The 215,810-nt window shown below is 65.9% G+C and carries 197 protein-coding genes, 1 tRNA gene and 3 pseudogenes; 99 read left to right on the forward strand and 102 right to left on the reverse strand.

Annotation, left to right across the window (positions count from 1 at the left end):
* On the reverse strand, positions 1 to 560 hold a 560-nt coding region (locus BLT60_RS19120; protein WP_090878986.1), incomplete at its 3' end, for an alpha/beta fold hydrolase.
* 419 nt (positions 561 to 979) lie between these two features.
* Between BLT60_RS19120 and BLT60_RS19125 the strand changes: the two genes are divergently transcribed.
* Complete coding sequence (locus tag BLT60_RS19125) at positions 980 to 4,117, forward strand: AMP-binding protein (RefSeq protein ID WP_090878988.1); 3,138 nt, start codon at positions 980 to 982, stop codon at positions 4,115 to 4,117.
* A gap of 24 nt (positions 4,118 to 4,141) precedes the next feature.
* Here BLT60_RS19125 and BLT60_RS19130 read toward each other — a convergent pair whose 3' ends face one another.
* Positions 4,142 to 5,461: a Bug family tripartite tricarboxylate transporter substrate binding protein gene (locus tag BLT60_RS19130; RefSeq protein ID WP_090878990.1), complete on the reverse strand. Its 1,320-nt coding sequence runs from the start codon at positions 5,459 to 5,461 to the stop codon at positions 4,142 to 4,144.
* On the opposite strand from BLT60_RS19130, the gene BLT60_RS19135 reads away from it, so the two are divergent.
* Complete coding sequence (locus BLT60_RS19135; RefSeq protein WP_090878992.1) at positions 5,439 to 6,695, forward strand: AGE family epimerase/isomerase; 1,257 nt, start codon at positions 5,439 to 5,441, stop codon at positions 6,693 to 6,695. The genes BLT60_RS19130 and BLT60_RS19135 overlap by 23 nt on opposite strands.
* Before the next feature lie 90 nt (positions 6,696 to 6,785).
* Here BLT60_RS19135 and BLT60_RS19140 read toward each other — a convergent pair whose 3' ends face one another.
* From BLT60_RS19140 to BLT60_RS19150, 4 genes are all read right to left on the reverse strand, one after another.
* Positions 6,786 to 7,799: a 2-hydroxyacid dehydrogenase gene (locus BLT60_RS19140; RefSeq protein ID WP_090878994.1), complete on the reverse strand. Its 1,014-nt coding sequence runs from the start codon at positions 7,797 to 7,799 to the stop codon at positions 6,786 to 6,788.
* Positions 7,800 to 8,064: 265 nt separating this feature from the next.
* A complete protein-coding gene (locus BLT60_RS19145) occupies positions 8,065 to 8,784 on the reverse strand; it encodes an SIS domain-containing protein (protein ID WP_090878996.1) in 720 nt (239 codons plus the stop codon).
* Positions 8,739 to 8,939 carry a hypothetical protein gene (locus BLT60_RS24440; protein WP_175478535.1) on the reverse strand — a complete coding sequence of 67 codons (201 nt, stop codon included), beginning with the start codon at positions 8,937 to 8,939 and terminating at the stop codon, positions 8,739 to 8,741. The genes BLT60_RS19145 and BLT60_RS24440 overlap by 46 nt, the downstream gene beginning before the upstream one ends.
* A 26-nt stretch (positions 8,940 to 8,965) precedes the next feature.
* Positions 8,966 to 10,459, reverse strand: coding sequence for an FGGY-family carbohydrate kinase (locus BLT60_RS19150; RefSeq protein ID WP_175478536.1), 1,494 nt, complete (start codon positions 10,457 to 10,459; stop codon positions 8,966 to 8,968).
* 615 nt (positions 10,460 to 11,074) lie between these two features.
* Between BLT60_RS19150 and BLT60_RS19155 the strand changes: the two genes are divergently transcribed.
* The 5 genes from BLT60_RS19155 (at position 11,075) to BLT60_RS19175 (ending at position 16,569) form a co-directional block, all read left to right on the forward strand.
* On the forward strand, positions 11,075 to 12,583 hold the full coding sequence (locus BLT60_RS19155) for a sugar ABC transporter ATP-binding protein (RefSeq protein WP_090879316.1): 1,509 nt from the start codon (positions 11,075 to 11,077) through the stop codon (positions 12,581 to 12,583).
* Between the two features lie 71 nt (positions 12,584 to 12,654).
* On the forward strand, positions 12,655 to 13,572 hold the full coding sequence (locus BLT60_RS19160) for an ABC transporter permease (protein WP_210185646.1): 918 nt from the start codon (positions 12,655 to 12,657) through the stop codon (positions 13,570 to 13,572).
* Positions 13,572 to 14,585: an ABC transporter permease gene (locus tag BLT60_RS19165; protein WP_090879002.1), complete on the forward strand. Its 1,014-nt coding sequence runs from the start codon at positions 13,572 to 13,574 to the stop codon at positions 14,583 to 14,585. Before BLT60_RS19160 ends, BLT60_RS19165 begins: the two co-directional genes overlap by 1 nt.
* On the forward strand, positions 14,582 to 15,526 hold the full coding sequence (locus tag BLT60_RS19170) for a sugar ABC transporter substrate-binding protein (RefSeq protein ID WP_090879004.1): 945 nt from the start codon (positions 14,582 to 14,584) through the stop codon (positions 15,524 to 15,526). The genes BLT60_RS19165 and BLT60_RS19170 overlap by 4 nt, the downstream gene beginning before the upstream one ends.
* A 113-nt stretch (positions 15,527 to 15,639) precedes the next feature.
* The gene (locus tag BLT60_RS19175; RefSeq protein ID WP_090879005.1) at positions 15,640 to 16,569 is read left to right on the forward strand and encodes an aldo/keto reductase; all 930 of its coding nucleotides are present in this window, start codon (positions 15,640 to 15,642) and stop codon (positions 16,567 to 16,569) included.
* A 144-nt stretch (positions 16,570 to 16,713) separates the two neighbouring features.
* Here BLT60_RS19175 and BLT60_RS19180 read toward each other — a convergent pair whose 3' ends face one another.
* Positions 16,714 to 17,211 (reverse strand): hypothetical protein, encoded by a 498-nt coding sequence (locus BLT60_RS19180; RefSeq protein WP_090879006.1) that lies wholly within the window; start codon positions 17,209 to 17,211, stop codon positions 16,714 to 16,716.
* 317 nt (positions 17,212 to 17,528) lie between these two features.
* On the opposite strand from BLT60_RS19180, the gene BLT60_RS19185 reads away from it, so the two are divergent.
* Positions 17,529 to 18,413 carry a sugar phosphate isomerase/epimerase family protein gene (locus BLT60_RS19185; RefSeq protein ID WP_090879008.1) on the forward strand — a complete coding sequence of 295 codons (885 nt, stop codon included), beginning with the start codon at positions 17,529 to 17,531 and terminating at the stop codon, positions 18,411 to 18,413.
* A gap of 4 nt (positions 18,414 to 18,417) precedes the next feature.
* On the opposite strand, the gene BLT60_RS19190 is transcribed toward BLT60_RS19185, so the two are convergent.
* Positions 18,418 to 19,425, reverse strand: a complete 1,008-nt coding sequence (locus tag BLT60_RS19190) for a LacI family DNA-binding transcriptional regulator (protein WP_244521343.1) — start codon at positions 19,423 to 19,425, stop codon at positions 18,418 to 18,420.
* A gap of 182 nt (positions 19,426 to 19,607) precedes the next feature.
* Here BLT60_RS19190 and BLT60_RS19195 point away from each other — a divergent pair, with 182 nt between their 5' ends.
* The 8 genes from BLT60_RS19195 to BLT60_RS19230 all read left to right on the forward strand — a co-directional run bounded on the left by BLT60_RS19195 (position 19,608) and on the right by BLT60_RS19230 (position 27,030).
* Entirely contained in the window at positions 19,608 to 20,399 is a 792-nt protein-coding gene (locus BLT60_RS19195; protein ID WP_090879012.1) for an SDR family NAD(P)-dependent oxidoreductase, read from the forward strand.
* Between the two features lie 4 nt (positions 20,400 to 20,403).
* Complete coding sequence (locus BLT60_RS19200; RefSeq protein WP_090879014.1) at positions 20,404 to 21,930, forward strand: sugar ABC transporter ATP-binding protein; 1,527 nt, start codon at positions 20,404 to 20,406, stop codon at positions 21,928 to 21,930.
* Positions 21,920 to 22,948, forward strand: coding sequence for an ABC transporter permease (locus BLT60_RS19205; RefSeq protein ID WP_090879016.1), 1,029 nt, complete (start codon positions 21,920 to 21,922; stop codon positions 22,946 to 22,948). Before BLT60_RS19200 ends, BLT60_RS19205 begins: the two co-directional genes overlap by 11 nt.
* On the forward strand, positions 22,945 to 23,928 hold the full coding sequence (locus BLT60_RS19210) for an ABC transporter permease (RefSeq protein WP_090879018.1): 984 nt from the start codon (positions 22,945 to 22,947) through the stop codon (positions 23,926 to 23,928). Before BLT60_RS19205 ends, BLT60_RS19210 begins: the two co-directional genes overlap by 4 nt.
* 87 nt (positions 23,929 to 24,015) lie before the next feature.
* Complete coding sequence (locus BLT60_RS19215) at positions 24,016 to 25,023, forward strand: substrate-binding domain-containing protein (RefSeq protein WP_090879020.1); 1,008 nt, start codon at positions 24,016 to 24,018, stop codon at positions 25,021 to 25,023.
* 135 nt (positions 25,024 to 25,158) lie between these two features.
* Positions 25,159 to 25,473 carry a putative quinol monooxygenase gene (locus BLT60_RS19220; RefSeq protein WP_090879022.1) on the forward strand — a complete coding sequence of 105 codons (315 nt, stop codon included), beginning with the start codon at positions 25,159 to 25,161 and terminating at the stop codon, positions 25,471 to 25,473.
* A gap of 44 nt (positions 25,474 to 25,517) precedes the next feature.
* Positions 25,518 to 26,525: a Gfo/Idh/MocA family protein gene (locus BLT60_RS19225; RefSeq protein ID WP_090879023.1), complete on the forward strand. Its 1,008-nt coding sequence runs from the start codon at positions 25,518 to 25,520 to the stop codon at positions 26,523 to 26,525.
* 25 nt (positions 26,526 to 26,550) lie between these two features.
* Complete coding sequence (locus BLT60_RS19230; RefSeq protein ID WP_090879025.1) at positions 26,551 to 27,030, forward strand: VOC family protein; 480 nt, start codon at positions 26,551 to 26,553, stop codon at positions 27,028 to 27,030.
* A 123-nt stretch (positions 27,031 to 27,153) separates the two neighbouring features.
* On the opposite strand, the gene BLT60_RS19235 is transcribed toward BLT60_RS19230, so the two are convergent.
* From BLT60_RS19235 to BLT60_RS19255, 5 genes are read right to left on the reverse strand one after another with little or no spacing between them, the layout of a single operon-like run.
* A complete protein-coding gene (locus BLT60_RS19235; protein WP_090879027.1) occupies positions 27,154 to 28,533 on the reverse strand; it encodes an aminotransferase in 1,380 nt (459 codons plus the stop codon).
* A 32-nt stretch (positions 28,534 to 28,565) separates the two neighbouring features.
* Complete coding sequence (locus BLT60_RS19240; RefSeq protein ID WP_090879029.1) at positions 28,566 to 29,645, reverse strand: ABC transporter ATP-binding protein; 1,080 nt, start codon at positions 29,643 to 29,645, stop codon at positions 28,566 to 28,568.
* Between the two features lie 8 nt (positions 29,646 to 29,653).
* Positions 29,654 to 30,499: a carbohydrate ABC transporter permease gene (locus BLT60_RS19245; RefSeq protein WP_090879031.1), complete on the reverse strand. Its 846-nt coding sequence runs from the start codon at positions 30,497 to 30,499 to the stop codon at positions 29,654 to 29,656.
* Entirely contained in the window at positions 30,496 to 31,404 is a 909-nt protein-coding gene (locus BLT60_RS19250) for a carbohydrate ABC transporter permease (RefSeq protein WP_090879033.1), read from the reverse strand. The genes BLT60_RS19245 and BLT60_RS19250 overlap by 4 nt, the downstream gene beginning before the upstream one ends.
* A gap of 34 nt (positions 31,405 to 31,438) precedes the next feature.
* On the reverse strand, positions 31,439 to 32,728 hold the full coding sequence (locus tag BLT60_RS19255) for an extracellular solute-binding protein (RefSeq protein ID WP_090879035.1): 1,290 nt from the start codon (positions 32,726 to 32,728) through the stop codon (positions 31,439 to 31,441).
* Between the two features lie 116 nt (positions 32,729 to 32,844).
* Between BLT60_RS19255 and BLT60_RS19260 the strand changes: the two genes are divergently transcribed.
* Positions 32,845 to 34,044 carry an ROK family transcriptional regulator gene (locus tag BLT60_RS19260; protein ID WP_090879037.1) on the forward strand — a complete coding sequence of 400 codons (1,200 nt, stop codon included), beginning with the start codon at positions 32,845 to 32,847 and terminating at the stop codon, positions 34,042 to 34,044.
* Positions 34,045 to 34,128: 84 nt separating this feature from the next.
* On the opposite strand, the gene BLT60_RS19265 is transcribed toward BLT60_RS19260, so the two are convergent.
* The 6 genes from BLT60_RS19265 to BLT60_RS19290 form a co-directional block, all read right to left on the reverse strand.
* Positions 34,129 to 34,983, reverse strand: coding sequence for a phytanoyl-CoA dioxygenase family protein (locus BLT60_RS19265; protein WP_090879039.1), 855 nt, complete (start codon positions 34,981 to 34,983; stop codon positions 34,129 to 34,131).
* Positions 34,984 to 34,992: 9 nt separating this feature from the next.
* A complete protein-coding gene (locus BLT60_RS19270) occupies positions 34,993 to 35,994 on the reverse strand; it encodes an ABC transporter permease (RefSeq protein ID WP_090879041.1) in 1,002 nt (333 codons plus the stop codon).
* Positions 35,991 to 36,788 (reverse strand): ATP-binding cassette domain-containing protein, encoded by a 798-nt coding sequence (locus BLT60_RS19275; protein ID WP_090879043.1) that lies wholly within the window; start codon positions 36,786 to 36,788, stop codon positions 35,991 to 35,993. The genes BLT60_RS19270 and BLT60_RS19275 overlap by 4 nt, the downstream gene beginning before the upstream one ends.
* Before the next feature lie 82 nt (positions 36,789 to 36,870).
* Entirely contained in the window at positions 36,871 to 37,881 is a 1,011-nt protein-coding gene (locus tag BLT60_RS19280; RefSeq protein ID WP_090879317.1) for a substrate-binding domain-containing protein, read from the reverse strand.
* Positions 37,882 to 37,982: 101 nt separating this feature from the next.
* Positions 37,983 to 38,888 (reverse strand): sugar phosphate isomerase/epimerase family protein, encoded by a 906-nt coding sequence (locus BLT60_RS19285; RefSeq protein WP_090879045.1) that lies wholly within the window; start codon positions 38,886 to 38,888, stop codon positions 37,983 to 37,985.
* On the reverse strand, positions 38,885 to 39,934 hold the full coding sequence (locus BLT60_RS19290) for a Gfo/Idh/MocA family protein (protein ID WP_090879047.1): 1,050 nt from the start codon (positions 39,932 to 39,934) through the stop codon (positions 38,885 to 38,887). Before BLT60_RS19290 ends, BLT60_RS19285 begins: the two co-directional genes overlap by 4 nt.
* 106 nt (positions 39,935 to 40,040) lie before the next feature.
* Between BLT60_RS19290 and BLT60_RS19295 the strand changes: the two genes are divergently transcribed.
* Positions 40,041 to 41,132 carry a substrate-binding domain-containing protein gene (locus BLT60_RS19295; RefSeq protein ID WP_090879048.1) on the forward strand — a complete coding sequence of 364 codons (1,092 nt, stop codon included), beginning with the start codon at positions 40,041 to 40,043 and terminating at the stop codon, positions 41,130 to 41,132.
* Between the two features lie 24 nt (positions 41,133 to 41,156).
* On the opposite strand, the gene BLT60_RS19300 is transcribed toward BLT60_RS19295, so the two are convergent.
* The gene (locus BLT60_RS19300; protein ID WP_090879051.1) at positions 41,157 to 42,050 is read right to left on the reverse strand and encodes a LysR family transcriptional regulator; all 894 of its coding nucleotides are present in this window, start codon (positions 42,048 to 42,050) and stop codon (positions 41,157 to 41,159) included.
* A gap of 94 nt (positions 42,051 to 42,144) precedes the next feature.
* On the opposite strand from BLT60_RS19300, the gene BLT60_RS19305 reads away from it, so the two are divergent.
* The 3 genes from BLT60_RS19305 (at position 42,145) to BLT60_RS19315 (ending at position 44,039) form a co-directional block, all read left to right on the forward strand.
* Positions 42,145 to 42,459, forward strand: coding sequence for a DUF2218 domain-containing protein (locus BLT60_RS19305; protein ID WP_090879053.1), 315 nt, complete (start codon positions 42,145 to 42,147; stop codon positions 42,457 to 42,459).
* Positions 42,460 to 42,535: 76 nt separating this feature from the next.
* The gene (locus BLT60_RS19310) at positions 42,536 to 43,381 is read left to right on the forward strand and encodes an SDR family oxidoreductase (protein WP_090879055.1); all 846 of its coding nucleotides are present in this window, start codon (positions 42,536 to 42,538) and stop codon (positions 43,379 to 43,381) included.
* Between the two features lie 52 nt (positions 43,382 to 43,433).
* Positions 43,434 to 44,039: a protein-methionine-sulfoxide reductase heme-binding subunit MsrQ gene (locus BLT60_RS19315; RefSeq protein WP_175478537.1), complete on the forward strand. Its 606-nt coding sequence runs from the start codon at positions 43,434 to 43,436 to the stop codon at positions 44,037 to 44,039.
* Here the strand turns inward: BLT60_RS19315 and BLT60_RS24820 are convergent.
* Positions 44,035 to 44,154 (reverse strand): annotated as a pseudogene (locus BLT60_RS24820) (IS1595 family transposase); the annotation flags it as partial. The gene BLT60_RS19315 and the pseudogene BLT60_RS24820 overlap by 5 nt on opposite strands.
* Positions 44,155 to 44,214: 60 nt before the next feature.
* Here BLT60_RS24820 and BLT60_RS24825 point away from each other — a divergent pair.
* A pseudogene (locus BLT60_RS24825) lies at positions 44,215 to 44,349 on the forward strand (DUF6471 domain-containing protein); the annotation flags it as partial.
* 116 nt (positions 44,350 to 44,465) lie between these two features.
* Complete coding sequence (locus BLT60_RS19320; RefSeq protein ID WP_090879057.1) at positions 44,466 to 45,194, forward strand: hypothetical protein; 729 nt, start codon at positions 44,466 to 44,468, stop codon at positions 45,192 to 45,194.
* Between the two features lie 98 nt (positions 45,195 to 45,292).
* Here BLT60_RS19320 and BLT60_RS19325 read toward each other — a convergent pair whose 3' ends face one another.
* Entirely contained in the window at positions 45,293 to 46,285 is a 993-nt protein-coding gene (locus BLT60_RS19325; RefSeq protein WP_090879059.1) for a DUF2950 family protein, read from the reverse strand.
* Positions 46,282 to 47,646, reverse strand: coding sequence for a DUF3300 domain-containing protein (locus BLT60_RS19330; protein ID WP_139167898.1), 1,365 nt, complete (start codon positions 47,644 to 47,646; stop codon positions 46,282 to 46,284). Before BLT60_RS19330 ends, BLT60_RS19325 begins: the two co-directional genes overlap by 4 nt.
* 316 nt (positions 47,647 to 47,962) lie before the next feature.
* On the opposite strand from BLT60_RS19330, the gene BLT60_RS19335 reads away from it, so the two are divergent.
* Positions 47,963 to 48,844, forward strand: a complete 882-nt coding sequence (locus BLT60_RS19335; RefSeq protein WP_175478538.1) for a peptidyl-prolyl cis-trans isomerase — start codon at positions 47,963 to 47,965, stop codon at positions 48,842 to 48,844.
* A complete protein-coding gene (locus BLT60_RS19340) occupies positions 48,841 to 49,824 on the forward strand; it encodes a HupE/UreJ family protein (RefSeq protein ID WP_425285037.1) in 984 nt (327 codons plus the stop codon). The genes BLT60_RS19335 and BLT60_RS19340 overlap by 4 nt, the downstream gene beginning before the upstream one ends.
* A 14-nt stretch (positions 49,825 to 49,838) precedes the next feature.
* On the opposite strand, the gene BLT60_RS19345 is transcribed toward BLT60_RS19340, so the two are convergent.
* Positions 49,839 to 50,891, reverse strand: a complete 1,053-nt coding sequence (locus tag BLT60_RS19345; protein WP_090879065.1) for a LacI family DNA-binding transcriptional regulator — start codon at positions 50,889 to 50,891, stop codon at positions 49,839 to 49,841.
* 79 nt (positions 50,892 to 50,970) lie between these two features.
* Positions 50,971 to 51,846, reverse strand: coding sequence for a phytanoyl-CoA dioxygenase family protein (locus BLT60_RS19350; RefSeq protein ID WP_090879067.1), 876 nt, complete (start codon positions 51,844 to 51,846; stop codon positions 50,971 to 50,973).
* Between the two features lie 103 nt (positions 51,847 to 51,949).
* On the opposite strand from BLT60_RS19350, the gene BLT60_RS19355 reads away from it, so the two are divergent.
* From BLT60_RS19355 to BLT60_RS19375, 5 genes are all read left to right on the forward strand, one after another.
* Entirely contained in the window at positions 51,950 to 52,993 is a 1,044-nt protein-coding gene (locus BLT60_RS19355) for a sugar ABC transporter substrate-binding protein (RefSeq protein WP_090879068.1), read from the forward strand.
* A gap of 77 nt (positions 52,994 to 53,070) precedes the next feature.
* A complete protein-coding gene (locus tag BLT60_RS19360; RefSeq protein WP_175478539.1) occupies positions 53,071 to 54,600 on the forward strand; it encodes a sugar ABC transporter ATP-binding protein in 1,530 nt (509 codons plus the stop codon).
* Between the two features lie 105 nt (positions 54,601 to 54,705).
* The gene (locus BLT60_RS19365; RefSeq protein ID WP_175478540.1) at positions 54,706 to 55,800 is read left to right on the forward strand and encodes a sugar ABC transporter permease; all 1,095 of its coding nucleotides are present in this window, start codon (positions 54,706 to 54,708) and stop codon (positions 55,798 to 55,800) included.
* Positions 55,801 to 55,899: 99 nt separating this feature from the next.
* A complete protein-coding gene (locus BLT60_RS19370; protein ID WP_175478541.1) occupies positions 55,900 to 56,802 on the forward strand; it encodes a phytanoyl-CoA dioxygenase family protein in 903 nt (300 codons plus the stop codon).
* 909 nt (positions 56,803 to 57,711) lie between these two features.
* Entirely contained in the window at positions 57,712 to 60,855 is a 3,144-nt protein-coding gene (locus BLT60_RS19375) for an Ig-like domain-containing protein (protein ID WP_090879076.1), read from the forward strand.
* Positions 60,856 to 61,226: 371 nt separating this feature from the next.
* Here the strand turns inward: BLT60_RS19375 and BLT60_RS19380 are convergent, their stop codons facing one another.
* Positions 61,227 to 61,745, reverse strand: coding sequence for a hypothetical protein (locus BLT60_RS19380; protein ID WP_090879078.1), 519 nt, complete (start codon positions 61,743 to 61,745; stop codon positions 61,227 to 61,229).
* A 182-nt stretch (positions 61,746 to 61,927) separates the two neighbouring features.
* Here BLT60_RS19380 and BLT60_RS19385 point away from each other — a divergent pair, with 182 nt between their 5' ends.
* The 3 genes from BLT60_RS19385 (at position 61,928) to BLT60_RS19395 (ending at position 64,679) form a co-directional block, all read left to right on the forward strand.
* Entirely contained in the window at positions 61,928 to 63,040 is a 1,113-nt protein-coding gene (locus BLT60_RS19385; RefSeq protein ID WP_090879080.1) for an alanine racemase, read from the forward strand.
* Positions 63,041 to 63,215: 175 nt separating this feature from the next.
* Positions 63,216 to 64,037, forward strand: coding sequence for a DUF547 domain-containing protein (locus tag BLT60_RS19390; protein ID WP_090879081.1), 822 nt, complete (start codon positions 63,216 to 63,218; stop codon positions 64,035 to 64,037).
* Positions 64,038 to 64,079: 42 nt separating this feature from the next.
* On the forward strand, positions 64,080 to 64,679 hold the full coding sequence (locus BLT60_RS19395; protein ID WP_090879083.1) for a CDP-alcohol phosphatidyltransferase family protein: 600 nt from the start codon (positions 64,080 to 64,082) through the stop codon (positions 64,677 to 64,679).
* On the opposite strand, the gene BLT60_RS19400 is transcribed toward BLT60_RS19395, so the two are convergent.
* The 12 genes from BLT60_RS19400 to BLT60_RS19455 form a co-directional block, all read right to left on the reverse strand.
* Positions 64,667 to 65,371 (reverse strand): ATP-binding cassette domain-containing protein, encoded by a 705-nt coding sequence (locus BLT60_RS19400; RefSeq protein WP_090879085.1) that lies wholly within the window; start codon positions 65,369 to 65,371, stop codon positions 64,667 to 64,669. The genes BLT60_RS19395 and BLT60_RS19400 overlap by 13 nt on opposite strands.
* A gap of 13 nt (positions 65,372 to 65,384) precedes the next feature.
* Entirely contained in the window at positions 65,385 to 67,121 is a 1,737-nt protein-coding gene (locus tag BLT60_RS19405) for an ABC transporter permease (RefSeq protein ID WP_090879087.1), read from the reverse strand.
* Positions 67,097 to 68,299 (reverse strand): ABC transporter substrate-binding protein, encoded by a 1,203-nt coding sequence (locus BLT60_RS19410; RefSeq protein WP_425285038.1) that lies wholly within the window; start codon positions 68,297 to 68,299, stop codon positions 67,097 to 67,099. The genes BLT60_RS19405 and BLT60_RS19410 overlap by 25 nt, the downstream gene beginning before the upstream one ends.
* Positions 68,293 to 69,495 carry an NAD(P)/FAD-dependent oxidoreductase gene (locus tag BLT60_RS19415; RefSeq protein ID WP_175478542.1) on the reverse strand — a complete coding sequence of 401 codons (1,203 nt, stop codon included), beginning with the start codon at positions 69,493 to 69,495 and terminating at the stop codon, positions 68,293 to 68,295. The genes BLT60_RS19410 and BLT60_RS19415 overlap by 7 nt, the downstream gene beginning before the upstream one ends.
* Entirely contained in the window at positions 69,495 to 70,916 is a 1,422-nt protein-coding gene (locus BLT60_RS19420) for a dihydrolipoyl dehydrogenase family protein (RefSeq protein ID WP_090879089.1), read from the reverse strand. Before BLT60_RS19420 ends, BLT60_RS19415 begins: the two co-directional genes overlap by 1 nt.
* Positions 70,917 to 71,672 carry a TVP38/TMEM64 family protein gene (locus BLT60_RS19425; RefSeq protein WP_090879091.1) on the reverse strand — a complete coding sequence of 252 codons (756 nt, stop codon included), beginning with the start codon at positions 71,670 to 71,672 and terminating at the stop codon, positions 70,917 to 70,919.
* Positions 71,673 to 71,780: 108 nt separating this feature from the next.
* The gene (locus BLT60_RS19430) at positions 71,781 to 73,010 is read right to left on the reverse strand and encodes a bifunctional alpha/beta hydrolase/OsmC family protein (protein WP_090879093.1); all 1,230 of its coding nucleotides are present in this window, start codon (positions 73,008 to 73,010) and stop codon (positions 71,781 to 71,783) included.
* A 40-nt stretch (positions 73,011 to 73,050) separates the two neighbouring features.
* Entirely contained in the window at positions 73,051 to 73,311 is a 261-nt protein-coding gene (locus tag BLT60_RS19435; protein WP_090879325.1) for a zf-HC2 domain-containing protein, read from the reverse strand.
* A 122-nt stretch (positions 73,312 to 73,433) separates the two neighbouring features.
* On the reverse strand, positions 73,434 to 74,045 hold the full coding sequence (locus BLT60_RS19440) for an RNA polymerase sigma factor (protein ID WP_090879095.1): 612 nt from the start codon (positions 74,043 to 74,045) through the stop codon (positions 73,434 to 73,436).
* A 218-nt stretch (positions 74,046 to 74,263) separates the two neighbouring features.
* Complete coding sequence (gene ppsA, locus BLT60_RS19445) at positions 74,264 to 76,663, reverse strand: phosphoenolpyruvate synthase (RefSeq protein ID WP_090879097.1); 2,400 nt, start codon at positions 76,661 to 76,663, stop codon at positions 74,264 to 74,266.
* 4 nt (positions 76,664 to 76,667) lie between these two features.
* Positions 76,668 to 77,024, reverse strand: a complete 357-nt coding sequence (locus tag BLT60_RS19450) for a carboxymuconolactone decarboxylase family protein (protein WP_090879099.1) — start codon at positions 77,022 to 77,024, stop codon at positions 76,668 to 76,670.
* A 112-nt stretch (positions 77,025 to 77,136) separates the two neighbouring features.
* On the reverse strand, positions 77,137 to 77,715 hold the full coding sequence (locus BLT60_RS19455; protein ID WP_244521347.1) for a helix-turn-helix domain-containing protein: 579 nt from the start codon (positions 77,713 to 77,715) through the stop codon (positions 77,137 to 77,139).
* Between the two features lie 255 nt (positions 77,716 to 77,970).
* Between BLT60_RS19455 and BLT60_RS19460 the strand changes: the two genes are divergently transcribed.
* Together BLT60_RS19460 and fixJ are read left to right on the forward strand one after the other, a co-directional pair.
* Positions 77,971 to 79,491, forward strand: coding sequence for a PAS domain-containing sensor histidine kinase (locus BLT60_RS19460; protein ID WP_090879103.1), 1,521 nt, complete (start codon positions 77,971 to 77,973; stop codon positions 79,489 to 79,491).
* Positions 79,481 to 80,107 carry a response regulator FixJ gene (gene fixJ, locus BLT60_RS19465; RefSeq protein ID WP_090879105.1) on the forward strand — a complete coding sequence of 209 codons (627 nt, stop codon included), beginning with the start codon at positions 79,481 to 79,483 and terminating at the stop codon, positions 80,105 to 80,107. The genes BLT60_RS19460 and fixJ overlap by 11 nt, the downstream gene beginning before the upstream one ends.
* On the opposite strand, the gene ccoS is transcribed toward fixJ, so the two are convergent.
* From ccoS to ccoN, 9 genes are all read right to left on the reverse strand, one after another.
* Positions 80,104 to 80,262 carry a cbb3-type cytochrome oxidase assembly protein CcoS gene (gene ccoS, locus BLT60_RS19470; protein ID WP_090879108.1) on the reverse strand — a complete coding sequence of 53 codons (159 nt, stop codon included), beginning with the start codon at positions 80,260 to 80,262 and terminating at the stop codon, positions 80,104 to 80,106. The genes fixJ and ccoS overlap by 4 nt on opposite strands.
* Positions 80,259 to 82,490, reverse strand: coding sequence for a heavy metal translocating P-type ATPase (locus tag BLT60_RS19475; protein WP_090879110.1), 2,232 nt, complete (start codon positions 82,488 to 82,490; stop codon positions 80,259 to 80,261). Before BLT60_RS19475 ends, ccoS begins: the two co-directional genes overlap by 4 nt.
* Positions 82,491 to 82,492: 2 nt before the next feature.
* Positions 82,493 to 83,002, reverse strand: a complete 510-nt coding sequence (locus BLT60_RS19480; RefSeq protein WP_090879113.1) for a FixH family protein — start codon at positions 83,000 to 83,002, stop codon at positions 82,493 to 82,495.
* Positions 82,999 to 84,459, reverse strand: a complete 1,461-nt coding sequence (gene ccoG / locus BLT60_RS19485; protein ID WP_090879115.1) for a cytochrome c oxidase accessory protein CcoG — start codon at positions 84,457 to 84,459, stop codon at positions 82,999 to 83,001. The genes BLT60_RS19480 and ccoG overlap by 4 nt, the downstream gene beginning before the upstream one ends.
* Positions 84,460 to 84,646: 187 nt before the next feature.
* A complete protein-coding gene (locus BLT60_RS19490) occupies positions 84,647 to 85,108 on the reverse strand; it encodes a DUF302 domain-containing protein (RefSeq protein WP_090879117.1) in 462 nt (153 codons plus the stop codon).
* A gap of 98 nt (positions 85,109 to 85,206) precedes the next feature.
* Positions 85,207 to 86,091, reverse strand: a complete 885-nt coding sequence (gene ccoP, locus BLT60_RS19495; RefSeq protein ID WP_090879119.1) for a cytochrome-c oxidase, cbb3-type subunit III — start codon at positions 86,089 to 86,091, stop codon at positions 85,207 to 85,209.
* A 2-nt stretch (positions 86,092 to 86,093) separates the two neighbouring features.
* Positions 86,094 to 86,249: a cbb3-type cytochrome c oxidase subunit 3 gene (locus tag BLT60_RS19500; RefSeq protein ID WP_090879121.1), complete on the reverse strand. Its 156-nt coding sequence runs from the start codon at positions 86,247 to 86,249 to the stop codon at positions 86,094 to 86,096.
* Positions 86,250 to 86,260: 11 nt separating this feature from the next.
* Positions 86,261 to 87,004 (reverse strand): cytochrome-c oxidase, cbb3-type subunit II, encoded by a 744-nt coding sequence (gene ccoO / locus BLT60_RS19505; RefSeq protein WP_090879123.1) that lies wholly within the window; start codon positions 87,002 to 87,004, stop codon positions 86,261 to 86,263.
* Positions 87,005 to 87,019: 15 nt separating this feature from the next.
* Complete coding sequence (gene ccoN, locus BLT60_RS19510) at positions 87,020 to 88,678, reverse strand: cytochrome-c oxidase, cbb3-type subunit I (RefSeq protein WP_090879126.1); 1,659 nt, start codon at positions 88,676 to 88,678, stop codon at positions 87,020 to 87,022.
* 300 nt (positions 88,679 to 88,978) lie between these two features.
* Here ccoN and BLT60_RS19515 point away from each other — a divergent pair, with 300 nt between their 5' ends.
* The 6 genes from BLT60_RS19515 (at position 88,979) to grpE (ending at position 94,980) form a co-directional block, all read left to right on the forward strand.
* On the forward strand, positions 88,979 to 89,788 hold the full coding sequence (locus BLT60_RS19515) for a sugar phosphate isomerase/epimerase family protein (protein WP_175478543.1): 810 nt from the start codon (positions 88,979 to 88,981) through the stop codon (positions 89,786 to 89,788).
* A gap of 17 nt (positions 89,789 to 89,805) precedes the next feature.
* Complete coding sequence (locus tag BLT60_RS19520; RefSeq protein ID WP_139167899.1) at positions 89,806 to 90,795, forward strand: Gfo/Idh/MocA family protein; 990 nt, start codon at positions 89,806 to 89,808, stop codon at positions 90,793 to 90,795.
* A 97-nt stretch (positions 90,796 to 90,892) separates the two neighbouring features.
* On the forward strand, positions 90,893 to 92,320 hold the full coding sequence (locus tag BLT60_RS19525) for an amidase (protein ID WP_244521348.1): 1,428 nt from the start codon (positions 90,893 to 90,895) through the stop codon (positions 92,318 to 92,320).
* A gap of 108 nt (positions 92,321 to 92,428) precedes the next feature.
* Entirely contained in the window at positions 92,429 to 93,187 is a 759-nt protein-coding gene (locus BLT60_RS19530) for an SDR family oxidoreductase (RefSeq protein ID WP_090879133.1), read from the forward strand.
* A 139-nt stretch (positions 93,188 to 93,326) separates the two neighbouring features.
* On the forward strand, positions 93,327 to 94,190 hold the full coding sequence (locus BLT60_RS25070; RefSeq protein ID WP_090879135.1) for a cell wall hydrolase: 864 nt from the start codon (positions 93,327 to 93,329) through the stop codon (positions 94,188 to 94,190).
* 124 nt (positions 94,191 to 94,314) lie between these two features.
* Positions 94,315 to 94,980, forward strand: a complete 666-nt coding sequence (gene grpE / locus BLT60_RS19540) for a nucleotide exchange factor GrpE (RefSeq protein WP_090879138.1) — start codon at positions 94,315 to 94,317, stop codon at positions 94,978 to 94,980.
* 21 nt (positions 94,981 to 95,001) lie between these two features.
* On the opposite strand, the gene fabI is transcribed toward grpE, so the two are convergent.
* The 3 genes from fabI to fabA all read right to left on the reverse strand — a co-directional run bounded on the left by fabI (position 95,002) and on the right by fabA (position 97,778).
* The gene (gene fabI, locus BLT60_RS19545) at positions 95,002 to 95,931 is read right to left on the reverse strand and encodes an enoyl-ACP reductase FabI (protein WP_090879327.1); all 930 of its coding nucleotides are present in this window, start codon (positions 95,929 to 95,931) and stop codon (positions 95,002 to 95,004) included.
* A 35-nt stretch (positions 95,932 to 95,966) separates the two neighbouring features.
* Positions 95,967 to 97,187 (reverse strand): beta-ketoacyl-ACP synthase I, encoded by a 1,221-nt coding sequence (gene fabB / locus BLT60_RS19550; protein WP_090879140.1) that lies wholly within the window; start codon positions 97,185 to 97,187, stop codon positions 95,967 to 95,969.
* 63 nt (positions 97,188 to 97,250) lie between these two features.
* A complete protein-coding gene (gene fabA, locus BLT60_RS19555; RefSeq protein ID WP_090879329.1) occupies positions 97,251 to 97,778 on the reverse strand; it encodes a 3-hydroxyacyl-[acyl-carrier-protein] dehydratase FabA in 528 nt (175 codons plus the stop codon).
* Between the two features lie 353 nt (positions 97,779 to 98,131).
* Here fabA and irr point away from each other — a divergent pair, with 353 nt between their 5' ends.
* Positions 98,132 to 98,575, forward strand: coding sequence for a Fur family transcriptional regulator Irr (gene irr / locus BLT60_RS19560; protein WP_210185648.1), 444 nt, complete (start codon positions 98,132 to 98,134; stop codon positions 98,573 to 98,575).
* Positions 98,576 to 98,650: 75 nt separating this feature from the next.
* Here the strand turns inward: irr and BLT60_RS19565 are convergent, their stop codons facing one another.
* The 4 genes from BLT60_RS19565 to BLT60_RS19580 form a co-directional block, all read right to left on the reverse strand.
* Positions 98,651 to 99,229, reverse strand: a complete 579-nt coding sequence (locus BLT60_RS19565) for an SH3 domain-containing protein (protein ID WP_090879142.1) — start codon at positions 99,227 to 99,229, stop codon at positions 98,651 to 98,653.
* A 67-nt stretch (positions 99,230 to 99,296) separates the two neighbouring features.
* Complete coding sequence (locus tag BLT60_RS19570; protein WP_090879144.1) at positions 99,297 to 100,370, reverse strand: LacI family DNA-binding transcriptional regulator; 1,074 nt, start codon at positions 100,368 to 100,370, stop codon at positions 99,297 to 99,299.
* A 188-nt stretch (positions 100,371 to 100,558) separates the two neighbouring features.
* A complete protein-coding gene (gene moeB / locus BLT60_RS19575; protein WP_090879146.1) occupies positions 100,559 to 101,341 on the reverse strand; it encodes a molybdopterin-synthase adenylyltransferase MoeB in 783 nt (260 codons plus the stop codon).
* Between the two features lie 41 nt (positions 101,342 to 101,382).
* Positions 101,383 to 101,775 carry an SRPBCC domain-containing protein gene (locus BLT60_RS19580; protein ID WP_090879148.1) on the reverse strand — a complete coding sequence of 131 codons (393 nt, stop codon included), beginning with the start codon at positions 101,773 to 101,775 and terminating at the stop codon, positions 101,383 to 101,385.
* 77 nt (positions 101,776 to 101,852) lie between these two features.
* Between BLT60_RS19580 and BLT60_RS19585 the strand changes: the two genes are divergently transcribed.
* The 3 genes from BLT60_RS19585 to BLT60_RS19595 all read left to right on the forward strand — a co-directional run bounded on the left by BLT60_RS19585 (position 101,853) and on the right by BLT60_RS19595 (position 103,723).
* Positions 101,853 to 102,230, forward strand: coding sequence for an ArsR/SmtB family transcription factor (locus BLT60_RS19585; RefSeq protein WP_090879150.1), 378 nt, complete (start codon positions 101,853 to 101,855; stop codon positions 102,228 to 102,230).
* On the forward strand, positions 102,227 to 102,673 hold the full coding sequence (locus tag BLT60_RS19590; protein WP_175478544.1) for an SRPBCC family protein: 447 nt from the start codon (positions 102,227 to 102,229) through the stop codon (positions 102,671 to 102,673). The genes BLT60_RS19585 and BLT60_RS19590 overlap by 4 nt, the downstream gene beginning before the upstream one ends.
* A gap of 123 nt (positions 102,674 to 102,796) precedes the next feature.
* A complete protein-coding gene (locus BLT60_RS19595) occupies positions 102,797 to 103,723 on the forward strand; it encodes a c-type cytochrome (protein WP_090879154.1) in 927 nt (308 codons plus the stop codon).
* Positions 103,724 to 103,726: 3 nt separating this feature from the next.
* Here the strand turns inward: BLT60_RS19595 and BLT60_RS19600 are convergent, their stop codons facing one another.
* From BLT60_RS19600 to BLT60_RS19610, 3 genes are all read right to left on the reverse strand, one after another.
* Positions 103,727 to 106,012, reverse strand: a complete 2,286-nt coding sequence (locus BLT60_RS19600; RefSeq protein ID WP_210185649.1) for a transglycosylase domain-containing protein — start codon at positions 106,010 to 106,012, stop codon at positions 103,727 to 103,729.
* 134 nt (positions 106,013 to 106,146) lie between these two features.
* Positions 106,147 to 109,254 carry an efflux RND transporter permease subunit gene (locus tag BLT60_RS19605; RefSeq protein ID WP_090879156.1) on the reverse strand — a complete coding sequence of 1,036 codons (3,108 nt, stop codon included), beginning with the start codon at positions 109,252 to 109,254 and terminating at the stop codon, positions 106,147 to 106,149.
* Complete coding sequence (locus tag BLT60_RS19610) at positions 109,251 to 110,321, reverse strand: efflux RND transporter periplasmic adaptor subunit (protein WP_090879158.1); 1,071 nt, start codon at positions 110,319 to 110,321, stop codon at positions 109,251 to 109,253. The genes BLT60_RS19605 and BLT60_RS19610 overlap by 4 nt, the downstream gene beginning before the upstream one ends.
* Positions 110,322 to 110,497: 176 nt before the next feature.
* On the opposite strand from BLT60_RS19610, the gene polA reads away from it, so the two are divergent.
* A complete protein-coding gene (gene polA / locus BLT60_RS19615) occupies positions 110,498 to 113,515 on the forward strand; it encodes a DNA polymerase I (RefSeq protein ID WP_090879160.1) in 3,018 nt (1,005 codons plus the stop codon).
* Here polA and BLT60_RS19620 read toward each other — a convergent pair.
* The 3 genes from BLT60_RS19620 to BLT60_RS19630 are packed head-to-tail and all read right to left on the reverse strand — an operon-like array spanning position 113,512 to position 115,937.
* Positions 113,512 to 114,093, reverse strand: coding sequence for a Smr/MutS family protein (locus tag BLT60_RS19620; protein ID WP_090879161.1), 582 nt, complete (start codon positions 114,091 to 114,093; stop codon positions 113,512 to 113,514). The two genes, polA and BLT60_RS19620, sit on opposite strands and share 4 nt — an antisense overlap.
* Positions 114,090 to 115,202, reverse strand: coding sequence for a murein transglycosylase A (mltA, locus tag BLT60_RS19625; protein ID WP_090879163.1), 1,113 nt, complete (start codon positions 115,200 to 115,202; stop codon positions 114,090 to 114,092). Before mltA ends, BLT60_RS19620 begins: the two co-directional genes overlap by 4 nt.
* Before the next feature lie 12 nt (positions 115,203 to 115,214).
* The gene (locus BLT60_RS19630) at positions 115,215 to 115,937 is read right to left on the reverse strand and encodes a Tim44/TimA family putative adaptor protein (RefSeq protein ID WP_090879165.1); all 723 of its coding nucleotides are present in this window, start codon (positions 115,935 to 115,937) and stop codon (positions 115,215 to 115,217) included.
* 204 nt (positions 115,938 to 116,141) lie between these two features.
* Here BLT60_RS19630 and secB point away from each other — a divergent pair, with 204 nt between their 5' ends.
* A complete protein-coding gene (gene secB, locus BLT60_RS19635) occupies positions 116,142 to 116,669 on the forward strand; it encodes a protein-export chaperone SecB (RefSeq protein ID WP_090879167.1) in 528 nt (175 codons plus the stop codon).
* A gap of 13 nt (positions 116,670 to 116,682) precedes the next feature.
* Here secB and BLT60_RS19640 read toward each other — a convergent pair whose 3' ends face one another.
* The gene (locus BLT60_RS19640) at positions 116,683 to 117,684 is read right to left on the reverse strand and encodes an adenosine kinase (RefSeq protein WP_090879169.1); all 1,002 of its coding nucleotides are present in this window, start codon (positions 117,682 to 117,684) and stop codon (positions 116,683 to 116,685) included.
* Between the two features lie 77 nt (positions 117,685 to 117,761).
* Positions 117,762 to 118,475 carry an endonuclease III gene (nth, locus tag BLT60_RS19645; RefSeq protein ID WP_244521350.1) on the reverse strand — a complete coding sequence of 238 codons (714 nt, stop codon included), beginning with the start codon at positions 118,473 to 118,475 and terminating at the stop codon, positions 117,762 to 117,764.
* 104 nt (positions 118,476 to 118,579) lie between these two features.
* Here nth and BLT60_RS19650 point away from each other — a divergent pair, with 104 nt between their 5' ends.
* Both BLT60_RS19650 and BLT60_RS19655 read left to right on the forward strand, forming a co-directional pair.
* Positions 118,580 to 119,086 (forward strand): DUF2244 domain-containing protein, encoded by a 507-nt coding sequence (locus tag BLT60_RS19650; protein WP_090879172.1) that lies wholly within the window; start codon positions 118,580 to 118,582, stop codon positions 119,084 to 119,086.
* Between the two features lie 121 nt (positions 119,087 to 119,207).
* Complete coding sequence (locus tag BLT60_RS19655) at positions 119,208 to 120,071, forward strand: methylated-DNA--[protein]-cysteine S-methyltransferase (RefSeq protein ID WP_244521361.1); 864 nt, start codon at positions 119,208 to 119,210, stop codon at positions 120,069 to 120,071.
* A gap of 16 nt (positions 120,072 to 120,087) precedes the next feature.
* Here the strand turns inward: BLT60_RS19655 and BLT60_RS19660 are convergent, their stop codons facing one another.
* The 11 genes from BLT60_RS19660 to dnaK all read right to left on the reverse strand — a co-directional run bounded on the left by BLT60_RS19660 (position 120,088) and on the right by dnaK (position 130,329).
* Positions 120,088 to 120,636: a carboxymuconolactone decarboxylase family protein gene (locus BLT60_RS19660; RefSeq protein WP_090879176.1), complete on the reverse strand. Its 549-nt coding sequence runs from the start codon at positions 120,634 to 120,636 to the stop codon at positions 120,088 to 120,090.
* Positions 120,637 to 120,640: 4 nt separating this feature from the next.
* The gene (locus BLT60_RS19665; RefSeq protein ID WP_090879178.1) at positions 120,641 to 122,365 is read right to left on the reverse strand and encodes a thiamine pyrophosphate-binding protein; all 1,725 of its coding nucleotides are present in this window, start codon (positions 122,363 to 122,365) and stop codon (positions 120,641 to 120,643) included.
* Positions 122,366 to 122,419: 54 nt separating this feature from the next.
* The gene (locus BLT60_RS19670; protein ID WP_090879180.1) at positions 122,420 to 123,040 is read right to left on the reverse strand and encodes a 2,3-bisphosphoglycerate-dependent phosphoglycerate mutase; all 621 of its coding nucleotides are present in this window, start codon (positions 123,038 to 123,040) and stop codon (positions 122,420 to 122,422) included.
* On the reverse strand, positions 123,040 to 123,864 hold the full coding sequence (gene dapB / locus BLT60_RS19675; protein ID WP_090879182.1) for a 4-hydroxy-tetrahydrodipicolinate reductase: 825 nt from the start codon (positions 123,862 to 123,864) through the stop codon (positions 123,040 to 123,042). The genes BLT60_RS19670 and dapB overlap by 1 nt, the downstream gene beginning before the upstream one ends.
* A 196-nt stretch (positions 123,865 to 124,060) precedes the next feature.
* On the reverse strand, positions 124,061 to 124,354 hold the full coding sequence (locus BLT60_RS19680) for a DUF1330 domain-containing protein (RefSeq protein WP_090879184.1): 294 nt from the start codon (positions 124,352 to 124,354) through the stop codon (positions 124,061 to 124,063).
* Positions 124,351 to 125,070: an orotidine-5'-phosphate decarboxylase gene (pyrF, locus tag BLT60_RS19685; protein WP_090879185.1), complete on the reverse strand. Its 720-nt coding sequence runs from the start codon at positions 125,068 to 125,070 to the stop codon at positions 124,351 to 124,353. The genes BLT60_RS19680 and pyrF overlap by 4 nt, the downstream gene beginning before the upstream one ends.
* A 47-nt stretch (positions 125,071 to 125,117) precedes the next feature.
* On the reverse strand, positions 125,118 to 125,693 hold the full coding sequence (locus tag BLT60_RS19690; protein ID WP_090879187.1) for an NADPH-dependent FMN reductase: 576 nt from the start codon (positions 125,691 to 125,693) through the stop codon (positions 125,118 to 125,120).
* A 91-nt stretch (positions 125,694 to 125,784) separates the two neighbouring features.
* Positions 125,785 to 126,519: a putative capsular polysaccharide synthesis family protein gene (locus tag BLT60_RS19695; protein ID WP_090879189.1), complete on the reverse strand. Its 735-nt coding sequence runs from the start codon at positions 126,517 to 126,519 to the stop codon at positions 125,785 to 125,787.
* A gap of 46 nt (positions 126,520 to 126,565) precedes the next feature.
* A complete protein-coding gene (locus tag BLT60_RS19700) occupies positions 126,566 to 127,120 on the reverse strand; it encodes a class I SAM-dependent methyltransferase (protein WP_090879191.1) in 555 nt (184 codons plus the stop codon).
* Positions 127,121 to 127,150: 30 nt separating this feature from the next.
* Positions 127,151 to 128,281 (reverse strand): molecular chaperone DnaJ, encoded by a 1,131-nt coding sequence (dnaJ, locus tag BLT60_RS19705; protein WP_090879193.1) that lies wholly within the window; start codon positions 128,279 to 128,281, stop codon positions 127,151 to 127,153.
* A 128-nt stretch (positions 128,282 to 128,409) separates the two neighbouring features.
* The gene (gene dnaK / locus BLT60_RS19710) at positions 128,410 to 130,329 is read right to left on the reverse strand and encodes a molecular chaperone DnaK (protein WP_090879195.1); all 1,920 of its coding nucleotides are present in this window, start codon (positions 130,327 to 130,329) and stop codon (positions 128,410 to 128,412) included.
* A gap of 387 nt (positions 130,330 to 130,716) precedes the next feature.
* On the opposite strand from dnaK, the gene BLT60_RS24445 reads away from it, so the two are divergent.
* Together BLT60_RS24445 and BLT60_RS19715 are read left to right on the forward strand one after the other, a co-directional pair.
* On the forward strand, positions 130,717 to 131,148 hold the full coding sequence (locus BLT60_RS24445; RefSeq protein WP_175478545.1) for a hypothetical protein: 432 nt from the start codon (positions 130,717 to 130,719) through the stop codon (positions 131,146 to 131,148).
* Between the two features lie 31 nt (positions 131,149 to 131,179).
* A complete protein-coding gene (locus BLT60_RS19715) occupies positions 131,180 to 131,830 on the forward strand; it encodes an ankyrin repeat domain-containing protein (RefSeq protein WP_175478546.1) in 651 nt (216 codons plus the stop codon).
* Positions 131,831 to 131,853: 23 nt separating this feature from the next.
* Here the strand turns inward: BLT60_RS19715 and BLT60_RS19720 are convergent, their stop codons facing one another.
* A complete protein-coding gene (locus BLT60_RS19720; RefSeq protein ID WP_090879198.1) occupies positions 131,854 to 133,449 on the reverse strand; it encodes an FMN-binding glutamate synthase family protein in 1,596 nt (531 codons plus the stop codon).
* Positions 133,450 to 133,666: 217 nt separating this feature from the next.
* Between BLT60_RS19720 and BLT60_RS19725 the strand changes: the two genes are divergently transcribed.
* The 3 genes from BLT60_RS19725 (at position 133,667) to BLT60_RS19735 (ending at position 136,404) form a co-directional block, all read left to right on the forward strand.
* A complete protein-coding gene (locus BLT60_RS19725; RefSeq protein WP_090879200.1) occupies positions 133,667 to 134,305 on the forward strand; it encodes an alpha-ketoglutarate-dependent dioxygenase AlkB family protein in 639 nt (212 codons plus the stop codon).
* 10 nt (positions 134,306 to 134,315) lie between these two features.
* Positions 134,316 to 134,744 carry a hypothetical protein gene (locus BLT60_RS19730; RefSeq protein WP_090879202.1) on the forward strand — a complete coding sequence of 143 codons (429 nt, stop codon included), beginning with the start codon at positions 134,316 to 134,318 and terminating at the stop codon, positions 134,742 to 134,744.
* Between the two features lie 121 nt (positions 134,745 to 134,865).
* Positions 134,866 to 136,404 (forward strand): pyruvate kinase, encoded by a 1,539-nt coding sequence (locus BLT60_RS19735; RefSeq protein WP_210185650.1) that lies wholly within the window; start codon positions 134,866 to 134,868, stop codon positions 136,402 to 136,404.
* A gap of 9 nt (positions 136,405 to 136,413) precedes the next feature.
* Here BLT60_RS19735 and BLT60_RS19740 read toward each other — a convergent pair whose 3' ends face one another.
* From BLT60_RS19740 to BLT60_RS19750, 3 genes are all read right to left on the reverse strand, one after another.
* Positions 136,414 to 136,800, reverse strand: a complete 387-nt coding sequence (locus BLT60_RS19740) for a VOC family protein (protein WP_090879204.1) — start codon at positions 136,798 to 136,800, stop codon at positions 136,414 to 136,416.
* 115 nt (positions 136,801 to 136,915) lie between these two features.
* The gene (locus tag BLT60_RS19745) at positions 136,916 to 139,198 is read right to left on the reverse strand and encodes an NADP-dependent malic enzyme (RefSeq protein ID WP_090879206.1); all 2,283 of its coding nucleotides are present in this window, start codon (positions 139,196 to 139,198) and stop codon (positions 136,916 to 136,918) included.
* A gap of 109 nt (positions 139,199 to 139,307) precedes the next feature.
* The gene (locus BLT60_RS19750) at positions 139,308 to 139,730 is read right to left on the reverse strand and encodes a YccF domain-containing protein (RefSeq protein ID WP_090879208.1); all 423 of its coding nucleotides are present in this window, start codon (positions 139,728 to 139,730) and stop codon (positions 139,308 to 139,310) included.
* A 123-nt stretch (positions 139,731 to 139,853) separates the two neighbouring features.
* On the opposite strand from BLT60_RS19750, the gene BLT60_RS19755 reads away from it, so the two are divergent.
* Positions 139,854 to 140,228 carry a hypothetical protein gene (locus tag BLT60_RS19755; RefSeq protein ID WP_090879339.1) on the forward strand — a complete coding sequence of 125 codons (375 nt, stop codon included), beginning with the start codon at positions 139,854 to 139,856 and terminating at the stop codon, positions 140,226 to 140,228.
* A 47-nt stretch (positions 140,229 to 140,275) separates the two neighbouring features.
* Positions 140,276 to 142,987, forward strand: coding sequence for a DNA mismatch repair protein MutS (gene mutS, locus BLT60_RS19760; RefSeq protein ID WP_244521352.1), 2,712 nt, complete (start codon positions 140,276 to 140,278; stop codon positions 142,985 to 142,987).
* Positions 142,988 to 142,991: 4 nt separating this feature from the next.
* Here mutS and BLT60_RS19765 read toward each other — a convergent pair whose 3' ends face one another.
* Positions 142,992 to 143,645 carry a dihydrofolate reductase family protein gene (locus tag BLT60_RS19765; RefSeq protein WP_090879210.1) on the reverse strand — a complete coding sequence of 218 codons (654 nt, stop codon included), beginning with the start codon at positions 143,643 to 143,645 and terminating at the stop codon, positions 142,992 to 142,994.
* Positions 143,646 to 143,844: 199 nt separating this feature from the next.
* On the opposite strand from BLT60_RS19765, the gene BLT60_RS19770 reads away from it, so the two are divergent.
* The 26 genes from BLT60_RS19770 (at position 143,845) to pnp (ending at position 173,051) form a co-directional block, all read left to right on the forward strand.
* Entirely contained in the window at positions 143,845 to 145,239 is a 1,395-nt protein-coding gene (locus BLT60_RS19770; protein ID WP_244521353.1) for a glycoside hydrolase family 1 protein, read from the forward strand.
* Between the two features lie 70 nt (positions 145,240 to 145,309).
* A complete protein-coding gene (locus BLT60_RS19775; protein ID WP_090879212.1) occupies positions 145,310 to 148,099 on the forward strand; it encodes a [protein-PII] uridylyltransferase in 2,790 nt (929 codons plus the stop codon).
* A gap of 36 nt (positions 148,100 to 148,135) precedes the next feature.
* Positions 148,136 to 149,695 (forward strand): murein biosynthesis integral membrane protein MurJ, encoded by a 1,560-nt coding sequence (murJ, locus tag BLT60_RS19780; RefSeq protein WP_090879213.1) that lies wholly within the window; start codon positions 148,136 to 148,138, stop codon positions 149,693 to 149,695.
* Between the two features lie 44 nt (positions 149,696 to 149,739).
* Complete coding sequence (trpS, locus tag BLT60_RS19785) at positions 149,740 to 150,780, forward strand: tryptophan--tRNA ligase (RefSeq protein WP_090879215.1); 1,041 nt, start codon at positions 149,740 to 149,742, stop codon at positions 150,778 to 150,780.
* A gap of 73 nt (positions 150,781 to 150,853) precedes the next feature.
* Positions 150,854 to 151,348 carry a universal stress protein gene (locus BLT60_RS19790; protein ID WP_090879345.1) on the forward strand — a complete coding sequence of 165 codons (495 nt, stop codon included), beginning with the start codon at positions 150,854 to 150,856 and terminating at the stop codon, positions 151,346 to 151,348.
* Between the two features lie 83 nt (positions 151,349 to 151,431).
* Complete coding sequence (locus BLT60_RS19795) at positions 151,432 to 151,992, forward strand: NifU family protein (RefSeq protein WP_090879217.1); 561 nt, start codon at positions 151,432 to 151,434, stop codon at positions 151,990 to 151,992.
* 55 nt (positions 151,993 to 152,047) lie between these two features.
* On the forward strand, positions 152,048 to 152,749 hold the full coding sequence (tsaB, locus tag BLT60_RS19800; protein ID WP_244521354.1) for a tRNA (adenosine(37)-N6)-threonylcarbamoyltransferase complex dimerization subunit type 1 TsaB: 702 nt from the start codon (positions 152,048 to 152,050) through the stop codon (positions 152,747 to 152,749).
* Complete coding sequence (gene rimI, locus BLT60_RS19805; protein ID WP_090879219.1) at positions 152,746 to 153,237, forward strand: ribosomal protein S18-alanine N-acetyltransferase; 492 nt, start codon at positions 152,746 to 152,748, stop codon at positions 153,235 to 153,237. The genes tsaB and rimI overlap by 4 nt, the downstream gene beginning before the upstream one ends.
* Positions 153,238 to 153,322: 85 nt before the next feature.
* Positions 153,323 to 153,709, forward strand: coding sequence for a Fur family transcriptional regulator (locus BLT60_RS19810; protein WP_090879349.1), 387 nt, complete (start codon positions 153,323 to 153,325; stop codon positions 153,707 to 153,709).
* On the forward strand, positions 153,706 to 154,593 hold the full coding sequence (gene olsA / locus BLT60_RS19815) for a lyso-ornithine lipid O-acyltransferase (protein WP_244521355.1): 888 nt from the start codon (positions 153,706 to 153,708) through the stop codon (positions 154,591 to 154,593). The genes BLT60_RS19810 and olsA overlap by 4 nt, the downstream gene beginning before the upstream one ends.
* Complete coding sequence (gene miaB, locus BLT60_RS19820) at positions 154,590 to 155,978, forward strand: tRNA (N6-isopentenyl adenosine(37)-C2)-methylthiotransferase MiaB (RefSeq protein WP_090879221.1); 1,389 nt, start codon at positions 154,590 to 154,592, stop codon at positions 155,976 to 155,978. Before olsA ends, miaB begins: the two co-directional genes overlap by 4 nt.
* Positions 155,979 to 156,007: 29 nt before the next feature.
* Positions 156,008 to 156,994: a PhoH family protein gene (locus tag BLT60_RS19825; protein WP_425285039.1), complete on the forward strand. Its 987-nt coding sequence runs from the start codon at positions 156,008 to 156,010 to the stop codon at positions 156,992 to 156,994.
* A 3-nt stretch (positions 156,995 to 156,997) separates the two neighbouring features.
* A complete protein-coding gene (ybeY, locus tag BLT60_RS19830; RefSeq protein WP_090879225.1) occupies positions 156,998 to 157,495 on the forward strand; it encodes an rRNA maturation RNase YbeY in 498 nt (165 codons plus the stop codon).
* Positions 157,496 to 157,513: 18 nt separating this feature from the next.
* On the forward strand, positions 157,514 to 158,620 hold the full coding sequence (locus BLT60_RS19835; RefSeq protein ID WP_090879227.1) for a hemolysin family protein: 1,107 nt from the start codon (positions 157,514 to 157,516) through the stop codon (positions 158,618 to 158,620).
* Positions 158,621 to 158,677: 57 nt separating this feature from the next.
* Positions 158,678 to 160,297 carry an apolipoprotein N-acyltransferase gene (gene lnt, locus BLT60_RS19840; protein ID WP_090879229.1) on the forward strand — a complete coding sequence of 540 codons (1,620 nt, stop codon included), beginning with the start codon at positions 158,678 to 158,680 and terminating at the stop codon, positions 160,295 to 160,297.
* 195 nt (positions 160,298 to 160,492) lie between these two features.
* Positions 160,493 to 160,918 carry a helix-turn-helix domain-containing protein gene (locus BLT60_RS19845; protein ID WP_090879231.1) on the forward strand — a complete coding sequence of 142 codons (426 nt, stop codon included), beginning with the start codon at positions 160,493 to 160,495 and terminating at the stop codon, positions 160,916 to 160,918.
* A 191-nt stretch (positions 160,919 to 161,109) separates the two neighbouring features.
* On the forward strand, positions 161,110 to 162,279 hold the full coding sequence (gene metK, locus BLT60_RS19850; protein ID WP_090879233.1) for a methionine adenosyltransferase: 1,170 nt from the start codon (positions 161,110 to 161,112) through the stop codon (positions 162,277 to 162,279).
* 48 nt (positions 162,280 to 162,327) lie between these two features.
* A complete protein-coding gene (trmB, locus tag BLT60_RS19855; RefSeq protein ID WP_090879235.1) occupies positions 162,328 to 163,011 on the forward strand; it encodes a tRNA (guanosine(46)-N7)-methyltransferase TrmB in 684 nt (227 codons plus the stop codon).
* Between the two features lie 153 nt (positions 163,012 to 163,164).
* Positions 163,165 to 163,767 (forward strand): ribosome maturation factor RimP, encoded by a 603-nt coding sequence (gene rimP / locus BLT60_RS19860; RefSeq protein ID WP_090879237.1) that lies wholly within the window; start codon positions 163,165 to 163,167, stop codon positions 163,765 to 163,767.
* 16 nt (positions 163,768 to 163,783) lie between these two features.
* Entirely contained in the window at positions 163,784 to 165,418 is a 1,635-nt protein-coding gene (gene nusA / locus BLT60_RS19865; RefSeq protein ID WP_090879239.1) for a transcription termination factor NusA, read from the forward strand.
* Between the two features lie 16 nt (positions 165,419 to 165,434).
* Complete coding sequence (locus tag BLT60_RS19870) at positions 165,435 to 166,100, forward strand: RNA-binding protein (RefSeq protein ID WP_090879241.1); 666 nt, start codon at positions 165,435 to 165,437, stop codon at positions 166,098 to 166,100.
* 7 nt (positions 166,101 to 166,107) lie between these two features.
* Positions 166,108 to 168,684, forward strand: a complete 2,577-nt coding sequence (gene infB, locus BLT60_RS19875; RefSeq protein WP_090879243.1) for a translation initiation factor IF-2 — start codon at positions 166,108 to 166,110, stop codon at positions 168,682 to 168,684.
* A gap of 117 nt (positions 168,685 to 168,801) precedes the next feature.
* Positions 168,802 to 169,230: a 30S ribosome-binding factor RbfA gene (gene rbfA, locus BLT60_RS19880; RefSeq protein ID WP_090879245.1), complete on the forward strand. Its 429-nt coding sequence runs from the start codon at positions 168,802 to 168,804 to the stop codon at positions 169,228 to 169,230.
* Between the two features lie 6 nt (positions 169,231 to 169,236).
* Positions 169,237 to 170,154, forward strand: coding sequence for a tRNA pseudouridine(55) synthase TruB (gene truB, locus BLT60_RS19885; RefSeq protein ID WP_090879247.1), 918 nt, complete (start codon positions 169,237 to 169,239; stop codon positions 170,152 to 170,154).
* Between the two features lie 223 nt (positions 170,155 to 170,377).
* Positions 170,378 to 170,647 carry a 30S ribosomal protein S15 gene (gene rpsO, locus BLT60_RS19890; protein WP_090879249.1) on the forward strand — a complete coding sequence of 90 codons (270 nt, stop codon included), beginning with the start codon at positions 170,378 to 170,380 and terminating at the stop codon, positions 170,645 to 170,647.
* A 268-nt stretch (positions 170,648 to 170,915) separates the two neighbouring features.
* Positions 170,916 to 173,051, forward strand: a complete 2,136-nt coding sequence (gene pnp / locus BLT60_RS19900; protein ID WP_090879252.1) for a polyribonucleotide nucleotidyltransferase — start codon at positions 170,916 to 170,918, stop codon at positions 173,049 to 173,051.
* Positions 173,052 to 173,643: 592 nt separating this feature from the next.
* Here the strand turns inward: pnp and BLT60_RS19905 are convergent.
* The 3 genes from BLT60_RS19905 to BLT60_RS19915 form a co-directional block, all read right to left on the reverse strand.
* Positions 173,644 to 175,578, reverse strand: a complete 1,935-nt coding sequence (locus BLT60_RS19905) for a diguanylate cyclase (RefSeq protein ID WP_090879254.1) — start codon at positions 175,576 to 175,578, stop codon at positions 173,644 to 173,646.
* A gap of 143 nt (positions 175,579 to 175,721) precedes the next feature.
* Complete coding sequence (locus tag BLT60_RS19910; RefSeq protein ID WP_090879256.1) at positions 175,722 to 176,852, reverse strand: L,D-transpeptidase family protein; 1,131 nt, start codon at positions 176,850 to 176,852, stop codon at positions 175,722 to 175,724.
* Between the two features lie 100 nt (positions 176,853 to 176,952).
* Positions 176,953 to 177,669, reverse strand: a complete 717-nt coding sequence (locus BLT60_RS19915; RefSeq protein WP_090879258.1) for a HugZ family pyridoxamine 5'-phosphate oxidase — start codon at positions 177,667 to 177,669, stop codon at positions 176,953 to 176,955.
* Between the two features lie 119 nt (positions 177,670 to 177,788).
* On the opposite strand from BLT60_RS19915, the gene can reads away from it, so the two are divergent.
* Positions 177,789 to 178,445, forward strand: coding sequence for a carbonate dehydratase (gene can / locus BLT60_RS19920; protein ID WP_090879261.1), 657 nt, complete (start codon positions 177,789 to 177,791; stop codon positions 178,443 to 178,445).
* The gene (locus tag BLT60_RS19925; protein ID WP_090879263.1) at positions 178,445 to 179,473 is read left to right on the forward strand and encodes a bestrophin family protein; all 1,029 of its coding nucleotides are present in this window, start codon (positions 178,445 to 178,447) and stop codon (positions 179,471 to 179,473) included. The genes can and BLT60_RS19925 overlap by 1 nt, the downstream gene beginning before the upstream one ends.
* A gap of 21 nt (positions 179,474 to 179,494) precedes the next feature.
* Here BLT60_RS19925 and BLT60_RS19930 read toward each other — a convergent pair whose 3' ends face one another.
* Positions 179,495 to 180,727 carry an NAD(P)/FAD-dependent oxidoreductase gene (locus tag BLT60_RS19930; protein ID WP_090879265.1) on the reverse strand — a complete coding sequence of 411 codons (1,233 nt, stop codon included), beginning with the start codon at positions 180,725 to 180,727 and terminating at the stop codon, positions 179,495 to 179,497.
* A gap of 480 nt (positions 180,728 to 181,207) precedes the next feature.
* Here BLT60_RS19930 and BLT60_RS19935 point away from each other — a divergent pair, with 480 nt between their 5' ends.
* From BLT60_RS19935 to BLT60_RS19955, 5 genes are all read left to right on the forward strand, one after another.
* Entirely contained in the window at positions 181,208 to 182,968 is a 1,761-nt protein-coding gene (locus tag BLT60_RS19935) for a type I secretion system permease/ATPase (RefSeq protein ID WP_244521356.1), read from the forward strand.
* Positions 182,965 to 184,311 carry an HlyD family type I secretion periplasmic adaptor subunit gene (locus BLT60_RS19940; protein WP_244521357.1) on the forward strand — a complete coding sequence of 449 codons (1,347 nt, stop codon included), beginning with the start codon at positions 182,965 to 182,967 and terminating at the stop codon, positions 184,309 to 184,311. Before BLT60_RS19935 ends, BLT60_RS19940 begins: the two co-directional genes overlap by 4 nt.
* 111 nt (positions 184,312 to 184,422) lie before the next feature.
* Entirely contained in the window at positions 184,423 to 184,602 is a 180-nt protein-coding gene (locus BLT60_RS19945) for a hypothetical protein (protein WP_090879267.1), read from the forward strand.
* 173 nt (positions 184,603 to 184,775) lie between these two features.
* The gene (locus BLT60_RS19950; RefSeq protein ID WP_090879269.1) at positions 184,776 to 185,873 is read left to right on the forward strand and encodes a Gfo/Idh/MocA family protein; all 1,098 of its coding nucleotides are present in this window, start codon (positions 184,776 to 184,778) and stop codon (positions 185,871 to 185,873) included.
* Between the two features lie 41 nt (positions 185,874 to 185,914).
* Complete coding sequence (locus tag BLT60_RS19955) at positions 185,915 to 186,556, forward strand: ThuA domain-containing protein (RefSeq protein ID WP_090879271.1); 642 nt, start codon at positions 185,915 to 185,917, stop codon at positions 186,554 to 186,556.
* 36 nt (positions 186,557 to 186,592) lie between these two features.
* Here the strand turns inward: BLT60_RS19955 and BLT60_RS19960 are convergent, their stop codons facing one another.
* The 3 genes from BLT60_RS19960 to BLT60_RS19970 form a co-directional block, all read right to left on the reverse strand.
* A complete protein-coding gene (locus BLT60_RS19960) occupies positions 186,593 to 188,311 on the reverse strand; it encodes an ATP-binding protein (RefSeq protein WP_244521358.1) in 1,719 nt (572 codons plus the stop codon).
* 189 nt (positions 188,312 to 188,500) lie between these two features.
* Positions 188,501 to 189,043: a gluconokinase gene (locus tag BLT60_RS19965; protein WP_090879359.1), complete on the reverse strand. Its 543-nt coding sequence runs from the start codon at positions 189,041 to 189,043 to the stop codon at positions 188,501 to 188,503.
* A 100-nt stretch (positions 189,044 to 189,143) separates the two neighbouring features.
* Complete coding sequence (locus tag BLT60_RS19970; RefSeq protein ID WP_090879273.1) at positions 189,144 to 190,385, reverse strand: YbiU family protein; 1,242 nt, start codon at positions 190,383 to 190,385, stop codon at positions 189,144 to 189,146.
* Between the two features lie 177 nt (positions 190,386 to 190,562).
* On the opposite strand from BLT60_RS19970, the gene BLT60_RS19975 reads away from it, so the two are divergent.
* Entirely contained in the window at positions 190,563 to 191,438 is an 876-nt protein-coding gene (locus tag BLT60_RS19975; protein WP_090879275.1) for a helix-turn-helix domain-containing protein, read from the forward strand.
* 31 nt (positions 191,439 to 191,469) lie between these two features.
* Here the strand turns inward: BLT60_RS19975 and BLT60_RS19980 are convergent, their stop codons facing one another.
* The 7 genes from BLT60_RS19980 to mutM form a co-directional block, all read right to left on the reverse strand.
* Complete coding sequence (locus tag BLT60_RS19980; RefSeq protein ID WP_210185651.1) at positions 191,470 to 192,033, reverse strand: ASCH domain-containing protein; 564 nt, start codon at positions 192,031 to 192,033, stop codon at positions 191,470 to 191,472.
* Positions 192,030 to 193,142 (reverse strand): DNA polymerase III subunit beta, encoded by a 1,113-nt coding sequence (dnaN, locus tag BLT60_RS19985; RefSeq protein ID WP_090879277.1) that lies wholly within the window; start codon positions 193,140 to 193,142, stop codon positions 192,030 to 192,032. Before dnaN ends, BLT60_RS19980 begins: the two co-directional genes overlap by 4 nt.
* A 177-nt stretch (positions 193,143 to 193,319) precedes the next feature.
* Positions 193,320 to 194,747 carry a chromosomal replication initiator protein DnaA gene (gene dnaA / locus BLT60_RS19990; RefSeq protein WP_244521359.1) on the reverse strand — a complete coding sequence of 476 codons (1,428 nt, stop codon included), beginning with the start codon at positions 194,745 to 194,747 and terminating at the stop codon, positions 193,320 to 193,322.
* 116 nt (positions 194,748 to 194,863) lie between these two features.
* The gene (locus BLT60_RS19995; protein ID WP_090879281.1) at positions 194,864 to 195,310 is read right to left on the reverse strand and encodes a rhodanese-like domain-containing protein; all 447 of its coding nucleotides are present in this window, start codon (positions 195,308 to 195,310) and stop codon (positions 194,864 to 194,866) included.
* 615 nt (positions 195,311 to 195,925) lie between these two features.
* Complete coding sequence (rpsT, locus tag BLT60_RS20000; protein ID WP_090879283.1) at positions 195,926 to 196,192, reverse strand: 30S ribosomal protein S20; 267 nt, start codon at positions 196,190 to 196,192, stop codon at positions 195,926 to 195,928.
* Between the two features lie 102 nt (positions 196,193 to 196,294).
* Complete coding sequence (locus tag BLT60_RS20005) at positions 196,295 to 197,068, reverse strand: enoyl-CoA hydratase (protein ID WP_090879284.1); 774 nt, start codon at positions 197,066 to 197,068, stop codon at positions 196,295 to 196,297.
* 55 nt (positions 197,069 to 197,123) lie between these two features.
* Positions 197,124 to 198,005 (reverse strand): bifunctional DNA-formamidopyrimidine glycosylase/DNA-(apurinic or apyrimidinic site) lyase, encoded by an 882-nt coding sequence (gene mutM / locus BLT60_RS20010; protein ID WP_090879286.1) that lies wholly within the window; start codon positions 198,003 to 198,005, stop codon positions 197,124 to 197,126.
* Between the two features lie 88 nt (positions 198,006 to 198,093).
* Between mutM and ubiE the strand changes: the two genes are divergently transcribed.
* The 7 genes from ubiE to BLT60_RS20045 all read left to right on the forward strand — a co-directional run bounded on the left by ubiE (position 198,094) and on the right by BLT60_RS20045 (position 204,104).
* Positions 198,094 to 198,882, forward strand: a complete 789-nt coding sequence (gene ubiE / locus BLT60_RS20015; protein WP_090879288.1) for a bifunctional demethylmenaquinone methyltransferase/2-methoxy-6-polyprenyl-1,4-benzoquinol methylase UbiE — start codon at positions 198,094 to 198,096, stop codon at positions 198,880 to 198,882.
* A gap of 4 nt (positions 198,883 to 198,886) precedes the next feature.
* On the forward strand, positions 198,887 to 200,470 hold the full coding sequence (gene ubiB / locus BLT60_RS20020; protein ID WP_090879290.1) for a 2-polyprenylphenol 6-hydroxylase: 1,584 nt from the start codon (positions 198,887 to 198,889) through the stop codon (positions 200,468 to 200,470).
* Positions 200,471 to 200,513: 43 nt separating this feature from the next.
* The gene (gene coaBC / locus BLT60_RS20025) at positions 200,514 to 201,737 is read left to right on the forward strand and encodes a bifunctional phosphopantothenoylcysteine decarboxylase/phosphopantothenate--cysteine ligase CoaBC (protein WP_175478547.1); all 1,224 of its coding nucleotides are present in this window, start codon (positions 200,514 to 200,516) and stop codon (positions 201,735 to 201,737) included.
* Positions 201,734 to 202,195, forward strand: coding sequence for a dUTP diphosphatase (dut, locus tag BLT60_RS20030; RefSeq protein WP_090879294.1), 462 nt, complete (start codon positions 201,734 to 201,736; stop codon positions 202,193 to 202,195). The genes coaBC and dut overlap by 4 nt, the downstream gene beginning before the upstream one ends.
* Positions 202,196 to 202,304: 109 nt before the next feature.
* Positions 202,305 to 203,276 carry a cysteine synthase A gene (gene cysK / locus BLT60_RS20035; RefSeq protein ID WP_090879296.1) on the forward strand — a complete coding sequence of 324 codons (972 nt, stop codon included), beginning with the start codon at positions 202,305 to 202,307 and terminating at the stop codon, positions 203,274 to 203,276.
* 117 nt (positions 203,277 to 203,393) lie between these two features.
* On the forward strand, positions 203,394 to 203,825 hold the full coding sequence (locus tag BLT60_RS20040) for an Hsp20 family protein (RefSeq protein ID WP_090879363.1): 432 nt from the start codon (positions 203,394 to 203,396) through the stop codon (positions 203,823 to 203,825).
* Positions 203,826 to 203,849: 24 nt separating this feature from the next.
* Complete coding sequence (locus BLT60_RS20045) at positions 203,850 to 204,104, forward strand: BQ00720 family protein (RefSeq protein WP_244521360.1); 255 nt, start codon at positions 203,850 to 203,852, stop codon at positions 204,102 to 204,104.
* A 36-nt stretch (positions 204,105 to 204,140) separates the two neighbouring features.
* Here the strand turns inward: BLT60_RS20045 and ptsN are convergent, their stop codons facing one another.
* The 7 genes from ptsN to BLT60_RS20080 all read right to left on the reverse strand — a co-directional run bounded on the left by ptsN (position 204,141) and on the right by BLT60_RS20080 (position 210,443).
* The gene (gene ptsN / locus BLT60_RS20050; RefSeq protein WP_090879298.1) at positions 204,141 to 204,605 is read right to left on the reverse strand and encodes a PTS IIA-like nitrogen regulatory protein PtsN; all 465 of its coding nucleotides are present in this window, start codon (positions 204,603 to 204,605) and stop codon (positions 204,141 to 204,143) included.
* Between the two features lie 66 nt (positions 204,606 to 204,671).
* Complete coding sequence (gene hpf, locus BLT60_RS20055; protein ID WP_090879300.1) at positions 204,672 to 205,259, reverse strand: ribosome hibernation-promoting factor, HPF/YfiA family; 588 nt, start codon at positions 205,257 to 205,259, stop codon at positions 204,672 to 204,674.
* 249 nt (positions 205,260 to 205,508) lie between these two features.
* Positions 205,509 to 207,050, reverse strand: coding sequence for an RNA polymerase factor sigma-54 (gene rpoN / locus BLT60_RS20060; protein WP_090879302.1), 1,542 nt, complete (start codon positions 207,048 to 207,050; stop codon positions 205,509 to 205,511).
* 78 nt (positions 207,051 to 207,128) lie between these two features.
* Complete coding sequence (gene lptB / locus BLT60_RS20065; protein ID WP_090879304.1) at positions 207,129 to 207,962, reverse strand: LPS export ABC transporter ATP-binding protein; 834 nt, start codon at positions 207,960 to 207,962, stop codon at positions 207,129 to 207,131.
* 60 nt (positions 207,963 to 208,022) lie between these two features.
* Entirely contained in the window at positions 208,023 to 208,598 is a 576-nt protein-coding gene (locus tag BLT60_RS20070; protein WP_090879306.1) for an LptA/OstA family protein, read from the reverse strand.
* Positions 208,595 to 209,746 (reverse strand): LPS export ABC transporter periplasmic protein LptC, encoded by a 1,152-nt coding sequence (gene lptC, locus BLT60_RS20075; protein WP_139167902.1) that lies wholly within the window; start codon positions 209,744 to 209,746, stop codon positions 208,595 to 208,597. Before lptC ends, BLT60_RS20070 begins: the two co-directional genes overlap by 4 nt.
* Before the next feature lie 85 nt (positions 209,747 to 209,831).
* Positions 209,832 to 210,443, reverse strand: coding sequence for a ribonuclease D (locus tag BLT60_RS20080; protein WP_090879309.1), 612 nt, complete (start codon positions 210,441 to 210,443; stop codon positions 209,832 to 209,834).
* Between the two features lie 247 nt (positions 210,444 to 210,690).
* Between BLT60_RS20080 and BLT60_RS20085 the strand changes: the two genes are divergently transcribed.
* Entirely contained in the window at positions 210,691 to 211,464 is a 774-nt protein-coding gene (locus tag BLT60_RS20085; protein WP_090879312.1) for a tetratricopeptide repeat protein, read from the forward strand.
* A 35-nt stretch (positions 211,465 to 211,499) separates the two neighbouring features.
* Positions 211,500 to 211,584 (forward strand) — tRNA-Leu (locus BLT60_RS20090).
* Between the two features lie 58 nt (positions 211,585 to 211,642).
* Here BLT60_RS20090 and BLT60_RS20095 read toward each other — a convergent pair.
* From BLT60_RS20095 to BLT60_RS24450, 3 genes and pseudogenes are all read right to left on the reverse strand, one after another.
* Positions 211,643 to 212,674 (reverse strand): L-idonate 5-dehydrogenase, encoded by a 1,032-nt coding sequence (locus tag BLT60_RS20095; RefSeq protein ID WP_090879314.1) that lies wholly within the window; start codon positions 212,672 to 212,674, stop codon positions 211,643 to 211,645.
* Positions 212,675 to 212,709: 35 nt separating this feature from the next.
* Positions 212,710 to 215,190 carry a penicillin-binding protein 1A gene (locus BLT60_RS20100; protein WP_090879366.1) on the reverse strand — a complete coding sequence of 827 codons (2,481 nt, stop codon included), beginning with the start codon at positions 215,188 to 215,190 and terminating at the stop codon, positions 212,710 to 212,712.
* A 296-nt stretch (positions 215,191 to 215,486) separates the two neighbouring features.
* A pseudogene (locus BLT60_RS24450) lies at positions 215,487 to 215,810 on the reverse strand (hypothetical protein); the annotation flags it as partial.

A 215,810-nucleotide genomic window follows, 5' to 3' on the forward strand; every position in this document is an offset into this window, starting at 1 on the left:
TTGATATCCCGCAGGTCGCGGCGATTGTCCGAAAGAAACGTTGCGCGCGCAAATTGCTTTGCGATCTCCGGATCGGTGCGGCAGAAGCTGTTGGTCAGTTCTTCGCTGAGGTCAGGTCGGTCCTGGTTGGCCATAATGACTGGCGCCATAGCCTGCGACCAACCCATGTGGTTGTTGTCCATAAAGTCCAGCAACTCGTGGATCTGCGCCTCGCTGAACCCGCCGGTGTAGCCGTCGTCGTCGATGTATCTCGGCGATGGCCCCACCATGATGAGTTCGTCGAAAAGGTCAGGTGCCGTGCGGCTGGCCAGTGCGCCGATCATGGCACTTACGGAATGACCGACGAAGACGCCTCCCTGAATCTCCAGTTCCCGGCACAATTCGACGACATCGTCCGCATAGCCATCAATGGAGGCATATCGATCAGGATCGTAAGCAGACAAGTCGGAACTACCGGCCCCGATATGATCGAACAGGATTGTCTTGTAACTCTCCTCGAATGCGGGTGCCACGAACCGCCACATGTTCTGATCACAGCCAAAGCCGTGGGCGAAGACCATCGGCTTCGACCCAGCACCGCTGACATTCACATTATGAAGGTCTGACCGCATATCCCCCCTAAGACGCGCAATTCCACACAACTATCTCCAAGTTCCAACGCGTCGTTCCTCAAAGGGTTCCACCGCAGCCGGTCCGCCAAAGTTGGAGGTGGTTTCGGCGTCTTCAGCCATCGACCGGCCTTAAGATCGGTCCCCGTTGAAGATGTGGTGAACTGCGACACAACGTCGTCGCAGGAATCGCGAGCGAACGCGCCCGTCAACGCATAATACGCACATCGGTCGCCCGGCGAGAGGATGTCCGCCATCGTGGCGAGTCGATGCAACTCCGACCGGCTTGACGTCGACCCGGCGTTGACCAATAGCTGGCCTGCGCTGATCGCCCCTTCCGGCAAACATCTGCCACCACTCAGGACCGGATCATGTCGGAGGCCTACGGCTCCATCCCCGAGCTGTTCAGCAGAGTTGTCCGATCTCACTCGGCGAAAGAGGCGATCCGCATAGGGCCAGAGAGCTGGACCTACGCGACCCTGGACGAACGAGCCGGTCGGGTGGCGAGGCAGATCGCGGCAGTCGGGCATCCCCGGGATCGGCTGGCGGTGCTCCTTCCCCATGACATCGGCCTCGTCGTCACGATGCTCGCCGCACTCAAGGCGGGGCGCGTTGTCCTCGTCCTGAACCCGAACGATCCGCAGCCTCGTCTTGAGCAACTCATCGCTGATGCGGAACCCGCGGTGATCGCGACGGATGAAGCTGGTGCGCCCCGAGCCAACGCGCTCGCCCCGGAAGGGACACAGGTGCTGCGCATCGACGCCTCTTCGGCAGCGCCGCCGACCGGAGGCCCTGGTGTCCGCCTGTCCGACACGGATCCGGCCTTCCTCACATACACCTCCGGCTCGACAGGACGCCCGAAGGCGGTCGTCCTCCGGCACGACACCGTCGCGCGCAGCGTCAGCGCCAATCTCGATATCTGGGGCGTCGCTCCGGCCGACCGTATTGCGCTGCCGGCCTCCCTATGGGGCGCGCAGGGCAACAATACCCTTTGGACCACCCTGCTCGGCGGGGCGACGGTCTGCGTGTTTCCGGCGGTGGAACGGGGGGTGACCGGCCTCGCGAGATGGCTCGTCGCTGAGCGGATTACCGTGTTTCCGGCCGCGTCGTCGCTGCTTCGTCATTTCGTCCGGACTCTCGACGATCAGGACGCGTTCCCCGACATTCGCCTGATCAAGATCAGCGCCGACTCGGCAACCTGGGACGATATCAGGACGTGCCGCCGATACTTCCCGAACGCCCGTGTCGTGTACGCCATGGGGTCTTCAGAGGTCGGCGGCACGATCGCCTTCCAGATCCTGTCACCGGCCGATCCGACTGGCGACGGGCCCCTGCCGGTCGGCCGCCCGCCGCGAGACCTGGATGTTCGCATCGTCGACGAGGATGGCGAGGAATGTCCTTCGGGTACGACCGGCACGATCAGCGTCCGCTCCCCGGCGCTTTCGGGCGGCTACTGGAAGGACCCGGCCCTGACCGCGCGGCACTTCATCGACCTGCCCGACGGCATGCGGCTCTTTCGCAGCGAGGACCGTGCGTTTGTCGACGCCGAAGGGCTGATCGTCCTGGCCGGCCGGCGAGACTCGACGCACAAGATTCGTGGCCAGCGCACCGACCTTGCCGAGGTCGAACGAGGCCTCGCGAGCCTTCCGGGCGTCCTGGAAGCCGCCGCTGTCGTTAGGCACAGGCCCGGCGGCGAGGCCTACCTGATCGCCTGCATCGTGCCGAGGCCGGGCGGGATGCTCGAGCCGCGGCGTGCGCGAACGGCGGCGCGCGCCATGATGCCGCGCAACCTGGTGCCGTCCCATTTCGTCGTGCTCGACGCTCTGCCCCGCACCGCCAACGGCAAGGTGGACCGGAACGCTCTCCGTGCGATCGAGCCGCCCGGCGCGGAAGAGCATGTCCCCCCGATCACGGGGACCGAGCGCATGCTCGAGCGCCTGTGGGCCCGAGCGTTCGACCTCGACGCTGTCGGCCGAACGGCCGGCTTCCTTGACCTTGGCGGCGATTCCCTGATCGGTGCGGTGATCGCAGCTGACGTAGACGCGGAGACCGGCGTCCAGTTAGCCATCAGCCTGTTCGCCGAAAACACGTCGCTCGGTGACATGGCGGCGATCATCGATCGAACGGCGGACGATCTATCGGAGTCCGACGAGCCTCTGCTTGTGGCCCGCCCGAAGCGGGACCGTTTTCCACTCTCGCCCCTTCAGGCTCCGTTCTGGCGGGCGGCCCAGTCCAAAGGCTATGGCCGCAGGCATGAGCAATCGACCTTCTTTGAGATCCAGGGTCGCCTGGACGAAGGGGCCCTGCAGTCGGCCCTTGATCGTGTCGTCGCGCGTCACGAAAGCCTCCGCACCCGTTTCGAGGTCGCCGGCGACGGCGAACCCATGCAGATCGTCGAGCCTGTCCAACCGCTGCCCCTGCAGCGGATCGACTGTTCGCGCGCCGATGACCCGGATTCGGCCGCGGCGACTGCCATCGCCGAAGAGGCCGGCCCCCCCTTCGACCTGACGGCCGCGCCGCCGATTTGCGCCCTGCTGGTCCGCCTCGCTGACGACCGCCACCTCCTGGTCATGTCGGCGCATCACATCGTGACCGATGCCTTTTCCTGGAATATCTTCGGCAGCGACTTGGCGGAATACTACGCGGCCGAGGTCGAGAGACGACCAGCCAGTCTCGATCCCCTGCCGATCCAGTTTGGCGACTATGCGAGCTGGCAGCGCGAGCGTCACTCGGCCGAGCGGGTTCGCGCCGTTGTCGAACGATGCCGGCGGTCGATCGAGGCGGGCCCGCTACCGCGCATCGACTCGCTCCGCCGCTACTGGAGGAAGGGCGACGATCCATCGTTGAGCAGGCACGAGCCCCACCCGTGGGGCCTCCCGCCCCAGACCATCGACTGCCTCGATTCGCTTGGCCGCGAGCATGCAGCGACCCACTTCATGACCCGCGTCGCTGCAATCGCTCCCGTTCTCTCGGCGCTGACCGGCTGCCAGACGGTGGCCATCTGCAGTATCATGACCGTTCGCCGTCGCGGTATTCTTCAGCGGGTGTTCGGACCGTTCGCCAACACTGTACCGCTGTTCGTTCGTTGCGATCCAGCGGCCACCTTCCGAGACCAGATAAGGCGAACCCGGGCCGAGACGATGGCCGCCCGGGAGACGGCCGAGGTTCCATTCGACGATCTCGTCGCTGCGCTGGCGGCGGAGGGCGTGAAAATGCCGAGCCTGTTCTTCTGGGTTCATACGACCACGCCGACGCCTCCACTTCGAGCCGGGCCGCTCGAGATCGTCCGGCGACCGAGTGTGCATTTGCCCATTCATGGCGTCATCGTCATCCGCCTCAACCACACAAACGAGGAGATCGGCGGTTCGCTGGACTTCGACCCGCGCATCTACGGAGCGAGTGGCATGCACGACATGCTTGAGCGCATAACCCGTTTCGTGAATGCGGCCGCCGCCGATCCCGACGAGCCAGTCGGTCGCCTGATCGATCGTGCCGGCGTCGTCGATTGATCCGCCGGCTCACCACCAACACCGTTATGGTGCCGCGACGAGAAGCGCCTTGAGTGCGTCGACCGTCGGTTCGGGCGTGTTCATGGCCGCCGCGACACTTGCCGCGACGGCGGCGCCCGGTTCGGTATCGAGCTGAAGCCCTCGCTTTACGGCGTCGGCTATGAAATCGGGATCCTGCACCATCGCATCGAAAGCATCCCTGAAGACCTGCAGCACCTCGGGCGCCACCCCGGGCGGCATGCCCAGCGGTCGACCCGTATCCCCCAGGCTGGCGAGCAAGCGAAGCAGGGCGGCATCGTCGCCGTCGATCGGCAGTTCGGTCACCGCCGGAACGTCCGGCAGCAGATCGTTCCGGGTGGTGGCGACCTGCCAGATGACGTTGACCTTGCCTTCCGGCAGCCAGTCGGGGTGCTTCGCGACAAGGGACTCGAGGGACTGCGACATGCCCTCGACCTCTTCCCGCTCGAGTGCGAACGCCATCTCCGAGCTGCCTTCGTAACCCTGGATGATCTTGAACTGCGTCCCCATGCGCTCGTTCACGATGCGCGCCACGATATTGGTGACGTCTATCCCGGGGGTGGCGATCGGCGCCTCGCGGGACATTGCATCGGCGAGCGTCTTGACCGGCGAGGTGTTCCACATCAGCAAGGTGGCGGTGTGGGTCGTCAGCCGGCCGATGTAACCGAAATCCTCCGGCGCGACGTTATCGCCAAGACGTCCGATCAGGCCCTCCAGCGGAAATGGCTGGGGGAAGACGGAGATAACTGTTCCGTCCTTCGGCGCAACGCTCGCGAGAAAGACGCTCGCGCGGTTGCCGCCGCCACCAGGCATGTTTTCGACGATGACCGTGGGTTCACCCGGAAGGTGGCTTCCTAGATGGTCGGCTACTGTCCTTGCCCAGGTGTCGTAGCCGCCGCCCGGACCGAACCCGACGACGATCGTAACCGTCTTGCCAGAGAAATCCGGCGCCTGCGCCTTCGCCGTGGCCTGGCCAAGCAGGAAGGTGATCGCGATGGCGACGACCGCTGCCATCCAAATTTCGGCCAAGCGGGCAGGACGGGTCGCCGCCCCAACCGAAATCTTAGGCATTCCAGGCAAATCAGGCATCGTTGGCATCTCCCGCACGAACCCTGCGCACCGCATGGTCCCAATGTCGCCCGAGACTACCGGTCTGAGCCAAAAGAAAAAAGGCGGGCGCAGAACCTCGATGCAGCTCTGTTCGTTGACAGCGACGCGATGGTGAACCAGCTTCTGGCCAGACTGCTTGCGGACCGGACCGTCAACCGAAGCAGACCCGGAATTGAAGGTTAGGAAAGCCGCGATGTCCCTGGAAGCCTGGCGCAAGCGCCCATACCACCGGCAATGGCTGCGTGATCAAGCCAATGATCTTTTCAGCTTCTTCCAGAACCGCAGCTTCAATCCCGACGGCGGCTTCTTCGATCTCGACGTGACGGGACGGCCGATAACGACAGACAACCCGGTGCGCGGCATCCCCGGCACCGCGCGAATGGTCCACTGTTTCGCCATCGGCAGCCTGCTGGGGCGCCCGGGCTCCGACCCCATTGTCGACCATGGCATGCAGTTCCTGTGGAACCGGCACCGGGACAGCGATCATGGCGGCTACTTCTGGGCGGTCGACGACAACGGTCCGAGCGATTCCCGAAAGCAGGGATACGGCCACGCCTTCGTTCTGCTCGCAGCCTCAAGCGCCAGGCTGGTGGGACACCCACTGGCCGACAGGATGCTGGCCGACGTCACGGAAATCCTCGAGACGAAATTCTGGGAGGAGGGCAGCGGCGCCATCGCCGAGGAGTTCAACGCGGACTGGTCTCCGATTGCCCCTTACCGCGGCCAGAACTCCAACATGCACCTCACCGAGGCCCTGATGGCGGCGTTCGAGGCAACCGCCGAGCGACACTATCTCGACAAGGCCGAGCGCATCGCCGATCTGATCATTCGTCGCCGCGCTGCGGAGAACGGCTACCGCGTCGCGGAGCACTTCGACGACAATTGGCAGCTCGACAAGACGTATCGCGGCGACCAGATGTTCCGGCCTCCCGGCACCACGCCAGGCCACTGGCTGGAGTGGTCGCGCCTCATACTGCAACTGTGGTCCCTCGGGGGCGAACGGATGGACTGGATGCCGGCTGCGGCAGAAGCGCTGTTTGCGCAGGCAGTCGCGATAGGCTGGGATGAAACAAGGGGCGGGTTCTTCTACAACCTCGACTGGAATGACAGCCCCGACCTGCCGCTCAAGCTCTGGTGGCCGGCCGCCGAGGGTGCTGGCGCCGCAGCGTTTCTATGCGATCACAGACCTAGCGCCTTCCATGAACAATGGTATCGCAACATCTGGGACGTCATCGCGCGACACTTCATCGACGACGAGCGAGGCGGCTGGCACGAGGAACTCGACGAGGAAATGCGTCCGAGCCACACCCTGTTTGCCGGCAAGGCCGACATCTACCACGCCCTGCAGGCCTGCCTCATTCCGCTCTATCCCTCGACGGGCAGCCTTACCCGGGCGCTGGTGAACGAGCTTGATGCAAGAGTTCCAGGGATGCCCCAGCATCCTCAATAGGCGAGGAGCGAGTTCCTGCCTTCTGCCCGCGGCATACCCCTGATCACGCGGCTATGGCCAGGCTCATAAAGGCGCGGTGCAACACGCAGATCATTCCGCCGGGCGCGCGGCCTGGGTCTTGACCTCGTGGAGCGGACGTCCATCGCGCTCGAAGGCGGTGACGTTGCCGATCGTTGTCTCCGCGATGGCGGCCAGCGCCTCCTCGGTGAAGAAGGCCTGATGACCAGTGATCAGCACGTTGGGGAAAGTCAGGAGGCGAGCAAAGACATCGTCCGGGATAATCCGGTTCGACAGGTCCTCGAAGAACAGGTCGGTCTCTTCCTCATAGACGTCGAGCCCGAGGCTTCCGATTGTACCGTCCTTGAGGCCGCGAATGACCGCGCGGGTGTCGATGACTTCGCCGCGGCTCGTATTGATCAGCATGGCGCCGCGCTTCATTCGGGCAAGCGCGGGCCCGTCGATCAGTTGATGTGTCGCGGGAGTCAGAGGGCAATGCAGTGAGATGACATCGCTTTGCGAGAGGAGTTGCTCAACGGATAGATAGTGGACGCCCAGCGCCTCGCATGTGGGGTTCGGCGCGGGATCGTGAGCGATCACCCTGCAGCCGAAGCCGGTCATGATCCGGGCCACCACTTCGCCGATCAGCCCGGTACCAACGATGCCTACCGTCTTGCCGTTGAGGTCGAAGCCAAGCAAACCGTCGAGCACGAAATTGCCCTCGCGCACCCGGTTGTAGGCGCGGTGAGTCTTGCGGTTCAGCGTCAGGATAAGGGCAACGGCATGTTCGGCCACGGCATGGGGCGAATAGGCCGGCACCCGGCCAACGGCGATGCCGGCCGCTTCGGCGGCGACGAGATCGACGTGGTTGAAGCCGGCAGAGCGCAACGCAAGCAGGCGAACGCCCTGACTGCCCAGCTGCTCGACGACCTCCTCACTCACCGTATCGTTGACGAAGACGCAGACCGCATCCGCACCCTTTGCCAGCGACGCCGTCTCAGCGGTCAGCCGGGGTTCGAGGAAGGACAGCCGATGGGCGCCATCTTCATTGGCTCTTTCCAGGTATCGCCGATCGTGCGGCTTGGTGCTGAAGACGGCGACGCGCATGGGGACTTCTCCTGAAAGCCGATCGCGGCTATGGCCCTCTTATCCGGGATGGGCAGTTGGCGGAACCGCTGTCCTGGCTGAGTGAGCAACTGCCTCGGGTCGTGCTTGATGCGCATTCGAGATCAGCCGGCGTCGGCAGGTTTGTGACGGGTCGGGGCGGCGAAGGCGTTCGTCAAGAAACCCGGGCCAGCTGACAATAACACCGCGCCTGTCGGGCGCGCCCGACTTCTGGTTCACGACCAGAGCCCAGACGGCGCTCTTCAGTTTACAGGTGCGGGTTGCGCGGTTTGTACCGCTCCACCAGGTCCCGGTTGTTCTCCGCCGCGCCCGGCATGTTCGAGCTGCGGAAAATGGGCGGAGGCCCATCGGTTGCCAGTTGGCTGGCGACCTCGGCGAACAGGGCCTGCAGGAGCGCGGCGCCGATCGCGGTCGATCCCGGACCGGCCTTCAAATCCGTCCCGGGTAGCGAGACCAGCGCGTCGCCGGGCGGCAGGCCGTTGTCGAGAACGATCGTCGCGATTTCGGCGAGGATCGGCCGGCCCTTGGCCGATGCCTGCGAATAGGCGCGCGAGGTCAGGGCAATCACTGTCACACCGGCGTCGCTGGCAATTTGCGCCGCCTCGACCGGCACCGCGTTGACGCCGGAGTTGGAGATGACGATCAGCACGTCCTTCGGACCGATCGGATATCGGTCGAGAACGTCCGCGGCCACGCCGGTCATCCGCTCGCGCTCGCCTGATGCGATCGCGCTCTTGTGGAGCATCAGCTCTTCGTCGAGCACGGGAACGGTGTAGGCAGGGCCGCCGGCCCGGTAGTGCAGGTCCAGCCCGAGCAGATGCGAATGGCCGGTGCCGAAGACATAGGTCAATCCACCGGCACGACAGGACGCGACGACTGCCTCAACGGCCGGCCCGAGCTGAGCGACCATTTCAGGCTCCGTCAGAAGGCGCGCGACATCAGCCAGGTATCTGGCGGCGGTTTCCATTCATTCGTCTCCAGTTCAAGTCGCGTCTTCATCACGAAGACGTCGCGGCAACAAAACGAACGACCATGTTGGAACGTGCGGCCGTGTGTGTCGCGCGTCGTTGGGAAAATTTCGAGAACCGCCGCTCCGACCGCGAGCCTGAGCGGCAGCGCCACGGCTATACCGCTCGTCCCGGAAGCCGTCAAAGATCGAGCATCCGATCCCTTGCCTCGGCGTAGCGGGATCGGGCGGCGCGCCAGGCTTCCCTATCGTTACCGCGCGGCTCGTATGTCTGTCCGCCGGTTGCGGCGACCGCTGACGCTTCGACGACGGTCGCGAACGAGCCGAGCGCGGTCGCGGCGAGGAAAGCCGCGCCTTTTGCGCCGAACTCGCTGCCTTCCGGCACGATGACCTGTCGTCCCGTCACTTCCGCGATCATCGCACACCAGATGGCGTTGCGGCCGCCGCCGCCGGTCAGCAGGATCGGCGCGTCGGTTGGCGCCGACAGAAGGTCGCAGAGATCGGCGATCGAAAACACGACGCCCTCGAAAACACTGCGGATAAGCGACTCCCGGCCATGGATCGGCGAAAGCCCGGCGAAGCTGGCCCGCGCCGCGGCGTCGTTGACCGGTGCGATGATGCCGCTTTCGCTGAGGTAAGGCAGGTAGACGACACCATGCGCGCCGACCGGCTGCGACTCGGCCATTGCGGTCAGCCGGGTGAAGAGGTCCGGCTGCATGGCGATGTCCGGGCAGAGCAGGTCGGCCGCCCAGTCGAGATTGAGCGTCCCGGCGACGTTGACCATCGCCCTGAACCAGTGACGCTCAGGCAGCGAAAAGAGGACTCCCACATCGAGTGGTTCGAAGACCGGCCGGTCGGTACACAGCCCCATGATGCATGTGGTGCCGAGAAGCCCTGTGATGGCGCCAGGCCTGAGTCCGCCGGCGCCGATCACATTGGCGATGACGTCGCCTGAGCCGGTTGCGACCGGCAGTCCCTCGGGCAGGCCTGTCGCGGCCGCGGCCTCGGCGGTCACATGTCCCGCGATCGCAGCCGACGGCAGGACTCTCGGGAAAAGGTCCGCATGCGGCGTCAGCCCGAAGAGCTCGATCAACGTATCGCTTCGCGTCTGGGTGACGGCGTCGCCCGGTGCCACCGCGGCTTCGCTGCTGTCGGCGGCGAGCTCTCCTGTGAGTTTGAACCGGAGCCAGTCCTTGTAGGAAACCACGGCCCTGGCGCGTTCCATTGCCGCCGGTTCCTGCTCCAGCAGCGCGGCGGTGAGCGGCAACGTGCAGCCCTGCTGCATGGCCGCACCGGATATCTTGAAGATCTCGGAGAACAGATCCGGTCGCGCCGCCGTCATGCGATCGATAAGCCCCTGGGCGCGATTGTCCTCCCAGTTCATGCCGGGAAAAACCGGGTTGCCGTCGTGACCAACCACCCAGGCGCCGACCATCGCCCCGGCGATTCCAATTCCCGCGATCTGCCCCTCACCGGCCGCGGCGGCGCTTGCCTCGGCGATCACCCGGCAGGCGGCCCGCCAGGCTACCGCAGGGTCGGCCTCGACACGGCCAGACTCTGATCTGGCAAGAGGTGTTCGCTCGGACCGGACTGCGATCATCCGCCCCGTCCGATCGAAAACCGCCGCCTTGCAAACCGACGATCCCGCGTCGAGTCCGATGAAAAGGTCTGTCATGACGTGGTCCGAAGGCTGAAGGAGATGGTTGCAGCGGGAGAGGCGTGACGACATCGCCTGCGCGGCGGCAAGCGTCGATCGACTTTCGCCAGAGATGACCGCCGCCGTCAACGCGTGCGTCGCGTGCGCCTGCTGGAGCGGGAAGCCGGCGAGTCCTCGACTGGCCGATCGTCTTCAGCAATCTCGGCGGCTCGCTCGCGTTCATGACGACCTCTAACCAAGCTTGTGTGACAGCCACCCTCGAAGCGGCGTGCGTCACAGACGTGGCAACAACCATCAGCGGGGCGGCCGGGCGACGCCAACAACCCTGTCGATCGGCTGCCATGCCCCGAAGGCCAACGGTTTTTTTGGGGGGAGAAACGTTTTGGCAGTCGTTCCAGCGCCTGAAACGGACGCGAATTGACAAACTAAACGTTCTGCTGCAAACGGTTTGGCCTGCTCGGGGAGAGGGATTGTGAGGGCATTCCAGGGTCATGACCTGACCGTCGGATCACCGGTGTCATGCGTGGCTGCAAAGCTATGCAGCCGCCCCTGCTTGCCTGGGTCAAGCCGGATTTCTCGCGTCGCGCCGATGCGTAACCTCTACAATATCGACCGTCGGTGGATGGCGGCCTGATGGTTCAGGACGTGGATCACGGCATCGCGCTCCAGATGAGCGCCATTTCAAAATCCTTCCCCGGGGTGAAGGCTCTTGACGGCGTGAACCTGACGGTACGCAAGGGCGAGGTTCATGCGATCGTCGGAGAAAACGGGGCGGGCAAGTCCACGCTCATGAAGATTCTCGCCGGCTTCTATCACCCCGACCGGGGGTCGATCGAGGTCATGGGCACGCCCATCGGGGTCATGAATCCGCGCGAGGCGCGCGATCTCGGAATCGGCATGATCTACCAGGAACTGAATCTCGTTCCGGATCTGACCGTTGCCGAGAATATCAGCCTCGGCGCGATGCCCCGGCGCGGCCCGTTCGTCGATTATCGTTCGCTCGCGGCAAACGCCAAGGCGGTCCTGAAGGAACTGGATGCCGACATCGATGTCGGGACCCGCGTCGGCAACCTGTCGCTGAGCCAGCAGCAACTCGTCGAGATCGCAAAAGTGGTCTCCCGAAACCCCAGCATCGTCGTCTTCGATGAGCCGACGTCATCGCTCGGCGACAAGGAAACGCGCATCCTCTTCAACGTCATCAAGAGGATGCGTGAATCCGGAATTGCCATTCTCTATATCAGCCACCGCCTTCAGGAGGTCATGGAGATTGGTGACCGGGTCACCGTGCTTCGAGACGGAAGCAACATCGAGACGCGCGACGTCGCTGGCATCACGCCGGACGAGATGGTGCGACTCATGGTGGGCCGCGATCTGACGGAAATGTTTCCCAAGCTCGATCTGAGCATCGGCGATCCGGTGCTGAGCGTCACCTCGCTCGGCCGCGCCCATCAGTTCGAGGACATCACGCTGGATGTGCGCGCCGGCGAGATCGTCGGCCTTGCGGGGCTTGTCGGCTCGGGCCGGACGGAAGTGGCCCGGGCCATCTTCGGGCTTGACCCCGCCGAGAGCGGGGAAATCAGGGTACGCGGCAAGGCGGTGCGCATTCGGAGCCCGCGCGAGGGTGTGTCAGCGGGGATTGCGCTCGTTCCCGAGGATCGGAAGCGCGAGGGCATCGTCCCCGATCTGCCGGTACGCGAGAACTTCACCCTTCCCCTGATCGGACGGATCACCCGGTTCTTTCTCATCCTCGCCGGCCGCGAAAGGGCGACCGTGCAGGCGTTTGCTGATCGGCTGAACCTGAACCCGCCCCGCATCGAGCGACCGATGGGGACCTTCAGCGGCGGCAACCAGCAGAAGGTGGTTCTCGGGAAATGGCTGCTCGCGAAACCGGAGGTTCTGATCCTTGATGAACCGACGCGCGGCGTCGACGTTGGAGCCAAGGCCGACATCCACCGGATCATCGGCGAGTTCGCCGAATCCGGCGGAGCGGTTCTGATGATCAGTTCGGAGCTGTCTGAACTCCTTGCCGTGTGCGACCGGATCTTCGTGCTTCACGAGGGCAGCATGGTCGCCGAAATTCCCCGCCAGTCCGCGACCGAAGAATCCGTGATGCGCGCTGCTACCGGTCAAGTATACGCATGAGCCTTGTGAAGTCCGATCCGAATCCTGGGCCAGCACCTGCGGGCACGCTTACCGCGGGCTCGGTGCTCAGTGTGCTCAGTATCCCCCTGGCGATCGTAGCGTTGATGGTTCTGGGCAGCTTCGTATCGCCCTCCTTCCTCACCGCCCGCAATCTCGTCAACATCCTCAACGCCTATTCCGCGGTTGGCCTTGCGGCGATCGGAAGCACCTTCGTCGCGGTATGCGGGGGCCTCGCTGACCTTTCGATCCCCGCCAATGTGGCGATGGGCGCCCTGGTGGCGCTCGGCGCGCAGACGCTGGTCGGGCCTGTGGCGGCCGCGCTTCTCGGCATTCTCGTCGCCTCCCTCGGCGGCCTGGTGAACGGGGTGCTCATCGGCTACGTGCGCATCAATCCGATCATCGTGACCCTTGGCTCGGGCTTTCTCCTGCTCGGGCTCAGCCAGTTGCTGGTCGGCGGGGGCATCGTCTACTCGGAGCCCAGCGCGTTTGGCAGCTTCGTCGCCGGCAATCTCCTCGGCGTGCCCGTTGCCGTGTGGACCTTCTTCGTGGTCGCCCTGATCCTGCACATCGTGCTGTCGCGCACCCCCTTCGGGCGCTGGAATTTCGCCGTCGGCGGCAACTACGAGGCCAGCGCCGCCAGCGCCGTCCCGGTGCGCTTCACCAGAGCGGCGGCATTCGTGCTCACCGGCTTGCTTTCCGGGATGTGCGGCGTGCTTATCGCGCTGAGCATCGGACAGGCCCGGCCAATCATCGGGGCGGGCTACGAGTTCGTCGCCATCTCGGCGGTGGTTCTCGGCGGCACCAGCCTTTTCGGCGGGCGCGGCAGCATCCTTCGAACGGTCGGCGGCGTGATCATCCTTGCGCTCATCAGCAACCTCATCGTGCTGATCGGCTTGCCGACCCCGTCGACCGGGCTCGCGACCGGAACCATCATTCTCCTGGTGGTCGCGGTCGATGCCTATCTTCGGCGCAGGACGGGTGCCGAGTGATGCGATTGAACATCGGGACGATCGGCAACGTCGTAGTCCGCTACCGCCTGCTCGTGATGCTCGCGGCAGTAGCGGTCTTCGGCGGTTGGACGCTCGACGACTTCCTGACCCTGACCACCCTTCAGTCGATCCTCGACCGGGCCGCGGTCGTGGGCTTCCTCGCCCTGGGTTTAACGCCCATCCTCATTGCCGGCCAGATCGACCTGTCGATTGGCTCGATCATGTCGCTGGCCGCCTATGCCACCATCGCCCTTCAGCCCGACCTGGGCAACGTGCCTGCCGCTTTCATCGGACTGGGCGTCGGTATCCTGGCGGGGGTGGTCAATGCGCTGGCCGTCGTGGTGTTCAAGGTCACGTCGCTCGTCGCGACGCTCGCCACCCTGCTGATAGGGGCATCGCTCGCTCTCCTGATCTCGAACGGCCAGCCCGCCAGCTCGGCGGATCCGCTCTTCGGCCTTTTCCTGACGGATAATTTCCTCGCCATCCTCACGCCGAGGTCCGTCCTGTTCATCGGCGCGGCCCTGCTCATGTTCGTCTGGCTCAAGGGGACACCGAGTGGGCGCAATCTCTATGCGGTCGGCAGCAGCATGCCGGCCGCAATCTCCGCCGGCATCAACGTCAACGGCTACATCGCCGGGGTGTTCGTGCTTTCGGGCTTCTGCGCCGGCGCGGCCGGGGTGATCCAGGCGCTGAGCAGCGCCACCGGATCCCCCATTGCCGGCTCGGTGTTGCTGATCCCCGCCATCACGGCGGTCGTCATCGGCGGCACCCGGCTCGAGGGCGGGCGCGGCTCCTCGCTCGCGACGCTTGGCGGCGTGGTTGCCCTTGGCGCGCTCACGACGCTGTCCGAATACAACGGCGTCCCGTCCTACACGCAGGCTGTCTATACGGGCCTGATCCTGATTCTGCTCATTACGCTCGACCGGATAGCGGGCGGCGATGAGGGAAAGACGACCCGCACGCTGAGAAGCGCCGCGGTAGCTAAGCAAACACAACAAGGAGGAACTTCATGACCATCCGTCGGAACTTTCTGATCGGGGCGGCGCTGTCCGCTCTTGCTGTCGCGGTTGCCGGTCCTGCCGCCGCCGCCAGCGTCGAGGGCAAGTCGATCTGCTACATCACGGCTGCCAACTCCCATTTCTACGTGACGCCCACCAACGAGGGCGCCCAGGCTGCCGCCGATGCGGCTGGCGTGGAGCTGACGATCGTCAGCGAGGAGTTCTCACCGCAGACCGGCGCGGACCAGCTCAACAGCTGCGTTTCCCGCAAGGTCGACGGCATCCTGCTGTGGCCGCTCGACGCGAACAGCTACCTGCCGGGCCTCCTCAAGGCGAAGCAGGCCGGCATCCCGGTCGTCGCGATCGACACCACGGCGGGCGAAGAGTCGATGAAGCTCATCGCCTCCTTCGTCGGCGCGGACAAATACGGCCAGGGCCAGATCAGCGCCAAGCAGATGGGTGAGGCCCTTGGCGGCGAGGGCGACATCATCATCCTTGCTGGCCAGGCAGGCAACAACACCACCATCATGCGGACGGACGGCTTCCTCGCCGACAAGCCCGACGGTATCAATGTCCTCGCCACGGTGAATGCCGACTTCGACCAGCAGAAGGCGCTGGTGGCTTCACGCGACCTGATCACCAAGTTCGGTGACCAGATCGACGGCGTCTACGCGGAAGACGACGCGATGGCCGCTGGATTCCTCCAGGCGCTTGAGGAGAGCGGTCTCGACATCAAGCCGGTCGTCCTCGGCATCGGCGGCATGAAGATGGCCTTCGACGCCATCAATGCAGGCCAGATGAGCAGCACGATCATGCAGCCGCCGTTCGAGAACGGTCGGCTCGCCATCGAGACGCTTACCAAGGTGATGGCCGGCGAGACGGTCGACGCGGTGGTTCCGCTTGAGAACACCGTTGTCACCAAGGACAACATCGGCGACTACGAGCCGGCGTTCTAAGCCACGAGCGGTCTAAAAAAGGCGGCCGCCGACCAGACCTGAGGGTGTGAGTCGGCGCCCGCCACACAAGGGCAGATGCCCGGAATGACTCGGGATTAAGGGAGCGTACGGACATGCTGTATCGCAAGCTCGGCAACACAGACATCGAGATTTCGGCGGTCAGCTTCGGCACCGGTTCGCTCGGGGAGCTCTTCGGGCCGCTGGACGAGGGCGATGCCCTCCGGCTGGTCGATGAGGCCATCGATTCCGGCATCAACTTCATCGATACGTCGCCCTTCTATGGAAGCGCGGAGTACCGGCTTGGCAAGGCCCTGCCGGGCAAGCGCGACAAGGTCATCCTGGGAACCAAGGCGGGCCGATACGGGGTGACCGATTTCGACTATTCCGCCAGGCGGGTTCGGGAAAGTGTCGAGACGAGCCTTCGGCTGATGAACACCGACTACCTCGATATCCTCCAGCTTCATGACATCGAGCATGTGCCTTTGGAGCGCGTCCTGAACGAGGGCTATGCCGCCCTGGCCCAACTCCGCGACGAGGGGAAATGCAGGTATGTCGGGATGACCGGCTATCCGCTGGCGACCATGCGTCGCGTGATGACAGACGTCGATCTGGATGTGCTCCTCACCTATGCCCACGGAACCCTGCTCGACAACTCGATTGGCGACCTGCAGACCCTGGCGCAGGAGAGGGGTGTCGGGTTGATCAATGCGGCCGCCTTGACCCTGGGTCTGCTGTCCCCGGGTGGATCGAATGTCAGTTTCTTCGAGCACCCGGCCTCTGCCGCCATCCAACAGTCGGCCGCGAAAATGATCGCGCTCAGCAAGCAGCGCGGCGTCGATCTGGCCTTCATCGCCAACCAGTATGCGATACAGGAATCGGGATGTGCGACGACCGTGGTCGGTGTCGGCAAGAGCCGGCATCTGGCGTCGGCAGTCGACGCTGTATCGACGCCGATCGATGCCGGGCTTCTAGCTGAATTGCTCGCCCTCCGTCCCGCGGAAGACGAGCGTCAATGGATCAGCGGACTTCCGGAGAACAATTGAGTCCGGGGATCGGCGCCGGCCGCCCCTCCGTGGCAGAAATGCAGCTGCGCTGGGCCTGGTATTGAAGCCGCGGCGCGCCTTTCGCCGTCCGGTTCGCTGAAGCTGCGGGGGCGAATTGAAGTGACATCGGCAATGCGATCAGCGTCAATCGCCGCAGGAATCCTTGACGTACCGAATAGCGGCAGCTGACCCCTCCGAGGAAAAGCTGATGCGCTTGTCGAAATAGGCAAGGTCGATCGCCGACGACGCCGAGGCCAGGGCGTCCCGCAGCGCATCGAACGGCAGTTCCTGCCCCATGGCATAGGCGACGATGCCCTCGGTTAAGGACCGGTCATCGAAAACAAACGCCACATTGCCGATCTCGACGCCGTCAATGCCGAAGATTGCCGGCACGTCGGGCGCATAGGACGCGTCGTCTTCCCAGTCGATCGGGGACTCGACATGGATGTCCCACCGACCAGGCACGATGCACTGCACCACCAGGTAATAGTCCTCGGCGGCGTCGGACTGGGTCGCCGTGTATGAGACGATGACCCCGGTATCGAACTTGTCGGTGTTCCACGGGGCCGCCGAGCAAAGGCTGGTCGAAGCCAGCGTGATGGCAAGCGTCGCAAGGCCGAGTTTGGTGTGCGGCATGTTCATTCCCATTTCTCCCGGGATCATTGCCTGAGACATCCGCCGCGTCCACCAGCTCTGGCTGACGTCTCGCGGCGCTGACGCAGAGCCTTCATTCTCCACATGCTCGCCGCCTCGCCGAGAAGCGCGATGGCCGATCTTGCTCTGACAAAATGATGGTAGCATTGCCGCGGAAGCGGATCCGCTTCCGCAAAAATCGATATTGCAGCACAGACTCAAGGGCCTGTTGACCTGATTTAAGAGGCTTGGCCACAGCCAGACTTGAGGGTAGAGCCTGCTCTCTAATACCGTCATTTGACTAGCTACCCACGGAGGAGACAACAATGAAAAGACTGGGAATTCACAGCTTCGTCTGGACCGGCGGATCGACGAAAGAGGAGCTTGATGAGGCGATCGAGAAGACGCATTCGCTCGGTTACGAGTTGATCGAATTCCCACGTCTCGACCCGAAAAAATTCGATCTCGACTGGCTCGCCAAGCGTTTGGGCGACGCCGGATTGCAGATCGTTGTCACGATGGGGCTTCCGTTCAACGGCGACATCTCCAGCGAGGACGACGATGCCGTGCGTTTTGGTGAGAAGATTCTCGGAGAAGCCGTGGCCGTGACGCGCGATCTGGGCGGAGCGAAGCTTGGCGGCATTCTCTATTCGGCCCACGGCAAGTTTCTGACCATGCCGACGGAAAAGGGCCGCGCCAACAGCGTCGGTGTGATGCGGACCATTGCAGAGAAGGCCAAGGCGGCCGGAGTCACCATCAACCTGGAAGTGGTCAATCGCTTCGAGTCGAACCTGCTCAACACGACGGCGCAGGGGCTCGCCTACATCCGTGACGCGGGAAGCGACAACATCTATCTCCACCTCGACACGTTTCACATGCAGATCGAGGAAGCCGACCCCGCGCAGGCGATCCTGACCGCCGGAGACAAGCTCGGCTATTTTCACTTCGGCGAAAGCAATCGCGGATTCCTCGGTGCGGGAACGATCGACTTCGAGCCGATCTTCGATGCGCTGGTTGCCATCGACTACCAGGACGACGCCGCCTTCGAGTCGTTTTCGTCCGAGGTCGTCGACAAGGACCTGTCGATCGTCGCGGGTATCTGGCGCAACACCTGGAAAGACAATGTCGAGGTTGCCCGACACGCCAAGGCGTTTATTGAAACGCGCTACGCGGAAGCACGACGCAAGGCGGCTATCGCTCGTACGCCCTGAGCGGTCAGGCGGCGCGCGTCGAGCCGCGCTCGACGAGCGTCGCCTGAATCACGATCCGGATTTCCCCGGCGGAGGCGTGTTTCTCCGTCGTGGATTTCACGATCTCCAGCGCCTTGTCCACCATCAAGGGTGCGTTCTGCGCGAAGGTCGTCAGATCATACGCCGCCCACGAGGCTTCGGGGATGTTATCGAAGCCGGCTACCATGACATCCTCCGGCGCGCGCATGCCCAATTTCGTCCGGATCGCATCGATGGCGCCCATCGCCATGAGGTCGTTGGCGCAGAAGATCGCGTCGGGGATGGAGTGCCTGTCGGAGGCGAGTTCCTGCGCCGCGCGAAAGCCTCCCTCGTAGCGGAAATCTCCCGTCGCGATCTTCAGGTCGTTCACGCCCTGCTCGGCGAGGCCCTTCCGGAATCCTGCGAGGCGCTCTTCGTGAGCCGGACTGCCGCTCGGGCCGGTGATGTAGCCGAAGGACTTTGCTCCACGCTGAACGAACAGGTCCGCGAGCGTGACGGCCGCTGCTTCATTGTCACACGAGACCGAGGACACCCACTCGTTCTTGACCGGTGTGTTGAAGGTAATGACCGGAATCTTGAACCGGGCGAGTTCGTCCGCGGCCCTCGGCGACAGGATCGCCAGCGCGCTGACGATCGCGTCCACCCGGTAGCTTGCCAACCTCGGAATGACCGCATCAAGGGTGTGGCCGCTGTCGACGTGCACGAGCAGCACCTGATGCCCGATCGCCTGCAGCTTGACCGTGAATTCCTCGAGCACCCCGGCATAGAATGGATTGTACATGCCGCCGATGACGATCGCGACGAGGCGGGACCGGTGGCCGAGCATGATCTGCGGGATCATGCTGGGTCGGTAGCCAAGCGTCTCGGCCGCGGCCAGGACTTTCTGCCGTGTTTCCGGAGACACGCTGCTGCCGGGTCTGTAGGTGCGCGAGACAGCCGATTGGGAGACCCCGGCGAGGCGGGCAACGTCCGTCGAAGATGCGTAGCGCCGCACGGCACACTCCCCAGATTGTAATCTCGCTGTCCAGTTTCGGAGCGAAGGGTCATCCGCCCGGGGCATCCAGATACCCGCTCTTGACCATGCAAGCAAATCGTGACTAGCTAGTCATGCTTAGCTAGTCACAACGGTCGGGAGGGGCCGGACCGGCTAATTGATGACGTGACAGGGGGAGAACCATGGATCTCGGTCTTAAAGACAAGGTCGCCGTGATTACCGGCGGCAGCGTTGGCATCGGTCTCGCGGTTGCCGAGGGTCTGGCGGCCGAAGGCGCGCATCTGGTCCTGGCGGCGCGTCAGGCGGACCGGGTCGCGGACGAGGCGGCCCGCGTCGCCAAGGTCCATGGCGTCCGCGCCGTCGGCGTGGCTTGCGATGTTGCGACGGCCGAGGGTTGTTCAGCGCTGGTCGCAGCGACCGAGGAGGCGTTCGGCGGTGCCGACATCCTCATCAACAACGCCGGTACCGGGTCCAACGAGACCATCCAGGAAGCGCCGGACGACAAGTGGCAATATTATTTTGATCTGCACGTCATGGCGGCGGTGCGCCTCGCCCGTGGACTGGTGCCGTCGATGAAGACGCGCGGCGGCGGCGTGGTTCTCCACAACGCCTCGATCTGCGCCGTCCAGCCGCTCTGGTACGAGCCGATCTACAACACCACCAAGGCGGCGCTGATGATGTTCTCAAAAACGCTGGCGACAGAGGTGGTCGGCGACAACATCCGTGTCAACTGCGTTAACCCCGGCCTGGTCCTCACGCCCGACTGGGTCAAGACCGCCAAGCAATTGACCGCTGATTCCGGCGGCGACTGGGAGGGCCATCTTCAGGGCGTCGCCAACGAATATGCGGCGATCAAGCGCTTCGCCACGCCGGAGGAAATGGCACATTTCTTTGTGTTCCTCTGCTCGAACAAGGCGACCTACAGCGTCGGCTCGAGTTATTTCGTCGACGGCGGCATGCTGAAAACGGTGTAGCGTCGTGACCGATGTGTCGCCATCGCCCGCCCTCAGGGTCGAAGGGATAACCAAGACCTACGGTTCATCCCGGGCCTTGTCCGATGTTTCCTTCGAAGTCGCGAAGGGCCGCGTTCATGCGCTGGTCGGCGAGAATGGCGCCGGCAAGTCGACCTTGGTCAAGATCGTCACCGGGATCATCGGCGCCGACCATGGCAAGGTGTTTCTCGGTGGCAAGCCGGTTCGATTCCACAATCCGGTCGACGCGCGCCGGGCCGGCCTCGCGGCCGTCTACCAGGATCCGAAGCTCTTTCCGCATCTCGATGTTGCCGAGAACATCACCATGGGCAACGCACCGGTCGGTCGGTTCGGCATGCTCGACCGCAAGCAGATGTATGCGCTGTCGCAGGCCGCTTTTGACGAACTTGGCGTGTCGCTCGATCCCCATGCGCTGACCGCCGGACTGTCGGTTGCCGAATTCCAGTTCGTCGAGATCGCTCGGGCGATTATCAGCGACCTGCAACTGCTTATCCTCGACGAGCCGACATCGGCACTGACGCCGGCGGAGGTCGAGAAGCTCTTCCGCATCGTCCGCGATCTCCGCGATCAGGGTAAGTCGGTGATGCTGATCACTCATCGCCTTGAGGAACTCGACCTCATCGCTGACGATGTAACGATCCTTCGCGATGGGGCGCATGTCGGGACTTATCCGGTCAGCGAGGTCACCCGCGCCGATATCGTCCAGAAGATGGTTGGCCGTCCGCTGGATAGCCTCTTCGCCCAGCGCACGCCCGGCAACGCCGGTGCCGAGGCCTTGCGCGTCGAAGGACTCGGGCTCGCCGGCCAGTTTTCCGATGTCTCCTTCTCGATACGTGCTGGCGAGATCGTCGGGATGGCGGGCCTCGTCGGGTCTGGCCGATCCGAAATCGCGCAATCCTGCTTCGGCATGACGCCGCCGTCGCGGGGCGAGGTCTATCTCAACGGCAAGCGCGTCAAGCCGCGTTCGCCGCGGCAGATGCTGGGGCTGGGCCTTGCCTATCTGCCGGAGGACCGTGACGCCCAGGGCCTGATTATGGCGGAATCGATCATGGCCAACGTCACCCTGCCGATCGTCGGCGAACTCGCCCGTCTCGGGGTGCTCGACACCGCGGCCCAACGCGCTGTCGCCGAGGAAGCCCTGGCCACCTACGACGTGCGCGCCACGGGGATCGACCAGATCGTGTCGCTGCTTTCCGGTGGAAATCGTCAGAAAGTCGCTTTCGCCAGATGGCTGGCGACGAAGCCCAGCGTTCTGATCCTTGACGAGCCGACACACGGCATTGACGTCGGCTCGAAGGCGCAGGTCCATCATATTATCGCCAGGCTTGCCGACACCGGCCTCGCCATCCTCGTGATCTCTTCCGACCTCCCGGAAGTTCTCGCCATCAGCGACCGCATCCTGGTCATCGCCGAAGGCGAACTCGTCGATGACATCGAGGCAGCGACCGCCACCCAGGAGACGATCATGATGGCCGCCACCCGAAGCACGGGGGAGACGGTCAATGTCGGCTGAGAACGCCGTGATCGCCGCGGCCGCGCCGCGCCGGAGTTTCGGTCGGTTTGCGTTGAAGCTTCGCGTCAGCGGCGTGGTTGCCTTCCTCGTGATCCTCGGTGCGATCTTCGCGGTCCTCTCGCCGCAATTCCTCAATGCACAGAACCTGAGCGCGATCGTCTCGAACGCGGCGATCCTGTCGATCGTCGCAGCCGCACAGGCGGTTGTTCTGATCACTCGGAACCTCGACGTTTCGGTTGGCTCGATCATGGGATTTGCGGCGTATCTGACCGCGGACTTTGCCGCCCAGCATCAGGGCATTGGCCCGATTCTGATCCTCATGCCGATGATCATCGGCGGCATGCTTGGCGCGTTGAACGGGCTGCTGGTCGCCTACGGCAAGGTATCGCCGCTGATCGCCACCCTCGGCACCATGTCCATCTATCGCGGGCTCACCTATCTCTACGCGCGAGGCCAGGAAGTCACCTCCAACATGCTGCCGCGCTGGATGCTTGAGACCGTCGACCTGCGCGTCGGCGGTTTTCCGGTTCTTGTCATCCTGGCGGTCGTCGTTGTTGCCATTCTCGGCGCGTTCCTGAGGTTCTTCCCGGTCGGTCGGCGCATCTACGCGGTCGGCTCCAATCCGGTCGCCAGTGCCTATTTCGGCCTTCGTACAGAACGGATCGTCCTGCTCGCCTATGTCATTTGCGGCGTTCTTTGCGGACTCGCCGGTTTTCTCTATGCGGCGCGCGTCGGCACGGTGACGGTCATCCTCGCGTCGGGCTGGGAACTGACGTCGCTTGCCGCCGCCGTTGTCGGCGGCGTCAGCGTTACCGGCGGTTCGGGTCTGGTGGCCGGCGCCGCGCTTGGCGCCGTGGTTCTCGCCACGATCGACAATGGCCTGGTCCTGCTGCGCGTACCCGAGTTCTGGCGGATGTTCATCCAGGGCAGCGCCATCGTCGGCGCTGCAACAGCCGACGTGATCATTGGCGCGCAGATCCGCAAATCGCTGCAGTCGCGACGGAGGGGAACGATATGACCGTCTTCCGCCGGATCCCCCAATGGGAACTGCTTCTCATCGTCCTCACGCTGTGCGCCGCGGCGTGGTCATCCAACCTCTCGCCCTACTATCTCAGTGTCGACCAGATACTCCTGTCGACTCGGCAGTTCGTCTATCCGGGTATCCTGGCGCTTGGCCTCGCGGTCGTCGTGGTTCTCGGCGAGATCGACATATCGCTTGCCTCGATCCTGGCATTTGGCGCGGTGCTTTTTTCAAAGTGCTCCGAGGTCGGCATGGCGATCTGGCTGGCGACGCCGCTGGTCATCCTCGCCTGCGCGGCGCTCGGCGCGTTCAATGGCGTTCTGGTCACGCGGCTCAGGCTTCCGTCGCTGGCGGTCACGCTTGGCACGATGGGCGCCTATCGCGGCCTCGCCTTCATCGTCGGGTCTGAATACGGTTACACCTCGTTCGACAGCAGCTACACCTTCATCGGCTCGACCAAGCTGTTCGGCGCGCTTCCCGTCTCCTTCCTGGTCTTCCTCGCGCTGGCCGCCGGCGTCATCTTCCTGATGCACAAGACCGTCTTCGGCCGCCGCTGCTACGCGGTCGGCAACAACAAGGAGGCCGCCTGGATCGCCGGCATCGACGTCGCGAACCTCAAGACCCAGGCTTTCGCGTTGGGTGGCGGCCTCGCCGGTATCGCGTCGCTGGTATGGATCGGTCAATACGGCTCGGCGCGTGGCGACAACGCCGACGGATCGATCCTGCTGGTCGTCACGGCTGTTGTGCTGGGCGGCATCGACATCAACGGCGGTCGTGGCTCGATGGTAGGCGTTGTCCTTGCTCTCTTCCTGCTCGGTACGATCCGCAACGGCATGGGCCTGGCCAACATGGCCGGCCCGACCCAGACGGTTGTCCTCGGCACGCTGCTGATAATCGGCGTTCTGCGTCCCCTGATCGCTCGCGGCATCGCGCGGTTGCGTCAGCAGCTCGCGTCTTCCGGCCACGCCGGCAATTAGAAAGGAGGTCCGCCACAGACGCACTCGCTTCGTATCTTTGTTGGGTTCAACAACCAGGCCGTCGGCTGACGGTCCAAGGAGGAAACGATGAAAATTCGCTCAGCACTACTTTCCGCGGCAGCAGTCGCGCTCACGCTCGGACTTGGCGCCGCGTCGACGGCCCAGGCCGAGGATTCCGGCTTCAAGATCATGATGACCCCGAAGTGGACCGGCTTTCCGTATTTCGAAGCCGCGGCCCGTGGCGGCGAGGCCGCTGCAGAGGAACTCGGCGACGAGTTCGTCTATGCCGGCGCGGACCACGCTGACGTTACCCTGCAGGTCGAGACGCTGCAAAACTTCCTGACCCAGCGCCCCGACGCGATCCTGCTTGCAGCGATCGACCTCAACGCGGTCGCCCCGGTGCTCAAGGAAGCCATGGAGCAGGGTATCGTGGTGACGACATTCGACGCTGACGCTGCTGCAGATGCGCGCGACATGTTCGTCAATCAGATGTCCTACAAGCAGGCCGCCAAGACCATGCTGGACTGCGCGCTGATCGACGCGCCGGAAGGCGGGGAAGTCGCTTTTGTCGCGGCATCGCCGACTTCGCCGAACCACTCGGCCCACATCAAGTTCATGAAGGAATACATCGAGACCGACCCGACCTATCAGGTCTTCACGGTCGTCGACACGCAGTATGCGAACGACGATGACGCGAAGAGCTACGATGTCGCCATCAACCTGATGCAGGCGCATCCCAACCTGAAGGTCATCATCTCGTCGTCGGCCGTGAGCGCTCCCGCGGGTGCGCGCGCGATCGCCGCCGCCGGCCGGGCCGGAGAGGTCTATTCGACCGGTTTCGCGCTTCCCGACGCGATCAAGAGCTATCTGGAAGACGGATCGCAGAAGTGCTTCGCCCTCTGGAATCCCTACGAGCTCGGCTACCTCGCCACTTACGTCACCCACCTCAAGCTTGCCGGCAAACTTGAACTGACCCCCGGCACGACCTTCGAGGCGGGCAAGGCCGGTAGCTACACCGTCGGTGAAGGCGGCGAGATCGTCTACGGCAAGCCGATGATGTTCACCAAGGACACCGTTGACGACGCCGGCTTCTGATCGTTCCGGACCCTGAGTCGGGTTCTCCAGGGGGCTTTCGTTCCGCCCCTCATGCCGATCCCGGGTCGCGATACTCCCGTCGCGTCCCGGGGTCGGTCCCTCAACAAGAAACACCTTCCGGAAAGGAACATTTCAATGGCCACCCAGCCCCGTTGCACGCTTACCGCCACCCTGCATGCTCGTCCCGAGAAGCGCGATGAACTGATCAAGTTGCTTGAGAGCTTCGTGCCGCGCTCGCGCGAAGAGGCAGGATGCCTCGAGTACCACTTCCATGTCAGCGACGAGGACCCGAACGTCTTCTATTTCTATGAAAACTGGACTGATCGGGCGGCGCTCGACGTCCACCTCAAGCTCCCCTACCAGACCGAATGGTTCGCGAAGCACGACGAATTCCTCACCCGAAAGGCCGAGCTTCAGTTCTTCACCATGCTGAGTGACTACGACAAGTAGGCGAAGGACAGGGACGTTCAGAAAACACGGTGAGGAGGTAACAGATGCCAGTTCGTTGGGGCCTGATCGGGGCAACGGTTATTGCACGGGAATGGATGATCGACGCCATCCGCGAAGCGGGCGGTGAGATCGTCTCCGTCATGAGCACGAGTACGGAGCGCGGAAAGGCATATGCCGAAGAGTTCGGCATCCCCCTGGCGGTCACCAATCTCAGCAACCTTTTCGCATCGGGAGTCGACGCAGTCTATGTCTCGACGACCAACGAACGGCATCGCGCCGAGGTGGTCGCTGCCGCCGAGGCCGGCATCCATGTGCTGTGTGAAAAGCCGCTGGCGACCAGCCTCTCCGATGCCCGCGACATGGTCCTTGCCTGTCGCAAGGCCGGCGTTGTGATGGGAACCAACCATCACCTGCGGAACTCTGCGACCCATATCGCCAGCCGCGACATCATCCGCTCTGGGCGGATTGGCCGGCCACTGTCGGCAAGGGTCACCCATGCCGGCTACCTGCCGGAGCACCTCCAGACCTGGCGCCTCAAGGACCCGACCGCCGGCGCCGGGGCCATCCTCGACCTGACGGTCCACGATGCCGACCTGCTTCGCTTTATTCTCGAGGACGAGCCGGAGACGATCTCGACGCTGACCCAGAATAGTGGCATGGCGGCCGAGGGAATCGAGGACGCTGCCCTCAGCCTGATCCGCTTCCGGTCGGGCCTGCTCGCCCATCTCTTCGACGGCTTTACGACGCGCTACGCCCGGACGGGTGTCGAAGTGCATGGGACCGATGGGTCGCTGTTCGCCAGCGATTGCATGCCGCAAAGGCCCAGCGGGACGCTGACGCTGCGCACGGCCGACGGCGACGAGGAGATCGTCCTCGATCACAAGAACTACTACGTCCGTGGCGTACGGGCGTTCCACGACGCCATGGCCGGGAAGGGGGCTCCGCCGTCGACCGGTGAAGACGGGCTCATTTCGCTTGCCGTTGCGCTGGCGGCGCTGGAGTCTGCCAAGACAGGGCAGACCTCCGCCATCAGCACGGGTCTCGATAGCTGACGTTCAATCAGGGAAGGAAACCACGATGAGAAAATTCGAAGAGGGTGCCACGATGCAGGTGGCGACAATCGTCCGCGATCTCGATGCGGCGATGAAGCGTCACTGGGAGGTCTTCAAGATCGGTCCGTGGGATATCTGGGATTTCAATCCGCAGTCGGTGCAGGACTATATGTATCGCGGCAAGCCGGCGACCCACTCCTGCCTGATCGGCTGCGCCTGGTCGGGCGACACCCAGATCGAACTGATCCAGCCGACCGGCGGCTATTCGATCTATGACGAGCACCTGGAGAAGCACGGCGAGAGCCTGCACCACATCAAGCTCTTTTACGCGGACACCAAGAAGGCGGCGGCGGATTTCGAGGCGCAGGGCTACCCGGTCATCCAGAGCGGGCGCTTCGACGAGGATGAGCACTACTACCTCGATACCGAAAAGGACTTTGGCTACATCCTCGAGCTCGGCAACGCCGGCAAGATCCGCCCGGGCGAACGCCGCTACCCGGCCTGAGCCTACGCGTTGATCCGCGCAGTCGTTTGCCCGGGACGTCCCCGGGCAAACAAATCTGATCTCGGCGCTTATGGGTTACGCTGCATCCAGAACCGACAGCGCCTGCATCGGGAAAAAGGACCGCTATCCAAGCAATTCCGTTTCCAACTCACGCAGGCTCGCCTCGCAACGATCGGCGATATCGTCAACGTCCCTGTCGTCGACAATAAGAGGTGGCGAAAAGCCGAGCGTGTCGCCCATGCAGCGGGCGATCAGTCCATTGGCGAGCGCAATCCGGTCGAAGCTCGGCCCAGCCTGGCGTTCGGGGGCGAAGGGAAGCCGCGTTTCCTTGTCGGCGACAAGTTCGATGCCAAGCATGAGTCCCGCGCCGCGCACGTCGCCAACGATCGGCGAGGCCGCGGCCATCGCTTCGAACCGGCCGCGCAGGCGGGCGCCCATGCGCCGGACGTGATCGACGATGTTCATCTCCTCATAGATGGCGATCGCTTCGAGTGCCACCGCGACGCCGACCGGGTGGCCGGAGTTTGTGAAGCCGTGACCGAACGAGCCTCCGGCCTGGTTGAAGGTTCGAATTGCGTCGTAGATTTCCCCCTTCATCACCACCGCCGAGATCGGGAAATAGGAAGAAGACAGTCCCTTGGCGAGCGCCATCATGTCGGGTTTCATGCCGACGGTGTCGCGCCCGAACCATTCGCCGGTCCGCCCGAAACCGCAGACGATCTCATCACCGAGGCAAAGGATATCGTACTTGTCGAGAACCTGCTGGATGCGGGCAAAATAGGTGGCCGGCGGCACGATGATGCCGCCACCGGCGAAGATCGGCTCGGCGATGAAGGCGGCGATCGTGTCCGGCCCCTCCCGAAGGATCATCTTCTCCAGTTCGAGCGCCAGTCGCTCGACATAGGCCACCTCGTCCTCGCCGGTAAGCATGCCGCGATAGGGGTAGGGGGCTTCGGTGTGCAGGAAGCCCGGCAGCGGCAAGCCGAACTCGCGATGCATGAACTCCAGGCCGCACATCGAAGCCGCGGCGATCGTCGATCCATGGAACGAGCGCTGCCGGGCGATGACCTTGCGCTTGGTCGGCTTGCCGCGGACGGTGTGGTAGACCCAGGCGAGCTTGACCATGGTCTCGTTTGCCTCGGAGCCCGAGGTGGCGAAATAGGCCTTGCCGCCCTCCATCCCCGTCATTTCGACGAGTTTCTCCGCCAGGGTCGCCGCGCCGTCGCCGGTGCGGTGGAAGAAGGTGTGATAGTAGCCGAGTGTCGCGTATTGGCGGCTGGCGGCAGCGGCTAACCGCTCGTTGGCGAAGCCGAGCGACGCGCACCAAAGCCCCGCCATTCCGTCGATATACTCCTTGCCGTCGATGTCCGTGACCCGGGCACCCTTTCCCGAGGCGACGATGATCGGCCCGCGGGCCTCATGCGCCTCCGGATTGGTCTGCGAGTGAAGCTGGAAGGCGATGTCGCGAAAGGCGACGGAGTTTGATTTCGCTGGCTGGGTCACGAGCGTCTCCTGTGATGGATCGGTTTCTTCATTCAGGCGTCGGTCCGTCCACCGATCCGCTTGCCGCTGTCGGGGTCGAAAACGAGAAGGTTTTCTGGAGCAATCGCGAACGCGGTCGCGCTGCCGGCGGCGAGGCGGGCGATGCCGGGCAGCGTCGCCGTCAACGTTCCGCCGGCCCAGTCGAGCGTGACATGCGTCGCGGGCCCCACCGGCTGAACGAGGCGAACGCGCGCGGCCGCACCGGTATCGGAAAGTTGCACATGCTCGGACCTCACGCCGACCTCCACCGCTTGGCCGGCGACGGCTTCCGTGCCAGCGGGAAGAGCAAGTTCCGCTTCGCCGACCCGACAAATGAGTCCGTCGGCTCCGTGTTCCACGCGCCCCGATGCCAGGTCGATCTGCGGGTTGCCGATGAAGGCTGCGACGGTTCGCGTCGCCGGGCGCGCATAGACCTCTTCCGGCGTACCGAACTGTTCGATCCGGCCTTTGCTCATGACCGCGATCTGATCGGAGATCGACATCGCTTCTTCCTGGTCGTGCGTCACGAAAATTGATGTCACGCCAAGTCGCTGGTGCAGTTCCTTGACCTCGGCGCGCATCCTGATACGCAGCGACGCGTCGAGATTCGAGAACGGTTCGTCGAAGAGGAAAACCCGCGGTTCGCGGACCAGCGCACGGCCGATGGCGACACGCTGCTGCTGCCCGCCGGAGAGCTGCGCCGGCAGCCGGTCAAGCAGGGGGCCGAGTTCCAGCGACCGGGCGACCTCTTCGACCCGCCGGCGAATCTCGCCACGTCCCATGTGGCGCATTCTCAGCGTGAAGCCGATATTCTCCGCAACGGTCATGTGCGGATAGAGCGCGTAGTTCTGGAAGACCATCGCCACGTCGCGATCGACGGGGGACCGCTCGTTGACGCGCTGGCCATCCATCAGGATGTCGCCGGCGCTCGGGTCCTCGAGCCCGGCAAGCATGTTGAGCGTGGTTGTCTTGCCGCAACCGGAGGGGCCGAGTAGCGTGACGAAGGCGCGATCCTCGATGATCAGGTTGACGTCGTGGCAGACCGTCACCGAACCAAACGACTTGGAGATGTTTCGCAACTCAACTTGCGGCATGCCGCGCCTCAGCCTTTCATCATGCCGTCGGCGAAGCCGCGGACGATCTGATCCTTGAAGATGATTGCAAGCAGGATGACCGGCGCGACGCTGATCAGCGCCGCCGCCATCATCTGCCCGAAGACGGTCTGGTACTGGCCGGCGAACTGGGCGACGACCAGCGGCACTGTCTCGGCCGACTTCCGCGTCAGGATGAGCGCGAAGAAGAATTCGTTCCACGCCTCGATAAAGGCGAAGACGGCGGCGGCCGCCAGCGGCGGGATGGAGATCGGCAGGATGATGTAGCGAAACGTCCGCACCGGACCAGCGCCGTCCACCGCCGCTGCGCGCTCCAGTCCCTGGGGAATGCCGAGAAAGAATCCGCGCAGGATCCAGATCACGATCGGCAGGTTGAACGACAGATAGACCAGACCCAGCGTCCAGACATTGTCAATCAGGCCGAGCCGCGTGATGACGATGAAGAGCGGAATGGCGATGGCGATCCCCGGCAGCATTTGCGTGGCGAGAATCATGAAGGAGATGACATTGGCGCGCGGCAGCGACAGCCGTGCAAGGGCATAGGCGGCGGGCGCGCCGAGGGCCAGTGCCAGGGCCGTCGAGAAGCTTGCCACGATGAAGGAGTTCAGCATGCCGTGGCCGAGGCTTGCCGCAGACTGCATGACGGCGACGAAATTCTGCAGCGTGAAGCTCGCCGGCGCGAGGTCGGGCGGCTGGGCGATCAACGCGCGTTGGGTCAGGAAGCTCGACAGGACCAGCCAGACGACGGGGGCCAGCGACCACACGAGAAAGACGCCGAGCCCCAGAAGAACGCCGAGGCGGGTCGCCAGACCAGTGCGGCGTGCGGCGAAACTCATGACGCGGCCACCCGTCGCCGGGGCTTGAGCAGCCAGATGTAGATGATGGCGAGAATAAAGGTCGCGGCGAAGACGAGGTTGGCGATGGCGGCGCCGTACCCGAGATCGAGGAAGTTGAAGGTAACCCGGTAGGCGAGGAAGTTGAGAAGTACTGTTGCGTCAGCCGGACCGCCGCGGGTCAGCACGAAGATCAGGTCAAAGACCCGCAGCGACCAGATCGTCTGGAGCACCACCGCGATCGCGATCGCAGTCTTGATGCTCGGCAGCGTGATGTGGACGAAGGTCTGGAACGATCCGGCGCCATCCATATAGGCGGCGCGATAGAGAACCTTTGGCACCTGCTGCAATCCGGCCAGCATCAGCAGCGCGACGAAGGGGATCGACTTCCAGACGTCGACAAGCAGGAGGACGTTCAGCGCCATGGTCGGTGTCCCGAGCCAGACCTGGTTGTGTTCGATGAGTCCCAGGGACGTGAGGACGCCGTTGAGGACTCCGTAATTGGCGTTGAGGATCCACTTCCACAGGACCGCGTTGGCAACTGGTGCGATGGCCCAGGGGATAACCAGCACGACCCGAAAGAAACCGGATCGCCCCATCGCATTGTTGAGCAGGAGGGCAACGCCAAGGCCAATTCCGACGACCAGCACCACCTCCGCGATCGAAAAATAGGCGGTGTTGAAGATCGCCCGCAGAGCAGTTTCGTCGTTGAAAAGACGGTGGAAATTCTCCGCCCCGACCCATGTCCGTTCGACCTGACCGGCTTTCAGGGTGACCCGCTGGAGGGCCAACCAGATCGAATCGAGAATTGGATAGGCAAGAATCAGCGCCAGCACCGCGAGGGCCGGCGCCACGAAGGCGGCGCCGGCTGATCGCCGGCGCCGCTCGTAGGTCTGGAAGGCGCGCATGTTCGGGAGGAGCCTGTCCTGACCGTGATGACGGCTAGCTGCGACGCTTGACGATCGCGGTGACGAGTTCGCTGGCGTCGGCAATCGCTTCGGCCGGCGTCTTCGCCTTTTGCAGCGCCTTCTGGACCTCGGTCCCGAGCGCTTGCGTCACCTCGTTGTAGTCCGGTGTGACAAAGCTGTCGTAGGGATGCGAAGCCTGCTCGAGCACCACCTTGGCATTCGGCAACGCCTTCTGGACATCCGCATCGGCCAGGGTCGAGAGGCGGATCGGCAGCCAGCCGGTGTCGATCGCCTGCTGCTTCTGGACGACCGGATCGAGGTAGAACTCGATCAGCGACTGCGCCACCTCCGGGTTCTTGCTGGAGTTCGGTATCGTCCAGGCGTCGGTGCCGTCGATCGACGCTGAGCCGGCCGGTCCCGCCGGCAGGATGGCGCCGCCGAGCTTGCCGACGATCTGCGACTGCTCCGGGTCTTGCGCGGCGGTCCACATGAACGGCCAGTTCATCTGCATGGATGCACGGCCCGCGAGCAGGACGTTGGTTGCGTCGTTGATGCCCACATAGGAGATCGAGCCGGGATCCGTGCCGGCGTCCATCAGGTCGACCATCATCTGCATGGCGTCGACGCCGGCGTCGGAGTCGAACACCGGCATGCCGTCTTCGCCATACATCTTGCCGCCCGCCTGCTGCAGGAAGCACATCCACTGGCTCGCCGTGCCGCCGATCCCGGCCGGGTCGCCGTAGTTCGCCACCCAGCCGGAGCGACCGTCGCGGGTCAGTTCCTTGGTGTAGCGCAGTAAATCGTCCCAGGTCTTGGGCGGCCCGTCGAGTCCGGCCTCGGCCAGATGCTCGGTATTGTAGAAGAGCGTCAGCAGCGACAGCGTGAAGACGGCGCCATAGACCTGACCGTCCCAGGTGGTGGTCGCGAAGCTGGTCGGAGGCATGTCGTCGACAAGCGAAGCGGGTAACTTGTCCGCGAAGGGTCGCAGCGACGTCGCGAATTCCGGCACCCAGCCGGACATATAGACCACGTCCCAGGGTGCGGAGCCGGAGGCAAAAGCCGTCGCCATGCGATCATGCAATTGCGGCCATGCGACGAGGTCGTACTCGACCGAGGCCTTGTTGTCGGCTTTCCATTTGTCGAACAGGTCGATCGCGAATTGCGCTGCGCCTGGCGGAGCGGGATCCGGCGGCTGGGGGCCGAAAACGTTCAGCGCGGCATCCTCTGCGAAGGCCGATCGGATCAGGCCATCGGGCAATGCGGCCAGGAGTCCGGCACCGGCCGCTCCTTGTAGCAGTCCCCGCCGTGTTGGTTTATGCAACATCAATGCACCCCTTCCCTGCTCTGGTTGAAACCCCTGACCATCGAGGTTGGACATGCATCTTTCGCCTGTCAATAATTATTCTATCATTTTGACAAACTAATTCCGGGAGGCTTTGGGTGCTGCTAAGTGCGACGAACATCGTCAAGGCGAAGCTGATCAACCTGTGGGTGGTGTTCGAGACGATCCGCATGCACGGGCCGATCCCGCGCACACAGATTGCGGCTGCCACCGGATTGTCGAAAGCGTCGGTCTCGAACCTTGTCGACGAACTGGAGGGGTACGATCTCGTCGTCGCCGCCAAGTCAAGGGACCGCCGCGTCGGCAAGCCACCGACGCCGCTGACCATCAATCCGTCGGGCGTCTTCACCATTGGCTTCCATTTCGACTACGGGCGCATGATCTCCGTGGTCGCCAATCTCGCTGGCGACGTGATCCTGCGCGAAGTCGTCGGCATCGAACAACTGTCGCCGTCTGAGGTCGCGACGCTGATTTCCAGCAAGGTCGAGTCCCTGGTGACGGAATCGAAGATCGATCGCGCGCGGCTGCTCGGGGTCGGTGTCGCAACGCCGGGGCCGTTCGGCGTGGAGGGAATCAGCCCGCCTCGGCTTCCAGGTTGGGACGGTCTCGAACTGAAACGACGGCTCGCCGACGTGCTCGATCTGCCGGTGGTCCTTGCCAATGATGGCCAGTGCGCGGTGACGGCCGAATGGCGATTTGGCGCCGCCCGGAACCTGACCAATTTCGTTTACGTCTTCATCGGCAATGGTCTCGGCTCGGGTGTCATGATCCACAGCGCCGCTTATGGCGGTGGGTCCGGCAATGCCGGAGAATTCGGCCATCTGATCGTGGTGCCGGGCGGCCATGCCTGCAGCTGCGGCAACCGCGGCTGCCTCGAGACATACATGTCGGTGGACTCGGCCTTGCGATACCTCGCCAGCCATGGTGTTGCCGTGGAGTCGATCGAAGCCTTCGAAAGCGATTTCTCGCCGTCGCATCCGCTGGTTTCCCAATGGCTGGACGAGGGGGTCGAGCCGTTGCGCCTCGGCCTTCACACCCTTGAGACCCTTTTCGACCCGGAAACGATCATGCTTGGCGGTGACGCGCCATCCTGGCTGATCGACGAGATCATGCAGCGGTTGGGATCACTGTATCCCTCAGTCAGCGGATCCAGGTCGGAGCATCCGCGCCTGATGTCGGCCGGCCTTGATCATGACGCTGTCGCACGCGGCGCGGCGGCCTTGCCGGTACTGGCGAATCTCAATCCCCAGTATCGCGAGCTGGAAAGCGAGCTCGTGTCGCACATGCAACGTCGATAGGCGGATTCTACCGTCCGGCATCAACCCGTTGATGGCGAGATACCGGTCGCCGATCCCGATCTCCTCCAGTCCCGCCATGTGGTGTCAGGCTGGTGTCGTCCTGGCCGACTCGGCGCGGACGTAGGGACGATTGAGATCGACGATCCCCTTGGTGGCATAGGGGTCGGTTCCGGCGACCATGACGATGTCGCGGAGGTCCTGCGTCGGTGCGATCGCACCGCCGTCCCGCCACCATGGCAGCAGCGACTCGGCGCTCATGTAGTGATTGACGAGGGCCCGGCGGAAGCCGGTCGTCCGCCGGTTTCGCAGGGACTTGTGCAGCAGGTGGCCGTGGAAGAAGACGATGCTGCCGGCCGGCACTTCGACCGGGATCGCATCCGCGTCCGAATAGGGAAAGTCGAAGGACTCCGGCGCGAAGTCATACTCCGGGTTCTCGTGCTGGCGAAGCGGCCAGAGGACGCCCGGCCGGTGCGAACCGGGGATCACCCAAAGACAGCCGTTGTCGACGGTCGCGTCGTCGAGCGCGATCCACGCCGCGCCGAGCGACCTGTCGCGGGTCGGAATGAAATCCTCGTCCTGATGCCATGCCTGGCCGGGCTTGCCGGCATTCTTGATGAAGAGCATCGACTGCATGGACTTGACGTTCGGGCCGATCGCCCGGGTCAGCACGTTGACGATCCGCGGATGCGCCAGCGTCGCCAGCATCAGCGACGAGAGCTTGTGCGGGAAGTGTATGGCGAGGAAACGCCCGAGATCGTCGGGGTTGTCGCCGGCCATATCGCCGCCGACCAGTCGCGCCGCCTCCTCGCGGCAGAGCCGTGTCGCCTCATTCACCAGCGCAGCGACCTCATTGGTCGTCAGCGCTTCGCGGTCAACGCAATAACCATCCGCCCGGTATTGTGCTGCGAGTTGGTCGGCTCGTCCCGTCGTATCATCCATGTCCGGCCTTTATCGGTATCGCGTCTGGTTCCAGCGATGCCCGAGCAGCGCCAGGATAATGATCAGGCCATTGAAGAACTGGACATAGAAACCATCGAGCCCGGCCGAAACGATGCCGACCTGGATGAAGGACACGATCACCGCGCCGATCGCTCCGCCGAGGATGGTGCCGATGCCGCCCCATGTCGGCGTGCCGCCGAGGAACACCGCCGCGAGCGTCGGCAGCAGGTAGGAGTCGCCCGAGGTCGGCCACCAGGTGAAGTTGATCATGGTGGAGAAGATGCCGGCGAGTGCCGCGCCGAAGCCCATGAAGACAAAGGTATAGACCCGGATCCGCTTGGTATCGATGCCCATCTGCTCGGCGCTGTCGGGATTGTCGCCAACGCAATGGACCCGTGCGCCGAACTTGTGGCGGTTGTAGAGGATCATCGACAGGATGATGAACGCCGTCGCCCACAGCATCTGCACCGGAAATCCCCAGAGCGAGCCGGACAGGACGTCGTAGGCAACCGTTCCTTTCAGGCTGACGACCGCGATCGATTTGCCGTTGGTGAAGATGAGGATGGCGCCGCGCAGGAGGTAGTTCATCCCCAGCGTTGCCACGAGCGACGACAGCCCGGCATAGACAACGATGGCGCCGATCCCGATGCCAAGCACCATGCCGACGACGATCGCCACGGCAATGCAGAGGAACGGATCGTATCCCGCGGCGACCCCTAGCGCGAAGATCCAGGCGGCGGAACCCATCACCGCCGGGAAGGACAGGTCGATCTCTCCAACCGTGACGATGAAGACCAGCGGCACCACCAGGAAGAGCGCGACCGGCAGCGTCGTCAGGACCGAATTGTAGATCCGCCAGTCGGAGAAGACCTGCGGGTTGCCCCAGAAGAACAGGGCCATCATCAGCACGAAGACAACGAACGTTCCGAGCGCTGCCCGGTTGTCGAGGACGAGTCGGTGCAGGGCGCCGCGCTGCGGATACTGGTCGTGCTTGTCGGCGATGTCGGTCATAGGTTCGCTCCCGTCGTTGCGGGACTGTCATCCAGCGGATTGGCGCCAGCCGGATGGGCAACGTGTTCCATGAAGGCGATCAGCCGGTCGACGGTCTTGACTTCCGGCTTGGTGATTTCCACGGCGACGCGCCCCCGGTCGAGGACAACGAAGCGTTCCGCGATATCGAAGACGTGGTGGATGTTATGGCCGATGAAGAGGATCGAGCGCCCGCTTTCACGCACATTGCGGACGAAGCGAAAGACCTTCTCCGTTTCGGTCAGTGACAGTGCCGTTGTCGGCTCATCAAGGACGATGAGATCCGCCTGGTTGTAGATGGCGCGGGCGATGGCGACGCCCTGTCGCTCGCCGCCGGACAATTGGCCGACGATCGAATCGGGCGAGAAAACCTTCGACGTGAAGCCGATGTCGCGCATCAGTCGTTCCGCCTCGGCGCGCTGCTTCCCGACATTGAGCAGCCCCATGGCCGTGGTGATCTCGCGCCCCATGAAGATGTTGCGCACGATGGTCTGCTGCACGGCCAGCGCCCGATCCTGGAAGACCGTCTCGATACCGGCTGCACGCGATTTCGCCGCGCTCCAGCCGTGCACGGGCTTGCCGCGGACGAGAATTTCTCCGCTGCTTGGCTTGACCGCGCCGGCAAGGATCTTGATCAGCGTTGATTTTCCGGCGCCGTTGTCGCCGAGCAGGCCAACGACCTCGCCCTGGTCGATCGCCATGTTGACGCCGCCGACCGCGAAGACATTGCCGTACGACTTCTTGATATCGCGAAGCTCGATCAGCCTCTCAGCCATGGATTTTTCCCGCCCTTGTCTCATCGCGAAACAGGCGAGGCGGCGTCAGGCCGCCTCGCCCAATCGATGCAACTCCGGACTGCTACCGCAGCCCCTCTTTCGCGAGGTCGGCGACGGTCCCGTAATTGTCGCCATTGACGAAGCCGGCGCCGGTGTCGACGTTCATCGCACCGAGGCCATAGACCTTCTGCTGGCAGAGGCTGAGGATCGGCAGGTAGCCCTGCAGGAAAGGCTGCTGGTCGGAGGTCAGCTGCACCCATCCTTTTTCAAAAGCGTCGACGATCTGAGGGCTGGTGTCGAAGCCGATGTTGAAGATGTCGCCCGGCTTCTTGTCGACCGATTCCATGTAGGTCGGCGCGTTGCCGAGCATCTGGCCGCCGGGATAGGCGATCAGCTTGACGTCGGGATTGGCCAGCAGGCCGGCGCTGATCACCGGAATCGCTAGGTTGGGATCACCGGCCATTTCCGGCGTGGTCGTCAACTTGATGACCTCGACGCCGGCCTCTTCCAGCGCGGCGACGGTGCCGAGCTCGCGGATCACGCGGTTCTCCTGCGCCCAGTCGGCGACGACGATCGCCTTGTCGCCCGCGCCGATGCCACTCATCCGCACTGCTTCCGCGCCGAGCGCCCGGCCCTGCGGCTCGAGATTCGCGCCGATGTAACCGCCGCCGAACTTTGCGCGCACGGTGGGAACGTCGACATTCTGGTACATCATCAGGATGCCCGACTTGGCGGCGTCCTCGGCCAGCGGCTCGATCGAAGCTGGCCCGGGGTGCCCCATCATGGCGATGCCATCCGGCGCCGAGGCAACCGCCTCGCGCAGTTGCTGGACCATCTTTTCCGACTGCCAGCCGGAGAAGACGAAGTCGACCTGGGCGCCGGTGTCGTGCTGCGCCTGCTTGGCGCCGTTGTAGACGATGGTGCCGAATCCGTCGCCCTCGGCACCGCCGACGAAGAAGCGGATATGGACGTCCTTGCACCAGTCGTCGCGCAATGCCTCGGCGCTGGCGGAACTCGCCGCGCCGACCGCGAAGACTGTCAGGGCAACCGCGGCCGAAGTCCGCAGCGCACGGGAAAGAGAATTGCGAATCATCATTTCCTCCGTTGGTTTTGTGCCTGTCGTTTCCACCCGTTCATCCCGGCTTCTGCCGGGCATCTTTTTGCCCGCACCCGCATTTTGCGGCGCGGGATGTCCTAGTCGGGATTGTCGATGAATCGCATCCCGCCCCGGCATTCCTTCAGATAGTTGAGGGCTTTCACTTGCCCGGTCATTTCGAGGGCGTCCCGGTAGACCGGATCGTGCCAGCCCTCGATGTCGATCGCGCCCTTGTAGCCGGCGAGCCGCAACTCGCTGATCACCCGTGTCCAGTCCGAGTCGCCGAAGCCGGGCGTGCGCATCTGGACGAAGGGCTCCCTGCCGAAGATCCCGTGTTCGCGGATCACGTCCCAGCGGATGGTCGCGTCCTTGCCGTGGACGTGAAAGATCTTCGGCGCCCATTTGCGGATTTGCGGGATCGGATCGATCAGGTAGACGAGCTGGTGACAGGGCTCCCATTCGAGTCCGAGATTCTCGTCCGGTAGCGTGTCGAACATCAACTCCCAGGCGTCCGGGTTATGGGCGATGTTCCAGTCGCCGGTCGCCCAGTTTCCGTCCATCGCGCAGTTCTCGAAGGCGATAGTCACGCCTTTGTCGGCGGCGCGCTTCGCCAGCCGGCCAAACACTTCCTTGAAGCGCGGCAGGCTCGCCTCGATCGGCTGGCCGCGAACCCGTCCGGTGAACCCGGCGATGCAGGTCGCACCGAACAGATGCGCATTGTCGATCAGCGTCTCCCAGCCGGCGAGCGTCTGGCGGTCCATCTCCGTATCCTCAAGCGGATTGCCGAACATGCCGAGCGTCGACATCGACACGTCCCGGTCGCCGATTGCGTCCTTCAGTTCAGCCGCCAGCCGGGGAATGTCCTTGTCGCCGATCGTCTGCCAGAAAAATGGCTCGATGCTTTCAAAGCCGTGATCGAGGATCTGCCGCACATCGCCCGCCGGATCGGGAGCGTTGCCCTTGATCATCGTGCCGATACTGATGTCGCGAAGCGTATTGGTCATTGAAGGTTTCGCGCCTCCTGCGCCGTTGTATCGGTGAGTTCGATCCGGCGCCCGGTCTCGGCGCTTTCGATGGCGCCAAAAACCATCGCCAGGCTCTTGATATTCTCATGCCCCACCGTTTCCGGCTCGGAGCGGTTGCGAAGGCTGGCGACGAAATCCTGCATCACGCCATGGTGGCCACCAATTCGGTCGGCCGGGTCGAGCGGCGGCACCGCCACGGTCTCGACCTCGGAGAAGAAGCCGCCGGTGGTGGAAACCGTCTCGGCGACGAGGTTCTCCTCACCGTCCCAGATCAGGGTGCCGCGCTCGCCGACGATCCGCCAGGCGCTTTCCCAACTCGTCCGCAACCCGTCGGCGCACCAGCTGCCGCGATAGGTGAAGACGACATCGTCGCCGAACTCGAACACTGCCGTGGCCGAGGAGCCGCCGGCGTACCAGGAATTGGTCGGGCTCCATTCCCGGCAATAGACCGCGCGGGCCGCGTCATCCACGAAGTATCGGGCGGCGTCGAAGGTGTGGATCGCCATGTCGAGGAGCAACACATGCTCCATCGCCTCGCGGAATCCGCCGAAATGCGGCGCCAGGAAGAAGTCGCAATGGAGGCTGGTGACCCGGCCGATGGCGCCTGAATCGATGAAGCGGCGGATCCGTCGCACGCCTTCGATGTAGCGACGATTCTGCACGACGGCGTGAAGCCGGCCGCTTGTCCGAGCCGCCTCGACCAGGGCCGCGGCATGGTCCATCGAATCCGCCATCGGCTTTTCGCTGATCAGGTCGCAGCCATGGGCGAGGGCGCAGCTTGCGACCGCGAAGCGCGCCTGCGGCACCACGACATCGATGACGAAATCGGGCTTGGTACGCTGGAGAACGCCGGCGAGATCGACATCGATGTCGATCCCGGTGAGACCGAATTCGGCGGCGCGCGCATCGGCGTTTGCGCGTTCTAGGTCGACGAGGCCGACGATCTCGACGTCGCCGGTTGCCAGCGCCGCCTCGATATTCGTCTTGCTCATCGCCCCGCAACCTACGAGCACGGCTCGAAGCACGGATATCCTCCCTCTGACGCCCGCGTTTGCCGCGAGTCTGTCGCTTTTCACGGATAATCGCTTCCGTAAACGTTTACGATACAAACCCGGCGTGCGAGGATTGTCAATGGCGATCTCTCGTGCCTATAGCTCCGGCGCTGTGGAAAAACGCATCCGACCAGTGAATATCCGCGACCTCGCACGTCACCTCGACGTGTCGATCGGCACGGTTTCTCGCGCGCTGAACGGCAAGAGCGACGTCAATGCCGAGACCCGCCGGCGCGTGCTGGAAGCGGCCGACGCGCTGGGCTATTCGCCAAACCAGTCGGGACGGAGCCTGCGCCAGGGCACCACTGGCATGGTCGCCCTGATGCTGCCGACCACGCGTGCCATGCCACTTGCCGACACGATCTTCATGCAGGTCCTCGAGGGACTGCGCGCCTTTCTCGGCGAGCGCAGCCTCGATCTCATGGTCCTGCTTTGCGGCCCGGAGGAAAATGCCTATGCCTACCTGCGTCGGGTGGTGGCGCGGCAGATCGCCGACGGCCTGATCATCGCCGATACCCAGCGGATCGATCCCCGCATCGACTTCCTCCTCGAAAGCCGGATCCCCTTCGTCGCCTTCGGCCGCAGCACCTCGGGCGGTAGCCACCCCTGGATCGACCTGGATTTCGAGTATGCCGCCGAGTTCGCAATCGATCGCTTCGTCGCGACCGGCCACCGCAGGATTGCCGTTGCGACGACGGCGGACGAAATCAACTACGGCTACATCTTCGCCGATGCCTATCGCAGCGCACTGACCCGGCACGGCATGCCGGTCGATCCCGATCTGGTCCTGCCGGTGGAGAACAGCGAAGCCGGGGGATATGCGCTCGGTCAGCGCATCCTTGCCATGGCGGATCGGCCGACGGCGGTTGTTCTTGTCAACGGGGTGATGGCGACCGGCCTTTACCGCCTGCTGGTCGAACGCGGGCTGGAGCCGGGACGGGACCTGTCGATCATCAGCTTTCTCGAGGAGAGAGGCCTGCTCCTGTCACCGAAGGTGACATGCTTCCGCTCCGACGTACCGGGATTGGGGGCGCGGCTCGGCGAGGCCCTGCTGGCGGCGATGCCGGCGCATGCCGCCCATCCGGAAGCGCCGGTCATCCAGGAACTCTGGCCGCTGCAACTGGTGCCTGGCGAGAGCGACGGGAAAAGTGTCGGCGAAACCGAACCTTAGGGGATCTCGCACTTCGCCGTCCGATCACGGCAAGAGACCCGCTTTCTGGTCGAGAAAGAAATCGATCAGCCGCCGGGTCAGTGCCTTCTGGGGGCCGATATCCGGCCAGACGGCGTAGACGCCGAGGACTGGCAGGCGCCACTGGGGCAGGACCCGGACGAGCCGGCCTGAAGCGATTTCCTCCTCGGCCTCGCCGAGCGGGAGGTGCTGCACGCCGAGGCCCGCGAGGATCGCGGACTTCGCCGATGCGATCGTATCGACCTCGAGACGCACATGCTCCGGCTGGAACGAAACCGCCCGGGATTCGCGCTGAAGCGTCATTGCCGGGGGGAGGATCGAGATCGCGATGAAGTCGCAGGCAGCGAGGTCTTCGAGCGTTCGGACGGGCTTGCGATGGGCGAGATACGCGGGCGAGGCGACCAGGACGCGCTCGAAATCGGCAATGCGACGGGTCTTGAGACTGCTGTCCGCCAGCTGTCCCAGCCGTATCGCAAGGTCGAAGCCCTCCCTTACAAGATCCGCGGGCGCATCGCTGCTGTGGAGCGATATGGAAACCAGCGGGTGCCGCCTGGCGAAGTCCCAGAGCGCCTGACGCAGTCGCGTCCGCTCGCCCCAGGCCGGCATGGTGATGTGCAGGGCGCCGACAGGCTCGTCGCTGCCTGCGCCGACCGCGTCGAGAGCCTCTTCGCCGGCGGCGACCATCCGGCGGGCAGGGACCAGCGCCGCGTGCCCTTCCGGGGTCAGGGACATCGACCGGGTCGAGCGAAAGAAGAGCGTGACGCCGAGCTTCGCCTCGAGCCGGGAAAGGTGGTGGCTGACGACCGAGGTCGAGAGCTTCAACCGGCGTCCGGCGGCGCTGAGGCTGCCGGCGTCGGCGACGGCGACGAACACGGCGAGACCGCGGTAGTCTTCGATCATCTTTCGAATTCCTGGAAATATCTTTCCGTCAATGATGGGCTAATCGAAAGGATGGGGTGTGTCTATCTCTCGGGTCGAGAAACAGGAGACGCCCATGTCGACACGCAACGCCACGATCACCACGGACCGCGCCAGCATCTATCTTCAGCAGCTTTGCAAGCACTTCGGCCACAAGGTTCCCGTCGACTTCACGCCTGAAGCCGGACGGATCGACCTGCCTTTCGGCACCTGCACGCTTCGTGCGGAGGGCGAGACGCTGAGCCTCGACGTCACCGGCGGGGCCGGCGATCTCGACCGGCTTGAAAAGGTGATCGGCGATCACCTGACCCGCTTCGCCTTCCGTGAAAAACCCGAAATCAAGTGGCGGTCGGCAGCGCCTGCGCTGCCGGCCGGCAGCGTCGAAACCTGACCCTGCCGCTCGCGCAATCCGAGAACCGGAGCCGCCCGACGGCGTCGGCCACACGCTCTTCCAGGGACGTCGCACCATGACAATCGCAGTCACCGCCGCTTCAGGCCAGCTCGGCGCGGAAATCATACGCAAGCTTGGCGCTTCGCCGGGTGTCGGCCCCGTCATCGGACTGGCGCGGTCACCCGAAAAGGCCTCTGGGCTTGGGATCGAAGTGCGGCCGGGCGACTATGGCCAGCCCGACCAGATCCGGACGTCGCTGGCCAACGTGGATACGCTGCTGCTGGTCTCCGGCATGGACGCGCCGGACAAGCGCATCGAGCAGCACCGCAACGTGATCGAGGCCGCCCGGCAGGCCGGTGTAGGCAAGATCGTCTACACCAGCATCCAGGGACCGGAGGAGGGCACCAGCTTCTCGCCGGTGGTCCAGAGCAACCGCCAGACCGAGGCCGATATTCGCGCCAGCGGGATGGACTGGGCCATTGGCCGGAACGGCATCTACATCGAGCCGGACGTCGACTACATCGAGAGCTACCGCAAGCGTGGCGAGATCGCGAACAGCGCCGGCGATGGCAGATGCGGCTACACGACCCGCTCGGAGCTGGCCCTCGCCTACGTACGGCTCCTGACCCGGTCCGATCACGATCGACAGACCGTCAACCTCAACGGCACGCCGATCACCCAGTCGCAACTGGTCAGCTACCTGAACGGTGCATTCGGGACGCAGTTGATCTATCGCGCCATGTCCTCAGCCGCGTATGCGGCGGACCGGACCGCCGAACTCGGCCCATTCCTCGGTCAGGTCATTGCCGGGATCTACGACGGCATCCGTCTTGGCGCCAACGACACGCCAGGCGATTTCGAAGCCGTGGCGGGCCGGCCGCATCAAGGCTGGGACGACTATTTTCGCTCCCTGACCACCTAGCCTTCAGACGCTGCCGCGCAGCGTTCGACGAAAACCGCTTGAAAGCTTGAACATGCCGACCCTGAAATCAGTTCTGAATCACCCCTACACCTTCTGGGCGTTGCTTTGCCTGCCAGGCATTCCGATGATCGCGGGGCTTGCCTCCGGCGATCCGGATGCGGTGCAGGAGGTTCTGCATCCCAGTGGCGAATTCGCCGCGCGGTTCATGATCATCGCAATGATGATCACGCCGCTGACAATGCTATTCAAGGGATGGCGCGGTCCGCGATGGCTGATGAAGCGGCGGCGCTATCTCGGGGTGGCCGCCTTCGGCTACGCCGCGCTGCATGCGGCGCTTTACCTGATCGACGAGGGCGCGGTCGCCTTCACAGGCGCCGAGATATCCCTGCTCTACATCTGGACCGGATGGGTTGCCTTCCTGATCTTCGTGCCGTTGGCGGTGACCTCCACCGATGGCTGGGTCCGGACGCTCGGCCGACGCTGGAAGCCCCTTCAGCGCCTGGTCTACGTTGCCGCGCTGTTCACGCTTCTCCACTGGGCCGCCCTTCACGACTGGGGCGGGGTCGGCGGCGCGCTGGTGCACTTCGTGCCGTTGGCGGCATTGGAGGCCTATCGGGTCTGGTCCAACCTTCAGCGCCGACAATTGAGAATAGCGTAAAGTAGCTTTCGGCCTGATTGGTCGAGAGACCGTCGATGGAATAGGCCTCGCTGTGATTGATCCGTTAGGTGTCGAAGCCGGCAATTAGGCGATGCCAATGCGCGCCTTCGTCAGCGAAGACGCGAGACAGGCAACCGACGCGGTCTGAGACAATCGGCAGGGCCGTCAGAATGCTACCTATTCCCAATTGGTCGAAAGGCTGGAATCATTAGGGGTAACTGAGGACGAACGGAATCTGAGAAACAAGGTCAGCCGTGGGAAGTTCACCGCCGCCTTTCTGCCCCAATGTTTAAGCGCGCTTGGATCGTAACAATTGCGTTCGGAGTAGTTCTCGCAGGGCTGGGCCTAAATTTAAGCGCCCAACAAAACGAAAGTCCCAACGGACAAGGGAAGACAAACGCGGACCAGGGTCCAGCCAACGATCCGTTGTGGGCGCTTCCGGTCGAGATAATCGAGAAGAAGTCCGACGCTAAGGTCCGAGAACGCCGCGAAAAGCGTTCCGAAAAACGCGAGAAGCACGACCTTATTGCCCAGCAGAGAATGAATAGGGCCACCAAAAAGATGGCCGACTATTCCCTATGGCAAACGATATTCGTCGGCCTCGGCACTTTTCTGCTGATTGTGACGCTCTTTCTGACACGCCAAGCGAACAAGGCGGCGAGAAGCGCCGTCGCTGTCACCCGCCGGATGGGCAAGGTGCAAAGCCGCGCTTACGTGGTGGTCAAAGGCGGTGCCTTGAAGAACTTTGGCGAAGGCAAACATGCCCACGCTGTCGTGTCGCTCATAAACTCCGGACAGACGCCTGCGCATGGCGTCCGGACGAAAATGCACGTTGGAATCGGTCCTTATCCCCCACCCACAGGGGCCGCCTTTTCCGAACCACCAGAACTTACCGATGCTGGTTCGGACGGCGTCGCGGGACCAGGAGCAGTCCTCTACAAGCATGTAACGATGGAGGACCACCCCCTCACCGCTCCCGAAGTAGCTAGCATCACCAATGGCCAGCAAGCGATTTATATCGTGGGGGACGTGCGCTACCGAGATGCCTTCGGCAAAGCCCGCACGACTCGGTTCCGCACAATGTTCACGCACCGGAGCGTTGCCCGTGACAGCGAGGACATTGAAGTCTGCGATGAGGGGAATGAGGCTGACTAGCAGCACGGCCCACATGGCCGCGCGCTCTACACCGCAGCCTCCAGCGGGCTAGTCATGGCCCGCTCTTGGGCTAGGTGCGTTTGATACCGAATGCCGGGCTAGTGGGTGACCTCGGTGACGATCGACCAGGAGTCGTCGGGATCGAATAACGCGATCGCCGCGGCCAGGGCGTCGGTATCCTCGCCGAGGTCCTTTTCGTAGACCGTGCCGTACTGGTTGACGACGAAGGTGTTGACCCCGGTCTCCGCGTAGGACACCGGCCAGGCGATCAGCCCGAAGCCAGCGATCATGTTGTCATTGATGACGTAGTCGTAGGCGCCGCCAGCGATGTTGTCGCCCTGGCCCGTGAGAATGCGGAAACGGTAACCGAAGTAACCGTCTCCGGGCTCGTCGGGCAGTGCGCCTTCCTCGATGGATGCCCCTGCGGGGCTCGCCGGGACACCCTCGCCCGAAGGCCAGTAGAGCCCGTCGAATGTCTCCGGGGTGCTGATCAACTGCTGGGCGAATTCGAGGACGCCGTCCTCGTCCCAGTCGGTTTCCCTGTAGACTTCCTGCGCCGTCACATACTCGCGAGACGTCGCGATCGCCTGGATCTCGTTCTCCCCGATCCGGCGATTGACGATCTCGTCCAGGCCCGCCTCGGTATCGAAGGACCAGGCGGCGTCCTCGCGGACCACCGGAAACGGAAACGGCCAGAGGTCGCGGCCGAGGAGCAGGATCACGCGGTCCTCCCCGGCATCTTCGAGAATGACCCGCTCTTCTACCGCATCGCGGACGCGCGCAAATTGCGCGTCGAAGTCATTTGAATCGATCGCCTCAGGCGCGAGACCGAGGATCCCGACGGTTGCTTCCATGTCGCCAGCGGCCAATCCCGCCGCGAACGCATCGACAAGCGCGGCCGGATCCTCGAAGCCGGGCGACCCTTCACCCACATACGCGTCCCAGGGATGCCCCTGGTCCTGCGCGATCGCTTGCGGACTCATCGCAACCGGCTGCAAGGCAAGAAAGGTTGCCGCGGCCAGGATGAGGAGACGCGGGCGGCGGATCGGCTTCGCGACCTGCTGTGCCGCGCTGATGCTTGTGGTGCTCATCGCCGACCTCCTCCACGCTTGATTCCGCCCCCTCTGGGGCTCCCGCCGCGTATGCCGCCACCGCGGCTGCTATGGCCGCGATTCGACGAGATGCTGGCCGGCTTGCCTTTTCCCGGGTTGCCGAGAAGGGAAGGCTTGCTCGGCCGATGGTCCGGCCGGGCGCCGGGCTTTGTCGCCGTTGCCTTCTTCTTCAACTCGCTGGTGGTCGGCCGCTTGGCGGCTGCCGGCTTCGCGGCCGGGCGACTTGCCGCGGCCGGTGGTTTCGCCTTCGGCCGGCTGGCGGCCGCCGGCGGTTTCCTGATCGGCGTCTTCGGCGCCGCGGCGGTGTTCTTCAGCCCGGCCTGAACATTCGTCCGGACGTCCTTGCCCTTGGTCACCTGTGTGACATGGCTCCTGTCGACGGTCTTCCTGTCGACCTTGTTCGAGACCCTGTTGAAGTCATTGCCCTTGAGGTTATTCTTCACTTCGGTCTTGTTGATGGTCCGGTCGCCGATGGAGACGTTCGACCGGTCGACATTCTTGACGTTGAAGTTCTTGTCGCCGCCCTTGAAATTGATCTTGTCGCCACGATCGATCTTGATCTTGTCGATATCGACGTCGACATCGACCTTGCCACCCCAGGTGCCCCAGTCGTTCCAGTCGACCACCGCGCCGAACACGGCCGCCGTCGCCACGCCCGTCGCGACGCCGGTCCAGAACCGGGCGGACGGATAGTAGTAGGACGGGTAGGGGGCGGAATAGACGATCGGCGTCGCCGGGACGACGTAGGTCGGATCGTAGAGCATCTCCGGCGGGTAGGTGGGGACGTAGACGATTTCGGGGTCGGGCGACTCGATCACGATATTGTCGTTGTCCTCGACGACCACCGTCTGATCGTTGGACTGGAGAACGCCACTGGCGACCGCTTCGTCGCGCAGTTGCTGGATGGCGACCAGCATATCCTTCTGCTGGTTGATGGCGAGGTCGCCGACCAACTGTGTCCAGTCGAGATCGTCGCTCATCATGTGCACGATATCGGGGTAGTTGAGCAGCGAGATCACGCTGCCGTCCCAATCGGCGTCCGGCTCGAGGTCCGGCTCGGCGTCGAGCTTGTCGAGGTAACGCGCCGCCTCGACGATCTGCAGGGGATAGAGCGACGCGGCGACGACCAGCGCGACCAGTTCGTCGGGATAGAGCGCGATTCGCGCGACGACGACTTCGAGCTCGTCTTCCGTCAGCGGCGCGCCCTCATCCTCCGCGACCTCTCCGTCGGCGACGGCGGCAGGCTCCGCCTCGGATTCGGATTGAGCAAATCCTCCAACCGGCGCCGCGAGCAACAGGACAAGGGCAAAGGCCAGCGGCCGAATTCCCGGATCACGCATGAAATCGCCTCCTCGGTCGTCGCCCCGTTCCGCCAACGGGAGCGCCTGTCAACAATCCTGACGCTTTGGTAGCGGATCATCAATCCTGTCACTACCCCCCCAAAAACAGGGCGGGCTTCCGCTGATGGCTCGCTGGCAAGCGGGAATTGCGGGGATCAGCCGGTTCATGCCTTGCCGAACCGGGTGGACTCGATATTGGCTCAATCATCGGCCAGACTGTCGCCGCGGCGCCGATGGCGCTATCTCACCGCATCGCCTGCCCGATGAAGTCGGCACGACGCCGACCAGAAGAAAGGTCAGAACACGGGGCCATGAAATGAGTTTGTTGCGTCGCTTCTTCGGTGAGCCGATCATCCAGTTCCTGATCATGGGCGTCGTGATCTTCGCCGGCTACGCGGTCTTGCAGGACGATCCGGTCGAGCCGGAGACCAGCAATGCGATCGTGGTGTCCGCCGGCCGCATCGCCCAGCTCAACGAGATGTTCTCCCGCACCTGGCAACGGCCTGCGACGCAGGACGAACTCGACGCGCTGATCGATGCCTACGTCAAGGAAGAGGTCTACTATCGCGAGGGCCGCAAGCTCGGCCTCGACGAGGACGACACGGTCTTCCGACGGCGCCTCCAGCAGAAAATGGAATTCCTGATGGAGCCGAGCGCGGCGCAGCTGGCGCCCGAAGACGGCGAACTCGAAGCGTATCTCGCCGCCAATGCCGATGGCTATGACATACCGGCGCGCATTGCCTTCGAGCAGGTCTTTTTCGATCCCGGCACGCGTGGCGACACGACGGCCGCGGCGGCGGAACAGGCCCTGGCCGTGATCCGCGACGGTGTCGACGCGGCCGAGCTCGGCGACCGCACCATGCTGCCGGGCGCCATGCCGCTGTCATCCACCGCGCAGATCGCCAGCACATTCGGTGTGGAATTTACCGAGGCTCTTCTCGCGGCACCGATTGGCGAATGGAGCGGCCCGGTCCGTTCGACCTTCGGGGTGCATCTCGTCAACGTCGACGAAAAGCAGGAGGCCCGCGCGGCCGTCCTCGCCGAGGTCATCGACAACGTCCGCCGCGACTGGGAGGAGGAGCGCCGACGCGAGATCATCGAAGAGCGCTATGGCGAACTCCTGACGCAATATTCCGTCGTCGTGGAGCCTGCCGACGAACAGGCGGCCAGCGTCGACGCGGCCCCGGCGGTCCAGTGAAGCTCATCCTCGCCGCACTGTTCGGCATTGTCGTTGCAGCCGCGTCGGCAACGGCCCACGAGCTGCGTCCGGCATTTCTCGAAATGATCGAGACGGCGCCGGACACCTACGGTGTGCTGTGGAAGGTGCCGGCTCTCGGCGAAGCGCGGCTGTCGATCGACGTTGTCCTTCCCGACACATGCGAGGAGACCGGGCCACGCACGGTCAGCGATACCGGAGCCGGGCTGTCGAGCCGGTGGCCGGTGCGCTGCGACGGCGGACTCGCCGGTCATACGATCGCGGTCGAGGGACTGGTCGCCACCTACACCGATGTTCTCGTGCGGATCGAGAATGCCGATGGCACGACCCAGTCGGCCCGGCTGACCAACGACAAGCCGGGTTTCCTGGTGGTCGCGTCGCCGAGCGCCTGGAATACCGCGGGGGCGTATTTCCTTCTCGGCCTGGAGCACATCCTGTTCGGCTTCGACCACCTGCTTTTCGTGCTGGCGCTGCTTCTCCTGATCCGCGACCTGCGCACGCTCGTCGAGACGATCACGGCCTTCACCATCGCCCACAGCATCACCCTCGCGTTCGCTGCCCTGGGTTGGGCAAGCGTGCCGCAGCCACCGGTCGAGGCGGCGATCGCGCTGTCGATCGTTGTCGTCGCAAGCGAGATCATCCGGGCGAGCCGGGGGCGGACCGATCTGTCGATCCGCTATCCGTGGCTGATCGCCTTCCTGTTCGGCCTCCTGCACGGCTTCGGGTTCGGTGGCGCCCTGCGCGACATAGGATTGCCGCAGGTCGACGTGCCGCTGGCCCTGTTCACCTTCAATCTCGGCGTTGAGGCGGGGCAACTGGTCTTCGTCGCCGTGGTGATCCTGCTGATGGCCGCGGTGCGACTTGCGACCGGAGCACGCCTTCGCTGGGCCCGCGCCGCCACCGCCTATGGCATCGGTGGCATCGCCGCCTTCTGGTTCGTCGAACGGCTGGCGAGTTTCTGAGCTGGCCGGGCGCGTCAGTCCGTAACGGCGGTCAGGGTCCGCTCTTCGAGGCCGCGGTGTTCGGGGACCGTCCCGCACGACTGGCGGACGACCAGTTCGGGCACGAGGACATCCCGGTGCAGCGGGCCGTCGTCGCCCCGGATGCGCGCCAGCAGGCGATCGAACGCCGTCGTCGCCATGTCGACGATGGGCTGTCGCACCACGGTCAGGGCCGGCTGGAAAGCGGCGGCCCAGGAAAAGTCGTCGATGCCGACGACCGAGATATCGTCCGGCACGCGCAGTCCCAGTTCGGCGATGGCGCGCATGACGCCGATGATCATCAGGTTGCCGGCGATGAAGATCGCGGTCGGCCGTGTCGGGCCGGTCAGGATCCGGCGGGCGGCGGCATAGGCCTCCTCCTCGCGGAAGTCGCCGTCGGCAACCAGGTCGTCGTCGAGGATCACCGACTCCTCGGCGAGCACCCGCTTGAACGACTTCAGGCGCTCCTGGGCGACGTATTGGTGCGAGGATCCGGCGATCACGGCGATGCGCTCATGCCCGTGCGACAGGATGTGTCGCGCGGCAAGCGCCGACGCCATCGCGTTGTCGACGACAACCGAGTCGACGTCCAGCGCCTCGGAGGCGTTGTCCACCAAGACGAGCTTCATGTTGCCGACGGTCTCGCCGATCGTGGCATAGGCCGACGCGGCACCGGTCGGGCACATGATGGTGCCGGCGACCTGGTGGGAGCGCATCAGGCCGAGGACGTCCGGCTCGAGCGCGCCGGTGTTGTGGTCGGTCAGGCCGAGCAGGACGCTGTAGTCCTCGGCGGCGGCCAGCTTCTGGATACGATCGACAAGCGTTGTGAAGAGCGGATTGGTGATATCCGGCACCACCAGCCCGATCAGCGAGGAGTTTCCCTGCTTGAGGGACCGCGCCATGGCGTTGCGGGCATAGCCGAGCTCGGCGATCGCCGCCTGCACGCGAGCCTTCAGGGGAGGGCTGACGTAAGCCCCGCCCGACACGACGGCGGACACGGTCGCAATGCTGACCCCGGCCCGCCTCGCCACGTCCTTCATGGTGGCCATAGTCTTTATCCCCCTCCCGTCATGCGTGCGACTGGCGCCGCACCTTAAGTCGCATGAACCCGGGTGGTGAATGCGGCACCTAGTTCCACCAGCCCTTATGGTCCTTCTTGGGCTGACGCAGGATTCCGTCTCCGGATTTCGGAGGTTCGATCTCCATCAGGAAGCGTTGCTCGGGCCCCATCCGGTTGTACAGTTCCGGCGTCAGGTAATCCAGTTGCAGCAACTGCTGCGGGAGATCGCGCCGCGTATAGGTGAGATGCAGCATGCGACGAGGAGCGTCGCCGGTCTTCAGCGTTCCCGAATGCCACATCGACGAGTTGCAGATGATGGCTGATCCCGCCGGCGCCTCGACAAGCAGTTCGCCGGGATAGGGAGCGCCGAGGTCCTTGGGGACGCGCGCGGCATCCTCCGGCGATAGCGGTTCCGGTTCCCAGTCGCCGATATTGACGACCGGCACGTTGATGGGCGCCCAGTGATGCGAGCCGGGCACGATCCGCGTCGGCCCGTTCTCGAGGGTCATGTCGTCGAACATGATCATCGAATTGACGACCCACCAGTCGCCGTCGAATTTCTTCGGCACGTCGACATGCAGATCCTGCTGGCCGTAGCCCTTGACCGGATCGCGCAGATTGGCGCCGTGAAGCTTGATCTCGCCCAAGGTGTAGGCCGAGGCGGCCAGGACCTCGGGAATCGCCAGGCATCTGTCGAAGGCGGTCGTCTTGTTGAAGATATTCGAGACGCGGCGGGCCCCGGGCTCGACATGGACCTCATGGCCGCCTTCTTCCGCCTCGGCGGCATGGATCTGCTCGAAGGCATCGCGCATCGCGCCGATTTCCCCCGCCGACAGGACATTCTCGACGATGAAATAACCCTCGTCATCGAGCTGCTTTTTCTGGGTTGCCGACAGGCAACCCATACTGATGCCGAGATTGTGCAAGGCCTGCTTGGTGTACATGGCTTCCTCCCGAATTCCACTTTAGAGCTTGACGAAACGTTTAGCTAAACGTTATGCACGACACGCACTTATAATCAATAAGCTACGGAATGGGAGGATATCAATGAGTTCCAAGCTCGCCAAACTGACTCTGCTGGGCGTTTCGGGCGCATTTGCCGCAGGCCTGATGGCCGCGCCGGACGCTGCCTATGCGGCCGACGATGACATCACGATCGCCGTTGCCATGAAGACCCAGGTCCAGAGGCGCTGGGCCTTTGACCGGGCGGCCATGGAGCGTGAAGCAGAACGCCAGGGCGTCAAGCTCGTCTTCCAGTATGCCAACGACAATCCGTCGACCCAGAAATCCCAGGTCGAGAATCTTCTCAGCCAGCAGCCCGACGCGCTGATCCTGATCCCGGTCGACAGTGAAGCGGCCGGGGCGATCGTGCGTTCGGCGAAGGAAGCGGGCGTTCCGGTGGTCGGCTATGACATCGGCGTGTCGACCGCCAAGCTCGACTATTTCGTCATGCGCAACAACTCGCTGGTCGGCGAACTGCAGGCCAACGCCGCGATGAAGTTTGGCGGCGACGGCAACTACGCCCTTGTGAAGGGCGATCCCGGCAACGACGTCGCCCAGGCGATTGCCGCCTCCTATGACCGAATCCTCGGTGAAGCCGATGGCGTCAATATCGTCTTCGACCAGTTCATCCAGGGCTGGAGCCCCGATACCGCGCTGTCCAACGCCGAGAACATCCTGTCGGCCAACGATGACGACGTGAAGGCATTCGTCGTCGCCAATGACGGGATGGCGACCGGCGTCATCCAGGCGCTCAAGGGACGCGATCTGCAGGGCAAGGTATTCGTGTCGGGTCTCGACGCCGAGTCGCCCAACCTGAAGCTGATCGCCGACGGCGCGCAGACGATGACCGTATGGACCGATCTCGACGATCAGGGCTATGCGGCGGTCAAGGCGGCAGCAGCACTCGCGCGCGGCGAGACGCCGGAATACGCGGAGATGGTCGACATGGGCGCCGGCGACGTGCCGACCCATCTGGTCGTTGTCGAAGAGATCAACGCGGACAACCTCTGTGATTTCATCAACGGTGGCGCTCCCGACGGCTGGACCGCCGTCGAAGAGGTCTTCGACGATCCCGACGCCTGCAAGTAAGAGCCATCCGGTCGCCTCGCCCGGGTAACCGGGCGGGGCGATTGGCAATGCGCCTCAAGCACGCCTGCGAGGGAGACATGGGCACAAGCGTTGCGCTCCGCATCGACGCCGTCACCAAGCTGTTCAGCGGCATCGCGGCCGTCAAGGCCGCGAGTTTCGAGGTCGCTGCCGGCGAGACCGTCGCCCTGATCGGCGAGAATGGCGCCGGAAAATCGACCCTGATGAAAGTGGCGGCCGGCGTCTATCCGGCCGGGACCTACGAGGGCTCGATCTGGATCGGCGGGAAGGAAGCCGCCTTTCGCAGCATTCGCGAGGCCGAGAATGCCGGCATCGTGCTGGTGCCGCAGGAACTCCACGTCGCGCCCAATCTCAGCATCGCCGAGAACATGTTGATGGGGCGGCTCCCCAAGCGTCTTGGCGTCATCGACCGGGTCGAGATGAGGCGGCAATCGAGGGAGTGGCTCGACTTCTTTCAGCTCGATGTCGACGCGAGCGCCCCGGCCTCGACCCTCAGTCCTTCCGAGCAACGCCTGGCCATGATCTCGGCCGCGGTGAACAAGTCGGCGGCGAAGGTTCTGATCCTCGACGAACCGACCGCCTCCTTCACCGAGGGAGAAGCGCTGCACCTGTTCGAGAAGATGGAGCAGGTGAGAGCGGCTGGCGTCGCTACCATCTACATCACCCACCGGCTCGACGAGATCGAAACCGTCGCCGACCGGGTCGTGGTCATGCGCAACGGCGAAGTCGTCAAGGAGACCTCCGAGGTCAAGGGCAATCGGGCAGCCTTCGTCCGCGCCATGATCGGTCGCGATCCGAAGCAGCGCGAGCGAAAGCCGGCGCGCACCGATGGCGAAGTCCTGCTTTCCGTCTCCTCGTTCACCGTCCGCAGCGCGCAGTCGGAGTTGCGTCCGCTGGTCGACGATGTCTCGTTGACCATTCGCCGCGGCGAGATTGTCGGGCTGTTTGGCCTGGTCGGCGCCGGACGGACGGAACTCGCCAAGGCGGTGTTCGGCGCCTGGGACGGCGAGGTCACCGGCAACGTCGAGATTCACGGCGGTCACCAGCGACCCCGAAGTCCGAAGGAGGCGATCGCCAGGGGCCTGGCGATGCTGACCGAGGACCGCAAGCGCTCGGGCCTGATCGAGGGCCAGACCGTCCTCGCCAATATCAGCGCGGCGAGCATAAGCGAGGTCTCGAGCTATTCCGTCATCCGCCGGGCCGAGGAGCGAAAGCGCAACCTCGACCTCGCCAGGCGTCTCGACCTTCGCCCGCTCACCCTCACGGCCAATGTCGAGAACTTCAGCGGCGGCAATCAGCAGAAGGTCCTGCTGGCGCGATGGCTGGCGACCGATCCGACCGTCCTGATCGTCGATGAGCCGACCTATGGCGTCGATATCGGCGCGCGGTTCGAACTCTACCGCATCCTCAGGGAGCTCGCGGAATCGGGACGCGGCGTCCTGATGATCTCCAGCGATCTCGAAGAAATCGTCGAGGAATCCGACCGGATTCTCGTCATGTACAAGGGCCGGATCACCGGCGAATTTCCGGCCGGGGCAACGCGCCATCAACTGATGGCGGCGGCCACCGGCGACGCGGCGGCAGCATAGGCGATCCCCATGTCCGAGATAACCCGGCCTTCGGCGCGTAGCGCGTCATCGACAAGCTCCGTCACAGCAATGATGTCTTCCCTTGGCGGTCGCCAGGTGTTGCCGATGGTGATTGTCTTCATCCTGCTGTTTCTCGCCTTCAACATCGCCTCGGACGGCATCTTCCTGACCCCGCGCAACCTCACACTCCTGCTGCGGCAGGGGGCGATTGTCGCCGTCGTCGCAATGGGCGTGTCGATCCTCATCATCAAGGGCGAGATCGACCTCTCGATCGGCAGCGCCGTCTATCTCTGCGGCGTGGCGGCGGCGATCCTGCAACTGCAATTCGGCGTCGGCACCTTCGGCACGGTCGTGGCAACGGTCGCGGTCGGGCTGCTGCTCGGCGCCTGGCAGGGCGCGTGGACGGTGGGCGTCCAGGTCCCGTCCTTCGTCGTGACGCTGGCCGGCCTGCTCGCCTTCCGGGGCGCCGGCTACTACCTGACCGATGCCGCGACGCTCGCGCCGATGAGCGAGTCCTACTCGGCGCTGAGCGAGGGGTTCATACCCCCCACCGTGACCTATGGGGTCATGGCCGCCCTTTTCGCGATCGGCGTCCTGCTGCTGGTCCTCGCCAGCCGTTCCTCGGCGCGCGAAACCGGCAACGCCAATGTCCCGCTGCTGATCGTCAAGGTCGCGCTTCTGGCCGCGGTCGCGGCATTCGCGACATGGATCTTCGTCGGCTATCGCGGCATCCCGGTCGCCCTGGTCTGGGTGTTCGGCTGCGGCGTGGTTCTCTGGTTCCTGATGACCCGGACCGAATTCGGCCGCAACGCCTACCTCATCGGCTCGAACCGCGAAGCCGCCCACCTTGCCGGCATTTCGATCAAGCATCACCTCGTCGGCGGCTTCCTCATCATGGGCGCGCTCTACGGCATCGCCGGTACGCTGATGACCGCGCGACTGAGCGCCTCGACGCCGACTGCGGGTCTCTATCTCGAACTCGATGCGATCGCCGCCGCCGTGATCGGCGGAACGTCCCTGCGGGGCGGTATCGGCACGGTGGGTGGCGCCATCGTCGGCGCGGCGCTGCTCGTCACCATCGATAACGGCATGAGCATTCTGAACATCTCCTCGTTCGTCCAGATGGTCGTCAAGGGGATGGTGCTGCTCCTCGCGCTGGCGATGGATCGGGCCCTGAACAAGCGGTCGCAAAGAGGCTGAGGAACGCGCCGGAGGCGGCTATGGCCGTCCCGGCGGCGAAAACGGTGATCGCATTCGCGAGCACCCGGTGATGCAGGGTGAAAACCAAGGAGGATGACAATGACCATCGAGAATACTGCCCAGGCGCTCGACGAGCTGGGCATCGGCCCGCTGACCGACGAGCAGAAGAGACTCCTCGACGAACAGGGCTACTTCATCGTCGAGAACGTCTTCTCGCCGGAGGAAGTGGCCGAGATGCGCGACGAAGTCGACCGGCTGGCGGCCATCGAAGGCGAGTTCGGTGGCCACGAGGTGCACATCGAGCCGGGTGCAAGCCGGCTCTCCAACCTGTTCAACAAGTCGCCGGCCTTTGATCGGTGCCTCACCTGTGCCCCGACGCTCGCGGCCGCGCATTACCTGCTGGGCGAGATCCACGTCGGTTCGCTCAACGAGCGCAGTCCGGGCAAGGGCTCCGGCCAGCAGCACCTTCACAGCGATCTGCCGCGCATCCACGCCACCGACTGGCGCGGGGTGAACAGCATGGTGATGCTCGACGACATGACCGAGGAAAACGGCCCGACGCGGATCGTCCCCGGTTCGCACAAATGGTCGTCGATCAACGTCCCCGACATCAACATGGGCGAAGTGAAGACCATCGAGATCGACGAGGCGACGGCTCCGAAAGTGCCGAAGGACCCCATGGCGACCTATCCGGGCGAGTTTCATGTCACCGGCAAGGCGGGGTCGGTGGCGGTCATCAACGCATGCCTCTGGCATGGCGGGACGACCAACATCAGCGGCAAGCCGCGTCGCATCCTTCATCTGTTCATCGGTCGCCGGGATGTCCCGCAGCAGCTTGTCGAGAGGGACCACGTAACGCCGGAGCTGCTGGCGCGGACCAGCGACACCCAGCGCTACCTTCTCGACATCGAGGGTGCCGACCCGAAGATCACCGGCTATCCCCCGATGCCGAAGGAAGCCCGCAAGTGGGCAGTCGCCGACACGCCCGGCACAAAGGCCTGATCAGGCCAACAGCTGCGGTATCCCAAAGCCCTCCGAAAAGGAGGGCTTTGGCACCCTCCAGCGCAGGAGATCCTTGAGGTCGCGGCGGGTGTAGGTGAGGTGGAGCATGCGCCGACGCGCACCGGACCTGTTCTGCGTGCCGCCATGCCAGTTGCTGGAATTGAACACGGCCACCGATCCGGCAGAATCGTGATCATGACCTCGCCCGGATACGGCGCGAACGCATGCTCCGGCATACCCTCGATAATTAAGCAGGTCGGGATCCGTCACCTCTGACGGCATCACATTTCGATGTCGTGGCCCCCACGGTCTCCGAGTACGCGTAACACCTGACGGGCCCGGGGCCGCGCGGCGTATCCTCCCACGCTCCTTCGGCAAGCGCCCGGACCTGTTGGCGGGCGGCATGAGGTGTCCAACGAAGGCAGTACGGGGCCGGCGCCGGTGCATCCGGCCCACGTTCCGCCTGATATGAACTCAAGACGCCCGGGCCGCGGAAGCCGTCGCCGCACAGATATAGATCGACTCGAAATGTCAGGCGGCGAGACCGCCGCCCGGCGGGTGGACTCGCAGTTCAGTTGCGGCAATCAAATCGGCAAGAACGGGCGATCCCGGATGGCCTCCGCCGCCACCGGCCTTACCGCCATAGCAACCGCCACCAGGAGAATTGTGAGCCTCACCACTTGGTGCGGAGCGGCGGCCTAAGGCCTCGCTCGCGTTTACCATGCCAACGTAACGTGTTGGATGTCGGGGGCCACAACCGGTTAACGTTTCGTTGACCATCGGAACCCACGACCGGTTCCTCTCCAGGAGGGCGCCCATGGCCATCGGATCAAAATCACGCGTATCGCAACCGCGCCGCACCGCGAACGGTGTGTGGATTCGCCACTCGCCGGGCCACGGAGCGCAGCCATGGCCAGGCTGAAGAAGCCGAAAATCAAGAAGATCGTGGCCGACACGGGACCGCTCGGCGCCGGGGAACTGACAGCCGACAATACGCTGATCCTGAAGGGCAAGGCCGCGCCGCGCGCCAAGATCGTCATCTACGAGAATGGCATCAAGATCGGGATGGTCAAAGCCAACAAGAAGGGGAAGTGGAAGTTCGAAACCGACTCTCTTTCGGACGGTCACAGCGACTTCAGCGCAAAGGCCAAGAGCGGCCACAGGAAGAGTGGCGTCTCGAAGCAGGTCGGGGTCGAGATCGACGCGACCGCGCCTGTTGCTCCGTCGCAGCCGGCTCTCGTTTCCCTCTTCGATACCGGGGGCCCGACAAGCGGCTACATCACCAGGGACGCGACTCCAACGCTGACCGGCTTGGCGGAAGCAGGGTCGACAGTGGCCATCAAGGACGGGGCATCTCTCCTGGGTTCCACGGTCGCAAATAGTTCGGGTGTGTGGATATTCACTACCGGCGGACTCGCCTATGGAGCCCATCTGTTCACGGCGACCGCGACGGACAAGGTGGGCAACACGGGGCCGGCGTCTGCCGCCCTGGCCGTCACGATCAACGATGGGCCGCTGGCAGCCACGATCGTCGTTGCAGACACGGTGCTGACGGCCGGGGAAACGTCGCTGGTGACAATCACCTTCTCGCAGGCCGTGTCGGGTTTCGACAATGCGGACTTGACACTCGAAAACGGTACGCTGAGCCCGGTTGTTTCGTTGGATGGCGGTACCACCTGGACGGCGACGCTGACGCCAACTGCGGACCTGACCGACACGAGCAACGTCATCACGCTGAACAACGCCGGGGTCACGGGCGTGACGGGTGGCGCCGGCGTCGGCACGACGACGTCGAACACCTATGCCATCGACACGGACGGCTCCGCGTCAGTCGTTGACCTCGGCGCAATCTCGTCAGGTCAGGGGTTCATCATCAACGGCGATGCGGCGGGGGATGAGGCAGGATGGAGCGTCTCGTCCGCTGGTGACGTCAACGGCGACGGCTTTGACGATGTGATCGTCGGCGCGCGATATGGCGACGACGGCGGCGTCGATGCAGGCGAGGCCTATGTCGTGTTCGGCAAGGCCGGAGGCTTCGGTACGATCGAGCTTTCGTCGCTTGCTGCCGCGGAAGGTTTCATCATCCAGGGTGATGCCGCCGACAACCGCCTCGGTCGCACGGTGTCGTCGGCGGGTGACGTAAACGGTGACGGCTTCGACGACCTGATCGTCGGCGCGCGGCTCAACAACAATGGCGGCTATCACGCCGGCGAGGCTTATGTGATCTTCGGCTCCGGTTCGGGTTTCGGCGCCACTTTCAACGCTGGTGGCCACGATCGCCAGGTGATCGACGTGACGACCCTGCTCGCCGACGAAGGCTTTGTGATCCTTGGCGACGTCGCGGTCGATCACGCAGGGAACGCCGTCTCCTCTGCCGGCGACGTCAATGGCGACGGCCTGGACGACGTTGTCGTCGGCGCCTACTGCGGTGACGACGGCGGAAGCGGGTCTGGCGAGGCCTATGTGATTTTCGGCTCGACGACCGGTTTCGGTACCCCCGTCGACACCGCCGGCCATATCCGCAATGTCATTGACCTGACAAGCCTGTCGAGCGCTGAAGGCTTCATCATCCAGGGCGACGCTGCGGTCGACATCAACGGCCAGAGCGTCTCATCGGCGGGCGACATCAACGGCGACGGTATCGATGACCTGATCGTGGGCGCGATCGAGGGCGACGATGGCGGCACCAACGCCGGCGAGGCCTACGTCGTATTTGGCTCGAAGTCCGAACTCGGTGTCGCCGACACTACGAACGGACACAGCCGCCAGGTCGTCGACCTCACCACGTTGTCGTCGTCGCAGGGGTTCATCATTCAGGGTGACAGCGCGAATGACAATGTGGGTTACAGCGTCTCATCGGCGGGTGACGTCAACGGTGACGGTTTCGACGACCTGATAATCGGCGCACGCAGGGGGGACGACGGCGGAGTCGATGCCGGCGAGGCCTATGTCGTTTTCGGCAAGGCAGGTGGGTTCGGCCAACTCGACAATACCAATGGTCATGACCGCCAGGTCATCGATCTCACCACCCTGCTCCCTGCGGATGGCTTTGTCATACAGGGCAGCGCCGCGCATGATCTTGCCGGAAACAGCGTCTCATCTGCGGGCGACATCAACGGCGACGGCTTCGACGATCTGATCGTCGGTGCGCCCCGTGATGACGATATGGCCGGAAACGCGGGCGCCGCCTACGTGATTTTCGGCAAGGTCTCGGGTTTCGGCATTCTCGACGCCTCCAACGGCTACGGCAGGGAAGTCGTCGACCTCTCAAGTCTCGCTGCTCCGACCGGCTTCGTCATCCAGGGCGAACAGGGAGGCGACAACGCCGGATCGAGCGTGGCCGCGGCCGGCGATGTAAACGGCGACGGCTTTGACGACCTTGTCGTCGGCGCGCCGAATGGTGGCGCGCTCGATACCAGACCCGGCACGGCCTACGTTCTCTTCGGCGGCACCTTCGGCAATTCGACGGCCCCGGTCATCAAGATAGGAACCGGCGCTGCTGAAATCCTGCTCGGCGGTGCCGGCGCCGACCAGCTATCGGGTGGCGGCAACAGTGACGCGATCCGCGCCGGCGCCGGCAATGACGTGATCACTATCGCCGACCTTGCCTTCAGCAAAATCGATGGTGGATCGGGGACGGATACGCTGGTCTTCGCCGGATCGGGCGAGATCATCGATTTTTCGCTGATCGCCGACAACAGGATCGATGGCATCGAGGTCTTCGACGTCAGGGGCACGGGAAACGATACACTCATCATCGGCGCCCTCGACATTCTGCATTTCTCCGATAAGCCGAACGCCTTCTTCTCCGGCGCGAGCAGCCACAAGAGCCTCGTCATTTTCGGCGACGCAGGGGACACACTGGATCTCGACGGCTTCGACCCGGATGGTGTCGGTCCGGTCCCGGGCTACGCGTGGACGCTTGTTGCGTCGGGCAAGACGCTCGACGGCGCCGGCAGCGGCGGTTTCGACTTCTATGATCTTGTCCGCGATACCGGGGTCGTTGCTTCCGTGGCCGTCGATTCCGACATGAGCGTCTTGCTCGATCCATGACGACGAGCCACGCTCGCGAACCTGAAGGCGGCAAGACCGGCCCACTGGGTCCGGCTCCGACCCGGCCGGGCATGGCGGGGCGTGAGCGCCGTCTTGCAATTGCTTCGATGAACCAGGTCACCACCTTCGTCGACGCCGTCGATGTACCGCAGCCCGCCCACCATACCGGTGACCTTGATGTCCACGATCTCGGCTGTTGCCGACGATGGTCGCCTGCTGGACTGCCGCTTCAGCAACGGCTGGCGCAAGCCGGGGTCAAGCCACGTTGCGGGCTTCATGTCACCGGCCTTGCGACTGGCGAAGTCGCCTACCGGCAACGACAAGGAACCACCGGGCGTTGTCGTTGCCGCAACGCGACCTTGCGGCGCTGGCTACAGGTCGCTGGATGAACTGGCAGGCGGCTCCTTCTCCTGCGCGGCCGACGCAAGGGTCGGCGTGCAGTTCCTCAGCGCCTGGAGGCCAGTGGCGATGGCGTTGCCGATCCCTGCGAGCGCCTCGTCGAAGAGTTGCGTCCGGGTCTCGGTCAATTGCCGGATCCCGGTCTGAAGAGCGTCGAGGCGCGCCTGCAGCCGCTCGGCCTGTGCCTCGGGGAGCAGGGTGCCATTGGCCCTGGCCTCGGCCAGCGCGACCTTGAGGCTGCGGATGTCCTCGGTGACGTCCCGCAGGTTCGCGACCAGCTGCTCGGGATCGACGTCGACGCGCGCCATCACCGCATCGGTCATTGTCGCAGCGACGTTGCCCGCCGCCTGCTCGACGCGGGCGAAGGCCGCCAGCGCGAGGATCGCGGCGACGATGACGAGGATCGCCGTCGCATTGACAAGGGCCAGCGCAAACTGCCCGGGAAGCCTGCCGAGACGCGTCCGCAGGGTATCTTCTGTCGTGTCGGTCACGAATGGTCTCCTTCTCCGGCACAGTCGTCTTGCAAACCCGGTGCATCCGAACCGTCACGGGTTTGCTGCCCGGACCTTAATGCATCGGCCGGCCTTGAAAAGGACGACGGCGGTATTCGCTACCGCCGGCAACGGGAATCGCGCTAGGGACTCCCGACACGTACCGACGACTGGAGAGGGATATGACCGAGACAAGAAGGGCCTTGCCGTCCCTCGACCTGCTGGCCGGGGTGCCGACGCCGGCGCTGGTCGTCGATGTCGACCGGGCGCGGCAGAACCATCGCCGCGCCGTTGCGAGTCTGGCGCCGGGGCAGGTGCTGCGACCGCATTTCAAGGCGCACAAGTGTACTGCTCTCGCACACCTGCAACTGGCCCATGGCGCGACGACCGTCTGCTGCCAGACGACCTGGGAGGCGGTCGTCCTGGCGCGCCAGGGCGTCTCCGACATCATGGTGACCAACCAGGTCGTCGACCCGGCGGCGCTGGCGGAACTCGCCGAGGCGGCCGGGGCTGCCTCGGTCTCCGCGCTGGTCGATGCGCCCGTTCATCTCGCCTTGCTCGAGGCGACCGCCCGCCGCGCCGGCGTCTCGTTCGGCGTGCTGGTCGAGATCGAGGTCGGCATGAACCGCTGCGGTGTGGGCGTGGAGTCCGACGCCCTTGTGGAACTCGCCACGGCGATCGCCGCTTCGGATGTCCTGCGCTTCGACGGACTCCAGTCCTATGACGGGCAGGTCACCGGCGTCATCGACCCGGTCGCCCGTCGCGAAGCCTCGATCGTGTCCAACACGCTGACCCGGCGGGCCGTCGAGCGCCTCCGCGCGGTCGGCATTGACGTGCCGATCGTCGCCGGCTGTGCCACGGCGCACCTGCCCTTCGTCGGCGAACTCGACGCCTGGACCGACATCCAGGCTGGGTCGTATCTGCTGATGGACACGACCTATGGCGCCTTCCCCGACCTCGACTATCCCGGGGCGCTGTTCTGCCTCGCCACCGTGATCCACCGCTCGCCGGAGCGGATCGTCCTCGATGTCGGCCTCAAGCACACCGCTGTCGATCGCGGGCCGCCCACCTGGGTCGGCGACACGACGGCGGCACTGCAACTTTCGGACGAGCACACCGCCATCGCCGTGTCGCCGGACAGCCCGCTCTCCATAGGCGACAGGACCTTCCTGCTGCCCAGCCACATCGACCCGACCATCAACCTCTATCCGACGCTGTGGTTCGTCGACGGCGACCGGGTCGAGCGGCACCCAGTCGATGGGCGCATGCCAGATCGTACGGCGCCGCAATTGTAGTTATTCTCCGCCGTTGCTTGCGATCGGAGCGGGGGCGCGCAGCCGCGATCCGGCCACCGCGCCACCGGCAGTATTTCACCATGCTTTGAGTGGACCGTGATCCCCCGGTCGTTCAGGGTCGGGGCATGTCCGCGTCACGGTGGCCGGGCAGTCCAATTTGTCGGTCCCGCCGCTCATGTCCAGACTTACCCGCCGCACCCTGCTTGTCGGCTGCGCTGTGCTTGCCGCGCCGCAGGTCCTGCCCGCCTTCGCCCGGTCGTCCGTCGCCGACGACCGCGATGCGTCGACGGCGGCTTATGACACCCTGCTCGCCCGTTACGTGGTGCCGGGCAAGGATGGCGTCACCCGCGTCCGCTATGCGGCCTGGCGGGCGAACGATGCCGACCTGCAGGACCTGAACGCGTTCATCGGCGCGCAGTCCAATCTCAGCCCCTCCACCTTCGATGCCGCCACTGCCTTCGCCTACTGGGCCAATCTCTACAATGCGCTGACGCTGCGGGTTGTGCTGCGGGCCTATCCGGTGTCGACGATCAAGTCGATCAAGAGCACCGGCACCGGCTTCGACCTCAAGGCCTTTTCCGGGCCCTGGCGCACCAAGCTCGTCGAGATCGAAGGCGTGCCGATGTCGCTCGACGACATCGAGCACGGCACCATGCGCCCGACCTTTGGCGATCCCCGCGTCCACTACGCGGTGAACTGCGCGTCGATCGGTTGCCCGAACCTTGTCGGCACCGCCTGGCGGGCGGCCACGCTCGATGCCGACCTCGACGCCGCCGCCCGGGCCTACGTCAATCACCCGCGCGGCGCCGCCGTGTCAGACGGTGGATCGCTCGAGGTTTCGAGCCTCTACAAGTGGTACAAGGAGGACTTCGGCTCCAGCGACAAGGGTGTCATCCGCCATCTCCAGGACTTTGCCACCGAGCCGCTGGCCAGTGCGCTGTCGGGCGTGTCACGGATCGGCGGATATGACTACGACTGGTCGTTGAACGATGCCTGAGGCTTTCTCAAACGGCCCGGTTTCGCGGGTGGCCTTGCTCCGATGATCGACAACACGCTTCGCCGTCTCTTCAAGGCGCCGGTCGACAGGGCCGGTGTCTGGCTGGCTGCCCGCGGCGTCACCGCCATGCAACTCACCGTCGTCGGATTCGCCTTCGGTATCGGTGGCTGCGTCGCCCTGACCCAGGAGGCCTATGGCCTGGCGCTTGCCTGTCTCGTGCTCAATCGGCTGGCGGATCTCGTCGATGGCGCCGTCGCCCGCGCGACGACGGTCACCGATTTCGGCGGCTTCGCCGACATCGTCGCCGATTTTCTCATCTACTCGGGCTATGTGCTGGCCTTCGCTATCGGCCGGCCGGAAAACGCGATCCCCGCGGCAGTGCTGATCTACACGTTTCTCGGCACCGGCTCGACATTCCTCGCCGCGGCGATCATCGCCGCCAAGCGCGGCGTCACCCGCGAGCCGCCTTCTCGCAAGAGCTTCTTCTACAATACGGCGCTCGCCGAGGGCACCGAGTCGACCATCTTCCTGGCCCTGATCTGCATCTTCCCGGATTATTTCGCGGTCATGGCCTACGTCTTCGCAGCCATCGGCTGGGTGTCGGTGATCGGGCATTTCCTGTGGGCGCATCAGTTTGCCTGAGCGGCCGCGCCGAGCCTGACCTTCGGTCTCGGCCGCCGGGCCTGCACGATGCCGCTGGTTGCCGACAGCGTCAGGACCCGCCCGCCCGCCGCATCCGCGTCCGACTCGTCGTGGGTGACGAGCAGGACGGGGAGGTCGCGCGCCGCGGCATGCTCGAAGACGAAGCGCCGGAAGTCGCCCCTCAGCGCGACGTCCAGCTTGCTGAACGGCTCGTCGAGAAGGAGGGCGCGCGGGTTTGCCAGAAGGGTGCGAAGCAGCGTCGCCCGTGCCCTCTGGCCGCCTGAAAGGGTCGCCGGGTCGCGGTCGAAGAATCCCGCCAGTCCCGCATCGGCAAGCGCGTCTTCGACCACGCCGCGTCGCCTGGCCTTTCCGCGAATCTGCGACGGAAGCCCGAAGGCCAGATTGCCGCCGACCGACAGGTGCGGGAACATCAGGTCGTCTTGGAAGAGAACGCCGATGCCGCGATTCTCCGGCCTGACGGCGGTGATGTCCTGTCCGCCGAAGCAGATGCGACCGACGGCGGCAAAGGCCGGGTCGAGGGTCCCGCTGATGAAGGCGAGCAGGGTCGACTTGCCGGACCCGCTTGGCCCCATGACGGTCACGGCCTCGCCGGCCGGAATCGCCAGATCGAGCGGCGGGATCAGTTCGCGGTCGCCGACCGAGATCCGGACACCTTTCAGGCCGAGTTCCATCTGAGACTTTCGGTTAGAGCGCACGGCGGTTCCTGAAGAGATAGAGCGGCAGGAGCAGCGCGGCGACATAGACGAGCAACGGCATGAAGGACTGGGCGAAGGCATACACCCCGACCACCCGCCGGTCGGCGCCGCTCGCAAGCGCCACGGCTTCGGTTGTGAGCGTCGGGATACGCCCGCCGCCGGCAAAGAGGGTCGGCAGGTATTGCGCGACGCTGGCGCTGAAGCCGACTGCTGCGGCGGTCAGCAGCGGCCTCAGAAGCATCGGCAGCTTGACGGTCAGCAGGATCCGTCCCGGCGATGCGCCGAGGGCCGCGGCAGAGCGGGCGTAACGCGGGTCGAGCGCCCGCCACGGATCGGCGAGCGACAGGAAGAGATAGGGCACGACGAAGATCAGGTGGGTCCAGGCGACGGCGAAGAAGCTGCCGTCGATGCCAAGGCGGACCAGCAGCACCTGGACGCCGAACAGGAAGGCGATCTGCGGCACGAGCAGCGGTATGTACATCAGCCTCAGGCTGGCGCGCTTCATCCGGTCGCTGTTGCTGCCCTCGTTCTCCAGCCAGCCGATGACCATCAGCAGGCCGACCAGCGTCGTCACCAGCCCGAGCGACAGCGTCATCCAGGCCGGGCGGCCGAGCATGGGCAGCTGGGCCGACCACGTCGCGAGGGTCCAGTCGACAGGCAGCGCGCCGGGATAGCGCCATGCCGTGGCGAAGGACCACAGTCCGGTCGCGAGCATCGACAGGGCGGCGAAGGCGAAGACCAGCGCAACGCCGGCGCCCGCGAGCCGGAGGCCCGGTTCACTGGCGACGCCACGGCCGCCGCGTGAAATCCAGAACCGCCCGACATGCGCCGCGATTCGCTCCGCCACCAACCACAGCCCGATCGCGAACAGCCCGATGGCGAGGAGCAGCACGGCAGCGGCGGCGCCGGGCAGGTAGGACGTGACGTCCGGGGCGAGCAGCCAGCGGAGCGCCAGGACGGCCAACGTCGGTGGATTGTCCGGGCCGAGGATCAGCGCCATGTCGACGACGGAGAGCGAAAAGACCAACACCGCCAGGATGGGCAGCCGGATCTGCGGATAGATCTGCGGCAGGATGACCTTGATCCACGCAATGCCGCGCCCGTAGCCGAGCGACCGGGCAGCCTTCATGTGCGCGTCGACCGGAACCTGGTTGAGCGCCGCCAGGATCATCAGCAGCAGGAAAGGCACCTCCTTGATCATCAGCGCGACGATCAGGGCGAGCCCCAGCGGATCGCCGACAGTGGCGAGGTCCGGCGGCGTCGACCACCCGGTCAGCCACGGCGAAACGAGTCGCGCGATCCAGCCGCTGGGCGCGATGACGAAGGCGAAACCGATGGCGATAGCCGCATGCGGCGAGGCCAGGATCGGCGCCAGCATGGCCTCCGCCCGGCGGAAGCCGAGCCGGCCATGGACCACCGCGCAGAAGCCGATCGAGAGCGCCAGCGAGAGCACGGTCGCCGCGACGCCGGTAAACGCGGAGAGCCAGGCAGCCGTCCACAGCCCGGGATAGGCGAAGACCTCGCGCCACGGCGACGACGCGACCCCCGAGCCGGCGACGGCCGGCAGGTGCCCGAATGCCGGGAGCAGGGTCCACCACAGGCCGACGGCGATCGGCAGGATGACAACCCCGCCGACCGCGATCAGTGGCCACCGTGCCGCCCGGCCGCCGCGTTGCGGCGACGATCGAGCGCCCGGTCGGGTCAGCGGGTGTAACGCCTGGTCCATTCGTCGACGATCCGGGTCATCCAGGTCGGATGGGGTTCGAGCAGGACGATGCCGAGCTCCTCGTTGCTCGGCAGGGCCGGAGCGGTTGGCAGGTCGAGAAAGGCCTGGCGCTGGTCGGCGTCGAGCTTGTCCATGTCGAGCACCGAGAAGCTGCCGAGAACCCGGATGTCCTGCGCCCGGGCCTGGGTCGCCGGCTCAAGCAGGAAGTTGGCGACCACCTTCGCGCCGTCCGGGTTGGCGGCGTTGTAGGGAATGGCGACGAAGCTGGTGTTGCCGATGGTGCCGCCGTCGAGCGTGTAGGCCCGGACCGTATCCGGGGCGAGCCCGGCGGCGATCCACCCGGCCGGCTCGGCCGGATCGAAAGAGATGGTCAGGTCGATCTCGGCGTCGTCGAGCAGCTGTCGTGCCGCGGGTCCGCTGTCCGGAAACTGCTCGCCGCCGCGCCACAGCAGAGGCCTCAGTTCGTCATACCAGGCCCACAGCGGCGCGGTGACGGTGTCGAAAGTCTCGTCGGTCGCAGGCTGCTGCAGGTCGGCAGGGTCGGGCGCCAGTTCGTAGAGCGCCTGCTTGAGGAAGGTCGCGCCGAGGAAATCCCGGACATTCGGATGGGCGAACCGGCCACGATGGTGCGCGGCCCAGTCGAGGAAGGCGGGAATCGACTTCGGCACCTCGCTCAGCCGCGCCGTATCGTAGGCGAAGACGATCTGCGCCATCCGCCACGGCGACTCCATGCCGTCGACCGGGACGGTGAAGTCCACGACATTCGACGGCTTGTCGGTCGTGTCGACATAGGCGTAGTTGGGCAGGCTCTCCGAAAACGGCCCGTGGAGCAGTCCCTGCTCCTTCATCGACAGGAAGTTGGCGCCGTTGATCCAGATGAGGTCGACGGATCCGCCGCTGTCCTTGCCGGCGGCCTTCTCGGCAAGCACCCGCGTCACGGCCTCGCCTGTGTCGGCCAGCTTGACGTGGCGCAGGGTGACGCCGTAGCGCTCGGCCACCTCATCGCCGACCCAGGCGATGAAGGCGTTGGTCCGCTCGTCGCCGCCCCAGGCGTTCCAGTAGACGGTGCTGCCATCGGCGCGCGACAGCGTCTCTTCCCAGGTGTCGGCAAGAGCCGGCGGCGCGGCGGTGAGGGCAAAAAACAGAGTCGCTGTAAGCAGGCTGCGGGCGGTCACGATTGGCTCCTGGAGAGTTCAGGACGGTCGGCAGGTACGGTTGCCGGCATCGGGTCCGGTCGGTGGTTGGCGAGGAAGCGGCGATCGATGGCGTCCTTGAGGCACCAGGCAAGGCGCCCACGCCAGTGGAGGCCGGCCCGGAGCGCAAGCCCCGTGTCGTCGCCGAGATTCATGATGGTCAGGAAGTGTTTCTGCGGCTCGAAGCGCGTCAGCGGTGTGCCCTCGAGGGTTGCCAGCATGTTGTGGAGGATGACCGGCGCCTGGCGCACCGCATAGACTCCGACGCGGGGGAGTGGCTCGCCATCGAACGCGATGCAGTCGCCGGCGGCGAAAACCGCCGTGTCGCCGGTCGAGCGAAGCCACGGATCGACATGCAACGAGCCGTCGCTGGCCAAAGGCAGGCCGAGGCCGGCGATGACCGGCGCGGGCGCCAGCCCGCTGGCATTGACGACGAAGTCGGCCGGCTCGATTCGACCGTCGGCGAGCGTGAGGACTCTATCGTCCACCGAGACCACCCGGCTGCCGTCGGGAACCGCGATACCGCGCCGGCGCAAGGCGTGGATGACGCCGGCGGCAATCGGTTTCGCCAGGTCGGCAAGCGGCCGGTCGCCGCCGTGAACCGTGATCGAGAACGGCGCGTCGAGCCGTTGGCCAAGCCGTTCGAGGCTGGCGGCGATCTCGAAGCCGGTCAGGCCTCCGCCGACGATCGCGATGCGTGTCTGGGCCTTCGGGTTCGTCTGGTGGCGCGTTTCCAGCGCGCCCCGCAGCCGGTCGAGATGGGCCACCGGCTTGACGTCGAAGACGTTGCGGTTGTCCCCGGGGAGGGGAACCGGGGCGCTGCCGAGATTGAGCGAGACGACGTCGAAGGGGACCGCGGTCCCGTCTTCGCTTACCAATCGGCGTGCAGCCCGGTCGATGGCTGCGAGGCAAGATCGGACGAGCGTTGCGCCGCTGCCGGCGATCAGCGCGGCGATGTCGATCCGCTCCGAACCCGGTCGATACTGCCCGGAAAGGACACCCGACGCCGCGCCGGAATACCAGAAGTCGTCCGGCGCGATAACCGTGAGGGCGTAACCGCGTGCCGCGAAGAGGCCAGCCTGTTTGAGAATGTGCAGGTGTGAGTGGCCGGCGCCGACCAGCACAATGGACCTGCCGACCGGAGACGCCGCTCCGCCCGGGTGCTGTGCGCTCCTGGCCATCATCCGAACCGGCCGAGAAAACGGACGATGCGCCGTGGCCATGGGCTGAACAGCTTCTTCGCATAATATTCGCCGGCGACACGCTTGCTGATCTCGCCCATCGTCGGGTAGGGCGCGATCATGCCGGCAACCGCCTTGGCGCCGAGCTTCTGCCCCATCGCCAGCGCCCACAGGTGGATCAGTTCGCCGGCATGGTCGCCGACGATGCTGGCGCCAAGGATGCGGCCGCGCTTGCCGAGCACGAGCTTGATCTGACCGTCGGTGCGATCCTCGGCGATGGCCCGGTCGATCTTGCCGAATGGCACGGTCAGCGCCTCGACCGACGATCCGATTTGCTCGCGCGCCTCGGCCTCGAGAAGGCCGACGCGAGCAAGCTCGGGATCGGTGAAGGTCACCCATGGCAGCGCCCGGTAGTCGACCTTCGCCGGCAGCCGGAACAGCGCGTTGCGGATGACGATGCCGGCCTGGTAGCCGGCGACATGGGTGAATTGCGGCCCGCCCGAGATGTCGCCAATCGCGAAGATCCGGCGGTTGGACGTCCGCAGCCGGTTGTCGACGGTGATCCCGGCCCGGGTGTGGTCGACGCCCGCCGCCTCGAGTCCGAGCCCATCGATCTGCGGCTTGCGGCCGGCAGCGACGAGGACGTGCGACACGGTGAGATCGCGCTCGCCGTCGGCATCGATCGTTGCCGTGATGGTCTCGCCCGACATCTGGAACCGCTTGACCCTGGCGCCTTCGAGGATGTCGATGCCTTCGGCGATCAGCCTGTCGCGGATGACGGCGGTGAGTTCCGGATCTTCCCTGGCCACGATCCGGTCGGCCTCGGCGACGGTGACCCGCGCGCCAAGCCGGCGATGGGCCTGCGCCATCTCGACGCCGATCGGCCCGCCGCCGACGACGAGCAGGTGTTCGGGCAATGTCCGGTTGGCGAAGATCGTCTCGTTGGTCAGGTAGGGCACCGTGTCGAGCCCGTCGATCGGCGGCGCCGCGGGGTTCGAACCGGTGGCAATGACGAAGCGCCGTGCCTTGACCGTGACGCCGTCGCCTTCGACGGTGTCGGGACCGGTGAAGGTCGCGTTCGACCGCACGACCGTCACGCCCAGCGACTCGAACCGCTCCTCGGAATCGTGCGGCGCGATGGTCGCGATGACGCGGTCGACCCGATCGACGGCGGCAGCGAAGTCGATTCCGGCGAGGTCGGCCTTGACGCCGAAGCCGGGCGCCGAACGAACCGCTTCGGCCGATCGCGCCGAAGCGATCAGCGCCTTCGAGGGGACACAGCCATAGTTGAGACATTCGCCGCCCATCTTGCGGCGTTCGAACAGCACGGTCCTTGCGCCCAGTTGCGCCGCTCCGGCAGCAACCGACAGGCCGGCGGAGCCGCCGCCGATGATGCAGATATCAACGTCGAGATGGCGCATTCAGCCCGTCCTCGCGGCGCGATAGCGCTTGTAGACCATGGGCGCCAGCGACAGGAGGGCGAGCGCGACCAGCGGCAGGATGACCGCCGGTGTCAGCACCGAGGCGAGATCGACCGGCTTGCCGGCGTCGAGCAGCGAGCCGATGCCGCTGCCGAAGCTGGCGAAGACCGCCGCGCCCGGGATGATCCCGACAAAGGTGGCGATGGTGAAGATGCCGAGCGACACGCCGAGCACCGCCGCGGCGAGGTTCACCAGCCAGAAGGGGAAGATCGGCAACAGGCGGAGAAACAGCAGGTAGCCGAGCGCATTGTCGGAAAACCCTCGCCGCAGGCGGTCGATCGTCCCGCCGGCGCGGCTCTGCAGCGAGCCGCCGAGGCCCAGCTTCACGAACAGGAAGAGGCCGATCGCGCCGAGCGTCGCGCCCAGCACGGCGTAGAGGGTGCCGAAGACCGGACCGAAGAGGAAACCGCTGGTGACGGTGAGCACCACCGCGCCGGGCACCGAGAAGGCGACGGCAACGGCATAGACGGCAATGAAGATCAGTGCGGCGCCGAGGCCGAGGCGGGCCACTTCGTCCAGCAGCCATTGCCGGTTCTCCGACAGGGCGCTGATCGAGAGATACTGGTCGAAGCCGGAGATCCGGACCAGAATGAAGGCGAGGACGAGCACAGCGACTGTGATCCCGGCGCGCAGCCACGTGCCCCGGCCACCGGTATCCTGTGCGTCCTGCGTCGAGGGGGCGTCCTGCATGCTCATGTGTCGCCTGGTCAATTCGTGGGTCACCTGCGATGGTGTCCCCTGGCAACACGGCTTGTTACACAAAGGGGCTCGCGGCCGGGTCACGGTGTCGTGAGCATCGCGGGATCAATCGGCGGCTTCGGCCAGCCGCGTCGATATCCGGCTGCTTTCGGAGAGCGTCTTGTGCACCGGGCAACGGTCGGCGATCTTGAGCAGTCGCTGGAGGACATCGTCGGGCGGCGCGCCTTCGATGGAGATGACCCGCTCGAACAGGCTGACGGTCCTGCCCTTGCCTTCAGCGCAGTCTTCGCAGTCCGCAGCATGCGTCCGCGAATGCGAGACCACGACCGAGATGCGGCCGATATCCATCTTCTTCCGCTCGGCATAAAGCCGCAGCGTCATCGTCGTGCAGGTGCCCAGGGCGGCGGAGAGCAGGTCATAGGGCGACGGTCCCGAGCCATCGCCGCCGACATCCGTCGGTTCGTCGGCCATCAGTGTATGCGGGCCGATCTGGACAAGTTGCTGGAATCGGCCTTCGCCGGATTCGGTGACGACGACGCCGTCAGCCTCGGTTGCCGCGTCGGTCATCGCATCGCCGACAAGGTAGCGCGCGGCCCAGTTGCTGATGATCGACGCGGCAAAGATCGCGTCGGATCGGTTCGACAGGAGATGGTCGGCGCCGTCGAGTGCGACGAAACTCTTGGGGTGGCGCGCGGCTTCGAAGATCGCCCGGGCGTTTTCGATCCCGACGATGGTGTCGGTCGGCGCGTGCAGGACGAGGAGCGCCCGCTTCAGCCCGGCGATCACCGACGTGACGTCCTGCGATCGCGCATCGTCGACGAAGTCGCGGCGGATGTTGAACTTCCGGCCGGCGAGAGTGACTTCGGCGATACCCTCGGTCTCGATCTTTTCCAGCGATGCATCGAAATTGTGGAGGACATGCTCGACATCCGCCGGCGCGCCGACGGTCGCCACCGCCCTGACTTCCGGGACCTGCGATGCGGCCATCAGGACCGCCGCGCCACCGAGGCTGTGGCCGATCATCAACTGCGGCGCCTGGTAGTGGCTGCGCAGGTGGTCGACCGCCTTGAGGATGTCGCTGACGTTGGACGAGAAGCTGGTATTGGCGAAGTCACCGCCCGAGGCCCCGAGCCCGGTGAAGTCGAAGCGCAGGACCGCGATGCCGCTCCGCGCCAGCTCGGTCGAGATCCGGGTCGCGGCGAAGACATCCTTCGAGCAGGTGAAGCAATGGGCGAAGACGGCATAGGCCCGCACCGCGCCGGCCGGCAGGTCAAGGCGCGCCGCCAGCGGCTCCTCGAGACTGCCTTCGAAGGTCACCCGTTCGGCTGAGAACATCGGTCTTCTCCCTTGTTGCTGGCGCTTTCGGCGTCCGGTCTCATTCCGGCGGCCGGGGCCGATCGCCCGCTGCGGCGCGCTGGCGAAAGGCCTCGACGAGCGGTTTGGACGGCAGCTCCTCGGGCATCAGCGTGTAGCCATGCCTGTCGATGAAACGGATGGTGGCCTGCATCTGCCCGACGAAGGCCCGGCAGTGTTTGCAGAGAAGAAGGTGCATCCGCAGGTTCGCTCTCGGCCAGAAGCCGAGCGTGCCGTCGAGATAGTCGTTGGTCTTCTCGCTCACGTCGCGACAGGTCAGCATCGGCTTGCCACATCCTCTGTTGGCGGGCCTGGCCGCCTCGATCGACGGTCCGATGCTATAGGGTCTTGCAAGATCGCCGCGCGTTACAAACAAATCCGGACCGGCAGACGTTCCCTGCCGGATCAATCGGCAAGCAGCCGCTCCATCGCTTCCCGGAGGGCGGCACGGGCGCGATGCAGGAGAACGCGCTGGTTGGCGTCGGATATGCCGAGGAGAACGCTGACCTCGGCGGCCTCCATATGCTCGATCGTCCGCAGGGTCACGACCGATCGTTGCCCGGGCGGCAGCGACGCGATCGCTTCGCCCGCCCGCGCCAGCATGTCCTTGTCGGCAACGATCCTCTCCGGCGTCAGGTCATCCCAGGCCGCCGGAAAGTCGGCCCAAGCCCCGGACGGCTTGAACCGCGCCGGGTCGACTGCCGGCGTGTCTTCGCCGGTCTCGCCCGCGAAATCGGCCACCTGGACCATGCGTCCGTCGCGCACGGCCCGGGTCCGCGCCTTGTTGGCGAGGATGGCAAAGATCCAGTTCTTCAGCGACGAGCGGCCCTCGAAGGTATCCAGCCCCTCGATCACCGCCAGCCAGGTATCCTGAACCACTTCCTCCGCCGTCGCCCGGCTGCGAACGAACGCCTGGGCCACCGCGATCAGGCTCGCCTGGTGCCGGGTCACCACCGTGCGGAAGGCTTGCTCGTCCCCGGCGCGCAAACGGCAATAGAGGTTGGCTGGCTGCGTCATGCTCGCTCGGGTTCGGTGCCGCCCCGCGTCGAGATTGCTCACGCGGGGCCGGCGGCTCGTCCATGGGCGCATTCACACCCCGGCTCGGACGACGGAACCTAGCAAAGGCGCACCGCGCCGTGGGTCACATTGCAATCAGGCGCGGTTTTCGACCGCTCAAGCCTTTGCGAGCGCGGCGTGAGGTACGCCGGACCAACCGCGCAGGGCCACGGACGGCCTCAGGCCTGCTTGAGGCCCGGCTCGTCCGCCTCCGCCTCGGCGACATGCCGCTTCACCGCGAAGAAGCTGTCTGGCGTCACCGAAATGGAGTTGATGCCGCAACCCACCAGAAACCGCGCGAATTCGGGATGATCGCTGGGCGCCTGGCCGCAAAGGCCGATCTTGGCGCCCGCCTTGTGAGCTGCCCCGATCACGCTCGAGATCATCCATTCGACCGCCTCGTCCTGCTCGTCGAAAAGTCCCGCGAGTTCCTCCGAATCGCGGTCGACGCCAAGTGTCAGCTGGGTGAGGTCGTTCGATCCGATCGAGAACCCGTCGAAGCGCCGGGCAAAGGCGTCGGCCAGGATGACGTTGGAGGGAATCTCGCACATCACGTAGACCTCGAGGCCGTCCTCGCCGCGCCGCAGCCCGTTTTCGACCATCACCTTGAGCACCTTGTCGGCTTCCTTGACCGACCGGCAGAAGGGGATCATCACGACGACATTCTTGAAGCCCATCTCGTTGCGCAGCCGCTGGATCGCGCGGCATTCGAGCGCGAAGCCTTCCCGGTAGCGCGGCGAGTAGTAACGCGATGCGCCGCGGAACCCGATCATCGGGTTTTCCTCGTCGGGTTCGAATTCGCGACCGCCGACCAGACCGGCATATTCGTTGGTCTTGAAGTCGCTCATCCGGATGATGACCGGCTTGGGATGGACGACCGCCGCGATCCGGGCGAGACCGCGCGACAGCGTGTCGATGAAATACTCGGTCTTGTCGTCATAGTTGACCGTGATCGCATCGATCTCGGCCTTGGCCGCCTCGTCCTTGAGCGAGTCGTAGCGGACCAGCGCCATCGGATGCACCCGCACCTGGTTGGTGACGACGAACTCCATCCGCGCGAGGCCGACACCGTCAGCCGGAACCTGCCACCAGTTGAAGGCCGCGGCCGGATTGGCGAGGTTGAGCATCACCTTGGTCCGGGTCCCCGGCAGGCTGGAGAGGTCGAGCTCGTCGACCTCGAATTTTGCCGTGCCCTCATAGACGAAACCCTGGTCCCCCTCGGCGCAGGAGACCGTGACTTCCTGGTCCGTGTGCAACACATGGGTGGCGTTGCCGGTGCCGACGACCGCGGTCAGGCCGAGTTCGCGACTGACAATCGCCGCGTGCGAGGTCCGGCCGCCATGGTCGGTGATGATCGCCGCGGCGCGCTTCATGATCGGCACCCAGTCCGGGTCGGTGATCCCGGTGACGAGGATCGATCCGTCGACGAACTTGTCGATGTCGCGGACGTCCTCGATCAGGCAGACCCGGCCGGCGGTGATCGCGCCGCCGATGCTGAGTCCGGTGGTGAGGATCTTGCCCTTTTCCAGCACGCGATAGGCCTTGAAGGTGTTGGCCTCGCGCCGCGACTGCACGGTTTCCGGCCGCGCCTGGACGATGAAGATGTCGCCACTGTCGCCGTCCTTGGCCCATTCCATGTCCATCGGGCAGCCGTAATGCGCCTCGATGGTCGTCGCCCAGCGCGCCAGGAGAACGATCTCCTGGTCGCTGAGCACGAAGGCGGCCCGTTCGGCCCTGGAGGTCGGAACGTTCTTGGTCGGCTCGTCGCCGGTGGCGTAGATCATCTTGATCGCCTTCTCGCCGAGCGTTTTCTCGACGATCGGCAGCAGCGACTCGTCGGCGAGCAGCGGCTTGAAGACCTGGTAGGCGTCGGGATCGACCGCGCCCTGGACGACGTTCTCGCCAAGCCCCCAGGCGGCGTCGATGCGCACGACCTTGTCGAAGCCGGTCTCGGTATCGATCGAGAACATCACGCCGGAACCGCCGATGTCAGAGCGCACCATCTGCTGGACGCCGATCGACAGGGCGACCTGCAGGTGGTCGAAGCCCTTGACCTGACGATAGGAGATCGCCCGGTCGGTAAACAGCGACGCGTAGCAACGACGGCAGGCGTCGAGCAGGGCGCGCTCGCCGCGGATGTTGAGGAAGGTTTCCTGCTGGCCGGCAAAGCTGGCATCCGGCAGGTCCTCGGCAGTGGCGGATGAACGAACCGCGACATCGAGTTCGCTGCGCCCGGCGCGTTTGCCGAGTTCCTTGTAGGAGGTGAAGATCGTGGCGGCGGTGTCCTCCGGCCATTCGCCGTGAAGGAAGGCGGTTCGGATCGCCTGCCCGGTTTCCGCCAGCGATTTTTTCCCGGCCGCCATCTCGTCGAGATGATCCGAGATCACCTGCCGAAGACCGTTCGCCTCGACATAGCGCCAGTAGGCGCTTGCCGTGGTGGCGAAGCCCGGCGGCACCCGAACGCCCTTGCCCGAGAGGGTCTGGACCATTTCGCCCAGCGAGGAATTCTTGCCGCCGACGAGTCCGACATGGGTCCGCTTGACGGCTTCAAACCAAAGAACGTCGGGTTGGTCAGTCATGTCTTCACTCCCCAGTCGCCGCTGTTGCCTGAAAGGCGTCGAAGGCGCGGAGTGCCTCGCCGCCATAGACCATCGACGGTCCGCCACCCATCTGGATGGCGACGCCGATGGTCTCGAGCACTTCCTCCCGCGAAGCACCGAGTTCGCTGACGCGCTTGGCGTGATAGGCGACGCAGCCGTCGCAACGTGACGCGACGCAAAGGGCCAGCGCGATGAGTTCTTTGAATTTGATGCTGAGTGCGCCGTCGAAGTAGGCGCCCTTGCCCAGGGCGGCGAAGCCGGCCATTGCGTCCGGTAGCCCCTTGCGCAGGGCCGCCGCCGAAGTGGACACTTCCTGCGCCATCTCCCGGTAGTCTTTCATCGGGACCTCCCCTGCGGCCTGCGTGATCTACGCAGTGCGCGTTATCTCTAGTGAGCCTGACCAACGGCGCGGCGCAGGCATTGACTCACGTCAACGGCGCTCGCATCCGCGTTCAATTGTTGAGGTGGCCGAGGGCCCGTTTGTCGCGGAGGACGATGCGCCGCGAGGTCGGTATCTCGATGGCGCGATCGTCTTCGAGCCGGGTCAGTGTTCGCGAGACCGTCTCGATGGTGAGGCCGAGATAGTCGGCGATGTCCTGCCGGGACATCGGCAGGTCGACGATGATGTCGGACCGGCCGCGGCCGGCCATGTCGAGCAGGAAAGTGGCAACCCGCTCCTGCGCGCGCTTGCGACCAAGAACGAGAAGATGATCCTGTGTCCGGCGGAGTTCTCTTGCCGTATGGGTCCACAGTTCGGACGCAAGCGTGGCGTCGCTGACCGCGAGAGCCACCAGGCTGCTGCGCTTGGCGACAAGCACCACGGCGTCGGCAATAGCCTCCGCGGTGAATTGGCGTTCGCTGCCGACCTCAAGGCCGAAGACGTCGCCCGCAATGTGAAATTCGCCGATCTGCCGCCGCCCGTCGCTGAGGAGCTTGTACGTCCGCACGGCGCCGGAAACGACCTTGTAGACGTTGTCGACCGGCTCGCCTTCGCCGTAGATCTCGGCATTCCGGGCGTAGCGAATCGACATGCCGGCCGTCGACAATGCCGCGGACAGGGGCTGGGGCTGCCCGGCCGCGGCTTCGATGGCCGCGACCTTTTGTGCCGTCGGGCGTGTAAGTTGGGATGTTTCCTGATGCAGCATGGCGAAAGGCTCTCCCGTTGACGTGTTTGATCGTGGTCAAAACGTAACGACGGGTGGTGGACTCGAAAATTCGGGTAATCTCCCTACGGGATATCCCGTAGGCGTCGGTGGGGAAGGATCAGTGTTGCCTGAGGCCAGATAATGGGACCGGCGGAAAGCCATCGCGAACCGCCACTCGTCCGGCCCGGACCGTCGGGCCCGACGGGTGTGGCGCTGCGTTACGGGCTTCCCTTCGGGGCGGTGGCGGTGGCGATCTTCGCCTGTTGGTCGATCTGCGGCCGCACAGCCGATCCGTCGCTTTTCCTGTTTGGTGGCGTCGCCGTCGTGGTCTCGGCCGCCTATGGCGGGCTGGGTCCGGGGTTGCTGGCCACCGCGCTCGTCGTCGCCGCCGCTCTCTCAAGCGCCTATTTCGTCGGCGGGCAGGTCGACATCGTCAAGTCGTTCGTCTTTGTGTTTCTCGGAGCGGCGATCGCGACAATGGGCGAAAGGCTGCATCGCCTGCGCGCTGAGACCGCCGCCTTCGCCAGCGACCTGCTGGCGCGCGAGGCGCATCTCAAATCGATTCTCGACACCGTGCCGGACGCGATGATCGTGATCGACGAAGCCGGCATCATGCAGTCCTTCTCGACGGCCGCCGAGCGCCTGTTCGGCTATTCGCCGGACGATGCGATCGGCAAGAACGTCAAGATTCTGATGCCGTCCCCCTACCGGGAGGATCACGATCGCTACCTCGCCCGCTACATGACCACTGGCGAGCGCCGGATCATCGGGGTCGGGCGCCTGGTGGTCGGGCAGCGCGCCGACGGCTCGACCTTCCCGATGGAGCTGGCCGTGGGCGAGATGATTTCCCGGGACAGCCGCTTCTTCACGGGTTTTGTCCGGGATCTGTCCGAGCGCCAGGAGACGGAGGTCCGATTGCAGGAATTGCAGTCGGAGCTGGTCCATATCTCACGCCTCAGCGCCATGGGCGAAATGGCCTCGACACTGGCCCACGAGATCAATCAGCCGTTGTCGGCGATCACCAACTACATCAGCGGCTCGCGCCGGCTCCTCGACTCGAAGGCCGAGGGAGCGGACACGAAGCTGCGCGACGCGCTCGACAAGGCCGCCGAACAGGCCTTGCGCGCCGGTCAGATCATCCGTCACCTCCGGGAATTCGTCAGCCGTGGCGAGAGCGAGAAACGCGGCGAGAGCGTCTCCCGGATGATCGAGGAGGCGGCCGCGCTGGCGCTGGTTGGCGCCAAGGAGCGCGGCATTCGTGTCCGCTACGAAATCGCCAGCGATATCGGCCATGTTCTTGCCGATCGGGTGCAGATCGAGCAGGTGCTGTTGAACCTGATCCGCAACGCGATCGAGGCGATGACCGAGGCCGCATCCGAGCCCAGGGAACTCAGAATAGGGGCGCGCCGGGTATCGGACGGCAAGGCCGAAATCGCGGTTGCCGATACCGGTCCCGGCATCTCGGCCGATGTGGCGGATCGCCTCTTCTCGCCCTTCGTCACGACCAAGGTGCAGGGCATGGGCGTCGGCTTGTCGATCTCGCGCACCATCGTCAACGCCCATGGCGGGACGATCGCCGTCGAGACCACGCCCGGCAAGGGCACGACCTTCCGTTTCACGTTGAAGATCATCGATACCGCAGGCAGAGAAGATGACGAATAGCGCCATTGTTCATGTGATCGACGACGACCGGGATGTTCGCGAGTCGCTGTCCTTCCTGCTCGATACTGCGGGCCTGACGGTGCGGGCCTTCGAGTCCGGGGTGGCTTTCCTCGATGCGTTGCCGCGCGGCGAGCGGGGCTGCGTCGTCTCCGACGTGCGGATGCCGGGGATCAGCGGCACCGAACTTCTGGCCAGGCTGCGCGAGATGGGTGTCGGCATGCCGGTGATCATCATCACCGGCCACGGCGACGTGCCGCTGGCGGTCGAGGCGATGAAGCTCGGCGCTTTCGATTTCATCGAGAAGCCCTTCGACGACTCGGTCCTTGTCGCGGCGGTCGAGGCGGCTTTGCGTGAGGACGAGCGGCGCGAGGATGACCACGCGGCAAAGGCGGATGTGGTCGCCCGGTTGGCGATGCTGTCGCAACGGGAAAGCCAGGTCCTTGAAGGCCTGGTTGCCGGCCTTCCCAACAAGACGATCGCCTACGATCTCGGCATCAGCCCGCGCACGGTCGAGGTCTATCGCGCCAACGTCATGACCAAGATGGAAGCGGCGAGCCTCTCCGACCTTGTTCGGATGGCGATCCTCGCCGGCGCGGTCTCGAAGAGCGGCGATTAGGGCCTGCCGCCCTCGACATCGGTATCGTCGAGGACCCGCAGCGCGGCGCCATCGAGATCCTCATACTGGCCGTTGCGCAGGGACCACAGGAAACCGAACAGGCCCACCAGTCCCAGGAAAAGCGCCAGCGGCACGAGGTAGAGGAGAACCGTCATGGCGCCGACGGTTCCCGGACAAGCGTGGACGCAACGCCGTCATCGCGCTTCGCGACCGGCAGGCGGGGGCGGGCGCGCAGGGCGTTCAGTGTGACGGCGATCGACGAGCCGGACATGGCGAGCGCGGCGATCAGCGGTGTCACGATGCCGAGGATCGCCAGCGGTACGGCGGCAAGATTGTAGATGACCGAGAAGCCGAGATTCTGGTTCATCAGCCGCCGGGCGCGCCGGCCGATGTCGAAGGCCTCGACGACCGGGCCGAGCCGCTCGCCCAGAAACACCGCGTCGGCCTGCGCCTGGGTGATGTCGAGGGCGCTGATCGGCGACAGCGAGACGTGGGCTTCGGCCAGCGCCGGGGCGTCGTTCAGCCCGTCGCCGATCATCGCCACCCGGTGGCCCGCGGCGGCAAGCGCCAGCAGCGCGGCGATCTTGTCGGCCGGCTTCATCCCCGCGACATAGGGAACGCCCAGCGTCGCGGCGACCGGCGCCACGGCCGCGTCCCGATCGCCGGAGAGGATCCGGCAATCGAAGCCGCGCGATTTCAGCGCCGTGATAACCGCCGCCGCATCGGGCTTCAGTGTCTGCGCGATGGCGAAGGTCGCGACCGTGTCGCCGTGGCGGAACCAGAGATGCGAGGCAGCCCCGTTGTCCATGTTCGCATTGGTCCTTTCGGGGACATCGCAGAACGCGGCGCTGCCGAGGCGCGCTTCCATGCCGTCGACCGTCGCGACGATGCCGCGCCCAGCCTCCTCCCGCGCATCGGCAAGGGGAATCTCGCTATGGGCTTCCATCGCCAGCGCCCGGGCCAGCGGATGGCGGCTGGCGAGCGCCAGCCGGGCGGCCGTCCGCAGCACCTCTGGAGGGATCGCTCCCGCATTAACGACATGCGGTTCGGCCGTGGTCAGGGTGCCGGTCTTGTCGAAGACGATGGTGTCGACCTCGGCAAGCCGCTCCAGCGCGTCGCCGGCATTGAGGAAGATACCCCGGCGAAACAGCGCGCCGGCGGCCGCGACCTGAACCGCGGGAATCGCGAGCGCCAGGGCGCAGGGGCAGGTGATGATCAGCACGGCGGTGGCGACCAGCACCGCCTGGTGGATGCCGGCGCCGGCGACAAGCCAGCCGATCGCAGCGAGGAGCGCGGTCAGGTGGACGACCGGGGCATAGAGCCGGGCGGCGCGATCGGCGAGCTTGACCCGGCGCGACCGCGCCTCGGTCGCCTTGTCGAGAAGGCGCTGGACCTCGTCGACCAGCGACTCGCCGGACAGCGCCGTCGCCTTGACGGTCAGCGCACCGGCGAGGTTCAGCGTGCCGGCATAGACCGGATCGCCCTGGCGAACCGCGCGTGGCGCGGTCTCGCCGGTGATCAGGCTTTCGTCCACCGACGACGTTCCGGCGGTGATGCTGCCGTCGGCGGCGATCCGCTGGCCGGGCTGGACCAGGATCGATCGGCCGACATGGATGGCGGCCGCCGGCACCGTCCGAGTGTTGCCGTCCGGCTGGATCAGCTCGGCCGTTTCGCCCTTGAGGGCCGCCAGGTTGCCGGCCATCGTCCGCGTGCGCCGGCGCATCGCCTGGTCGAGGGTGCGGCCGGCGAGCAGGAAGAAGAGCAGCATGATGGCGCTGTCGAAATAGGCGTGCTCGGCCGAGATCGCGGTCTCGTAGAGCGAGACGCCGAGCGCCAGGAGGACGCCGATCGAGATTGGCACGTCCATGTTGGTGCGCCGCGCCTTCAGTGCCGTCCACGCGCTGGCGAAGAACGGACGCCCGGCATAGGCGACGGCCGGCAGCGCGATCAGCGCCGACAGCCAGTGAAAGAGGTCGCGGGTTTCCGGGGTGATGTCGGTGAAATTGCCGGCCCAGACCGAGACCGACAGGAGCATGATGTTCATTGCCGCGAAGCCGGCGACCGCGAGGGCGCGGAGCAGCCGCTTCATCTCGGCGTCGCTCTCCGCTTCGCCCGCGCCGGTGGCGAAGGGACGCGCCCGGAAACCGCCCTTGTCGAGGGCCTCGACCAGCGACGCCGGCTCGACCGCGCCCTGCCGCCAGTCGATGCCGACCCGCCGCAGCGTGAAATTGACGCGCGCTTCGGTGACGCCGGGAATGTCGGTCAACCGGCGTTCGATGGCGCCGATGCAGCCGGCGCAGTGGATGCCCTCGACCGCCAGGTCGAGGTGGCAGGCGCCATCGTTGCCGGCTGTCACATAGTGGGAGAGGTCGACGGCACTCATCGTCAATGCACCAGGACCCGGTTGCGGGAGTGGAACAGTTTTTCACCCTCGCGGGTCACGTCGATATCGAGCCGCCAATAGCCGGCATGGGCCACGGCCATGCCGCGGTAGTGGCCTGGTCCGGTCGGGTCCAGGACGAAGGAGACATCGCGGCGGGCATCGACCGGATGGACCAGGCGGGCGTCGACGATGACGCCGGAGACAGGCGCGCCGGTTTTGTCGACGATATCGACCGTCAGGGTCTCCGCGTCGCCGTCCGAGGTCAGTTCGCCATCGACCGTCCAGCCAAGCGCGCGCTGGGCGGCGGCGGCGGCCTCCTCGCTCTTGAAGTCGAGCCCGGCCTGGTAGGAACTCGGCGTGTCGAGGCCGCCGAAGGTCGAGATTGCGGCCTGGATCATCGCGATGTTGACGATGGTGACGAAGCCGAAGAAGCCGACGAGCATGAGGAAGACCGAGCGTCCGGTCAGCCGCCATTCGCCCGTTGAAGAGACCTGTGGCAGGCGCAGGTTCATGTCCCGTCTCCCGGTCCGCGGAAGTTGTCGGTGACGGTCGCGGTCTCCCCGTCGGCGGTATCGGTCACCACGAAGGTGACCGGAACCGAGGCGGCGGCTGGCGGTTCCGGGACGCTGACGATGACGCGGACTTCGCGGGTCTGGTCGGCCCCGACGGGTACGATCTGCTCGCCGTCGGCCGGGTTTGCCGCGGTCACCTCGACCACCGGGTCGGTCAGGCCATCGACGGAAATGGCAAACGTGCGCGGTGTCGTCCGCTTGTTGAGGATGCGCACCGTGTAGGCGTTGCGGATGCCGCCGTCGGACAGCACGACATATTCGGGATTGCGGTCATGGATGACGTTCACCGAGCTGATAGAACGCGCCGACAGCGACCACGCCATCACCGCGCCGACAATCAGGATCAGGGCGGAATAGAGCAGGGTGCGCGGTCGCACGATGCGGGCCATCGTCGACTTGCCGGCCAACCGCTCGCCGATGTTGATGTCGGTGTCATAGGCGATCAGCCGGGTTGGCCGGTCGAGCCGCTCCATGACGGTGTCGCAGGCGTCGATGCACAATCCGCATTGGATGCAGCCGAGATTCGGCCCCTCGCGGATATCGACGCCGGTCGGGCAGACGGCGACGCATTGGTGGCAATCGACGCAGTCTCCGGCGGGTTCGCCGCGCGCCAGCGCCGCGGTGGCTTTCTTCGCCGACATCCGCGGCTCGCCGCGGTCGAGCCGATACGTGACGTTGAGGGCATATTCGTCGGTCAGCGCCGCCTGGATGCGCGGCCAGGGGCACATGTAGAGGCAGACCTGCTCGCGCATGTGGCCGGCCAGTGCATAGGTGGTGAAGGTCAGGATGCCGATCCACAGATAGGCGATGAACGGCGCCTGCAGGGTGGCGAGATCATGGACCAGCGTCGGGGCGTCGGAGAAGTAGAGAACCCAGGCGCCGCCGGTCCACCACGCCGTCATCAGCCAGAGGAAATGCTTCAGCGTCTTGCGCGCCGCGAGTTGGGGCGTGAGCTTGCCCGCATCGTTGTGCATGCGCTCGCGCCGGTCGCCCTCGGTCCAGCGCTCGATCAGCAGGAACAGGTCGGTCCACACTGTCTGCGGACAGAGATAACCGCACCACACCCGCCCCGCGACCGCGTTCATCAGGAACAGCACCAGCGCGGCGAGGATCAGGAGGCCGGTGAGGTAGTAGATTTCCTGCGGCCAGATCTCGATGAAGAAGAAATAGAAGCGCCGCGCCGGCAGGTCGATCAGCACCGCCTGATCGGGCGCGCCCGGGCCCCGGTCCCAGCGGATGAAGGGCGTGAAATAATAGATGCCGAGCGTCACGATCAGCACGATCCACTTGATCCGCCGGAACGTGCCGTGGACGCTCTGCGGATAGATCTTCTTGTGCTTTTCGTAGAAGGACTGGCCGCTGTCGTCAGCGGGGTCGATCTGTGCGGGAACAGTCATTGTCGAACGGGATCCGGTGGCGCCTGCCGGAACCCTAGCGATGGAGGGGTCGGCAGGCGTTGATACGGATCAACGCGCGCAACGCAGCCTGTCGCGCGCGGACTGTGTCTGGCACCCTTGGGTTGTCCACGCGACGCGCGCACGGTCGCGCCCGGGACGCGACAGGTTTGCGTCGGGTCCCGGAGGCCTAGTCGGCGACCGCCGCGTCGCTCAGGTTGTTGAGCGCGTTCTCGATCATCTTGACCGCCTTGCTGTCGTCGTCGATGTCGTAGCGCTCGGCCAGGTCCTCGGCCTCGATATAGCCGACCCTGGTCTCGTCGCCGTCCTGCCAGACGAGGATGCGCAGCGGCAGGTCGAGGCCGATCTTCTGGTTTTCCTGCATCAGCGGCGTGCCGATCTTGGGATTGCCGAAGATCACGACGGTGGTCGGTGCCAGTTCGAGGTCGACTTCTTCGGCAGCAGCCGCATGATCGATGACCGCGGCGACCTTCGCGCCAGCGCCCTCGATCGCGGCGGTGAGCCGGGTGACGGTCTCTGCGACCGAATGCGGGCTGGTCTTCACCTGCCAGTCATCGTCCGCCACCGCCGCCGAGGAGGTGGCGATCGCGCCGATAAGAAGAATGGCCTGCGTTACGCGTGTAAAAATCATCAGTCGCTCCCACTGCCGGCCCCCCGACCGCGAAGGGTTAAGGTGGGTACGACGGAAGCAACAATCAATTGGCGGCGAGACCGAAGCGCGTTCTAGTTCTAGTCACCGCCGCCCAGGTTGTGGACGTAGAAGGTCAGCGCCTTGACGGTGGTGGGGTCGAGACGTTCGCCCCAGGCCGGCATCGACGAGTTGCGGGCATTGGTGACCGTGGCGATCATGTCGGCGGTGTCGGAGCCATAGAGCCAGATCGCGTCGGTCAGATTGGGCGCCCCGAGTTCCTGGTCGCCGGTGCCGGCCTCGCCGTGGCAGCTGGCGCAGTCCCTGGCGTAGATCTCGGCGCCGGCGGTGAGATCGGCGCTGCTCGGTACCGGCAGGTCGGCAAGCGAACGGACGTAGTAGACCACCTCGCGAATTTCCGCGCCGCTCAGGAGCCCGTCGCGGCCAAAGGCCGGCATCTCGCTGTACCGGCTGTCGGCGTTGTCGTTGCGCACGCCATAGGCGATGGTGTGGCCGATATTGTCGATCGATCCGCCCCACAGCCAGTCGTCGTCGATCAAGTTGGGATAGCCCTTCGATCCGCCGCCACCGACGCCGTGACAGGGCGCGCAGTTTTCCTTGAAGGCGATGCTGCCATAGGCGCGGGTGAAATCGAGCAGTTCCGGGTCGTCCTTGATCGCGGCGATCTCGGTGCTGGTCAGGCGATCGATCATCGGCCCGCGATTGGTCTCGAGCGCGGCCACCTCCTGGTCGACCGCGGTGCGCGAATTCCAGCCGATCAGACCGCCGGTCGCCGACCAGACCAGCGGCCAGGCGGGAAAGATGAACCAGTAGACCACCGACCAGGCGATGCAGGCATAGAAGATCCACAGCCACCAGCGCGGCAGCGGGTGGTTCAGTTCCTCGATGCCGTCCCAGTCGTGGCCGGTCGTCTTGTAGCCGGTGACCGGATCGAGCCTGGGTTCGTTGTGTTCGCTGTCGGCCATGGTCAGTCCTCGCTGAGCGGCAGCCGGGCCGCCTGGTCGTAGCGCTGCTTCTGCGAGGGGCGCATGACGATCAGGAGGACGACGACGAAGACCGCGACGAAATAGAGAAGGCCCCACGACTGGGCGAATTCCGCGAGCGCCATATAGGTGTCGGACATCGGTGCACTCCTCAGCGGATGTTGGCGCTGTCGTCGTAGAGGTTGAAGTCGATGGCCGTGCCGAGCGACTGGAGATAGGCGATCAGCGCGTCCGCCTCGGTCAGCCGTCCTGTCGCCGCCACCGTCCCGGTGAAGTCGCGGATATTGGCGTTGGGGTAGCGTTCAAGCAGTCCCTCGCTGTCGAGCGCGTCGAGGGTGCCTTGCGTGACCGCGTCGCGGCGCGCGGTCTCGATCATCTCGTCGGTATAGGGCACGCCGAGGGTCTGCTGGACAATGAGGTCCTCGCCGATATAGCGGATGTCGAGTTCAGTCTCGGCCAGCCACGGATAGGCCGGCATCACCGTCGACGGGACGACCGAACTCGGCGCATTGAGGTGGTCGAGGTGCCACGTGTCGGAATACTTGCCGCCGACCCGGGCGAGGTCCGGCCCGGTCCGCTTCGAACCCCACTGGAAGGGCCGGTCATACATCGACTCGGCGGCCAGCGAATAATGCCCGTAGCGTTCGACCTCGTCGCGCAGCGACCGCACCATCTGCGAGTGGCAGTTGTAGCAACCCTCACGGACATAGATGTTGCGGCCGGCGAGTTCGAGCGGCGTATAGGGGCGAACGCCATCGACCGTCTCGATCGTGTTCTTGAGATAGAACAGCGGCACGATCTCGACGATGCCGCCGATCGCGATCACCACCAGCGCTCCGAAGAAGAGCACGAGCGAATTGGTCTCGAAGATCTTGTGGCGTTCCCAGAGGGACATGGTGTCGTGTTTTCCCTATTCGGCCGGGACCATGACGGGCCGGGCTTCCGGCGCCGCCGATGCCTCGGGCGAGGCGATCGTCTTCCAGATGTTGACGACCATCAGCAATGCGCCCGCGAGGAACAGCAGGCCGCCAAGCGCCCGGATCAGGTAGAAGGGGTGCATCGCCTCGACGGTTTCGACGAAGGAATATTCAAGGAAGCCGAGCGAGTTATAGGCGCGCCACATCAGGCCCTGGAGGATGCCGGCGACCCACATCGAGGTGATGTAGAGGACGATGCCGATGCTCGACAGCCAGAAGTGCCATTCGACCAGCTTGAGCGACCACAGGCCCTTGCGGTTCCAGAGCCACGGCACAAGGCAGTAGATCGCGCCGAAGGAGATGTAGCCGACCCAGCCGAGCGCCCCGGAATGGACGTGACCGATGGTCCAGTCGGTATAGTGCGACAGCGAGTTGACCACCTTCACCGACATCAGCGGCCCTTCGAAGGTCGACATGCCGTAGAAGGCGACCGACACCACCATCATCCGCAAGACCGGGTCGGTCCTGAGTTTGTCCCAGGCGCCGGACAGCGTCATGATGCCGTTGATCATCCCGCCCCATGACGGCATCCACAGCATGATCGAGAAGGTCATGCCGAGCGTCTGCGCCCAGTCGGGCAGGGCGGTGTAGTGGAGGTGGTGGGGGCCCGCCCAGATGTAGAGGAAGATCAGCGACCAGAAGTGGACGATCGACAGCCGGTACGAATAGATCGGTCGGTCGGCCCGCTTCGGGATGAAGTAATACATGATGCCGAGGAAGCCGGCGGTGAGGAAGAAGCCGACGGCGTTATGGCCGTACCACCACTGGATCATCGCATCCTGGACGCCAGCCCAGACGATGTAGGACTTCGACGAGAAGACCGAGACCGGGATCGCCGCGTTGTTGCCGAGATGCAGGACGGCAATGGTCAGGATGAAGGCGAGGAAGAACCAGTTCGCCACATAGATATGCGGCTCCTTGCGCCGCATGATCGTCCCGAGGAAGACCATCAGGTAGACGACCCACACGACCGTCAGCCACAGGTCGGCGTACCATTCCGGCTCGGCATATTCCTTCGACTGGGTGACGCCGAGCAGATAGCCCGTGCCGGCGATCAGGATGAAGAAATTGTAGCCGATCACCACGAACCATGGCGCCAGGTCGCCGACCATCCGGGCGCGGCTGGTGCGCTGGACGACGTAGAAGGACGTGGCGATCAGGACGTTGCCGCCAAAGGCGAAGATCACCGCCGAGGTATGCAGCGGCCGGATGCGACCGAAGGTGGTCCAGGGCAGGTCGAAGTTGAGAACCGGGAAGGCGAGCTCGAGCGCCGCCCAGAGGCCGACGGTGAAACCGGCGATTCCCCAGAACAGGCCGGCGATAGTGGCGAACTTGATCGGCCCGTAATTGTAGTTAGGCTTGCCGTCGATTTCGAGCGGCTCCGGCTCGGCCGGACGCGAGTAGAAGCGGTCGACGATCTTGTAGACGAAATAGGCGGAAGCGGCCGCGAACAGGACGGCGTGGAACGAATACGCGGTCGAATGCGCCTTGCCCGCAACCACGAGCGAGAAGACGGCGAGCACCGTCAGCGCGATAGCGACTCCGAATTCACCATGGGTGAAGGACTTTCGGTCGATCGTCGGATTCGCCATGCGGCCCCCTTGCCGGCGCGTGTCGTCAATGGGACGGACATTGGCCGGGGGTGGATCGCGGAACTTTGATTCACGTCAAAACGTCCCGAATATCGGACGGTTGGGTCGCCGGCGGCGCTTCCCTGGGTTGAAGCCGGCATTGGGTCCGACAAACGGATGCAAAAACGCGGGCATCGGACGGACGAAGGTCCGTTTACCCGCCCCTCCCGATATGGTTCAGTCGGTGACTGTCGCGACAGTGTGGGGGCGTCCTCCGGCGGGCGACACCGAACAAACAAGAAAACCATCGGGGATAATCGCATGACACTGAAGAACCGGCTCGGCGGCCACACCAACAGCTACCACACATACAGCGTCGAAGAGGCCCTCGAGGGCATCGCGGCGGCGGGTTATCGTTACGTCGAACTGAGCGCGGTGCGCGGCTGGACCGAGCATGTGCCGCTCGAGGCCGACGCCAAGACGCTTGGCAAGATCCAGCGGATGATGAACCAGCTCGGCCTCATCAGCCTCAGCCTGAGCGGTCATTCAGATCTAACGACAAAGGAAGGGCTGGCCGACGGTTTACTGGCGGTCGATCTCTGCGAGCGCATGGGGATCGACATCATGAACACCGCGATCGGCGGTCACTACAGCGAGAACGAGGATGAAGCCGCCTTCATGGGCAATATCCATGAACTGGCCGACTATGCGGCGGTGCGCGAGATCCGCCTCGGCATCGAGATCCATGGCGAGATCACCATGTCGGGCGCGGCGTCGATCCCGGTGCTGGAACGCATCGGCCGGCCGAATGTGCTGATCAACTACGACACCGCCAATGTCGAATTCTACAGCGGCGTGAAGGCGGTCGACGATCTGCCCATCGCCGTGCCGAAAATGGTTCACTGCCACCTCAAGGACAAGCTTGGCGAGGGCCGGGTCTGGAACTTCCCGGGCATCGGCGACGGCGATATCGACTTCAAGCAGGTGCTCGGCATCATCGAGAAGGGTGGCTACACTGGCCCGCTCAGCGTCGAGATCGAATTCACCGGCGAGCCCTGGCCGGCGCTCGACGTGGTCAACCAGTCGATGAAGACGTCCTACGAGCGGCTTGCCGCGCTTGGCCTGTCGTGAGCGGGGGCGAGCGACCGGTGCGCATCGGCATATTGGGTTCGGGCTTCATGGGCGGCACGCATGCGCGTGCCTATGCGAAGGTCCCGGGCGTCGAGATCGTCGCGGTGTCGTCGCGCCATCTCGACAAGGCGGAAAAACTCGCCGCTGAGGTCGGCGCCAAGGCGACCACCGACGATCGCGCGATCATCGAGGACCCGACGATCGACGCGATCAGCAACACGCTGCCGACCAACCTCCACCCCGACTCGACCATCGCGGCCCTGAATGCCGGCAAGCATGTCCTGCTCGAAAAGCCGTTCGCGCTGACCGGCCCGGACTGCGACGGGATGATCGCGACAGCCGGATCGACCGGCAAGATCCTGATGCTGGCCCACGTCTGCCGCTTCTGGGGCGAGTATGGATCGCTTGTCGAATTCGTCCATGCCGGCAAGCTCGGCAAGCCGATTTCGGCCGTCGCATCGCGGCTGTCGCAATTGCCGGCCTGGGCCGACTGGTTCGTCGACCCGGCACTCAGCGGCGGCGCCGTCCTCGACCTCAGCGTCCACGATTTCGACGTGGTCAACTGGGTGCTCGGCACGCCGAAGACGGTCTATGCCCGGGGCAAGGAAGCCCGGCCCGGCCTGTGGAACGACATCCAGGCCAGCGTCGACTATGGCGATGCCAACGGCCTTGTCGAAGGCAGCGAGTTCATGCCGGCGGACTATCCCTTCTCCTGCGGCCTCAAGGTCCTGTGCGAGGGCGGCGTCATCGAGTTCAGGTTCCAGGCCGGCGGCGCCAGCGTCGAGATGGGCGGCGGCAGTTCGCTGACCGTCCACGAGCCGGGCAAGGCCTATCCGCTCGATCCCAAGCCGGGCGACGCCTACGACAACCAGATCGCCTGTTTCGTCGATTGCGTGCGGGAGGGCCGCGCGCCGACGCTCGGCACGCCGGAACAGGGTCGTCTCGCTGTCCGCACCGCCAATGCGGCTCGCGAGTCGATGGAAACCGGCGCCGTCGTTTCAGTCTGACAAGGTCGCCCGCGCGTTTCATGCGCGCGGGCGAGTCCGGCTGGACGGAGGAATGCCAGCCGAAGAGTTTCACGATATTCCGGGGAGGAAACAGGTCTTGGACGCTTACGGTTCTTACGATGCGCTGGGGCTCGCGGCGCTGGTCAAATCCGGCGAGGTAACGCCGCTCGAACTGGTCGAGGAGGCCATCAGCCGCATCGAGGCGCTCAATCCCCGCCTCAACGCGGTGATCTACCGGAACTTCGACGATGCCCGCCGCCGCGCGACCGAAGAGCTGCCGGCGGGGCCGTTCCAGGGCGTCCCCTATATGATCAAGGAACTGGCGACGATGTGGGAGGGCGTGCCCCAGACCAACAGCAGTCGCTACTTCAAGGGATTCGTCGCCCCGGCCGATTCGGAGATCAGCGCCCGTCTCAAGCGCGCCGGCGTCATCCACGTCGGCAACACCAACGCCCCCGAATTCGGCTGGGCGTTGACCACTGAGCCGGAGATGTACGGCCGCACCAACAATCCCTGGGCGGAAGGCATTTCGCCCGGTGGATCCAGCGGCGGCTCGGCCGCGGCGGTCGCCGCGCGCATCCTGCCGATCGCCGAAGCCAGCGACGCAGCCGGGTCGATCCGCGGCCCCGCCTCGCAATGCGGACTGGTCGGCCTCAAGCCGTCGCGTGGTCGTTCGACGCTCGCCCCGGGACAGGCCGATTTCTTTTATGGCGCCGCCCACTTCCTGTGCGTGTCGCGGACGGTGCGCGATACCGCCGCCTTCCTCGATGTGACATCGGGTGAACTGCCGGGCGATCCCTACAACACCCCGCCGCCGGCCCGGCCGTGGCTGGAGGAGACCAGGGCCGAGCCCGGCCGTCTGCGGATCGGCTTCACCGTCGCCGACCCGCATGGCCGGCCCGTTCATCCGGAGGTCGCGACCGCGGTGCGCAACACGGCCAAGCTGCTCGAAAGCCTCGGCCATCATGTCGAGGAGCACGACATGACGATTGACGCCGACGCCGCGTGGAAGACGTATAACCGCATCACCGCCGTGCAGACCGCGATGGTCTATGACAGCGTCGCGCCGTTCATCGGCCACACCGTGACGCCGGAGGAGGTATCGCCGACGATCTTCGCCATCATCGAGCGCGGCCGGTCGCTGACCGGTGTCGAGCATTCGACCGATGTCGAGCAGCAGCGCCTCTTCTCGCGCGCCATCGCCAGCGACATTGCCGCCTATGACGTGTTTCTTGCGCCGACCTTGACCCAGCCGCCGCGTCCCTTCGGCTTCTGGGACATGTCGGAGCCGGATATCGACGCGTATAACGCCAAGTGGACGGACGCGGTCTACCTCTATCTGTTCAACATCTCCGGCCAGCCGGCGATGTCGCTGCCGATGCACTGGTCGGCTGATGGCCTGCCGATCGGCGTCCAGATCGTCGGCCGCCCGACCGACGAGGCGACCCTGATCCGTGTTGGCGCCCAGCTCGAAGCGGCGCAGCCATGGATCGATCGCCTGCCGCCAATCTGCGCCGGTGTCTGAGTTCACGCACTCGGGGGGAGAGATTTTGTCGCCTCCGCGCCCTTTTTCGCGCCAGGTTCATGTATAGATCGCCACCGAAAGCGAATCTGATCAGGGGGAGCCGATAAAATGTCCGACACGAAGAAGATTGCCATGGTCACCGGCGCCGGCAGCGGCATCGGCAAGGCCGCCGTCCTGGCGCTTGCCGCCGAAGGATATGCCTGCGTCCTGGCGGGCCGCCGGCTGGAGCCGATCGAGGCTGTGGCAGCCGAGATCACCGGCAATGGCGGCGAGGCAATCGCGGTTTCTGCCGATGTCGGCGATGCGGCGTCGGTCGAGGCGCTATTCGCCCGGACGAAAGAGGCCTATGGCCGGCTGGACGTGATCTTCAACAACGCCGGCATCAACGTCGCCGCCACCCCGCTCGAGGATCTCGACTTCGACAAGTGGCAGTCGGTGGTCTCCGCCAACCTCACCGGCGTCTTCCTGTGTGCCCAGGGTGCCTATCGGCTGATGAAGGCGCAGGACCCGCAGGGCGGCCGGATCATCAACAACGGCTCGATCTCGGCCCATACGCCGCGCCCCAACGCCATCGCTTACAACGCGACCAAGCACGGCGTCAGCGGCATCACCAAGTCGGTGGCACTGGAAGGGCGGCCCTATGGCATCGCCTGCGGCCAGATCGATATCGGCAATGCCGCAACCGACATGACCCAGAGGATGAGCGGTGGGGTGCTCCAGGCCAACGGATCGCTCGCCCCGGAGCCGACGATGAACGTTAAGGCGGTTGCCGATGCGATCGTCTACATGGCCGGTCTTCCGCTCGATGCCAACGTCCTGACCATGACGGTGATGGCCACCAACATGCCGTTCGTCGGCCGCGGTTAACCTTTTCATCACGACGCTTCACCTAGCGCTGGCTCGATTTTGGGCTTGCCGTATTATGGCCTGAATGCCTAATCTTAATAGGTGTTAAGGGGCGGTGGTGGCCGTTCGTGATTTGTAAAGGTTCCGGGGGCGGGGGTTAATGGGTCTGCGACGACCGGCGCGCGCACAGCGTCCAACAATTCTGCTGGTCCTCATCCTGGCTTCGGGGCTTTTTGCCCTTTCGCCCAGCCGTTGGGCGCACTCTGAACGCGCCCAGCCCGAGATCGGCTCCTCTTCGGCCGGTCTCCGCCACGGGGTCACCCGGGCCATCAAGGCCGATATCGGCGCCCTGAGCACCCTCCAGACATTTGATAGCCACTGGTCGATGGGCGAATTCGTGCTGCGTCGCGAGACGTCGCCGGAGAGCCTCCCGGAGATGATGACCGGCTCGCTGCCGGCGCCGGAATCCCTCCCCATTATCAATTTCGCCGCCGCCGATCCGGTTGATGCGGCGATGGCGCCTTTCGAAGCGGTGATGTCCGCTCCACAGGAAGCCCTGCCGGTCCTGCAGCGTGGCCTGTTGCTCGATCCGCTGGAGTTCGCCGCGATTTCGTCCAGCGAGCAGAAATGCCTGGCCGACGCGGTCTATTTCGAGGCCCGCGGCGAAAGCCTGGAAGGCCAGATCGCCGTGGCGCAGGTCGTCCTGAACCGCGTCGACAGCCGCTACTACCCGAACACGATCTGTGGCGTGGTCTACCAGAACCAGGACAAGCTCAATCGCTGCCAGTTCTCCTTTGCCTGCGACGGCCGGGCCGAGACCATCGCCGACAAGGGCTCGTGGCGCCGCGCGGTCGACGTGGCGCGCAAGGTGCTGCTGGGCGGGGGAGCGACCCGCATCGCCGCCGTTGGCAGCGCCACCCACTATCACGCGACCTCGGTTTCGCCGGTCTGGGCTGGTGAGATGAACAAAGTCGATGTCATCGGCAGCCACATCTTCTACCAGCGCCGCTCCTCGCGGAGCTAGGCTCGGCAGGATCGGCCGCGTCCGCGCCTCCAAACGCTCCTTTCGCAGCACCCCTCCTTGATTTCTGGTCTCCGAGGCCTGATATCGGACCGGGAATCCTTCTGTTTGTGACTTGAGAGGTCCGATGCCTGAAGACAATGGGGCGGCGCCTGAGCCGACCACGACCGAAGACACCGCGGCACCCGACCGGGAAGACGTGGCGGCGATCGCCGCCGAGGCCGCCGATTTCAAGGATCGGCTGGTGCGGACGCTGGCTGAAATGGAAAATCTCCGCAAGCGCACCGCGCGGGAAGTCGCCGACGCGCGCCAGTATGCGGTCGCGTCCTTCGCCCGCGACATGCTGACGGTCGCCGACAACCTGAAGCGCGCGATCGCCGCTGTACCGGCCGAGAAAAGGGAGAATGGCGACAAGGACCTGATCTCCCTGATCGAAGGGGTCGAGGTCACCGAACGCGGGCTCGAGCAGAGCCTGACCAAGTACGGCGTCAAGGCGGTGGACGCCAAGGGTACGAAGTTTAACCCCGACCTGCACCAGGCGATGTTCGAGGCCGAGACGGCCGACGTGCCGGCCGGCCACGTGTCGGAAGTCGTGCAGACCGGCTACGTCATCGGCGAGCGCATGTTGCGTCCGGCGCTCGTCGCCGTCGCCAAGGCGCCGTCGAAGCCAGCACCGGCCAATGACGATGCTCCGGCTGCCGCGGCGCCTGCTTCGGAAGAGGCCAAGGTCGAGGAAACGCAGGGCGCGGCCGATGCCGGCAGCGCAGGCACGCCGCCGCCCGAATCGGCCTGAGAAGGGAGTTTCGGCCGGCGGCTATTCGGCCGCCTGCCGCCGCCCTGCCACGAGAACCGGCTTGGTCCCGCCCGACTTGTCCCCGTCGTCGGCGCCGTTCTTGCCTGCCGGTTCCGCCGGCTTTCCCGGTTCGTCGAGCGTCTTCAGGCCGTCAATGCGCGGCATGGAGACGATGTTGTAGCCGGAATCGACGAAGTGGATCTCGCCGGTGACTGCGGTGGAAAGGTCCGACAGGAGGTAGACGGCGGATTTGCCGATCTCCTCGAGGCCGACGGCGCGGCGCAGCGGCGAATTTTCCTTCTGGTAGTTGAACATGATCCGGGCGTCGGAAATGCCGGCCCCGGCCAGCGTACGCACCGGGCCGGCGGAAATCGCGTTGACCCGAATGCGGCGGTCGCCGTAGTCGACGGCGAGATAGCGGACCGAGGCCTCGAGCGCCGCCTTGGCGACGCCCATGACGTTGTAGTTCGGCATCGCCCGCGTCGACCCGCCATAGGTGAGCGTCAGCATCGCCCCGCCATTCGTCATCATCGCAGCGGCGCGGCGCGCCACCTCGGTGAAGGAAAAGCAGGAGATCACCATGGTGCGCTGGAAGTTGGCGCGACTGGTGTCGGCATAGAGGCCCTTCAACTCGGCCTTGTCGGAAAACGCGATCGCGTGAACGACAAAATCCAGCGAATCCCATCGCCGGCCGATCTCGGCGAAGACCGAGTCGAGGGAGGCCGGATCGTCGGCGTCGGTATCAAGTCCGACATCGCACGGAATGACGAAATCCGATCCCACCGATTCCGCTAGCGGCCGAACCCGCTTGTCCATCGAGGGGGGCTGGTAGGTGAAGGCGAGCTCGGCTCCGGCGTCGGCCAACTGCCGGGCGATTCCCCAGGCGATCGAGTGATCGTTGGCGACGCCCATAACGAGCCCGCGCTTGCCGCTCATCAGGCCTGCTGTCATCCGCATGTCCCCCGCCCGTTGCCTTCGTGTTCTTCTCAGTCCGCGTAGCGCGAAAAAGCCAGCGTCGCGTTGGTGCCGCCGAACCCAAAGGAATTCGACAGCACGGTATCGAGTTGCACGTCGTCGACCCGCTCGCGCTGGATCGGCATGTCCGCGAATTCCGGGTCCAGTTCGTCGATATGGGCGGAGGCGGCGATGAAGCTGTTGTTCATCATCAGAAGGCAGTAGATCGCCTCCTGGACGCCGGTCGCGCCGAGCGAATGACCGGTCAGTGACTTGGTCGCCGAAATCGGCGGCGCGTCGGTGCCGAACACCGAGCGGATCGCCTTGATCTCGGCGAGGTCGCCGACCTGCGTCGAGGTCGCGTGCGGGTTGATGTAGTCGATCTTCCGGTCGCCGACCTGGTCGAGCGTCATGCGCATGCAGCGGGCAGCGCCCTCGCTCGAGGGCTGGACCATGTCATAGCCGTCCGAAGTCGCGCCATAGCCGACGATCTCGCCATAGATGCGGGCGCCGCGCGCCTTGGCATGCTCCAGTTCCTCGAGAACCAGCACGCCGGCGCCGCCGGCGATGACAAAACCGTCGCGATTCTTGTCGTAGGCCCGCGAAGCGACCGCGGGGCGGTCGTTGTAGTCGCTGGACAGCGCGCCCATGCCGTCGAAGAGCACCGACAGGGTCCAGTCGAGTTCCTCGCAGCCACCGGCGAAGACGACATCCTGCTTGCCGAGCTGGATCACCTCATAGGCATTGCCGATGCAGTGGTTCGAGGTCGCGCAGGCTGATGAGATCGAATAGTTGACCCCCTTGATCTTGAACCAGGTGGCGAGCGTCGCCGAGGCGGTGGACGACATTGCCTTGGGCACGGCGAAGGGCCCGACGCGCTTCGGCCCCTTCTCGCGCGTAATATCGGCTGCCTGGACGATGGTGCGGGTCGACGGTCCGCCGGATCCCATGATGATGCCGGTACGCTCGTTTGAGACGTCGCTCTCCTCGAGACCGGCGTCGAGAATTGCCTGGTCCATGGCGACGTGGTTCCACGCCGTTCCGCCGCCGTGGAAGCGCATGGCGCGACGATCGACCATCGATTCGACATCGATGTCCGGGGCGCCATGGACGTGGCAGCGGAAACCGAGCTCGGCATAGCGATCGGCGCGCACGATGCCCGACCGGCCTTCACGCAAGGAGGCCAAAACCTCCTGCGTGTTGTTGCCGATCGAGGACACGATCCCCATGCCCGTCACGACGACCCGCTTCATTTCAGTTTCCTCATCTCGTCTGGTTGTCGGTTTGCCGCTTCCGGCGGTCGTTTCGCGGCGATGTCAACCGGCGACCGGCTCGGACTCGCTCTTGAAGAGACCGACCTTGAGGTCGGTGGCGCGGTAGATGGTTTCGCCATCGGCTTTCAGCCAGCCGTCGCCGATACCCAGCACCAGCTTCGAGCGAAACACCCGCTTCAGGTCGATGCCATACTCGACGATCTTTGCGGTCGGCAAGACCATCTGGGAGAATTTGACCTCACCGACAGATAGCGCCCGTCCCTTGCCGGGCAGGTCGAGCCAACCGAGGAAGAATCCGAGCATCTGCCACATCGCGTCGAGCCCGAGGCAGCCCGGCATCACCGGATCGCCCTTGAAGTGGCACTGGAAGAACCAGAGGTCCGGCTTGACGTCGAGTTCGGCGCGGATTTCGCCGCGGCCGTGCTCGCCCCCTGTCTCGCTGATGTTGGTGATCCTGTCGAACATCAGCATGGGCGGCAGCGGCAGTTGGGCATTGCCCTCGCCAAACAGCTCGCCGCGTCCGCAGGCCAACAATTGCTCGTAGTCGAAGCTCGATGAGCGTGTGTTCATCCTGTCGAGCATATCCCGTTCTGTTCCTGAAAATGTATGGCCGAAAACCTGGGCTGCCATAGTGCCCCCCGCCGCAGGCCGACCTGTTCGCGTCTACCTAACATCTAACGTCTATCGCCGCCACAATATCGGGGCGGGGGCTGCCATGCGCAACACCCGCCCCGCCGTCGATTCAGGCTGGCCGGGAGCGACAGGACGGGACCGATCGACGCGCCGGTGCGATTCGGGCTTGCGAAACGGCCGCGCCGACGGCAGAAATGGGCGGTTCATTGCGCATTGGCGACGACAAATCTATAGTCGGCGCGTTCATGAAAACCCGGCGGCCTTGAACCGCACGGATAATGGAAACAATGATGGAAAACACGACAACGCATATCGGCGGCGATCACGGTCGCACCCATATCCGCACGATGCTGCGGGAATCGGGTCTGCGGCCGACCCGTCAACGCATGGCGCTCGCGGAAATCCTGTTCAAGGACGGCAACCGGCATATTTCCGCCGAGGGTCTTCACGAAGAGGCTATGACGCATCGGGTCCCGGTGTCGCTGGCGACGGTCTACAACACCCTTCACCAGTTCACCGATGTCGGTCTCTTGCGGGAGGTCGCGGTCGACGGGTCGAAGACCTACTTCGACACCAACACCGCCAACCACCACCATTTCTTCATCGAGGACGACAATTGCGTCGTCGATATCCCGCCCGGCCAGATGGGCGTCGACGATGTTCCGACACCGCCGCCGGGCTATGAGATCAGCCGGGTCGACGTGATCGTCCGGCTGCGCCGCATTCGCGACTGAGGTCGTTTACCGGAAGAACGCGCCGCCTTGGGCGGCGCGCATTGCTGACGTGGCCGGGGCGCTCGGCGCGCCCGGTTACTTGATTTCCTCGTCGGGATAGACACCCCAGAGCTGCTCGCGGTCGATCCAGCCGGAGAAGCCGCTTCCCGAAATCTTGCAGAAGCCCTGCTGGCACCGGTCGATTTCGCCCATGACGCCCGGCTCGAGATAGGCCGTGATCGTCGAGGACGGTGCTGCGGAGGAATGGATGGGTCGCGGATCGCCGCCGGCCCATGGCGCGACAACGGCCGTGCGCTTGCCGGACAGGAGGCTCTGGAAGATCCAGCCCATTGTCCCGTCGGCGTCGCGGACGCGGCGCCAGTTGTCATATTCCTGGACCACCTCGATCGGCAGGCCGGGTTTCACGAAAACCCAGGCAATCTTGTAGTCCTCGCCCGGTCCGACCCGGACATTGACCCGGCTTGCCTTGAGGCTGACGAAACGCGGCACCGGCAGGCCGCTTGGCCCGATCTGGGCGCCCGGCGCAGCCGCGGGCGCCGCCTGCGGACCCGTTGAGGGCTGGGCGACCAGCACGAAGCCGGCCAGCGCCGCCAGAATCCAGATTTTCCTGGTTTTTCCGCCGAGAAGCGAACGTTTCCCGAATACACCCTGCATCAACGTTACCCCACACTTTACGCAACAAACTCGATTCAATATTGCGGCAGGCGTGGTTAAGGAGCTCTCAACGCGACGGCGGTGGGGCGGTCGATTGGCGAACGATCAGGTCGACCGGCATGATCCTCCGCACCGGGTGCGCCGGGGGATCGAGAATCAGTTCCGCCGCCGCCTTTCCCTTCGCCCGCGTCGACTGGGCGATGGTGGTGAGCTTCGGTAGGCTGGTGGCGGCGATGGAGAGGTCATCGAAGCCGATGACCGAAAGGTCGGCCGGGACGGCGATGCCGCGGCGAAGGGCTTCGTCGAGAACACCGACCGCCAGGGTGTCGGCCATGGCGATGACGGCGGTCGCGCCAGCCAGATTGTCGAGCATCAGGCGGGCGGCTGCTCTGACCTCCGGCCCTTCCGGGCAGCCTTCGACGATCGGCGCGTCGTCGATCGACAGGCCGGCTTCGCCCAGCGCCTCGGCAATGCCTTCGTAGCGTTCGCGGGCGTCGATGAAGGATGTGGTCAGGCGACGGGCGGTTTCACCCGCCGGGTGGTGCTGAGGCCCCGTGTCGTTGGCTTCGGGATCGCGCAGCGCGAGGATCGCGACCTTCCGGTGACCGAGTTCGACGAGGTGGCGGACCGCCTGTCGTGCGCCGTCGCGGTTGTCGAGGTTGATCGCACTGATCCCGGCAGGCGCCTCCATGTCGACGCCGACCAGGGGCAGGTTCCGGCGTTTCGAGATCGCGATGAGCGAATCGACGTGGCGCGGATTGTGAAGGATGAAGCCGTCGACCAGCGCCGTCCCCAGGCTTCGATCCGCGGCCTGCCGATCGACGCCCGGGACGATGACGAAAGCGGCCTGGCGAGCGTCGCAGACCTCGGCGATCCCCTGGATGAAGCTCTGGAATTTCGGATGCGTCATTGCGGCGGCGACCGCGGTATGCGTCACGACGCCGATCGCGTTTGCCGTCCCGGCGCGCAGCAGCCGGCCCCTGGGGTCCGGGCCGCTATAGTCGAGGCTCCGGGCAGTTTCCAGCACCCGCTCGCGAACCGCCGGCCGAACGAGGCCCGGTCGGTTGAAGACATTCGAGGCGGTGCCCTGCGACACGCCCGCAGCCTTCGCCACGTCCTTGAGCCTGACCGGTCGCGTCATTGATTCCCCGCATCCCCGCTGTGCCACGCGCTTCTAGCGCACGGAGTGAATCGGTTCACCCGGTTTCCTGAAAAGGGTGGCTCGACGTTGAATCGGTTCAACGCACCGCGCGATCGGCCTGAATCGATTCATTCCGGCATGTGACGATGGTGCGGCGTCCGAGTCCGGGCGCGAAAGGCAGGCGCCGATCAGGCGGCCGGGCTGGTTCCGGTCAGCGGATTGGCCGGGTTCCAGGCGTAGCGGATGGTCTCGAAGCGGGCGGCGCGGGCATCGAAGAGCAGCAGTCGCCCGACCAGTCCTTCGCCGATGCCAGCGATCTCCTTGATTACCTCGAGCGCTTGCAGCGAGCCGAGCACGCCGGTCAGGGCGCCGAGGATGCCGGCCTGGGCGCAAGTCGGCAGCAGGCCATCCGGCGGTGCCTCTGGAAACAGGCACCGCCAGGTCGGATTCGGTCGTCCGTCAGGGCCGTCGAGCCAGGGCTTCAGGGTGGTGATCGAACCGTCGAACTGGCTGACGGTCGCCGTCACCAGCGGTTTCTGCGAGCGGAAGCACTGGTCGGAGACGAGGTAGCGGGTGGCGAAGTTGTCCGACCCGTCGGCAACGATGTCATAGCCATCGATCAGGTCTGCGGCGTTGTCGTCGCCCAGCCGGACGGGATGCGTCTCGACCACGACGTTGGGGTTGATCCGCTGGACCGCCATCGCGGCGCTGGCAACCTTCGCCGCGCCGACCGCCTCGGTGTCGTGGATCACCTGCCTTTGCAGGTTCGAGAGCGAAACCGAGTCGTTGTCGACGATCCCCAGGGTCCCGACGCCGGCCGCGGCGAGATACTGGATGACCGGCGCGCCAAGGCCGCCGGCGCCCACGACAAGCACGCGCGCCGCTTTCAATTTCTGCTGGCCCGGCCCGCCGACATCGGCCAGCACAATGTGCCGCGCGTAGCGCTCGATTTCCTCGCTGGATAGGTCCATGACGGGGAACTTAAGCGCCTCCGGCCGGATTGGCGAGATGACTACGACGCGAGGTATTTCTGGAGCGGCTCCCAGTAGCGGGCGGTCCAGCCATCGGCCAGATGGTCGCGCTGGTCCTCCGGCGCGCCCCAATGGTCGAACACCAGCCGCGTCGTCGCGCCTTCCTCTTTCAGTTCGAAGCGGATCACCGAATACATCCCGTCCGGCCAGTCCTTGACCCGCCAGGCCTGGACGATGCGCTGGTCTGGCACCAGTTCGATGTTGCGGCCGAGAATGTGCCCGCCATGGGTGGAAAAGGCGCCGCCAACCTCGCGGCTGATCTCGGCCGCGCCATTGGCGGTGAAGGCGGCGTGTTCGCCGGAATCCATCAGCGCCCTGTAGATGCGGGCCGGCGCGGCGGTAAAGACGATTTCCTGGTAGATGGAGTCGCTCATCGGGGTCTCCGTCGGTGGATCGGGGTGGACGGTCAAAATTAAACCATTTAGTTTAATGAGTCCATTGGAGACCCGCGATGCCCGTTGCCGAGACCGCCGCCCCGTCACCGGATGATCGCCTCGACCTTGTGTTTCACGCCCTGGCGGATCGCACGCGCCGGGCGCTTCTCCTCCGCCTGGCCGAGGGGGAGGCTATGGTGACGGCGCTGGCAGCACCCTTCGACATGTCGCTGCCGGCGGTATCGAAGCACCTTCGGGTGCTGGAGCGCGCCGGACTGGTCGAGCGGACAGTGGAAGGACGGGTCCATCGCTGCGCCTTCGGGCCGGCGCCGCTCGGCGAGGTCGAGCAATGGCTCGACCAAACGCGGGCCTTCTGGGAGGACCGGCTGGCCGGCCTTGCCGACTATGTCGAAAGCGGCGCCGACCAGCAGATGCGGGGCGAGGACGAGCGATGAACAGGGAAGCCGCTGACGACGCCGAAGCCGCTCTGGTCGTTCGCCGCACGATCCGCGCCAGTCCGGAACGACTCTTCGCGGCGTGGACGCAGCCGGAGCACCTGGTGCGCTGGTGGGGGCCCGGTCCGGTGACCTGTCCCGAGGCGGAGATCGACCTGCGCGTCGGCGGCCGCTACCGCCTTGCCAACCGCATGCCGGACGGCCGGATCGACTGGATCAGCGGCGTATTCGAGGTGGTCGAGCCGCCAAGCCGGCTGGTCTATTCCTGGACGATCGGCGCGAGCGCCGCGACGCCGGAGCGGGTGACGGTGCGTTTCGAGCCCCGCGGCGAGGAGACGGAGGTGGTGATCCATCACGAGCGGATCGCCACGCCGGAAGCGCGCAGGACGCATCGCCAGGGTTGGGAGGGCTGTCTCGACGGGCTGACCGCCTTCCTCGCCTGACATCGGCCGGCTCCGCAGCCGGGACCGAAGAAGAGGGTGGCTTGCCCCGTCCCGGCGGCCTTGCCATCATGCCATGGATGGCGTCGGGTCAAGGCCGGCGATTCGAACGGCGGGGCCAGTGCGATGATCCGGAAGCTCTTTTTTGGCGTGGTCCTTCTCGGGATCGTCGCCGCGGTTGTGCTCTGGTTCCTCACCGCGCCGCGAACGCTCGCCGCCGGCGACCTTCCCGACCACACGCCGGACCTCGCCAATGGCGAGACCATGTTCTGGGCCAGCGGCTGCGAATCCTGCCACGCCGCGCCGGGCGCCACCGGCGACGATATCCTCAAGCTCGGCGGCGGGCTGGCGATGGTCACCCCTTTCGGCACCTTCAACGTCCCGAACATCTCGCCCGACGAGAAGACCGGAATCGGCTCTTGGTCGACGGCGGATTTCGTCACCGCTCTTAAACACGGTGTCGGCAAGGGCGGCGAGCATCTTTACCCGGCCTTTCCCTACACCTCCTACCAGCGGATGCGGGTCGAGGACATCATCGACCTCAAGGCGTTCATAGATACCCTTGAGCCGGTCGACAATGTCGTCGCGGCGCACGATCTGCCGTTCCCCTTCAACATCCGCCGCGGCCTCGGCCTGTGGCAGCTGGTTTTCGCCGATGGCAAGACCTTCGTGCCCGATCCCCAGGCCAGCGACCAGATCAACCGCGGCGCCTACCTGGTCAAGGGGCCGGGGCACTGCGGCGAGTGTCACACGCCCCGCGACGTCGCCGGTGCGATGATCGCCGCCCGCGCCCTGAGTGGCGGTCCCGCGCCGGAGGGCGACGGCACGGTTCCCAACATCACCCCCGATACCGACACGGGGATCGGCTCGTGGAGCCAGGACGACCTCGTCACGCTGTTCAAGACCGGCTTCACGCCGGACTTCGACTCGGTCGGCGGGTCGATGGCGCCGGTGCAGCGCAACCTCGCCATGCTGCCCGACGAGGACCTCGAGGCGATCGCCGCCTACCTGATGAGCCTGCCGCCGATTGCCTCGGAGGCGCCGGCCACCTGAGGCTCAGCCGCCGAAGAGCCGGCGGAAGAAGCCCTTGCGCGGCTCTGCTTGTGGCCCGTTCGTCGGGGCCCGAGCGATGCTGCCCGTGGTTCCCGGCGCGACCGTCAGCGGTTCGCCGTCGTCGCCCATGATGACCACCGGAATCGCGTTCTCCGGATAGTGCACCGGGCTCATGTATCGATAGTCGCCGGGCAGGCCGACAACGGCCTGGCCTTCGAGCGCCGGCGCCATGAAGCGCTGCCAGGCGATCGCCGGCAGGTTGCCGCCGGCGGCTTTCTTGGTCGGCTTGGAATTGTCGTTGCCGAACCACACCCCGGCGACCAGCGCCCCCGTGTAGCCGATGAACCAGGCGTCGCGAAAATCCTGGCTGGTGCCGGTCTTGCCGGCCACCGGCCAGCCGGAGATCGCGGCGCGCTTGCCGGTGCCGCGCACCACCACGTCCTCCAGCATGGCGTTCATCATCGCCACGTGGCCGGGGTGGATCATCTGTCCCGGACCGGACCCTTCGCGCTCGTAGAGCACGTCGCCGCCATTGGTGCGGATGCGCTCGATGACATGGGGGATCACGCCCTCGCCCCCGTTGGCAAACGCGGCGAAGGCGCCCGTCATTTCAAGCAGCGTCACCTCGGAGGTGCCGAGCGCGATCGACGGCGTCGCCATCAGCGGCGACATCACCCCGAGCCGCCGCGCGACATTGGCGACCCGCTGCGGGCCGACCTCGGCCGCCAGCTGCGCTGAAACGGTGTTGAGCGACAGCGAGAGCGCCGATTGCAGGGTGACCGGCCCAAGGTAGTCGCGGGTGTAGTTTTCCGGCGTCCAGCCGTTGATCGACACACGTTCGTCGATCCGCACGGTCTCCGGCACCATGCCGGTCTCGAGCGCTGCCAGGTAGACGAAGGGCTTGAAGGCCGAGCCCGGCTGGCGATGGGCGTCGATGGCGCGGTTGAACTGGCTCTGCGCATAGTCCCGCCCGCCGACCAGCGCCTTGACCGCGCCATGCGGATCCATGGCGATGAAGCCGCCCTGGCTCGCGCCGCGCTCCGGCCCCTCGGTGTCCAGCGTCTTGGTCAGGGCGCTCGCGGCCAGGGTCTGCATGCGCAGGTCGATGCTGGTCTCGACGACCACGTCATGGTCGAGCGCCCCGACGTAGCTCGGCAACTGGTCCATCACCCAGTCGGCGACATAGCGGCCGCTGCCCCCGGCGACGTCGCGCACCGCGCGGATCTCCTGAGACATCGCCAGACTCGCCTCGCGATCGTCGATGAAGCCCTGCTCGTGCATGGCGGCGAGGACGAGGTGGGTCCGCTCTTCCGCCGCCGTGGGGTTGGCAATCGGCGAATAGCGCGACGGCGCCTTGAGGAGCGCGGCGAGCGTCGCGGCCTCGGCCAGCGTCACGTGGCGGGCCGACTTGCCGAAATAGCGGTTGGCAGCAGCATCGACACCATAGGCGCCGGCGCCGAGATAGACCCGGTTGAGGTAGAGTTCGAGGATCTCGTCCTTCGACAGGCTGGCTTCCAGCCAGACCGCCAGCACCACCTCCTGGATCTTCCGCTCGAAGGAGCGCTCCGGCGTCAGGAAAAGGTTCTTGGCAAGCTGCTGGGTCAGCGTCGAGCCGCCCTGGACGATTCGCCCGGCGCTGAAATTCTCGGCGAAGGCGCGCACCAGTCCGATCGGATCGATCCCGAAATGCCAGCGGAACCGCCGGTCCTCGATGGCGATCACCGCTTCCGGCAGGAAGGGCGGCATCTCCTCGAGCATCAGCGTTTGGCCGACCGTATCGGCGCGATTGGTGATCAGCTCTCCGTCGGCCGAGACGATCCGGACGTTGGCCGGGCGGGCCGGCAACGTCCATTCCGAACTCGGCGGTAGTCGCGACCAGTAGTAGCCGACCACCCCGGCGAGGCCCGCCACCGAGATGATCGTGGCCACTACGGACCAGTAGACGGTGCCGCGCACCAGGCGCGCGATGCCGGCGAAGAAACCACGGCGGGCGGGCGGCCGGCGCCCACCGCCGCGTCGGGTCGGACGCGGAGTGACCTTGCGGCGGAACGTCGTGACCTTGCCTGCGGCGGCCTTGGATTGGGCTTTCGTGGCGGGACGGGCGGCTGGCTTGCGGGTCGATTTCGCGGCGGGCCTGGTCTTGGCGGCCGTCTTGGTGCTCGCGGCCTTGGTCGCGCGCTTGGCCGGCGGTTTCGCGGCCGGCTTGGAACGGCCGAAAAACCCGGCGCTCTTCGCCCGGCCGCCGAACTTCGGCTCGACACGCTCCTTCTGCCGGCGCTTGCTCGCCATGCCCTGCCGCCACTCCTTACACACGCGACTGACCCGCCGGTCGGTAGCGCAAGGTAGAAGGGCCGGTTTAAGGCGCGGTTAAGCGTGATCCCGGGCAGGCGCCCGGGGAGTCCAGTGGGGTAGCGACGGCGGGCTCAGCCAGCGGCCGCTTCTGCCGGCGGTGCTGCGGTCGGCGCTGCGGTCTTGGGCGCATCGTGGTCCGGCGGAGTGACCCGGAACCACACGACGTAGAGCGCCGGCAGGAAGAGCAGTGTCAGCAGCGTCGCTCCGGCAAGGCCCCCGGCGATGGCATAGGCCATTGGGCCCCAGAAGACGTCGCTCATGATCGGGATCATGCCGAGGATCGCCGCTGCCGCCGTGAGCAGGATCGGTCGCAGCCGGTGTTCGGTCGCCTCGAGCACCGCCTCCCAGGTTTCCATTCCCTGGGAATGGTTGAATTCGATGCGATCGACGAGGATCACGGAATTGCGCACCACCATGCCAAGCAGCGCGATAACCCCGAGAATGGCGATGAAGCCGAAGGGCGTGCCGGTGGCAAGCAGTGCGACCACCACGCCGATGAAGCCGAGCGGCGCGACGCTGAGGACGAGCGCGAGGCGCGAGAAGCTCTGTATCTGGATCATCAGGACGATGAGCACGACGGCCAGCATGATCGGCACTTCCGCCATCACCGAGCCGGTGCTCTGGTCGCTCTTCTCCAGCGTGCCGCCGTCCTCGATGAAGGCGCCTTCCGGCATGGTCGCCGCGAAGGCCTCGATCTGCGGGGCGAGACGGGTGAAGACGGTCGGCGCCTCGAGTCCGCTGCCCGGGTCGGCCTGCACCGTGACCGTCGGCAGTCGGTTGCGCCGCCAGACATAGGCTTCGTCGAGAGCGTAGGAGAGGGTGGCGACTTCCGTAATGGGGATGGACTGGCCGCCCGGCAAGCTGAGCTGGACGGTCCTCAGGCTTTCCAGCGACAACCGATCGGTGTCGGTCGCCCGGGCCACGACATCGATCAGGTAGATGCTGTCGCGAAGCTGGGTGGCGACCGCACCGTTATGGATCGTGTAGAGCTGGTTGGCGATGTCCTCGGAACTGAGGCCGACTTGACGCGCCTTGTCCTGGTTCACGGCGAGCCGGACGGACTTGTACTTCTCGCTCCAGTCGGTGTTGACGGTGACGGCAAGGCCGGAATCCCGGACGATCTTGGCGACCTCGGCGGCCAGCGACCGTGCCTGGTCGATGGTTCGCGCGGTGACGCGATACTGGACCGGCCAGCCGACCGGCGGCCCGAGTTCCAGTCGCGACACGCGACCGGTGACGCTGCCCATGTCGGCGATCGCCTTCGTCAGCTTGTCCTCGACCCGGTCGCGGGCGTCGAGGTCCTTGGTCACGATCACCATTTGCGCGGTGAAGTCGTTGTCGCCCTGGACATCGAGCGGCAGGTAGAAGCGGATGGCGCCGCCGCCGACATAGACGGAGTAGCTGTCGACGTCCGGGTCGCCCTCGAAGATCTTGGCGACCCGATCGACCTCGGTCTGGGTGGCGTAGATCGAGGAATTCGCCGGCAACAGCATGGTGACCATCAGTTCGGTCCGGTCGGAGGCCGGGAAAAACTGGCGCTGCATGTAGTTCTGGCCATAGAGCGACAGCAGGAAGAGCACGGCCGTCACGCCGACGGTGATGTAGCGGTAGCGCATGCACAGCGTCAGCACGCGGATATAGGCGCGCATGCCGCGTCCCGGCCCGCTTTCCTCCCTTTTCTTTTTCTTCTTGATGATCGCCGGCAGCACGGTGACGCCGATCACCGGCGCGAAGATCACCGCCACGAACCACGATGTAATCAGCGCGACGAGGATCACGACGAACAGCGAGAAGGTGTATTGGCCGACATTGCTCTTGGCGAGGCCGATCGGCAGGAAGCCGGCGATGGTGACCAGCGTGCCGGTCAGCATCGGAAAGGCGGTGGACGTATAGGCAAAGGCCCCGGCGACCGGTTTCGAATCGCCGGCCTCTATTCGCGAGACCATCGATTCGACCGTGATCATCGCGTCGTCGACCAGCAGTCCGAGCGCGATGACCAGGGCGCCGAGTGAAATGCGCTGCAGGCTGATGCCGAGGAAATCGAGGAAGATGAAGACAATCGCCATGACCAGCGGAATCGACAGGGCGACGACCAGCCCGGCGCGCATGCCGAGGCTGACGAAACTGACCGCCAGGACGATGATCACCGCCTCGAGCAGCGCGCTGGTGAAGCCGTGGATCGATTCCCGGACGATCTCCGGCTGGTCGGAGACCTGCACCAGGTCGATACCGATGGGGAATTCCTGCTGGAGCTTGGCCGCGATGGCGCCGATCTCGGCGCCGAAGGTGAGGTTGTTGCCGCCGGTGCGCATCGAGATGCCGATGCCGACCGCCTGCTTGCCGTTGACCTCGAACATCTTGGTCGGCGGGTCGACCGACCGGCGCGTGATATCGGCCAGATCGGTCAGCTTGTAGAACGATCCGTTGATGTGGAGATTGATCGCCGCGATGGTGGCGGTGTCGACGAAGGCGCCGGATACGTCGATCAGGATCTGCTCGGTCGGCGAGGTGATGACACCGGCCGGCGTCACCTCGTTCTGCGCCGAGAGCGCCGCCATCACCTGGTTGAGGCTGATGCCGAGGGCGGCGAGCTGCTCGGGCGAGAAGCTGAGGTAGATCTTCTCCTTCTGGTCGCCGAAGATGTCCACCTTGCCGGTGTCGCCAACGGTGAGGAAGGCGGCCTTGGCCGTCTCCGCGAAGTCGCGCGCGTTACGGTAGGTGAAGCCGTCGAAGGTGATCCCATAGACGATGCCGTAGACGTCGCCATACTCGTCGTTGAAGAACGGCCCCTGCGTCCCCTGGGGCAAGTTCTGGGTGATGTCGGAGACCTTCTTGCGGACCTGATACCAGGTCTCCGGAATCGCCGAGGGCGGGGTCGACTGCAGGAGGTTGACGTAGATGACCGTCTTGCCGGGCTCGGTATAGCTTTTCAGGTAGTCGAGATAGGGGGTCTCCTCGAGCTTCTCCGCGATGGTGTTGTTCAACTCGTTCATCGTGTCGACGAGCGTCGCGCCAGGCCAGCCGGCGGAGACCACCATGGTGTCGACCGAGAAGGACGGATCCTCCTCGCGGCCGAGATTCATGTAGGAATACGCGCCGGCGATCAGGAACAGAAGCATGAAGAAGAAAACGAGGACCCGGTGCTCGATCGCCCAGGCCGAAAGGTTGTGCGACTTCATTTCGCCTCGACCTTGTCGACGTTGACGACCTGCCCTTCGGCCAGCGAGTTGACCCCGGCGATGACCACCAGGTCACCTTTCTTGAGCCCCTCGGAAATCAGCACCGCGTCGGTGTCGTAGCGCTCGACCGTGACCGGCGTCTTGTGGACGGCGTTGTCGGAGCCCACGACCCACACTTCGCCCTTCTCGCCGGTTTGCAGCAGCGCCGTCGGTGGCACGCTGTAGACCTCCTTGCCGTCGGACTGCACCCGGCCGCGAACCAGCGCGCCGAGACGCATGACGGCCGGCGGGTCTTTAAGTCCGACCTTGATCGTGTAGGTGCCGGTCGTCGGATCGGCCTCCGGCGCGATCTGCCGGACGGCGCCGACGACGCTGATATTCGGATCGGACTGCAGCCACACCGTCACCGGCACGCCGATTGTCGCCAGCGATGCGATGTTCTGCGATACGGCGAAGACCGCGTCGAGCGCGCCGGTATCGGCGACCTCGATGATCATCTGGCCGGCCTGGACCACCTGGCCCGGATCGGCGCCTGTCCGGGTCACCGCGCCGGCAACCGGCGAGGCGAGGTTGGCATAGCCGAGCTGGTCTTCGGCCAGCCGTTGCTGGGCCTGGGCGGAGGCGAGGTCGGCCTGGGCGTTCTGCAGGGCCCTCAGCGCCAGATTATACTCGGCCTGGGTGGTGAAGCCGTCGGCCAGCAGCTTCTTCTTGGCCGCTTCCTCGGGCGCTGCCTGGTCGACCGCCGCCTGTGCCGCGGAGACCTGTCCCTTGGCAGAATCGAGCTGGTTCTGGAGGTCGCTGGGATCGATGGAAGCGATCGGCTCACCCGCCGTCACCGTGTCGCCGACGTCCACCAGCCGGGCGTTGACCCGGCCACCGACCAGGAAGCCGACATTGGTCGTCGTCTGCGCGGCGATCGACCCGCTGCCTTCGGCCGACATGACCATCGGCGCCGGCGAAACCTCGACGACCCGCGCCGTTCTCGGTGGCGCCGGGGCCGGCGTGTCGTCCTGGCAGGCCGCCAGCGCAAGGCACAATGCGACGACGGAAAATGGTGCAATACTCATCGAGCGAAAAGACACGGTGCCAGATCCTCCAGCAATGAAGCAAGGATGGGCCGCTGCAGGGTCGCGCGACGCGAGGCATACCCTAGCGGCAGATATGTGAGTCGGCTACACGCCAGCGTCCGCGAAACGCCACTTCCGCCTAGTCATTTGCCGACGACGCGGTCATATTCGCGGCCATGTCAGATTCCCCTTCCAGCAAGCCGATCGGCCCCGGCGACCATGTCTTCCTGGTCGATGGCTCGTCCTTCGTATTCCGTGCCTATTTCCAATCGATTAATCAGGATGCCAAGTACAACTTCCGCTCGGACGGCCTGCCGACCGGAGCGCTGCGCCTGTTCTCGACCAAGCTCTACCAGTTCGTCCGCGAAGGCGCGGTCGGCATCATGCCGACCCATCTCGCCATCCTCTTCGACAAGTCGGAAGACACCTTCCGCAAGGAAATCTATCCCGACTACAAGGGCACCCGCCGCGATCCGCCTGACGATCTCGTCCCGCAATTCCCGCTGATGCGCGAGGCGGTGAGCGCCTTCGGGCTCGAGCCGATCGAAAAGGCCGGCTTCGAGGCCGACGACCTGATCGCCACCTACGCGATCGAGGCGGAGAAGGCGGGCGCCGATGTCCTTATCATCTCGTCCGACAAGGACCTGATGCAGATGGTCACTGACAAGGTGCTGTTCTACGACTTCGAATCCGGCATCAAGGGCCGCTCCGGCCACCGGCCCGAGCGCAAGCTCGATATCGACGGGGTGATCGATTACTTCGGCGTCCCGCCGGACAGGGTGACCGATGTCCAGGCGCTGATCGGCGACACCTCGGACAATGTGCCAGGGGTCCCCGGCATCGGCATCAAGACTGCCTCAGCGCTGATCAAGGAATATGGCGACCTCGAAACCCTGCTCGCCCGCGCTGAAGAGATCAAGCAGCCGAAGCGGCGCGAGACGCTGATCAATTTCGCCGATCAGGCGCGGATGTCGAAGCGGCTGGTCACCCTCGATCGCCATGTCGACTGCGAGACGCCGCTCTCGGCGACCCGTGTCGGCGATTTCGATGCGGCGCGGCTGATCGCCTTCGGCAAGGCGCTCGAACTGACCACGCTGGTCAAGCGCGTCGCCGAGGCCTCCGGGCTCGACCCCAACAGCGTCGAAGCCGATCCGCGGCTCAAGTCCGACAAGCTGCACGCCGCCACCTATGCGGCGAAGCTGATGCCGGATGAGCCTGAGCCGGCGCCGTCGTCGGACGACAAGGAGCCGAAGAACGCCGGTGTGGCCGCAGCGGCCACGGACACCGGCGCCTTCAAGCCATCAGGTGGGGCAACCGCCGGCGCCGTCGCGGCGACCGCCGTGCCGATCGACCCGAAGACATACGAGACCGTCACCGAGGCGACGCGCCTGCAGGCGTTGATCGACGAGGCGATGGAGGCCGGACACGTCGCCATCGCCGCCGAGACCACGTCGCCGGATCCGATGCTGGCCGACATGGTCGGCATCGCGTTGGCCACGCGCCCCGGCCGCGCCGCCTATATCCCGCTCGGCCATCGCAACGGCGAGGCCGACCTGCTCGATCCCGGCCTGTTGCCCGGCCAGGTCCCGGCGGAGGAAGCGCTGGCGGCGTTGAAGCCGCTGCTTGAAGACGCCTCGGTGTTGAAGATCGCCCATAACCTCAAGGCGATGGGCGTCGTCTTCGGCCGACGCGGCGTTGCCCTCGCGCCCTATGACGACACCATCCTCCTTTCCTATGCCCTCGATGCCGGCAAGGGCGCGATGGGGCTATCCGACCTGTCGGAGCGGTGGCTCGGCCACGTTCCGATCGCCCGCAAGGAGATCACCGGAACCGGCCGCGCCGCGATTGCCTTTCCCGCCGTGCCGATCGACCGGGCCACCGAATATGTGGGTGAGCAGGCCGATCTGGCGCTCAGGCTGTGGACCAACCTCAAGCCACGGCTGGTGCCGGAGCGCATGACCAACCTCTATGAGACCCTGGAGCGCCCGCTGGTGCCGGTGCTGGCCCGCATGGAGGCCCGCGGCATCACGGTCGATCGCCAGACCCTGTCGCGCCTTTCCGGCGAATTCGCCCAGAAGCTCGGCGGCCTTGAAGACGAGATCTACAAGCTGGCCGACGAGCAGTTCAACATCGGCTCGCCGAAGCAGCTTGGCGATATCCTGTTCGGCAAATTCGGCCTCCCCGGCGGCAAGAAGACCAAGACCGGCGCCTGGTCGACCGGCGCCGACGTCCTCGACGAACTGGCCGCCGGCGGTATCGACCTTGCCGCCCGCATCCTCGACTGGCGCCAGCTCTCCAAGCTGAAATCGACCTATACGGATCTGCTGCCCACCTTCATCCATGCCGAGACCGGCCGCATCCACACCCAGTATGCGCTGGCCGCGACCTCGACGGGCCGGCTGTCCTCGTCGGAGCCCAATCTCCAGAACATCCCGATCCGCACCGAAGCCGGTCGCCGCATCCGCACCGCCTTCATCGCCGACAAGGGCAGCAAGCTGATCTCGGCCGATTACAGCCAGATCGAACTGCGCATCCTCGCCCATGTCGCCGATATTCCGGAGCTGAAGGCGGCTTTCGCCGAGGGCATGGATATCCACGCGATGACCGCGAGCGAAATGTTCGGCGTGCCGGTCGAGGGCATGCCGCGCGAGGTCCGCAACCGCGCCAAGGCGATCAATTTCGGCATCATCTACGGGATTTCCGCCTTCGGTCTCGCCAACCAGCTTGCCATCCCGCGCGAGGAGGCCGGCGCCTATATCAAGCGCTACTTCGAGCGTTTCCCCGGCATCCGCGGCTACATGGACGCGATGAAGGCGCATGTTCGCGAGCACGGCTACGTGACGACGCTCTTCGGCCGCAAGATTCACTTCCCGCAGGTCAAGTCGGGCAACCCGGCCGAGCGCGCCTTCGTTGACCGCGCCTCGATCAACGCCCCGATCCAGGGCACCGCCGCCGATGTTATCCGCCGCGCCATGATCCGCATGGAGCCGGCGCTCGACGAAGCCGGGCTCTCGGCGAAAATGCTGCTCCAGGTCCATGACGAACTGGTCTTCGAGGCGCCCGAGGCGGAGGTCGAGAAGACCCTGCCGGTCATCGCCGATGTCATGGCGAAGGCGGCCGAGCCGGCTATCTGGCTGACGGTCCCCCTCCAGGTCGACGCCGGCGCCGCCGACAACTGGGACGAGGCGCACTAGCTCCGGCGTCGCCGGATCCGCACGTAGATCGCGCCAGCGCCGCCATGGCGGCGGCCGGCTTCCGAAAAGCCGGTGACGATCGGCTGGAAGGCGGCCGAATGCAGCCATTCCGGCACCGCCCGGCGCAAGACGCCCCGTTCATATTCGCCGTAGCCGCCTTCGCCGGGTTTCCCCTTGCCGGTGATCACCAGCACCACCCGTGCGCCTGACGCCTGCGCCTCTTCGAGAAAGTCATGGAGCCGCCGGTGCGCCGCGACCTGCGTCAGCCCATGCAGGTCGATCCTCGCGTCGACCGCGATCAGGCCGCGCGTCAGCCGGCTGACGGTGCGCCGGTCGAGCGGCGTCGGCGATGGCAGCGTCGATCGCGGTTGCGAGGTCGGCGGCCGATAGGCGGGCAGGGCAGGCGGCGCGGGTTTCGGTTTGGCGGCCGGCTTTGGCGGTGGCGGGGGCTCGGCAGGTTCGTCGGGCGGCGGCGGCTCGGGTGGGGCGCGGCGCAGCGGTTTGGCGGTCTTCTTGACCGCCGACCACAGGCGGATGTCGTCTTCGCTCAACCCGCGGCGCGGCGGTCGCCGGCTCATCCTTCGTCACCGGCCGGGGATCGGCGCGGCGCGAGGATGACGAAGGTGCCGCGCGCCGCCAGCCCGCCGGCGATGGCGCCGGCTGCTTCGCCGGAGCCGGTGAAGATGTCGCCGCGGGCCGCCCCGACGATCGCCGAGCCGGTGTCCTGCGCCACCATCAGCCGCCGGAAGGCCGCACCGTCTGCCAGCGTGGTGTCGACCCAGACCGGCATGTGGAAGGTGTGGATCAGCCGGTCGACGGCGAGGCTTCGTCTGGGCGTCAGCGGCACCTTGGCGGCGGCGACGGGCCCCAGCGCCGGATCGTCGACCTCAGCCTCGCGGAAGAAGATGAAGGAGCGGTTCGTCGCCATCACCGCCCGCGCCTCATCCGGATGCTCGGCGAGCCAGCCGCGGATCGTCGCCATCGTCGCGCCGCCGGAGGGCAGGGCGCCGCGCTCGATCAGCACCCGGCCGATCGGCGTGTAGGGATGGCCGCTCTTTGCGGCGTAGGTAATGCGCATCTCGCCGCCCTCGGCGAGCCGGATGCGGGCAGCACCCTGGATATGGATGAAGAAGGCATCGACCGGGTCGGCGAGGAAGACCAGTTCGAGACCCCGGCCATCGAGATAGCCGGCCTCGATCGCGCCACGGTCGGGGTAGGGGGCGAGGCCGTCGGCGGTTCGCCGGGCGAAGCGGGTGCCGGCTTCGATCCCCGCCGGCGGATCGTCCGGATCGATCTCGACCAGATCGTCCGGCCGGCGGTAGATCGGTGTCGCGAAAGCGGCCGACCGCGTGCGCGATCCGGTGACGATCGGTTCGTAATAGCCGGTGAAGAAGCCGTTTCCCTCGGTCGGGACGACGGCCAGCGGCTGGAACTCAGCCTCGAAGAAGGCCCGCGCCAACGCGTTGTCTGCTGCCGGCATCTCCCCGGCGCTGGCGATGATGGCGGCGAGCGCCAACGGATCGACACCGGCGCCACGTGGTTTCGGCGGGTGTGCGTCAAGCACCGCGGCGCCTTGGCGAAAAGCGATCAGGGCAGCGCGATGATCGTCATCGGCCCAGCCGGGTATGTCTGTGAAATCAAGAGGTTCGAGCCGGAATCCGGTTTCCGCGCTTGTCGCCGGTCGCACGGGAACCCGCGCTCACTCGACCGATTCGGTCGCGACCAGCTTCCAGTTCGGGTCGCGCGAATTGATGTCGCGCGCGAAGGTCCAGATATCGGTGACGTCGCCGACATGGACCGGGTCGCCGTCGACCACGGTGCCGTCCTTGTCGTGGGTCGCCGAGATCAGCTTCGACAGGAACTTGACGGTAATCTGCGAGGTGCCGCTCTTCAGCGAGGCCTCGGTGATCTCCGCCTTGTCGATACCGACAAAGCGGAACTCGATCGTTTCCTGGCGGGCTTCCCGCTCGGTGATCGCGGCGACGAAGCCGTCATAGACCTCGCGGCTGAGAAGGTTCTTCAGCGTCTTGCGGTCGCCCTCGGCGAAGGCGGTGACGATCATCTCATAGGCGCCCTTGGCGCCGCCGATGAAGGCGTCGGGATCGAAATTGCGGTCGGCTGCCGCGATGGCGCGAAGCGCCTCGTTGAGCGACGAGCCTTCGGGAGCAAGTGTCTTGATCTGGGCTTCGGCGGCCGGCGCGATGGCACCGGGGGCGTCGGCGGCCCCGTTCGGGCGGCGCGCCGGCAGGCTGATGACCTTCTCGTCGCCGCTCGCCGTCGGTGGCGCTTCGCGACGCGAATACGGGTCGAAAGGCGGTCGCTCGTTGCCCGTCCTCCGGCCAAGGACACTCCTCAGTCGGAAGAAGATGACAACCGCGATTGCCAGAAAAATGATGGTGTAGATATCGACGAAGCCGTTCATACGCTTGGGGTCCTGTCCCACCCCGTGGATTTAGCACGAAAAGCTGAAGGGGAACGATGTTTTTGCAATGTAGTGAACGATCGTGGCAGATGCGAGTCCGTCCGGGAAGGCATCAGCCTTGTAAGCCCGCGACCCTCGTGTTAGCCCCCCGGTGAGCCGGGCTGCAAAGGCCCGTGGGCATTGAGTTACGGAAGGCATATTCGAATGGCGGAAGAAAACGGAAATAATGGCGGGCAGCCCGCCGGTGGCGCCGCTCAGGGTGCCGCGGCGCAGCCCGCGCCGCAGAATCTCGGCGTTCTCGCCCAGTATGTGAAGGATCTTTCCTTCGAGAGCCCCGGCGCGCCGCAATCCCTGCGCGACCGTGGCACCGCGCCCAACATCAACATCACGATCAATGTCGAGCCGGGCGAGGTGGTCAACAACGAGGTCGAGGTCGAACTCAAGGTCGACGCCCAGGCCAAGGTCGGCGAGAACGTCCTGTTCGCCATCGAACTGTCCTATGGCGGCCTGTTCAGGCTGACCAACATCCCGCCCGAGGCGGTCCAGCCGATCCTGCGGATCGAATGCCCGCGCCTGCTGTTCCCCTTTGCCCGGCAGATCCTCGCCGATGCAAGCCGCAACGGCGGTTTCCCGCCATTGCTGATCGATCCGATCGATTTCCTCGCGCTCTATCGCCAGCGTCTCGCCCAGGCCCAGGCGGCCGCCAACCCGAACCCCGGCCAGATCGCCTGAGGCCTCGCCGGCTTCAGATTTCGAAGCCCGCCTGACGGGCGACGTCGCTCAGCGATGTCGCCGGTCGCGGCCCGACATGGCCGATGACTTCGCCGGCCGCCAGGACGCCGAGCCGCGCCGCGTGGACATTGTCCAGGCCGCGGGCGAGGCCGAACAGGAAGCCTGCCGCGAACAGGTCGCCGGCTCCGGTCAGGTCGACCACCGTGTCGACCGGCACTGCCGGCACCTTCTTGACCCCGTCGCGTCCCACCACCAGCGCGCCTTCTGCGCCGACAGTCACCGCCGCCAAGGGGCAGTCGCCCGCCAGCGCCGCAATCGCCGAGTCGAGGCTCGACGTCTCGTAGAGCGACCGCAGCTCCGAATCGTTGGCGAACAGGATGTCGATCGTCCCGTCGCGGATCAGGCCGAGGAATTCCGCCCGGAACCGATCCACGCAGAACGGATCGGACAGCGTCAGCGACACCTTGCGGCCGGCGCCATGAGCGATCGACGCCGCGCGGCGGAACGCTTCCTTGGCCTCCGGCGGATCCCAGAGATAGCCCTCCAGATAGGTGATCGCCGCGTCGGAGACGACGGTCTCGTCGATGTCGGCCGGACCGAGCGCCTGGCAGGCGCCGAGAAAGGTATTCATCGTCCGCTCGCCGTCCGGCGTGATCAGGATCATCGAACGCGCGGTCGGCGCGCCGCCAACCAGCCGCGCCGTGTCGAAATCAACGCCGATGGCGCGCATGTCATGGGCATAGACGTCGCCGAGCTGGTCGTCCGCGACCTTGCCAATGAAGGCGGCGCTGCCGCCGAAGGAGGCGATGCCCGCCGCCGTGTTGCCGGCCGATCCGCCGGAAGCCTCGATCGCCGGTCCCATCGCTGCATAGAGGCTCTCCGCCCGCTCCGCGTCGATGAGATGCATGGTGCCCTTTTGCAGATCCTCGGCGACAATGAAGTCGTCCTCGGCTCGGGCGAGGATGTCGACAATCGCGTTGCCGATGCAAAGAACGTCGTATTTCGGGTCTGTCATGAAGGATCCGCTGGAAGGTGTCGGGGGAAGGCGGGCGGACTATAGCGGCCAAGACTCTTGGCGCAACCGCCCGGCCTTCAGACGGTCTTGGCCGGGTAGCGGCAGAGGTCGCGGATCAGGCAGGCCGGGCAGTCCGGCTTGCGCGCCTTGCAGACGTAACGGCCGTGCAGGATCAGCCAGTGATGGGCGTGCAGCCGGTATTCGGCCGGCACCACCCGCTCGAGCCCCGCCTCGACAGCCTCGACCGTCGGCCCCGGCGCCAGGCCGGTGCGGTTCGATATCCGGAAGATGTGCGTATCGACGGCGATCGTCGGTTGGCCGAAGGCGATGTTGAGGACGACATTGGCGGTCTTGCGCCCGACGCCCGGCAACTCCTGCAGCGCCTCGCGGGTGCGCGGCACCTGGCTGCCATGTTCCGCCACCAGCTTCCGCGACAGCGCCACGACATTCTTCGCCTTGGTCCGGAACAGCCCGATGGTGCGGATCAGGTCGGTGACCCGGTCGACACCGAGCGCCGCCATCTTCTCCGGCGTATCGGCGGCCGCGAAGAGGGCCGGCGTCGCCTTGTTGACCCCGGCATCGGTGGCCTGTGCCGACAGGACCACGGCGACGAGGAGGGTGAAGGGGTTGGTGTAGAAGAGTTCGCCCTTCGGTTCGGGGCACGCCTTCTGGAAGCGGGCGAACACCTCCGCGATGTCGGCCCGCGGCATCTTCTTTGACCGCGTCGCCGGCCTGGTGGTCGCCGTGGCCTTCCGTCGAGGCGGCAATGCCGCCGCTGGTGCCTTGGTCAAATCCGCTTCGCCCCCCGATCCGTCGTCCCCGGCGCTGCCCCGTCCGGGACCGCGACGTCATGTGCCGCTTTGAAACGCCTCGACCCTGTCTATACTCATCCATCATGACGTCCGGCAACGCCATCGCGGGCGCGGATGACCGACCGATCTTCTCGGCGCGCCTGACCCCGCACCGCTCCCTCAGCCCCACTGGCTTCATGCTGGTGATGCTGGCGCTGGTCTCCTGTTCTTTCACCGCCGGCCTGGCCTTCTGGATGATGGGCGCCTGGCCGGTGGTCGGCTTCTTCGGTCTCGATATCCTCCTCGTCCAGCTGGCCTTCCGGCTCAACTACCGGGCAGCGCGTGCCTCGGAAGAAGTCAATGTCTATGCCGACCGGCTGACGGTGCGACGCACGAAGCCGAACGGCAAGTGGAGCGAGTTCAGTCTCAATCCCTATTGGGCGCGGCTGGCGGTAGACCGTCATCCGGAGATCGGCGTCACCGGCGTCAATCTCACCTCGCACGGCCACAGCTATCCGATTGCCGCCTTTCTCGGGCCGCACGAGCGCGAATCCTTCGCCGCAGCGCTCGGCAAGGCGCTTGCCGAGGCGCGGGCCGAGCCGGCCCAATAGCAGGGGCGTGCGCAAGAATCGGGTGGCGCGGACTTGCCGTCGCGCCTAGGTCGGGGTCACATGAACCCGATCATCCGAGGTTGATATGTCTCTCTCCGCCCTGACCGTCGAGGTGCCGCCGATGCCCGTTCCGCGCCCGGAACTGCGCAGCGACTACGAGGTCGTCCGCCGCGCCATCGAGTATATTTCCGAGCACTGGCGCGACCAGCCGTCGCTGGATCGCATCGCCGACGTCGTCGGCATGCGGCCTTTGTCGTTGCAGCGCCTGTTCACCCGCTGGGCCGGCCTGTCGCCGAAGGCCTTCGTCCAGGCGCTGACCCTCGATCACGCCCGCTCGCTCCTCGACGATTCCGCCTCGATACTTGATGCCTCCTACGAGGTCGGCCTGTCAGGCCCCGGTCGTCTGCACGATCTGTTCGTCAGCCACGAAGCCATGACGCCCGGCGACTACAAGGCGCGGGGCGCCGGGCTGGTGTTGCGCTTCGCCTTCCACCCGTCGCCCTTTGGCCAGTCGCTGATCATGGTCACCGATCGCGGCCTCGCCGGCGTCGCCTTTGCCGACATCGGCAGCGAGCGGACGGCGCTTGCCGACATGCAGGCCCGCTGGCCGCAGGCGCATTATGTCGAGGACGCGGCTGCGACGGCGCCTTATGTCCGGCGCATCTTCGATCCCGAAACCTGGCGGCCGGACCAGCCGCTGCGCATCGTGATGATCGGCTCGGATTTCGAGTTGCGGGTTTGGGAGACTCTACTCCGGGTGCCGCTCGGCAAGGCGACCACCTATTCCGACATCGCCGCCCATCTCGGCAAGCCGCAGGCGGCGCGGGCGGTTGGTTCGGCGGTCGGCAAGAACCCGATCTCCTTCGTCGTCCCCTGCCATCGCGTTCTCGGCAAGGGCGGCAATTTCTGCGGCTACCACTGGGGCCTGACCCGCAAGCGCGCCATCCTCGGCTGGGAGGCGGGCGTGGTGAGCAACGACGTGTGAGCGCGTTCAACGATCTCTAGAACGGCGGCTCTGTACCCGAAGGCGGGTTGACGGCGAAGCCTTCATTGATGCCGGAGAACATCTGGTAGAAGCCGGACAACACGACCAGCTCGACGAAGCCCTTCATGCCAAAGCGGGCGATGGCCCGCTCCTGCGCTGGCTCGGGCACGTCGGTCCAGGCAAGCGCCGCCTCGATCACCGGCAGTGCCGTGGCGAAAGGCTCGGCCAGGTCCGCGGTCCGCCCGGCGCGGATCGCCTCGATCACCTCGTCCGGGACGCCGGCCTCGCGGGCATGGTCGACATGATCGATCCACTCGAAGGCCGCCCGGCAGGTGCGGGCCACCGTGAGCACGACGACCTGGTAGACGGCGCGCGGCAGCGCTCCGTCGAATTTCAGGAAATAACCGAGTGCCTCGATTTTCTCCGCGAGTTGCGGATGGTTCATCAGCGCCAGATAGGGACCGGTAAAAGGCGCCCCGACCGCAGCGCGATGGGCCTTTAGCCTGTCGTAGATCGCGCGGTCGGCGGGCGCCAGCTTGTCGGGGTCGAAGGGAAGGGTCGCCATGGCGCTACTCGTGATAGGACCATCGCTTCGCCTCGGCGGCGAAGTCGTAGACCGGCGTTGGTGCGTCGCGCTGGGTCTTGAAGTCGATCAGATAGGGGCCATCGGTCGCCACGGCGGCGGCAAGCGCCGGCTCGACCTCGCCCGGGTCGCGAACCGTCGTCGCCTGGAGGCCGAGGGCGCGGGCAAAGCCAGCCCAGTCGTGATCGGGCACCCTGGTAAGTTCGTCGGGAACCGGGCCGAGCGTATGCGCCCGCAGCCAGACATTCCCGAGCGCGCCGTTGTTGAGGACGACGAAGACGACCGGTAGACGGTAGCGCGCCGCGACGGCGATCTCGATGCCGTGCATCTGCATGCAGCCGTCGCCGGTGACGAGCGCGACGCGGGTGCCGGGCCGCGCGCAGGCGGCGCCGATCGCGGCCGGGATTCCCCAGCCCATTGGCCCGAGGTTGGTCGCGGATATGTAGGTGCGTGGAGCGTAGGCGTCGAAATAGTGGCCGGCGAAGGCACGGTGCGCTCCGGAATCGACCAGGGCGATGGCATCGCAGGGCAGCGCCTTGCGGAGTTCGCCGATGATTCGCGCCGGATGGAGCGGCACCGCCTCGCTGGCGAGGTTGTCGGTGTCGAAAAAGCGTGGACTGCCGCGGATTGTCGCCATCCAGGCCTGCCGCTCGGCGACGCCGGCCGTCAGCGCGGCGGCATTCCCGTCCTGCGCCAGGATGTCGAGGAAGGCTCCGCAATCGCCGAGCACGCCTTGTCCGGCCGCCGTCTCGGTGGCGATCGCCTTGGCGGCGAGATTGACGCTGATCATCCCCCGCTTCGGCGCGAGCCGGCTTGACCAGTGCATCGTGTCCCGCTCGTTGAGGCCGGAGCCGAGGACAATGAGGAGGTCGAGGTCCGGCGAGAGCAGCGTTGACGTCGCGTGGCGGGTCCCGGCATAGCCGAAGACACCGAGCGAAAGCGGGTGGTCCTCGGGGAAGGTGCCCTTGGCGCGCAGCGTCGTCGCGACCGGAAGCGCGAACCGCTCGGCGATCGCGACCAGCGCCCCGGAGGCCTCGCCATGCTCGACGCCGGCCCCGGCCAGGATGGCGACCTTGAACGCCGGGCCGGAGGCCCCGTCCCCGCGCAGCGCCGCGAGTGCCCGGTCGGCCATCGCCGCATCGATCAACCGGCCATGCATCAGCGCCGGGTCGATCGCCGCGTGGGCGACGGCAACTTCGCCCACCAGCACGTCGTGCGGGAGCGACAGATGAACCGGTCCAGACGGCGGGCCGGTCATCTCCATCAGCGCCCGCCGAAAGAGATGATTGAGGTTGTCGACGCTGTCGACCGAGGTTGAGAAGCGCGTCACCGGGGCGGCAAGGACCGGGTCGTCCAGGGTCTCGTAGCTTGCATCCTGGAACTGGCCGAGCCCCTCCATGGCGATCGCCACTTCGCCGCTCATCACCAGCATCCGCGACGAATCGGTCAGTGCCGTCGCCATCGCCGTCGTCATGTTGCCGAGGCCGGGGCCGCCGATGCCCAGCGCGACGCCAAACCGCCCGCCGGCCCTCGCATAGCCGTCGGCCATGAAGGCCGCGCCGCCTTCCTGCGCGGCAACGATAGGCTTGATCGCGGGAAACCGGCCGAGCGCCGGAAGGAAAGGATCGATCAGGCCGCCCGGAACCATGAACAGATGGTCGATGCCCTCGGTCTCGAGGGCGGCCAGGATGTAGTCGGTGCCGGGAGTCATGCGCTTTGCTCCTGGTCAGGCGGACTAGCCGCCGCGTTATCCTGCCGCGCGGTCTCAGACGGCCAGTTCGCGCCGCTCCGCCACGCTGGTGTCTTCGTTCAACCTATAGAGGATCGGCAGGCCGGTCGGCAATTCCAGCTTGACCACCTCGTCCGGGGTCAGCCCGTCAAGCGCCATGATCAGCGCCCGCAGCGAGTTGCCATGGGCGGCGATCAGCACGCCTTCGCCGCGCATCACATGCGGCTGGATGCGGTGGATGTAGTAGGGCCAGACCCGGGCGCCGGTGTCGCGCAACGACTCGCCGCCGGGCGGCTGGGTCGCATAGGAGCGCCGCCAGATGTGGACCTGCTCCTCGCCCCACTTGGCCCGCGCATCGTCCTTGTTGAGGCCCGAGAGGTCGCCGTAGTCGCGCTCGTTCAGCGCCTCGTCGCGGGTGATCGGCAGCCCTGTCTGGCCGAGTTCCTCTAGCATCAGGTCCAGCGTCCGCTGGGCGCGGACAAGTGCCGAGGTGAAGCAGGTGCCGAATGTCAGGTTCTCGCCCTTCAGCTTCTGGCCGGCGGCCTTCGCTTCGATGACGCCCTGGTCGGTCAGGCCGACGTCACGCCAGCCGGTGAAGAGGTTTTTCAGGTTCCATTCGCTCTGTCCGTGCCGGACGAGGACGAGAAGGCGATCCATTAGCGGTCCTGCTCCTTGTTGAGCCCCAGAACGTCGGCCATCGAGTAGAGACCGGGCTTTTTCGCGCGGCCCCAAAGCGCCGCCTTGGCCGCGCCGCGGGCGAAGATCGTCCGGTCGCCAGCCTTGTGGGTCAGTTCGATCACTTCGCCTTCGCCGGCCAGCACGACGCTGTGCTCGCCGATTACCGATCCGCCGCGCAGCGTCGCAAAGCCGATGTCGCCGCGCTCCCGCGCGCCGGTATGGCCGTCGCGGACCCGCACCGAATGCTGGGCGAGGTCGATGCCACGTCCCTCGGCCGCCGCCTGGCCGAGCAGCAGCGCCGTCCCGGATGGTGCGTCGACTTTGTGGCGGTGGTGCATCTCCAGCACCTCGATGTCGAAATCGTCGTCGAGTGCCTTCGCTGCTTCCCGCACCAGCACCGCCAGCAGGTTGACGCCCAGGCTCATGTTGCCCGACTTGATCACCGGCGCGTGGCGCGCCGCCGCCTCGATCCGGGTTTCTTCCTCCGGCCCGATGCCGGTGGTGCCGATGACATGGACGATGCGGGCCTGTGCCGCGAGTTCCGAAAACTGCAGCGTTGCCGCCGGACTGGTGAAGTCGAGAACCCCGTCCGCCTTGGCAAAGGCCGGCAGCGGATCGTCGGTGACCTTGACGTCATTGGCCTCGAGCCCGGCCAGCAGGCCGGCATCCGCGCCGATTTCCGCCGCGCCCTCGCGCTCGACCGCACCGGTCAGCACCATGCCCGGGGTCTCGGCGACGATGCGGATCAGGGTACGCCCCATCCGTCCGGCGGCGCCGACCACCACAAGCTTCATGTCATCCATGAGAATACCCCGTCGATCTCTGGCCCGGATATAGCCGGGCGCGCCGCCGACGGCAAACCCGAGGCGGACGGAGCTTGCGTGCCGGATGATGGCGCGCGCGTATCATGAAGTGCGGCGCGTCGCGCCCCTATGACAAACCCGCCATGCCGAGGTACTCCGGCGTGCCGGAGCCTCGAAGCATGGGACAGCCGACTGGCTACCCGTCATAGCCCTCGACGATGACCAGATCGAGGGTCGCGGACTCGCCGCGTTCGGCCATGGCATGGGCGTATTCGGGGGAGTGGTAGCAGGCAAGCGCCGTCTCGTAGTCCTTGAACTCGATGACCACGTTGCGCTCGCGCGAGGTTCCGGTCAGCGTCTCGAACTTGCCGCCACGCACCAGGAACTTGCCGCCGTATTTGCCGAAGGCGGCTCCATTCGCGGCGAGATATTTCTTGTAGCCGTCCATGTCGTGAACATCGACGCGGACGATCCAGTAACCCTTGCTCATGCTTCTCCCCTTGCGGCGATCGCCGCTTCGATTTCGCCGACGATTGCGTCGGCTGCGGATTTCGGATCGGCGGCGGCGTTGATCGGCCGCCCGACCACCAGGTAGTCGGCGCCGGCGCGAATCGCCATGTCGGGCGTCGCCACGCGGCGCTGGTCGCCGTGGTCGGTCCCGGCCGGACGAATGCCGGGGGTGACGATGGCGAGGTCGGGGCCGACGATGCGGCGCACCGCTGTCGCCTCGGCCGGCGAGGCCACGATGCCGTCCATGCCGATGGCGCGGGCGCGTGCCGCGCGGGCCGCGACAAGGTCGGCCGCACGCGCGGCATAGCCGGCATCGGCCAGGTCGGCGTCGTCCATCGAGGTCAGCACGGTGACGCCGAGCAGTCGGAGCGAGGCCTCGCCGCGCGCCGTGACAGCCGCCTGCATCGCCTTCGGATAGGCGTGCACGGTGGCGAAGGTCACCCCGAGTCGGACGATGCTCTCCACCGCGTGGGCGACGGTGTTGTCGATGTCGAGTAGCTTGGCGTCGAGAAAGACCTTCTTGCCGGCCACCGCGAGGTTACGGGCGAAGTCGACGCCGCCGGCATAGATGAGCTGCATGCCGACCTTGTAGAAGGTGACGCTGTCGCCGAGTCCCGTCACCAGCGCTTCGGCGGCATCGACATCGGGCACGTCGAGGGCGACGATCAGGCGATCTCGGGCGGGAATCGGTTGCATGGCGCGGACTGTCGTCGCCGCGCCTGCGGAGGTCAAGTGCGGAGCCGTCAGTCGGCGAGTCGGGCCGACAGATCGACGAGTTGCCGGCAGACCCGCTTCAGCAATTTCGAGACCGGCTCGACGGTCATCTCGCCGGATTCGTTGAAGGCGTCCTGGGCGCGGCTGACCTCGATCTTGGACGGGATCAGGATGGCGCCGAGCCCGGCCTGGACGATCTTGCGGCAGTCGATCAGCGCCCGCGCGCCGCCGATCATTCCGTCCGACGTGCTGCCGATGGCGTAGACCCGGTTCCGGAATTTCGCGTCCCCGGTCGCCTCGACGCGGCTCACCCAGTCGATTGTATTCTTGAGGAGCGGTGGCACCGAGTTGTTGTATTCCGGCGTGGCGATGAACACGCCCTGGTGGGCGGCGATCAGCCGGGCCAGCTTGACGGCATTCTCCGGCTGGCCTTTCTCCTTCTCGAGGTCGCCGTTGTAGATCGGCATCTCGTAGTCGGCGAGCGAGATGCGGGTGACGTCGGCATCGATCAACGCCAGTTCCTTGGCGGCCAGAGCGGCCAGCTTGGTCGACAGCGAGCCGGTGCGGATCGAGCCGGCTAGGACGAGGATCTTGGTGGGCGCCATGGTGATTTCCGGTTGTCGGGAGAAGGTTGGGTAAGGTTCCGACTTAGTGCGCGACGCGGCAATGTCGAATAGCCGGCCTCACGTCAGTCGGTCATGCCAGCCAGTTCTTTCGAAACGCCCTGCGTTCCGATTCGGTCCAGAAGTGTCGGGCGTATTTCGAGTCATACATCCGGTTGACGAACGCCTCGTCGAAGGAGGCGATTTCCTTCACCTTCTCGTAAAGTCCGAAATAGCGTTTGGCCGTGCTCTCGTTCTTGCGGGCAACGGTGATCGGCCTGCCAAGCGTCTCCGTAAGCACCGTACTCTTCACCGCGTCGGGGCAGTCGGCGCGAAACACGAGGACGCGCCCCGACCGGACATGTCCCTGCTTCGGGTCGAACGGAGCCTGGTACACGTCGACGCTTGTCTGCGGAAGGACGTTGGTATCGAACCACTGGAGGGGCAGGTCGTGCGGGTAGGTCTTCATGAAGATGTCGAAGGCGCGCCGCGCCGTCTCGATGGAAGCATCCGTGATGTCGATCGTCCGCAGGTTCTGTTTGTGGTTCTGGAAGAAGGCCGAGATGTTGCGGGCGATCGGCTCCCGGACGGCGGTGATGTAGAACGGCCGCCGGACCGTCTTCCTGTCGAGCCTGCGCCGCAAAGCCATCGTCTCGATCATCTGCTCCGACGGCAGCTCACCCGCGTCGATCGCCGGCTTCACCTGGGCAAGCATGGCCTTGCGATCCAGCGTATGGACCTCGGGGCAATGGAAGCCGGCGTCGCGGATGCCCTGGGCCATCGCCCGGGTACCGACTTTCGCCATGGTATAGACGATCGGATATTTCACGGGCCTCTGTCTCGTCTGGAGGGCCCAGCCGCCATAGCCCAAGGGCTCAGGCCTTGCGGTAGAGCCAGACCCGGGCCGGCGGCATGTTGGTCCAGATCCAGCTCGAGGACTCGGCGGTGAACTGGCCGGGGATCGGCTGCACCGGCCCCTTGAAGGTGTAGGAAAACTGGATGAACGGCGTGCCGGGGGCAATCCGCTCGAGGCCGGCGACGATCAGCCGGTTGCGATCCTCCAGCGGCCGCGCCACCAGCGGCAGGCTCGAGACGACGCTGGCGGCCTCTGCCGCGCGTCCGTCCAGCGACCCGTCGAGGTCGTAGGCATCGCCGCGGATGATCGTGATGCCCGGAAAGCGTTCGGCCAGGAGACGGCAGAAATCGGGGCTGTATTCGATGGCGATGATCCGTTCCGGCGCGACGCCGCGCTCGATCAGCGCCTTGGTGACGACGCCGGTACCCGGCCCGAGCTCGATCACCGGCAGGTCGCCCTCGGGGTCGACATGGCTGGCCATCCGCCGCGCCAGCGCCGCTCCCGAAGGGGCGATCGCCCCGGTCATGCGTGGCCGGGCGGCAAGGCCTTTCAGGAAGCGGATCTGGTCACGCATGGAGGCGGGCTTTTCCGTTATGGTTTGGGCTCAGGCGCTGAAGAAGTCGCGAACCCGCGCCAGGAACCCGGTCGATTCGGGATGGGTCTCGGCCGACGAGGCCTTCTCGAATTCCTCCAGCAATTCGCGCTGGCGCCGCGACAGGTTGCACGGCGTCTCGACGACGACCTGGATATACATGTCGCCGACCTTGTTGGTCCGCATCACCGGCATGCCCTTGTTCTTCAGGCGGAACTGCTTGCCGGTCTGCGCCCCGTCGGGAACCCGGACCCGGGTCTTGCCGCCGTCGATGGTCGGCACCTCGAACTCGCCGCCGAGCGCCGCCGTTGTCACCGAGATCGGCACGCGGCAGAAGATGTCGGCGCCGTCGCGCTGGAAGAATTCATGCGGGCTGATCGACAGGAAGATATAGAGGTCGCCCGCCGGCCCGCCGCGCAAGCCCGCCTCGCCCTCGTTGGCCAGCCGGATGCGGGTGCCGTCCTCGATGCCGGCCGGAATGTTGACGCTGAGCTTGCGTTCCTCGGTGGTCCGTCCCGAGCCCGAACATTCCGGGCAAGGATCGGCGATCACCTCGCCACGACCGTGGCAGGTCGGGCAGGTCCGCTCGATCGAGAAGAATCCTTGCGCCGCGCGGACCCGGCCATGGCCCTCGCAGGAGGGGCAAACCTTCGGGCTCGACCCGGGCCGCGATCCCGAACCGGAGCAGGTGCCGCAGGTGACCTTGGCCGGCACCTCGATCTCCGCCGTCTTGCCGACGAAGGCCTCCTCAAGGGTGATCTCCATGTTGTAGCGCAGGTCGGAACCGCGCTCGCGGCTCGAGCGGCCGTTGCCGCTGCGCCGTCCGCCACCCATGAAGTCGCCAAAGATGTCGTCGAAGACGCTCGACATCGATGAGGCAAAGTCGGCCTGGAAGCCGCCCGCGCCGTTGCCGCCATTTTCGAAAGCCGCGTGGCCGAAACGGTCATAGGCCGCCCGCTTCTGCGGATGGCGCAGCGTCTCGTACGCCTCGTTGACTTCCTTGAACTTGCCTTCGGCCGAGGGATCCCCCGCGTTGCGATCCGGGTGGAAGCGCATCGCGAGCTTGCGATAGGCAGCCTTGAGTTCGGTGCCGTCGCAGGTCTGGGTTACGCCCAGAACCTCGTAGAAATCGCGTTTTTCCATTCGATCTTATTCAGCCCCGGTGACGCGTCCGGCTTCGGGTTGCCTGCGCCTGCCAAGAAAAGCAAGGCCCGCACCCTGAAAACGCCACTTGCGCTTCCTCGGGTGCGGGCCATCGCTATGCTCCGTGATCAGGCAGACTTCTGCTGGTCGTCGTCGTTGACTTCCTCGAAGTCGGCGTCGACGACATCGTCGTTGCCCGGGCCGCCGACGTCACCGGCGTCCTCGCCGTCGTCGCCAGCCGCCGCGCTTGCCTGGTACATCGCCTCGCCAAGCTTCATCGAAGCCTGGGCCAGCGCGTTGGTCTTGGCCTCGATGTCGGCGACATCCTCGCCTTCCATCGCGGTCTTGAGTTCGGCGATCGCCCCCTCGATGGCCGACTTGTCGGCATCGGAGACCTTGTCCGCGTAGTCGACCAGCGTCTTCTCGGTCGAATGGACGAGGGCCTCGCCGTGGTTCTTGGCCTCGATCAGGGCGCGGCGCTTCTTGTCGTCGTCGGCATGCGCCTCCGCGTCCTTGACCATCTGGTCGATATCGGCGTCGGACAGGCCGCCCGAGGCCTGGATGCGGATCTGCTGCTCCTTGCCGGTGCCCTTGTCCTTGGCCGAGACGTTGACGATGCCGTTGGCGTCGATGTCGAAGGTGACCTCGATCTGCGGCACGCCGCGCGGCGCCGGCGGAATGCCGACCAGGTCGAACTGGCCGAGCACCTTGTTATCCGCCGCCATTTCACGCTCGCCCTGGAAGACGCGGATGGTCACCGCGTTCTGGCTGTCCTCGGCGGTCGAGAACACCTGGCTCTTCTTGGTCGGGATCGTCGTGTTGCGGTCGATCAGCCGGGTAAAGACACCGCCCAGCGTCTCGATGCCGAGCGACAGCGGCGTCACGTCGAGCAGCAGCACGTCCTTGACGTCGCCCTGCAGCACGCCGGCCTGGATGGCCGCGCCGATCGCCACGACCTCGTCCGGGTTGACGCCCTTGTGGGGCTCCCGGCCGAAGAACTGCTTCACGACTTCCTGGACCTTGGGCATGCGGGTCATGCCGCCGACCAAAACGACTTCCTGGATTTCGCCGGCCGAAAGGCCCGCGTCCTTCAGGGCCGCCTTGCAGGGGCCGATGGTCCGCTGGATGAGATCGTCGACCAGCGCCTCGAACTTGGCCCGGGTCAGCTTCATCGTCAGATGCTTCGGCCCGGAGGCGTCGGCGGTGATGAAGGGCAGGTTGACCTCGGTCTGGGTCGCCGAGGAAAGCTCGATCTTCGCCTTCTCGGCGGCTTCCTTCAGCCGCTGCAGCGCCAGCTTGTCGCCGCGCAGGTCGATGCCCTGCTCTTTCTTGAACTCGTCGGCGAGGTAGTTGACCAGCCGCATGTCGAAGTCTTCGCCGCCGAGGAACGTGTCGCCGTTGGTCGACTTCACCTCGAACACGCCGTCGCCGATCTCGAGCACCGAGACGTCGAAGGTGCCGCCGCCGAGGTCGTAGACCGCGATCGTCTGGCCTTCCTTCTTGTCGAGGCCATAGGCGAGCGCCGCGGCCGTCGGCTCGTTGATGATGCGCAGAACCTCGAGCCCGGCGATCTTGCCGGCGTCCTTGGTTGCCTGGCGCTGGGCGTCGTTGAAATAGGCCGGGACGGTGATCACCGCCTGATCGACCTGCGAGCCGAGGTAGCCCTCGGCCGTCTCCTTCATCTTCTGCAGGATGAAGGCGGAAATCTCGGAGGGCGAGGTCGGCTTGCCGTCGGCCTCGACCCATGCATCGCCGTTGCCGCCCTTCACGATGTGATAGGGGACGAGCTTCTTGTCCTTGGCGACGGTCGGATCGTCGAAACGACGGCCGATCAGGCGCTTGACGGCGAAGATCGTGTTCTCGGGATTGGTGACCGCCTGGCGCTTGGCCGGCTGGCCGACGAGGCGTTCGCCGTCGCCGGTGAAGGCCACCATCGAAGGCGTCGTCCGCGCGCCTTCCGAATTCTCGATGACCTTGGCGTCCTTGCCGTCCATGACGGCGACGCACGAGTTCGTCGTGCCAAGATCGATTCCAATGACTTTAGCCATACTTCCCATCTCCTTTCGGCAGACCGGCCGGGTCCTGTAGCGGCCCCCGACCCTCGGTTGGGAAAACCCGGTTCCGAGGGCAGTCCGGTCCCCTGGCGTTTATTCACGCATTGCCGGGGTTTGATTCCCATGGGCGGCGTGAGTTCCCGGCGTATATAAGAAGCCCTGAAATCTGCCGCAAGCGGCGAAAACGCCTCGCGACCGATCCAATTCGCCGACTTTCGTGTAAATTCCGTTCGTTCCGCTTCGTCCGCCGCCGCGTCGATCTTCTACCGGCGGTTTGAAACCGATGACCGGACACGAGGAGGAAATGACAATGTCGACGGCAATTATCAACCTCCTAATTCAACTTATTGCCGGGGCCATCGGCGGGGGGAGAGTGTGACCATGCGGCTCGCCGCTGGCTTTTTGGTAATTCTTGGCTTGCTGGCGGCCACAGGACCGGCACATGCCCAGGTGACCACGCCGCCACGCGGCTCGCCGCTTCGCTCCGCCATTCTCGACGGGCTGCGGCCGATGGTCGAGGCGGAAGTCGGCGGGCCGGTCGAGTTCGTCGTCGATGATCTTCGCGTCCTCGGTGAATGGGCCTTCGCGCTGGTCACCCCGCAGCGCCCGGGCGGCGGTGCGATCCCCTACACCTACACCCGCTACCAGGCGAGGATCGATGCCGGTGTCTTCGATAACCAGGCAACGGCCTTGCTGCGCCAGACTCCGGACGGCTGGCTGGTCTATGAATACGAACTCGGCGCGACCGATCTCCCCTGGGTCGTTTGGGGTGATCGCTACCCGGTGCCGTGGGAGGTCTTCCCGGGACGGTGACACGCCGAAAGCAGACAGGATGGAGGTCACCATGAAACGCATTGTGCATTCCGTCGCGGCGGCGATCCTCGCCGCCTTTTCCATCGGCCCATCGGTCGCTGCGGACGCAGGGACGCTCGAACCGGCAATTCTCTCGGGCGATGCGGGCGCGGTCCGCGCCGCCCTGGCGGCGGGGGCCGACCCGAACGAGATCTTCCCGGTCTACGATACGTCTGCGCTGATGCTGGCGGCGATCCGCGGCGATGGCGCGATGGTGTTGACGCTGCTTGCGGCGGGCGCCGATCCGAACTGGATCAACGGACGCGGCTATAATGCCCTGTCCGCGGCGGCGCGCAGTTGTCGGGCCGGCTGGGATGTCGCGGCCGCGCTGCTCGACGCCGGGGCCGATATCGACAACCGGTCCGGCGCACGGCTGACGCCGCTGATGGTGGCGATCCAGGAGGAACGGCCAAGTTTCTTTCGCGGACTGGTTGCCCATGGCGCCGATATCAATGCCGTCAACGCCTATGGCGAAGGCGCCCTGAACTACGCCATCTACTACCGGCAGCCGGAATATATCGCGACGTTGCTTGACCGCGACGTCGAGACCGCGCCGCTCCGCAATCTCTTCCAGGGCCTCTACACTTACTATTATCCCAACTTCGGTGACGCCCGGCCGCAGGCCGTCGACTGCGCCACCTAGGCGCTAAGGCCGCGAGATACCGCCTAGGCCTGCGCGGGGATGGCGACCTCGGCCGGCGGGCGGGGCTTTGCCTCGCGGTCCTCGGCCCGTCCTTCGCGGATCGCTGCGGCCGGGTCGTTGTCGGCCGCGTCCGGGCTCGGGAATAACTCGTTGAACGGCGTCGACCGCCCGTCGCCCTCGACGACGCGGACGTGAAAACGCCGTAGCCGTCGCGGTTCGGGCACGCCGCAGGAATGGGCGATGACCTCGACCTCCTTGCGCATGTTCTTGCAGTAATTCGCCACCTTCACCGCCTTGTCCGCCGGGTTGAGGCCCCGCTGCAGGCGCGTATTGTGGGTGGTGATGCCGGTCGGGCAGGTGTTCTTGTTGCACTTCAGCGACTGGATGCAGCCGAGCGCGAACATGAAGCCGCGCGCCGCGACGACGAAATCCGCGCCGGCGCAAAGCGCCCCGGCGACGGCCGACGGCGTGATCAGCTTGCCCGAGGCGATCAGCCGGACGCGCTGCTTCATGCCATGGCGCTTGCGGATGTTGTCGACCGTCGGCAGCGACTCGCGGATCGGCAGGCCGACATTGTCCATCAGCGGCAGCGGCGCCGCGCCCGTTCCGCCATCGCCGGAATCGACGGTGATGAAGTCCGGCGCGCTCTCCTCGCCGCGATGCTTGACCTCGTCGAACATCGCGTCGAGCCAGCCATAGGCGCCGATGACACATTTGATCCCCACCGGCTTGCCGGTGACCGCGCGGATATGCGCGATCCGGTCGAGAAGCTCGCCGATCGTACCGATGTCGGGATGGCGGTTGGGTGAGATCGAGTCCTGGCCGGCCGGGATGCCGCGGATCGCGGCGATCTCCTCCGATACCTTGATGCCGGGCAGGATGCCGCCCTTGCCGGGCTTGGCGCCCTGCGACAGCTTGATCTCGAACATCTTGATCCGGTTATCCGCGCCGAGCGCCGCCAGCCGCTCGTCCGACAGGTTGCCCTCGCCGTCGCGCACCCCGTATTTCGCCGTGCCGATCTGGAAGACGATGTCGCACTCGCCTTCGAGGTGGAACGGTGACAGCCCGCCTTCGCCGGTGTTGAGCCAGCAGCCGGCCATCGCCGCGCCGCGCGACAGCGCCTGGATCGCCGGCTTCGACAGCGCGCCGTAGCTCATCCCGGATATGTTGAAGAAGGAGGGCGCCGCATAGGGCTTGCGGCAGGTCGGGCCGATGATCATCGGCTCCGTCTCCGCCCGATCGGTGTCCAGCGTCGGGAAGGGGCAGTTGACGAAATAGAGCGTGCCGGCCAGCGACAGGTTCTTGGTCGAGCCGAAGGCGACGGTGTTGTCGCCGCCCGCCGCGGCCCGTGCTGCCCACTGCCGCTCCGCCCGGTTGAACGGCATTTCCTCGCGGTCCATGGCGAAGAAATACTGGCGGAAGAATTCGCCGAGATTGGTGAACAGGGTGCGGAACCGTCCGACCACCGGGTAGTTGCGGCGGATGGCGTCGCGATGCTGGGTGATGTCGATGATGAAGATCACCACCACCGCGGCGAAGCCGATTCCGACCATCAGGACGAAGATCGTGACCATGAAGTCGAGAACCGCGGCGACCGGACCGGGAACGAGGGATTCCATTTGGCGACCTCCCGTCAATTCCGGCGCCCCCCGCGCCGTTTCATCGCCGCGACCATGCACGAGGCGGGTCGGACGTGAAAGCCGAAAGGCCTGCGCCTCCCGCAGGTTTGATCGAAGGAGGAGGTCGCGTGAGGTGTCGTGGCGGCTCGGTCGCGCTGGCGTGAGCGAAGATGTAAGACGTCTTACATCGACTTGAGGGAAGGGGAATGCACGCGCGATGGTCAAGGCGACAACGCCGCTCGCCGAAGGGTTCGGCTTCCACCCCGGCCTGCTCGACCGTAGCGCGCAGATGGCGCTTGTCGCCGCGCTCAAGGCGGCCGTCGCCGACGCGCCCTTCTTCGTCCCGACCATGCCCCGCACCGGCAAGCCCTTTTCAGTGCGGATGACCGATCTTGGACCGCTCGGCTGGGTGTCGGACAGGGACGGCGGCTATCGTTACCAGCCGACCCATCCTGAGACCGGCAAGCCATGGCCGCCGATCCCGGACGCGGTGATGGACATCTGGCGGGCGGTTGCCGGCTACCCGCATCCGCCCGAAGCCTGCCTGGTCAACTACTATGCGCCCGGCGCCAGGATGGGCCTTCATCAGGATTCCGACGAAACCGACCGTGCCGCCCCGGTCGTCTCGATCTCGCTCGGCGATACCTGCCTGTTCCGGATCGGCGGCACCGCCCGCAAGGACCCGACACGGTCCCTGCGCCTCTCCTCCGGCGATGTCGTGGTGCTCGGCGGCCAGTCGCGCATGGCCTATCACGGCGTCGATCGCCTCTACCCCGGCACCTCGACCCTCCTCGACGGCTGGTTCCCGGAGGGCGGACGGCTTAACCTGACGCTCCGACGGGTAACGAAACCATGAGGGCAAGCCGATGCGGCGACTGCTGACGATATGCGCGCTCCTGGCCGGCCTCGGTCCTGCTGCCGCCGACGGCCTTTCCGGCCACGAGAAGCTGATCCTCCCCGCCACCAAGGCCAACTGGATCGCCTTCCGGAATTATGACGGCAAGCAGTTTGTCTATTTCACTCATCTCGTCGTCTATCGCTGTGGCCTCAGCGAGGTCCGCTATGCGATCGACTTCGACGCCTTCGACGGCCGCTTCGAGATGCAGCCCTGCGATCCGCAGAATCCCCACGCCATCGACCCGGTGAAATACCCGCCCTATCTCGAACTGCCGCTCGGCCATGCCAGCCGGATCGCCGTCCAGGTCGTCTACGCCGATGGCGAGGAGAGCGAGGTGGTGCGGTTCACGCCCTGCGACGTCACCGACGACAGCACCTGCGCCCTGCTGGTCGAATAGACCGGGCGCTGGCCCGGATTCCGGGCCACAGCGTCGCGTGATTGCCTCATGTCAATGAAATGTCGCGTCGGGGGGCCAGACTTCGTCATCCCGGTCGGAGGTTCCCGACCGGACCGAGGCAATGGAACCGGCCATGACGGTCTCGCCCGACCTGGAGCGACGCGCCCGTGAGGCGCTTGCTGACATCGTCGCCTTGCGCCAAGACGTGGCCAGCGAGGGACGGGCGACCTTTCGGCGATGGCGCCCGCGGATCGGACGCGCCGGCTTTGCCCCAAGCGCGTTGAACCTCGCGCATTACATGGCTGTCCGCCGTCGCGACCTGCGGCCGCTGCAACGCCGGCTGATGGCGCTCGGCGTGTCGTCGCTCGGCCGGCTCGAGGGCCGGGTCCTCGCCTCGCTCGATGCCGTGGCGGTGGCGCTTTCGGCGCTCGCCGGTGTCGCATCCGCAGCCACGCCTCCCTCGCAGCGCCAGTTCTTTCGCGGCGAAGCGCGGCTGCAGCGCAATGCGGCCGAAATCCTCGGGCCCGCCGGCCCGGGCCGCAACGGCCGGATCGTCGTGACGCTGGCAACCGGCGATGCCGACGATCCGGCGATCATCGCCGATCTTGTTCGACGCGGCGCCGAGATCGTCCGCATCAACTGCGCCCATGACAAGCCGGCGGTGTGGGAGCGGATGATCGCCAGCGCCCGCGCCGCCACCACCGCCGACGGGCGGCGACCGCGTGTCCTGATGGACATTGCGGGGCCGAAGGTCCGCACCGGCTATGTGATGACGCCGCAGGACCGCAGCCGCGTCTATGTCGGCGACGTCATCCTGCTCAGTCGCGAGGCGCAGCCTTCGGCGCCGGACATTCCGTTCCAGATGACCTGCACCGCGCCGGAAGTGCTGGACCGTATCGGCCCCGGCGACCGGGTGTCGATCGACGATGGCAAGCTGCACGGGGTGATCACCAGGGCCGCGCATGGCGGCTTCCTCGTCGGTATCGAACGGGGGAGGCTGGGCGGCGTCAAGCTGCGCTCCGAGAAGGGCCTCAATTTCCCGACCGCCGACCTCGGTCTCGATCCGCTGACCGACAAGGACCGCCAGGACCTCGATTTCATCACCGCCCATGCCGATATGGTCGGCCACTCCTTCGTCCAGACCGCCGACCATGTCGCCGCGCTTCAGGAGGAACTGGCGCGGCGCACGCCGGCCTGGCGGCGTCTCGGCCTCGTCGGCAAGATCGAGACCCCGCGCGCCGTCCGAAACCTGCCGGAGATCATTGTCCAGGCGGCAGGCTGCCAGCCGTTTGCCGTGATGATTGCCCGTGGCGATCTCGCCGTCGAAATGGGCTTCGAGCGCGTCGCCGAATTGCAGGAGGAGATCATGTGGCTGTGCGAGGCCGCCCATGTCCCGGTGATCTGGGCGACCCAGGTGCTGGAGGATCTGGTCAAGGACGGCATGCCGTCACGCGGCGAGATGACCGATGCGGCGATGTCCGGCCGGGCGGAAGGCGTCCTGCTCAACAAGGGCCCGAATATCGGCCTCGCCGTCGATGTCCTCGGCCGGCTGCTCGGCCGCATGGGCGAGCACCAGCTCAAGAAGACGCCGACGCTGCGTGCGCTCCACGCCTGGGACGAGCGCGGACCGGGCCCGGCCGAATCCGGGCCCGGTCAATGAACGAACCGGTCAGCTGACGCCGTCGGCCGGTGTCATCCAGCCCTGCGCCGCGCCGTTCGAGTCGGCGACGATGGCGATGCGACCGACGCCCTCGGCTACCCATGGTTCACGCATGACCCTGCCGCCTCCGGCCTTGAGCTTCTCGATCCGCTTGTCGACGTCATCGACCGCGATGTAGCTCATCCAGTGGTCCGGGACACCCTCGAAGGCCGGGCCGCCGATCTGCATCATGCCGCCGACCATTTCGCCGTTCGACCGGATGATCGTGTAGGTCATGTCCGGGCCCATCGGCATGTCGTCGAAGGTCCAGCCGAGGCTCTTGCCGTAGAAATCCTTGGCCTTCGCCGCATCGCGGGTCATCAACTCGTTCCAGTGAAAAGCGCCGTGTGCAGTCATGTCGTCCTCCTTTTAACTTGATGGTTAAACGACCATAGGCGACGCGCCGTGACGCGCAAGTGACATTTCCGCGAGGCCCCAGGCTCCTGACAGGACGGTGGCGGGAGGTCGCCCGCTAGCCGCCGAGCTTGAAGGCCGCCAGCGCCGCCATGTTGACGATGTCGGAGTCGCGGGCGCCGAGCGGCACGATCTGCACCGGCTTGTCGAAACCGACCAGCAGCGGCCCGATCACCGTCGAGCCGCCGAGTTCCTGCAGCAGCTTGGTCGAGATCGAGGCCGAGTGCCACGCCGGCATCACCAGCACGTTGGCCGGGCCGGAGAGCCGGCAGAAGGGGTAGGGCGCCATCGCCGACTGGCTGAGCGCCACGTCGGCCGCCATCTCGCCGTCATACTCGAAGTCGACCCGCTTGCCGTCGAGGATGCGCACTGCATCGCGGACCTTGCGGGCGCGTTCGCCCTCCGGCTGGCCGAAGGTCGAATAGGCGAGGAAGGCGACGCGCGGCTCGTAGCCGAGGCGGCGCGAGACGCCGGCGGCCTCCTCGGCGATCTCGGCCAGTTCCTCGGCCGAGGGCATCTCGTGGACGGCGGTGTCGGCGACCAGCACCGTGCGCCCCCGCGCCAGCACGATCGAGACGCCGATAATCCGGTGGCCGGGCTTCGGGTCGATCGCCTGCCGCACGTCGTCGAGCACGGTGGCGTAGTTGCGGGTGACGCCGGAGACCATCGCATCGGCATCGCCGAGCGCCACCATGCAGGCGCCGAAGGCGTTGCGGTCGGTATTGGCCAGCCGCTGGCAGTCGCGAAACAGGAAGCCCCGGCGCTGCAGCCGTGAATAGAGATAGTCGGCATAGTCGGCGTTTCGCCGCGAGACGCGGGCATTGTAGATCTCGATGCCGTCGCTGATGTCGATGCCGGCCCGTTCGGCGGTGCCGCGCACGATGTCCTCGCGGCCGATCAGGATCGCGGTGCCGAGCCTGTTATGGACGAAGCTCGCCGCCGCGCGGATCATCTGCTCTTCCTCGCCCTCGGCGAAGACCACCCGCTTCGGCGAGCGTCGCACCCGCTGGTAGATGCTCTGCAGCGTGCCGACGATCGGGTCGCGGCGCGCGGACAGTTCGAGCTTGTAGGCGGCGTAGTCGGTAATTTCGCGACGCGCGACGCCGCTGTCGACCGCCGCCTTGGCGACCGCCGCCGGGATTTCACTGATCAGGCGCGGATCGAAGGGCACCGGGATGATGTAGGTCGGCCCGTATTTCGGCCGGAACCCCTGGTAGGCGGCGGCGACCTCGTCGGGAACGTCCTCGCGGGCAAGGGCCGCCAGCGCCTGCGCGGCGGCGATCTTCATGTCCTCGTTGATCGTCGTCGCCCGCACGTCGAGCGCGCCGCGAAAGATGTAGGGGAAGCCGAGGACGTTGTTGACCTGGTTGGGATAGTCGGAGCGCCCGGTCGCCATGATCGCGTCGTCGCGGATCTGGGCGACCTCCTCCGGCGTGATCTCCGGGTCGGGATTGGCCATGGCGAAGATGATCGGGTTGGCCGCCATCGAGCGCACCATGTCGGCGGTGATCGCCCCCTTGGCCGAGAGGCCGAACAGCACGTCGGCGCCATCCAGCGCCTCGGCCAGCGTCCGCGCTTCGGTATCGGTGGCGTGGGCCGACTTCCACTGGTTCATGCCTTCCTCGCGGCCCTTGTAGATCGGCCCCTTGGTGTCGCAGAGGATGACATTCTCCGCCGGCATGCCGAGCGCCTTGACCAGTTCGACGCAGGCGATGCCGGCCGAACCGGCGCCGTTGCAGACCAGTCTTGTGGTCGCCATGTCGCGGCCGGTGAGGTCGAGCGCATTGATCAGCCCGGCGGTGGCGATGATCGCCGTGCCGTGCTGGTCGTCGTGGAAGACCGGGATGTCCATCAGTTCGCGCAGGCGGCTTTCAATGATGAAGCAGTCCGGCGCCTTGATGTCCTCGAGGTTGATGCCGCCGAAGGACGGCCCGAGGTAGCGCACCGCGTTGACGAAGGCGTCGACGTCCTCGGTATCGATCTCGAGGTCGATCGAGTCGACATCGGCGAAGCGTTTGAACAGCACCGCCTTGCCCTCCATCACCGGCTTGGAGGCCAGCGCCCCGAGATTGCCGAGGCCGAGGATGGCGGTGCCGTTGGAGATAACGGCGACGAGGTTGCCGCGGGTGGTGTAGTCGAAAGCCTTGGCCGGGTCCTCGGCGATCGCCTTGACCGGCACGGCGACGCCCGGCGAATAGGCCAGCGACAGGTCGCGCTGGGTCGCCATCGGCTTGGTCGCGTTGATTTCGAGCTTGCCCGGCCGCCCCCGGGAATGGAAATCGAGCGCCTCCTGGTCGGTGACGGACGGTCCCGATTTCACCGGTGCATTTCCCTCGGCCATGTCTCTACCCTCATGGCGCCCTTGGCGAGCGCCTGTTGTTGGCATCGACGATAGTCACCCCCGTCGGGGATGACAAACGGATTGGCGATACGAGGCCGCGGGTGGACGCTCAGACCGGACGTCGGTAGTCCACCATCTCGCGCGGCACGATGATCTTGCCGATCGGCCACAGCGCCAGCCCGGCAAGCTTGAGATGCGCCCAGGCGAAGGGCAGGCCGATGATGGTGATGGCAAGGCCGATCGCCGTGATCAGGTGCCCGAGCGCCAGCCACCAGCCGGCCAGCACCAGCCAGATGACGTTGCCGAGCGCGCCGAGCGGTCCGGTGCCGAGGTCGCCCTCGCCGAGATGCACGTCGCGGTCGACCGCCGCGAAACCGAAGGGCAGGAAGGCGTAGCGCGCCATGTTGAAGGCGGCCCGCGCCCAGGGAATGCCGATGATGGTGATCGCCATGATCACAGCGGCGAGCAGCCAGCCAACCGCCATCCACAGCCCGCCGAAGATCACCCACAGCACGTTGAGGAGGAGGTTCATGGCGGTGGCTCTCTCGCCCGGCGGAATTGCCGGTTTCCCGCCAGATATGGCCCCGGCGTCCGGATGGCACAAGGTTGCGCTGGCGCAATGCGCATGTCGCGCGCCTGCGGAAATCATGCACGCATGGTCGGTCATGCGTCGTCTCGGGCGGATCCAGCCGCCGAAAATCGCCGGGCGCTGCTGCGCATCAAGCTGGTGCACACGGCGGCCTGGGCTGTCTTCGCCTCGTCGATTGTCGCGATCCCGGTGGTGACCGCGGTCGGCCGCCTCGACTGGGCCCTGTGGCTGAGCCTGCTGGTCTGGGTCGAGTGCCTCGTCCTGCTGGCCAACCGCATGCGCTGCCCGCTCACCGGGGTCGCCGCCCGCTACACCGATAATCGCGCCGGCAACTTCGATATTTTCCTTCCCGGGTGGCTGGCGACCAACAACAAGCTCATCTTCGGCACGCTCTTCGCCGCCGCCGAGCTGTTTCTGTTGTGGAGATGGCTGGCGGATTGAATTTCCGGCGCGGCGACGGGCGCAGCATTCTGCTAGTTTCCCGCCCCATGGATACCCGCTCGCCCGAGACCCCCCCGCCGCCCGCCGCCGTCACGCCGATGATGGCGCAGTATATCGAGATCAAGGCCGCCAATCCGGATTGCCTGCTGTTCTACCGGATGGGCGACTTCTACGAGATGTTCTTCGAAGACGCCGAGGTTGCCTCGGGAGCGCTCGGCATCACGCTGACCAAGCGCGGCAAGCATGCCGGCGACGATATCCCGATGTGCGGCGTGCCCGTCCATGCCGCCGACCAGTACCTGCAGAAGCTGATCGCGCTCGGCTATCGGGTCGCCGTCTGCGAGCAGACCGAGGACCCGGCCGAGGCCAGGAAGCGCGGCGGCAAGTCGGTGGTCCGCCGCGACGTCGTGCGACTGGTGACGCCGGGCACCATTACCGAGGACACGCTGCTTGCGCCCGGCCGCAACAATTACCTCGCCGCCGTTTCGCGCCAGCGCGGCGCCGGCGCCGATGGCGGCGACGGCTTCGGTCTGGCCTGGATCGACATTTCGACCGGCGAGTTTCGCGTCGCCGCCAGCGATGCCGGCCGTTTCGCCGCCGACCTCGCCCGTGTCGCGCCGAGCGAGGTGCTGGTCGCTGAACCGGTTTTCGCCGATCCTGAGCTCAACGCCTTCTGGCGCGGCCTGCCGATGGCGGTGACGCCGCTGTCGCCCGCCTTCTTCGATGGCGCCACGGCGGAAAGCCGGCTCACCGGCTATTTCGCGGTCAGGACGCTCGACGGCTTTGGCGCCTTCTCCCGCGCCGAGCTGTCGGCCGCCGCCGCCGCACTCGCCTATGTCGAGAAGACCCAGATCGGCGAGCGCCCGCCGCTGATGCCGCCCGCGGCGGAAGCGACCGACGGCGTGATGCTGATCGACGCGGCGACCCGCGCCAATCTCGAACTGACCGCCACCTTGTCCGGCGACCGGCGCGGCAGCCTGCTCGCCGCCATCGACCGCACGGCGACCGGCGCCGGCGCCCGGCTGCTTGCCCAGCGGCTGGCGGGGCCTGCGACCGACGCCGGCGAGATCGCCGGCCGTCTCGACGCCGTCGCCTGGATGCTCGCCGACACCGGCCTCCGCCATGCGATCCGCGAGGATCTCGCCGCCGCCCCGGATATCGCCCGCGCCTTGTCGCGCGTCACCCTCGGCCGTGGCGGCCCGCGCGATCTCGCGGCGATCCGCGATGGCCTCGAGGCCGCGACCCGCATCGCCGGCCGCATCGGCTCTGGCGACCACCCGCCGGTGATCGCCACTGCGGCCGGGGTGCTGGCCACCGCGCCGCAGGGTCTCGGCGAGGCCCTGGCCAAGGCGCTGGCCGACGATCTCCCCCATCTCAGGCGCGACGGCGGCTTCGTCCGCGATGGTCACCACGACGGTCTCGACGAGGCCCGCAAGCTGCGCGACGAGAGCCGCCGGGTGATCGCCGGCCTGCAGGCCGACTACGCCGCCGAGACCGATATTCGCGCCCTGAAGATCAAGCACAACAACGTCCTCGGCTATTTCGTCGAGGTCAACGCCGCCCACGGCGAACGGCTGATGAAGCCGCCGCTCAACGCCCGCTTCATCCATCGCCAGACGATGGCCAATGCCGTCCGCTTCACCACCACCGCGCTGGCCGACCTCGAGGCAAAGATCGCCGGTGCCGGCGAACGCGCGCTGGCGATCGAGCTGGCGGTCTTTGACGAACTCGCCGCCGCAGTCGAGCAGGCGACGGCGACGCTGCGGGCCATTGCCGACGCGCTGGCCATTCTCGATGTCGCGGCCGCTTCCGCCGTGCTCGCCGAGGCGGAGGATTATTGCCGCCCGGTGGTCGAGGAATCGCTCGCCTTTTCGATCGCGGGCGGCCGTCATCCGGTGGTCGAGCAGGCGCTCCGCCACGAGAGCCAGTCTTTTGTGGCCAACGATTGCGCGCTGGGGCCGGAGGAGACCGGCGATGCCGGGCATATCTGGCTGGTCACCGGGCCGAACATGGCCGGCAAGTCGACATTCCTCCGCCAGAATGCGCTGATCGCCATCATGGCCCAGATCGGCTGCTACGTTCCGGCAAGGGCCGCCCGGATCGGCATCGTCGATCGCCTGTTCAGCCGGGTCGGCGCCGCCGACGATCTCGCCCGCGGCCGCTCGACCTTCATGGTCGAGATGGTCGAGACCGCCGCCATCCTCAACCAGGCAGGCCCCCGTTCGCTGGTCATCCTGGATGAGATCGGCCGCGGCACCGCGACTTTCGACGGCCTGTCGATTGCCTGGGCGGCGATCGAACACCTGCACGAGGTCAACCGCAGTCGCGCCCTCTTCGCCACCCACTATCACGAGCTTACCGCCCTGTCGGAGCGGCTGGCGCGGCTTCGTAACGTCACCGTCCGGGTCAAGGAATGGCAGGGCGATGTCATCTTCCTGCACGAGATCGCCGCCGGTGCCGCCGACCGCTCCTACGGTATCCAGGTCGCCAAGCTCGCCGGCCTGCCGGCCTCGGTGGTCGAGCGCGCGCGTGCCGTCCTCGCCCAGCTTGAGGAGACCGACCGCAAGTCGCCGGTCAACACCCTGATCGACGACCTGCCGCTCTTCTCCGCCGCCCGCATCGCCGGACCGGCCGAGGCGGTGGCCGATCCCGTCGTGGCGATGCTGGAGACGATCCGGCCCGACGACCTCAGTCCGCGCGAGGCGCTCGAAGCCCTCTATCGCCTGAAGGCGGCGCTCCGCGAGAAGCGGGGCGACTGAGCCTCTAGTCCTTGGTCCGCGACAGGAAATAATGGGTCGCTCGCTCGGTCGGGACGGACTTGATCGCGTCGAAGCCGAGGGCCCGCAGGTCGATGCCTCGGAGAAGGTTCTCGCCCCGCCCGAGCAGAACGGGAGCGACCGCGAGGTGCATCTCGTCAACCAGCCCCGCCTCAAGATATTGCCGGATGGTCTCGACGCCGCCGCCGATCCGCACGTTCCGGTCCCTGGCCGAGACCTTCGCCCGGTCGAGCGCGGCGTGGATGCCGTTGGTTTCGAAATGGAAGACGGTCCCGCCCTCCATTTCCAATGGCGGGCGCGGATGGTGGGTGAGCACGAAGACGTCGCAGTGATAGGGCGGGCTGTCGCCCCACCAGCCCTTCCAGCTTTCGTCCGGCCACGCCCCCCGCACCGGACCGAACATGTTCCGCCCGAGGATCCAGGCGCCGTTATTCTCCATGCCGCGGGCGGCAATGTCGTCGTCCGGGCCGGTCTCGCCTCGGTCCTTGCCAAGCACCTCGCGCTGGAAGGTCCGGGTCGGGAAGAACCATTCGTGGATGGCGGATCCGCCGACGCCGAGCGGATTGTCCAGGCTCTGGTCGGGACCGGCGCCGAAACCGTCGAGCGACAGGCCGAATGAGCAAACGCGAACCTTCGTCATGGGGTCGTTCCTTATCAATGGATGCAGCCGTTTCCTCCCTCTTCGACGAACGGTAACGGCCCGGATCGACATCTGCACGGCGACTGATGGCGGGCAAGAGGCGCCCGCGTGTCACGGCAACCCTCGCTTGGAACCGCCGTGGCGTGATAGGACGCCCCAAAACGGCCGGATGTCGGCCGAAGCAGGGATCATGGCAGGCGTGGCGAAGCAATTTCTGTGGGGCGCGGCAAGCGCAGCCTATCAGGTCGAAGGCGGCTGGCAGGATGGCGGCCGCGGGCTCTGCAAGTGGGACATCTATACCAACGAGGAGCGGATCACCGAGAAGGTGGTCGGCGTCCAGCACACCGGCAACGTCGCGATCAACACCCAGGACCGGGCCCAGTACCTCAAGGATATCGGGCTGATGCGCGACCTTGGCCTCGACGCCTATCGCTTCTCCCTGTCCTGGCCGCGCATCCTGCCGGAGGGCACCGGACAGGTAAACGGGGAGGGCGTCGACTATTACAGCCGCTTCGTCGACGATCTCCTCGCCGCCGGCATCACGCCGCTCGTGACGCTCTATCACTGGGATTTCCCGGCCGGCCTCTTTGCCGATGGCGGCTGGCATAACCGCGCGTCGATCGACTGGTTCCGCGACTACGCCGCGGTGGTCTTCGACGCGCTGGGCGATCGCGTCCGCCACTTCATCACGATGAACGAGCCCTTCATCGACATCTTCTACATGGACCTGATTGCCGAGAACATGCGCGCCGGCCGCTCGGAGCCCTACCGCTTCACCAGCGAGCAATACGGCCGCCAGGCCCCGGCGATGCATAACCTGCTCCTCGCCAACGCCGAGACCGTCGCCGAATTCCGTCGCCGGGGGCAGGAGGGCATGATCGGCATCGCCTTGCCGCTCTATCCGACCGTCACCCTCGATCCGGAGAAGCCGGCCAATGTCGCCGCCGCGAAGCTGACCGACGGCCTCATCAATCGCTGGCCGCTCGATGCGGTCTTCAAGGGCACCTATCCGCAGGACGCCATTGCCGCACTCCAGGCCGAGAATCCGGATTTCGTCGTCCCCGAGGCCGACATGGCGACGATCCGCGCCAATCCGGTCGATTTCCTCGGCGTCAATTTCTACTCGCCGGCCCTGGTCCGCCACGACCCCGCTGGCCCGCTCGGCATCGACCGCGACGCCAATCCCGATGCGATCAAGTCCTTCAACGGCCCGGTGCGGCCGGAGGCGCTGCACGACCTGCTCATTCGCATCCGCGACGAATTCGGCAACCCGCCGGTGATGATCACCGAGAACGGCGCCGGCTTTGGCGATGGCGACGAGGTCCGCGATGGCGACCTCATCCGGGACCCGCACCGCGCCGACTACATCCGCCGTCACGCCGAAGCGACGTTGCGGGCGCGGCAGGAGGGCTGCGACATTCGCGGCTACATGGTCTGGAGCCTTTTCGATAATTTCGAGTGGATTCAAGGCTATACGCGTCGTTTCGGCATGGTCCATGTCGATTTCGACACCCAGGAGCGAACGCCGAAGCAGAGCTTCTTCCTCTACCGCGACCTGATCGCCCGCCATCACCGGGACGCCGCGCCGGGCTGACCGGATTAGCGCCTCGGCGCATTCCGGTTTACGTTCCGAGACTTAAGCCTTCATCGAGCTGACGGATTTCATGAGCACACCGACCGCGACCCTGATCGACGAAAAAGCGCTCGCCGAGGCGATGGCCAGCCTCGCCGGCGACAAGCCGGGATCGGTGTCCGCCGATACGCGCAGCGAGATGCTCGCCCTGCTCAAGCAGGCGATGACCGATGGCCGCGAGGAGGCCGAGAAGCTGCTGAGCGCCGACGGCAAGGGCACCCAGTGCGCCCGCCGCCTGTCGCATCTCCAGGACGTGCTGATCCGTGTCATCTACGACTTCGCCGTCGCCAACGTCTATCCGGTCGACAACCCGACCTCGGCCGAGCGCCTGGCGATCGTCGCCGTCGGCGGCTATGGCCGCGGCACGCTGGCGCCGGGTTCCGACGTCGATCTCCTCTTCCTGCTGCCCTACAAGCAGACGCCCTGGGGCGAGAGCGTCGTCGAATTCATCCTCTACCTGCTCTGGGACCTTGGCCTGAAGGTCGGCCACGCGACCCGCAGCGTCACGGAGTGCATCCGGCTGTCGCGCTCCGACATGACCATCCGCACCGCCGTGCTCGAGTCACGCTATCTGTGGGGCGACAAGCCGCTGCACGACGAACTGGTCCAGCGTTTCGACGAGGAAGTCGTCAAGGGCACCGGCCCCGAATTCATCGCCGCCAAGCTTGCCGAGCGCGACCAGCGCCACAAGGCCCAGGGCGCCTCGCGCTATCTCGTCGAGCCCAACGTCAAGGACGGCAAGGGCGGCCTGCGCGACCTCCACACCCTGTTCTGGATCGCCAAGTACTTCTACCGGGTCGACTCGAACGAGGCGCTGGTCAAGGCCGGCGTCTTCTCGCGGGCCGAGCTCAACCGCTTCCGCAAGTGCGAGGATTTCCTCTGGGCGGTGCGCTGCCACCTCCACTTCCTCACGCATCGCTCCGACGAGCGGCTGACCTTCGATCTCCAGCAGGAAATGGCCATCCGCCTCGGCTACACCGCCCATCCCGGCCTGAAGGATGTCGAGCGCTTCATGAAGCATTACTTCCTGGTCGCCAAGGAAGTCGGCGACCTGACGCGCATCTTCTGCGCCGAGTTGGAGGAGCATCACGGCAAGCCGGTGCCGGCCCTCAACCGCCTCCTCGGCCTCGGCCGCAAGCGCCGCCGCAAGATCCCAGGCTCGACCGACTTCATCATCGAGAACGAGCGGATCAGCACCGCCGGCGAGGATGTCTTCGCCAGTGACCCGGTCAACCTCATCCGCATCTTCCACCTCGCCGACAAATACGACCTCGCCTTCCATCCCGATGCGCTGCAGGAGGTTGCCCGCTCGCTGCGCCTGATCGACGGGGCGTTGCGCGAGAACGAGGTGGCGAACCGCCTCTTCCTCGAGATCGTCTCGTCGCGGCGCCAGCCCGAGGTGGTGCTGCGCGCGATGAACGAGACCGGCGTCCTCGGCCGCTTCATCCCCGACTTCGGCAAGGTCGTGGCGATGATGCAATTCTCGATGTACCACCACTATACCGTCGACGAGCACCTGCTCCGGTCGATCGGCTTCCTTGCCGAGATCGAGCATGGCGAGGCCGCCGACGCCCACCCCCTCGCCAACGAGATCTTCCCCGGCATCAAGGACCGCGTCGTCCTCTACGTGGCGATGTTCCTGCACGATATCGCCAAGGGCCGGCCGGAGGATCACTCGATCGCCGGCGCCCGCATTGCCCGCCGGCTCTGCCCGCGGCTTGGCCTGACGCCGGCCCAGACCGATACCGTCGCCTGGCTGATCGAGCATCATCTCCTGATGAGCATGACCGCCCAGTCGCGCGACCTCAACGACCGCAAGACCATCCTCGATTTCGCCGCCGTGATGCAGAGCCTCGAACGGCTCAAGATGCTGCTGGTCCTCACCGTCGCCGACATCAAGGCGGTCGGTCCCGGCGTCTGGAACGGCTGGAAGGGTCAGCTCCTGCGCACGCTTTATTACGAGACCGAGCCGGTGGTTACCGGCGGCCACAGCCAAGTCTCCCGCAACAAGCGGGTGGCCGAGGCCCGCGAGCAGCTCGGCGAGGCGCTGGCCGACTGGCCGAAGCGCGAGCGCGACGCCTACGTCAAGCGCCACTACCCGGCCTATCTGCTGCGGGTCGACCTGCCGCGCAAGATTGCCCATGCCGAGTTCATCCGCGACGCCGACAAGGCGAAGAAGTCGCTCGCCACCACCGTCCGCGCCCGCGACTTCGAGGCGGTGACCGAGATCACCGTTTTCGCCCCCGACCACCCGCGGCTCTTGTCGATCATCGCCGGCGCCTGCTCGATCGCCGGCGCCAACATCGTCGACGCCCAGATCTACACCACCACCGACGGCCAGGCCCTCGATTCGATCTCGATCAGCCGCGAGTTCGACGACGATGTCGACGAGCAGCGCCGCGCCGCCAAGGTCGGCAAGCTGATCGAAGAGGCGCTCGAAGGCACCTTGCGCATGCCAGAGCAGATTGATCGCAAGGCCCAGCGCAAGGGCCGGCTGAAGGCCTTTTCGGTCGAGACGACGATCGCCGTCGACAATGATCTGTCCAACCAATATACGGTCATCGAGGCCGCCGGTATCGACCGGGCCGGCCTGCTGTTCAGCCTGACGAGGGTGATCTCGGACCTCAATCTCAATATCGCGTCCGCCCATGTCTCGACCTTTGGCGAGCGCGTGGTCGACGTCTTCTATGTGACCGACCTGACCGGCATCAAGATCACCAATGCCAGCCGCCAGGCGGCCATCCGCCGCCGGCTCAAGGCCGCCTTCGACGGCACCCCCGTCGACGAAGCCCGTCCGGCCAGGCGGATGGAACCTGCGTGATCCACTCCCGGCCGTCGGCTTAAGGCGCGAGCGTCGATGTCACTGTTGAAGAATTTCGCCACGGTCGGCGGGGCCACGGCGACAAGCCGCCTCCTCGGTTTCGTGCGCGACGTGTTCATCGCCGGCGCGCTGGGCACCGGGCCGATCGCCGACGCCTTCTTCGTCGCCTTCCGGTTCCCCAACCTGTTCCGGCGGCTCTTCGCCGAGGGCGCCTTCAACTCGGCCTTCGTGCCGCTCTATGCCCGGGCGCTGGAAGGCGAGGGCGAGGCTGCGGCGCGGAAATTCGGCGAGGAGGCGTTGAGCATGCTGCTCACGTCGCTGCTGATCTTCACCGCGATCGCCGAAATCACCATGCCGATCCTGATGTTCGTCATGGCCCCTGGCTTCGTCTCCGATCCGGAAAAGTTCGACCTGACGGTCTTCCTGACCCGCATCGCCTTCCCCTATCTCGGCCTTGTTTCGCTGCTCGCCTTTTACAGCGGTGTACTCAACGCTCGCGGCCGCTTCGCCGCCGCTGCCTTCGCCCCGGCCCTGCTCAATGTCGTGCTGATCGCCGTCCTCCTGCTCATCCTCGCCATGGGCTGGACCGAGACCCCCGATGCCGGCATCGCGCTGACCATCGGCACGCTGGTCGGCGGCGTCGCCCAGCTCGCGATGGTCGTGATTGCCGCCGGTCGCGGCCATGCGCTCCTGCGCCTGAGATGGCCGCGATTGACGCCGGGCGTCCGCCGGTTGATCAAGCTGGGTGTTCCCGGCGTCCTTGCTGGCGGCATCACCCAGATCAATATTGTCGTCGGCACGATGATCGCCTCGCTGGCGCCCGGCGCCGTCTCTTATCTTTATTACGCCGACCGGCTGTACCAGCTGCCCCTCGGCATCGTCGGCATCGCCATCGGCGTCGTGCTGCTCCCCGATCTCTCCCGCCAACTCCGCGCGGGTCGGACCGATGTCGCCGACCACACCCAGAACCGGGCGCTTGAATTCGCCATGGCGTTGACCCTGCCGTCGGCGATCGCGCTCTTCGTCATGGCGATCCCGATCATCAACGTGCTGTTTCAGCGCGCCAGCTTCGGCCCATCCGATACGGTCGAGACCGCGGCGGCGCTGGCCGCCTTCGCCGTCGGCCTGCCGGCTTTCGTCCTGATCAAGGTCTTCTCGCCGGGCTTCTTTGCCCGCGAGGATACCCGCACCCCGATGTGGTTCGCTGGCGTCGCCCTCGTCGTCAACATCGCCCTGTCGCTGGCGCTCTTTCCCTTCCTCGCCCATGTCGGCATCGCCATCGCCACGGCGACCTCCGCCTGGGTCAACACCGCGCTGCTTGCCGGCACGCTGATGCGCCGTGGCCAGTTCACTCCTGACGCCGCGCTGAAGAAGCGGCTGCCGCTCCTGCTGCTTGCGGCGTTGTTGATGGGGGGGTGCCTCACCCTTGCCCAATGGCAGATGGCACCGTTCCTTGCCGATCCATCGCTGCTGGTTCGCGCCGTCGCCGTCGGCATCCTTGTCTTCGGTGGGGTTGTCGTCTTCGCCGTCTTCTGCCAATTGACCGGCGCGGCGGATTTCAAGGGCGCGCTCGCCAAGGTCCTTCGCCGCGCCTGACGCCTTTCCCGCCCGAGCACTGCACCAGACAGAGTCCCGAACCCATGACCACCTTCGTCCCGCGCGTTTTTTCCGGCGTCCAGCCGACCGGCAATCTCCACCTCGGCAATTACCTCGGCGCCATCGTCCGCTTCGTCGAGATGCAGTCGACCCATGACTGCATCTATTGCGTCGTCGACATGCACGCGATCACCATCTGGCAGGATCCGGCCGAGCTTGCCCGGGCGACGCGGGAAGTCACGGCCGCCTTCCTCGCCGCCGGCATCGATCCGAAGGCCCATATCGTCTTCAACCAGAGCCAGGTCCACGTCCACGCCGAACTCGCCTGGGTGTTCAATTGCGTCGCCCGCATGGGCTGGCTGAGCCGCATGACCCAGTTCAAGGAAAAGGCCGGCAAGGATCGCGAGAATGCCAGCGTCGGGCTCTTCGCCTATCCGAACCTGATGGCGGCCGACATCCTCGCCTATCTCGCCACCCACGTGCCGGTCGGCGAGGACCAGAAGCAGCATCTCGAACTGGCCCGCGACATCGCCACCAAGTTCAACCACGATTTTTCCGCGACCATCGCCTCCAATGGCTTCGGCGAGGAATTCTTCCCGATCACCGAGCCGCTGATCACTGGCCCGGCAACCCGCATCATGTCGCTGCGCGACGGCACCAAGAAGATGTCGAAATCCGACCCGTCGGAATATTCGCGGATCGCGCTCACCGACGATGCCGATGCCATCGCCCTGAAATTCCGCAAGGCGCGCACGGATCCCGAGCCGCTGCCGTCCGAGGTCGATGGCCTCAAGGGCCGGGCCGAGGCCGACAATCTCGTCGGAATCTTCGCCGCTCTTGCCGACCAGTCCAAGGCCCAGGTCCTGAGCGATTTTGGCGGCTCGCAATTCTCGGTCTTCAAGCCGGCCCTGGCCGATCTCGCCGTCGCCCGCATGGCGCCGATCGCCAGCGAGATGCGCCGCCTGCTCGCCGATCCCGGTCACATCGATTCCGTCCTCACCGATGGCGCCGACCGGGCGCGCGCGATTGCCGAAAAGACGATGGACGGCGTCAAGGACGTGATCGGCTTCATCCGCAAGAAATGATATTTCTCCGCCGGTTGGTTTGCCGCGCCCCGGGCCGCTTGCCGACGCCCGCGGCGAGTGGCAGCATCCGCAAATGATCAAGAAGCGCACCAGCACCGTCGAGGGACACCGGCGCAAATTCCTGGCGATCGTTGACGACACGCCGGAATCGACCCGCGCCCTTCTGTTTGCCGGCTTGCGCGCTGTCCATACCGGCGGCGCGGTCGTGCTGCTCTACGTCATCACGCCGAGCGAATTCACCCAGTGGGTGGGCGTCGAGAACATCATGCGCGCCGAGGCGATGGAGGCGGCCGAGGTCGCCCTCGGCAAGGCGGCCGACTTCGTTCGCGACAAGACCGGCATCGAGCCGCAGGTCGTCATCCGCGAGGGCGGCCGGTCGGAGGCGATTGTCGGCCTGATCGAGGATGACGAGGATATCGCCATTCTGGTGCTGGCCGCCGGCACCGACAAGGAAGGGCCGGGGCCACTCGTCACCGCGCTTGCAGGCAATGCGGCGGCGACCTTCCCGGTGCCGATTACCATCGTTCCGGGCAATCTCGACGACGAGTCGGTCGCCGCCGTCGCCTGACCGCCGCTGGCCGCAGTTGATCTTGGCGGCCGGCGAGCCTAGATGAAGGCTGGATCCAACGCCCCCTTGAAAGGCGCCAAGTCATGTTCATTCAGACCGAAACCACGCCGAATCCGGCGTCCCTCAAGTTCCTGCCAGGCCGCGTCGTGCTTGGCCCCGATACCGCCGAGTTCCGCGATGCCTCCGAGGCCGGCGCCTCGCCGCTGGCCACCCGGCTTTTCGCCGTTCCCGGTGTCGCTGGTGTCTTCCTCGGCGATGACTTCGTCACCGTTACCCGGGGCGACGTCGAGTGGCAGCATCTCAAGCCGGCGGTTCTCGGCGCGATCATGGAGCATTTCCTCTCCGGCATGCCGGCGATGGAAAAGCCCCAGGAGGCCGGTGGCGAAGGCGAGTTCTTCGCTGAAGAGGACGCCGACACGGTCGCCGCGATCAAGGAATTGATCGAGACCCGCGTGCGCCCGGCCGTTGCCCAGGATGGCGGCGATATCACCTTCCAGGGTTTCCGTGACGGCGTCGTCTTCCTCAACATGCGCGGTTCCTGCGCCGGTTGCCCGTCGTCGACGGCGACCCTGAAGCACGGCATCGAAAACCTGCTCCGCCACTTCGTGCCGGAAGTGCAGGAAATCCAGGCGGTTCCGCTCTAGCGCATCCGCCGGGCAGCTTAACCATCCGGCTTTTCGAGCCTCGGATCGGCTCGACTTGGCGGTCGCGGGCGGCTATTGCGCAACGATGAACCTGCTTGCCATCGATACCGCGCTGGAGGCCTGTTCCGTAGGCGTTGCCGCCGCCGGAAAGGAGCCGGTGCTGATCTCCGAGACCATCGGGCGAGGCCATGCCGAGCGGCTGTTCGGCATGATCGAGTCGGCGATGGCGGAGGCCGGCCTTGCCTATGACGATCTTGACCGGATCGCCGTCACCGTGGGACCTGGGTCTTTCACCGGCTTGCGGGTGGGAATCGCCGCCGCGCGCGGCCTTTCGCTGGTCATCGGCTGTCCGGTAGCCGGCATCGGAACGCTCGCCGTGATCGCCGCCTCCGCCCGCGAGGCCGCTGGCCCTGTTCCTGTCTGGGCGACGCTCGATGCCCGGCGCGACGAGGTCTATGTCCAGTCCTTCGATGCCGCCGGCATAGCCACGGGGGAGGCCGAAGCCGGCCCCGCTGCCCGGTTCGGCGCGGCGATCGGGCCCGGGATACGGTTGGCCGGCACCGGCGCGCCGATGGTTGCCGCCGCTGCGCCGGCCGGTGCCGATGTCCGAATCGTTGCCGTTGCGCCGACCCCGGATATCGGCGCGCTGGTCCGGCTCGGGCTTGCCGCAATGCCGCCCTTCGATGCGCCGCGCCCGCTTTATGTCCGCGCCCCGGACGCCAAGCCGCAATCCGCCGCCGCCATTGCGCGACGATGATCGATTTCCTCTTTCCCCGTCCCCGCATTGTTATCGAGGCGGTCGGCCCGGACGAGGCCGACGCCCTGGCCGATATCCATGCCGAGGCCTTCTCCCGCTCCTGGAGCGCCGACGATTTTGCCGCGCTCTCCGGCGATCGCCGGGTTTTTTCCCTTGGCCTCCGGCGTCACTCGACATTCTGGCCGCCGCGTCTGGTCGGTTTCGTTCTGGTAAGGGTTGCAGCCGACGAGGCCGAAATCCTGTCGATCGCGGTCCATGGGGCGAGCCGGGGCCGCGGCCACGGCCGGCTTCTGATGGATGAAGCGCTGCGGCGTCTCTATCGCGAACGGGTCGAATCTTGCTTTCTCGAAGTCGATCGCGATAACCGGACGGCGGTCGGCTTGTATGAGTCGCTCGGTTTCGAGACGGTCGGCGAGCGAAAGAGCTACTATCGCCGGGATGAGGGGCCGGCGGGTGCCGCGCTTGTCATGCGCCTGAAGCTTCGCTAATCGCCCGGTAAAGGACCCTTGCGACGTGGCCGAAGAAAGCAAGACCACCACACTGGAGGATGCCTGCACCGCCCGCGGCCTGCGGATGACGGAGCAGCGCCGGATCATCGCGCGCATCCTCGACGCCGCGTCCGATCATCCCGATGTCGAGGAACTCTACCGGCGCGCCTCGGCGGTCGATGCCAAGATCTCGATCGCCACCGTCTACCGCACGGTCAAGCTCTTCGAGGATACCGGCGTCATCACCCGCCACGATTTCGGCGAGGGGCGCAGCCGCTACGAGACCATCCCCGAGATCCACCACGACCACCTGATCGATCTCAGGTCCGGCGAGGTCATCGAGTTCCGCAACGAGGAGATCGAGCGGCTGCAGCAGGCCATGGCCGAGCGCCTCGGCTTCCGGCTCGTCGACCATCGGCTGGAGCTCTACGGCGTGCCGCTCACCGATAAGAAGAAGGATGACGAGCAGTGAGTCTGGCGCGCACGGTCCTCGTCGCCCTGGTTCTCGGCATCCTGACCCTGGTCCTGATGCCGGTCCAGATGCTCGCCACCCGCTTCAACTGGCGGCTGGCCGCCTGGCTTCCCTATTACTGGCAGCGCGTCGCCCGCTGGCTGGTCGGCCTGCGGGTCGTGGTGACGGGCGCCCCGGCGCCGCCGCCGCTGCTCCTCACCGCCAATCACATCTCCTGGCTCGATATCACCGTGCTGGGCAGCGTCATGCCGCTGTCCTTCGTCGCCAAGGCCGAGGTCGCCGGCTGGCCGGTGCTGGGCACGCTGGCCCGCCTGCAACGGACCATCTTCATCGATCGCACCAAGCGCCTGCAGACCGGCGAGGCCACCGAGGCCATCGCCCGGCGGGTCGGCAATGGCGACATCATGGTGCTCTTCGCCGAAGGCACCACCGGCGACGGCAACCGCATCCTGCCGTTTCGCAGCGCCCTGATCGGCGCCGCGGGCGCCGTGGCCGGCAAGACCATCACCGTCCAGCCCGTCGCGGTCACCTACACCCGGATCGGCGGCATCCCCGTCGGCCGGGCTGATCGCCCCGGCATCGCCTGGTATGGCGAGATGCCCTTCGTCGCCCATTTCAGCCGCCTGATCGGCCGCGGCGGTATCGACGCGATAGTGAGTTTCGGCGATCCCATCCACTTTACTCCCGAGACCGACCGCAAGAAGGTGGCGGAGACCTGCTACCGCTCGGTGCGCGACATGGATGAGGTCGCCCGGGCGTCATATGCCGGCAAGAGGGAGCGGGTATTCTCTCAACCGGCAAAAGACGCTAAAGAAACCGAGGATAAGACGCCCGTCGACCAGGCAGGGCAGGGCGGCGAAGAAATCGTCAACCGGGCTTCATGAGCGGAACGGACCACGAACTGAAGACAGTTTTCGTCAAGACCTACGGCTGCCAGATGAACGTCTACGATTCCGAGAGGATGACGGACGCGCTGGCGACGTCGGGCTATGCCGCCGTCGATTCCCCCGAATCCGCCGACCTGATCCTCCTCAACACCTGCCATATCCGCGAAAAGGCCGCCGAAAAGGTCTATTCCGAGATCGGCCGCCTGCGCCGGATCAAGGAAGAGGCGGCCGAATCCGGTCGCGCCGTCGTCATTGGTATCGCCGGCTGCGTCGCCCAGGCCGAGGGCGAGGAGATCGTCCGCCGCGCCCCGGTCGTCGATCTGGTGGTCGGGCCGCAATCCTACCAGCGCCTGCCGGAACTTGTGGCGCGCGCCGCCCACGGCCGTGTCGTCGAGACTGAATTCGCGGTCGCCGAGAAGTTCGCCGCGCTCGATCGGCCCGCCGCCAGCCGGCCCGGCCGCCACGCCGCCTTCCTCACCGTCCAGGAAGGCTGCGACAAGTTCTGCGCCTTCTGCGTCGTCCCCTATACGCGCGGCGCCGAGAGCTCGCGCCCGATCGCCTCGATCGCCGCCGAGGCCCGCCGCCTCGCCGCCGAAGGCGTCCGCGAGGTCACGCTCCTCGGCCAGAACGTCAACGCCTTCCACGGCGAAGGCCCGGACGGCGACGCCTGGACCCTCGGTCGCCTGCTGTTCCATCTCGCCGAGATCCCCGGCCTCGACCGTCTGCGCTACACCACCAGCCACCCGCGCGACATGGACGACACGCTGATCGCCGCCCATCGCGACCTCGACGCCCTGATGCCCTACCTGCACCTGCCGGTGCAGTCGGGGTCCGACCGGGTGCTGGCCGCCATGAACCGCAAGCATACGCGCGACGACTATTTGCGGATCATCGACAAGGTGCGTGATGCGCGGGCCGGCATGGCGATCGCCGGTGACTTCATCGTCGGCTTCCCCGGCGAAGAGGAGGCCGATTTCGAGGACACGCTGCGCATTGTCGACGAGGTTGGCTATGCCTCGGCCTTCTCCTTCAAGTACAGCCCGCGTCCCGGCACGCCGGCTGCCGGACGCGACCAGGTTCCGGAGCCTGTGATGGCCGAGCGCCTCGCCCGCCTGCAGGAGCGTATCGCCGCTGCGCAGGCCGCCTTCAATGCCTCGCGGGTCGGCATGACCGCCGAGGTCCTGTTCGAGCGCCCCGGCCGCCATGCCGGTCAGATCGTCGGCCGGTCGCCATGGCTCTCGCCGGTCCAGGTCTCGGCCGATGCCGCCTTGATCGGCTCGATCGCCCGGGTGGCACTCACGGATGTCGGGTCGAACAGCCTGTTCGGCCGGGTCGTCGGAAAGGCCGGGGCGGATCGCCCGGTCGTGGAGGCAACCGCTTGACGCCACAGCCCCCGGCAGCCGTCCCGGCGATCGCCGAAGAGGATACCCAGATCGTCGTCGCCTTCGACGATAACCGGCTGACCTCGGCGCTTTTCGGCGAGTTCGACCGCAACCTCGCGCTGCTCGAGCAGCGGCTCGGTGTCGATGCGGTCGCCCGCGGCAACCAGGTGACGATCCGCGGCTCGACCGAGGCCTGCACCCGCGCCCGGCTCGCCCTCGACATGCTCTACGGGCGGCTGCAGGAAGGCCACGACCTCGTCCCCGGCGATGTCGAAGGCGCCATCCGCATGGCCGCGGCGGCCGAGCAGCAGCTCAGCCTGCCGACGCTGGAGCCGCGCGGCCGCCTGGCCATGGCCCAGATTTCGACCCGCCGCCGCACGGTGATGGCCCGCACCGTCATGCAGGACGCCTATATCCGCGCCTTCGATCGCGCTGAGCTGGTCTTCGGCATTGGTCCGGCCGGCACCGGCAAGACTTACCTTGCCGTCGCCTATGCCTCGGCGATGGTCGAGCGCGGCGCGGCGGAGCGCATCATCCTGTCGCGCCCGGCGGTCGAAGCCGGCGAGCGGCTCGGCTTCCTGCCCGGCGACATGCGCGAGAAGGTCGATCCCTATCTGCGCCCGCTCTATGACGCGCTCTACGACATGATGCCCGCCGACAAGGTCGAGCGGGGCCTGCAGTCCGGGATGATCGAGGTCGCGCCGCTCGCCTTCATGCGCGGCCGGACGCTGACCGATGCGATCGTCATCCTTGATGAAGCGCAGAACACCACGTCGATGCAGATGAAGATGTTCCTCACCCGGCTCGGCGAGAATTCGCGAATGATCGTCACCGGCGATCCGAGTCAGGTCGATCTGCCGCGCGGCCAGGTCTCGGGTCTTGTCGAAGCCGTCGACCTGCTCCGGGGCATTGCCGGCATCGCCCAGGTCCGCTTCACCTCGGCCGACGTCGTGCGCCACGCCCTCGTGTCGCGGATCGTCGAGGCTTACGACCGGGCCGAGTCGCAGGCCGGTTGAGGGATGCCGGACGACCCCCCCTTATCGCCGGGAATCGCCGTCGACACGCTGGTCGAGGCCGGTGACTGGCCGGACCATGTCGCCATCGCATCGATCGCCGGGACCGCCATCGCCGCGGCTGCGGCACGCGCCCGGCCGGTAATTGCGCCGGGTGCCGAGGTGACGGTGATCCTCACTGATGACCAGCATATCCGGGCGCTGAACCACCGCTTCCGCGGCAAGGACGCGCCGACCAACGTCCTGTCATTTGCCGCCGGCCCGCCGATCGCCGGCCGCCATGGCCCCCTGCTCGGCGATATCTTTCTGGCGCGGGAAACGGTCGCAGGCGAAGCCGCGGATCGCGACATTGATCTCGGCCACCATGCTACCCATTTGATTGTTCACGGTTTTCTTCACCTTGTCGGCTACGATCACGAAACCGAGAATGAAGCGGTTGTCATGGAGGGGTTGGAAACCTTTATTATGGAAGACCTTGGTATTGCCGATCCCTATGCGAGCTGAAACGGCTCTGAGCCGAAAATGAGCACCGCCGAAACCACCACCCCGAACACCGACCCTGTTCCGGAGCCGGACAGTAGCGACACGGGCGGCTCGCCGCCCGAAGGCTGGCTCGAACGCGTGAAGGCCGCTGTCGGCATCCGCGGCGCGTCGACGATGCGCGAGGAAATGGTCGACGCGCTCGCCTCCGACGATGCCGCCGCCGGTTTTTCCCCCGAAGAGCGGGCGATGATTGCCAACATCCTGCGCCTCCGCGAGGTCAGGGTCGACGATGTCATGGTGCCGCGCGCCGATATCGAGGCGGTGGAGATCGGCATATCGCTGGCCGGCCTGCTGGCGGCGTTCCAGGAATCGGGCCATTCGCGGATGCCGGTCCACCGCGAGACGCTCGATGATCCGGTCGGACTCGTCCACATCAAGGACCTGATGCGCCACGTCGCCCAGACCGCGGCGGTCGCGCCCGAGCCGGTGGAGGATTCCGCTCCCGGCAGCGACAATGGCCATGGAAACGGTATTGGCAACGGCAATGGAAGGAACGGCCATCCTCCGGCGGTCTTCGACCTGCCACGGGTCGACCTGACTCAGTCGCTCGCCGATGTCGATCTCGTGCGCAACATCCTGTTCGTCCCGCCGTCGATGCCGGTGACCGCGTTGCTGGCGTCCATGCAGGGGACGCGCATGCAGATGGCGCTCGTCATCGACGAGTATGGCGGCACCGATGGCCTCGTGTCGCTCGAGGACATCATCGAGATGGTCGTCGGCGACATCGAGGATGAGCATGACGATGAAGCCCGGGCGATGATCGTCCCCGATGGCGACGGCATCTTCCTGGCCGACGCCCGGGCCGATCTCGATGACGTCGCCGCGGCGATCGGCGCCGAACTTGCGCCGGGCGAGGACAGCGAGGATGTCGATACCGTCGGCGGCCTGGTGTTCAGCCTGCTCGGCCGGATTCCCGTCCGTGGCGAGCTGGTTTCCGCGCCGGGCGGCTTCGAGTTCGAGATCCTCGATGCCGATCCGCGGCGGATCAAGCGCCTGCGCATCTACCGGCGGCGCACCGGCGCCGCGCGCCCCGAGCCGCGCCGCCGTATACGCACCACTCCGCCGGAATCCGAAGCCGGCGACTGACCCCGGCCCGCAACGTCTCTTGACGACCCGCGCGCCGACGGATTTTGGTCATCCGGGATGGACCGAATCGCCAATCCGATCATCGTGCTCTGGGGCTGGCGTCGCGTGGCGATCGCCATCGCCGCCGGCGCCCTGTCGGCCCTTGCGATGGCGCCGTTCGGCCTGTTCCCTGTTCTGTGGCTGACGATTCCCGTCTTCGTCTGGCTGCTCGACGGAGCGACGCCGGCCGAAGATGCCGGTTTCGTGCGCCGGCTTCTTCCGGCCGCGATCGTCGGCTGGAGCTTCGGTTTCGGCTTCTTCCTGTGCGGCCTGTGGTGGATCGGCACGGCGTTTCTCGTCGAGGCCGATGATTTCTTATGGGTCCTGCCCTTTGCGGTGACGCTTCTTCCCGCCGGTCTGGCGCTGTTCTGGGCGCTTGGCGCGGCGGTCGCCCGCGCGGCGTGGAGCGACGGCTGGTCGCGTATTCTGGTTTTCGCCATCGCCATGGCCGGCGCCGAGTGGCTGCGCGGCCATGTCCTGACCGGCTTCCCGTGGAACGCCCTTGGCTACGCATTGATGCCAGGCGCGTTGATGATGCAGTCGGCGTCCCTCGTCGGTTTGTGGGGGATGACGCTCGCCGCTTTCGTCATCTTTGCGGCGCCCGCCGCGCTCACCGGCGCGACGGGCGACGCGCGGCGCGGCGGCTGGCTCTTCGTCGGCTCGGCGGCGGTCCTGCTCGCTCTTCACCTCGGCTTCGGTGGGCTCAGGCTGCTTGTGGCCGGGGAGTCGGAGGAGAGCAGCATTACCATCCGCATCGTTCAGCCGGCGCTTGCCCAGAACGAGAAATGGGACATCGCCAACGAGGAAGCGATCGTCGACCGCTACCTCTCACTGAGCGACGGCGCGACCTCGCCCGATCGCAACGGGATCGATGGTGTCGATATCCTCGTCTGGCCGGAATCGGCATTTCCCTTTCTCCTGACCGATCGGCCGGAGGTCCTGTCGGCGATCGCGGCGTTGCTGCCGACCGGGACCACGCTGATCACCGGCGCCGCCCGCGCCGAACTCGGCCGGCTGGCCGGCGACGAATCGCCGCGTGTGTTCAACAGCATTTACGTCATCGCCGACGACGGCGAGATCGTCGCCGCCTATGACAAGGTGCATCTGGTCCCCTTTGGCGAGTATCTGCCGTTTCCGGGCTTTCTGGAGGCCATTGGCCTCAGCCAGTTGATTGCCTTGCCCGGTGGTTTCGCTCCCGGCGCCCGTCGCCTGACGCTGGCTCTGGAGCATGCGCCCTCCTTCAGCCCGCTGATCTGCTACGAGATCGTCTTTCCGGGCGAGGCGGTCGGTTCCGGTCCCCGTCCGGGCTGGATTCTCAACATCACCAACGACGGCTGGTTTGGCGATACGCCCGGTCCGCATCAGCATTTCCTCCAGGCCCGGGTTCGCGCCGTGGAGGAGGGGCTTCCCGTGATTCGGGGCGCGAATTCAGGGGTTTCCGCAATCATCGATAGCTATGGCCGTGACCGGCAGCGCCTCGGTGTCGGTCTGGCCGGGATTGTCGACGGCTCGCTGCCAGCGGCGCTTTCCCCGACGGTTTATGCCCGCCTGGGGGATTGGGTTTTTCTTGCACTTATGCTGTTCTTGGTTGGCGTAGTCGGTGCAGTGCAATTTCCGTCTAGGTTGAATAGGAATTGACAAAAATCATTTGGACATGCACTACCCGGCTGTGTCCGACAATACGTTAATCCGAAACGGGAACGGAGGTGATCGACCGGTGCAGGCACGAGATGTCGACCGGTAAACGGACAGGATACGCGCCGGTCACCGCGGCTTTGGTCGCTTGAGTGAACAACATTAGCCGCTGCCCGGGCGGTCGAAGAGAGAGGCCAGATGGCCATAAAAAAAACGCCAAATCCTATCGACATCCATGTCGGTAGTCGGGTTCGATTACGTCGCATGATGCTCGGAATGAGCCAGGAGAAGCTCGGCGAGAGTCTCGGCATTACTTTCCAGCAGATCCAGAAGTATGAAAAGGGCACGAACCGGATCGGCGCCAGCCGTCTCCAGAACATTGCCCGCGTCCTCTCGGTACCGGTGTCCTTCTTCTTCGAAGACGCGCCGGGCGGCGAGCCGGAAGCAGGCGGCATGGCCGAGCAGCAGTCCGCTAGCTATGTCGTTGATTTTCTTTCAAGTTCGGAAGGAATTCAGCTCAACAAGGCGTTCGTGACGATCAAGGACGCCAAGCTCCGCCGCAAGGTCATCGACCTTGTCCGGGCGATTGCCGGAAGCGAAGACGAGTCCGACTCGCTGAGCTGACGCATTTCAAAAATAACGCGGGGCCGGAAAACCTCCGGCCCCGCGTTGCGTTCCGGCCGCCGTCGGCATGGCCCGGACACGGCTCTGACCGGCTCCGCGGTTGACCCGCCCGACGTTCGCTGCGAGAAACGGCGCGAATTTTCCTGCCGGGGGGCCCGGTTTCACGCATTCAAACGAGAAGGTCTGCCGCCTTGCCGCGATCATCCTACCTGTTCACCAGCGAATCTGTTTCCGAGGGACATCCCGACAAGGTTTGCGACCGTATTTCTGACACCGTCGTCGACGCCTATCTCGGCGCGCTGCCGGAGGCGCGCGTCGCGTGCGAGACGCTGACCACAACCAACCGCATCATCATCGCCGGCGAGGTCCGGGGACCGCAGGAGGTCCGCGACGGCCTCGAGGCGCTGATCCGCGACGCCGTGCGCGACATCGGTTACGAGCAGGACGGTTTTCATTGGCAGAACGCCCAGTTCGAGAATCTCCTGCATGACCAGTCGGTCGACATCGCCCAGGGCGTCGATGCCGCCGGCAACAAGGACGAAGGCGCCGGCGACCAGGGCATCATGTTCGGCTACGCCTGCCGCGAGACGCCGGAGTTGATGCCCGCGCCGATCTACTATTCGCACCGTATCCTCAAGCTGATGGCCGACGCCCGCAAGTCCGGCGCCGCCCCGATGCTCGGCCCCGACGCCAAGAGCCAGGTCACCATCGCCTACGAGAATGGCAAGCCGACCAGGGCGACCTCGATCGTCGTCTCGACCCAGCATCTCGACGAGGCGATGACCTCCGAGGACGTCCGTGCCGTGGTCGAGCCTTATGTCCGCGAAGCATTGCCGGCCGATTGGATCAACGGCGCCACCGAGTGGCACGTCAATCCGACCGGCAAGTTCGTCATCGGCGGTCCGGACGGCGATTGCGGCCTCACGGGCCGCAAGATCATCGTCGACACCTATGGCGGTGCTGCGCCCCACGGCGGCGGCGCCTTCTCCGGCAAGGATCCGACCAAGGTCGACCGCTCGGCCGCCTATGCCGCGCGCTACCTCGCCAAGAATGTCGTCGCGGCCGATCTCGCCGATCGCTGCACCATCCAGCTCGCCTATGCCATCGGCGTCGCCAAGCCGCTGTCGATCTATGTCGACCTCCACGGCACCGGCAAGGTCGAGGAGCAGGCGCTCGAGACGGCGCTCGGCTCGGCGATGGACCTGACCCCGCGCGGCATCCGCGAGCACCTTCAGCTCAACCGGCCGATCTACGCCCGCACCGCGGCCTACGGCCATTTCGGCCGCACTCCGGACGCCGACGGCGGCTTCTCCTGGGAGAAGACCGACCTCGTCGACGCCCTGCGCGCGGCCATCAGGTAAGAACCCAAGGGGGCGCGGCGACGCGCCCCCGGTTCAGCGGGCCCGGCCTTGCAGAGACGCTCCAGCACGCTCTACGGCCGCCGCAAGGGCAAGCCGCTTTCGCCGCGCCGCGAGGGCCTCATGGCCGGCGTCTACCGGCAGCTCGCCGTCGATCTCGCCACGCCGCCGCCCGCGCCGCTCGCCACCCTGTTTCCCGCTCCCGTCGATGACATCCGCCTCGAGATCGGCTTCGGCGGCGGCGAGCACCTGATCCACGAGGCAAGCGCCGCGCCGGCCACCGGCTTCATCGGCGTCGAGCCCTTCATCGAGGCCATGGCCAAGGCGGTCGCGGCGATCGATCTCGCCGGCCTGACCAACATCCGCCTCCATGACGGCGACGCCGCCGACCTCCTCGACTGGCTGCCGCCGGCCTCACTCGCCCGGGTCGATCTCCTCTATCCCGATCCCTGGCCGAAGCGCCGCCACTGGAAGCGCCGCTTCGTCAACCCGGACAACCTCGACCGCATCGCCCGCGCCCTCGCGCCGGGCGCCCTGTTCCGCTTCGCCAGCGACATCGACACCTATGTCGACTGGACCCTGCGCCACCTCGCCGCCCGCCCGGATTTCGTCTGGACCGCCGAGCGTGCCGACGACTGGCGCAAGCCCTGGGCCGGCTGGCCCGGCACCCGCTACGAGGCCAAGGCCTATCGCGAGGGCAGGACGCCCGCCTACCTCGTCTTCCGGAAGCGCTGACCGGAAACGCTCCGCCGACGCGCCACCTTGCGTTTCGCGCGGTCCCGGACTATATCGGCAGCATCATCTCAAACGATCGGCTTCGTTGGAGAGTGGGCCCCGCCGGACCCGCTCTTTTTGCACAGGCGGAACCGGTCGAGGGAAGGAACAGGCTTGGCCGAAGAATCTTCTGAACCTCGGATCGTCACCGAGAGCGGACTTGAGGCGCGCGTCGCCCACATCGTCGAGCCGACGGTGTCAGGGCTCGGCTACCGTCTCGTCCGCATCAAGCTGTCGGCGATGAACGGCCAGACGCTGCAGGTGATGGCCGAGCGTCCGGACGGCACGATGACCGTCGAGGACTGCGAGCGCCTGTCGCGCGACCTGTCGCCGGCGCTTGATGTCGACGATCCGATCGACGGCGCGTATCACCTCGAGGTTTCCTCGCCCGGCATCGACCGGCCGCTGGTTCGCCGTTCCGATTTCGAGCGCTATGCCGGCCACGTCGCCAAGGTCGAGCTGATCCGCCCGGCCAATGGGCGCAAGCGTTTCCGCGGCGCCCTTGCCGGCCTCGAAGGCGACGCCGCCCGCATCGCGGTCGACAAGCCGGTCGATGGCGAGACCACCGTTCTCTTGCCGCTGGCCGATATCGCCGAGGCCAAGCTGGTGCTCACCGACGAACTGATCCGCGAAACGCTGGCGGCCGAAAAGCACGCCGCCGCCGCGACCGACGAAGACCCGAACAACACCGACGCCGATCCGGCCTCGGCCCACTGACGAAACGGAGACGACAATGGCAGTCAGTGCAAATCGACTCGAGCTCCTCCAGATCGCCGACGCGGTCGCCCGTGAAAAGGTGATCGACCGGATGATCGTGGTCACCGCCATGGAGGATGCGATCCAGAAGGCGGCGCGTTCGCGCTACGGCTCGGAGACCGATGTCCGCGCCGAGATCGACCCGAAGACCGGCGAGATCAAGCTGCAGCGCCTGCTCAAGGTGGTCGAGGAGATCGACAATCCGGCGACCGACATCACGCTCGACATTGCCCGCGGCCGCAACCCGGCCGCCCAGCTCGGCGACTTCATCGCCGAGCCGCTGCCGCCGATGGACTTTGGCCGCATCGCCGCCCAGTCGGCCAAGCAGGTCATCGTCCAGAAGGTGCGCGAGGCCGAGCGCGACCGTCAGTTCGACGAGTTCAAGGATCGCATCGGCGAGATCGTCAACGGCCAGGTCAAGCGCGTCGAATACGGCAACGTCATTGTCGATCTCGGCCGCGGCGAGGCCATCGTCCGTCGCGACGAGTTGATCCCGCGCGAGACCTTCCGCTACGGCGACCGGGTCCGCGCCTATATCTATGACGTCCGCCGCGAGCAGCGCGGGCCGCAGATCTTCATGTCGCGCACCCATCCGCAATTCATGGCCAAGCTCTTCGCCCAGGAAGTGCCGGAGATCTACGACGGCATCATCGAGGTGAAGTCGGTCGCCCGCGATCCGGGCAGCCGCGCCAAGATCGCCGTCATCTCGCGCGATTCCTCGATCGATCCCGTCGGCGCCTGCGTCGGCATGCGCGGCAGCCGCGTCCAGGCGGTGGTCAACGAGCTGCAGGGCGAGAAGATCGACATCATCCCGTGGTCGGATGATCCCGCGACCTTCATCGTCAACTCGCTGCAGCCGGCCGAGGTCGCCAAGGTCGTCCTCGACGAGGACGCCGAGCGCATCGAGGTGGTGGTACCCGACGATCAGCTGTCGCTGGCCATCGGCCGCCGCGGCCAGAATGTCCGCCTTGCGTCGCAGCTGACCGGCTGGGACATCGACATCCTCACCGAGCAGGAAGAGTCGGAGCGCCGCCAGAAGGAATTCCAGGATCGCACCGCCCTGTTCATCGAGGCGCTCGATGTTGACGAGGTCGTCGGCCAGTTGCTGGCTTCGGAAGGCTTCGTCTCGGTCACCGAGATCGCCTATGTCGAACTCGACGAACTCGCCTCGATCGAAGGCTTCGACGAGGAGACGGCGGTCGAGTTGCAGAGCCGCGCCGCCGAGTATCTGGCGCGCATCGAGGGCGAGCAGGACGCCGAGCGCCAAGAGCTTGGCGTCGAGGACGTTCTGAAGGAAATTCCCGGCGTCACCACCGCCGCGCTGGTTGCCCTCGGCAAGGCCGACATCAAGACGATGGATGATTTCGCCGGCTGCGTGCCCGACGACCTGGTTGGCTGGGTCGAGCGCAAGGATGGCGAGTCGACCCGTTTCCCCGGCGCGCTCGATGGTTTCGATATCTCGCGGGCGGAAGCAGAGGCAATGATCATGCAGGCGCGCATCAAGGCGGGCTGGATCACGGAAGAGGACCTCAAGGCCCAGGATGAAGAAGCCGCCGAGGGTGAAACCGACGCCGAAGCTCCGGTTGAGGGCGAAGCGCCGGCACAGGCCTGACGGAAACGGGACCGCGATGCCGCGAAGCGCGGAACAGAGCGAAAGAACCTGCATCGTCACCCGGCAAACCGCGCCGGCTGAGAGGCTCATTCGCTTTGTCGCCGCGCCGGATGGCAGCGTCGTCGCCGATCTCAGGCGGCGTTTGCCGGGACGCGGCGTCTGGGTGACGGCCGACGCCGAACACGTAAGGACCGCGGAGCGCAAGCGCCTGTTCGAGCGCAGCTTCGGCACGGGCGTCCATGTCGAGCCCGGTCTTGCCGATCGGGTGGCGGATAACCTGCGCCAGGGGGCGGTGGCGGCGGTGTCGCTGGCCCGCAAGGCGGGTGCGGCGGTCAGCGGCTTCACCAAGGTCGAGGCCGCTCTGGCCAAGGGATCGGTCGGTGCGTTGATCCACTCTACGGACGCGCGCGCCGACGGAATCAGCAAGATCGCGGCCGCGGCCAGGCGCCATCAGGGCGACCGGACGAACGGGCCGCCGGTTATTCGTGTGTTTACCGGAGACGAATTGGATTTGGCATTCGGTCGAACAAATGTGATACATGCAGCATTGCTTGCCGGACCGGCGAGCACCAATGTCCTGAAACGTGTTCGGGCCTTCGCCGACTTCGTCGGCGGGGATATGACTGTTGGCGAGCCCGATCGCGAAATGGTCGAGCAAGATAAAGTGTCCGCGGGATCGTAGGAATTTCATGACTGAGACGACCGACAAGACATTAACGGCACCGAAAAAGACGCTCGGTTTGAAGCGCGGCAATATCGAGCGGGATACCGTTCGGCAGAGCTTCTCGCATGGCCGCACCAATACGGTGCAGGTCGAGCGCAAGAAGCGCCGCATCAACATGCCCGGCGAGACGAAGGCCGAGGCGCCAGCGCCGGCGCCCGTCGCGCCCGAGCCGAAGGTTGCCGCGCCGGCCCCCGTGCCGGAAGCGCCCAAGCCACCGCCGGCTCCCGCCGCCGGCATGGTCCTGCGTCATCTTTCGGACGATGAGATCGATGCCCGGGCCAAGGCCCTTGCCGACGCCAAGGTTCGCGAGGCGGAGGAACGCCGCAACGCCGAGGCCGAGGCCAAGCGCCGCGCCGAAGAGGAAGCCCGTCTCGCCAGTGAGCGCTCCGAGGCGGAGCGCCGCAAGGCCGAAGACGATGCCCGCCGCAAGGTCGAGGAAGCTGCCCGCGCCCGCGCCGAGAATTCCGCGCGCCGCCAGGCCGGCGACGAAGCGCCCGCAGTCGCGCCGCCGGTCGCGCCGGCGCCCGAGCGCCAGCGCCCCGCCAAGGCCGAGGCGGTCGTGCCGGACGACGACGAAGCCGGCGCGCTGCGCGGCCGGATCAAGACCAAGGCCCCGCCGACCGAGGTCAAGCCGGTAAAGCGGCCGGAAGAGCGGCGTCGCGGCAAGCTGACGCTGGGCAATGCGCTCGACGATACGGAGCGCGCCCGTTCGCTCGCCTCGATCCGTCGTCGCCGCGAGCGCGAACGCGCCCGCACCCACGATACGGGCCCGCGCGAGAAGGTCGTCCGCGAGGTCGTCATTCCGGAGACGATCACTATCCAGGAACTCGCCAATCGTATGGCCGAGCGCGCTGTCGAGGTGATCAAGCTTCTGATGAAGCAGGGCCAGCTGGTCAAGGCCGCCGATATCATCGACTCCGATACCGCGCAGCTGATCGCCGAGGAAATGGGCCACACCGTTCGCCGGGTCGCCGAATCCGACGTCGAGGAAGGCCTGTTCTCCGGCACCGAGGACGAGGGCGATCTGCAGCCGCGTCCGCCGGTCGTCACCATCATGGGTCACGTCGATCACGGCAAGACGTCGCTTCTCGACGCGATCCGCGAGGCGGATGTCGTCACCGGCGAGGCCGGTGGCATCACCCAGCATATCGGCGCCTATCAGGTCGAGCAGAACGGTCAGAAGATCACGTTCATCGACACCCCCGGCCATGCCGCCTTCACGGCGATGCGTGCCCGCGGCGCCAAGGTGACCGATATCGTCATCCTGGTGGTGGCCGCCGACGATGGCGTCATGCCCCAGACGATCGAGGCGATCCATCACGCCAAGGCCGCCAACGTGCCGATCATCGTTGCGATCAACAAGATCGACAAGCCGGATGGAGACCCGAGCCGCGTCCGCAACGAACTGCTGCAGCATGAGGTCTTCGTCGAGTCGATGGGCGGCGAGATTCTCGATGTCGAGGTCTCGGCGATCCAGAAGACCAATCTCGACAAGCTGCTCGAAACGGTCCTGCTCCAGTCCGAGCTGCTTGAACTCAAGGCCAATCCCGATCGCGAGGCCGAAGGCACCGTGGTCGAGGCGAAGCTCGATCGCGGTCGCGGTCCGGTCGCCACCGTGCTGGTCCAGCGCGGCACCCTCCATATTGGCGACATCGTCGTCGCCGGCTCCGAATGGGGCAAGGTGCGGGCGCTGATCGACGATCACGGCGTGCAGGTCGATGCCGCCGTCCCCTCCATGCCGGTCGAGGTTCTGGGCTTCCAGGGCGCGCCGGATGCGGGAGACCGGATGGCGGTTGTCGAGTCCGAGTCCCGCGCCCGCGAGGTCACGGCTTACCGCGCCCGCCAGAAGCGTGAGAAGGCGCAGGCCCGGTTGACCGGTGCCCGTGGCTCGCTGGCGGAGATGATGAACCAGCTCCAGGCCAGCGGCCAGAAGGTCTTCCCGCTGTTGATCAAGGGCGACGTACAGGGCTCGGTCGAGGCGATCACCCAGGCGCTCGAGGCGCTTGGCACCGACGAGGTCGCGGCCCGCGTGCTCCATTCGGGCGTCGGCGGGATCACCGAGTCGGACGTGACGCTTGCGGCAACGTCGGATGCGGCGATCATCGGCTTCAACGTCCGCGCCAATGCCCAGGCACGCAACGCCGCCGAGGCCGAAGGCATCGAGATCCGCTACTACAACATCATCTACAACCTCGTGGATGACGTGAAGGCGGCGATGTCCGGCATGCTGTCGCCGGAGCGTCGCGAGACCATGCTCGGCAATGCCGAGATCCTCGAGATCTTCAACATCTCGAAGACGGGCAAGGTCGCGGGCTGTCGCGTCACCGACGGTGTCGTCCAGCGTGGTGCCCATGTCCGCCTGATCCGCGACAATGTGGTGATCCACGAAGGCAAGCTGTCGACCCTCAAGCGCTTCAAGGACGAAGTTCGCGAAGTGCCGACCGGGCAGGAATGCGGCATGGCCTTCGAAAGCTACGAGGACATGCGCCCCGGCGATGTCATCGAGTGCTATCGCGTCGAGGAGATTGCTCGCTCGCTCTAGGGATCGTCGCCTGTCGGCTTCGGTATCTGCCCGACCGGGCGTGCCGATGTCGGTCGCGGGCACATCCGCCAAGCATGCGCCGCCGGGCCGGGGATCGCGATATCCCCGCCCGGCGCGATGCCAGCAGCAAGAACCGCCATGGCCAAGAAATCCTCCCGAGCTTCCGGTCCATCCCAGCGCCAGCTTCGCGTCGGCGAACTGGTGCGTCACGCGCTCTCCGACATCCTGCTCCAGGGCGAGATCCACGATCCGGTGATCGAGGGCACGGTGGTCAGCGTCCCGGAAGTCCGGATGTCGCCGGATCTCACCCTCGCCACCGTCTTCGTCATGCCGCTCGGCGGCAAGGATGGCGAAGCGGTGGTCGCGGCCTTCGACCGCAGCAAGAAGTTCCTGCGCGGCGCCGTCGCCCGCCGGGTCGACCTTCGCCATGCGCCGGATCTGCGCTTCCTGCTCGATACCTCCTTTGAAGTCGGCGACCGCATCGACGCGCTGCTGCGCGATCCCGCGGTCAAGCGCGACCTCGACACCAAACCGGACGACGAATAGACCCCGATGGCAAATCGCAAGCGCAAGGGCCGCGACATTTCCGGTTGGCTGTGCCTCGACAAGGCCGTCGGCCAGACCTCGACCGCCGCGGTCGGCTCGGTCAAGCGCCTGTTCGACGCCGCCAAGGTCGGCCACGCCGGCACGCTCGATCCGCTGGCCTCCGGCATCCTGCCGATCGCCTTCGGCGGCGCGACCAAGACGGTGCCCTTCGTCCAGGACAGCCGCAAGCTGTACCGCTTCACCGTCCAGTGGGGCACCGAAACCGATACCGACGATTCCGACGGAACGGTCGTCGAAACTTCGGACCTCCGCCCGGACCGCGCCGCCATCGAGGCCCGGCTTGGCGATTTCCTCGGCGAGATCATGCAGCGCCCGCCGGCCTTCTCGGCGATCAAGATCGCCGGCGCCCGCGCCTATGACCTCGCCCGCGACGGCGAGACCGTCGAGATCGACGAGCGCCCGGTGGTCATCCACCGGTTCGAACTGACCGAGGTTCCCGACGCCGACCACGCCGTCTTCGAGGCCGAATGCGGCAAGGGCACCTACGTCCGCGCGCTCGCCCGCGACATGGGCCGCAAGCTCGGCGCCCTCGGTCATGTCGTCGCCTTGCGCCGCCTCGCCGTCGGCCCCTTCACCGAGGCGACCGCGATCACCATCGCCGATGTGATCAAGGCGCGCGAGGAGGGCCCGGCCAGTTCGCTCGACCGCTTCCTCCTGCCGATCGCCACCGCGCTTGGCGACCTGCCCGAGGTCGTCGTCGGCCAGCGCGACGCGGCCGAGATCATGCGCGGCGGCTCGGTCCTGGTCCGCGGCAACGATCTGCCGATCGCCGGTTCCGCCCAGGCGACGGTCGCCGGCCGCACCATCGCCATCGGCGAGATCGAGCATGGCGAGTTCCATCCGCGCCGGGTGTTTCGCGCTTGACCATCTCGCGAATCCGGAAAGCCGAGCCCAATCAACGGCTTGGACGCGGGCTTATTTCGCTGGCAATTGACGGGCCTTTCCGTCATATTCCCCGCGCATCCGCCGAGGGCCCCAGGTCCGCGCGGCATGTATTCCATTCCCGACCGTGCTGGACGACATCCCGGCACCGGCCGTACCCCACCGGCAGGGACGTTCCCTGCCGAACTTTTAGAAAGGATACCCGATGTCGATAACGGCAGAGCGCAAGCAGGCGCTCATCAAGGAATATGGCACCAAGTCGGGCGACACCGGCTCGGCCGAAGTCCAGGTCGCGATCCTCACCGAGCGGATCGCCAACCTGACCGAACACTTCAAGACCCACGGCAAGGACAACCATTCCCGGCGTGGCCTCCTGAAGCTGGTCAGCCAGCGCCGCCGGCTTCTCAACTACGTCAATGGCCTCGATGTCGAGCGCTACAAGACGCTGATCGGCCGCCTCGGACTGCGGCGCTAGAAAAGGTCCCGCGGAAGCGTATCGACGCTCCGCGGGCCATTATGACGAACCAGGCCGGAGCCAGACGATCCCCTTGAAGCGGATCGGCTCCGGAATGCACCCCCCGCGCGGCGGCATGGGGTCGCCGCGCCCAGGAAAAGTGGACCGGATAGGGGCCATGGCAGGATCGCCAGACGCTTTCTCGTGAAGGGCTTTGTCCCGGGAGAGCGTCTCGCCGTCTTGTCCATGGCTCGCCTTCGCGTCCACCCGATGGATGAAAGGATGAACCATGTTTGATGTCCAGCGAGTCGAGATCGAATGGGCGGGTCGCCCGCTCGTGCTCGAGACCGGCAAGATCGCCCGCCAGGCCGATGGCGCCGTGCTCGCCACCTATGGCGAGACCACCGTCTTGGCGACCGTCGTCGGCGCGCCCGAAGAGCGCCCCGGGATCGATTTTTTCCCGCTCACGGTCAACTACCAGGAAAAGACCTTCGCAGCCGGCAAGATCCCCGGCGGCTTCTTCAAGCGCGAAGGCCGGCCCAGCGAAAAGGAAACCCTGACCTCCCGCCTCATCGACCGGCCGATCCGGCCGCTCTTCGTCGATGGCTACAAGTGCGAGACGCAGGTCGTCACCACCGTGCTCAGCCATGACCTCGAGAACGATCCGGATATCGTCGCGATGGTCGCCGCATCCGCGGCACTGACCCTGTCGGGCCTGCCCTTCATGGGGCCGATCGCCGGCGCCCGCGTCGGCATGTCCGAGGGCGCCTTCGTCCTCAACCCGCTGATCGACCAGATGGAAGAGTCGAAGCTCGACCTCATCGTCGCCGGCACCGCCGACGCGGTTCTGATGGTCGAGTCGGAGGCCAAGGAGCTTTCCGAGGACGACATGCTCGGCGCCGTTATGTTCGGCCACAAGGGCATGCAGCCGGTGATCGACGCGATCATCCAGCTCGCCGAGCGCGCCGCCAAGGAGCCCCGCGCGATCAAGTCAGTCGACAACTCGGACCTCTACGCCAAGGCCCGCGCCGCCGCCGAAGACGACCTGCGCGGCGCCTATGGAATCCCCGGCAAGACCGAGCGCCGCGCCGCCATCGACGCGGTCAAGGCAAAGCTCGTCGCCGCGCTGATCCCGGAAGGGGCCGAGGATGCCCCGTCGCCGCAGCTCGTCGGCCAGATGTTCAAGAAGCTCGAAAAGGCGATCGTCCGCGGTGACATCCTCGATCGCGGCATCCGCATCGACGGCCGCGACGTCAAGACGGTCCGGCCGATCACTTCGGAAGTCGGCCTGCTGCCGCGCACCCACGGTTCGGCCCTGTTCACCCGCGGCGAGACCCAGGCGCTGGCGGTTGCCACGCTCGGCACCGGCGACGACGAGCAGTTCATCGACGCCCTGGAGGGGACCTACAAGGAATCCTTCATGCTGCACTACAATTTCCCGCCCTATTCGGTCGGTGAAACCGGTCGCATGGGCTCCCCCGGCCGCCGCGAGATCGGCCACGGCAAGCTCGCCTGGCGCGCGGTTCGTCCGATCCTGCCGGCGCATCACGACTTCCCCTACACGATCCGCGTCGTGTCGGAAGTCACCGAGTCCAACGGTTCGTCCTCGATGGCCACCGTCTGCGGCACCTCGCTGGCGCTGATGGATGCCGGTGTGCCGCTGAAGCGTCCGGTTGCCGGTATCGCCATGGGCCTGATCAAGGAAGACGAGCGCTTTGCCGTCCTGTCCGATATCCTTGGCGACGAGGATCACCTCGGCGACATGGACTTCAAGGTCGCCGGCTCCTCCGAGGGCGTCACCTCGCTGCAGATGGACATCAAGATCCAGGGCATCACCGAGGAGATCATGCGTGTTGCTCTCGCCCAGGCGCGTGACGGCCGCATTCATATCCTCGGCGAGATGCACAAGGCCCTGCCGGAGGCGCGTGCCGAGCTCGGCGAATATGCCCCGCGCATCGAGGTCATCACCATCCCGACCGACAAGATCCGGGAAGTGATCGGCACCGGCGGCAAGGTCATCCGCGAGATCGTCGAGAAGACCGGCGCCAAGGTCGATATCTCCGACGACGGCACGGTCAAGGTCGCTTCCTCCGATGGCAAGGCGATCACCGCCGCGCTGAACTGGATCAAGTCGATCACCGCCGAGCCCGAGGTCGGCACGATCTACCAGGGCACTGTGGTCAAGACCGTCGATTTCGGCGCCTTCGTCAATTTCTTCGGCGCTCGCGACGGCCTCGTCCATATCTCGCAGCTCGCCCCCAATCGCGTCGCCAAGACGACCGACGTGATCAAGGAAGGCGACAAGGTCTGGGTCAAGCTCCTCGGCTTTGACGAGCGCGGCAAGGTCCGCCTGTCGATGAAGATGGTCGACCAGGAAAGCGGCGAGGAGATCAAGGAAGAGAAGGCCGAAGCCGAAGCCGGCTGATCGCCGAATCATCTTCCGCGAATCTGAGAACGGCCGGCGATTTTCGCCGGCCGTTTTTTCATGTCCGATCGGCGGCGGCGACGCGGGAGACCGCGAAAGAAAGTTGCGTTGCGGACGCCGGATCATACGCTGAGCACGGTGGGAGCCGCCGAGAAGTTTTTGAAGCTTGCGTTCTTGCGCGTGTGTCGGGTTGCGCCTTCACAACCGTGGGCGCTTCCGTCTATTTCGACACCGGGAGAAGGAGGAGACAGTCGAGAATCGGTGCCTGGGTCGTCGCGGCCGGGATACCCGGAACGCGAGAAAAACTCTTGGTGCGAACGACTTTCCTCGGCCTGATCGGCCTGATGCTGTTGTACCTCCTGATCACCAACACCTGGATGATGATCGAATTGATGGGGCGCTAGCTCCGGTGGTCGTCGATAAGACGATCGGAGTCCGTCGTGCGACACTGGTCTCGTCCAGGTCGCCGGATTCCACCTGCATGCGAAACCCGCGGCTGGCGGTGCATGTCGCCTGACCTGACCCGGCAGCTTTGGCAGCCGATACAGTCTGGATGTTCGTTTGCTGCCGCGCGGGCCGCCGGTGGCAGGAGCTATCGGCTGGAGGCGGCTGCGCGCCCGGCCGTACCGACCGCCGCAAGGGTCGGTCGCCCGCCCTGAACGCGGTCGCGCCCGGCTTCCTTCGCGGCGTAGAGCGCCTCGTCGGCCCGGTGGACAAGATCGTCGTGGGCGCCGATGGTGTTGCCCCGGCCGAGGGTCGAGACGCCGATGCTGACCGTCACGATTCCCTTGTCGCTCCCCGAATGCGGGATCGCCAGTTCACGCACCGCGTTGCGAAAATCCTCCGCCAGCAGGACTGCGCCTTCCGGCGAGGTGTCCGGCAGGATGGCGGCCAGTTCCTCGCCGCCATAGCGCGCCGCCGTATCCGCCGGGCGCTTGATCGTCTGCTGCAGGCATTGGGCAAGCTTGCGCAGGCAGTCGTCGCCGGCGGGATGGCCATAGGTGTCGTTGAATGCCTTGAAGTGGTCGACATCGATCATCAGCAGGCTCAGCGGCGCGGCCGTGCGGGCGCCGCGCCTGAACTCGTGCTCCAGCGCCTCGTCGAAGGCGCGGCGGTTCAGGAGCCCCGTCAGGGCGTCGGTGCGGGCGAGCGCTTCGAGACGCTCGTTCAGTTCTGAAAGTGAGGCTTCAGCCTGCTTCTGATGGGTGATGTCGGAAATGACGCTGAGCGATGCGCCGTCGGCGATCGGCCGGACTCGGGCATGCAACCACCGTCCGTCGACGAGCTGGATTTCCTGGTCGCCGGCCTTGCCGAGCGAGGCAGCGACCCGGTCGATCCATTCCTCGATCTTGCCGGCCTCGACGCCCCCCTGTTCCCCGCGCTCGATCGTGGCGCGCAGGAGGTCGCGAAATTGCGTTCCCGGGACCCTGAGGTCAGCGGTCTTCGGGAAGAGCGTGCGATACTGTTCGTTGCAGAAGACCAGCCGCTCGTTCTTGTCGAACATCACCAGTCCATCCGCCATGAAGGTCAGGGCGTCGGACAGGCGTCGCTGGCTCTCGGCATACTCGTCTTCGAGCAGTTTTCTGTCGGTGATGTCGCGGTTGTGGGTGATCAGGCCGATGATCTTGCCGGCGTCGTCGCGAAGCGGCACCTTCATCGTCGACAGCCACGCCTTCGAGCCGTCGCGGTGGACCAGCCGCTGTTCGATCGTCATTGCCTCGCCGCCGGCGATGACCTTGTCCTCGTCGTCGCGGAACGCCTTGGCGGTATCGGGCGGGTAGAAGTCGAAGTCCGTGCGACCGACCAGCGCCTGCGGACTCTCGGCCATCATCAGCTCGGCCGTCCGCGGATTGGCTGCGGTGAACCGCCCGTCGAGATCCTTGGCATTCAGCGAGTCGGGCAGCGAATCGATGATCGCGCGATAAATCAGGTTGGCGCTGGCGGTTTCGCGACGCCGGTTCTCCTGAACGATCGCAAGTCCGGCGATGACGGTCGAGACGAAGATCAGGGCGACAGTCGGCAAGCCCGCCTTGGTAATGGCTGGCTGCCAGATCCCGTCGGGCAGGAAGAAGAAGCCCACCAGGCCCCCGGTTGCCGCTGCCGTGGCAAAGACAAAGACATCCCGCCGGTTTGGGCTGCGGCCGCGCAGCAGAAGGTGGCCGCCGATACCGACGCAGGTCGCCACGGTGACGCCAACCACGCCAGCCGGCCAGCCGATGCCGCCGAGGTGAAAGCGGTAGAGGGCAGTGACGATGCCTGTGGCGACGCCGACGACCGGCCCCCCGAGAAAGCCCGACAAGGCAATCAGCGTTGTTCGCAGGTCGGTAATGACGCCGGGCTGAATCTCGAAGGGCAGATTCATCAGCGCGATGGTGCCGCCGCTGGTCATCGCCGCGAGCAGCGCGAGATAGACCTGTCGGGGCCACCGACCGGTCAATTCCTGACTATGCGTCCAGACCGAAATCAGGATCGCAATAATAGCGAGGTTGGCGAGAAGCCCGCTCCAGGATGTGTTCGCGACGTCCATCGTTACCGATCTCATACTCGGCCGCCACGTTCGGCGGTCTGCCATGGTTAGGGGCGAAAGGAGAATCGATTGTGAGTCGCAGTCCGCTAACGTGTTTTATGGTGAATCAATTGCTACTTCTTTTGAGTACCTGTTCGCCGTTTTCAGCGAAATTCGACCGGCACACCCTTCTCGACCAGTCCCGCCAGCTCCTCCGCGTCCCAGTTGGTCAGGCGGATGCAGCCATGCGAGTTGGTCTTGTCGATTCGTGACGGTTCCGGGGTGCCGTGAATGCCATAGGTCGGCTCGCTGAGGTCGATCCAGGTCGTACCGATCGGGTTGTTCGGACCGGGCGGGATCGTCAGCTTGCGTTTGTTGTTGCCCTGCTGGAAGTTGACGGCCGGCCGGTAGTAATAGGCCGCGTCCCATGCCACCGCGTTGACCTTGTGAACACCCGACGGCGAGGGGAGCTCCTCGCTGCCAATCGTTGCCGGGTACGAGACCACCAGTCGGTTCGCGGCGTCGTAGCCGAGAAGCTGCTTCCGCGTTTTGTCGGCGATGATGTAGGTCACGGCGATGTCGGTTCGCGACGCCCCGGGATTTGCGACCACGATCTGCGAGCCGGGCGCGCCGAAATCAATGCCGGGATTCAGCCTGGCGAGCAGCGTCTCGTCCATATGGAATCGCTCCGCGAACATTTCGCGGGGTGTCCGGAAGGCCGACCGGTCGAGCTTGGCAAGCTCGCCATAGTCCGACGGCAGGTCGGGAATGAACGGACCGGCCAGGTCCTCCGGAGTGATCGTGTACAGGCCGAGCACTGCGTCCTGCGATGCGACGAGGCCCTGCCACACCGCTTCGTCGAGCACCCCGTCCTGAGGGGCGCCGATCGCCGCTTCCGCGGCGACGATCGCCTTGAGGACGTTGTCGCCCATGATGCCGTCGATCACGCCCGGCGAATAGCCGGCGCGGTCGAGCAGCACCTGGAGTTTGAGGACCAGAGGATCGGCCTTCTTGCCGCCCGGCAATTCGCCGCCTGTGAATTCGGCGAGGTTGGCTTCGTCCGCGGTGAAGCTGACGGTCTCCGGTGGCGCCGGTGCTTCGGCCGCCGCCGGATCCATCGCCGGTGCCGGTTCTCCGGCGGGGGCCGGCTCGGCGATCGGCGCCGGTTCGCCGACCGGAATCTCTTCGGGTGGGACGAGTTCGTCCTGTGCGCCGGCGATGCCTGGCATGAGGATCAAAGGCGTCGCGAGGGTCGTTGAGATCAGGGCGGCGCGAGCGGCCGAGCGGAATGTCATGGACAGGGTTCCCGGTGAAAAGGGCGCAAGGGCATAACGCGCGAGCGCCGGAAAGGCTCCCTGCTTTCTTGTCGGACATTAGGAGCGAAAGATGGCGCAACTAGCCGTTGTTGCGCGCTTTTCCTGCAAGAGCGGCGAGGGTGGCGCGAAGCGCACCGGGTGTCTCGACTGTCTCGGCGAAGTCCAGACGCGCCCGCTGCCCGTCGCAGGCCATGTCCAGGCCGTCCGGATCGACGCCCGTGACCGTCCATTGCCCGTCCCGCAGTCCGAGCAGCCGGGTTGCATAGAGGCGGACGGCGTCGGCGTGGTCGGCATTCATGTGCGCCACAGCCCCTTCCTCGCTATCGGCCAGTCCCGCCGGCGCCAGCAGCTTTTGGCGTTCCAGGTCGACGATTCGCCCGAAACCGGCAACGAGGTGAGCGTCAGTGAAAACAAGGCGATAGAAGCCGAAATCCCCGAAATCCGCATAGCCGGCCGCTGTCGGGTGGCGGGCAAGAAAGCGGCGCCGGGTCGCCGGATCGTCGTCGGCCACTACATTTCCGTTCAAGGTCACCCGACTCCCCGCCAGGGGATCGCCATTATGGCGGTTTTCCGCCGAAATCAGCAGGGAAGCGCGTGACTCCTTTTGGAGATTCCGCGTATGAGCGGCCAGCGTCGACAGGAGCAGCGTCGGTTCCCCGACCGCCGTCGTCGCCACCGCGACCATCGACGAAAACGGCCCCCCGTCACCCCTCAGCGTCGCCAGCCCCCCGATCGAGGCCACCCGCACAAGCCGCCGCGCTGCCTGCGCCGCAGGAATCCTGTCGTCGCCTGTCATTTTGCCGTTCGCTCTTTTCGCTGGAATCGCAACAGCTTGAACGCGTCGTTGACGGCCGGCGGCAAGTTGAGGCCTAGTGGCTGCTTGTTGTTGCCCTCCAAGCGATCGGTGCCCGTCATATGTCCAAGTACCACGATCTGTTTGCCCGCAACCGGCAATGGGCCGAGCGTATCAAGGAAGTCGATCCGGATTTCTTCGTCAATCTGTCGGCCCAGCAGACCCCGGAATTCCTTTGGATCGGCTGTTCCGACAGCCGCGTCCCGGCCAACCAGATCATTGATCTGCCGCCGGGTGAGGTCTTTGTTCATCGCAACATCGCGAATGTGGTCGTCCCCTCGGACCTCAACTGTCTTTCGGTTATCCAGTTCGCGGTCGAGGTGCTCCGTGTCCGCTACATCATCGTTGTCGGCCACTATGGCTGCGGCGGGGTGAGGGCCGCGCTGTCCAGCGAAAATCATGGCCTGATTGACAACTGGCTGGGTCACATCCGCAATGTCAAGCGCCTCCATGCCGACGCCTTCAAGGGCATTCCGGAGGGTGAAGAGACCGTCGACCGGTTGTGCGAACTCAACGTCATCGAGCAGGTCCACAACGTCTGCGCCACGACCATTGTCCGCGAAGCCTGGCAGCGCGGCGCCGACCTCAGGGTCGAGGGCTGGGTCTACAGCATCAAGGACGGCATCGTGCAGGGCCTTTGCTCGCGCGGCCCCGAGACGCTGGACCAGGATCGATACGCGCCCGTCGACATCCCGCCTTCCAGAGTGTCCGGCGCATAATGTATGTCCGTCGCGGGATCCATGTACATCACCTGCTCCGTGATTCATGGCCGTTCCTGATCGGCGTCTCACTCTGGTCGGGGATCGTTGTCTATCTCAACGAGATCCTGGAACTGCGGTTTCTATCCATTCCAATCGTGCCGGTCACGACAATCGGCATCGCGGTCTCGCTCTATCTCGGCTTCAAGAGCACCTCCGCCTATAGCCGTTGGTGGGAGGCGCGGCAGGTTTGGGGCGCAATCATCACCGGCAGCCGGGATTGGGGCAACAGCGTTCTCAATCTGATCTACGCCGACGGCAGAAAACTCGATCCCGCCGTTCGGCAGGACCTGATCAGGCGGCACATAGCCTGGGTGCATGCGTTGGCCTTCCAGCTACGGGCGAGGTCGCGGCTCAAGGCGGCCGGGGCCACCTACGCCTTTGGCCGTCGCCTGATCTTCCAGGATGCCGACTACCACCAGACCCCCGAAAGCTACCGACGGCTTCTGTCGGCGGAGGAGATCGCCGAGGTCGAGGCGACCGGCAACATCGCCACGCATCTCCTGCGCCGTCAGGGCGATCGCTTGCGGGAACTGGCCGAACAGGGCTTTCTCGACAGTTATCGACACGTAGCGATGATGGCCATGATCACCGCCCTGTTCGACGGCCAGGGGAAATGCGAGAGGATCAAGAACACGCCGTTTCCACGCCAGGTCGCGAATTTCGGCCTGATGTTCACCTGGATTTTCATCATCCTCCTGCCCCTCGCCTTCGTCGATTCCTTCGAGGCTGAGACCGCGCTTCGTTCCATGTCCGAGGAGGCGTCACTCGACTACCTGCTCCTGATGATACCGTTCACGCTGCTCATCTCCTGGGTCTTCCACATCATGGAGCGGGTCAGCGATTCGACGGAGGACCCTTTCGAGGGTGGTGTCGCAGATGTGCCGATATCCGCGCTCGCCCGGACGATCGAGATCGAACTCCTCGAGATGATGGGGGCCGGGGACGTGCCGGACCCGATGCAGCCGGTCGACGGCGTCCTTTACTGACCAGCGTCGCGCGGTGACGGGCTACTGGAACCGTTCGATTCCGAAAGGCCTCAGGCCCGGGTCGTCCCTGCCGCCGATCAGCGCCGAGACGTGGCGCGCCGTGGCGGCCGAAAGGGTCAGGCCCAGATGGCCGTGGCCGAAGGCGAAGACGATCCGCGGATCGCGCGGGTCGCGGCCGATCACCGGCAGGGAATCCGGCGTTGCCGGCCGGCGTCCCATCCACTCCGAACCCCCGGTTTCCGGCAGTGTCGGAATGAAGCGCCGCAGCGTCTTGCGCATCGCTTCACCGCGCAGGTAGTTCGGCGGCGCGTCGGGCGTCGCCAGTTCGACCGCGCCCCCGATCCGCAGCCCGTCGGCCAGGGGCGTCACCGCCATGCCGAACTGGGCGAAGACCACCGGCAGCGGAAGGTCGACCGGGTTTCCAGCCAGGGTGATGTTGTAACCGCGCTCCGCCTCAAGGCGCACTTTCAGACCGAGGTCGCGAACGATGTCACGCGACCAGACGCCGGCCGCGACGACGATCCGGTCGAAGGGCAGGTCGCCGCCCTCGGCGGTGATCACCGAGACCTCGCGGTCGTCGCGGTGAATGGCGATCACGTCATTTCGCGAGATCGTTCCGGCCGCGCGGATGCGCGCACGCAGCGCGTCAAGGACGGCGGCCGGGCTGGACACCATCCAGTAGTCGGGCACGAAGAGCGCGTTGCTGAAGCGACCGGTCAGGGCAGGCACCATGCGGCGCGCGGCCTCCGGCGCGATCTCGTTGACCTCGACCCCGTGCTGGCGCCGCTCCGTCCATTCCTTGCGTGCGGCGCCGTAGGCGGACGCGCCGTCGATGACATGGAGGGCGCCCGTCCGGGTCATGTGACGGGACAGGCCGCTCCGGCGGGCGAGCTCCTGATGGTCGGCAAGGGCCGATCCCATCAGGCCGGCAAGCGCGGCCGTCGCCGCCTCGACGCGGGTGGGATTGGCGGCGGCGATGAAGCGCATGAGAAAGGGCGTCAGCGCCGGCAGGTCGCGGAACTTGATCGCCAGTGGCCCCAGAGGGTCAACGAGCCAGCCGGGCACCGAGGACAACACGCCGGGGCGCGCCAGGGGCGTGATTTCCGGCAGCGCGATCAGCCCGGCATTGCCTGCCGATGCCGGTCGCTCGTCCAGCGAGCGTTCGAACAGGGTGACGCTGTGTCCGTCAGCGATCAGCCATGCCGCGGTGGCGCAGCCGACAATGCCGCCGCCGATGACGGCGATGGTTGCCATTGTCGCCTAGCCGGCGGGCAACGGCGCGGTTGTCGCGCGTCGCCGCTTTGTGGCCCGGGCCGCTCTGCCGCCGTCTTGATGCCCCAATATGACCATTCCCCAATGACAATAGTCTGCCCGGCAACCTACATGCGGCCGGTCCGGCGTCAACACGGGCGCGGCAGGCGCGGCAATTGGAGACAGGCGTCGCCGATAGCCGTCCCGTCGTCCCACGCGGTCAGACAGGGATCGCTGTGGTTGTCCGATACTGCACAGGGCGCAGGCGGCGGCATGAGTGCGGCGAGGCGCGTTTCCGGGCGGCGGAGCCATCGTCCGTGGTAAATTTAGGGTAATCCTTTGTTTGCGAACAGGCTATACACATCCTTTCGTTGTGACGGCTGTCACTTTCAGGTTCTATTTCCGTTGATAATTTCGACACTTGGGCGGTGTAGGCCTCGTGTGCGACAAGGTTTGCTTTAACTGACTTAAGGATCGATCGGCGTGGCCTCACGATCAAAGAAACCAGAAGCCGTGTCGGGCCGGTCGGAACTCGCCTCCGCGATCTACGATTGCCGGCGGGCCCTTGTCGGCATCGTCATTTTCAGCGGCATCATGAATATCCTGACGCTGACGGGCCCCCTGTTCATGCTGCAGGTCTACGACCGGGTCGTGCCGAGCCAGAGTATCCCGACCCTGCTTGCCCTCGGTGCGATCGTCGCCCTGCTTTACGCGGCGCTCGGCTTTTTCGACCAGATCCGGGCCCGGATCCTGGTCAGGATCGGCGCCTATCTTGACGAGGTCGTCCATCCCAAGGTCTTCAAGGCCGTGGTCACGATGCCGCTTCGCAACGCCCTGCCGGGCGATGGCCTCCAGCCTTTGCGCGATCTCGACCAGATCCGGACCTTCGTTTCCTCCGGTGGTCCCGCCGCCTTCGCCGACATGCCGTTTCTGCCGATCCAGGTGACGATCTGTTTCCTGATCGATCCACTGATCGGCTACGCCGTCATCGTTGGCGCTGTCGTCATCTTCTGCCTGACGTTGGCGACGGACATGTCCGTGCGGGCCGCGTCGCTCGAGGCGGCGGACAAGGGCGGCCAGCGTTTCGCCGTCATCGAGGCAGGCCGCCGCAACGCCGAGGTCCTGCGTTCGCTCGGAATGGCCGGTCGCCTCGCCGACCGCTGGGGCGAGGTCAACCGGTCCTACGAGGCCAGCCATCTCCGGGTGCTGGAGCGCTCCGGCGCCTTCGCCGGCGCCTCGAAGGTCTTCCGGATGATGTTCCAGTCCGGCCTGCTTGGCCTCGGCGCCTATCTGGTCATCGAACACGGCGCCTCCTTCGGCATCATCATCGCTGCGTCGATCCTCGGCGCCCGCGCGCTTCAGCCGATCGAGCAACTCGTCGCCAACTGGCGCGGTTTTGTCGGCAGCCGTCAGGCCTGGCACCGGCTGAACCGGCTGCTGGCCCAGTTCCCGACCACCGAGGAGCCGATGGCCCTTCCGCGGCCGACGGGAACCCTCGCGGTGGAGAACCTCGCCGTTGTCCCGCCCGGCTCGAGCCGGCCCTCCGTGGTCGATGTCAGCTTCAACCTGCGCGCCGGCAATGCGCTCGGCGTCATCGGTCCGAGTGGCGCCGGCAAGTCGTCGCTGGTCCGGGTGATCATCGGCGCCTGGGCGCCGGCCCGCGGGCGCGTGCGCCTTGATGGCGCAGCGCTGGAGCAATGGCATCCGGACATCCTCGGCCAGCACATTGGCTACCTGCCGCAGGATGTCGAGTTGTTCGCCGGCACGATCGCGGAGAACATCTCGCGCTTCGAGCCGGATGCGGACCCCGCCCTGATCGTCGAGGCGGCCAAGGCCGCCGGCGTGCACGATCTCGTCCTGCACCTTCCTGACGGATATACGACGGATATCGGCGAGAATGGCTCGTCGCTCTCCGCCGGACAGCGCCAGCGGGTCGCCCTGGCGCGCGCGCTCTACCGCGATCCGTTCCTCGTCGTGCTCGACGAGCCCAATTCCAACCTCGACGCCGAGGGCGACGCCGCCTTGAGCCGCGCCATCATGTCGGTCCGCAAGCGCGGCGGCATTGCCGTGGTCGTCGCCCACCGCCCGAGCGCCCTTGAAGCCGTGGACATGGCGCTTGCCATGGTCAATGGCGGCATGGCGGCCTTCGGGGAGAAGGAGGAAGTTCTGCGCAAGGTGCTGAAGCCGTCGGCGCCGCCATCGATCCAGGACCGGCAGCCCGAACCCGAAGGAGCTCCAAGTTGAGCGATGCCAAACAGCTGGCTCTGCCTTCGCCTGACGAAGAGCATCCGCACAAGACTTTCATCCGCCAGGGCCTGCGCCGCCATCTGCTGATCGGCGGTATCGCCTTTTGCGCCCTTGTCTTCGGGCTCGGCGGCATGGCCGCGACGCTGAATTTCTCTTCGGCGGTCGTGACCGGTGGCCATCTGGTCGTCAGCACCAAGGTCAAGAAGATCCAGCACGCGGAGGGCGGCACCGTCGTTGCGATCAACGTCAAGGACGGCGACCACGTCAAGGCCGGCGATGTGCTGATCGAACTGGACTCGACCATGGCGACGGCCAATCAGGCAATCGTCTCCAAGGGACTCAACGAGGAGCTCGCCCGCCGGGCTCGCCTCCAGGCCGAGCGCAGTGGCGCGGCCGAGATCTCCTTTCCCGATCTGCTGACCGCGCACGCGTCCGACCCGGATGTCGCCGAGGCCATGTCGATCGAGAGCCGCGCCTTCGAACTGCGCCGGACCGCCCGGGAAGGGCAGAAGAACCAGTTGGGCAAGAAGATTTCCGAACTCGAGCAGCAGCTCGTCGGCATCAAGGCGCAGGAAGACGCCGTCAGGCGGCAGATCGAGCTCACCAACGAGGAAGTGGCCGGCCTGCGCGGCCTGAAGGAGAAGGACCTGGTCGGGACGGAGCGCATGGTCGATGCCGAGCGGCGCGTCGCGCAGCTTGACGGCCAGCTCGGTCAGCTCGTCGCCTCGGCCGCCCAGATCGGGGCCGAAATCGCCCAGGCCGAACTGCAGATCCTGCAGATAGACCAGGACGTCCAGAGCGAGGCCTCGCGCGAACTCGCCGATGCCGGTTCGAAGATCAACGAACTGATCGAGCGCAAGATCGCCGCCGATGACCAGCTCAAGCGCCAGGACATCAGGGCGCCGATTGCCGGCACGGTCTATCAGCTCGCCGTGCATACCGTCGGCGGGGTCGTCGGCCGCGGCGAACAGATCATGCTCATCGTGCCGGAGAACGATCTCCTCGTCGTCGAGGCGCCGGTCCAGCCCAACCAGATCGACCGGGTGCATCCGCAACAGGAGGCGACGCTGCGCTTCACCGGTTTCGGGAGCCGCAATACGCCGGAATATGAGGGTATCGTCGAAACGGTTTCGCCCGACGTCGTCACCGACGAGAGAACCGGGCAGACCTATTACATGGCGCGCATCGCCATGCCGTCGCATGCGATTGACGAACTTCGCGACAAGCTGGTTCCCGGCATGCCGGTCGAGGTGTTCATCTCGACGGGCGACCGCACCGTGCTGTCCTATCTGGTCAAGCCGCTGGGCGACCAGATCATGCACACGTTCCGGGAGCGCTGACGGCTGGCTGCGCGGATGTGATGGGCGTCACAGACACCCGCCGCCGCGTGGCTTACTAGAATGGGTATGGGGACCAACACCCGACCAGATCAACCAACCCGGGAGGGGATCATGACGGACTTGGCTGTCGGAACATCGCCGACCGATTTTTTCTCCGCCGACGAGTGGATCGAGACCGACGGATACCTGCGCCAGTTTCTGGCGACCGCTGCAAGCTACGTGTTCTCCGGCGCCACCGCGGCAGCCGAGATCACATCCGGCGAGACAGCGGCGCGCAGCACCGAGAAGTGAGACCCTGGCCAGAGCCGGGTCGTTGAAAAGGGCCGATCCTCCGGGATTGGCCCTTTTTCTTTGCACGCCCGCGTAACGCAGCGACGGCAACCTGCGGTTCGTATCGGCAGGTTTTTGTGGCACAAGACTGCGCTGCGTGTTGCGCAGCGGTTGCTCAGGGGGGAGACGACGACTTGGACAGGGTGGGAATCGGCTTCATCGGCTGCGGCAATATCAGCGCGGCCTATCTCAAGGCGGCGCGGGACTTTCCGATCCTCGACGTGCGGGCGGTCGCCGATATCGCGCCGCAGGCGGCGGCGGCGCGCGGCGAGGAATTCGGCATCCCGGCGAAATCCATCGATGACCTGCTTGGCGATCCGGCGATCGAGATCGTCGTCAACCTGACGGTGCCGCTCGCCCATGTCGAGGTCGGCCTGCGAGCGATCGCCGCCGGCAAGCATGTCCATTCGGAAAAGCCGCTGGCCGTCACCGTCGCCGAGGCGCGCCGCCTGCTCGATGCCGCGCGTGACAGGGGCGTCAGGGTCGGCTGCGCGCCGGACACCTTTCTCGGCGGAGCGCACCAGACCTGCCGCAAGCTGATCGACGAGGGCGCCATCGGCATGCCGCTCGCCGGCACGGCCTTCTTCATGTGTCCGGGCCACGAGCGGTGGCATCCCAATCCCGGCTTCTACTATCTCGCCGGCGGCGGCCCGATGCTCGACATGGGCCCGTATTACATCACCGATCTCGTCAATCTGCTCGGGCCGGTTCGCCGCGTCGCCGGTGTTACCTCGCGAGCCCGTTCGGAGCGGCTGATCACCAGTGAGCCGCTGAATGGAACCGTGGTCCCGGTCGAGGTCGCTACCCACGCCGCCGGCACTCTCGAATTCGTCTCCGGCCCCGTGGTGACCGTCGTCATGAGCTTCGACGTCGCCGCCCACCGTCACCGGCCGATCGAGCTCTATGGCAGCGAGGCGGCGATGTCCGTGCCCGATCCGAACGACTTCGGCGGCGATATCGAGATCGCCCGGGCCGGCGGCGCCTGGGAGAGCGTCGCGACCGAGCACGCCCACGCCGACGGCAATTACCGCGTCATCGGCGTCGCCGACATGGCCCACGCCATCCGCGCCAACCGTCCGCACCGCGCCAGCGGCGACCTCGCCTTTCACGTCCTCGAAGTGATGGAGGCGATCCAGCGCTCCTCGGACGAGGGCGTGCATATCGCCATCGAGAGCCGCCCCGAACGACCGGCGGCGCTGGCGCCGGGCCTCCCGGCGGGCATCCTCGACTGAACAAGCACGATCCAGAATCGAAATCCGGGAGGAAGGGAAGAATGCGTGAAGCGCTAATCGTCTGGGGTGGCTGGAGCGGACATGAGCCGGAACAGGGCGCCAGGGTCATTGCGGGCATGCTCGAGGAGGAGGGCTTCAGCGTTCGCCTCGAAAATTCGACGGCGGCCTTCGCCGATCCGGCGATCGCCGACCTCAGCCTGATCGTGCCGATCTTCACGATGTCGAAGATCGAGAAGGAGGAGGTCGCCAACCTGACGCGCGTCGTCGAAGGCGGCGTCGGCCTCGGCGGCTATCACGGCGGGATGTGCGACGCTTTTCGCGAGGCGGTCGAGTATCAGTTCATGTGCGGCGGCCAGTGGGTCGCCCATCCCGGCAACATCATCGACTACCGGGTCAACATCACCGGGCGCGACGACCCGATCATGGCCGGCATCGACGACTTCGACTACCGGTCGGAGCAGTATTACTTGCATGTCGATCCGTCCAACGAGGTCCTCGCGACGACCACCTTCAACGGCGATTACGCCCCGTGGATCGACGGCGTGGTGATGCCGGTGGTGTGGAAGCGGCGCCACGGCAAGGGCCGCGTCTTCTACTCGTCGCTCGGTCACGTGGCCAGCGAGTTCGACGTGCCGGAGATGCGCACCATCGTCCGGCGCGGCCTTCTCTGGGCGGCCCGCTAGAGCCGCTGGAGCGCGAGGACCGGCCGGGGGCGCGTCTCAGCGAAAGTCGGCAGGGTCCGGCGCGTAGTGCGTCGTCGTCCATTCGGATTCGGCCGACACCGTCTCCCCGTCGACCACCGACAGGCGTGGGCGTGGGATGGTCGTGGTCGCCTCGCGCCAGCGATCGACCACGGCGGAAATGAATCCCATGTCGACGTCGCCGACGGACTCGAATTCCTGATCGCGTTCGCCGGCGCGCGAGCGCGGTATCTGTTCCTTCGGCACGTCCGAAAAGTGGAAGCGCGTCGGCAGCGCCACGCCCTCGCCGAAGGCGATCGCCTCGGCCGTTCCCAGCGACGGCAGGAAGTCGAGCAGGCTCGATCCGGCGTCGGGGATCGCCGAGCGAACGATCGCCTGGTCGCGATCGTTCGACATGCGCATGGCGAAGACCGTGCTGCATTGGGAAAGGATGGTCGGGTCGAGTTCGGCCGGGCGCTGGGTGACGGCGGCAAGGTAGACACCGTATTTGCGGCCTTCCTTGGCGATCCGCGACAGCGCCTTGCGGGTCGGGCCGAAGCCGAGACGCCTGTCGGCGGGGACGTAGCGATGCGCCTCCTCGCAGGCGACGAGGATCGGCGCCGCGCCGTCGCTCCAGGTGCCGAAGTCGAACGCCATGCGACAAAGCACCGAGACCACCGAGTCGACCACCTCGGCCGGAAAGCCGGCGAGCTGCATGACGGTGATCGGCTGTCCCTCGGGCGGAAGCCGCAACAGTTCGCTGATCACGTCGGTCATGATGTCGTCGACCAGCAGATTGTCGAACATGAAGGAATAGCGGCTGTCCTGGCCGAGCGTTTCGATCCGCGTCACGATGCGCTGGTATTTCGTCCAGGAGGAGCGGTTCTCCAGCTTGCCCATCCGCTCCTTGATCAGCGCGACGAGATCGGAAATCCGGTAGGGGACCGGGGTGTCGGCGGTGTGCCCACCCGCCAGCTTGCGCATCAGCAGGCGGTCGCGGCGGTTGGCGGCGAACTGCGCCTTGGCCGCCGGGATGAGCTCGGACAGGATCTCGGTCTCTTCCTCGACCCCCGGCCGGCCGCGGAAGAAGACGTCGACGATCTCCTCGAAATTGAACAGCCAGTAGGGCAGGCGCAGATTCTTCGGGCTCATCACCTTAGCCTGTTCGCCAAAGCAGTTACCGTATTCGTTATGCGGATCGATCAGGAAAATCCGCAGGTTGGTGTGCTTGTTGAGGATCTCGTTGAGGATCAGCGAGACGCTGGTCGACTTGCCGACACCGGTCGTGCCGAGGATGGCGAAATGCTTGTGCAGCATTTCGTCGAAATTGATGTAGGCCGGAATCGAGTCGTCGAGTTGCAGTCGCCCGACTTCGATGGTGTCGCCGCGGGAAATCCGATGGATCAGCTTGAGTTCCTCGGCGCCGATCTCGGCCAGTTGGTCGCCGATCGTCGGGTAGTCGGTGACCCCGCGCTGAAAGAAGGCGTCGGGCTCGCCGCGACGCCGGATCTCGCCGAGCAGATCGATGTCGGCGATCAGGTTGACGCCCGTCATGTCCGGCCGCTGCACTGCGGTAAGCTTGGCGATGACACCGACTACCCGGGAATGATGGGTCCGCATCGCGACGAGGCGACCGATCGTCAGCCGTGCCGATCCCGCCCCCAGTTTCATGGCGCCCTCGCCGAGGCGCGCGGTCGCGTGCGAGCCGTTGACCGATGTGATCTGCCCGATATCCGGTGCGTCGTCTTCCTGATGCATCGATCTGCGCTCCGAAGCGGCTGAAAACACACGGGCGGCCTCGGGGCCATCCGCGTTGATTGTAGAAAGGAAAGGTAAACAACCGGTCACGAGACGGGCGCCTGCGGGCCTTGCGGCGCGGCAATCCTTGCGAACGGGTGGCAGGAAGAGGGAATCCCGGTCGGGTCGCCCGCCGCGAAGGCAGGTGCGTCAGCTTCCAAGGTCCGGTATCGCCAACCCTGACGCACCGGCGAGGGCATCGAGCGCCGCGTCGACGACCTCCGGCACTGTTGGCCCGATATCGATCCGGACGAAGTCCTCGCCCGGGCCCGGCGGCTCAAGTGTCGCGAGTTGGCTGTCGAGCAGGCCAGGCGGCATGAAATGATCCTTGCGAGCGCCGATCCGGCCGGCCAGCGTCGCCCTGTCGCCGTCGAGGAAGAGAAACAGGATCGGCCGGCCGGCGGCGACGATCAGCCGCTCGCGATAGGCCCGCTTCAGCGCCGAGCAGGCGACGATCACGCCGCCCGGTACTTCGCCGATCGCCGTGCCGATGGCGTCCAGCCACGGCCAGCGGTCATCGTCGTCGAGCGGATGCCCGGACGACATCTTCCGGACATTGGCTTCCGGATGAAAGGCGTCGCCTTCCAGAAGCGGCAGGCCGAGCCGCTCTGCCAGTCCTTCACCGATCACCGTCTTGCCGCTGCCGGCGACGCCCATCACGACAACGGCTGTCGGTTTCTCATTCGTTGTCATGTGATCGATCCGCTTCCATCCCATCGTGGCGACGGGCATCGCGCCCGTTCGCCGAACGGGCGCGATGATCGCGGTTGGTGGCGGCATTGGCAATCGCCGATCAGAAACCCATCTGGCGGCGGCCGAGATCCGTCAGGTCCGCCTCGGTGGCGCGGCCGGTGAAATCCACCTCGAAATCCATCGCCGCGAAATCGGGGGCCGAGCGGCCGGCGACGAAGGCCTCGCGCTGGCGGGGGAGGTAGGCCCGGTTCTTCGGGCAGTCGGGCGCCGAGCCGATGTAGATGACGCTCGCATACTCCTTGCCGGCATGCTCGTCGGCGACGGCGTGGCAGATGTCGGTGTGCCACCACACCGTATCGCCGGGCCGGACTTCCGGGATCGACACCTTGGCGGCCATCATCTCCGGATGCCACGCCTCGCTGACGCCGAGCGCTCGGCCGGGGGCGGCGCCGCACAGGTCGTTGTCGGCCACGTCGTCCTGCAAGGCGCGCAGCAGCACATAGGAAATCCCTTCGGCGATCGGCACGAGCTGCAGCGTCCCGTCCTTCGGTCCCTGCCGGGTGAGCGCTGTCCAGCCCTGGTAGGTGCGGAAGACACTGGCCACCGCCGGCGAGGGGATTTCGCGCGTCTCGAGCCGGTGGGTTCCGTCGAACGGGTCGTAGCCCCGCCAGTCACCGGCGAAGACGCGCTCGTAGACGCTCTGGTAGCCGGGATCGATCCACCGCTCGACGGTGCCGGCGTCCATGTGCGGCGACAGGCCGAGCGTCGTGTCGCCCGGCTGCCGCCGGCGGACGCGGTCCGCATAGGCGCATTGCAGGTCGGGGTCGAAGACCCCTTCGAATTTCCACAACCGGTCGAGGAAGGACCGGGTCGCCGCCAGGCTCTCGCCCTGCCGGGCATGCACCTGCGGCTTCGACCAGTAGACGTTGAACACCTGCGGCTTGCCGGCTTTCAGGGCCGAGAAATACTTGTCGAGGCTGCGCTTCTCGACCTCCTTTTCCTCGTAGCGGTTGGTGTCGAGATACTCGGTCAGTTCGGCGAACCAGTCGCTTGCCTGTTCCTCCGGATAGACGCCACGGACGATGGCGCAGCCGGTGCGGCGGATCGCCTGTCGGGTATCGTCGCTGACGGTGCCGGCGGCGATGTCCGCATAAGCGACCTCGGGGATGACCTGGCGGCCAGCCGCCTGATCGGCCTGGATCGCTTCCGCCGCCCGCGCGACATGGTCGCGCACCTCGGCGAAGGCGCGTTTCAGGTCGGCGCGGCGCGGCGCCATCTGCTGCTTGAAGGCGATGATCTGGTCCGAGACATCGCGGTCCATCTCGACACGTGCCGTGCTCATTCGTCTGCTCCTCCCTGAGATGGATCGCGTCTCATCCGCGCGTCCATCCGTGGTTCGTGGTCGGAGTGTGCCGCAGCTTGGCCGGCTTGTGTTCGCTTCGTATCGCCAAAACTGATACTAAAATGGCGTCATTCGCGGATGACAGGCGTTATCAGCGTCGGTTTGCGGGGGAGGGACATGCGACCGCTCTTCGAGAAGGTAACGGTGCCGGAGGGCGCGTCCTGGGCGCTGCTCGACCGGCGACTTGACGACGGCATCCCTTTCCAGTGGCACTACCACCCGGAATTCGAATTGACCCTGACGCTGAACAGTCGCGGCCAGCGCTACGTCGGCGATTCCATCGCCAGCTACGACGACGGCGACCTCGCCCTGCTCGGCCCCAACCTGCCGCATACCTGGTGCTCGGCCGAGCGGATCGACCCGGGCCATCCGCACCACGCCGTGGTCATGTGGTTCACCGAAGACTGGGCGTCCGGGATCACCGGCACCCTGGCCGAGATGCACGGCGTCCGGCCGCTGCTCGCCGAGGCCGGACGCGGCGTCGTCTTCTCGCGCGAAGCGGCGGAGACGGCCCGGCCGATCATCGCCACGATCCCCGACCGCCAGCCGGCCGACCGGCTCTTGCGCCTGATGGAGGTGCTGGCCCTGCTTGCTACCGACGACGCGCGCAGGCCGATCGCTGGCCCCGGTTCGGATCGGCAGGCGGTCGCCTCGCCCGACCAGCCGCGCATCGAGCGCGTCCTCGATCATCTCCACGCCCATTATCGCGAGCCGGTCTCGGTGGCGGCGCTTGCCGAGGTTGCGGCCCTGAGCCCGTCGGGCTTCCACCGCCTTTTCCGCCGCCACACGCGGCTGACCGTCACCGCCTATGTCGCGCAGCTTCGCATCGGCCAGGCCTGCGCGCTGCTGGTCAATACGAGCCAGCCGATCGCCCATGTCGCGGAGGCGGTCGGCTACGCCAACCTCGCCAACTTCAACCGCCAATTCCGCGCCACCAAGGGCATGACCCCCCGCGACTTCCGGCGGAGTTTCGCGCGCCAGCAGGTCGGATAAGGGGGGACGTTGCAGCCGGCGCGACGATGGATCAGGCGTCGCCGTCCGGCGTCTGCAGGCCGGCGCCGGCAACGAACGAGAACAGGTCCGTCCCGCTCTTCCCTGCCTGGTCGGCGAAGAGCCGCGGCCAGACGATCGTGAACCGCTCGAAGACCGTCTCGATCGGCTCTTCGAGCGCGAAGCCCTCGCGCTTGGCCTGAGCCGCGAAATAGGTGCGGTGGGCGGCAAGCCACCAGTCGCGACCTCGCTCGCCCTCGCCTTCGTCATGGGCGAAGGCGTCGTCGACGGCTTCCAGCGGTTTCACCTCGACGCTGGTGGTGCGCCAGACGCAGCGTGGCTTGTTGCGACCGTCGACCAGGACGACATGGTCGCCGACCTTCGGCAGCGGCTCGCGTCCCGGCCCAAAGTCGCGGGCCAGCGCCGCCGTCGCCCGCTTGACGCCGAGCAGCACCAGTTCCAGCAGTTCGTCGGCCATCGCCTCGCTGTCGCCGAAAGCAACGACGGCATAATCCTCGGCCGCGACGCCTGCGTCGGTCTTGAAGGCCTGGAAGAAGGAGTCCGTCGCCTCGGTCCTGGTCCCGCGGATCTCGGTCACACCCGCATCGGCATCAGCACATAGAGTGCGTTGCCGGCCTCGTCGTCCTGGATCAGGGTCGGCGAGCCGGGATCGGCGAAGCGGAACTCGGCCGTCTCGCTTTCGAGCTGGGAGGCGACGTCGAGCAGGTATTTCGAGTTGAAGCCGATCTCGATCGCGTCGGCCGGATACTCGACGGCGATCTCCTCGCTGGCGCTGCCGGAGTCGGGATTGTTGACCGAGAGTTCCAGCTTGCCGTCGCTGAGTGCCAGCTTGACGGCCCGGCCGCGCTCGCTCGACACGGTCGACACCCGGTCGACCGCGCCGGAAAAGGTGGCCTTGTCGACCTTGAGGATCTTGTCATTGCCCTGGGGGATGACCCGGACATAATCGGGGAAGGTGCCGTCGATCAGCTTCGAGGTCAGCACCACGCTGCCGATCGAGATGCGGATCTTGGTCTCCGAAATCTCGACAGTGAGTTCCGCCTCCGGCTCCTCGACCAGCTTCTGGATCTCGCCGACCGTCTTGCGCGGCACGATGACCCCGGCCATGCCTTCCGCGCCCGAGGGCGCCTCGAGCTGCGCCTGGGCGAGGCGATGGCCATCGGTGGCGACCGCCCGGAGCATCGGCTTGCCGTCGACGGTGACGACATGCAGGTAGATGCCATTGAGATAGTAGCGCGTCTCCTCGGTGGAGATGGCGAACTGGGTCCGGTCGATCAGCCGCTTCAGCGCGCTCGCCGGCAGCACGAAGCGGGTCGGGAAGTCGCCAGCGGTGAGATCGGGGAAGTCGGCCTCGGGCAGGACCTGCAGGGCGAAGCGGGAGCGGCCCGCCTTGACCTCGAGCCGCGACCCGTCGCCGGTGTCGAGCGACACCTCGGCGCCGTCGGGCAGCTTGCGGACGATGTCATAGAGGATATGGGCCGGAACCGTCGTCGCGCCGGCCTGGCCGATCTCGGCCGGAACCGTCTCGGTGATCTCGAGGTCGAGGTCGGTGGCCTTGAGCGTCAACCCGCCATCGGCGCGCAGCAGGACATTCGCCAGGATCGGGATCGTGTTCCGGCGCTCGACGACGCGATGAACGTGGTTGAGGGACTTGAGGAGGTGCGATCGCTCGACGGTCGCGCGCATGATCGGAGACCCTTATCGGAGACCCGGGAGTTCGGGCAGGAACGACAGGCCGGCGGCGAAGCGCCGGATCGGACGAACGAAATTGGCCTGTCGGACCGCAAAGCGCAAGGGGCTCAAACCGTGGTCCACCGCCAATTCGGGCGGTGGACCACGGGAGTGGGAGGGAAGGGTCGCGGTTTACTCGTCGATGAGCCGCTTGAGCATCTCGATCTCGTCGGCCAGCGTCTTGTCGCCCTCGATCAGGCCTTCGATCTTGCGCACGGCATGGAGAACCGTCGTGTGATCGCGACCCCCGAACCGACGGCCTATTTCGGGAAGCGATCGCGGGGTCAGCGCCTTGGCCAGATACATGGCGATCTGCCGTGGCCGGACGATGGTTCGCGTGCGCCGGCTGGACAGAAGATCCGCCTTCGAGACGTTGTAGTGCCGGGCGACGACCACCTGGATTTCCTCGATCCGGACGCGGCGCGGCTCGCGGGCGCCGACCAGGTCGCGAAGCGTGATCTCGGCCGAGGTGGTGGTCACCGGCTGGCTGGTGAACTGCCACTGGGCAACCAGCCGGTTCAGCCCGCCCTCGAGATCGCGGCCGTTCGAGACCACCGACTGGGCAAGGTATTCGAGCACTGGATCCGGGATATCGAGGCCGGGATTGTGCTCCTGGGCGATCTGGTAGCGGGTGGCGACGATCCGCCGCCGGAGGTCGAGGTCGGGCGCGCCGATCTCGAAGGCGACGCCGCCCTTCAGCCGCGAGCGGACCCTCTCATCGAGCGTTTCCAGTTCCGCCGGCGGCCGGTCGGCGGCCACCACCACCTGCCGCGCGCCGTCGATCAGCGCGTTGAGCATGTGGCAGAATTCCTGCTGCACGGACTTGCCCTGCAGGAATTGCATGTCGTCGATCAGCAGCAGATCGATATCGCGCAGGCTTTCCTTGAAGGGAATCGCCGACTGGCTGCGCAGCGCCGCGACGAAGCGGAACATGAAATGCTCCGCCGTCAGGTAGACGACCTTGCGCGACGGGTCGGCCCGGCGCGCGGCGCGGGTCGTGGCGTGGAGCAGGTGGGTCTTGCCCCGGCCGACGCCGGCATGGACATAGAGCGGGTTGAAGCGGTTGAGCTTGCCCGGATCAGCCTCGGCCACCGCCTTGGCGGCCGCGAAGGCCAGCCGGTTCGGCGCGCCGTCGCAGAAGGTCTCGAAGGAATATCGGTTGTCGACCGGCGAGCCGCTGAAATGGCCTTCCGGTCCCTCGGAACGGCGCGGCGCGGCCGGTGCGGCCGCGATGGTCGCCATCGGGCGCGGGGGCGGCGTCTCCGCCGGCTTGCTGTCAGCCAGCGGCTGGGTGCGGGGGCGGATCGTGCCGCGCACGATCACGTCGATGCGCACGACCTCGCTGCGCTCGGCCGTCCACAGCGCGAGGAGCCGGTCGTAATAATGCGACATGATCCACGACTTGAGGAAGCGGGTCGGGACGGAGAGCGTGACGGTGCTCTTGTCTTCCTGTTCGAATTCGACGCGCCCGAACCAGCTGTTGAAAACATCCTCACCCAGTTCCGTACGCAGGCGATGCTTGACGCGGGCCCATTTGCCAGAATTCGCCCGCTCCGCCATCTGACCTGCCCCCTTCCGTGTTCCGCCGGCCGCTCCGGCATTCAGTTCGATCTTTCGGGCCGTATCGCCGCCCGGTATCGCCGCCGCCGCGGGTGTTCCTGTAATCATCCGCCTCATCATGTTTGTGCCCAAGGCAATCCCTCGGCTTTCCAGCCGCCTGCCGTTCCTCGATGACCGTCGGGGTCGAGGTCGCCCTCGAAACCGTGATCGACATTGTAGCAATGCGCATACCCGCCGGTCGTTGCCTCGATCGCAGCATTCCGGCTGCGACTGCCCGACCGGCAGATGAAGTAAAGGGGCGTGTCCTTGCCGGCGCCCTGAGCCTCCAGAGCGGCGTTCAGCCGTCCAAGGAAGTCAGGGACACGCGCGCCGGCGTCAAAGTCGTTCCAGGCGACGAGCAGCGTTGCCTTGCCGATCCCCGCAAGAACGGGAACGCCGACAAAGGCCCATTCCGCCCGCGATCGGACATCGACCAACATCGCTTCCGGAGATCCATTCAGCGCGTCCCACGTGGACTTTGCCGAAACATCACCAGCGTAACCTAGTCCAGTAGTTGAAGACATAGAATCCCCCAGTCGAAACAGCGTTTCCGCCGTTGCGACCAATTCCAGAAAAAATTTCGATTTACTCGAGAATGTCTTTCCCGAAACGGGGAAAGATTACGTGAAGCCGATACTCAAACCCAGATTGGATAATCCAGCGAAAATATGGAAATCACGCTCGATCAACGCCCCGTGCTCTTGCTTTTGTTGAAAGCTGAACTTGCCCGCCAGCCTTCGATTAAGAAACCACAGACGCGCAGGCGCCGCAATGCCCGTTGGACCCGAAAACCGCTTTGACGGCGCGTCGTACCGCCGCTGCAACGGCCGGATTCCGGACCACGTTAGGTTAAGCCTTTGCCACAGCAAGGAATCAATTTTGAACGGTGTCGATCGCATAGCCTGCGAAAAAATATTGGCCGTCCGGCTTGACTCGCCATGAATTGTGGCCGGCCAATCGACGGCCAGTGCGACATGCCGGCATGGTGTTGAATCTCAAGGGAAATGGGAGTCAGACCGGACTCTCCTCCCCGACTCGGCGACCGCTTCCCAGGCCGTCGATACGCTTAGCCGTGCAACAAAAAACGGCACGGCCAGAGACCGTGCCGTAGCACATTTCCGAGACTGGCAGCCTGGGTACTAGGCGTTCAGAACGCGAACGCGGGCTGTCAGACGGGAGACCTTTCGCGAGGCCGCATTCTTGGGAATGATCCCCTTCGAAGCGGCGCGCATGATCTCCGGCTCGGCGGACTTGAGGGCCTCGGCCGCCTTGTCCTTGTCGCCGGTCGCGAGCGCTTCCTCGACGCGGCGGACAAAGGCCCGCAGACGTCCGCGACGGTTGCGGCCGACTGCGGTGCGCCGGGCGATCTTGCGGGTTGCTTTCTTGGCGGATGACGTATTGGCCATTGATGAGCCTTTTGGACATGACGAAGATGGCGGCGGATCGATCCGTCACCTGTTGGCCGGAGCTTATAAGGGCGGCTCCGTCCGAGGTCAACGGTTCGGTCCTCACCGATTCCGGAATTGGGGCGAGCGCTTGGCGAGAAAGGCCGCCATTCCCTCCTTCTGGTCGCCGGTCGCGAACATCGAGTGGAACAGCCGGCGCTCCACCTGAACGCCCTCGGACAGGGTGGTCTCGAAGGAGCGGTTCACGCTTTCCTTGGCCAGCATGACGATCGGCAGCGAGTGGTCGGCGATCTTCTCGGCGACCTTGATCGCCTCTTCGAGCAGATCGCCGGCCGGCACGACCCGCGACACCAGCCCGGAACTGTCAGCCTCGGCGGCGTCCATCATCCGGCCAGTCAGGATCATGTCCATCGCTTTGGCCTTGCCGATCGCCCGCGGCAGCCGCTGGGTCCCGCCCATGCCCGGCATGATCCCGAGCGTGATCTCGGGCTGGCCGAATTTCGCCGTTTCGGCGGCGATGATGATGTCGCACTGCATCGCCAGCTCGGCGCCACCGCCGAGGCAATAGCCGGCGACAGCTGCGACGATCGGCTTGCGCGCCTTGCCGATCCGCTCGAGCGTCGCGCCGAAATTCTGCGAGAAGGCCTCGATATAGGTGAGGTCGCTCATTTCCTTGATGTCGGCGCCGGCGGCGAAGGCCTTGTCGGATCCGGTGATTACCATGCAGCCGATCTTGGGATCGGCCTCGTAGCCGTCGACGGCCGCGCAGAGCTCGCCGATCAATTCGGTATTGAGCGCGTTCAGCACCTTGGGTCGGTTCAGCGTGATCAGACCGATGGGCCCGCGCGTCTCGGTCGTGATGGTTTGGTAGGCCATTGATCCCTCAAGCTGCTGGGAAAGCCGCGGCGGAGGCGCCGGGCGGTTGGAATCGTTACCTTTGACAGACCGGACAATAGAAGGTCGACCGCCCGGATTGAACCATGCGTCGCACCACACCCGAACAATCGAGACGCGGGCACGGTTCCCCCTCGCGGTCATAGACTGCGAAGGAGTGCTGGAAATAGCCGAGTTCGCCGGTCGCCTGGCGGTGATCGCGCAATGACGATCCGCCGGCGGCGATCGCCTCGCCGAGGACCGAGCGGATCGCGTCGGCAAGCGCCTCGGCCTGTCGCATCGCTGTCTTGCGCCCGATGCCGAGCGTGCCCGCCGCTCGTGTCGGCGACAGCCGCGCCCGCCACAGGGCCTCGCAGACATAGATGTTGCCAAGCCCGGCGATCCGGGTCTGGTCGAGGAGGATCGCCTTCAACGGCGCCGCGCGGTCCTTGAAGAGCCCGGCGATCGACGCACCGCTCAATTCGTTGCCGAGAGGCTCGATCCCCATACGGGCGAAGAGCGGGGAGTCGGCGAGCGCCGACCGCGGGATGAGATCCATCACGCCGAAGCGGCGCGGATCGTTATAGATCACCCGCGCCCCGGACGAGAGATCGAGGATCACGTGGTCATGGGCGGTCAGCTTGCCGCGCGGGTGGTAGGTCCGGGCGGGGAGGGTGCCTTTGCCCTCGGCCTCGATGCGAAACGAGCCCGACATGCCGAGATGCATGACCAGTGCGTTGCCGTCGTCGAGATCGGCGACGAGGTATTTCGCCCGCCGGCCGAGATGCATCACCTGCCGGCCGGTCAGTTTTCGGGCAAAGCGCGGTGGGAAGGGTCGGCGCAGGTCAGGGCGCCTGATCGTGGCTTTCTCGATCGTCGCGCCTTCCATCACCGGCTGAAGCCCGAGGCGCACCGTTTCGACTTCCGGCAGTTCCGGCATGGATTTCCGCTAACCCTTTGGCAGGGCGGCGACGATAGCCTGAACGCCGCGCTTGGGCTATCGTCCGCGCCGATTGGAGTAACGAAAGATGACGAGCAGTTCAGCCGGGGCGGCCGCGCGGCAGGGCGAGGGCCGGGCCTGGTTCGGTTTTCGCGAGGTCGGCCTCGACGAAAAGCAGGGCATGGTCGACCAGGTTTTCCATCAGGTCGCCGGCCGCTACGACCTGATGAACGACCTGATGTCGGGCGGCATGCACCGGCTGTGGAAGGACGCGATGGTTGCCTGGCTGGGTCCGCCGCGCCGCGCCGTGCACGGCTATTCGGTGCTGGATGTCGCTGGCGGAACCGGCGACATTGGCTTTCGCATCGCCGGCCGCTCCGAGGGCGCCGAGGTGGTGGTCGCTGATATCAATGGCGAGATGCTCAAGGTCGGCCGGTCGCGGGCCATGGACCGCCGTCTCGACGACCGCGTCACCTTTGTCGAGTGCAACGCCGAGGACCTGTCCTTTCCCGATAATCATTTCGATGCCGTGACGATTGCCTTCGGCATCCGCAACGTGCCGCGCATCGAGCGAGCGCTCGCCGAAGCGCGCCGGGTTCTCAAGCCCGGCGGCCGCTTCCTCTGTCTCGAATTCTCCGCCGTCGATGTCGCCGGGCTCGACAAGCTCTATGACCTCTTCTCGTTCCGGGTCATTCCGGCGCTTGGCGAAATGGTCGCCGGCGACCGGGAGTCCTACGCCTATCTCGTCGAGTCGATCCGCCAGTTCCCAAACCAGGCCCGCTTCGCGGCGATGATCGCCGATGCCGGCTTCTCCCGGGTCGACTACCGCAACTTGTCCGGCGGCATCGCCGCGATCCATTCCGGCTGGAAGCTCTGAGCCGATGGCCGGCACCGTGGCAACCCTTTTCCGGATGGCCGGAGCCGGGTGGGTGCTTGCCCGCGAGGGCGCCTTCTCGCAACTCGATCCGGAGGACATGCCCGATGGCCCCCGCCGCGCGGTCAGGCTTGCCCAGGCCATCGCCCGCCGCGGCGTCACCGACCAGGACCGTTCCGACCGCCTGACCGCCGCCCTCAATCGGCTCGGTCCCTCCTACATCAAGCTCGGCCAGTTCCTCGCCACCCGGCCGGATCTCGTCGGCACCGAGGTCGCCGACGCGCTCGGCCGCCTCCGCGACGAGATCGATCCCTTCCCCGAGGAAGAGGCCCGCGCCACCATCGAGAAGGCGCTCGGCCGGCCGGTGGACGACCTCTTCGCGACCTTCTCGCCGCCGATCGCCGCCGCCTCCGTCGCCCAGGTTCACAAGGCCGAGATCGCCGACGACATGGGCGCCCGCCCGGTCGCCGTGAAGGTCATGCGGCCCGGCATCCGCCGGCGTTTCAAGCGCGATCTCGACACCTTCTATGAGGGCGCCAGGCTGGTCGAGCGGGTCGATCCCGCATCAAGGCGCCTGCGCCCGGTCGCGGTCGTCGACACGCTGGCGCGCTCCGTCACCCTCGAGATGGACCTGCGGCTGGAAGCGGCGGCCTTGTCGGAAATGGCCGAGGCCAGTGCTGGCGACCCCGGATTCCGGGTGCCCCGGGTCGAGTGGGATTACACCGCCCGCGACGTCCTGACCCTGGAATGGGTCGAGGGCCTCAAGATGTCCGATGTCGCCGGCCTTCGCGACGCCGGCCACGACCTGCCGCTGCTCGCCCGCCGGCTGATGCAGGCGTTCCTGCGCCAGGCGCTGCGCGACGGCTTCTTCCATGCCGACATGCACCAGGGCAATCTCTTCGTCGATGCCGCCGGCGACATCGTCGCCGTCGATTACGGCATCATGGGCCGTCTCAACCGCGACCAGCGGATCTTCCTCGCCGAGGTGCTCTTCGGCTTCATCCGCCGCGACTACAAGCGCATCGCCACCGTCCATTTCGCCGCCGGCTACGTCCCCGGCGACAAGCATTCGGTCGAGGATTTCGCCCAGGCGCTGCGCGCCATCGGCGAGCCGATCCACGGCCAGCGGGCGAGCGAAATCTCGATGGCCCGCCTTCTCACCCTGCTCTTCGAGGTCACCGAGATCTTCGACATGGAGACCCGGCCGGAGCTCCTGCTGGTCCAGAAGACCATGGTGGTGGTCGAAGGCGTCGCCCGCACCCTCGATCCCGACTTCGACATGTGGGCGGCCGCCGAGCCGGTGGTCAGCGAGTGGGTCGAGCGCCATCTCGGTCCGACCGGCCAGCTCGAACTCGTCGCCGAGGGGGCAGGCGCCGTCGGCCGGCTGGCGAGCGAACTGCCGAGGCTGGCCGAGCGCGCCGGCCGGCTGTCGGCCGAGATCGACCGGATGAGCGAACACGGCCTCCGCCTCGATCCGGAGACCATAGCCGGCATCGGCCGTTCGGAAGCCCATGCCGCCCGCTGGGGCCGTGTCGCCCTGTGGGTCATCGCCGCTGTCGCCGTGGTGGCGGGGCTGAAATGGGTATTCTAGACTCCGCCGCGGAAAGCGGCGCCGCAGACAGGACCGGACGCTGATGCCCAGGGGCCAGACCATCCTTCTCGTCATTTCCGGCGGCATCGCCGCCTACAAGTCGCTCGACCTGATCCGCAGGCTGCGCGAGCGCGGCTATGCGGTGCGCGCCGTGATGACCCGCGCCGCGGAAGAATTCGTCACGCCGCTGGCGGTTGGCGCGCTGACCGGCGGCAAGGTCCACACCGATCTCTTCAGCCGCGACGATGAATTCGATATCGGCCATATCCGTATGGCCCGCGAGCCCGACCTGATCGTCATCGCACCGGCGACCGCCGATCTCCTTGCCAGGATGGCCGGCGGTCATGCCGACGACCTCGCCTCGACGATCCTGCTCGCCACCGACCGGCCGGTCCTTGTCGCCCCGGCGATGAACCCGCGAATGTGGGCCCATCCGGCGACCCGCCGCAACGTTGCCCGGCTTGCCGACGATGGCATCCGTTTCGTCGGGCCGAATGCCGGCGAGATGGCCGAAGGCGGCGAGGCCGGCCTCGGCCGCATGGCCGAGCCGCTTGAGATCGTCGCGGCGGCCGAAGCGATCCTGAAGCCGGGCGCCCGCCCGCTTGCCGGTCACCACGTCCTGGTCACCTCCGGGCCGACACACGAACCGATCGACCCGGTCCGCTACATCGCCAATCGTTCCTCCGGCAAGCAGGGCCACGCCATTGCCGCTGCCGCGGCCCGAGCCGGCGCACGGGTCACCCTGGTGTCCGGCCCGGTGGCCATTCCCGATCCGCCCGGCGTCACCACCGTTCATGTCGAGACCGCCCGCCAGATGCTGGAAGCGGTCGAGGCCGCGCTCCCCGCCGACATCGCCATCATGGCCGCGGCCGTCGCCGACTGGCGCGCGGCGGAGGAATTGGATGCCAAGCTCAAGAAGGACGGCACCGGCGCGGTCGCCCCGCTGCCGCTCGTGCAGAATCCGGACATCCTCGCGACGCTTGGTCGCCACCACACCCTGCGCCCGGACCTGGTCATCGGCTTCGCCGCCGAGACCAACGACCTCAAGGCGCACGCCGAGGCCAAACTCAGGTCCAAGGGCGCCGACTGGATTCTCGCCAACGATGTCTCGCCGGAAACCGGCGTCATGGGCGGCGACGACAACACCATCCACCTGGTGACCACCTCGGGCGTCGAGCCCTGGCCGAAGATGACCAAGACCGAGGTCGCCGCCCGGCTGGTGGAACGGATCGCCGATCGTCTCGGCAAATCGGGATCGGGCGCATGAGCCGCGCCGTCGTGTCCGCGCTGCGCCTCCCGCATGGCGAGGGGCTGCCGGTGCCGGCGCCCCAGTCGTCCGATGCCGCAGGCTCCGACCTCGCCGCCGCGGTTCCCGCCGAGACGCCGCTCACCATCCCTCCCGGCAGTCATGCGCTGGTGCCGACCGGCTTCGCTTTCGCGATCCCCGGCGGCCATGAGGGCCAGGTCCGGCCGCGCTCGGGGCTTGCCGCCAAACATGGCGTCACCGTTCTCAATGCCCCCGGCACGATCGACGCCGATTATCGCGGCGAGGTGAAGGTCATCCTCATCAACCACGGCTCCGATCCCTTCGTCGTCGAGAGGGGGATGCGGATCGCCCAACTCGTCATCGCTCCGGTGACGCCGGTCGATTTTCGCGAGGTCGAGGACCTGTCATCGACGGATCGCGGCGCCGGCGGTTTTGGATCGACTGGAGTAACGGGGTAGGGCGTCTGCCCGGTTCCCCAGCCTCGTCTGGTGACGCACTGGCGGTTTCAGCGCGCGCCCCCATCTTGATCTATTATCGCGGCGGGACTTGCGAAGGAGAATCGGAAAGATGGCGAAGGAAACACCGGCGACGCCCGGCCGCGGCAAGGTCTACGGCTCGATCACCGAGACGATCGGCGACACGCCGCTGGTCCGGCTCGATCGCATCGCCGCGGTCAAGGGCGTCGAGGCGACGCTTCTCGCCAAGCTCGAATTCTTCAATCCGATCGGCAGCGTCAAGGATCGCATCGGCGTCGCGATGATCGACGCGCTCGAAGCGGAAGGCCGGATCAAGCCCGGCGTCACGACGCTGATCGAGCCGACCTCCGGCAATACCGGCATCGCGCTGGCCTTTGTCGCGGCTGCGCGGGGCTACCGCCTGATCCTGGTCATGCCGGAGACCATGTCGATCGAGCGGCGCAAGATGCTGGCCCTGCTCGGCGCCGAACTGGTGCTGACCGATGGCGCGCTGGGCATGCGCGGCGCCCTGGCCCGCACCGACGAACTGGTCAAGGAGATCCCCGACGCGGTGATCCCGCAGCAGTTCCAGAACCCGGCCAACCCGGAGATCCACCGCCGCACCACGGCGGAGGAGATCTGGAACGATACCGACGGCGCGGTCGATGTCTTCATCTCCGGCGTCGGCACCGGCGGAACCATCACCGGCGTTAGCCAGGTCCTGAAGAGCCGCAAGCCGAGCCTGCGCGTGATCGCCGTCGAGCCGGAGGACAGTCCGGTACTGTCGGGCGGCAATCCCGGCCCCCACAAGATCCAGGGGATCGGCGCAGGCTTCGTTCCGGCCATCCTCGATACGGGAGCCTATGACGAGGTGGTCACCGTCGGCAACGACGATGCCTTCGATTATGCCCGGCTCAGCGCCCGCATCGAGGGCATCCCGGTCGGCATCTCCTCGGGTGCGGCGATCGCCGCGGCGGTCAAGGTCGGCAGTCGCGCCGAGATGAAGGGCAAGACCATTGTCCTGGTCATCCCCTCCTTCGCCGAACGGTACCTTTCGACCGCCCTGTTCGAAGGGCTGGGCTGAGCCCGTCCCCGGTACCGTCCGCTTGAATCGGCGCCCGTTCTTCCCCATATCCAGTCCTGTCGGATGCCGCTTTCTGGGTCCGACGGGAAGGTCGCTTTGAAGAACGAGGACCCCGGAATGACGCGCATTTCTGCGTTTTCAAGTCCACTACTGCTCGGCTTCGACGAAGTCGAGCGCGCGCTCGAACGGTTATCGAAAGCCGCCGGTGACGGGTATCCGCCCTACAATATCGAGCGGTTGCCGGCCACCGGGCCAAAGGGCGACATGCTGCGGATCACGCTGGCGGTCGCCGGCTTCTCCGATGACGAACTCGACGTCTCGGTCGAGGATAACGAACTAGTCATCTGTGGGCGTCAGTCCGAGGAAGCCGGTTCGCGGATTTACCTCCACCGGGGCATCGCCGCGCGGCAGTTCCGCAAGGTCTTCGTTCTGGCGGAAGGCATTGAAGTCGTCGGTGCCGATCTCGCCGATGGCCTTCTCTCCATCGATCTCGCTCGTCCATCAAGCGACAGGATGGTGCGCAAGATCGAGATCAACGGGCGCGGCTGAGCCGGCCCCAAGGAGTATCGCGTCATGGAAAATACCGACAGGCAGATGATGAATCCTGAAACCTTCGCCGGCCTCGGCGGCGGCAAGGTGGCTTATGTCCGCTCCCTCAAGTCCGACCAGGCCAAAAGCCTGTTTCCCGGCCTGCCGCCGGTCGCCCCCGATTTGCAACTCTGGGCGCTGCTCGGTGCCGATGGCACGCCGATCATGCTCGCTGACAACCGCGAGGCGGTGGTCATGAACGCGCATGAGAACGACCTCGAGATGGTCAGCACCCACTAGCCTGAAAGGCAGAATCCGCTCCGCCCGCCGCCGCGATCACGCGGCGTCGGGTGTCGCCTCTTCGGTCAGCACCGCATGCAGCGCGGCCTTGTCGGTCGACGCCCGGAGCTTGTTGGCAACGCCGCCCTTGCGCAGGTGGCGCGCGATCCGGGCCAGCGCCTTGAGATGATCGGCGCCTGCGCCTTCCGGCGCCAGTAGCAGGAAGATCAGGTCGACCGGCTGGTCGTCGAGCGCCTCGAAGTCGATCGGCTTCGGCAGGCGCGCGAACATTCCGAAAATCCGGTCGAGCTCCGGCAGCTTGCCGTGCGGGATGGCGATTCCGCCACCGACGCCGGTCGAGCCGAGCTTTTCCCGCTGCAGCAAGGTCTCGAAGATCTCGCGCTCGGGCAGTTGGGTGAGCGCGGCAGCCTTCTCGGCGATCGCCTGGATCGCCTGTTTCTTGCTGTTGGCCTTGAGCGAGCCAATGACCGCTTCGGGCGCGATTAAATCGCCTAGATCCATAGCCAAAAGTCCACGATGCGTTCCTCTCTGGCGCCGTACGTCTCAACGCAGGCGGCGCCGTGGGGATCAGTCGTCGGCGGAAGTGCGCGTTGTCTTCAGGGACGGGTCGACCCAACCGATGTGGCCGTCGGGCCGGCGGTAGACGACATTGATGCCGCCATGTCCGGCGTTGCGGAACACGAAGATCGCGGCCTCGGTGAAGTCCATGGCGATAACCGCCTCGCCGACTGTCAGGGTTTCAAGATTGGTGGTTTCCTCGGCGATGATGGTGGGGCTGTAGTCCGCCGCCACTTCCTCATCCTCGTCGATGGCGGCCAGCACGTAGCTGGCGGCCGGCTCGGCGACGTCCCGCCGGTTGGCGTGGTGGTCCTTGAGCCGGCGCTTGTAGCGCCGCAGGCGCTTCTCGATTCGCTCGGCGGCGATATCGAAGCTCTTGTAGACGTCCTGCGACTGGCCGTGAGCCTGCAGGACGACACCGGTGTCGAGGTGGACGGTGCAGTCCGACTTGTAGCCCGACCCTTCGGGTTCGACCGTCACATGGCCGGTGAACCCACCGTCGAAATACTTTGCCAGCGCGTCGCTGACGCGGGAATCGACATACGTGCGAAGGGCATCGCCGATGTCCATGTTCTTTCCGGAAATCTGCAGAGTCATCGAGGCTACGAACCTTCTCCGTTGTTCCGGTTCTGACGTTTGTCAGGCCGCGACTGCGGCCCGGAGGCTCGGTTCTGCGCGCGTCGGCCAAGGCCGGATCCGCAAGCTTCCTCGAAGCCCATCGCATCCCCCGGCTCGTCGATGGGCGCACCTTCTATTGACGACCTTAGCACAAGTCAACCGATCGTAATGGGTTGGGGAAAAGCCTGTTGGCGCGGGCCGCCTCGTCCGGCTCGACCCGGCCGGGGCCTAGAGCGCGACCTGCTTGTCGCGGCGGCGCTGGACGGAGGAGGGGATCCGCAGGGCTTCGCGATACTTGGCGACCGTGCGTCGCGCGATGTCGATTCCCGCGTCGCGCAGCGTCTTGACGATCGCGTCGTCGGACAGGACCGTGTCCGGTGCTTCATCGTCGATCAGGCGCTTGATCCGGTGGCGCACCGCTTCGGCGGAATGCGAGACGCCGCCCTCCGAGGAGGCGATCGCGGCGGTGAAGAAATACTTCAGTTCGAAAACGCCGCGCGTCGTCGCCATGTACTTGTTCGACGTGACCCGCGAGACGGTCGATTCGTGCATGCCGATCGCCTCGGCGACGGTCTTGAGGTTGAGCGGCCTGAGGTGCTGGACGCCGTGGGCGAGGAAGGCGTCCTGCTGCCGCACGATCTCCGTCGACACCTTGAGGATCGTCCGCGCCCGCTGGTCGAGGCTCTTCACCAGCCATTTGGCCGTCTGCATGCACTCGGCCAGGAACTCGTCTTCCTTCTCGTTGCGGCGGCCCTTCGAAACCTTCGCATAATAGGTCTGGTCGAAAAGCACGCGCGGCAGGGTCCCGGTATTGAGCTCGACATGCCAGCCGCCGTCATTGGCTGGCCGCACCATCACGTCGGGCACCACGGTCTGCACCAGCGCATCGCCGAAACCGCTGCCGGGCTTGGGGTTCAGCGCCTTGAGCTCGGCCAGCATCTCGGCCAGGTCTTCCGCGTCGACCCCGCAGAGCTTCAGCAGCGTCGTCTGGTCCCGCCGCGCTACCAGTTCGAGATTGTCGATCAGGGTCGCCATGGCGGGGTCGTAGCGGTCGCGGTCGCGAAGCTGGATCGCCAGGCACTCGGAGAGGTCGCGCGCGCCGATGCCGGTTGGGTCGAAGCTCTGGATGGTCCGCAGCACGTCGCGGACCGTCGCCGGGCTGGCGCCGAGTTGTTCCGCGATCGTCTCGATATCGGCGCGGAAATAGCCGGCCTCGTCGATCTCGCTGATGATCGCCCCGCCGATCAGGCGGAGCGCGGGATCGGTGATGGCGAGGCCGAGCTGGTCGCCGAGATGATCGGCGAGCGTCGTCTCCGCCGCGACGAAGGCCTCGAGGTTGTAGTCGTCGGAACTGACCGTCTGGCGGCTCGGGGCGACGGCCCAGGATTCGGTGGGCAGCGCCGGCGCCGTCTCGCCGGCGGCCTGGCCGTTGTCGTCGGGAAAGACGTTGGCGAGGTCGGAGTCGAGCTTGTCCTCCATCGTCTCGCTGCCGGCGCTCGACCCGGATTCCATCCAGTCGGCGGCCTCGACCCCGTCCGCGGCCGCAGAGGGCTCGGGGGCGTCGTCGCGGGTGTCGTCACGCAGGTCCCGGCGATCGCCGCCGTCATCATCCTCCGCGCGGTCGAGCAGCGGATTGCGTTCCAGTTCCGCCTCGACATAGGCGACGAGATCGAGATTTGAGAGCTGAAGCAGCTTGATGGCCTGCATCAGCTGCGGTGTCATCACCAGCAACTGGCTCTGACGGAACTCTAACTTCTGGGATAAAGCCATTACGTGTGGGTCTACCGGGGCCGAAACTGGTCCAAGACTTGCTTGCCAGTCTCAGTCGTACCCCATCGACACGCTCGATTAAAGGCTGAATTGCTCGCCAAGGTAAAGCCGGCGGACGTCCGGGCTTTCGACGATCTCGTCGGGCCGGCCCTCGAACAGCACCTCGCCCGAGTGAATGATATAGGCCCGGTCGATCAGCCCAAGTGTCTCGCGGACGTTATGGTCGGTGATCAGGACCCCGATGCCGAGGCTGGTAAGATGCCGCACCAGCGCCTGGATATCGCCGACCGCGATCGGATCGACGCCGGTAAAGGGCTCGTCGAGCAGCATGAAGGCCGGACGGCTGGCCAGCGCCCGGGCAATCTCGGCGCGGCGGCGCTCACCACCCGACAGCGACATCGCCTGAGCCTTGCGCAGGTGGGTGATGTGGAACTCGTCGAGCAGCGCGTCGAGCTGGTCCTCGCGCTGCGCCTTGTCCGGCTCCACCACCTCGAGCACCGCCCGGATATTGGCTTCGACGGTCAGGCCGCGAAAGATCGACGCTTCCTGCGGCAGGTAGCCGATACCGAGCCGCGCCCGGCGATACATCGGCAGGCCGGTGACGTTGTGGCCGTCGAGTTCGATCGTGCCCTCGTCCGCCTTCACCAGGCCGGTGATCATGTAGAAGATCGTCGTCTTGCCGGCACCGTTCGAGCCGAGCAGGCCGACCGATTCGCCCCGCGCCACCGCGAGGCTCGCCTCGTGGACCACCCGCCGGCCGCGATAAGACTTCGCCAGCCCGCTGGCGACCAGCCAACCGCGGCCGCCCGCATCGGGTACAAGCCGCGACGGCGGCGTCTCCCCGCGGACCCGTCTGGAGCCGTTAGCCGATGACTGCTGCTTTTTGCGTCCCAGGAGGCTGGTCAGACCCAAAGCGCGAAGGTTCCTTTTGCCGCTGACCGGAGATAAGCGGTCCCGCGCCGTCTGTCGAGGTCACTGGGCCGGCTTGGTCCCGGCCGCGCTGTCGCCATCGTCTTTTTTCTTGATGGCGCCCGGGGAAAACACGCCCTGGATACGCTTGCCCGGCATCTGTTCGAGCGTCGCCTTGCCGCTCGCCATGTCGATCACCAGCCGTTCCGCGGTCATCACATTCTTTCCCTGGCTCAGCACGACATTGCCGCTCAGCGTGATGGTCTGGGCCTTGTTGTCGACCACGGCCTTGGAGCCGGTGACCGTCTGGTTGCCGGAATTGACGTAGACCGTCCCGGTCGCTTCCATGCGGGTGAAGCCGTTCGGATCCCCGCCGTCCTTGTCCGAATGCAGCCGGATGGTCGCGGCCTTCATCGTCGTGTCGCCACGGACGACGGTGACGCCCCCGGCGAAGGTCGAAATGCGTTCCTCGCCCTCTTCGACGATCTCCAGCGTATCGGCATCGACCTGGATGGCGCCGCCGGACTTCGCGGAGAAGCCCTTGAAAATATCGGTGGACTGGGCGGCCGCCGGCGCGGCAAGGAAAGCCGCCAGCAGAAGGCTGCAGGCGAGGCGCAGGGCGTGGGCCGCGGCGCTCATGACGAGCCGCCGGCGGTCGCTGTTGGGGCGTCGGCGTTGGCCGCGTCGGGGGCGGTCGTCGCTGTCCCGGTCGCTTCGCCCTCCTTGGGATCGGGCGGCGTGAAGAACACGGTCACGCCGTTCTTGAACATGACGAACTTGCCGTTGTCCCTGAATTCCATGGCGTTGGCTTCGATCTTTGCCTGAGAGGTTGTGATGGTCAGCGGCTTGCCGGTTGTCATGTGGCTCTTTTCGATGTCGACCTGGGCGTCTTCGAGATTCGCCTCGTAGCCGTTGGTTGTCTTCAGCGCGATGCCCTTCGACAGCACCATCTGCTTGGTATCGTCGTCATAGGTTCCGGTCGTCGCGGTCAGGTGCGCCGTTTCGCCGTCGTCCATCCGCAACTGCGCGACGATCTCTTCCATCGTCACGATCTTGGGATTGCCGAGGTCCTGGATGGCGCGGGCCGCACGCACTTCATAGGCGCGCTTCGTCCCGTCGAAACCGGAGATGTGGGGCGTCTGCATGGTGACGCTTTCCGATTCGACATTGATGCCGGACAGCGTGATCACCGCGTCGTCCGGCGCCGGGGCAAACTGGACGAAGCCGAGGAAGGCGAGGATGCCGACCAGCGCGATGCCGGGCAGCGCGAACTTGAGGACGCTGACCAGGCGGCTGTGACGGCGGGCGCTGGTATAGTGGCCGGCGCCGCGCTCCTGGGTCGGGTCGAAGCGGATGCGCCGCGCCGCCGCCATGCCGCTCTCGGCCACCGAGACGCGCCCGCCCGCGGTCGGCGCCGGCAGCAGCGGCGGTGAATAGGGTTCGCCGTCGTCGTCCGGGTCGGGATCGTAATCCTCGGCATACGGCCCGCCCTCAGCGCCTTCGGCGTCCCAGTCGAGCGGATCGTCAGCGTCGGAAGGGTAGGCGTCATCCGCCTCGACCGGCACGAGGTCGAGATCATAGGCCGTCCTGTCGCCATAGCCGGACGCCGCCTCGCCGTCATCGGCCGGGACATCATCCTCCGGATCGCGGGGCAGGGGATCGCCGTCGGCGGTGAAGAACGCGCGGTCCGCCGGATACTGGTCGGCCGGACTCAGCCGTCGCGGACGGCGTTCCTCGCCCTCCTCCGGGAGATCTTCATCCTTCGACTGGTAATAATAGTCGGTCATCGTTTCGGCCTGATCGAGGCGAAATATGCCAACCACATTGTGGGCTTATGGTGGCCGAACGGCAATCCGTGGTCAGCCGGGCGCGTCAATGCGCGAAAATGTCCTCTTCGGGCCATCCGGCAAGGTCGAGCAGCGCCCGCGCCGGCAGGAACATGAAGCATGCCGCGGCCAGTTCGGTGCGCCGTTCGCGGGCCAGGCGTGCGTCGAGTTTCTCTTTCAGGGCATGGAGATGGGTGACGTCCGAGGCGGCGTAGGCGAGTTGCTCGTCGCTCAGTTGCTCGGCCGCCCAGTCGGAACTCTGCGCCTGCTTCGAGATGTCGATGTCGAGGAGTTCCTTGACCAGGTCCTTGAGCCCGTGCCGGTCCGTATAGGTCCGGGTCAGCTTGGAGGCGATCTTGGTGCAGAAGATCGGCCCGGTCATCACCCCGAAGGCCTTGAACAGCATGGCGACGTCGAACCGCGCATAGTGGAAGATCTTGACGATGTCGTTGTCGGTCAGGAGCGCCGTCAGGTTGGGCGCCTCGCTCTGGCCGCGCTCGATCTGGACGATATCGGCGCTGCCGTCGCCCGGCGACAACTGGACGAGGCACAACCGGTCGCGATGGGGATTGAGGCCGAGCGTCTCGGTGTCGATGGCGACGCTGCCGCGATAGCGTGAAAGGTCGGGCAGGTCGCCCTTGTGAAACCGGATCGTCATCGGGTCGATATCATCTCCGTTCTGGCGTCCTACGCCTTACCGCACGGGCGCGCGTCCATCAAATGCGTCGACGTTTCGGCGCGATGGCGACCGGAGGCCGGCAATTCCGCCATTCTCATGGACCGATAAGCTTAAGGCCGCGATAACGAATCCATTCGATTGCCGCTCAATCTGTTTGCTTTTCGACAAACTGTTTTGACTAAAATTTTCGCCACCAAGCAACCCGCACTCTTGTCGGGACCGCCCCATGCGCCAAACCATTGTCGTCAGCCTGCTGTTGGGTGTCCTTGCCTTCGCAGTGGTCTATATTTCCGAAACGCCCGCCCGCAACAGCCGGATGGCGGCCGAGCGAGCGGCCGGCAATTCCCTCGTCACGGACGCCCGAGGGGCCGGCGGCGATCGGTTCCGCCCGGCGGACACGATGCGCGACGTTGTCGGGTCGATTGTCAAGGCCGGCAACCAGGCGCTCGAGGCGGAATCCCGCTCGATCGTCAAGGCGGCCCGACAGGATCTCGTCAGCAAGGCCGTCCGTCTCAAGCAGATCAACGCCCCGGAGGACCAGGATTACGGGGCGGCGGTTGCCCGCTACGCCCTCGCCGTCGACCCGGCCGATCCCGACGCCAATTACAGCCTCGGCCTGATCTACCGGGACGGCAACGGCGTCGCCCGCGACGATGCGTCGGCCGCCCGCCACCTGCTGACGGCCGCCGAACACGGCCACGCCCACGCCCAGCGCGCCATCGCCGAGCTCTACGAATCGGGACGCGGCGTCCGGCGCAACGCCGTCGCCGCCTATATCTGGTACGATTCCGCTGGTCTCGGCCTGCGCTCGGCGACCGAGCGGCAGGCAGCGCTGGCCCGGCGTGATCGCCTTGTCGCGCGGATGAGCGAGGCCGAACTGTCCGCGGCGACGGATCTCGCCGAAACCACCCGGCAGCGGATGGCCGAACTGTCGCCGAAGCCGACGGAAATCGGCCCCGCGATGCCCAACCAATCCACGGAAGTCCAAACCGGTCGTTGACAAGGTTTGAGGCCGCGCTTACCTATCGCCGCCGTGCCCAGGTGGCGGAACTGGTAGACGCGCACGGTTCAGGTCCGTGTGCCGCAAGGCGTGGAGGTTCGAGTCCTCTCCTGGGCACCATTCATTCCCGATCCCCGATCCGTTTCGGGGCTACCGCCCGACGATCGACGCTCCCTGATCAGAAACGCAGTTGCACCTTCATGCTGCGGCTCTTGTCGCTGGCAAGGTCGAAGGCGGCTTTGGCGTCGTCCGCCGGCATCGCCGCGCTCAGCAGCTTGCGCAAGTCGACACGCCCTGCGGCGATGAAGTCGACGGCGGTGCGGAATTCCGTATGGAAGCGGAAGGCACCGCGCAGTTCGATCTCCCTTGTCACCACGGCCGACATCGCAAGGTTGGCCTGGCCGCCCTGCCCGACACAGACGAGGGCGCCGCGCGGCCGCAGGACCCGCAGGGCCTGGATCACGGCCGCGCCGCTGCCGGATGCCTCGAACACCGCGTCGAAGGTCCCCTTGCCGCTCTCGTAGCCAGCAAGGCCGTCTGGCTGCTTGCCGGTATTGACCACTGTGTCGGCGCCCATCGCGGTGGCGAAGGCGAGCGGCTCGTCGAGGATGTCCGAAACGACGATGGTGCCCGCGCCGGCCAGCCGCGCCGCGGCGACGATCAGCACGCCGATCGGTCCCGAGCCGGTGACCAACACCGTCTTGCCGACCAGCGGTGCCGCCCGCGACACGGCATGCAGCGCCACCGCGAAGGGCTCGGCGAAGGCCGCCTCGTCGAGCGAGACATGCGAAGGCACCGCGACCGCCTGGGCTTCCTTGCAGACCAGGAGTTCGCGGAAGGCGCCCTGGACATGCGGAAAGCGCATGGCGCTTCCGTAGAAGTGCATGTCGGTGCAGTGGTTCTGCAGACCCGCCTGGCAATAGGCACACGTCCCGCAGGCAAGGCTCGGGTTGACCGCCACCTTGTCGCCGGGCCGCACCGAGGACACGCCGGGGCCGACATCGATGACGGTGCCGGCGATCTCGTGTCCGAGGATCATCGGCTCCTTCAGGCGCACGTCGCCGAAGCCGCCATTATGGTAGTAGTGGAGGTCCGACCCGCAGATGCCGCCGGCGCCGATCTGCACCTGCACCTCGCCCGGGCCGGGCGTCGGGGCGGCCACCTGGTCGACGCGCAGGTCGCCGGGCGCATGGATCACGATCGCCTTCATCTGGTTCCTTCCGGCAGGTTGACGGCCGTCGGCGGCTAGCGGCCGAACAGCCGGTTGAACAATCCGTTCCTGCGGGGCCTGTCCGACTGACGGTTGAAGAGCCGCCGGTCGGAGGAGTCGCGAATGGTGTCGGCCGTGCCGATCACCGTGGTGGTCTGCAGCGGGCCGGTTCCGGGCTTGAAGGCTTCGAGGATCGTGTCGGGGGAGCCCTCCGGCGCCACCTTGCCGGTCCTGCGGTTGATCGGGATGAGCGTCATCCCATCCGGAATCCGGAAAGGCACCGGTGCCGCGTCGACCAGCGCCATCTGCATGAATTCGGTAAAGATCGGCGCGGCCAGCCGGCCGCCGGTGGCGGTGCGTCCGAGCGACCTCGGCTGGTCGTAGCCGACGTAGACCCCGACCGCGAGATCGGGCGAGAAGCCGACGAACCATGCATCGCGGTAGTCGTTGGTGGTTCCCGTCTTGCCGGCGACCGGCCGCTCAAGCGCCTGGTAGACCGCCGTTGCTGTGCCGCGCTGGACGACGCCCTCCAGCATCGAGGTGATCTGGTAGGCGGTCATCGGATCGAGCACCTGTTCGCGGTCGTCGATGATCACCGGTTCGTCCTGTCCGGTCCATTCGGCCGCCTCGCAGCCCTCGCAGCCCCGGGTGTCGTGGCGGAAGACCGTCTCGCCGAAGCGGTTCTGGATGCGATCAATCAGCGTCGGCCGCACCGCCCGCCCGCCGTTGGCGAAGACCGAATAACCGGCCACCATCCGCATCACCGTCGTCTCGCCGGAGCCGAGCGACAGCGGCAGGTAGGGGCCGAGTTCGTCATAGACGCCGAATCGCCGCGCATATTCGGCAACAATCGGCATGCCGAGGTCCTGCGCCAGACGGACGGTCATCACGTTGCGCGATTTCTCGATGCCGGTCCGCAACGTCGACGGCCCGTAGAATTCCTTGCTGTAGTTCTGGGGGCGCCACAGCGGCTGGCCGAAGCCGGGGTCGATGGCGATCGGCGCGTCGAGGATCACCGAGGCCGGCGTATAGCCGCTGTCGAGCGCCGAGGCATAGACGAAGGGCTTGAACGACGAACCCGGCTGGCGCATCGCCTGCGTCGCGCGGTTGAACTGGCTCTCGGCGAAACTGAACCCGCCGACCATCGCCAGCACCCGGCCGGTATGTGGATCCATGACCACGAGCCCGCCGCCGACTTCCGGTATCTGACGCAGGCGATACTGGCCCGGGCTCCCCTCGGCAACCTGGGCATAGACGACGTCGCCGACCGACAGCACATCGGCCGGTGTCTTGATCGCCTTGCCCTTGCGGTCGCCGACAGCCCATTTCGCCCACTCCATCTCGGAGAAGGGGATGACCCCGGTATCGCGCTTCGGGCCGACGCGCGTCGTTCCGGGGACCAACCCCGTCCGAAGGCCGATCTCCGCCTCGGTATCGGAGACCGACAGAACCACGGCGAGACGCCATTCCGGGACATCCGACAGCGGCGAAAGCTCCGCCAGGCCGGCGCCCCAGTCGTAGCTCACGTCGATCTCGGTGATCGGGCCGCGCCATCCCTGCTCGGTGTCGAAGGCCAGCAGCCCGTCGATCATCGCCTTGCGCGCCATCGCCTGGACCTCGAGGTCGAGCGAGGTGCGCACCGAAAGACCGCCTTCGTAGAGCGCATCCTCGCCGAACATGGCGATCAGCTGGCGGCGCACGTCCTCGGCGTAATAGTCGGCGGCCAGAACCCTGTCCTGTCGCGAGCGCACAACCACCCCGAGGTCCTCCGCTTTCGCGGCCTCGCCCTCGGCTTCGGTGGCGTAGCCATTCTCGACCATCCGGTCGATCACCCAGTTGCGCCGCTCCAGCGCGCGCTGGGTGTAGCGGAAAGGGTGGTAGTTGTTCGGCGCCTTGGGCAGGGCGGCGAGATAGGCCGATTCCGACAGGGTCAGCTGGTCGAGCGATTTGTCGAAATAGGTCAGCGCCGCGGCGGCGACGCCATAGCTGCCGAGTCCGAGAAAGATGTCATTGAGATACAGTTCGAGGATCTTGTTCTTCGAATAGGTCCCTTCGATCCGCACCGCGAGGATCGCCTCCTTGATCTTGCGATCCAGGCTGCGTTCGTTGGTCAGCAGGAAGTTCTTGGCGATCTGCTGGGTGATGGTCGAGGCGCCGACCATGCGCTGGCCCGACCCGTAGGCCCGGACATTCTGGACGATGGCGCGCAGGATGCCGACATAGTCGATGCCGCCGTGAGTGTAGAAATTCTTGTCTTCCGCCGAGATGTAGGCCGCCTTCAACAGGTTCGGCACCGCCTGGATCGGCACATAGAGGCGCCGTTCACGGGCAAATTCGGCGATCAGGGTCCCGTCGGAAGCGTGGATTCTGGTGGTGACCGGCGGCTCGTAGTCCGCCAGCACGTCATAGTCGGGGAGATCGTCGACCAGGCCCGAAATGTACCAGGCGACCGCGATCGAAACGAGCAGGACCAGGGCGACGCCAATTCCAAACAGATACCCAAAGATCCGCAGCAGCATGTCGTGGGAGTTCCTGCAGTTTTTGTTCTTCTTTTGCCGATAGTTATCTGCCCCGCAGAATGAATGTCAATTCATCCTTGAGAGGCCGGTTGTTGTCTATGAATTCGACCGGATCCGCGCGATTTTCTACCCGATTTCTTGAGACAGTTTAAGTATAGTTGACTCCTGTCTCTCCCGAGACTGGACAGGGATTGTGGTGGGAATATAGCGAATCACCGCGCGGTCGCGCGCCTTCGGACGCGACCGCGTTGCGTGGGTGCCGGAGGGCGTGCCGTCCTCTTGGTGGAACGGCGTCAGACCACCAGGAAGTCGTCGGCGGAGATGTCGAGGTGCTTGTCGAGGCGGGCGAACTTGACGGCGTCGTCGCCGCCCTTGCCGTCGGCGTCGTAGCGCAGCCACCCCTTGTTCTTCTGCCACAGGACGTGGTCGTTGCCGTCGCTGGCTTTCTTGCCCGTGTTGAAGAATTTGCCTTTCAGCGCGCCGACGCCGATCCCGTCGAAGATGGCGCTGTCGAGCACGATGGTGTCGTCCCCGACCTCGAAATCCTCGATCCTGTCGGCCCACTTGTTCTTGAGCCTGGTCGAGAAACTGAACTGGTCCTCGCCGTCGCCGCCGAA

Origin of the sequence: Bauldia litoralis (assembly GCF_900104485.1) — a bacterium.
Classification (GTDB): Bacteria; Pseudomonadota; Alphaproteobacteria; order Rhizobiales; family Kaistiaceae; genus Bauldia; species Bauldia litoralis.

Excerpts from the sequence above, each read along its gene's own strand:
- BLT60_RS19795 (WP_090879217.1), top strand. The coding sequence starts at position 151,432 with ATGTTCATTCAGACCGAAACCACGCCGAATCCGGCGTCCCTCAAGTTC.
- BLT60_RS19600 (WP_210185649.1), bottom strand. The coding sequence starts at position 106,012 with ATGGCGAGCAAGCGCCGGCAGAAGGAGCGTGTCGAGCCGAAGTTCGGC.
- BLT60_RS19955 (WP_090879271.1), top strand. The coding sequence starts at position 185,915 with ATGCGTGAAGCGCTAATCGTCTGGGGTGGCTGGAGCGGACATGAGCCG.
- BLT60_RS19730 (WP_090879202.1), top strand. The coding sequence starts at position 134,316 with ATGCGGCGACTGCTGACGATATGCGCGCTCCTGGCCGGCCTCGGTCCT.
- BLT60_RS19775 (WP_090879212.1), top strand. The coding sequence starts at position 145,310 with ATGAGCACACCGACCGCGACCCTGATCGACGAAAAAGCGCTCGCCGAG.
- BLT60_RS19720 (WP_090879198.1), bottom strand. The coding sequence starts at position 133,449 with ATGGAATCCCTCGTTCCCGGTCCGGTCGCCGCGGTTCTCGACTTCATG.
- rimI (WP_090879219.1), top strand. The coding sequence starts at position 152,746 with ATGATCGATTTCCTCTTTCCCCGTCCCCGCATTGTTATCGAGGCGGTC.
- BLT60_RS19280 (WP_090879317.1), bottom strand. The coding sequence starts at position 37,881 with ATGATTCGCAATTCTCTTTCCCGTGCGCTGCGGACTTCGGCCGCGGTT.
- BLT60_RS19350 (WP_090879067.1), bottom strand. The coding sequence starts at position 51,846 with ATGTACACCAAGCAGGCCTTGCACAATCTCGGCATCAGTATGGGTTGC.
- BLT60_RS19285 (WP_090879045.1), bottom strand. The coding sequence starts at position 38,888 with ATGACCAATACGCTTCGCGACATCAGTATCGGCACGATGATCAAGGGC.
- BLT60_RS19220 (WP_090879022.1), top strand. The coding sequence starts at position 25,159 with ATGGCCACCCAGCCCCGTTGCACGCTTACCGCCACCCTGCATGCTCGT.
- BLT60_RS19360 (WP_175478539.1), top strand. The coding sequence starts at position 53,071 with ATGGGCACAAGCGTTGCGCTCCGCATCGACGCCGTCACCAAGCTGTTC.
- BLT60_RS19300 (WP_090879051.1), bottom strand. The coding sequence starts at position 42,050 with ATGATCGAAGACTACCGCGGTCTCGCCGTGTTCGTCGCCGTCGCCGAC.
- secB (WP_090879167.1), top strand. The coding sequence starts at position 116,142 with ATGGCGGAAGAAAACGGAAATAATGGCGGGCAGCCCGCCGGTGGCGCC.
- BLT60_RS19630 (WP_090879165.1), bottom strand. The coding sequence starts at position 115,937 with ATGAACGGCTTCGTCGATATCTACACCATCATTTTTCTGGCAATCGCG.
- BLT60_RS19150 (WP_175478536.1), bottom strand. The coding sequence starts at position 10,459 with ATGACAGACCTTTTCATCGGACTCGACGCGGGATCGTCGGTTTGCAAG.
- trpS (WP_090879215.1), top strand. The coding sequence starts at position 149,740 with ATGACCACCTTCGTCCCGCGCGTTTTTTCCGGCGTCCAGCCGACCGGC.
- BLT60_RS19715 (WP_175478546.1), top strand. The coding sequence starts at position 131,180 with ATGAAACGCATTGTGCATTCCGTCGCGGCGGCGATCCTCGCCGCCTTT.
- rpsO (WP_090879249.1), top strand. The coding sequence starts at position 170,378 with ATGTCGATAACGGCAGAGCGCAAGCAGGCGCTCATCAAGGAATATGGC.
- rbfA (WP_090879245.1), top strand. The coding sequence starts at position 168,802 with ATGCCAGCAGCAAGAACCGCCATGGCCAAGAAATCCTCCCGAGCTTCC.
- BLT60_RS19435 (WP_090879325.1), bottom strand. The coding sequence starts at position 73,311 with ATGCTGACCTGTCGCGACGTGAGCGAGAAGACCAACGACTATCTCGAC.
- lptC (WP_139167902.1), bottom strand. The coding sequence starts at position 209,746 with ATGACCGACTATTATTACCAGTCGAAGGATGAAGATCTCCCGGAGGAG.
- rpoN (WP_090879302.1), bottom strand. The coding sequence starts at position 207,050 with ATGGCTTTATCCCAGAAGTTAGAGTTCCGTCAGAGCCAGTTGCTGGTG.
- ccoS (WP_090879108.1), bottom strand. The coding sequence starts at position 80,262 with ATGACGGTTCTCCTCTACCTCGTGCCGCTGGCGCTTTTCCTGGGACTG.
- BLT60_RS19240 (WP_090879029.1), bottom strand. The coding sequence starts at position 29,645 with ATGCCGCAAGTTGAGTTGCGAAACATCTCCAAGTCGTTTGGTTCGGTG.
- BLT60_RS19180 (WP_090879006.1), bottom strand. The coding sequence starts at position 17,211 with ATGAACATGCCGCACACCAAACTCGGCCTTGCGACGCTTGCCATCACG.
- BLT60_RS19460 (WP_090879103.1), top strand. The coding sequence starts at position 77,971 with ATGGGACCGGCGGAAAGCCATCGCGAACCGCCACTCGTCCGGCCCGGA.
- BLT60_RS19330 (WP_139167898.1), bottom strand. The coding sequence starts at position 47,646 with ATGCGTGATCCGGGAATTCGGCCGCTGGCCTTTGCCCTTGTCCTGTTG.
- BLT60_RS19170 (WP_090879004.1), top strand. The coding sequence starts at position 14,582 with ATGACCATCCGTCGGAACTTTCTGATCGGGGCGGCGCTGTCCGCTCTT.
- BLT60_RS19905 (WP_090879254.1), bottom strand. The coding sequence starts at position 175,578 with ATGGACGTCGCGAACACATCCTGGAGCGGGCTTCTCGCCAACCTCGCT.
- infB (WP_090879243.1), top strand. The coding sequence starts at position 166,108 with ATGACTGAGACGACCGACAAGACATTAACGGCACCGAAAAAGACGCTC.
- BLT60_RS19960 (WP_244521358.1), bottom strand. The coding sequence starts at position 188,311 with ATGCATCAGGAAGACGACGCACCGGATATCGGGCAGATCACATCGGTC.
- dnaN (WP_090879277.1), bottom strand. The coding sequence starts at position 193,142 with ATGCGCGCGACCGTCGAGCGATCGCACCTCCTCAAGTCCCTCAACCAC.
- BLT60_RS19595 (WP_090879154.1), top strand. The coding sequence starts at position 102,797 with ATGATCCGGAAGCTCTTTTTTGGCGTGGTCCTTCTCGGGATCGTCGCC.
- BLT60_RS19605 (WP_090879156.1), bottom strand. The coding sequence starts at position 109,254 with ATGAAGTCGCACAACCTTTCGGCCTGGGCGATCGAGCACCGGGTCCTC.
- hpf (WP_090879300.1), bottom strand. The coding sequence starts at position 205,259 with ATGACTCTGCAGATTTCCGGAAAGAACATGGACATCGGCGATGCCCTT.
- moeB (WP_090879146.1), bottom strand. The coding sequence starts at position 101,341 with ATGGACCTATCCAGCGAGGAAATCGAGCGCTACGCGCGGCACATTGTG.
- ubiB (WP_090879290.1), top strand. The coding sequence starts at position 198,887 with ATGGCCGGCACCGTGGCAACCCTTTTCCGGATGGCCGGAGCCGGGTGG.
- BLT60_RS19585 (WP_090879150.1), top strand. The coding sequence starts at position 101,853 with ATGCCCGTTGCCGAGACCGCCGCCCCGTCACCGGATGATCGCCTCGAC.
- dnaJ (WP_090879193.1), bottom strand. The coding sequence starts at position 128,281 with ATGGAAAAACGCGATTTCTACGAGGTTCTGGGCGTAACCCAGACCTGC.
- BLT60_RS19395 (WP_090879083.1), top strand. The coding sequence starts at position 64,080 with ATGATCGACAACACGCTTCGCCGTCTCTTCAAGGCGCCGGTCGACAGG.
- polA (WP_090879160.1), top strand. The coding sequence starts at position 110,498 with ATGTCAGATTCCCCTTCCAGCAAGCCGATCGGCCCCGGCGACCATGTC.
- BLT60_RS19870 (WP_090879241.1), top strand. The coding sequence starts at position 165,435 with ATGCCGCGAAGCGCGGAACAGAGCGAAAGAACCTGCATCGTCACCCGG.
- BLT60_RS19215 (WP_090879020.1), top strand. The coding sequence starts at position 24,016 with ATGAAAATTCGCTCAGCACTACTTTCCGCGGCAGCAGTCGCGCTCACG.
- BLT60_RS19250 (WP_090879033.1), bottom strand. The coding sequence starts at position 31,404 with ATGCGCGCCTTCCAGACCTACGAGCGGCGCCGGCGATCAGCCGGCGCC.
- fixJ (WP_090879105.1), top strand. The coding sequence starts at position 79,481 with ATGACGAATAGCGCCATTGTTCATGTGATCGACGACGACCGGGATGTT.
- cysK (WP_090879296.1), top strand. The coding sequence starts at position 202,305 with ATGGCGAAGGAAACACCGGCGACGCCCGGCCGCGGCAAGGTCTACGGC.
- dut (WP_090879294.1), top strand. The coding sequence starts at position 201,734 with ATGAGCCGCGCCGTCGTGTCCGCGCTGCGCCTCCCGCATGGCGAGGGG.
- BLT60_RS19945 (WP_090879267.1), top strand. The coding sequence starts at position 184,423 with ATGACGGACTTGGCTGTCGGAACATCGCCGACCGATTTTTTCTCCGCC.
- ubiE (WP_090879288.1), top strand. The coding sequence starts at position 198,094 with ATGACGAGCAGTTCAGCCGGGGCGGCCGCGCGGCAGGGCGAGGGCCGG.
- BLT60_RS19965 (WP_090879359.1), bottom strand. The coding sequence starts at position 189,043 with ATGACAACGAATGAGAAACCGACAGCCGTTGTCGTGATGGGCGTCGCC.
- BLT60_RS19305 (WP_090879053.1), top strand. The coding sequence starts at position 42,145 with ATGTCGACACGCAACGCCACGATCACCACGGACCGCGCCAGCATCTAT.
- BLT60_RS19155 (WP_090879316.1), top strand. The coding sequence starts at position 11,075 with ATGGTTCAGGACGTGGATCACGGCATCGCGCTCCAGATGAGCGCCATT.
- ccoP (WP_090879119.1), bottom strand. The coding sequence starts at position 86,091 with ATGGCCGACAGCGAACACAACGAACCCAGGCTCGATCCGGTCACCGGC.
- BLT60_RS19345 (WP_090879065.1), bottom strand. The coding sequence starts at position 50,891 with ATGGCCACCATGAAGGACGTGGCGAGGCGGGCCGGGGTCAGCATTGCG.
- BLT60_RS19670 (WP_090879180.1), bottom strand. The coding sequence starts at position 123,040 with ATGGATCGCCTTCTCGTCCTCGTCCGGCACGGACAGAGCGAATGGAAC.
- irr (WP_210185648.1), top strand. The coding sequence starts at position 98,132 with ATGGAAAACACGACAACGCATATCGGCGGCGATCACGGTCGCACCCAT.
- BLT60_RS19225 (WP_090879023.1), top strand. The coding sequence starts at position 25,518 with ATGCCAGTTCGTTGGGGCCTGATCGGGGCAACGGTTATTGCACGGGAA.
- BLT60_RS19925 (WP_090879263.1), top strand. The coding sequence starts at position 178,445 with ATGTATGTCCGTCGCGGGATCCATGTACATCACCTGCTCCGTGATTCA.
- BLT60_RS19910 (WP_090879256.1), bottom strand. The coding sequence starts at position 176,852 with ATGACATTCCGCTCGGCCGCTCGCGCCGCCCTGATCTCAACGACCCTC.
- BLT60_RS20080 (WP_090879309.1), bottom strand. The coding sequence starts at position 210,443 with ATGACGATCCGGTTTCACAAGGGCGACCTGCCCGACCTTTCACGCTAT.
- BLT60_RS19610 (WP_090879158.1), bottom strand. The coding sequence starts at position 110,321 with ATGAGTATTGCACCATTTTCCGTCGTCGCATTGTGCCTTGCGCTGGCG.
- BLT60_RS19400 (WP_090879085.1), bottom strand. The coding sequence starts at position 65,371 with ATGGAACTCGGCCTGAAAGGTGTCCGGATCTCGGTCGGCGACCGCGAA.
- BLT60_RS20070 (WP_090879306.1), bottom strand. The coding sequence starts at position 208,598 with ATGAGCGCCGCGGCCCACGCCCTGCGCCTCGCCTGCAGCCTTCTGCTG.
- BLT60_RS19515 (WP_175478543.1), top strand. The coding sequence starts at position 88,979 with ATGACACTGAAGAACCGGCTCGGCGGCCACACCAACAGCTACCACACA.
- BLT60_RS19425 (WP_090879091.1), bottom strand. The coding sequence starts at position 71,672 with ATGAGCATGCAGGACGCCCCCTCGACGCAGGACGCACAGGATACCGGT.
- BLT60_RS19725 (WP_090879200.1), top strand. The coding sequence starts at position 133,667 with ATGGTCAAGGCGACAACGCCGCTCGCCGAAGGGTTCGGCTTCCACCCC.
- BLT60_RS19430 (WP_090879093.1), bottom strand. The coding sequence starts at position 73,010 with ATGTTCTCAGCCGAACGGGTGACCTTCGAAGGCAGTCTCGAGGAGCCG.
- murJ (WP_090879213.1), top strand. The coding sequence starts at position 148,136 with ATGTCACTGTTGAAGAATTTCGCCACGGTCGGCGGGGCCACGGCGACA.
- BLT60_RS19620 (WP_090879161.1), bottom strand. The coding sequence starts at position 114,093 with ATGAGCCGGCGACCGCCGCGCCGCGGGTTGAGCGAAGACGACATCCGC.
- BLT60_RS19845 (WP_090879231.1), top strand. The coding sequence starts at position 160,493 with ATGGCCATAAAAAAAACGCCAAATCCTATCGACATCCATGTCGGTAGT.
- BLT60_RS19835 (WP_090879227.1), top strand. The coding sequence starts at position 157,514 with ATGAGCACCGCCGAAACCACCACCCCGAACACCGACCCTGTTCCGGAG.
- pnp (WP_090879252.1), top strand. The coding sequence starts at position 170,916 with ATGTTTGATGTCCAGCGAGTCGAGATCGAATGGGCGGGTCGCCCGCTC.
- BLT60_RS19295 (WP_090879048.1), top strand. The coding sequence starts at position 40,041 with ATGGCGATCTCTCGTGCCTATAGCTCCGGCGCTGTGGAAAAACGCATC.
- BLT60_RS19590 (WP_175478544.1), top strand. The coding sequence starts at position 102,227 with ATGAACAGGGAAGCCGCTGACGACGCCGAAGCCGCTCTGGTCGTTCGC.
- BLT60_RS19750 (WP_090879208.1), bottom strand. The coding sequence starts at position 139,730 with ATGAACCTCCTCCTCAACGTGCTGTGGGTGATCTTCGGCGGGCTGTGG.
- BLT60_RS19390 (WP_090879081.1), top strand. The coding sequence starts at position 63,216 with ATGTCCAGACTTACCCGCCGCACCCTGCTTGTCGGCTGCGCTGTGCTT.
- BLT60_RS19690 (WP_090879187.1), bottom strand. The coding sequence starts at position 125,693 with ATGGCGCCCACCAAGATCCTCGTCCTAGCCGGCTCGATCCGCACCGGC.
- BLT60_RS19405 (WP_090879087.1), bottom strand. The coding sequence starts at position 67,121 with ATGGACCAGGCGTTACACCCGCTGACCCGACCGGGCGCTCGATCGTCG.
- BLT60_RS20085 (WP_090879312.1), top strand. The coding sequence starts at position 210,691 with ATGCGCCAAACCATTGTCGTCAGCCTGCTGTTGGGTGTCCTTGCCTTC.
- BLT60_RS20045 (WP_244521360.1), top strand. The coding sequence starts at position 203,850 with ATGGAAAATACCGACAGGCAGATGATGAATCCTGAAACCTTCGCCGGC.
- BLT60_RS19310 (WP_090879055.1), top strand. The coding sequence starts at position 42,536 with ATGACAATCGCAGTCACCGCCGCTTCAGGCCAGCTCGGCGCGGAAATC.
- BLT60_RS19570 (WP_090879144.1), bottom strand. The coding sequence starts at position 100,370 with ATGACGCGACCGGTCAGGCTCAAGGACGTGGCGAAGGCTGCGGGCGTG.
- BLT60_RS19790 (WP_090879345.1), top strand. The coding sequence starts at position 150,854 with ATGATCAAGAAGCGCACCAGCACCGTCGAGGGACACCGGCGCAAATTC.
- BLT60_RS19210 (WP_090879018.1), top strand. The coding sequence starts at position 22,945 with ATGACCGTCTTCCGCCGGATCCCCCAATGGGAACTGCTTCTCATCGTC.
- BLT60_RS19930 (WP_090879265.1), bottom strand. The coding sequence starts at position 180,727 with ATGGCAACCATCGCCGTCATCGGCGGCGGCATTGTCGGCTGCGCCACC.
- ybeY (WP_090879225.1), top strand. The coding sequence starts at position 156,998 with ATGCCGGACGACCCCCCCTTATCGCCGGGAATCGCCGTCGACACGCTG.
- BLT60_RS19335 (WP_175478538.1), top strand. The coding sequence starts at position 47,963 with ATGAGTTTGTTGCGTCGCTTCTTCGGTGAGCCGATCATCCAGTTCCTG.
- miaB (WP_090879221.1), top strand. The coding sequence starts at position 154,590 with ATGAGCGGAACGGACCACGAACTGAAGACAGTTTTCGTCAAGACCTAC.
- BLT60_RS19475 (WP_090879110.1), bottom strand. The coding sequence starts at position 82,490 with ATGAGTGCCGTCGACCTCTCCCACTATGTGACAGCCGGCAACGATGGC.
- BLT60_RS19385 (WP_090879080.1), top strand. The coding sequence starts at position 61,928 with ATGACCGAGACAAGAAGGGCCTTGCCGTCCCTCGACCTGCTGGCCGGG.
- BLT60_RS19415 (WP_175478542.1), bottom strand. The coding sequence starts at position 69,495 with ATGGCCAGGAGCGCACAGCACCCGGGCGGAGCGGCGTCTCCGGTCGGC.
- BLT60_RS19375 (WP_090879076.1), top strand. The coding sequence starts at position 57,712 with ATGGCCAGGCTGAAGAAGCCGAAAATCAAGAAGATCGTGGCCGACACG.
- BLT60_RS19255 (WP_090879035.1), bottom strand. The coding sequence starts at position 32,728 with ATGTTGCATAAACCAACACGGCGGGGACTGCTACAAGGAGCGGCCGGT.
- BLT60_RS19185 (WP_090879008.1), top strand. The coding sequence starts at position 17,529 with ATGAAAAGACTGGGAATTCACAGCTTCGTCTGGACCGGCGGATCGACG.
- BLT60_RS19735 (WP_210185650.1), top strand. The coding sequence starts at position 134,866 with ATGGAACCGGCCATGACGGTCTCGCCCGACCTGGAGCGACGCGCCCGT.
- BLT60_RS19270 (WP_090879041.1), bottom strand. The coding sequence starts at position 35,994 with ATGACCGACATCGCCGACAAGCACGACCAGTATCCGCAGCGCGGCGCC.
- BLT60_RS19175 (WP_090879005.1), top strand. The coding sequence starts at position 15,640 with ATGCTGTATCGCAAGCTCGGCAACACAGACATCGAGATTTCGGCGGTC.
- grpE (WP_090879138.1), top strand. The coding sequence starts at position 94,315 with ATGCCTGAAGACAATGGGGCGGCGCCTGAGCCGACCACGACCGAAGAC.
- lnt (WP_090879229.1), top strand. The coding sequence starts at position 158,678 with ATGGACCGAATCGCCAATCCGATCATCGTGCTCTGGGGCTGGCGTCGC.
- BLT60_RS20005 (WP_090879284.1), bottom strand. The coding sequence starts at position 197,068 with ATGGCCTACCAAACCATCACGACCGAGACGCGCGGGCCCATCGGTCTG.
- BLT60_RS19995 (WP_090879281.1), bottom strand. The coding sequence starts at position 195,310 with ATGTCTTCAACTACTGGACTAGGTTACGCTGGTGATGTTTCGGCAAAG.
- BLT60_RS19490 (WP_090879117.1), bottom strand. The coding sequence starts at position 85,108 with ATGATTTTTACACGCGTAACGCAGGCCATTCTTCTTATCGGCGCGATC.
- BLT60_RS19660 (WP_090879176.1), bottom strand. The coding sequence starts at position 120,636 with ATGGCGACCCTTCCCTTCGACCCCGACAAGCTGGCGCCCGCCGACCGC.
- BLT60_RS19500 (WP_090879121.1), bottom strand. The coding sequence starts at position 86,249 with ATGTCCGACACCTATATGGCGCTCGCGGAATTCGCCCAGTCGTGGGGC.
- mutS (WP_244521352.1), top strand. The coding sequence starts at position 140,276 with ATGGATACCCGCTCGCCCGAGACCCCCCCGCCGCCCGCCGCCGTCACG.
- ccoN (WP_090879126.1), bottom strand. The coding sequence starts at position 88,678 with ATGGCGAATCCGACGATCGACCGAAAGTCCTTCACCCATGGTGAATTC.
- BLT60_RS19125 (WP_090878988.1), top strand. The coding sequence starts at position 980 with ATGTCGGAGGCCTACGGCTCCATCCCCGAGCTGTTCAGCAGAGTTGTC.
- BLT60_RS19230 (WP_090879025.1), top strand. The coding sequence starts at position 26,551 with ATGAGAAAATTCGAAGAGGGTGCCACGATGCAGGTGGCGACAATCGTC.
- BLT60_RS19275 (WP_090879043.1), bottom strand. The coding sequence starts at position 36,788 with ATGGCTGAGAGGCTGATCGAGCTTCGCGATATCAAGAAGTCGTACGGC.
- BLT60_RS19265 (WP_090879039.1), bottom strand. The coding sequence starts at position 34,983 with ATGGATGATACGACGGGACGAGCCGACCAACTCGCAGCACAATACCGG.
- BLT60_RS19640 (WP_090879169.1), bottom strand. The coding sequence starts at position 117,684 with ATGACAGACCCGAAATACGACGTTCTTTGCATCGGCAACGCGATTGTC.
- pyrF (WP_090879185.1), bottom strand. The coding sequence starts at position 125,070 with ATGCAACCGATTCCCGCCCGAGATCGCCTGATCGTCGCCCTCGACGTG.
- BLT60_RS19450 (WP_090879099.1), bottom strand. The coding sequence starts at position 77,024 with ATGAAAGACTACCGGGAGATGGCGCAGGAAGTGTCCACTTCGGCGGCG.
- coaBC (WP_175478547.1), top strand. The coding sequence starts at position 200,514 with ATGCCCAGGGGCCAGACCATCCTTCTCGTCATTTCCGGCGGCATCGCC.
- BLT60_RS19355 (WP_090879068.1), top strand. The coding sequence starts at position 51,950 with ATGAGTTCCAAGCTCGCCAAACTGACTCTGCTGGGCGTTTCGGGCGCA.
- BLT60_RS19455 (WP_244521347.1), bottom strand. The coding sequence starts at position 77,715 with ATGTCGATTCGCTACGCCCGGAATGCCGAGATCTACGGCGAAGGCGAG.
- dnaA (WP_244521359.1), bottom strand. The coding sequence starts at position 194,747 with ATGGCGGAGCGGGCGAATTCTGGCAAATGGGCCCGCGTCAAGCATCGC.
- BLT60_RS19755 (WP_090879339.1), top strand. The coding sequence starts at position 139,854 with ATGGTCGGTCATGCGTCGTCTCGGGCGGATCCAGCCGCCGAAAATCGC.
- BLT60_RS19680 (WP_090879184.1), bottom strand. The coding sequence starts at position 124,354 with ATGAGCAAGGGTTACTGGATCGTCCGCGTCGATGTTCACGACATGGAC.
- ppsA (WP_090879097.1), bottom strand. The coding sequence starts at position 76,663 with ATGACTGACCAACCCGACGTTCTTTGGTTTGAAGCCGTCAAGCGGACC.
- mutM (WP_090879286.1), bottom strand. The coding sequence starts at position 198,005 with ATGCCGGAACTGCCGGAAGTCGAAACGGTGCGCCTCGGGCTTCAGCCG.
- fabA (WP_090879329.1), bottom strand. The coding sequence starts at position 97,778 with ATGAACACACGCTCATCGAGCTTCGACTACGAGCAATTGTTGGCCTGC.
- dnaK (WP_090879195.1), bottom strand. The coding sequence starts at position 130,329 with ATGGCTAAAGTCATTGGAATCGATCTTGGCACGACGAACTCGTGCGTC.
- BLT60_RS25070 (WP_090879135.1), top strand. The coding sequence starts at position 93,327 with ATGGGTCTGCGACGACCGGCGCGCGCACAGCGTCCAACAATTCTGCTG.
- rpsT (WP_090879283.1), bottom strand. The coding sequence starts at position 196,192 with ATGGCCAATACGTCATCCGCCAAGAAAGCAACCCGCAAGATCGCCCGG.
- dapB (WP_090879182.1), bottom strand. The coding sequence starts at position 123,864 with ATGGATGACATGAAGCTTGTGGTGGTCGGCGCCGCCGGACGGATGGGG.
- BLT60_RS19365 (WP_175478540.1), top strand. The coding sequence starts at position 54,706 with ATGGTGATTGTCTTCATCCTGCTGTTTCTCGCCTTCAACATCGCCTCG.
- BLT60_RS19665 (WP_090879178.1), bottom strand. The coding sequence starts at position 122,365 with ATGACTCCCGGCACCGACTACATCCTGGCCGCCCTCGAGACCGAGGGC.
- ptsN (WP_090879298.1), bottom strand. The coding sequence starts at position 204,605 with ATGGATCTAGGCGATTTAATCGCGCCCGAAGCGGTCATTGGCTCGCTC.
- BLT60_RS20095 (WP_090879314.1), bottom strand. The coding sequence starts at position 212,674 with ATGAAGGCGATCGTGATCCATGCGCCCGGCGACCTGCGCGTCGACCAG.
- BLT60_RS19245 (WP_090879031.1), bottom strand. The coding sequence starts at position 30,499 with ATGAGTTTCGCCGCACGCCGCACTGGTCTGGCGACCCGCCTCGGCGTT.
- BLT60_RS19970 (WP_090879273.1), bottom strand. The coding sequence starts at position 190,385 with ATGAGCACGGCACGTGTCGAGATGGACCGCGATGTCTCGGACCAGATC.
- BLT60_RS19700 (WP_090879191.1), bottom strand. The coding sequence starts at position 127,120 with ATGCGTGACCAGATCCGCTTCCTGAAAGGCCTTGCCGCCCGGCCACGC.
- BLT60_RS19195 (WP_090879012.1), top strand. The coding sequence starts at position 19,608 with ATGGATCTCGGTCTTAAAGACAAGGTCGCCGTGATTACCGGCGGCAGC.
- BLT60_RS19740 (WP_090879204.1), bottom strand. The coding sequence starts at position 136,800 with ATGACTGCACACGGCGCTTTTCACTGGAACGAGTTGATGACCCGCGAT.
- fabI (WP_090879327.1), bottom strand. The coding sequence starts at position 95,931 with ATGACAGCAGGCCTGATGAGCGGCAAGCGCGGGCTCGTTATGGGCGTC.
- BLT60_RS19325 (WP_090879059.1), bottom strand. The coding sequence starts at position 46,285 with ATGAGCACCACAAGCATCAGCGCGGCACAGCAGGTCGCGAAGCCGATC.
- BLT60_RS19440 (WP_090879095.1), bottom strand. The coding sequence starts at position 74,045 with ATGACGCAGCCAGCCAACCTCTATTGCCGTTTGCGCGCCGGGGACGAG.
- BLT60_RS19565 (WP_090879142.1), bottom strand. The coding sequence starts at position 99,229 with ATGCAGGGTGTATTCGGGAAACGTTCGCTTCTCGGCGGAAAAACCAGG.
- BLT60_RS19580 (WP_090879148.1), bottom strand. The coding sequence starts at position 101,775 with ATGAGCGACTCCATCTACCAGGAAATCGTCTTTACCGCCGCGCCGGCC.
- BLT60_RS24445 (WP_175478545.1), top strand. The coding sequence starts at position 130,717 with ATGCGGCTCGCCGCTGGCTTTTTGGTAATTCTTGGCTTGCTGGCGGCC.
- BLT60_RS19205 (WP_090879016.1), top strand. The coding sequence starts at position 21,920 with ATGTCGGCTGAGAACGCCGTGATCGCCGCGGCCGCGCCGCGCCGGAGT.
- BLT60_RS19975 (WP_090879275.1), top strand. The coding sequence starts at position 190,563 with ATGCGACCGCTCTTCGAGAAGGTAACGGTGCCGGAGGGCGCGTCCTGG.
- BLT60_RS19165 (WP_090879002.1), top strand. The coding sequence starts at position 13,572 with ATGCGATTGAACATCGGGACGATCGGCAACGTCGTAGTCCGCTACCGC.
- BLT60_RS19530 (WP_090879133.1), top strand. The coding sequence starts at position 92,429 with ATGTCCGACACGAAGAAGATTGCCATGGTCACCGGCGCCGGCAGCGGC.
- BLT60_RS20040 (WP_090879363.1), top strand. The coding sequence starts at position 203,394 with ATGACGCGCATTTCTGCGTTTTCAAGTCCACTACTGCTCGGCTTCGAC.
- BLT60_RS19810 (WP_090879349.1), top strand. The coding sequence starts at position 153,323 with ATGACGGAGCAGCGCCGGATCATCGCGCGCATCCTCGACGCCGCGTCC.
- BLT60_RS19140 (WP_090878994.1), bottom strand. The coding sequence starts at position 7,799 with ATGCGCGTCGCCGTCTTCAGCACCAAGCCGCACGATCGGCGATACCTG.
- nusA (WP_090879239.1), top strand. The coding sequence starts at position 163,784 with ATGGCAGTCAGTGCAAATCGACTCGAGCTCCTCCAGATCGCCGACGCG.
- ccoG (WP_090879115.1), bottom strand. The coding sequence starts at position 84,459 with ATGACTGTTCCCGCACAGATCGACCCCGCTGACGACAGCGGCCAGTCC.
- BLT60_RS19135 (WP_090878992.1), top strand. The coding sequence starts at position 5,439 with ATGTCCCTGGAAGCCTGGCGCAAGCGCCCATACCACCGGCAATGGCTG.
- BLT60_RS19650 (WP_090879172.1), top strand. The coding sequence starts at position 118,580 with ATGACGTCCGGCAACGCCATCGCGGGCGCGGATGACCGACCGATCTTC.
- BLT60_RS19315 (WP_175478537.1), top strand. The coding sequence starts at position 43,434 with ATGCCGACCCTGAAATCAGTTCTGAATCACCCCTACACCTTCTGGGCG.
- BLT60_RS19655 (WP_244521361.1), top strand. The coding sequence starts at position 119,208 with ATGCCCGTTCCGCGCCCGGAACTGCGCAGCGACTACGAGGTCGTCCGC.
- ccoO (WP_090879123.1), bottom strand. The coding sequence starts at position 87,004 with ATGTCCCTCTGGGAACGCCACAAGATCTTCGAGACCAATTCGCTCGTG.
- BLT60_RS19745 (WP_090879206.1), bottom strand. The coding sequence starts at position 139,198 with ATGGCCGAGGGAAATGCACCGGTGAAATCGGGACCGTCCGTCACCGAC.
- can (WP_090879261.1), top strand. The coding sequence starts at position 177,789 with ATGTCCAAGTACCACGATCTGTTTGCCCGCAACCGGCAATGGGCCGAG.
- BLT60_RS19915 (WP_090879258.1), bottom strand. The coding sequence starts at position 177,669 with ATGACAGGCGACGACAGGATTCCTGCGGCGCAGGCAGCGCGGCGGCTT.
- BLT60_RS19145 (WP_090878996.1), bottom strand. The coding sequence starts at position 8,784 with ATGGAAACCGCCGCCAGATACCTGGCTGATGTCGCGCGCCTTCTGACG.
- truB (WP_090879247.1), top strand. The coding sequence starts at position 169,237 with ATGGCAAATCGCAAGCGCAAGGGCCGCGACATTTCCGGTTGGCTGTGC.
- BLT60_RS19370 (WP_175478541.1), top strand. The coding sequence starts at position 55,900 with ATGACCATCGAGAATACTGCCCAGGCGCTCGACGAGCTGGGCATCGGC.
- BLT60_RS19480 (WP_090879113.1), bottom strand. The coding sequence starts at position 83,002 with ATGAACCTGCGCCTGCCACAGGTCTCTTCAACGGGCGAATGGCGGCTG.
- BLT60_RS19420 (WP_090879089.1), bottom strand. The coding sequence starts at position 70,916 with ATGCGCCATCTCGACGTTGATATCTGCATCATCGGCGGCGGCTCCGCC.
- BLT60_RS19765 (WP_090879210.1), bottom strand. The coding sequence starts at position 143,645 with ATGACGAAGGTTCGCGTTTGCTCATTCGGCCTGTCGCTCGACGGTTTC.
- fabB (WP_090879140.1), bottom strand. The coding sequence starts at position 97,187 with ATGAAGCGGGTCGTCGTGACGGGCATGGGGATCGTGTCCTCGATCGGC.